Source organism: Pseudomonas sp. H3_C08, assembly GCF_054669455.1.
On the sequence record NZ_CP162803.1, the window covers coordinates 3,650,172 to 3,880,857 of the forward strand.

Sequence of the window (230,686 nt, forward strand, 5' to 3'; positions counted from 1 at the left end):
GAGGCGATTACTGACCACAAAACGCATTGCCACCGCAGGCCCAATGTGGGAGCGAGCTTGCTCGCGAAGACGGAGTGTCAGGCTCCATAATTGTCGGATGACACACCGCTTTCGCGAGCAAGCTCGCTCCCACAGGGATCTTCTTCAGTCTTCGGATCAGCGGTGGAGCTAAAACCCCAAACACTGACATGGCGCAGTCTCTCTGTAACATTCTGCAACGATCATGGGCGACATTCCTTCCCTCGCTCAGGATTGTCCGCTCATGGCTACTCCCTCCCTGACCGCCAGCCCCGGGTCCGCCCACAGTGGCTGGCCAGCCCTCGACAAGAAAACCGGCCCGTTTACCTACGTGATCTTTTTCGCCGTGTTGGCGATGGGAATGCTGTTCACCGCCTACAGCCTGATGCACGACATGCACGAACTCGGCACGGTAGTCACCACGTGGACGCCGTTCCTGCTGCTCGGCGTGGCGCTGCTGATTGCCTTGGGTTTCGAGTTCGTCAACGGTTTCCACGACACCGCCAACGCCGTCGCGACGGTGATTTACACCCACTCGCTGCCGCCGAATGTGGCAGTGGTCTGGTCGGGGTTCTTCAACTTTCTCGGCGTGTTGCTTTCGAGCGGCGCGGTGGCGTTCGGCATCATCGCGTTGCTGCCGGTGGAGTTGATTCTGCAGGTCGGTTCGTCTGCCGGTTTCTCGATGATTTTCGCCCTGCTGATCGCGGCGATCCTGTGGAACCTCGGCACCTGGTGGCTCGGTTTGCCGGCATCGTCTTCGCACACGCTGATCGGTTCGATCATCGGCGTCGGCGTGGCCAATGCCTTGATGCACGGCCGCGACGGCACAAGCGGTGTCGATTGGGCGCAGGCGACCAAGATCGGTTACGCCTTGCTCCTGTCGCCACTGGTGGGGTTCGGCTGCGCGGCGCTGTTGCTGCTGGCGCTGCGTGCATTCGTGAAGAATCGCGCGCTGTACAAGGCCCCTAAAGGCAACACCCCGCCGCCGTGGTGGATTCGCGGTTTGCTGATTCTGACCTGCACCGGCGTGTCCTTCGCCCACGGCTCCAATGACGGCCAGAAAGGCATGGGCCTGATCATGCTGATTCTGGTCGGCACATTGCCGATGGCCTACGCCTTGAACCGCACCATGCCCGAAGAACAATCGCTGCAGTTTGCCGCCGTGGCGCAAGTCACCCAGCAAGCGCTGGTGAAAAGTGCCCCGCTGCCGACGCCGGCCGATCCGCGTGCGGTGCTCTCCGATTACGTGCGCAGCAAGGACGCCACGCCGCAACTGATCCCCGCCCTCGCCGCCCTCACCGGGCACATCGGTGAAGAAGTCAAAGGCTACGGCTCGCTGGCGAAAGTCCCGGCCGAAGCCATGGGCAACGTGCGTAACGACATGTACCTGGCCAGCGAAAGCATTCGCCTGATGGACAAGAACAAGGTCGGCAATTTCGACGCTGACACCAGCAGCAAACTGCAACTGTTCAAACAGCAGATCGACAACGCCACACGGTTTATTCCGCTGTGGGTGAAGATCGCCGTGGCCATCGCGCTCGGGTTGGGCACCATGGTCGGCTGGAAGCGGATTGTGGTGACGGTCGGCGAGAAGATCGGCAAGACCCATCTGACGTATGCGCAGGGTGCGTCGGCGGAAACCGTGGCCATGCTCACCATCGGTGCGGCGGACATGTTTGGTTTGCCGGTGTCGACGACCCATGTGTTGTCTTCAGGGGTAGCCGGGACCATGGTCGCCAACGGTGGCGGGTTGCAGATGAAGACCATCCGCAATCTGTTGATGGCGTGGGTGCTGACACTCCCCGCCGCCATTCTGCTGTCAGGCAGCCTCTACTGGCTGTTCACCCAGATCTTCTGACCGACGAAGATCCCCTGTAGGAGTGAGCCTGCTCGCGATAGCGGTGTGTCAGTCAACATTGATTAAACTGGCACACCGCTATCGCGAGCAGGCTCACTCCTACAGTTTTGACCGGTGTTCAGGTTCAGAGCGCGGAGCGAATCAGATCGCCCAGCCAATCCATAAACACTCGCACCCGCAACGGCAAATGCCGCTGCCGCGCGTACAACAACGAAATCCCCATCGCCGGCGCGGTGAATTGCGGCAGCACGGTGACCAGTTCGCCGTTTTCCAGATGCGGTTGCATGCCGGTGCGCGGCACCTGCGTCAGACCAAAACCGCCCAGGCATGCCGACTCGTAAGCGTCAGTGCTGTTGACCGTAATGCTGCCAGCCATCGGCAAGCGTTTAACCTGCCCGCCCTCCTCGTACACAAAACCTTCCGAACGCGAACCGAGCACGCCGACGTAATGCACCAGTCGATGCTGCGCCAGATCCTCAAGGGTTTGCGGCACACCGTAGCGCTCAAGGTAGGCGGGGCTGGCGCAGTTGACCATGGGGAAGTCACCGAGATGTCGCGCGACCACCGATTGATCCGGCTGCGCGCCAATCCTCACCACGCAATCGAAGCCTTCGCTAAGCAAGTCCACGCGGCGATCGGTGCTGCTGATTTCCAGCTCCAGGTTCGGATGACGCTCCATGAATTGCGGCAGGCGCGGCATGATCAGACGCCGCGCGAGAATGTTCGGCATGTCGACCCGAATGCGCCCGGTCAGCGACGCCTCGTCCTGGCGGAACAAGCCCTCGATCTCGTCCATGTGCGAGAGCAGGTCCTTGCTGCGCTCGTACAACACCAGCCCGTCCTGCGTCGCCTGCACCTTGCGTGTGGTGCGTTGCAGCAGACGCGTGCCGAGCAGGGTTTCCAGCGCTTGCACATGTTCGGACACGGTCGAGCGCGGCAAGCCAAGGCTCTCGCCCGCGAGGGTAAAACTCGACAGTTCGCTGACCCGGACAAAGGTGCGCAGCAGTTCCAGTTTGTTCATAAGGCACCCATGGATTGTTCGGCTGAGCCGATCAGTGATTCCGTTTTCAACCTGTTTATCACCCCTTGGCGGACAAATAAACTGAGTCCATCACCACTCACCGCAATCGAGGAAGCCTCCATGAATCGCAAAATCGCTTTGATCACCGGCGCCAGTCGCGGCTTGGGCAAAAACGCCGCCCTGCACCTCGCCGCTCAGGACATCGACATCATCGGCACCTATAACAGCCGCGCCGATGAAGCCCAGGCGCTGGTAACCGAACTGCAGGCACTCGGCGCGAAAGCCGTGATGCTGCAACTGGACGTCGGCCGCAGCGAAAGCTTTGCCGATTTCGGTACACGTGTTGAGCAGGCGTTGCAGCAGACGTTTGACCGTCAGCGTTTTGATTTCCTGATCAACAATGCCGGGATCGGCGTTCATGCGCTGTTTGCCGAGACCACCCCGGAGCAGTTTGATTTGCTGATGAACATTCAGTTGAAAGGGCCATTCTTCCTGACCCAGCAGTTGCTGCCGCTGATCAACGATGGCGGGCGGATCATCAATATTTCCAGCGGCCTGACCCGTTTCAGTCTGCCGGGTTACGGCGCCTATGCGGCGATGAAAGGCGCGATGGAAGTGCTGACCCGTTATCAGGCCAAAGAGCTGGGGGCCCGGCAGATCGGCGTGAACATTCTCGCCCCGGGCGCCATCGAAACTGACTTCGGCGGTGGCGCAGTAAGAGACAACTCGGCGCTGAATGCAATGGTCGCCAGCAACACCGCGCTGGGCCGTGCCGGGCAGCCGGATGACATTGGCGGGGCATTGGCGTTGTTGCTGTCGCCGGGGGCGCAGTGGATCAATGGTCAGCGGGTCGAGGCATCCGGCGGCATGTTCCTCTAACCAACGCTGAAATACTTTCCCTGGTAGGAGCTGCCGAAGGCTGCGATCTTTTGATGTTGCCCTTGAAGATCAACAGTAAAAGATCGCAGCCTTCGGCAGCTCCTACACGGGGGTGGTGTTAGCCTTGGCAAGCGTTACGGGTCATGAAGCGCTCACGTACCACGTCATAACCCCAGTGATAAACATAGGTGTACGGCAGGAAAAACAGCAACACGCCGATGTCGAGCAAAAACGCCTGCCACAGGCTGACCGACAGCCACCAGGCAATCAGCGGCACGCCCATCACGATCAAGCCGCCTTCGAACAGCAGCGCGTGCACCACACGTATCCAAGCGTTGTGCGCGACGTTCATGCGTTCCAGCATCCGGTCGAAGAAACGGTTGAACACCACGTTCCAGCCCAGCGCCAGCAACGCGATCAACACGGTCACCGCGCCCATTTCAAGCATCGGTTTTTGCATGATCCACGCCAGCAACGGGGTGCAGATCAGGATGGCCAGCAGTTCGAAACCAACGGCCTGGAAAATACGTTCAGTGATCGATTTGTGGGCAGTCATGGCCTGACTCCTTGAGTGAAGAGTGTTGCCATGATCTATCTTGATGCCGATACTTCATAACCAATAACCATCGATCAAGGCGATAGTTGATGATCTCGCAGGAAGTGCTGTTGGCATTTGTCCAGGCGGCGACCCAAGGCTCGTTTTCGGCAGCGGCGCGCAAACTGGGGCGCAGTCAGTCGACCATCAGCGCGGCGGTGGCCAGCCTTGAGATCGATCTGGATCTGCAGTTGTTCGATCGCAGCAGCCGCAAACCGGCGCTGACCCCGGCCGGGCATGTGATGCTGCAACGCGCCGAGGCGATTCTGGCGGCCAGCAGTCGTCTGGAAATGACTGCGCGGCAGTTGTCCCAAGGCGTCGAGCCGAAGCTGACCGTGGCGATTTCCGACACTTATCAGTCGTACCGTTTTGAAGCGGCGCTGGTCGGGTTTGAGCAGCGTTATCCGGATCTGGAGCTGGAATGCCTGATCGCCGAATGCGATGACCTGATCGAGTTGGTGCAGCGCGGTCGTGCGCATCTGGCCTTCGCCGAGATGCAAGAGAACTACCCACCGGACCTGGCAACGTCGACGGTGGCCGAGCGCACGGAAATCGCCCTGTTCGTCAATCGCGATCACGCGCTGGCCAAGCTTGATCTCGTTGATCAACACACCCTGGAACAACACCGTGAATTGCGCCTGGCGACCATCGTCAATCCTTACGACAGTCGCGGCAAAGGTCGGGTGTGGTCGGCACCAAGTTATCTGATGTTGCTGGAAATGGCCGAGAAAGGTTTTGGCTGGGCGCCGTTGCCGCGTTGGCTGGCGCAGCGTTTTGGCAATGATTTGTTGGTGGAGTTGAAGGTGCGCGGCTGGCCTAAGCCGGTGTTTGTTGATGCGTTGTGGTCGCGGCTGTATCCGCCAGGGCCGGCGGGGAGCTGGTTGTTGAGCAAGATGCTGGAATAGCGGCGCGCCTAATCGCTAGCCGGCATGAAGCCAAAAGCCCCTCACCCCAGCCCTCTCCCGGAGGGAGAGGGGGCCGACCGAGGTGTCTTGCGTCATACATCGACCTGAGAGACCGAGTCGATTATGGATTCATTGGATATGAGCTCAAAAGCCCCTCACCCCAGCCCTCTCCCGGGGGGAGAGGGGGCCGACCGCATTGTGTTGCGTCATACATCGACCTGAGAGATCGAGTCGATTATGGATTGATTGCTGCGTTATATATGGTCGTGAAATTTGGGTCGATTATGGATTCACCGCTGAGCGTTCAGGTCGGCGTACTTCTACAGCATCCCCCAATCAGTCCCCTCTCCCCCTGGGAGAGGGCTAGGGTGAGGGCAATTCCAGCGCCGAAAGCCGCCCTTCGATAAAACGCCGCTCCGGCTCTTGCCGGGTCAGCTCCAAGGCCCGCAAATACGCAGCCCGCGCTTCTTCCACCCTACCCAACTGCCGACAAAACTCCGCCCGCGCCGAATGCGCCAAGTGGTAATCCTGCAACTCGCCGCGACCCAAAATCCCTTCAATCAGATTCAAACCGTTCAGCGCCCCATCCCGCTTGGCCACCGCCACCGCCCGGTTCAACTCGATCACCGGTGAAGGCACCGCACGCAACAGCACGTCATACAAACCAACGATCTGCTCCCAATCCGTCTCCCCCGCCGACGGCGCCTCAGCATGAACCGCCGCAATCGCCGCCTGCAAACAATATGGCCCAAAGCGCCGCGTGGTCAGCGCATGCTCGACCAGCGCACATCCCTCAGCAATCAACCCGGCATCCCACAGTGAACGGTCCTGATCATCCAATAGCACCAGTTCACCACTCGGCGAAGTGCGCGCCGACCGTCGCGACTCGTGCAACAGCATCATCGCCAGCAGACCCATCACCTCCGGCTCCGGCAGCAATTCCATCAACAGTCGCCCAAGCCGTATCGCCTCGCGGGTCAGATCTTCACGGATCAACTCGGCCCCGCACGACGCCGAATACCCTTCGTTGAACACCAGATAAATCACCCGCAACACGCTATCGAGGCGCTCGGGCAGTTCGCTCAGGCACGGTACTTGATAGGGAATTTTCGCGTCACGAATCTTCGCTTTGGCGCGCACGATGCGCTGGGCAATCGCTGCCGGCGCGGAGAGAAAGGCGCGGGCGATTTCCTCGGTGGTCAGGTCGCAGACTTCGCGCAAGGTCAGCGGCACTTGCGCATCCGCCGCCAGCGCCGGGTGGCAGCAGGTGAAGATCAGCCGCAGGCGATCGTCTTCCACGTCTTCGCCACTCCAGTCGGCCTGTTCCAGTTCTTCCAGTTGCGCCAGCAACAGCGGCTGCGAAGCCTTGAACCGCGCACGCCTGCGCAACACATCGATGGCCTTGAAGCGCCCGGTGGACACCAGCCAGGTGCGCGGGTTGTCCGGCACGCCGTCGCGCTGCCAGCGTTCGACCGCGACGAAGAACGCCTCGTGCAAGGCTTCTTCGGCGAGGTCGAAATCACCCAGCAAGCGAATCAGCGTCGCCAGGATCCGCCGCGACTCTTCGCGGTAGACCTGCTCGACCCGCGCCTTGACCTCAGACATTCAATTGCCGCACCGGTCGTACTTCAACGCTGCCCACCCGCGCGGCCGGAATATTGCCGGCAACCTGAATCGCTTCGTTGAGGTCCTTGGCGTCGATCAGGTAGAAACCGGCCAATTGCTCCTTGGTTTCGGCGAACGGGCCGTCGGTGATCGACAGTTTGCCGTTGCGCATCCGCACCGTGGTGGCGGTCTGCACCGACTCCAGCGCCTCGGCGGCAACCATCCGCCCGCTGCCCTGAATCGACTCGGCGTAGGCCCAGCACTCGGCGTCTTCCGGGCTGTCGGGCGACGAATGCAGCAGGCGCTCATCGCTATAGACCAGGCATAAATACTTCATGGCGTTCTCCTGAATCGGACGGTTCAACTATGGCTGAAGATCAGGGAGTCACATCGAACAGGGTCGCGCCGCTCATCGGATCGAACGGCGCCGACCAGTGTTCGTGGACGATTTTCCACGCCCCGTCAACCTGCCGATAGCAAGCGGTGACGCGCATCCAGCAGCTCTGGGTTTCGCCTTTGTCATTGGTGCCGCCGCAGTTGGCCACCCAGTGGGCGAAGGCAATGTTGTCAGCACTTTCGATGGCGATTTCGTGGAACTCGAAAACGTGCGGGCCGGGGCACATTTCCATGCACTCGACCCAGTGCGCGCGGTAGGCGGCTTTACCCTTGAATTGCAGGGCCTTGATCGCGTCGAAAGAGACGATGTCGTCGGCGTACAACGCCATGACTTTCTCCACGTCCTTTTTCATGACGGCTTCGCGGTAGGTGTTGATCAGAGTCTGGATCTCGGTTTGTGCGCTCATGGTGTTCTCCGTGTTTTTGTTGTGAAGACACCCTTAGTCGTTCGGCACTTGAGCTGATCGACAGGCGAAACAAAAAATTTCCGCAGAAGACAAAATCGCTAGAATCCGAGGCTCATCTTTGTAGGAAAAAGGAAATTCCCGTGTCAGCCCAACTCGTGCCGTACGACAGCCTTAACGCCTTGCAGCGTGAGCAAGTCGAGGCGATTGAAATCCATGCCGAGCAGATCAAGTTCTCCGGCGATATCCATGGGGCTTTGCACACCCTGCTGTCGAAACCCGGGCCGGGTGTGAAGGGTTTTGCGCTGCTGGCGGATGAAGTACCCGTGGCGTTTCTGTTGCTCAAGCGCCCGCCAGTGTTGCCGGCCTGGGCCGATGAACACAGCGCCACCTTGCATGCGCTGCAGGTCGATCGCCGCGCCCAGGGCAAGGGCTACGGCAAGGCCTGTCTGCAAGCGTTGCCCGACGTTGCGCGTCAGGCGTGGCCGGAGATCAAGGGACTGGAATTGTCGGTGGACGCGGATAACGACGCAGCCATCGCGCTGTATGCCAAACACGGCTATGTCGACAGCGGCGAAGCGTACAAGGGCCGGATCGGTTACGAACGGCGCATGGGCCTGGTTTTCTAAGTCATCGAGGGATGCACGATGATCGACTCAATCGAAGCACTGGAAGCGATTTACGGACTGCCCCACGAGCGGGCGGTGCGCAAGCAGATCGGTTTTCTCAACGACGATTATCAGGCAATGGTGCGCCTGTCGCCGCTGGTGATTGTCAGCTCGGTGGGCACCGATGGCCTGGATAATTCGCCGCGCGGTGACAAAGCCGGGTTTGTGCGGATCATTGACGAACGCACGCTGGCGTTGCCCGATCGCCCAGGTAACAACCGCATCGATACCCTGCGCAATGTGCTGCACGATTCGCGGGTGTCGTTGTTGTTCATTATTCCGGGGATTGGCGAGACGTTGCGGGTCAATGGCACGGCGGTGATTAGTGCTGAGCCGCAGTTGCTGGAAAGCTTTGCGGTGAACGGCAAACCGGCGAAAACGGTGTTGCTGGTGACGGTGGAAGCGGCGTTCTTTCATTGCTCGAAAGCCTTCGTCCGCTCGGATGCGTGGAACCCGGAAACGCATCTGCCGCGCTCGGCCCTGCCCTCTGCTGGCGCCTTCCACAAACGCCTGAATGACGGCCAGTTCGACGCCGAAACCTACGACCGCGAAGCGCCGAAACGCGTAACCGACACCCTCTACTGACACTCCCGTAAATGATCGTTCCCACGCTCTGCGTGGGAATGCAGCCGGGGATGCTCTGCGTCCCAAAGTCGTGACGCAGAGCGTCACAGGAGGCATTCCCACGCGGAGCGTGGGAACGATCAGTATCGGGCTGGTTTTAGAGGGTAAGGATCATCTCGTGCCACGCCATGCCGCCGTGGTCGGACTCAGACGGTTTGATGTAGGCAAAGCCAAACCCGGCATACAACGGGATATGCTTTTCCTTGCACATCAAATGAATGGTCGCCTTATCCATCCCGCGCATACGTTCAATGAACTCGCCCATCAAACGTTTGGCCAAACCCTGCCCCTGATAATCCGGGTGCACCACCACCGACATGATCACCACGTTTGGCCCTTTCGGGTCGTGGCCGATCAGTTCCTTGAACGCCTCGTCCGACATCTGCACATCAAACGCCGCGCCGGAGTTGACGAAGCCTGCGACCTCACCGTCCACCTCGGCAACGACAAAACCTTCCGGCCAGGTGGCAATGCGCGTGGCGATCTTCTCGCGGGTGGCCGCTTCGTCACCTTCGTAGGCAACGGTTTCGATGGCGTAGCAGCGGTCCAGATCGGCGGCGGTGACGTTGCGGATAACGGTGTTCATGGCGGCTCGGAAATCGGCAGAAGAAAGTGCCGAAAGCATAAAGGAATAAGGCCTGCATATCGATGCGCAAGGGCGGCGTAAAGCCTGCGTATAAGTGCTTTTCTTCGGGTTCGCGGCGGGCTATTTCTCAGGTGTGTCTCTGATCACCCTTGGGGGAAACCGTTTATGAGCAGCGTTGAAATCGGCCTGTTGATGGTGTTGGGCATCAGTACGTTCGGCTTTATCACTCTGGGCATCGACCTGTTGCGGGCGCGACGGTTGGGCAAGAGTAAACGCGGTTGAAAACCATGAGGCGGATCAGTGATCCGCCTCATGTCTGTTGGTTCAGCCCTTGGTATCGACCGGCACGCAGATTTCCAGTTTGCCGGTGTGCAGCCGCGGATTGAAATCGGCGCTATAGCGCTCCAGTTCCGGGGCATTGAGCTCTACGTAGTGCGAGGTCGGCAGCCAGGTCTTGTAGATGTATTGCAGGGTTTGCGGCAGCTGTTCGAGCGGCCCCTTGTGCTCGAACACCGCGTATTGCCGAGGCAGCACTTCGACCCACTGGTAGACCTTCTGGTCGAGGTCATCGAGCTTGCTGATTTCCACCCCGGCGATGTAATCGAAGCCGCCCTTGCCGTCGAAATTGCTGCAGACACCGTAGGTCACTTCGTTCTTTTGCCCCTGGATTTTTCCCAGGTGCGGCAAGAACTTTTCCCACAGCGCCGGAATGTCCTTGGCTGTGTCTTGGGTAAATCGACCGCGAAAACCTGCAATCAGCAAGAAGTGTCCATGTTCGAAGCGAGGTTCAGCCACTTCGACGCGTTTTTGCTCATCCATGACTCGACTCCTGGAACAAAAAAGGGGGTTCGGCTGGGAGTATAGAAAGCCAAAGCCGATTCGCACGTTTACAGCGCGTGCAACTGCTCGACGGCGCCCGAACCGACAAATTCGTTGTAGCCAGATACGATCACGTACACCGCGAAATAGCAGAAGATCGCTGCAGATGCCAGGTACGAATAGCGCAACAGCTTATCGCCCAACAGCTTACCACCATGGCTCGCGGCAAAGCATAAACCCGCCGACCACAGCAGCCCGGCGCAAAGGAATCCGCCAAGGAACAGCGCCGAACTCACCGGCCCACCGCCACCGGAACGGGCGATCAACGTACCGCCAACAGCAGCGAACCAGAGAATCGCGCTCGGCGACGACATCGCGAGAAATATCCCCCGGAAGAACTCCTTGCGATGGGAGTTCTGCCCCACTTCCGCCGTGGCCGCCAACTGCGCCTCGTGGTGAATCGCCGAGTAAATCATCTTCGCTGCAAAGTAGATCAGCAGCGCCGAACCACCAATCCACAGCACCCAGCGCACTGTTTCGTATTGCAGCAAAACCGTCATGCCCGCCAGCGCCAGCACCGCGTAAATCAGGTCGCCGACACAGGTACCGAGGCCCAGCGCGAAGCCCTGAAAGTAACCGCGCTGCATCGCCAGGGTGATCATGGCGATGTTGGCCACGCCGATATCCAGGCACAGCGAAAGGCTCAGCAAGAAGCCGCTGGTGAATTCCATCTACCGATTTCCTTGGGCAAATATGTTTGAAAAACGCGCTGGACAGTATGCCATCACAGCCCTTATCTTCCGCCACAGGTCACCGCAGTGACCAGCGTCGCTCGGACGGTTCCGGGCGCTTACGTTATCCGAGGCAACAATGGCTGAACAAGGTTCGCCGCGCCGCTTTGCGCGCATAGATCGACTCCCCCCTTACGTTTTCAACATCACCGCCGAGCTGAAGATGGCTGCGCGTCGTCGTGGTGAAGACATCATCGACTTGAGCATGGGCAACCCCGACGGCGCCACGCCGCCGCATATTGTCGAAAAACTTGTCCAGGTTGCCCAACGCGAAGACACCCACGGTTACTCCACGTCAAAGGGCATTCCGCGCCTGCGCCGGGCGATTTCCAACTGGTACAAGCAACGCTACGAGGTCGACATCGACCCGGAAAGCGAAGCCATTGTCACCATCGGTTCCAAGGAAGGCCTGGCGCATTTGATGCTGGCAACCCTGGATCAGGGCGACACCGTATTGGTGCCAAACCCGAGCTACCCGATTCACATCTACGGTGCGGTGATTGCCGGTGCCCAGGTGCGTTCGGTGCCGCTGGTGCCTGGCGTGGACTTCTTCGACGAACTGGAACGGGCCATTCGCGGCTCGATTCCGAAACCGAAAATGATGATCCTCGGCTTCCCATCGAATCCGACCGCACAGTGCGTGGAACTGGACTTCTTCGAACGGGTGATCGCCCTCGCCAAGCAGTACGACGTGCTGGTAATTCACGATCTGGCGTACGCCGACATCGTCTACGACGGCTGGAAAGCCCCGTCGATCATGCAAGTGCCGGGCGCCAAGGACATTGCTGTGGAGTTTTTCACCCTGTCCAAGAGCTACAACATGGCCGGCTGGCGCATCGGTTTCATGGTCGGTAATCCGGAACTGGTCAACGCTCTGGCGCGGATCAAGAGCTACCACGACTACGGCACCTTCACCCCGCTGCAAGTCGCGGCGATTGCCGCGCTGGAAGGCGATCAGCAGTGTGTGCGCGACATCGCAGAGCAGTATCGCCAGCGCCGCAACGTGCTGGTCAAAGGCCTGCATGAGCTGGGCTGGATGGTTGAGAATCCGAAGGCGTCGATGTACGTCTGGGCGAAGATTCCTGAGCAGTACGCGCATCTGGGTTCGCTGGAGTTTGCCAAGAAACTGCTGGCCGAGGCCAAGGTCTGCGTCTCGCCGGGGGTGGGTTTTGGTGAGTATGGCGACGATCACGTGCGCTTTGCGCTGATCGAAAACCAGGACCGCATACGTCAGGCGGTGCGCGGGATTCGCGGCATGTTCCGGGCGGATGGCCTGAGTCCAAAAACTTCCGCCTGACACCTATCCCCTGTGGGAGCGAGCTTGCTCGCGAAGGCGTCGTGTCAGCTAAATCAATGCTGACTGACCCACCGCTTTCGCGAGCAGGCTCGCTCCCACATTGGTTTTGGGTGAACCACAAAATCCACCCACAAAAAAACCGCATCGCTGCGGTTTTTTTGTGCCTGCGTGAAGCTGCTTAAACGAACAGCGACAGCAGCAGGATAAAGCCCAACGCAACGATGGACAGGATGGTTTCCATCGCCGTCCAGGTCTTGAACGTCTCGGCCACGGTCATGTTGAAGTACTGCTTCACCAGCCAGAAACCGGCGTCGTTCACGTGGGACAGGATCAGCGAACCGGCGCCAGTGGCCAGTACCAACAGCTCACGGTTAACGCCCGGAATCATCCCCACCACCGGCACGACAATGCCCGCGCCAGTAATGGTCGCCACAGTTGCCGAACCGGTCGCGATACGAATCACCGCTGCCACCAGCCACGCCAGCAGGATCGGCGAGATCTGTGCGCTGACCGCCATGTGGCCGATCACGTCGCCCACGCCGCTGGTCACCAGCATCTGCTTGAAACCACCGCCGGCACCGATGATCAGGATGATCGCAGCGGTTGGCGCCAGGCTCGCGTCGAGCCACTTGAGCATCTGCTGGGAACCGATGCCCTGCTTGTGGCCGAAGGTGTACAGCGACAGCAGCAACGCCAGCAGCAGTGCCGAGATCGGGTGACCGATCATGTCCATCCAGGTGCGGAAGAAGTGACCGTCCGGCAGCGCCACGTCAGCGAAGGTTTTCAGCAGCATCAGGAACACCGGCAACAGCACGGTGATCAGGGTGATGGTGAAGCTCGGCAGCTTGGCCGAGTCGTCGTTTTCGCGGGCCAGTTGATCGACCAGTTCCTGATTCGGGTGACCCGGAATGTGCTTGGCGATAAACGTACCGAAGATCGGACCGGCAATGATCGCGGTAGGCAGCGCAACGATCAGACCGTAGAGAATGGTCTTGCCGATGTCAGCGCCAAACACGCCGATGGCCAGCAGCGGGCCCGGGTGAGGTGGCACCAGACCGTGCACGGCGGACAGACCGGCGAGCAGCGGGATACCGATCTTGATGATCGACACGCCGGTGCGGCGCGCAACGATGAACACCAACGGAATCAGCAGCACGAAGCCGATTTCGAAGAATAGCGGGATGCCCACCAGAAACGCGGCGAACATCATCGCCCACTGGACTTTGTCTTTACCGAACGCCCGGATCAGGGTCTGGGCGATCTGATCCGCCCCGCCCGACTCGGCCATCATTTTGCCGAGCATGGTGCCCAGCGCAAGGATGATGCCGACGAAACCGAGCACGCCACCGAAGCCGTCCTGGAACGCTTTGATGATGGTGCCGATCGGCATGCCCGACGTCAGGCCGAGGAACGCGGCCGCGATGGTCAGGGAAATGAACGGGTGAATCTTGAATTTGGTGATCAGGATAATCAGGCCGATTACCGTGACCACTGCATCGAGCAGCAGGTAGGCGTCGTGGGACATGCCAAACATTGGGGGTGTCTCCTGGATTGTTGTTGTTATTAAAGCGGGTTAAACAGAAGTCGGAAGGACAGCGCTATCTCTTTCAACACACTCATACCGCCTGTTTCAGACCGTGGGCCTGCCACCAGACGTGAGCCTGGGACGCCAGTTCTTCAACGCTGTGGATCGAAGCATTCAACGCCAATGTCAACGGCTCACCCTTCGGCGATTCGAGGGTGGCGAACTGGCTTTCGATCAACGTCGCGGGCATGAAGTGGCCCGGACGGTGGGACACACGTTCAGCGGCAACTTCAGGGGTCAATTCAAGAAACACGAAACCCAGGCCCGGCAAGGCGCTGCGCAACACTTCGCGATAACTGTGTTTAAGGGCCGAGCAGGTCAGCACCGGGCGTTTGCCCAGCGCGTCGACGCGACGCAGTTCATCGCACAGGCTGTCGAGCCAGCCGGCACGGTCGTCGTCGTTCAGGGGAATCCCCGCGCTCATCTTTTCGATGTTCGCGGCCGGATGGAAAGTATCGCCTTCAATGGCAGTGGCGCCGCTCAATTGGCACAGGGCCTCGCTGACGCACGTCTTGCCGCAACCGGCAACGCCCATGATGACCAGGGCGGTGATGGGATGACTCATATAACACCTCAGCGCGCAGACAGCGCTACCTTTGCTAGCTATGACTCTAGTGCACAGGCAGAAGTTGCCGACGCCTTCTTGTCGTTTTTTTGGGTTGCAGCAGGTTTGTTCCCAACGCCAAAAAGCGAAGATCAGGCAGGACCTCGCTTACGCATTTACAGCTGCATCAGGACAGCGCTACCTTAGTGCCTTGATTTTTGTTTGGCAAGCCGCCCGATGACCTCCCCTAAAAACGATAAAAACACTCGCACCACCGGCCGTCCCACCCTGAATGAAGTTGCCCGTCTGGCCGGTGTCAGCCCGATTACTGCCTCCCGGGCCTTGCGCGGTGTCAGCACCGTGGCCACTGACCTTGTGGAAAAAGTCCAGAAAGCCGCGCTCGAACTCAACTACGTGGTCAACCCTGCCGCCCGCGCATTGGCCTCGGCGCAGAGCCATTCGGTGGTGGTTCTGGTGCCTTCGTTATCCAACTTGCTGTTCATCGATACGCTGGAAGCCATTCATCGGGTACTGACGCCCAAAGGCTTCGAAGTGCTGATCGGCAACTTCCACTATTCACGCGATGAAGAAGAAAACCTGCTGCGCAACTACATGGCCTATCAGCCGCGTGGATTTTTGCTGACCGGGTTTGATCGCACGGAAAGTTCACGACGGATGATCGAGGCGAGCAACATTCCCTGCGTTTACATGATGGAACTGGACAGCGCTGCCGGAGTGAATTGCGTAGGGTTCTCGCAACTGAGTGCCGGTGAAACGGCGGCCGAACATTTGCTTTCGCGTGGGCGCAAGCGTCTGGCTTACATCGGTGCGCAACTTGATCAGCGCACCTTGTTGCGCGGTGAAGGCTTTCGCAAAGCGTTGCAAAAGGCCGGACGTTACGACCCGGATCTGGAAGTACTGACGCCTCGTTCTTCATCGGTGGGCTTGGGCGGGGAGTTGTTTTTGCAATTGCTCGCGGCGCATCCGGACGTTGATGCGATCTTCTTCGGTAACGATGACCTGGCGCAGGGGGCGTTGCTGGAGGCGCTGCGCAACGGCATCAAGATTCCCGAGCAGGTAGCGATTCTCGGTTTCAACGACTTGCCGATGTCCGAACACATGGTGCCGCGCCTGAGCAGCATCAACACCCCGCGTGAAGCGATTGGCCGGCGCGCGGCGGAGCAGATGCTGACGTTGATGGCCGGTAACAGCGTGGCGCGTCCGGTGGAAGACATGGGCTTTGAACTGAAGATTCGCGAAAGCACCTGACTTCCCACAGATTCAAGGTTGAAACACAATCCCTGTGGGAGCGAGCCTGCTCGCGAAAGCGCTGTGTCAGATAAGCATGTGCCGACTGACACGACGCTTTCGCGAGCGGGCTCGCTCCCACATTGGATCTCCACAGTCGCTAGTGGCTGAGCAGATCAACCAGAGCCAGTGCGCCCTTTTGTAAGGGCTGGCTCTTGAGCCATACCGCATGCACCGGCATCACCAGACCATTTTCGATGTTGCGGAAATTCAGCCGTTTCAGTCGCCCGGACTCAATCCACGACTGCACCACCGACAGCGGGAAATTACCCCAACCCAATCCTGCCTCGACCATTTCCATGGCCGTCTCGAGATTGTCCGTGCGCCAATACGACTCCGCCACCAACGGCCGTGTTTCGCTGATTGGCAAGTCACGACTGGCGACGATGATTTGCCGTACATGCACCAGATCCTCGAGAAACAGATCCTGCCCCTGCAACAACGGACTGTCCGCCGCCAGGGTGGCGATCATCCGTTCGCTGCCGACAAACTGAAAACGCTCCAGTACATTCATGCTCAATCCGGCGAACGCCAGGCACAGGCTGACGCGGCCGCTGTGCAGCATCGCCAGCACGTCGTCCTGCGGCGCGGTCAGCACTTCGATATCGAGCAGCGGATGCCGCTCGGCGATCAGCTTGATCGCCGCCAGCAAACGGCGCCGGTCGATGTCCGCGACCACGCCGATCGACAGCTTGCTCTCCAGCCCCAGCGACAGTTCCACCGCGTGCACTTGCAGTTGCTTGAGTTGCTCGGCGATCAGCCGCGCGTGTGGCACCAGCGACAGCGCCATTGCCGTGGGTTGTGGTTCGCGATGGCTGCGGTCGAACAGCAGATAACCGAGTTCCGCCTCAAGGTTGCCGATGCCCATACTTACGGCCGACGGGACTTTGCCCAGCGCACGCGCCGCCGCCGAAAACGAGCCGCGTTCGATTACGGCAAGAAACAGCTCGATGCTGTCACTGTTGAAATTCACTTTGCACACCTATTAACAAAACTGAAAGCTACTGACTTTTTCTGTCAGCTCTATTGAAGCTATCTTTTGCCGCCTTCGCCAGTCCCGCTGGCCAACAAACGGCAAGAAAGAGGCAACTCCCCATGCAAGGCGTCAAACGCAAACTGGTCTATGTGTCGCTCTATGAAGTGATCGGCATGACCTTCTCCGCCCTCGGCCTGGCGTTGTTGTCCGGCACTTCACCGGGCAGCACCGGGCCATTGGCGGTGATCATCACCACCATCGCCGTGACCTGGAACTTCATTTACACCTCGTTGTTCGAGCGCTGGGAAAGTCGCCAGGTATCGCGCACGCGCACAGTGAAACGCCGTATCGCTCATGCGGTGGGCTTTCAACTGACGCTGATCGTGTTTCTGATTCCGTTGATCGCGTGGTGGATGAACATCAGTCTGGTGCAGGCGTTTCTATTGGATCTGGCGCTGATCATTTTCATCCCCTGCTACACGTTTGCCTTCAATTGGCTGTTTGACCGGATTTTCGGGCTGCCAGCCTCGGCGCTACCGGATTCGGCGGCTGCGGCATAAATCGTTAATTCGTAAGCAGATACTGCGAGAATTCAGCGGTTTATCTGTTTAATCCGCCGATATTCACAATCCGTGAACTCCGATAGCAGGCTAAGCTTTTCCATCAATAAAAAATGGACCAGCCCATGACTGCACACGCCCCCGCCACCGCGCAAAGCGACGGCATCGACCCGATACGCGCCGCTCAGGTGTCCGCCCGCATCGATCGCCTTCCGGCGGTCGCGACGATCTGGCGGCTGGTGGCGCTGCTGTCGATCGGTGGATTTTTCGAACTCTACGACCTGTTCCAGACCGCTTACATCAGCCCCGGGCTGATCCGCGACGGGATCTTTGCCACTGGCAATCAGGGCGTGTTCGGTTTCTCTGATCAAGCGGCGTTTGCCTCGGCAACGTTTCTCGGCCTGTTCCTCGGCGCCAGTCTGCTCAGCCCATTGGCGGATCGTTTCGGCCGCCGTGCGATCTTCACCTTCGCGCTGGTCTGGTACACGGCGGCGACGGTGTTGATGGGGATTCAGAGTTCGGCGCTGGGTATCATCTGCATGCGCTTTCTGGTTGGCATCGGCCTGGGCATCGAGCTGGTCACCATTGATGCCTACCTTTCTGAACTGGTGCCGAAACGCATGCGCAGCTCAGCCTTTGCCTTCGCGTTTTTCGTGCAGTTCCTGTCGGTGCCGGCGGTGGCATTGATGTCGTGGTGGCTGGTGCCGCAAGCGCCGTTCGGGGTCTCCGGCTGGCGCTGGGTGGTGCTGGCCAGCGCGGTGTTTGCGCTGTTTATCTGGTGGCTGCGCAAACGGCTGCCGGAATCGCCGCGCTGGCTCGCGCAGCATGGCCGCTTTGAGGAAGCCAACCGGATTCTCGACCACATTGAAACCCGTTGCCAGAAGGACTACGGCAAACCGCTGGACGCCCCCGAAGCCGTGCCCGTCGACGTCGAAGGCAAGGGCCGTTTTGCCGATATCTGGCAGCCGCCGTATCGTCGCCGCGCGTTGATGCTGATCGTCTTCCACATCTTCCAGGCAATCGGTTTCTTCGGTTTCGGCAACTGGCTGCCGGCGCTGCTGTCCGGCCAAGGCGTCAGCGTCACCCACAGTTTGATGTACGCCTTCATCATCACCCTCGCCTACCCGCTCGGGCCGCTGCTGTTCGTGAAGTTCGCCAACCGCTTCGAAAACAAATGGCAGATCGTCGGCTCGGCCCTCGGCGCGATGACCTTCGGCACCTTGTTCGCCCTGCAGACCAGCGCATTCGGGCTGATCTTCTGCGGGGTGATGATCACCTTCTGCAATGCCTGGCTGAGTTTCAGCTATCACTCGTACCAGAGCGAACTGTTCCCGACCAACATCCGCGCGCGCGCCGTGGGTTTCTGTTATTCGTTCAGTCGCTTGTCGACAGTGTTCAGCAGCTTGTTGATCGGCTTGTTTCTCGACAATTTCGGTACGCCGGGGGTATTGGCGTTTATCGTCAGCAGCATGCTGATCGTGATGCTGACCATCGGCTGGTTCGGCCCGCGCACGCGCAATCTGGCGCTGGAGAACATCGCTCATCGCTGATGGGACAACGGTCATCCTCTGCCACTTATCGGCAAGGGATGACCGCCACGAATACCTGACTGATGATCAAGTTTTTGAAATAAAAGGATTTATTCAAAAGGCACGGTAATTGCTCCGATACGCGAGTCAGCAATTACCTACAGGTCCGCACATCATGTTGATCAGTGCCAAACAACAGCAAATCATTCATCTGCCCAAAGCGCTGAATGACGATGCGACGTCCATCGCCGCAGCCGGTCTGCAAGGTGGTCTGCACGGCGCCATGCTGCAAACCCTGCAAAACCAGACCCAGGCGCAAACCGCCGAAGCCACCGCCAAAGTGCAGGACTCGGCCACACAGATCGCCACCCAGCAAGTCAGCGAAGCCACACGCATCAGCGATAACGTCGACGAAGCGTTCGCCAAGACCCGCGTGAACCTGCAATCGACCGACGCCACCACAGCCTCGGCGGCATCCGCCACTGACGAGTTCAAGGACTACATGAGCAAGACGCCGGAACAGCGTCTGCGCGACAGTATCCTGCAGTCCATGGGGCTGACCGAAGACGACATCAAAGCCATGCCGCCGGAGAAACAACTGGCCATCGGCAAAGAGATCGCCGAGCGCTTGCAGGACAAGATGAAGTTGGCGCAGGCGGAAAAAGACAACGATGTGAAGGACAGCGACAAGCAGGCGGGCAAGTTTCTCGCTGCGCTGTGATTTCCAGGTCGCCTGAAATCAAATGTGGAAGCGAGCCTGCTCGCGAAGGCGGTGAACCAATCAACGTAGATGTTGAATGTTCCGCCGCCTTCGCGAGCAGGCTCGCTCCCACAGTTTTTTGTGTGTTCAGGAAAGATCAGTTCAGTTGCAAGGTCTCATTGAACTGACTGATAGCATCCACCACATGCCGCGAGCCCTGCTGAATCTCCAGAATTACCTCCCCCGCTTCATTCGCCAGCTCCACACCTAGCCCGGTGCGACTCAGGCTTGACTGCATACTCGACACCGCGCTCAGCGACAGGTCATGGTTCTTGCGCACTACCTCGACAATTTCCAAGGTTGCCTGACTGGTTCGCGCCGCCAGACTGCGCACTTCATCCGCAACCACGGCAAACCCGCGTCCATGTTCACCGGCTCGCGCCGCTTCGATGGCGGCATTGAGCGCCAGCAAGTTGGTCTGGTCGGCAATGCCGCGAATGGTCTGGACGATGGTGCCGATGATGTCCGATTGCTTGCTCACCGCATCGATACTCGCCGCCGCTTCGTTGAGGTCGCGGGAGATGTCCTGAATGATCTGCACGGTTTGCTGCACGACCTGTGAGCCTTTTTGCGCGCAGGCGTCGTTTTGTACCGAGGTGCTGTGGGCCGATTCAGCAGCGTTCTGCAGCGTGGTCATCTGATGGGTGATGTCGCTGGCGAACTTGACCACTTTGTACAAGCGGCCCTTGGCGTCGAACAACGGGTTGTACGAAGCTTCGAGATAAACCATCTGCCCCGACTTGTTCTTGCGCTCGAAACGGTGCGAGTGATATTCGCCGCGGTTGAGCGAGGCCCAGAATGCCTTGTACTGCGCGGACTCGGCTTCGGCGCGATGGCAGAACAGACTGTGATGATGGCCGACGATTTCGTTGAGCGAGTACTGCATGGTCTTCAGAAAGTTGTCGTTGGCGGCGATAACATTACCTTCCGGGGTGAACTCGATCACCGCCATCGAGCGGCTGATCGCCGCCAGCATGCTTTCTTCTTCGTGTTCTTTATTCACTCGGGCGGTGATGTCGGCGGCCACTTTGATCACGCTCTGGACCTGTTTGTCCGGGCCATACACCGGCATGTAACTGGCTTCGAGCCAAACTTCCCTGCCGGCCTTGTTCAAGCGCAGGAAAGTGCCGCTGATCGGCTCACCGCGAGCCAGGTCACGCCACAATTTGGCGTACTCCTCGCTGCGATAGAAAGCCTCTTCACAAAACACCCGGTGATGTTTGCCACGCACTTCATCGGCGCTGTAGCCCATGGTCTTGCAGAAGTTTTCATTGGCATCCAGAACGATGCCGTCAGGGCTGAACTCGATCATTGCCATTGAACGGCTGATCGCGGCCAACTTCGCATTGGCCTCGGTCAGGGCGCAGCTGAAGCGCTCGATTTCCTGCAGGTCAGCCTTGTGATGTAGGTTGAACATGGTTGTATCACCTTCCGCGCGGACTTTTGATTTGATGAAAGTTCAGTTCTTTCACGATCCACCACTACGTTCCACAGAACAGGCACACGCATTCCTCCACGGGAGGAAGTTGTCAGGTGATAAATGATGATCAATCGGAGCGTCCATGCAGCGACGCTCTAATCAAGACATCCTTCTCTTGATAGCCCGCACGCGGGCCAGCCCTAACGCGTTGAAGAACTTCCATGTAAGCGACGCTCCTTGTTGGTTCAGTGTCGGTGCCTTGGGTTGCGCACTCTGGCAGCATGAATTCACGGACTAACCCTGCATTTCAGCCATTTTTGACATGACGGTCGACATAGTTAGTTACGGGAAGCATAGCCAGTGCAAAGACCTGCGCAAGGCCACTAGTCGGCCAGTATCTGGCACTTTTTGCACAAGAATCGGTTCAGCGCGGGGAGAAATGCTGCCGGAGCGGACGCTTTCGCGAGCAAGCTCGCTCCCACATTGGAATGCGTTTCTCCTGTGGGAGCGAGCTTGCTCGCGAAGGCAAAAGTTGCAGCACTACAAAAACAACAGCGGAATCAGCACCAAAGTGCTCAAGGCACGGCCCAGCCAGTGACTATTGAGAACAATGGCAAACCAACCGCCATAGACGCCAATCAGCAACAGCCAGGTCGGCCACTCGGTACGGGCGGTGAAACGTTGGCGCAGGGTTTCGATCTGCTGACGATGGGCGGCGTCGAAGTAATGGGGCATGGCGTTGCTCGGAACGGGGATCGTCCCCTTCTGTGCAACGACGCAGTGCAATCTTGCAGATTATTTTCGGATGCAGGCAGGAGCCCGAGAACCGGGCTCCCGAAAGGCGTGATCAGTGACCGAAGATGTCGACTTTCTTGGCTTTTTTCTCTGCGCGCTTTTCAATCGCGGTCTTGGCCGGTTTCTTCTTCGCGGCTTTCTTTGAATCCATACCTTTGGACATGATGCGTACTCCACTCACAGGGGATGTGAGGTCAGGTATACACCTATCCAGAGCCGTGCGTTCTTTTATAATCGGCGCTTTTCACGCCGACAGTCCGATCCCATGCCCGACACCCAATACAGCCTGCTCGACGAGTCGTTATGGCCGTTGATGAACAAGTTTTACCGCAGCCACCAGTCCTCGATGAAAGCGGTTCGCGAGGCACAGTTATGGGTGGCGCGGCGCGGAGAGATTGTGGGCGCGTTGTGCTTGCGGCCAGTGTCCGGCGGGCATTGGTTGACCGGGTTGTTCGTTGATCCGGGGTGTCGTGAACAGGGCGTTGCCGCAAAGCTGATTGCAGCGGCTGTGCAGGATGTAAGCGAGCCGGTGTGGCTGTTCTGCCATCCTGATTTGCGCGGTTTTTATGAGCGACGCGGGTTCACGTTCGACCCGGCCCTGCCCCAGGCGATGGCGGAGCGCTTGAGCCGGTATGCGCGGAGCAAGCCGATGATTGCGATGGAGCTGGCCCCCTCCACCTAACAAAACCCTGTAGGAGTGAGCCTGCTCGCGATAGCGGTGTGTCAGTCACCGAAAATGTCACTGACAGACCGCTATCGCGAGCAGGCTCACTCCTACAGGGGGGCGTGGTGTTCTCGGGGATCAATCGTCAGCTGTGGGATCAAGATCCGGGAACATCACTTCGGTAAAACCGAACTTAGTGAAGTCGGTGATCCGCGACGGGTACAACCGGCCGATCAGGTGATCGCATTCGTGCTGCACAACGCGGGCGTGGAAACCTGACGCGATACGCACAATCGGCTCGCCTTTCGGATCAAACCCTTCATAGCGAATCTGCTGATAACGATCCACCGCACCACGCAAACCCGGCACCGACAGACACCCTTCGAAGCCCTCCTCCATCAACGGACTCAACGGCGTGATCAGCGGATTGATCAGGATCGTCTGCGGCACCGCTTCAGCGTCCGGGTAACGTTCGCTGTGTTCAAAACCAAAGATCACCAGTTGCAGATCGACACCGATCTGCGGCGCCGCCAGGCCAACGCCACCGACGCTTTCCATGGTCTGGAACATATCGTCGATCAGTTGCCACAGCTCGGGGCTGTCGAACATCTCGACCGGCACGGGCGGGGCAATGCGCAGCAGGCGCTCGTCGCCCATTTTCAGAATTTCACGGATCATGATCAGACTTCGTCAGTGTCCGGCTTGAGCGAATGATCGCGGCCCAGGCCCGAGACGTGTTGTTTGGGATGTTCATCGAGTTCGCCGGGGACTTTCTCACCCGCATCCTTGCCCTCGCTGGACATGTGCTCGATCACCGCATTCATCTCGGCGCCGAGCAACAGCACCGCAGCGGAAATGTAGAAGTACAGCAACAGCACGATGATCGCCCCGATGCTGCCATACATCGCGTTGTAGTTGGCGAAGGTCTTCACGTAGAAGGCGAAACCCAACGAGGCGATGATCCACACCACCACGGCCAATACCGAACCGGGGGTGATGAAGCGGAATTCCTGTTTGACGTCAGGCATGACGTAGTAGATCAGTGCCACCGCGACCATCATCAGAATCACGATCACCGGCCAACGCGCGATGGTCCACACGGTGACAATGAAGTCTTCCAGCCCCACCTGCGCGGCGATCCAGCCCATCACCTGCGGCCCGAGCACCATCAGCGCAGCGGCCACCAGGAGCATGCCGGCAATGCCGACGGTGTAGACAATCGACAGCGGAAAACGCTTCCAGATCGGCCGGCCTTCGACCACGTCATACGCGGCGTTCATCGCGCTCATCATCAAGCGCACGCCCGCGGAGGCGGTGTACAGGGCGATAACGATACCGACGGAAAGCAGGCCACCCTTGGACTGCTGTAACTGGTCGATCACCGGGTTGACCTGCTCCAGCGCCTGCGGTGGCAGGACCAGTTCCGATTGCAGGCGCAGCCAGGAGAAAAAGTCCGGCAGGTGCAGGAAACCGATCAGGGCGATCAGGAACAGAATGAACGGGAACAGCGAGAACAGCATCTGGTAGGCCAGTGCCGAGGCATAGGTCGACATCTCGTCGTCGACGAATTCAGTGACCGTGCGCACCATCACCCGATGCAGGGGCAGACCTTTCATGTCTGGAAATATCATTCGCGTCTCCTTTCGCCGCAATACAGGTTGAAGTCGTGGCGACTCAGGGGCCGTTTTTTACATCACGGTAGCCTGTTTGGCGAACCTCGTCGGGTTGCTGCAGGCTTTTGACACAAAAACGGCCATCCTTGGATGGCCGTTCATGTATTTCGTTCAAGGCTGAATTACGCCTTGTCGACACCTTTCTTGATGGCGTCTTTGGCTTTACCGACCGCTTGCTGGGCCTCGCCTTTTTTCTCTTGCAGTTTGCCTTCGGCTTGCAGCTTGGTGTTGTCGGTGGCTTTACCGACGCCTTGCTTGACGTTGCCGACCGCTTCATTAGCCATGCCTTTTACTTTATCGCCTGTGCTACTCATGGTGTTTCTCCTTGGTGCATTAAGAGGGAAAAGTCAGTACGTAATGATTGACTGGCCGGGTTTGCGCCAAGTTTCATTTATTTTCAGCGGCTCATTTCGTCGCGGCGTGCAGGTTGGGCTTTATGTTTGCGTGCGTAGCCCCGAGAATGCGCAACATATGGGCGTCAAGCGCCAGGAACCGATCCCGCAGGAATGTTATGAAACTCGATAAAACGCAGGCCATTGCCCGTCGCAACAAGGAACTGGGCGGCGCCGTGCTCGGCACCAACAACTGCCACTTCGCCGAACTGAACCGTAACCGCAACATCTGGTGGTTCGACCTGCCGGTGTCGCGTCTGGCCATCGGTCAGTACGAGTGGATTCACCTGCTGATGCACACGCCGGCCACAGACGAATTGCTGCACCTGAAAGTGCCGACGGTATTTCTGCGTGAAAAGCTGGAGGGGCTGGTGATTCGCAACGAAGGCAAGCGCAAGGCGGCGTTGAGCCTGGAACTGAGTGCGGACAAGGATTCGTATCTGCAGGACATGCGTCCGGCGGGGACTAACGTGAATTTCGCGCCGTTTCGTCAGTAGGATTTGTGCAGCCCCCTTCCCCTCACCCTAGCCCTCTCCCAAGGGAGAGGGAACTGACCGAGGTGTCTGGATGAGCTGCACCGACCTGAGATATCGGGTCGAACTCAGGTTCTGAACAGCATGAAGATCTGCTCCCTTACCCATTGGGAGAGGGAACTGACCGAGGTGTCTGGATGAGCTGCACCGACCTGAGATATCGAGTCGAATTCGGGTTCTGAACAGCGTGAAGATCTGCTCCCTTTCTCCTTGGGTGACGGACTGACCGAAGTGTCTGGACGAGGTACGCCCGACTTGAGATATCGAGTCGAACTCAGGTTCTGAACAGCCCCCGTTCGGCTCCCTCTCCCTCGGGAGAGGGCTGGGGTGAGGGGTAGGCTCAACGCGAAATCCAAGCCCTGCCCCGCACCCAACAAAAAGCCCCGCATCTGCGGGGCTTGGTGTTTTAGGCGGCGGACCTGGCCTTGATTTTCTTCAGCTCTTCATCACGCAACTCGCGACGCAGGATCTTGCCGACGTTGGTGGTCGGCAACGCATCGCGGAACTCCACCGAACGCGGCACCTTGTAACCCGTGACGTTGGCGCGCATGTGCTCCATCACGGTTTCCTTGGTCAGCGTGACACCCGGTTTGGCGACGATGAAAATCTTGATCGCCTCGCCCGACTTCTCGTCCGGCACGCCGATGGCCGCGCACTGCAACACACCCGGCAGGGTCGCCAACACGTCTTCCAGTTCGTTCGGGTAGACGTTGAAACCGGAGACCAGAATCATGTCTTTCTTGCGATCAACGATGCGCATGTAGCCGTCCGGCTGGATCAGCGCGATGTCACCGGTCTTCAGCCAGCCTTCGCTGTCGAGCATTTCATCGGTGGCTTCCTGACGCTGCCAGTAGCCTTTCATCACTTGCGGGCCCTTGACGCACAGTTCGCCGATTTCACCCAGCGCCTGCTCGACACCGGCATCATCGATGACTTTGCACAGGGTCGATGGCACCGGAATACCGATGGTGCCGATCTGGATGTTCTGGATCGGGTTGACCGTGGCCACCGGGCTGGTTTCGGTCATGCCGTAACCTTCGCAGATCGCGCAACCGGTGACCGCTTTCCAGCGCTCGGCAGCGGCCAGTTGCAAGGCCATGCCGCCGGACAACGTAACTTTCAGCGCCGAGAAATCCAGCTTGCGGAAACCTTCGTTGTTGCACAGCGCGACGAACAGCGTATTGAGGCCGACGAAACCGCTGAACTTCCACTTCGACAGTTCCTTGACCATCGCCGGCAGGTCGCGCGGGTTGCTGATGAGGATGTTGTGGTTGCCGATCAGCATCATCGCCATGCAATGAAAGGTGAACGCATAGATGTGGTACAGCGGTAGCGGCGTGATCAGGATCTCGCAACCTTCGTTGAGGTTGGAACCCATCAGCGCCTTGCACTGCAGCATGTTGGCGACGAGGTTGCGATGGGTCAGCATCGCGCCTTTGGCCACGCCGGTGGTGCCGCCAGTGTATTGCAGCACCGCAACGTCGCCGCTGTCAGGATTGGCTTCGGCCACCGGTTGACCCTGGCCCTTGCTCAGCACGTCATTGAACTTGACGGCTTTGGGCAAGTGATAGGCCGGGACCATTTTCTTCACGTACTTGATGACACTGTTGATCAGCAGGCGCTTGATCGGTGGCAGCAGGTCGGCGACTTCGGTGACGATGACGTGTTTGACGCCGGTTTTCGGCACCACGGTTTCAGCCAGATGCGCCATGTTCGCCAGGCAAACAAGGGCTTTGGCGCCGGAGTCGTTGAATTGGTGTTCCATTTCCCGCGCGGTGTACAGCGGGTTGGTGTTGACCACGATCAGCCCGGCGCGAATCGCACCGAAGACGGCCACCGGGTACTGCAGAACGTTGGGCAGTTGCACGGCGATTCGATCGCCGGGCTGCAAATCGGTATGCTGTTGCAGATACGCGGCAAACGCACCGGACAATTCGTACAATTCACCGTAAGTGATTGTCTTGCCCAGGTTGCTGAAAGCCGGTTTGTTGGCGAAGCGTTGGCAGGATTGCTTCAACACTGCCTGAATGTTCGGATACTCGTCCGGATTGATGTCGGCAGCAATTCCAGCCGGGTATTTATCCTTCCAAAAGTCTTCGATCATGGAAGCCCACTCCTCAGCAACGCGAATTCTTCACCGCATTTGATGCGATTATTATTGGTGTGTGTTTGGTATTGGTGAATCTGGCTTTTACATAGGCCGAGAAGTCACAAAGCGCGCCGAGAGTAGCAGCTTTGCCAAGGGTCGACTAGAGCCAAAAGCGGCCCCTACAGTCATATTCATGACTCAAGACTACCTAGCAGTCATTTTAGAGCAAAAATCCTAGAACACCTTTGAAGCCCCGGTTTTCGGGGACATCGGCCAAAAAAATTCGCGAGCAAGCTCGCTCCCACGAGGATCACGTCTTTCCCTGTGGGAGCGAGCCTGCTCGCGAATGCGCGAAGCGCAGCGGTTAAGGGCTACGCGATATCGCGCAACTCACGCCGCAGAATTTTCCCGACAGGCGTCATCGGCAATGACTCACGCAACACAATGTGTTTCGGCACTTTGTACGCGGTGAAATTCTCTTTGCAGTAGGCCTTGAGCTCTTCGAGGCTGACCCCGGTTTCCCGCGCCACCACAAACAGCTTCACCGCCTCGCCCGAACGCTCGTCCGGTACGCCGATCACCGCGCAGTTGGCGACTTTCGGATGGGCCATGACCACATCTTCGATTTCATTCGGATAAACGTTGAAACCGGAGACGATGATCATGTCCTTCTTGCGATCGACGATGCGCACGAAACCGTCCGGATCGATCACCGCGATGTCACCGGACTTGAACCAGCCCTCGGCATCCAGCACTTCGGCAGTGGCTTCAGGCTTGTGCCAATAACCTTTCATGATCTGCGGGCCCTTGATGCACAACTCGCCGCGCTCGCCCATCGGCTGTTCGACACCGTCATCGTTGATGACTTTGAGCAAGGTGCCCGGCACCGGCAAGCCGACCGTGCCCAGCCGCGACTGGTCGCCGTACGGGTTGGTGCAGGCCACTGGTGAGGTTTCGGTCAGGCCGTAACCCTCGGTGATGCGGCAACCGGTCATCTGTTCCCAGCGCTCGGCGGTGGCTTTGACCAGCGCGGTACCGCCGGAGTTGGTGAGCTTCAGGCTGGAGAAATCGAGGGTCTTGAAATCCGGGTGATCCATCAGCGCCACGAACAAGGTGTTCAGGCCCAACAGCGCGGAGAAGCGCCAGTTCTTCAGCTCCTTGATGAAGCCGGCAATATCGCGCGGGTTGGTGATCAGCACGTTGTGGTTGCCGGAAACCATCATGCACATGCAGTTCGCGGTGAAGGCATAGATGTGATACAGCGGCAGCGGTGCGATCATCACTTCCTGGCCTTCGCGCAGCAGCGGCTGACCGTCCGGGCCGAGTTGCGCGAGACAGGCGCGCACTTGCTGCATGTTCGCCACCAGATTGCCGTGGGTGAGCATCGCGCCTTTCGCCAGCCCGGTGGTGCCACCGGTGTATTGCAGCACGGCGATGTCGTCGAGGCTGACCTTCAGCGGCTTGATCCCCAGGCCACGGCCCATGCGCAGTGCGCTTTTGAAGGAGATCGCCTGCGGCAACGAATACGCCGGGACCATTTTCTTCACTTTGCTGACCACGGTGTTGACCAGCCAGCCCTTGGCGGTGGGCATCAGGTCGCCCATCTTCGCTTCGATCAGGTACTGAATGTCGGTATCGGCCAGCACTTCCTGGACCTTCTGGCCGAACATGTTCAGGTACACCAGCGCCCGCGCGCCGGAATCCTTGAACTGGTGGCGCATCTCCCGTGCGGTATACAGCGGATTGGTGTTGACCACGATCAGCCCGGCACGCAGTGCACCGAACACGGCAATCGGGTAATGCAGGATGTTGGGCATCTGCACGGCGATGCGATCCCCCGGAGCCAGATCGGTATGCGCCTGCAGGTAACCGGCGAAGGCGGCGCTCTGCCGCTCAAGTTCAGCGTAAGTCAGGGTGATCCCCATATTGCTGAACGCCGGGCGATCGGCGAACTTCTTGCAGGAACGCTCGAACACCTCGATCACCGACTTGAACTCGCCCATGTCGATGTCCAGCGGTACGCCGGCCGGGCGTTTGTCGTTCCAGAAATCAGGTTGCATTGTTCTTGTCCTCTTTACCTGAGCCGATCCGGGCCGCTTTCTGTCATTTCTGAAAAAGCGGAGCTTCACGGACACTAGCAGTTATGGCCATTGAGGCAAATATGGCCAAAGCCGTCATTGATCGTGTGAATCTTCCTGCCGTGGCGTGAGCTGATCAGACGCGCTATACAATGATCCGACTCTGAGCAAAGGAATCGCCATGATCCACGACACCCTATGGCTGGACGCGAGTGACCGCAGCCGCCTGTTCGTCAATCAATGGCTGCCGGCGGTGCCGTTGAAAGCGGTAATCCTGCTGGCCCATGGCATGGCCGAACACAGCGGCCGCTACGCGCGACTGGCCGACACGTTTTGCGACAAAGGATATGGCGTGTACGCCCCGGATTTACGCGGACATGGCAAAACCGCCAATCACGGTACCCTCGGCCACTTCGCCGATAACGACGGCTGGTGCAAAGTGCTCGGCGATCTGGCCAGCCTCAATCAGCACATCGGCCAGCAGCACCCCGGCGTGCCGATCATCCTGCTGGGACACAGCATGGGCAGCTATATCGCCCAAGGTTATTTGCTGCATCACAGCGCCAGCCTGCATGGAGCGATTCTCAGTGGTTCCAACTTTCAGCCCGTTGCGCTGTACCGCGCTGCGCGGCAGATCGCTCGCCTGGAAAAACTGCGTCAGGGTGGCAAGGGTCGCAGCGCGTTGATCGAGTGGCTGTCGTTCGGCTCGTTCAATAACAAGTTCAAACCGGCGCGCACACCGTTCGACTGGCTGAGCCGCGACCCGGCCGAGGTCGACCTGTACGCCAACGACCCACTATGTGGCTTTCGCTGCACCAATCAACTGTGGATAGACCTGCTCGGCGGCTTGCAGCAGATCAGCAAAGCGTCCAATCTCGCCCAGATCGACCCGGGCCTGCCGCTGCTGGTAATCGGCGGCGAATGTGATCCGGTGAGTGAAGGCAAGCGTCTGACAGATCTGGCCAATGCCTTGCGCACGGCCGGCAGCCAGCACCTGCAACTGAAGATCTACCCGCAGGCGCGGCACGAATTGTTCAACGAAACCAACCGCGACGAAGTGATCGCTGATGTGCTGGCCTGGATCGATCAGGCCTTGAGCCATCCGCGCCCTCATCGCAGCGAATAATTTTTTGTGGATTCACTGAATCCGTCACAGGAATCGAGACCGATGACCCAGGTTACCAACATCCCTTACGAAGCCCTCGAAGTCGGCCAGACCGCCAGCTACAGCAAGACCGTCGAAGAGCGCGACATCCAGCTGTTCGCCGCGATGTCGGGCGACCACAACCCGGTGCACCTGGACGCCGAGTTCGCTGCCGCCAGCATGTTCAAGGAGCGTATCGCCCACGGTATGTTCAGCGGTGCGCTGATCAGTGCCGCCGTTGCCTGCGAGCTGCCTGGGCCGGGCACTATTTATATCGGCCAGCAGATGAGCTTTCAGAAGCCGGTGAAGATTGGTGACACGCTGACCGTGCGCCTGGAAATTCTCGAGAAGCTGCCGAAGTTTCGCGTGCGCATTGCCACTCGTGTATTCAACCAGCGTGATGAGCTGGTGGTGGATGGCGAGGCTGAGATTCTGGCGCCGCGTAAGCAGCAGACGGTGACGTTGCCGACTTTGCCGCCGATCAGCATTGGCTGATTGATTGGTGGGGTGTCAGTGAGAGCTTCCCCCTCACCCCAGCCCTCTCCCCAGGGGGGCGAGGGGGAAAGGGAGCCGATCTCCGTGGTTTTCAGATCTTGAGTTCGACTGGATATTTCAGGTCGGCGTACCTCGAAAGAACACCACGATCAGTCCCCTCTCCCTCCGGGAGAGGGCTAGGGTGAGGGGCTCTTGCTCTGGCTTTCCCCCAGACATAAAAAAACGCCAGACTAGCTGGCGTTTTTTTTACAACCGGCAAACGCTTACGAACGAGCGCGAGCCTGGTTACGCAGGGCTTTCACCTGGTCGTGGTTGCGTTGTACGCCGTGGTATTGGCGTTCAACCAGATCACGAATACCCACCAGATTATGCTTGCTGATTTTCTCGAGGGCTTCTTTGTAAGCCTTCAGCGCATGGTCTTCACCGCGCTCGGCTTCGTTCAGCACAGCCTCTTCGTCTTTGCCGGTGAACATGGCTTTGACGTCGACCCAGCGACGGTGCAGGTCACCGCTAACGCTGGTGGAAGTTTCCGGATCACCGCCCAGCTTGCGAACTTCGGCTTGCAGTTCTGCTGCAGCGGTGGCGCAATCAGCGGAGCGAGTTACAAACAGGGTTTTCAGTTCTGGGTGCTTGATGTCTTCAGCGCAAGTCTTGAACCCTTCCTGACCGTCCTTGCTGGTTTCAATCAGGTCATTGAGTACAGAGATGGCTTCTTTATTCATGTCGGTCATTTTTCAATTCCTTGCGATTGGTTGAAGATGCAAGGGATATTGCAGTGTGCATGCCAGCTTTTTTATTTTTAAAAAATACTTATAAATCAGCCAGTTAAAGACAATTGAACTATCTGTATCACGGTTATTTGCATGATCTGTCATTTGGCCTGCATGCAGAATGCCTGTATTTTCCAAGCTGATTTGAAGCCAGACGATCTCACTGATGAATCCCGAAAAACTCGAACTGCTGATCACCCGCGAAATGCCCTTCGGCAAGTACAAGGGCCGGATCATTGCCGACCTGCCAGGCCCATACCTGAACTGGTTTGCCCGCGAAGGTTTCCCTCACGGCGAACTCGGTGGCTTGCTCGCGCTGATGCAGGAGATCGACCATAACGGCCTCTCGGACCTGCTCGAACCGCTGCGCGCCAAACACGGCAAACCTGCCCCGCGCCACTGAAGCGCCCTCCTCTCTAGAGTCAGCCGACCATGCCCGATAACACCCGCCGCGCCCGTGACGAAGTCTTTTGGCGAACGTTCGCCGATCGCTACGACGTTCAACCCGGTCCCGTGAACCTGGAAAACGGTTATTTCGGGCGCATGTCGCGCACGGTGATCGAGGAATACCAGCGCAACATCGAGCTGATCAACACCAGCAACTCGGTGTACGTGCGCCAGCGTTTCGAGCAGCACGACAACCTCGATATACGCGCACAACTGGCCGAGTTGATTGGCGTGCGTGCGCAGAGTGTGGCGTTCACCCGCAATGCCACCGAAGGTCTGCAGTCGCTGATTCGCAACTACAACCGCTTGCAACCGGGCGATCAGGTGCTGATCAGCGATCTGGAATACGACACGGTCAAAGGCGCCATGCGCTGGCTCGCCAGGCAGCGCGGCGCCGAGGTGATCGAGATTGCTCACGCGCACCCGGCGAGCTACGACAGCCTGGTGGAGACTTACCGCGAAGCCTTCGTCGGTCATCCGCAAATCAAGCTGATGGCCCTGACTCACGTCACTCACCGCACCGGTCTGGTCATGCCAGTGCAAGCCATCGCCGCGCTGGCCAAAGAGCATGGCGTCGATGTCATCCTCGACGGCGCCCATGCACTCGGTCAGGTCGAGTTCGATCTTGATGCCCTCGGCATCGCTTTCGCCGGATACAACCTGCACAAATGGATCGGCGCACCGCTCACCCTCGGCTTCCTCTATATCGCGCCACACCGCCTGGCCGACATTGATCCGGACATGGGTGAAATGCATTACCCGGGCAATGACATCCGTGCGCGCACTTCGTACAGCACGCCCAACATTCCGGCGCTGATGACCTTGCCGCTGGTGTTCGAAGAGCACCGTTCCCTCGGCGGCGCACCAGCCAAGGGCGCTCGCCTCAATTATCTGCGCAACCTCTGGGTCAGCGCGGTGCGGCACTTGCCGGGCATCGAAGTGATGACGCCAGACGACCCTCGGCTGTACTGCGGCATCACATCCATGCGCTTCACTCGGCACGACGATCAACAGGCGATGGCCGAACATCTGCTCAACGACTACAACCTGTTCACCGTGGTGCGCAACGGTGCCGCCAGCGGGCCGAGCATCCGCATTACACCGGGGCTGACCACCACCGCTGCCGACATGCAGTTACTGGTGCGGGCGCTGAACGAGCTGCGTTAAAACACCGTGATCAGGTATTTGTCGTAGCCCGCTACGCCGATCTGCGATGACAGTGCAAAGGTGTCGACGCCGATCGTCAGGTTGCCGAAGTAGCCGTCCTCCGGGCCATCGTCTGTGATCGGCCGCAACGCCAGCCGAACGGCATCGTTATCAGTGGCTGTGCAATTGCAGGCACAGGGCAGATGCAGGCGCCCCGCCCAGGCCTCTTGGTACAGCTGCGGCTGTTGATCGTCATTGGCGATGGCGACGCTCAGAGCGATGCATGAAAAGGCAGTTTGCCGATCCGGGTAAAGGCTGGTGAAACGAACGATGCCTTTACTGTCGGTCGACTGACTGCCGCACAGTGTGTCCGTGCCAATGTGCTGCTCGATGCGGACCACGGCGCCACTGACCGGCTCGCCGGTCATGGCATCGACCAGGGCCAGCCGCAATAGAAGAGGCAAGCCTTCGATGCCCGCGCTGATGTTGCGCACCTTGCCCTGGCTGTTGTGCCAATCGAAACTGCCAACCACGGGCAACTGCCGCGGGTGCAGAGCGTTGACTGATAAAGCTAAAGATTGATGGTCGTCCATGAGGCATTCTCTCTTCCGTAAGATGAACGCAGATTAGCGCCACGCAAACGCGGCTGTGCGGTAACTATGTATCGCGTGATGTCCTGACACTTTCTTCAAGGCAAAAAAAACGGTGCACCGACCAAGCGCACCGTAAAGCCGTAGAACACACAACGAAGTGTCTGGTAACAATCAGTCCAGCAGCGCCAGTGCCTCAGCGGTGCATTCCTGAATACGGGCCCAGTCGCCGTTCTTGATCCACTCCGGATCAAGCATCCAGCTACCGCCCACGCACATGACGTTTTTCAGCGCCATGTAGCTCTTGATGTTGGCCGGGCCGACGCCGCCAGTCGGGCAGAATTTCACTTCGCCGAACGGACCGCCGAGGGCTTTGATTGCCGCCACGCCACCGCTGACTTCAGCCGGGAACAGCTTGAAGCGGCGATAACCCAGACCGTAGCCTTCCATGATGCCCGAGGCGTTGCTGATGCCCGGCAACAGCGGAATCGGGCTGTCGACACTGGCTTCGAGCAGGTCACGGGTGATGCCTGGGGTGACGATGAACTGCGAGCCAGCGGCTTCGGCAGCCGCGAGCATGTTGCGATCGAGCACGGTGCCGGCACCGGTCATCAATTCCGGACGCTGGTCGCGCAGGATCTGGATGGCCTTGAGGCCAAACTGCGAACGCAGGGTCACTTCCAGCGCGGTGAGGCCACCGGCAGCCAGAGCGTCAGCCAGTGGCAGCACGTCCTGTTCGCGAGCGATGGTGATCACCGGCAGGATCCGCGCCTTGGCGCAGAGGCTATCGATCAGGGCAACTTTGTCCGCCATGGAAACGGTCGGGGATGGGGTTGTCATAGCGGCTGTTCCTTGGCTCATGGGCACCAGTAAATCTCTAACGTAGGTTGCAGAAACGCGCGCACCGGCATGGCGGCGACGTCGGATGCCAGTGCGGCATTCAGGGTGGTCAGTTTCGACTGACCGGAAATCGACAGAATCTTGTGTTTGGCCGAGGCCAGCAGCGCACGGCTCATGGTCAGGCGTTGACGCGGCACGCTTGGCGCCAGCATCGGCCAGCAACGACGCGTGCCATCAGCCAGCAGCGCTTCGGCGAGGTTCGGGCTGTCGGGGAACAGCGACGCCGTGTGGCCGTCATCACCCATGCCCAGCACCAGCACGTCAATCGGCGGCAATTCGGCAAGCAAGCGATCAGCCTGTTCAGCAGCCTGCTCGACGTTGGCCGCCGCGCTATACAGGCTGAGGAACTGCGCCTTGGCCGCCGGGCCTTTGAGCAGATACTGCTTGAGCAGACCGGCATTACTGTCGGCATGTTCAACCGGTACCCAGCGCTCGTCGGCGAGGGTCACGACGACCTTCGACCAGTCCAGTTCCTGCTTGGCCAGGTGCTGGAAAAACGCCACCGGGCTACGACCGCCAGACACCACCAGCACCGCGTTGCCGCGTGCAGCAATGGCTTCGCTCAATTGCTTGGCCACGTTCAGCGCCAGACCTTCGGCCAACAACACCGGGCTTTTGAATTCGTGGGCATTCACGCCCGCAGGCAGTTGCACATCAGATATCGCCATACCACGACCTCCCGTCCCGCGTGATCAATGCAATGGAGCTCATCGGCCCCCACGACCCCGCCGCATAGGGCTTGGGCGCGTCACCGGATTTTTTCCACCCGGCGATCAGTTGGTCACACCACTTCCACGCGGCTTCGATTTCATCTTTACGGACAAACAGATTCTGATTGCCGTTCATCACTTCCAGCAACAACCGCTCGTAGGCATCGGGGATCCGCGCGCTACGCCAGGTATCGGAAAAATTCAGTTGCAGCGGGCCGCTGCGCAGTTGCATGCCTTTGTCCAGGCCCTGCTCTTTGGTCATCACGCGCAAGGAAATGCCTTCGTCCGGTTGCAGGCGAATGATCAGTTTGTTGCTGATCTGCAGGCGCTGCTCAGGGGCGAAGATGTAGTGCGACGGTTCCTTGAAGTGGATGACGATCTGCGACAGTTTTTGCGGCATGCGTTTGCCGGTGCGCAGGTAGAACGGCACGCCGGCCCAGCGCCAGTTGCGGATATCGGCACGCAAAGCGACGAAGGTTTCGGTGTCGCTCTGGGTATTGGAATTCGGTTCTTCGAGGTAACCCGGTACGGATTTGCCTTCGCTGTGGCCGGCAATGTACTGGCCACGCACGACCTGCGTGGTCAGGCCTTCCGGACTGATCGGCGCCAGGGCCTTGAGCACTTTTACCTTTTCGTCGCGGATGCTGTCGGCGGATAGATCAGCCGGCGGGTCCATGGCGATCAGGCAAAGCAGCTGTAACAGGTGATTCTGGATCATGTCGCGCAGTTGACCGGCCTTGTCGAAGTAGCCCCAACGGCCTTCGATACCAACCTTCTCGGCCACGGTGATTTCCACGTGGGAGATGTAATTCTGGTTCCACTGGGTTTCGAACAGGCTGTTGGCGAAACGCAGGGCGATCAGGTTCTGAACGGTTTCTTTGCCCAGATAGTGATCGATGCGGTAGGTGCGGTTCTCCGGGAAGAACTGCGCCACGGCGTCATTCACTTTGCGCGACGATTCGAGGTCAGAGCCGATCGGTTTTTCCAGCACCACGCGGGTGTTTTCCGCCAGACCGACTTTCGCCAGGTTCTCGCAGATCGCGCCGTACACCGCCGCAGGGGTGGCGAAGTAGGCAATCATGCGTTGCGTGCTGCCAGCCAGTTCGGCCAGCGCCACGTAGTCTTCGGATTTGAGGAAGTCGACGTGCAGGTAGGTCAGGCGTGCGAGAAAACGCTCGGCGACGGCCTCGTCCAGCTCTTTGCCCACATAACGACGCAGTTCGGCGGCGATGAACGCCATGTGCTGTTGCTCGGAACCTTCTTCACGGGCCAACGCGATGATGCGCGTGTCCTCGTGCAACAGATCGGCGCCATCGAGGTGATAAAGGGCAGGAAACAGCTTGCGCAGGGCTAGATCGCCAAGCGCGCCGAACAAGGCAAAGGTGCACGGTTCAACCGTAATCGAAGGCATGATGTTTGTTCTTTTATCAAGTTAAGCTACAAATACCTTTTTTCAAGGCATCACTCAAGGGAAAATGTAGTAATAACCACAACATTTTCGCAAAATACAGATTCCGAGTGGTGGTCGCTCGGACGCATCAGTAGGATAGGCCACCGTTACGGGCCATATCAAAGGCCCAATTTGCATAGCCCGGCGCACCTTTGCGCAGGTGAATTAGGAATTCCATATGGACCGCGTGCGAAATTTACTGGAACAGATCCAGAGTCGCCTTGAAGACCTGAACAAGGCCGAACGCAAAGTCGCCGAGGTGATCCTGCTCAACCCGCAGCAGGCCACCCGCTTCAGCATCGCCGCCCTCGCCCAGGCAGCCTCGGTGAGCGAACCGACGGTCAACCGTTTCTGCCGTTCGTTCGGTGTCAGCGGCTATCCCGAACTCAAACTGCAACTGGCGCAGAGTCTGGCCAGTGGCGCGGCGTATGTCAGCCGCGCGGTCGAGGCCGACGACAATCCCGAGGCGTACACGCAGAAGATTTTCGGCAGCGCCATTGCCTCGCTGGACAGTGCCTGTCAGGCACTGGATCCGAACCTGATCAGCCGCGCCGTCGACCTGTTGATTCAGGCGCGACAGATCCACTTCTTCGGCCTCGGCGCCTCGGCACCGGTGGCACTGGATGCGCAGCACAAGTTCTTCCGCTTCAACCTGGCGGTGACCGCGCATGCCGATGTGTTGATGCAGCGGATGATTGCCTCGGTGGCGCACACCGGTGAGTTGTTCGTGATCATTTCCTACACCGGGCGCACCCGTGAACTGGTCGAAGTGGCGCGTATTGCTCGGGAAAACGGTGCTTCGGTGTTGGGTTTGACGGCGGAGAATTCGCCGCTGGCCAAGGCGAGTACCTTGAGCCTGAACATTCCGTTGCCGGAAGACACTGACATCTATATGCCGATGACATCGCGGATCATTCAGTTGACCGTGCTGGATGTGTTGGCGACGGGGATGACCTTGCGTCGCGGAGTGGATTTCCAGCCGCATTTGCGCAAGATCAAAGAGAGCTTGAATGCGAGCCGGTATCCGGTTGGGGATGAATTCAACTAAAGATCAAAAGCACCCTCACCCCAGCCCTCTCCCGGAGGGAGAGGGGGCCGACCGACGTGTCTTCCGTCATGCATCGACCTGAGAGACCGAGTCGATTATGGATTCACAGCCGATCTTTCATTTCGGTGAAACTCTCCAATATCCCGCAATCAGTCCCCTCTCCCTCTGGGAGAGGGCTAGGGTGAGGGTAGCGGTGTACTTGACACACTCAAGCCGCCGCCCACGCCTGCAAACTCAAATGCGCCTTCTCCCCCGGCGCTAAATGCAGGCTGTCAGTCCCACCCGCCGCCGCTTCCACGCAGACAAACTCCGAAATCTCATCCCACGTCACGCCCAACAACGGCCGCGCGCCCGGATGCCACACCACCGTATCCGCACTGTCACCGGTATCAATGCACAACTCGCGCTGCCAGGCGTGATCTTTCAGCTGCAATTCACCGTCATGCTGGAACACCCGCTGACAGCCGCCATCCACTCGCAACTCGCCTTCCTGCTGACAAATCTGCCGATTCAACTGGTCATAGCCCTGCGCCCCTTCAAGCCCAGACAGCGCTATCTCGCCGACATCGCCAATACGCCAGTAAGCGTGCAAAGCCTGGCTCAACTGGCATGGCATGTCGTCCTGATGCTCGGTACTCAGGCGTAATTCCATGCGTTCGCCCAGATGCGCGTGCAGGTCGACCTGCCAGTCGCACAGCTGCAATTGCCAATGCAGGCGCACGCCGTCTTCGGCGCTGCTGCTGTCGAGCAGCTTCCAGTCGAGCAAGCGCGCCCAACCATGCGATGGCCAGGCGTTTTCGCTGGGATGACGGCCATACCACGGCCAGCACACCGGCACGCCACCGCGAATAGCGCCGACATGCGGCCACTTCGCCGCGCACCACAACCACGGCTTTTGCCCACGCGGCTGAAAGTGCAGCAACTGCGCGCCCTGACGACTGAACACCGCCTGACACAGCGGGTGATCGATCACCAACACGTCGCGCATCTGATAGCGCTCCCAGGCGAACACCGGTTGTTCACGCAGGGATTTGAAGAAGCGTTGTAGCGGATGCTCATGCATTTGCCACGATCCTGAACTCGTCTTTCACAGGGGTGCGCCGCCCCCCAAAAAAAAGCGGACAGCCTGGGCTGTCCGCAAATATGCGCACATAGAGAGGAGCTTATCGCAGACGCGTTAGAACGTAGACTGAATTTTCAGGCCAGCGACCAAAGCGTTGTCCACTTCATCCACACCACCCGGGTGAGTGATGTATTGCAGGTTAGGACGTACGGTCAGCCAGTTGGTGACGTGGAAGCCGTAGTTGATCTCGTAGTTGTATTCGGTTTCACGAATTGGCGAGAACACCGGATTGTCGTAGTCCGAAACACCGTTGGAAGCGTTTAGCAGTTCGGCGTTTTTCTTCACGTCATCGTTGACGTGGATACGCGCCGCGCCGATACCGACGTCATCCTTCGGACGCGCGTCGAACGGGCCTTTGTAGACAAACATCACCGACTGGTAGTTGTCGATGAAGTTGGTGTCCTTGTCGTGGAACGTGGCGTTGGCAGCAATGTTCAGACCGCGAGAAGCATCACCGTTATGGCTGGTGAGTTGCTGTTGCGCCACGAACCAGTAGCCGCTTTTGCTGCTGTGGGTTTTGTAAGCGTCGCGCGTGGTTGCCGCGTCGAAACCGTTGACGTCTTCACGAACGTCGTCGGCATCAGCGGTGCTCTTGTAGTAACCGACGCGGTATTCGCCTGGCAGGCTGTTGACCTTCGGCGACCAGACCAGCTCGACCGGAAGAACGGTACCTTTGGTGCCGCTGCCACTGAGCTTGAAGCCGTTGCCGTGTTCCAACTGCGACGGGTTCTGGTTGTACGCACCGATCTGCGCGTAGAGCTCGTCGTTGATGTTGTACTTCACACGGATCGCGGCCTGACTGACCGGCCAGTTGTACCAGATGTTGGTCGCCCAGTTACCCACTTGCGAGCCGCAGAACGCCAGGTTCTGGAAGTCGCACGGGAAGGTGTTGAAGTCTTCGCCTTCACCGAAGTAACCGGCCTTGACGTCGAGTTTGTTGTCGAAGAACTGGTGCTGAATCCACAACTGGGTCAGACGCACCATGTGGCCACGGCCGTAAACTTCTTGCGACGAACTCAAGGTGCCGGCACGCGGATCGCCAACGCGGTCGTTGGAGATGTTGTAGCCGTTACGGTTGGTCAGCTGGATCTTCGCCTGAGTGTTATCCCAGCCCCACAGCTTTTGCAGATCGAGTGCCACGCCCAGACCGAACTGGTCAGCGTAACGCGCAGTCTTGTCGTCGTTGTAGCCACCGTTCAGGTTGCCACCGACTTCCCCAACGTAGTCAGCCTTGATATCGATACCCTGCTCGATCAGCTTGGTACGCTCGCCACCCCAGTCGCCGGTCATCCATTTCGAATCGGAACTGAAGGCATCCGCCGCCATGGCGTTACCGGCCAGCACCAAGGCCGCCGCAGCCGACACTTGGCAGATCAACCGGGCATTGACGTGTTTCTTTTTCATCCCTACATCCTCGTCTTTATTGTTATTAACTGTTTTTATCTAACGCGGTTTACATAAAGTGCGGTGCTCGACAGGCCGGACACCGCGTGCTCCTTGTAGGAGTGAGCCTGCTCGCGATAGCGGTTTTACATTCAACATCTCTGTCGACTGATACACCGTCATCGCGAGCAGGCTCACTCCTACACTGTTCCTCAGCGCCCCTTGAACTGGGCGACGTTCGCAGACCGCGCATCGGTCTGTGGTTGCCCGGCAGTGCCGAGGCGCTCACCGGTGTTGGCATCAAACAACAACACTTTCGACGGATCGAATTGCAGCGTCAGGTTCTCGCCCACCTGCGGTGCCACATCCGGCGCCAGACGGCAGCAGACTTTGGTGTCATTGAGGTTGACGAACACCAGGGTGTCCGGACCGGTCGGCTCGGTCACCTGTACTTCGGCGCGAATGCTCGGCAAGCCATTGCCCTCGCCGTTCGCCAAAACGATCTGTTCAGGACGCAGGCCGAGGATCACTTCGCGATCTTCGAGCCCGGCGTCCTGCATGCTCATCGGCAGCTCGCAACGCGCCTGACCGCTGTCGAGCAGCGCCAGCAGACGACCGTCCTTGCGCTGCAGACGCAGCGGGATGAAGTTCATCGGCGGCGAACCGATGAAGCTCGCCACGAACAGGTTGGCCGGGTCGTTATAGATCTCTTTTGGCGTGCCGAACTGTTGAATGATGCCGTCCTTCATCACCGCTACCTTGTCGCCCAGGGTCATTGCTTCGATCTGGTCGTGGGTCACGTAGACCGTGGTGGTTTTCAGGCGCTGGTGCATCAGTTTCATTTCGGTGCGCATCTCGACGCGCAGCTTGGCGTCGAGGTTGGACAGTGGTTCGTCGAACAGATAAATCTTCGGTCGCCGCGCCAGGGCACGGCCCATCGCTACACGCTGTTGCTGACCACCGGAAAGTTGACCCGGCTTACGGTTCAGCAGGTGTTCGATCTGCAACAGCTTGGCGACGCGCGCGACTTCTTCGTCGATCGCCGACTGCGGCATCTTGCGGATCTTCAGACCGAATTCGATGTTCTCGCGCACGCTCATGGTCGGGTACAGCGCGTAGGACTGGAACACCATGGCGATGTCGCGATCCTTCGGGCTCATGCCGCTGACGTCCTGATCGCCGATCATGATCGCGCCGCCGGTGATGGTTTCCAGACCGGCGATGCAGTTCATCAGGGTCGACTTGCCGCAGCCCGACGGGCCGACGAGGATCAGGAATTCACCGTCCTTGATCGACAGTTCGATGTTCTTCAGGGTGTCCGGCAGGCCGGCACCGTAGGTCTTGTTGACGTTGCGAAGTTCGAGCGTTGCCATGATTACCCCCTTGACTGCGCCGGCTGTCAGCCCGCGCACGAAATACTTGCCTGCGACCACATAGACCAGCAGGGTCGGCAGGCCGGCGATCATCGCCGCTGCCATATCAACGTTGTATTCCTTGGCGCCGGTGCTGGTGTTGACCAGGTTGTTCAGCGCCACCGTGATCGGTTGCGAATCACCGCTGGAGAACACCACACCGAACAGGAAGTCGTTCCAGATCTGGGTGAACTGCCAGATCAGGCAGACCATGATGATCGGCGTCGACATCGGCAGAATGATGCGGCGGAAAATCGTGAAGAACCCCGCGCCATCCAGGCGTGCAGCTTTCACCAGCGCATCCGGAATGCTCACGTAATAGTTACGGAAGAACAGCGTGGTGAACGCCAGACCGTAAACCACGTGGATAAACACCAGACCGGTGGTGGTGCTCGCCAGGCCCATCTTGCCGAGTGTGAACGAGGCCGGCAGCAGCACGGTCTGGAACGGCAGGAAGCAGCCGAACAACAGCAGACCGAAGAACAACTGCGAACCACGGAAGCGCCAGAACGACAGTACATAACCGTTCAATGCACCGATGGCGGTGGAGATGATTACGGCCGGAACGGTGATCTTGATCGAATTCCAGAAGTAACCGTCAACCGTGGCCCAGGCCTTGACCCAGCCAATGCCGCTGACCACGGTCGGCCAGCTCAGCAGGTTGCCGGTGCTGATGTCTTCCGGGGTCTTGAAGCTGGTCAGCAACATGACCACCAGCGGCACCAGATAAAGCAGTACGGCGAGGATCAGCACCGCGTAGATCGCGATGCGACTCAGGCTGATAGCAGGTTTGGCAGCGAGACTAGTCATTGCGCTTGGTCCTCAGCTCGGAATACAGGTAAGGCACGATGATCGCGAGGATCGCGCCGAGCATCAGAATCGCACTGGCCGAGCCCATGCCCATCTGGCCGCGACTGAAGGTGAAGGAATACATGAACATCGCCGGCAAGTCAGAGGAATAACCCGGACCACCGGCAGTCATAGCCGCGACCAGGTCGAAGCTCTTGATCGCGATGTGCGCCAGAATCATCACTGCACTGAAGAACACCGGACGCAGGCTTGGCAGCACCACTTTCCAGTAGATCGTCGGCATGCTCGCGCCATCGATCTGTGCAGCGCGGATAATCGATTGGTCAACGCCGCGCAGGCCGGCGAGGAACATCGCCATGATGAAGCCCGAGGCTTGCCAGACAGCGGCGATCACCAGGCAGTAAACCACGCGATCCGGGTCGATCAGCCAGTCCAGACGGAAGCCTTCCCAGCCCCAGTCACGCAATAATTTGTCCAGGCCCATGCCCGGGTTGAGCAGCCATTTCCAGGCGGTACCGGTAACGATCATCGAGAGCGCCATCGGGTACAGGTAAATGGTGCGGATAAAGCCTTCGCGACGGATGCGCTGGTCGAGGAACACCGCCAGCAACACGCCAATCACCAAGGTGATGCCGATGAACATGCCGCCGAAAACTGCGAGGTTCTTGCTCGCGACCCACCAGCGATCGTTGTCGAACAACCGCGCGTATTGCGCCAGACCGGCCCATTTGTAGTTGGGCAGGAACGTCGAGGTGGTGAACGACAGCACGAACGTCCACAGGATGTAGCCATAGAAGCCCACCAGTACGATGAACATGCTCGGCGCCAGCACCAGTTTGGGTAGCCAGCGTTGCAATGCATCGAACGGCGAGGCCTTGCTGAACACAGCAACAGAACTCATGGGGAAATCCAGTACAGGGAATAAAAACTACAGTGAGATCCCTTGTGGGAGCGAGCCTGCTCGCGAAAACGGTGTGTCAGTCGACGGATGGAGCAACTGACACGACGCCTTCGCGAGCAGGCTCGCTCCCACAGGAGAAGCCTGCGCTACCGACGCTTATTTGGACGACTTGATCGCTGCGCCCAGTTTCTTGGCGGTGTCGGCCGGGTCGGCTTTCGGGTCGTTGATGTAGTTGGTCACCACATCAAAGAACGCGCCTTGCACCGCCAGCGTGGTCGCCATGTTGTGCGCCATGCTTGGCTGCAGGCCGCCGGACTTGGCGTCCGCCAGGAAGTCTTTGGCAGCAGTCTGTGCGCAGGAGTCGAAACCGAGCTTGTCCATGTTGTTCAACATGTCGTTGCGCACCGGGATCGAGCCTTTGTTGATGCTGAAGACTTTCTGGAAGTTTTCACCCAGCACGACTTTGGCGATGTCCTGCTGACCGGCCGCAGTGCCTGCGTCCTTCTGCTTGAACACGGCCAGCGAGTCGATGTTGTAGGTGAACGCCTTGTCGGTGCCCGGGAAGGCTACGCACTCGTAATCCTTGCCGGCGACTTTCTTGGCGGCGGTCCATTCGGACTTGGCCCAGTCACCCATGATCTGCATGCCGGCCTTGCCGTTGATGACCTTGGCCGCTTCCAGGTTCCAGTCCTGACCTTTGCCATCGGCGTCCATGTAGGTCGCGACTTTCTTCAGCTCGGTCAGTGCCTTGACCATTTCCGGGCCGGTCAGCGCGGCGTTGTCCAGATCAACCAGGGCTTTCTTGTAACCATCGACACCCATGACCGAAAGCACCACGGCTTCGAACACGGTGCTGTCCTGCCAAGGCTGACCGCCGTGAGCCAGCGGAATGAAGCCCGCAGCCTTCAGCTTGTCGCCAGCGGCGTAGAATTCTTCGAGGGTGGTCGGGTTCTTGGTGATCCCGGCTTTCTTGAACACTTCCGGGTTGATCCACAGCCAGTTCACGCGGTGAATATTCACCGGCACGGCCACGTAATCACCGTCGTACTTCACAGTATCGGAGACTTTCTTGTCGAGCAGGCTGTCCCACTTTTCCGACTTGGCGACGTCTTTCAACACGTCAGTGTCGAGCAGACCGGTCGACGCCCATTCCTGGATGTCCGGGCCTTTGATCTGGGCTACGCCAGGCGGGTTGCCGGCAACGGCACGGCTTTTCAGCACGGTCATGGCCGTTGCACCGCCACCACCGGCGACAGCGCCGTCTTTCCAGGTGAAACCGTCTTTTTCGACTTGGGCCTTGAGCACATCAACGGCAGCTTTTTCGCCACCGGACGTCCACCAGTGCACGACTTCGACCGAACCTTTGGATTCGGCAGCGGAAACACTGAGAGGCAGAATTGCGAGCGGGAACAGGGAGGCGACAGAAATGACAGTAGCGAGGCGAGAAATCGCATTCATCTGAGATGTACCTTTCTTGTTGTTATGCATGCAAGTCTGGTGCTTGCGCTGCACAGGAGTTTAAACAGGACGTTTCCCTTCGCAGGTAACGAAGGGACGCGCGAATGTCACTACATGGTTACATGATTGGTCACATGACAACGCTCTGGGACAACTGCGCCAGAGCCGTTGCCATACTCGGTGACAAGGGTAGACGAGGGATCAGCACGGCTTGCCAGGCGTGATACAGATCGGGTTTGCCCGGCCAGATATCGGCACTTGGCAGGTTTTGCGGGTTGAGTTCGTGATGCCAGCTACCGTTGCAACGGTCGATGAAATTCACTTCGCAGAATTCCCAGAACAGCCGGTACCAGGTTTCGTATTGCGCATCGCCGGTGCGTTTGAGCAAGGCGCTGGCAGCGGCACTGGCCTCGGCGTGCGTCCAATGCAGGCGATGGCGAACGACGGCTTTGTTGTCCCAGTCGAGGGTGTAGACGATGCCCGGCAGACCATCGACATCCCAACCGTTGCGGCAATTGTTCTCGAACAGTTTTTGCGCATCGGTGGCGAGCCAACCGGGCGTGAGCATGCCGGCTTGCACCCGCGCCGCTTCGAGGTGCAGCAGCAGCCGCGCCCATTCGAAACCGTGGCCCGGCGTGGTGCCGTAAGGGCGGAAGCCGTCGGCGGGATTGTCGTGGTTGTATTCGCGTAGCGGCTGCCAGTCGCGGTCGAAGTGCTCGATGACCATGTAACCGTTGGCGGCGGCGTGCCCGTGAATAACGCGTTCGACGATGCGTTGCGCGCGAATCAACCAGCGCGGATCTTCAGTGACATCGGCCAGCGCAAGGAACGCTTCGGTCGCGTGCATGTTGCTGTTGGCGCCGCGATAGGCTTCTTCTTCGCTCCAGTCGCGATTGAAGAATTCGCGCATGGCGCCCTCTTCTTCGCTCCAGAAATACGTGTCGATGATGTCGACGGCGTCATCCAGCAACGCCTGGGCGCCAGGACGTTGTGCGACCACCGCAGAGCTGGCCGCAAGCGCAACGAAGGCATGCAGATAGGCGTTCTTGCCGGTGTTGTCATCGCGGTGTTCGGCGACCGCAAACCAGCCACCGTGCAGGGCATCACGCAACGGCCCGCGCAAGGCAGCAATGCCGTGATCGATTAGTTCGGCAAAACCCGGCAAGCCCTGAATGTGGGCCATGGCGAAGCTGTGGGTCATGCGCGCGGTGTTCATGGTTTCGGCTTGTGCGTTCGCTGGCAGACGGCCGCGTTCGTCGAGGTTGCCGAAGCCTTCAGGCAGTTTCGATGCCTTGGCGAAATCCAGCAGGCGCAGGCCTTCGGCGGCGAGCCATTGCTGGTGGGCAGGGGCGTTCAGCCAACTGCTGAAGCCGGGTTGGAAGAGATCCATGGGTGGCCTTTTTTGTTGTTATGACTGCGGGGGAGTCTAAACAACGGGCTGGGGAGGTCTTGTAACGAAGGGGGTGGGGTTTGTCACTGAGCGGTGACAAAGAGCGACCCTCACCCCAGCCCTCCCGAAACGTCGGACCGCCCGTAGGGAGAGGGGGCCGATCGCAGAATGCTGAAGAGTTGCGCCGACCTGAAAGAGCTGTACCGAATCCATAATCGACTCAATGCATCAGGTCGGCGCAATTCGAATGAACAACGCGATCGGTCCCCTCTCCCCCTGGGAGAGGGCTAGGGAGAGGGCTAGGGTGAGGGAAAGCCTTTGACTCAATCCGCCGAACGCGGCAATTGCAGGGTCACCCGCAACCCACCCTCACGCAGATTCTGCAGCGTCACTTCCCCACCATGGCTGTGGGCAATATTGCGCGCGATGCCCAACCCCAAGCCATAACCCTGCTGCTGCCCCGCCAGACGGAAGTGCGGTTCGAACACTTGCTCCAGCCGCTGCTCCGGAACACCCGGCCCTTCATCGTCGACGTGCAGAACAAACGCGCGCTCATCGTCGTCGATGTGCAAATGCGCGTTTTGCCCGTACTTCAACGCATTGTCGATCAGATTACCGATGCAGCGCTTCAACGCCAGCGGTTTGCCCGGATAAGCCGCCAGCGCCTTGCCCTGCTGCGTCACGCGGCCATTGCCGTGCGGCGCCAGATACGGCTCCACCAGACAGTCGAGCACGTGGTTCAAGTCCACCGGCTCGATGTTCTCGTGGATGTCGGTGTCCTTCACACATTGCAGCGCGCCTTTGACCAGCAGTTCCAACTCATCCAGATCACGGCCGAACTTGGCCTGCAGCTGTTCGTCTTCAAGCAATTCGACGCGCAAGCGCAATCGGGTAATCGGCGTGCGCAGGTCATGGGAGATCGCGCTGAACAACTGGCTGCGCTCGGTCAGGTAACGGCTGATGCGCTCGCGCATGGTGTTGAACGCGCGCCCCACTTCCACCACTTCACTGCCGCCGCCCTCGGCCACTGGCTCGACGTCGGCACCCAGCGACAAATCCCGCGCCGCCCGCGCCAGACGCTTGAGCGGCCGGCTCTGCCAATGCACCAGCAGGCCGATAAACAGCAGCAGGAATCCGCTGGTGAGGACGATGAACCACACCTGCTGCGACGGCAGGCCTTGCTCTTCAAGACTGGTGTACGGCTCCGGCAACAGCGAGGCGATGTACAGCCATTCGCCCGGGGCCATTTGAATCTGCGTGACCAGCACGGGTGGGTTCACCGGTTCCAGAGTCAACGCGTAATGCGCCCAAGAGCGCGGCAGCTCATCAAGCTTCAGCCCGGCGTTGAAAATCCGCAGATCTTCGGGGCTGACAAAGGTCACCGAAATATCCGTGTCATTACCGAGCGTCTGACGCAGCACTTCGTCGACCGCTTTCATCACCGCCGCTTTACGCGGCGTCACCGGCAGCACGTCCATGCCCAACGGCTTATCGTTGAGCGTCACCACGAATCGCGTGCCGCCCATGCTGCGCAATTGATCGAGCACCAATGGCCGATAAGCCACCGGCAACGAGCGGAAGTAACTGACGCTGGCGGTCATCGAATGGGCGAGGCTGCGGGCGCTGGTGACCAGGCCTTCGAGCTGCGTAGCGCGCAGTTGCGAGACCCAGATCACGCTCGACAAGGTCTGCGCGAACAGCACCGCGAGCAACGTCAGCAGCAACATCCGCCCGAGCAGCGAGCGCGGCATCGGCACTTTGGCGGCGAATTTGCGCAGCGACTCAGTGGCCATTGCCGGCAACCACGTTGGCTGCCAGTTGGTAGCCACTGCCGCGCACGGTACGAATCAGCCGTGGCGGTTTTTCCGTGTCGCGCAGGCGTTGGCGCAAACGGCTGACGGCCATGTCGACGATGCGATCGAGCGGCATCAAATCGCGACCACGGGTGGCGTTGCCGATGGTGTCGCGGTCGAGGATTTCCTGCGGGTGATCGAGGAACAGTTTCAGCAGGGCGAAGTCGGCACCGGAGAGAATTACTTCTTCGCCATCGGTGTGAAACAGGCGATGGCTGACCATGTCCAGCCGCCACTCGTCAAAGGCCAGCACGTCGCTGCCACTGCGCTCCTGTCCAAATTGCGCACGCCGCAGCAACGCCTTGATGCGGGCTTGCAGTTCGCGGGGGCTGAAGGGTTTGCCAAGGTAGTCGTCGGCGCCGAGTTCCAGACCGATCACGCGGTCGGCTTCGTCGGAACTGGCGGTGAGCATGATGATCGGCACCTGCGCCTGACGCGGATGCTGACGCACCCAACGGCACAGGCTGAAGCCGTCTTCGTCGGGCAGCATGACATCGAGGATCACCAGATCGCTCGGCGCCTCGTTGAGGGCCTGACGGAAACTGGCACCGTCGGCGGTGGCCCGTACCTGAAACCCGGCGCGGGTCAGGTAGGTTTCCAGCAACTCGCGTATTTCCTGGTCGTCATCGACCAACAATATCGACTTGTTGACTGAGCTCACTTCGAAGGCATCCTTGTTGTTGGAATTGGGGCGGATTATGCCTTAAGCACTGATTTTACAAACACCACAAAACAACTGTAGGAGTGAGCCTGCTCGCGATAGAGGTCTTGCATTCAACACATTGGTTGACTGATATACCGCTATCGCGAGCAGGCTCACTCCTACAGTTTGATTGCATTTCAGACAGGGATGGATTGCTCGAGGGCCACACCCGCGCCCATCAGTCCGGAATACGGCGCTGTCACCAGCCACACCGGGATGCCTTTGAAGTAATCGCTCATGCAGCCTTTGTCAGCAAAGCTGCGGGCAAAACCGCTTTCGAGGAAGAAATCGGCAAACCGGGGAATCACCCCGCCGACGATATACACCCCGCCACGTGCGCCCGTGGTCAGCACGTTGTTGCCGGCCACACGGCCGAGCCAGCAGCAGAACTGCTCGAGCACTTCCAGGGCAATCGGATCACCCGCCAGACCGGCCGCCGTGATCGCTTCCGGCGTATCAAGCGTTGGCTCGTGCCCATCCACCGCACAGATCGCCCGGTAAACCCGTGGCAATCCACCGCCGCTCAACGCAGTTTCCGCGCTGACATGGCCGATTTCGTTGTGGATGTGCTGCCACAGCTGCGTTTCACGCGGACTGCTCAACGGCAGATCAACATGCCCGCCCTCGCCCGGCAACGCCGCGAAACGGCCCTCGCCAAGATCGAGCAAGGTGCCGACGCCAAGGCCAGTGCCCGGGCCGATCACCACCGCCGGGCGCAACGGCTCCGGCGTGCCCTCGCAGACCACGCGGAATTCGCCGGGCTGCAAACGGGTCATGCCCAGCGCCATCGCCGAGAAGTCGTTGACCAGCAACAACTGCTCGACCTGCAAGGTTTTGCAGAACGCTGTGCGACTCAAGCGCCAGTGATTGTTGGTGAATTTGAATTCATCACCACTGACCGGACCTGCCACGGACAAGCACACCGAACCGATCGAACCAGGCGCCAGACCGAGCCCGCTCAGATAGAGGCTGATTGCCTCTTCCGGGCTGGCATGGTCGGCCGTGGCCAGCACCTGAACCGATTCCAGTTGCTGGTTTTTCCACAACGCAAACCGCGCGTTGGTGCCTCCGATATCACCGACCAAAGCCAGTTTCAATTAAGCGTCTCCAGGGCAGAAGTGAAGGCGCTGGCGCCCTGCTCCGCCGAGCTGAAGGCCATGCGCATGAAGCCAAACAGTTCGCGACCGCTGCCGATGTTGTTGCCCAACAGGCCTTTGGCGGGTTCGCGCGCTGCAAATTCGGCGGCGTCGACCTTCAGTTCCAAGGTGCCTTTGACGCCATCGACGCGGATGATATCGCCCTCTTGCACGCGCGCCAAAGCGCCACCGACATAAGCTTCCGGGCTGACGTGAATCGCTGCGGGGATTTTCCCCGAGGCACCGGACATCCGCCCGTCGGTCACCAGCGCGACTTTGAAGCCGCGATCCTGCAGCACGCCGAGGAACGGCGTCATCTTGTGCAGTTCCGGCATGCCATTGGAACGCGGGCCCTGGAAGCGCATCACGGCGACAAAATCCTTCTCCAGCAAACCGGCCTTGAATGCATCGGCCAAGTCCTGCTGATCCTGGAACACCATGGCTGGCGCTTCGACGATCTGATTTTCCAACGCGACCGCAGAAACCTTCATCACACCGCGACCGAGGTTGCCCTCCATCACGCGCAGACCACCCTCCGCCGAGAACGCACGCGCCACTGGACGCAGGATGTTTTCGTCGAGGCTGTCCGTCGGGCCTTCGCGCCATACCAACTGGCCGTTATCGAGGAACGGCTCTTTGGTGTACTGGCTCAAGCCGTGGCCGAGTACGGTGTTGACGTCTTCGTGCAGCAGGCCGGCGCCGAGCAGTTCGCGGATCAGGAACGACATGCCGCCCGCTGCCTGGAAGTGGTTGATGTCGGCTTTGCCGTTCGGGTAAACGTGGCTCAGGGTCGGCACGACTTCGGAGAGGTCGGCCATGTCCTGCCAGGTCAGTTGAATGCCCGCCGCCATGGCGATGGCCGGCATGTGCAGGGTGTGGTTGGTCGAGCCGCCGGTGGCGTGCAGCGCAACAATCGAGTTGACCAGCGACTTCTCGTCGACGATTTCACCGATCGGCATGAAGTTGCCATTTTGTTTGGTCAGACGCGTGACTTGGTGCGCGGCTTCGCGGGTCAGCGCATCACGCAGCGGCGTGTTCGGGTTGACGAACGAGGCGCCCGGCAAGTGCAGGCCCATGACTTCCATCAGCAACTGGTTGGTGTTGGCGGTGCCGTAGAAGGTGCAGGTACCCGGGCTGTGGTAGGACTTCATCTCCGATTCCAGCAGCTCTTCGCGGGTGGCTTTGCCTTCGGCGTACTTCTGACGGACGTCGGCTTTTTCCTTGTTGGAAATCCCCGAGACCATCGGCCCGCCCGGGACGAAAATCGTCGGCAGGTGACCGAAACGCAGCGACCCCATCATCAGGCCCGGCACGATCTTGTCGCAGATGCCGAGCATCAGCGCACCATCGAACATGTTGTGCGAGAGCGCCACGGCAGTCGACATGGCAATGACTTCGCGGCTCGGCAGGCTCAGTTCCATGCCCGGCTCGCCTTGGGTCACGCCGTCGCACATCGCCGGCGTACCGCCCGCGAACTGGCCGACCGAGCCGATTTCGCGCAGGGCATTCTTGATTTGTTCCGGGAACACTTCGTACGGCTGGTGCGCCGAGAGCATGTCGTTATACGAAGAAACAATGGCGATGTTCGCCGAGTTCATCATCCGCAGGCTGTGCTTGTCTTCGCTGCCGCAACCGGCCACGCCGTGGGCGAAGTTGGCGCATTGCAGCTTGCCGCGCATCGGCCCGTCGGTGGCGGCGCCGCGAATCAGTGCAAGGTAAGCCTGACGCGTGGCGCGGCTGCGGGCGATAAGCCGTTCGGTGACCTCAAGGACGCGGGGATGCATGTGTAGAACTCCAGGCTAACGGATGTGGCGACCTGATTGTCTATGCTGATCAAACGCCGTTGTTGTTGGAATGACAGACGGCTTTTTTGACCATTCGGACCAGTTGATTCAGGTCACTCGTTGTAGATAAAACAAAATATTGCCACTAAAAAGGCTTGTTTTCTATTTTTATGCGAATAATCTTGTAATTCCAACAACAAAACGACGGCGGCGCTGTTCCATGACTCTTCGAATCGCAATCAATGGTTTTGGCCGCATCGGCCGTAATGTCCTGCGCGCACTGTATACCCAAGGCTATCGACAGGATCTGCAGATCGTCGCCATCAATGATCTGGGCGACAGCTCGATCAATGCTCATCTGCTCAAATACGACACCGTTCACGGCACGTTCGACGCTCAGGTCGAGCATGACAACGAAAGTCTGACCGTCAACGGCGACCGCATTGCGGTCAGCGCGATTCGCAACCCGGCCGAATTGCCATGGGCGGCGGAAAAGATTGATGTGGTGTTCGAATGCACCGGTCTCTTTACCGATCGCGCCAAAGCGGCCGCGCATATTACTGCCGGCGCGCGCAAAGTGATCATCTCGGCGCCGGCCAAAGGTGCCGACGCCACGGTTGTATATGGTGTGAACCACGACATTCTGCGCCAGTCGCACCAGATCATCTCCAACGCTTCGTGCACCACCAACTGCCTGGCGCCAGTGGCGCAAGTGCTGCACCGCGAGCTGGGGATCGAAAGCGGTCTGATGACCACCATTCACGCCTACACCAACGATCAGAACCTCACTGACGTCTATCACACCGACCCGTACCGCGCGCGCTCGGCCACGCAGAACATGATCCCGAGCAAGACCGGCGCTGCTGAAGCAGTGGGCCTGGTGCTGCCGGAACTGGCGGGCAAATTGACCGGCATGGCCGTGCGGGTGCCGGTGATCAATGTGTCGCTGGTGGATTTGACCGTGCAGTTGAAAAAAGAAGCCAGCGCCGAGGAAGTCAACGCGCTGCTCAAGGCTGCGAGCCAGCATTCGAAGATATTGGGTTACAACACGTTGCCGCTGGTTTCCAGCGACTTCAACCACAATCCGCTGTCGTCGATCTTCGACGCCAACCACACCAAGTCCAGCGGCAAACTGCTGAAGGTATTGGCGTGGTATGACAACGAGTGGGGCTTCTCCAATCGCATGCTGGATAACTGCCTGGCGTTGTGTAACGCCGAATAATCCCAAGTAATCCCCTATCCCTGTGGGAGCGAGCTTGCTCGCGAAAGCGGTGGGTCAGTCGCTAGTTGAATTGGCTGACACTAAGCCTTCGCGAGCAAGCTCGCTCCCACAGGGTTTCGATTTCAATTTGAAATCAACACTTGACCATTCAACTAGATGATAAGCATTATCATTCGCTTGAAATCGATCAGGTCCTCCCGTGAGTCAATCGCGCTTCAACCACGTTTTCCTCACCCAGCGCACATCCTTGCTGCGTACGCTGGAACGGATGGTCAACAATCACAGCACCGCTGAAGACCTGTTGCAGGAGACCTACCTGCGTGTGACGCGGGCGTTGAGCGAGCGGGCCATCGATCACCTCGAACCTTTTGTCTTCCAGACCGCACGCAATCTGGCGCTGGATCACTTGCGTGCGCGCAAGATCCATTCGCGAACCATGGTCGATGATGTGCCGCAGGATGTCGTGCACAGCGTCGCCGCCCCTGCCAGCAGCGCCGAAGACGCCGCCCACGCCGAACAGATGCTGGAGCGCCTGAACGTGAGCCTCAGTCAACTCAGCCCCCGCCAGCAACAGATTTTCATCCTCAGCCGTTTGCACGGAAACAGTTATCAGGAAATCGCCGATGAGCTGAATGTTTCCCTCAGCACCGTGCAAAAAGAACTGAAGCTGATCATGAGCATTTGTATCGGCGTCGCCGAGCGTCTGAATGGCGACTGAGGTCGTAGGCCTTTTCTGTAAGTGCCAGGATCGCCTGCACGGATCATCGGGCTTTGTTACCCTTGCCCGACTTTTACGCTTCACTTAAAAAAACAGCCGTGCGCAGACACTGCCGAGGAAACACCGTGACGGACACCCACCGCTCGCCTTCGCCGGATTCGGTGCAGGACGCTGCCAACGCAATGGACCAGGCTTTGGACTGGCTCATCGTGCTCGGCAGCCCGGACGAGGAGCAGACCCGGCAATTTCATGCCTGGCTGGCGGCCGATCCGTTGAATGCCGAAGCGTTCGCCAAGGCCCAGGCGATCTGGGATGGCCCGCAAGTCGCCCAATGCGCGCAAAGCCTGGCGGCCAAACCTGCGAAGGTCACTTTTCTCAAGCGTCTGCGTCCGCACTGGAAACCACTGGCCACTGCCGCCGTGCTGATCCTCGGTTTGTTCAGTTTCAGCAATTTGCCGATGCGCCTTCAGGCCGATCACCTCACGGTGGTTGGCGAGCGTCAGCGTCTGCAACTGGAGGACGGCTCGAAAGTTCTGCTCAACACCAATTCGGCATTCTCCAGCACCATCAACGATCAGCAGCGCGTTGCCCGGTTGTTTCAGGGCGAGGCGTTTTTCGAGATTGCCAGCGGCCGCAGTCAACCGCTGGAAATCGATGCCGGCCCGGTCCGCGCCAGCGTGCGCGATACTGCGTTCGCGGTGCGTTATCTCGATGGCGTGGCGCAGGTCAACGTGCAGCGCGGCGATGTCGATCTGCAGGCGACGCATAACGACGCCCGCGTACGTCTGACGGCGGGTGAGAGTATTCGCATCGGCCCCAACGGTTTCGACCGTCCGGCCAAACTCGACGCCAACACCGATCTGGCGTGGGTGCAGGGTCGCTTGGTGTTCGAGAACTGCCCGCTGAATCAGGTGCTGGCCGAATTGCGCCGCTACTATCCGGGCTGGATCATCAACACCAACGAGCAGTTGGCCGACGTCGCCGTAACCGGCAATTACCGACTCGACCAGCCGCTCGACGTGGTCCGTTCCCTCGCGCACATCACCTCGGCGCAACTGAAAGAATTCCCCGCCTTGGTCATCCTGAACTAAATGAGAATTATTTTTACTCGATAACCAACGTCAGTACGTCTCGTTATAGCCAATGCAATTGATTCGCAACACGCGAAGCCAATCAGCCCCTATAAAGATTCGTGCGACACGGAGCGCTATCGATGTCCTCACGCCTTACCCGCCAGACCTCCTCCCCTTCCCGCGTGCTGTCGCTGCTGACCGCTGCCATCCTGATGGCCGGTGCTGCGCCGCTGATGGCTGCGACCGAACAACCGTCGCGCAACATGGGCGATTACTCGTTCGCCATCGGCCAGCAGCCGCTGGTGTCGGCGCTCAATGCCTTCACCGCCGTGACCGGTTGGCAGGTTGGCTTGCCGGCAGAATTGGGTCAGGGCGTGTCGTCACCGGGCGTGCGTGGCTCGCTGCCACCGGAAAAAGCCCTCGAGCGTCTGTTGGTGGGGACCAACCTGAGCTTCCGCAAAATCAGCAACAACAATGTCGTGCTGGAAAAGCGCAACGCCAGCGGCACGCTCAATCTCGATCAGGTGACCATCAGCGCCACCCGTCAGGAGCAGTCGGTCAACAGTGTGCCGGCCACCGTCACCGTGCAGACCCGTCAGGATCTGGACCGCAACAACGTCAACACCATCAAGGATCTGGTCCGCTACGAACCGGGTGTTTCCGTCGGCGGCGCCGGTCAGCGTGGCGGTATCAGCGGCTATAACATTCGCGGCATCGACGGCGACCGCATCCTGACTCAGGTGGATGGCGTCGAAGTCCCGGATGGTTTTTTCAACGGCCCGTATGCCAAGACCCAGCGCAATTACGTTGACCCGGAAATCGTCAAGCGCGTGGAAATTCTCCGTGGCCCGGCCTCGGTGCTGTACGGCAGCAACGCCATCGGCGGCGCCGTCAGCTACTACACCCTTGATGCCGACGACATCATCAAGCCGGGCAAAGACGTCGGTGCGCGCCTGAAAAGCGGTTACAGCTCCGCCGATGACAGCTGGCTGAAGTCCGCCACCGTCGCCGGCCGTGCCGACCAGTTCGACGGCTTGCTGCACTACAGCCAGCGCGACGGTCACGAGACCGATTCCTACGGCAGCAACAACGGCACCGGTCTGGAACGCACCGCCGCCAACCCGGAAGACGTCAACGCCTACAACGTGCTGGCCAAGATCGGCTGGAACTACAACGACGATTCGCGTCTGGGCCTGACCTACGAAAAGTACAAGGATGATCGCGACACCGATCAGAAAAGTGCCTACGGCGGCCCGTACTTCAACGGCGCCCCGACCATTCCGAACAGCGTGCTGCCCGGCGGCATGTACCAGTGGCGCACCGGTAACGACACCATCACCCGTGAGCGTTTCGGCATCGAGCACTCGTTCGCCCTCGACAGCCTGCTGGTCGACAACGTGAAGTGGAGCCTCAACCACCAGATCGCCAAGACCGACCAGAGCACCACCGAGTTCTACTACCCGATCACCCGTAAGGTGCTGCGTACTCGCGACACCATTTACGAAGAGAAACAATGGGTCTTCGATGCCCAACTGGACAAGGCGTTCGCCATCGGCGACACCGATCACGTGCTGACTTACGGCACCACTCTCAAGCAACAGAAAGTCACTGGCTCGCGCAGCGGCGACGGCACCTGCCTGGCCGTCGGTCGTGGCTGCACCGCCATCGGTGCGACCAGCACCGCTGACGTGTTGGCCAAGGCCACCGACTTCCCGGACCCGACCATCAACACCTACAGCGTGTTCGCTCAGGATCAGATCAGCTGGAACAACTGGACCTTCCTGCCGGGCCTGCGCTACGACTACACGCAGCTCAAGCCGCACATCACCCAGGAATTCCTTAACACCGTCGCAGCGGATGGCCAAGGCACAGTCAGCGACGACAACAAGACCTGGCACAAAGTCTCGCCGAAATTCGGCCTGACCTACGCCCTGTCCGAGAATTACACCTGGTACGGTCAGTACGCCGAAGGCTTCCGCACCCCAACCGCGAAAGCCCTGTACGGTCGCTTCGAAAACACCACCACCGGCTACAGCGTGGCGCCGAACCCGGACCTCGAACCGGAAAAAAGCAAAAGCTATGAAACCGGTCTGCGCGGCAACTTCGAACACGGCTCGTTCGACGTGGCGGTGTTCTATAACAAGTATCGCGACTTCATCAACGAAGACGCTGTGACCCCGGGACGCAACGAGCTGACCTTCCAGTCGGCCAACATCAAGCACGCCACCATCAAAGGTGCGGAAGTCAAAGGTCGTCTGAATCTGGATGCGTTCGGCGCACCGCAAGGCCTGTATACCCAAGGCTCGATTGCCTACGCCTACGGTCGCAACAACGACAACGGCGAGCCGATCAACAGCGTCAACCCGCTGACCGGCGTGTTCGGTCTGGGTTACGACCAGGACAACTACGGCGGCCTGCTGAGCTGGACCGTGGTGAAGAAAAAGGATCGCGTCGACGACAGCAACTTCAAGTCGCCGGATGGCATCAGCAGCCAATTCAAAACCCCGGGCTTCGGCATTCTTGATCTGGCCGGTTATTACAAAGTCACCGACGACGTCACCGTCAGCGGCGGCATCTACAACCTGACCGACAAGAAATACTGGCTGTGGGATGACGTGCGCGGTTACGACAGCGTCGGCGAAGCTTCGGTGACACAGCCGGCCAACCTTGATCGACTGACCCAACCGGGCCGCAACTTCGCGATCAATCTGATCTGGGACATCTGATCCGGCGAACCTCACGGCGCGTGTTCAGGCACCGCGCCGTGAGGTTTTTTTACGCTTGCACAGCGTCTTGTTCGTCTCGTTATCAAGCGCCTCTTTTATCAAGGACATGTCATGACCACTTCGGAAAAAGCCCTGCGTTCGCAACGCTTGAACCAGATCACCAATGAACCGCACAGCAAACTCGATGCATTGGTGAAGGCACACGCGCCGTTCGAGACCCGCGCCAACTTCGCCCGTTTTGTCGTCGCGCAGTACCTCTTTCAATCGGAACTGGTCGACCTCTACAACGACGCCGAACTGACCGCAATCGTCCCGGATCTGCCGGCCCGTTGCCGCGCCGAAGCGGCCAAGGTTGACCTCGCCGACCTCGACACCGAAGTGCCGGCGCCGGTCGCGGGCGCCGTAAAAAACCCAAGCAAGGCTCGTGCACTGGGCTGGATTTTCGTTTCCGAAGGCTCGAAGCTCGGCGCGGCGTTCCTGATCAAACGCGCTGTGGCGCTGGAGCTGAGCGAAACCTTTGGCGCCCGTCACCTCGGCGAGCCTGAAGGTGGCCGTGCGGAAGGCTGGAAAAGCTTTGTGCGTACCCTCGACTCGCTGCAGTTCACTGCCGAAGAAGAAGCCGAAGTCGAACAAGGCGCGATCGACGCGTTCAACCGCTTCACCGTGTTGCTGGAACAGGCTTACGCCACCGAAGCCGAAATGGCCTGAAGCAACACACATCCCCCTGTAGGAGTGAGCCTGCTCGCGATGGCGTCATGTCATTCAATATGAATGTCGACTGATACACCGCTATCGCGAGCAGGCTCACTCCTACAGGGGAACTGCGACAACCTGTAAGATCTCCCTTCCGCTTCAGAAGCCACCGCGTAGCCCATGCCGCAACCCGCCTCCTCGAAACTCGCCCGCGTGCTGTTCGGCCTCTTGGCCTACGTCAGCCTCGGCATCGGCCTGATCGCCATTGTCGTGCCCGGCCTGCCGACCACCGAGTTCATCCTTCTCGCCGCCTGGGCCGCAACCCGCAGCTCGCCGCGCCTGAGTGCCTGGCTGGAAAACCACCGGCTGTTCGGGCCGATCCTCAGCAACTGGCGCAACGGCAAGATCATCGCGCGCAAGGCCAAGGTCAGCGCCACGGTAAGCATGTTGCTGTGCGCCACGTTGATGCTGGTGATGCTCGATCACGGCTGGCCGGTTTATCTGGCGATTGCCGGAATGAGCCTGGGCAATCTGTGGATCTGGTCGCGCCCGGAATCCATTCGGGTCTGCACTGACCCGTCTTCACACTGAAACATCCCTGTAATTAATCCCCTTTTCAGCACTTTCCCCTGCGCAAACGTTTAGCGCTGACCGTTCGTCGGCACGCGACTCATGCCCTCTGCTCCCGCGCCGATGAGCATTGAATGGCGCTGAATGGATTTGGCGAACCGGGTAGCTCCTGCCCGAATGCCACCCGTTTATTCATTCGCGAGATCGCCCCATGTTCGACTCTCTGTCCATTCGCCTGAAAATCGTCCTGCTCTCCGGCCTGTGCCTGCTCGGTGTGGTCGCGCTGATCGTCGGCATGAACATTTACCAGACCAATCAGAACGACGAACTGGTCAGCAACTCCAGTAACCAGTTGCTCACCGCCAGTGTGCAGAATCTGTTGCAAGCCAAAGCCGCCGAACAAGCGGTGCGGGTGCAGAAAACCTTCGGCGAAAGCCTGACGGTGATCACTGCCGTAGCGGATCAGATCAAGGACATGCGTGTCATGGCCGCCAAGCGTTCGCTGGACGCCGGCGCCTTGCGCGAAGAGTTGAACCTGAGCCTGAAAACCGCTTTTGAACGCAACGACAAAGTGCTCGGCATCTGGCTCGCCTTTGAACCCAACGGCCTCGACGGCAAGGACAGCGAGTTTGTCAACGACGCCGCCCGCCAATCCAACGAAGCCGGGCGTTTCGCGACTTACTGGAGTCGCGCCGCCGGTGCCTCGCTGAACACGATCATGGTCGAAGAAGACCTGACCAAAACCACCCTCAGCGTCAGTGGCACGCCCTACAACAGTTGGTACACCTGCCCTCGCGACAACAAGCGCACCTGCCTGCTCGATCCGTATGCCGACACTGTCGGTGGCAAGGAAATGCTCATGACGACCATTTCTGTGCCGTTGATCATCGACGGCAAAGCCATCGGCGTGGTCGGTGTCGACATCGCCCTCGACGCCCTGCAAGCGGCGGCCGTGGATTCCCAGCGCAGCCTGTTCAACAACGCCGGGCACATGCTGATCGTCTCCGGCAGCGGCGTGCTCGCTGCCGACAGTTCCGACGCCACCAAGGTCGGTAAAAAAATCAGCGACACCCTCGGCGCCGACGGCAAGGACCTGCTGCAACTGGTCAGCAGCGGCACACCGAAGATTCTTGAACAAGGTGATTTGATTCGCGCCATTTACCCAGTCGATCCGATTGGCAACTCGCGCGCCTGGGGCGTGGTCATCGACCTGCCGAAACAAGTGCTGCTGGCTGACTCGGTCAAGCTGCAAGCAGTGCTCGATGATGCTCAGGAAACCGGTGTGATCACTGCGCTGCTGGTTGCCGTGGTCGCCGGTCTGGTCGGTCTGCTGCTGATCTGGCTGACCGCGTCCGGCGTCACCCGGCCGATCAATAGCGTTGCCGAGATGCTGAAGAACATCGCCAGCGGCGAGGGCGATCTGACCCAACGCCTGAACTACAGCAAGCAGGATGAGCTGGGCGAACTGGTGAACTGGTTCAACCGCTTCCTCGACAAGCTGCAACCGACCATCGCACAGATCAAACAGAGCATCACCGAAGCACGCGGCACCGCCGACCAGTCTTCAGAAATCGCCCGGCAGACCAGCGAAGGCATGCAGGTGCAATTCCGCGAGATCGACCAGGTCGCCACCGCCTCCAACGAAATGAGCGCCACCGCCCACGACGTCGCCAACAGCGCCTCCAACGCGGCCAATGCCGCGAAAGGTGCCGACCAGTCGGCCAAGGACGGCATGTCGATCATTGAGCGCAGCACCCGCGACATCAATCAACTGGCCGACGAAGTCAGCAAAGCCGTGACCGAAGTTGAAGCGTTAGCAGTCAACAGCGAGCAGATCGGCTCGGTGCTGGAAGTGATCCGCAGCATCGCCGAACAGACCAACCTGCTCGCCCTCAACGCAGCGATCGAAGCGGCCCGTGCCGGTGAGAGCGGTCGTGGTTTCGCGGTGGTTGCCGACGAGGTGCGCAACCTGGCCAAACGTACGCAGGATTCGGTGGAAGAAATTCGCATCGTGATCGAGCGCATTCAGACGGGAACGCGTGGCGTGGTCGCGACCATGCATTCGAGCCAGACCCAGGCGCACAACAACGCCGGGCAGATTCGTCAGGCGGTCGATGCACTGGGCAAGATCAGCGACGCGGTGACGGTGATCAGTGACATGAACCTGCAGATTGCCAGTGCGGCCGAGCAGCAAAGTGCGGTGGCCGAAGAGGTCAATCGCAATGTCTCGGCGATTCGCACCGTCACCGAGACGCTGACCGGACAAGCCACTGAGTCGGCGGCGATCAGCAGTCAGCTCAATGCCCTGGCCAGTCAGCAGATGAAGTTGATGGATCAGTTCCGCGTCTAAGCCACACCGTTGAACCCTGTGGGAGCGAGCTTGCTCGCGAATGCGGTCTGCCATTCAATGATGATGTTGAATGTGATGACCTCTTCGCGAGCAAGCTCGCTCCCACAGTGGTGAGTGTTCACCCGCTGGCGTTTTCATCTGACTCGAGATTGTTTTGCACTATCATCGCCCTCTCGCTCCGGAGGCCTTCGATGACTGATTTACTCACGTCCATTCAAGCCGCACTCGGCTTGTCGCACACGCCGGTTCCGTTCACCAGCAGCGGCGCCCTGCCCTCGGCATTCGCCGTCACCGACCTGGCCTGCGCGAGCATCGCCGCGGCCGGTCAGGCCGTCAGCGAATTGCTCCGGCAGCAGACCGGTCAGCGACCTGCCGTTGAAGTCGATCGTCGATTGGCCTCGTTCTGGTTCGCCACATCAATCCGTCCCATCGGCTGGCAAGTCCCGCCACTGTGGGATCCCGTCGCTGGCGACTATCAGACCCGCGACGGCTGGATCCGTCTGCACACCAATGCCCCGCATCACCGCGCCGCCGCTGAACGCGTGCTTGGTGCCTGCGCCGACCGTGGAGCGATGGCTGCCAAAGTCGCGCAATGGGCGAGTACGGATCTGGAGCAAGCGGTCGTCGAGGCCAAGGGCTGCGCGGCCGAGATGCGCAGTTGGACGCAGTGGCAGACGCATCCGCAGGGGCTGGCGGTGAATGCCGAACCGTTGGTGCATTTCCTGGATTCGTCGGATGAGAACAACCCAGCGTGGCAAGGCTCGGTGGCGCAACCGTTGGCGGGAATCAAGGTGCTGGATCTGACACGCGTGCTCGCCGGCCCCTCCGCCAGCCGTTTTCTCGCAGGCCTTGGCGCCAACGTGTTGCGCATCGATTCCCCGACCTGGAATGAGCCCGGTGTTGTTCCGGAAATGACCCTCGGCAAACGCTGCGCGCGGTTGAACTTGCATGATCCGGTTGATCGTGCGGTGTTCGAAGGATTGTTGAAAGACGCTGACATTCTGCTGCACGGTTACCGCGCCGATGCGCTGGAGAATCTTGGTTTCGGCTTTGAGCGCCGTCGCCAGCTCGCGCCGGGCCTGATCGACGCCGGCCTCAACGCATACGGCTGGAGCGGCCCGTGGCAGAACCGTCGAGGTTTCGACAGTCTGGTGCAGATGAGCAGCGGCATCGCCGAGGCCGGGCAGCGCTGGCAGCAGGCAGACAAACCGACGCCGTTGCCGGTGCAGGCGCTGGATCATGCGACCGGGTATTTGCTGGCGGCGAGTGCGCTCCGCCTGTTGACCGAGCGTTTGAACACGGGTCGCGGCGGCTCGGCGCGGTTGTCGCTGGCGCGGACGGCGAAATTGTTGATTGAATCTGGGCCGGGTACGAGTGAGGTATTGCGGGCGGAAGATGAGCGGGATCAGGGCTCATTTCTGGAACAGACCCCGTGGGGCCCGGCGCATCGCTTGCAGGTACCGGTGAGGATCAGCGGCACGCCGATTCAGTGGGCGTTGCCGGCTACAGAACTGGGTTCTCATCGACCACAGTGGACTTAAAAAGCCCCTCACCCTAACCCTCTCCCAGAGGGAGAGGGGACCGATTGGGGGATATTGAAGAGATTCATCGACTTGATCGATTGGCGCTGAATCCATAATCGACTCGGTCTTGCAGGTCGATGTATAGCGCAATACACCTCGGTCGGCCCACTCTCCCTCCGGGAGAGGGCTGGGGTGAGGGCTGCAATTTCAAGCCGAGCGATGATGTATCAATCTGCCCGGCTCAAAGATGTCCACAAAAGCTGCGCCGCATACCCTCGATAAGGCCGCCAGGCCTCGGCCCGTAACGACAATTCCCGCGCTGGCGGCCGCTCTCCTTCCAGTACCTCCAACGCTCGCAACAACCCGACATCTCCGGTCGGAAACCCATCCAGATCGCGCAACTGCCGCAACGCAATGTACTGCGCCGTCCACTCGCCAATCCCGTGCAACGCCATCAACCGCGCCACGCCACCCTCGCGATTAGGTTCAAACAATGAAGGCTCATCGAGCAACGCCTGCGCCACACCCGACAGCGTCCGCCCGCGACTTTTCGGCATGCCCAGCGCCGCCAGATCTGCCGCCGCCAACACGCCCGCCTCGGGAAACACGTGAGTCAGCCCCGGCACGCCCGAATCCAGCGGCGCGCCATATTGCGCAACCAGTTTCCCCGCCAGGCGAATCGCCGCAACCACGGTAATCTGCTGCCCGAGCACCGCGCGAAAGGCCAGTTCCAAGCCATCCCACGCCCCGGGAATCCGTAATCCCGGCCGCTCGGCAATCAACCGAGCCAGCAACGGATCATTCGCCAGATGCGCATGCATCACCGCCAGATCCGCATCCAGATCAAACATCCGCCGCAACCTGACAACGATCTCGGGCACCACCAACGGATCAGGAAAATCCAGCTCAACGGCCAAGGCATTCCCTGCCTCAGGCCAAATTGAAACCGTGCCATGAAGCCCGTTCAAAACGATGCTGCGTGAATACACACCATCGGCCACGGTCTCCATCCCGACCACCGCCCGTGCCGCGAGAAACCCCAACATCGCCTCCCAGTCATACGGCGGTGCATACGCAAGCGACAACCTCACAACGACAACACACCGCTGTACAACCCATACGCCGCCAGCCCCGCGCCGATGACCACGCAGGTGAAAATGCCTTTCTCGACATGAGTGAACAACGGCTCGCCCGCCTCACGCTTGGCCTTGGCAAACAAAATCACCCCTGGCGCATACAACAGCGCCGACAGCAGTAAATACTTCACCCCACCGGCGTACAACAACCACACCGCATAACCCAGGGCGATGCCGCCGATCAGCAGGTCCTTGGTGCGCTCGGCCGAAGCATGTTCGTAGGTTTCGCCGCGCCCGCTGAGCAGAACCGCGTACGCCGCCGACCACAAGTACGGCACCAGAATCATCGACGACGCCAGATAAATCAGACTGGTGTAAGTGCCCGCCGAAAACAGCGTGATCAACAGGAAGATCTGGATCATCACGTTGGTCAGCCACAACGCATTGACCGGGACGTGATTCTTGTTTTCCTTTTTCAGGAACGCCGGCATGGTTTTGTCCTTCGCCGTGGCGAAGAGAATCTCCGCACACAGCAGCGCCCACGACAACAACGCGCCGAGCAGTGAAATCGCCAGGCCAATGCTGATCAGCAACGCACCCCACGGCCCGACGATGTGCTCGAGCACCGCCGCCAGCGACGGGTTCTGCAGATTGGCCAATTCCGGCTGGCTCATGATCCCCAGCGACAGCACGTTGACCAGCACCAGCAGCGCCAGCACGCCGATAAAACCGATCACCGTGGCGCGGCCGACGTCGCTGCGTTTCTCCGCCCGCGCCGAGTACACACTGGCACCTTCGATACCGATGAACACAAACACGGTGACCAGCATCATATTGCGCACCTGATCCATTACCCCGCCGAAATTCGGGTTGCTGGTGCCCCAGATGTCGCGGGTAAAAATGTCAGCCTTGAACGCGACTGCGGCAATAACGATGAACATGATCAGCGGTACAACCTTGGCCACCGTGGTCAGCTGATTGATCAACGCCGCCTCCTTGATCCCGCGCATCACCAAAAAATGCACGGCCCACAGCAGCACCGACGCGCAGCCAATAGCGATCGGCGTATTGCCTTGGCCAAACACCGGAAAGAAGTAACCGAGGGTGCTGAACAGCAGCACGAAATAACCGACGTTGCCCAGCCACGCACTGATCCAGTAACCCCAGGCTGATGAGAAACCCATGTAGTCGCCAAAGCCGGCCTTGGCGTAGGCGTATACGCCGGAATCCAGTTCCGGCTTGCGATTGGCCAGGGTCTGAAAGACGAACGCCAGGGTCAACATGCCGATGGCCGTGATCCCCCAACCGATCAGAATCGCCCCGGCATCGGCGCGCGCCGCCATGTTCTGCGGCAGCGAGAAAATCCCCCCGCCAATCATCGAACCCACCACCAGGGCGATCAACGCGCCTAATCGCAGGTTTTGCGTCGGTTGCGACATTTCAGTTTCCCTTTGAATGTGTGGTGAGAATTTGGTTTTAAAGACGATTAACTAAACGGATAAAGGTAGATGACGTTTATCAAGTAACGCCAATTAACGCCCATTTATATATAGCCGATGACGCTAACGCCCTAGCACGCTAAGTCGGTTTTGTGCGCTGATCCCGATAATTCAATTCTGTACTGAAAACAGAGACAGAAAATTTGCCAAAAGCTGAAAAAGAACTAGCGTGATAATTCGAAAGTAATAATAGCCATTCCCAAAGATGTAGCCACAACGCCTCTGGGACGGGCCTTGCGGGCAGGAGCTTTATGCCTTCAGCCGAAGCCTAAGTCATTCATTAACAATGGAATGTGACCATGCACTGATCTACGTCAGCTGTTTGAACAGACAACAGAACTACGCTGTGATCTCTTCTCTCCTGCAATGGAGTCATGCAAATGTCTGAAGCTCCCGGAAAACTACGACTAGGTGCACTGGTTGCATTGGTAGTCGGTTCAATGATCGGTGGCGGGATATTCTCCTTGCCTCAAAACATGGCCGCCAGCGCCGACGTCGGTGCGGTACTTATCGGTTGGGCCATCACCGCTGTCGGCATGCTCACCCTCGCTTTTGTCTTTCAAACCCTCGCCAATCGCAAACCTGACCTGGACGGTGGTGTCTACGCCTACGCCAAGGCCGGATTTGGCGATTACATGGGTTTCTCGTCCGCTTGGGGTTACTGGATCAGCGCCTGGCTGGGTAACGTCGGTTACTTCGTTCTGCTGTTCAGCACTCTCGGCTATTTCTTTCCGGTTTTCGGTGAGGGCAACACCGTTGCTGCGGTGATTGGCGCCTCGGTGCTGCTGTGGGCCGTGCACTTTCTAGTGCTGCGCGGGATCAAGGAAGCGGCGTTCATCAACCTGGTGACCACGGTCGCCAAGGTCGTACCGCTGCTGCTGTTCGTACTGATTGCGGTGTTCGCCTTCAAACTGGACATCTTCACCGCCGACATCTGGGGCATCAAAAATCCGGATCTGGGCAGTGTGATGAACCAGGTGCGCAACATGATGCTGGTCACCGTGTGGGTGTTCATCGGTATCGAGGGCGCGAGCATCTTCTCCGCCCGCGCCGAAAAACGCTCCGACGTGGGTAAGGCCACCGTGATCGGCTTCATTACCGTGCTGCTGTTTCTGGTGCTGGTGAACGTGCTGTCGCTGGGCATCATGACCCAACCGGAACTGGCGAAACTGCAGAACCCGTCGATGGCCGCCGTGCTCGAGCATGTGGTCGGTCACTGGGGCGCGGTGCTGATCAGCGTCGGTCTGATCATCTCGCTGCTGGGGGCGCTGTTGTCGTGGGTGCTGCTGTGTGCGGAGATCATGTTCGCCGCTGCCAAAGACCACACCATGCCGGAGTTCCTGCGCAAGGAAAACGCCAACCACGTACCGGTCAACGCGCTGTGGCTGACCAACGCGATGGTGCAGATTTTCCTGATCATCACGCTGTTCTCGGCCAGTACTTACCTGTCGCTGATCTACCTCGCCACTTCGATGATTCTGGTGCCGTACCTGTGGTCGGCGGCCTATGCCCTGCTGCTGGCGGTGCGCGGCGAAAGCTACGAAGGCTTCGCGGCCGAGCGGCGCAAGGATCTGATTATCGGCGGCATCGCGTTGATCTACGCGGTGTGGCTGCTGTATGCCGGCGGGGTCAAGTATCTGCTGCTGTCGGCCCTGCTCTACGCACCCGGCGCGATCCTGTTCGCCAAGGCCAAGCTGGAACTCAAACAACCGGTTTTCACTAACGTCGAGAAGCTGATTTTCGCCGCAGTGGTCGCGGGCGCCCTGGTGGCGGCCTACGGTCTCTACGACGGCTTCCTGACTCTGTAACCCCTGATTATTTTGTTATCTGGAGGATCTGAAATGACCACGGAAAAAGTTAAGTACGGCGTCCATTCCGAAGCCGGCAAACTGCGCAAAGTCATGGTGTGCTCCCCAGGTCTGGCCCATCAGCGGCTGACCCCGAACAACTGCGATGAACTGCTGTTCGACGACGTGCTGTGGGTGGCCCAGGCCAAGCGCGACCACTTCGACTTCGTCACCAAGATGCGCGAGCGCGGCATCGACGTGCTGGAAATGCACAACCTGCTGACCGACATCGTCGCCATCCCGGAGGCGCTGGACTGGATTCTCGAGCGCAAGGTCACTGCCGATTCGGTGGGCCTGGGCCTGATCAACGAAGTCAAATCCTGGCTGAAAAGCCTAGAGCCACGGCACATCGCCGAATTCCTCATCGGTGGCGTGTCGGCCGATGATCTGCCGGACAGCTTCGGCGGCAAGATCATCGAAATGTACCGCGACTTTCTCGGCCATTCGAGCTTCATTCTGCCGCCGCTGCCGAACACTCAGTTCACCCGCGACACCACCTGCTGGATCTACGGCGGCGTGACGCTGAACCCGATGTACTGGCCAGCGCGCCGTCAGGAAACCCTGCTGACCACCGCCATCTACAAATTCCACCCGCAGTTCACCAATGCCGATTTCGAGATCTGGTACGGCGACCCGGACAAGGATCACGGCAGCTCTACCCTTGAGGGCGGCGACGTGATGCCGATCGGTAACGGCGTGGTGTTGATCGGTATGGGCGAACGCTCATCCCGCCAGGCCATCGGCCAACTGGCGCTGAACCTGTTCAAGAACAAAGCCGTGGAAAAAGTCATCGTCGCCGGCCTGCCGAAGTCCCGCGCGGCGATGCACCTGGACACCGTGTTCAGCTTCTGCGACCGCGACCTGGTGACAATTTTCCCGGAGGTGGTGAACCAGATCGTCGCCTTCACCCTGCGCCCTGACGAAAGCAAACAGGGCGGCATCGACATCCGCCGCGAAGAAGGCACCTTCCTCGACACCGTGGCCAAAGCCCTCAACCTGCCGAAGCTGCGCGTGGTGGAAACCGGCGGCAACAGCTTCGCCGCCGAACGCGAGCAATGGGACGACGGCAACAACGTGGTGGCCGTGGAACCGGGCGTGGTCATCGGCTACGACCGCAACACCTACACCAACACCCTGCTGCGCAAGGCCGGCGTGGAAGTCATCACCATCAGCGCCGGTGAACTGGGCCGAGGCCGTGGCGGTGGCCACTGCATGACCTGCCCGATCATCCGCGACCCGATCGATTACTAAACGACCATCTCCCCGGCCGCACACACCCCGTAGCGGCCGGGCCGATTACCGAATCCAAGGAGAATCATCATGGCGTTCAACATCCACAACCGTAACCTGCTCAGCCTCGAACACCACACCCCACGTGAGCTGCGTTACCTGCTCGACCTGTCCCGCGACCTCAAACGCGCGAAATACACCGGCACCGAGCAACAACACCTGAAGGGCAACAACATCGCCCTGATCTTCGAAAAAACCTCGACCCGTACCCGTTGCGCGTTCGAAGTGGCGGCCTATGACCAAGGCGCCAACGTCACCTACATCGACCCGAACTCGTCGCAGATCGGCCACAAAGAAAGCATGAAAGACACCGCCCGTGTGCTGGGGCGCATGTACGACGCCATCGAATACCGTGGCTTCAAACAGGAAATCGTCGAAGAGCTGGCCAAGTTCGCCGGTGTGCCGGTGTTCAACGGTCTGACCGACGAATATCACCCGACGCAAATGATCGCCGACGTGCTGACCATGCGTGAACACGCCGACAAGCCGATCCATGAAATCAGCTACGCCTACCTCGGCGACGCGCGCAACAACATGGGCAACTCACTGCTGCTGGTCGGCGCCAAACTCGGCATGGACGTGCGCATCTGTGCACCGAAAGCCCTGTGGCCACTGGATGATCTGGTCGAGCGGTGCCACAAATATGCGGAAGAAAGTGGCGCACGTATCACCCTGACTGAAGACCCGAAAGCGGCGGTCAAAGGCGTCGACTTCATCCACACCGACGTCTGGGTATCGATGGGCGAGCCGGTGGAAGCCTGGGCCGAGCGTATCCAGCAACTGCTGCCGTATCAGGTCAACGCCGAACTGATGAAAGCCAGCGGCAACCCGCGCACCAAGTTCATGCACTGCCTGCCGGCGTTCCACAACAGTGATACCAAGGTCGGCAAACAGATCGCCGAGCAGTATCCGCACCTGAAAAACGGCATCGAAGTGACCGACGACGTGTTCGAGTCGCCAGCCTGCATCGCCTTCGAGCAAGCGGAAAACCGCATGCACACAATCAAGGCGATTCTGGTCTCGACCCTGGCTGATCTGTAACTGAAATAGCTCCCACTGAAGGAACCGGTACCAAAGGTGGGAGCTAGCCTGCTAGCGAAAGCGGTGGGTCATTCAACAGTGATGTCGACTGATCTGACGCCTTCGCGAGCAGGCTCGCTCCCACAGGGGATCCCGGTTCCGACAGGAAGATCGAGTTGTTTGCCTCTTCTCTGATTAAAAGGACATGCACCATGCGTATCGTCGTAGCGCTGGGCGGTAACGCCCTGCTCCGCCGTGGTGAACCGATGACCGCTGACAATCAGCGCGCCAACATCCGCATCGCCACCGAGCAAATCGCCAAGATCCATCCCGGCAACCAACTGGTCATCGCCCACGGCAATGGCCCGCAAGTCGGCCTGTTGTCGCTGCAAGCGGCGGCCTACACCTCCGTCACCCCTTACCCGCTGGACGTGCTCGGTGCCGAAACCGAAGGCATGATCGGCTACATCATCGAACAGGAACTGGGCAACCTGCTCGATTTCGAAGTGCCGTTCGCCACCTTGTTGACCCAGGTGGAAGTCGACGCCAAGGATCCGGCCTTCCAGAACCCGACCAAACCCATCGGCCCGGTCTACGACAAGGCTGAAGCGGAAAAACTCGCCGCCGAAAAAGGCTGGGCGATTGCCCCGGACGGCGACAAATTCCGCCGCGTGGTCGCCAGTCCACGGCCAAAACGCATCTTCGAAATCCGCCCGATCAAGTGGTTGCTGGACAAGGGCAGCATCGTGATTTGCGCCGGTGGCGGCGGGATTCCGACCATGTACGACGAGAACCGTAACCTCAAGGGTATCGAGGCGGTGATCGACAAGGACCTGTGCTCGTCGCTGCTCGCCGAGCAACTGGAAGCCGACCTGCTGGTAATCGCCACGGACGTCAACGCGGCGTTCATCGATTACGGCAAACCAACGCAAAAAGCCATCGCCGAAGCGCACCCGGATGAGCTGGAACGCCTCGGCTTCGCCGCCGGCTCGATGGGGCCGAAGGTGCAGGCAGCCTGCGAATTTGCGCGCCATACTGGCAAGGTTGCGGTGATCGGTTCGCTGGCGGACATCGAAGCGATTGTCCAGGGCACTGCCGGTACTCGCGTGACCACTGCGAAGCCGGGCATCACTTACCGATAATTAGAAACTCCGGGGGCAGACCGAGGGTCTGCCCTTCTCCCATGCCTTGAAAGGAGAAAACCATGGCCCAATTCGAACCCGGTCGCCTGCACATCGAGCGGCATGCGTTGACGCCGGATGACGTCAGTTACAACGTGCACCTCGACTATGAAGTGTTCAGCGATCCGAAAAAAGGCAAAGGGATACAGTTCACCCTGCATGGCAGCATGCAGGGCAAGGACATGAAGGAAACGTTTTTCCTGCCCAAGGAAGAGGCTTACAACTTCGCCCGTGACGTGACCCGGATCGCCGAGAAGTACGGGATTCCCAAGGCTCACAGCCAGATCGGTTCGGTGCACAAGCATTACGATCTGATGTTTGAAGACATTCGGCAGAAGTTGAATATGCAATCCGGGGATCCGGTCAATCTTGAGCATTTCGAGTAACCCGCAAAAGCCCCTCACCCTAACCCTCTCCCGGAGGGAGAGGGGACTGATTGGGGGATGCTCTAGAGTTACACTGACCTGACCTTGCTTTACCGAATCCATAATCGACTGGTTCTTTCAGGTCGATGTCAAACCTCAGACACCTCGGTCGGCTCCCTCTCCCCCTGGGAGAGGGCTGGGCGGGCGGCGTTTCCGATGAGGGTGCTTTTGCTTTCACCTCTCTCCAAGCCCAAGGCATACTTGCCACCCTCCGCTCTGCAGATCACTGAACCGCCCCATGCGTATCCACGTCAGCTTCATAGACCGCGTCGGCATCACCCAGGAAGTCCTGGCTATCCTCGGTGGGCGCAATCTCAATCTGGATGCGGTGGAGATGATCCCGCCCAACGTCTACATCGATGCCCCGACCCTGAGCCCGCAAGTGCTCGAAGAGCTGAAAGATGCGTTGTTTCGCGTGCTCGGCGTGGAAGCGGTGACCGTGGTCGACATCCTCCCCGGCCAGCGTCGACACCTGCAACTCGATGCCCTGCTCGCGGCGATGACCGATCCCGTTTTGGCGCTCGACAGTGCCGGCAAGGTGCTGCTGGCCAACCCGGCGTTGATCGCGTTGTACGGCCGCGAACCGGCGGGTGAAAGCGTCTCTGAACTGTTCAACGATCCCGGCCTGCTCGACACCTTGCTCGAACACGGCTTCCGTTTGCCACTGCGCGAAATCACCGTCAACGGCCAGACCTTGCTGCTCGACGCCACGCCGATCACTGACGCCGGCGCTCTGCTGACCTTGTATCAACCGAACCGCATCGGCGAACAACTCTCGGCGCTGCACCACGACCACGCCGAAGGTTTCGACGCGCTGCTCGGCGAGTCCCCGGCGATTCGTACGCTCAAGGCCCGCGCGCAAAGAGTCGCCGCTCTTGATGCACCGCTGTTGATTCAAGGCGAAACCGGCACCGGTAAAGAACTGGTCGCCCGCGCCTGCCACGCCATCAGCGCGCGACACAGTGCACCGTTTCTGGCCCTCAACTGCGCAGCCCTACCGGAGAACCTCGCCGAAAGCGAGCTGTTCGGCTACGCCCCCGGCGCCTTCACGGGAGCAGCGCGTGGCGGCAAACCGGGGCTGATGGAACTGGCCAACCAGGGCACGGTGTTTCTCGATGAGATCGGCGAGATGTCGCCGTACTTGCAGGCCAAGCTGCTGCGTTTCTTGAACGACGGCAGCTTCCGCCGCGTGGGCGGTGATCGCGAAGTGAAGGTCAACGTGCGCATCCTCAGCGCGACCCACCGCGATCTGGAAAAAATGGTCAGCGAAGGCTTGTTCCGCGAAGACCTGTTCTATCGTCTCAACGTGCTCAACGTTGAAGTGCCGCCGCTGCGCGAACGCGGGCAGGACATCCTGCTGCTGGCGCGGTATTTCATGCAGCAAGCCTGCGCGCAGATCCAGCGCCCGGTGTGCCGCCTCGCTCCGGGGACCTACCCGGCGCTGCTCGGCAATCGCTGGCCGGGCAATGTGCGGCAATTGCAGAACGTGATCTTCCGTGCGGCGGCGATTTGCGAGAGTAGCCTGGTGGATATTGGCGATCTCGATATTGCTGGCACCTCGGTGGCGCGTCAGGCTGACAGCGATGTCGACAGCCTCGAACAAGCGGTCGAAGCTTTTGAGCGATCGCTGCTGGAAAAACTCTACGTCAGCTACCCCTCGACCCGCCAACTGGCCAGCCGCCTGCAAACTTCGCACACAGCCATTGCCCATCGCCTGCGCAAATACGGCATTCCCAACAAACCCTGAAAAACCACAAATCCCCTGTAGGAGTGAGCCTGCTCGCGATAGCGGTTTGACATTCAACATTTGCGACGTCTGACAGACCGCTATCGCGAGCAGGCTCACTCCTACATTTATTTGTGGCGCATTCGAAATCCGTTCAAAAACGACCTCCACCTGTACTGAAAGCGCTACAGCGGAACGATATCGCTACACCCTCCTCCGATCACCGCTGTGCAAGGCTTTGATCCCGTTCAGCTTTTATCCTCGCTCCATGCTGTAGCGATTTCGCTACAGGCATCTCTGAACCTTCGACCTCTCCAATATCTAATTCATTGATTTATAACGATAAATCAACATTGGCCACATTCTTGCTAATCAACCCTTCATAAATAAGGGCCTTCGCGCCCGACTATTCCACCGCGTCCACCAGACGAGTCTGGCCCCCTGAGGAGTTTCCATGAGCGAGTTGCGTTTTACTGAAGATCACGAATGGCTGCGCACAGAAGCTGACGGCAGCGTTACTGTCGGCATCACCGCTTTCGCGCAGAACGCCCTGGGCGACGTGGTGTTCGTGCAACTGCCTGAGCTGCAGGCTTACGAAAAAGGCGCTGAAGCCGCCACCGTGGAATCGGTGAAAGCCGCCAGCGGCGTGTACATGCCCCTCGACGGCGACGTACTGGAAGTCAACCCGGCGCTGGAAGACGCCCCGGAACTGGTCAACGAAGATCCGCTGGGCGAAGGCTGGTTCTTCCGCTTCCAGCCTGCCGACGCATCGGCCGTGGCCAAATTGCTCGATCAGGACGCGTACGACCGTCTGATCAAAGCCCAAGCCGAAGCCTGAGGAACACCGACATGACTCAAGTAAACCTTGGCACCGCCAACGAATTCATCGCCCGTCACATCGGCCCGCGCGCCGGTGACGAGCAAACCATGCTCAACAGCCTCGGCTTCGACTCGCTTGAAGCCCTGAGCGCCAGCGTCATTCCGGAAAGCATCAAGGGCACCAGCGTGCTCGGCATGGACGACGGCCTCAGCGAAGCCGATGCCCTGGCGATGATCAAATCGATCGCCGGCAAGAATCAGTTGTTCAAGACCTACATCGGCCAGGGCTACTACAACTGCCACACGCCGTCGCCGATCCTGCGCAACCTCCTGGAAAACCCGGCCTGGTACACCGCGTACACGCCGTACCAGCCAGAAATTTCCCAAGGTCGTCTCGAAGCGCTGCTGAACTTCCAGACGATGATCAGCGACCTCACCGGTCTGCCGATTGCCAACGCCTCGCTGCTCGACGAAGCCACCGCCGCTGCCGAAGCCATGACCTTCTGCAAACGCCTGAGCAAGAACAAGGGCAGCCACCAGTTCTTCGCCTCGATCCACAGCCACCCGCAAACCCTTGACGTGCTGCGCACTCGTGCCGAGCCGCTGGGCATCGAAGTGGTTGTTGGCGATGAGCGTGAACTGACTGACGTGACGCCGTTCTTCGGCGCGCTGCTGCAATACCCGGCCAGCAACGGTGATGTGTTCGACTATCGCGAACTGACCGAACGCTTCCACGCCGCCAACGCCTTGGTCGCAGTCGCCGCTGACCTGCTGGCCCTGACCTTGCTGACCGCCCCGGGCGAGTTCGGCGCGGACGTCGCCATCGGTTCCGCGCAACGCTTCGGCGTGCCGCTGGGCTTTGGTGGCCCGCACGCCGCTTACTTCTCCACCAAAGATGCGTTCAAGCGCGACATGCCGGGCCGTCTGGTCGGTGTCTCGGTTGACCGTTTCGGCAAGCCGGCGCTGCGCCTGGCGATGCAGACCCGCGAGCAACACATCCGCCGCGAGAAGGCCACGTCGAACATCTGCACCGCACAAGTGCTGCTGGCCAACATCGCCAGCATGTACGCCGTCTACCACGGCCCGAAAGGCCTGGCGCAGATCGCCAATCGCGTGCATCACCTGACCGCGATTCTGGCCAAAGGCCTGACCGCGCTGGGCGCTAACGTCGAACAAGCCAGTTTCTTCGACACCCTGACCGTCGCCACCGGCGCAAACACCGCCGCGCTGCACGACAAGGCCCACGCTCAGCAGATCAACCTGCGCGTGATCGACGCTCAGCGTCTTGGCCTGTCGGTCGACGAAACCACCACCCAAGCTGACATCGAAACCCTGTGGGGCCTGTTCGCCGACGGCAAGACTCTGCCGGATTTCGCTGCTCTCGCCGTCTCGGTGCAGAGCACCATCCCAGCATCGCTGGTACGTCAGTCGCCGATCCTCAGCCACCCGGTGTTCAACCGTTATCACTCGGAAACCGAGCTGATGCGCTACCTGCGCAAACTGGCGGACAAGGATCTGGCCCTGGATCGCACCATGATCCCGCTGGGTTCGTGCACCATGAAACTCAACGCTGCCAGCGAAATGATCCCGGTGACCTGGGCTGAATTCGGTGCCCTGCACCCGTTCGCCCCGGCCGCACAAAGTGCCGGTTACCAGCAACTGACCTTTGAGCTGGAAGCGATGCTCTGTGCCGCGACCGGTTACGACGCGATCTCACTGCAACCAAACGCCGGTTCGCAAGGTGAATACGCTGGCCTGCTGGCGATCCGCGCCTACCACCAGAGCCGTGGCGATGAGCGCCGCGACATCTGCCTGATCCCGTCGTCCGCCCACGGCACCAACCCGGCCACCGCCAACATGGCTGGCATGCGCGTCGTCGTGACTGCCTGCGATGCCCGTGGCAACGTCGACATCGAAGACCTGCGCGCCAAAGCCATCGAGCACCGCGAACACCTCGCCGCGCTGATGATCACTTACCCGTCGACCCACGGCGTGTTCGAAGAAGGCATCCGCGAAATCTGCGGGATCATTCATGATAACGGCGGCCAAGTATACATCGACGGCGCCAACATGAACGCGATGGTTGGCCTCTGTGCACCGGGCAAGTTCGGCGGTGACGTTTCGCACCTGAACCTGCACAAAACCTTCTGCATCCCGCACGGCGGTGGCGGCCCGGGCGTTGGCCCGATTGGCGTGAAATCGCACCTGACCCCGTTCCTGCCGGGCCACGGCCAGATGGAACGCAAGGAAGGCGCGGTCTGTGCAGCACCGTTCGGCAGCGCAAGTATTTTGCCGATCACCTGGATGTACATTCGCATGATGGGCGGCGCAGGCCTGAAACGCGCTTCGCAGTTGGCGATCCTCAATGCCAACTACATTTCCCGTCGCCTCGAAGAGCACTACCCAGTGCTGTACACCGGCAGCAACGGTCTGGTCGCGCACGAATGCATTCTGGATCTGCGTCCATTGAAAGACAGCAGCGGCATCAGCGTCGATGACGTCGCCAAACGCCTGATCGACTTCGGCTTCCACGCACCGACCATGTCGTTCCCGGTCGCGGGCACGCTGATGATCGAGCCGACCGAAAGTGAATCCAAAGAAGAACTGGACCGCTTCTGCGACGCCATGATCCGCATCCGCGAAGAAATCCGCGCGGTGGAAAACGGCACGCTGGACAAGGACGACAACCCGCTGAAAAACGCTCCGCACACGGCGGCAGAGCTGGTTGGCGAGTGGACTCACCCGTACAGCCGCGAGCAGGCCGTGTACCCGGTCGCGTCGCTGATCGAAGGCAAATACTGGCCACCGGTCGGTCGTGTCGACAACGTTTTCGGCGATCGCAACCTGGTCTGCGCCTGCCCGTCGATCGAAAGCTACGCTTAATGGAATGAGGGGCAGGAATACCTGCCTCTTTTTCCAGAACACCACAAATCCCTGTGGGAGCGAGCTTGCTCGCGAATGCGGTAGGTCAGCCAACATTGGTGGTGACTGACACTCCGTCTTCGCGAGCAAGCTCGCTCCCACAAGGGAATGCTAAAAGCCTGATGTTTCGCCAATTCCTATAACAAGAAACCGGAGAACCCCTCATGTCGTTAAGCGTGTTCGACCTGTTCAAGATTGGCATCGGCCCCTCCAGTTCCCACACCGTCGGCCCGATGCGCGCAGCCGCGCGTTTCGTCGAAGGTTTGCGCCGTGAAAACCTGCTGACCACCACCGCCAGCGTTCGCGTTGAGCTGTACGGCTCCCTCGGCGCCACCGGTAAAGGTCACGGCAGCGACAAAGCCGTGCTGCTCGGCCTCGAAGGCGAACACCCGGACACCGTTGATACCGAAACCGTCGCCGCACGCCTGCAAGAAATTCGCGGCAACGGACGACTGAACCTGCTCGGCGAACACAGCATTGCGTTCAACGAGAAAGAACACTTGGCGATGATCCGCAAGCCGTTGGCCTATCACCCCAACGGCATGATCTTCCGCGCCTTCGATGCGGCGGGGATTCAGATCCGCAGCCGCGAGTACTACTCGGTTGGCGGTGGTTTCGTGGTCGACGAGGACGCGGCCGGTGCCGACCGCATCGTCGAAGACGCCACGCCGCTGACCTTCCCGTTCAAAAGCGCCAAGGACCTGCTCGGTCATTGCGCCACCTATGGTCTGTCGATCAGCCAGGTGATGCTGACCAACGAAAGTGCCTGGCGCCCGGAGGCAGAAACCCGCGCCGGCCTGTTGAAAATCTGGCAGGTGATGCAGGACTGCGTCGCTGCGGGCTGCCGTAACGAAGGTATTTTGCCCGGCGGCTTGAAGGTCAAACGCCGTGCGGCAGCGTTGCATCGGCAACTGTGCAAGAACCCGGAATCGGCGTTGCGCGATCCGTTGTCGGTGCTCGACTGGGTCAACCTCTACGCCTTGGCGGTCAACGAAGAAAACGCCAACGGTGGCCGCGTAGTCACCGCCCCCACCAACGGCGCGGCGGGGATCATTCCGGCGGTGCTGCATTACTACATGCGTTTTATCCCCGGCGCGAATGACGACGGCGTCGTACGGTTTCTTCTGACCGCTGCGGCCATCGGCATTCTCTACAAAGAAAATGCCTCGATCTCGGGCGCCGAAGTCGGTTGTCAGGGTGAAGTCGGCGTGGCCTGTTCGATGGCGGCCGGTGCGTTGTGCGAAGTGCTCGGTGGCAGCGTGCAGCAAGTCGAGAACGCTGCGGAAATCGGTATGGAGCACAACCTCGGCCTGACCTGCGACCCGATTGGCGGACTGGTGCAAGTGCCGTGCATCGAGCGCAATGCCATGGGTTCGGTGAAAGCCATCAACGCAGTGCGCATGGCCATGCGAGGCGACGGCCAGCATTTCGTCTCCCTCGACAAAGTCATCCGCACCATGCGCCAGACCGGTGCCGACATGAAAAGCAAATACAAAGAGACCGCCCGCGGCGGTCTGGCGGTCAACATTATCGAATGCTGACCATGAAACCAGCCAAACGAAATTGACCACCTCTCCCCCAGGGAGAGAAACGTAATTAGCCCCCTCTCCCCTCCGGGAGATAAACGTACCTAACTCCCTCTCCCTCTGGGAGAGGGCTGGGGTGAGGGGCTTTTGATCTTGATCTTGCCTCTTACCGCCAAACTCTAATTTTCAAGGAGCCACGCATGTCCACCGAACAACTGTCGAAAACCCCGCTGCACGCTCTGCACATCGAACTCGGCGCTCGCATGGTGCCGTTCGCCGGCTACGACATGCCGGTGCAATACCCACTCGGTGTGATGAAAGAACACCAGCACACCCGTGAGCAGGCCGGACTGTTCGATGTCTCGCACATGGGCCAGATCCGCCTGACTGGTGCCAACGCCGCCAAAGCCCTGGAAAGCCTGGTGCCGGTAGACATCATCGACCTGCCGGTGGGCATGCAGCGTTACGCGATGTTCACCAACGACAACGGCGGCATTCTCGACGACCTGATGGTGGCCAACCTCGGTAATGACGAATTGTTCCTGGTGGTCAACGCCGCGTGCAAGGATCAGGACCTGGCCCACCTGCAAAAACACATCGGCGATCAGTGCACCATTACGGCGCTGTTCGAAGAACGCGCTCTGCTGGCATTGCAAGGTCCGGCGGCGGTGACCGTGCTGGCGCGGCTGGCACCACCCGTTGAAAAAATGACTTTTATGCAGTTCGCCCGTGTCAATCTGCTCGGCGTCGACTGCTTTGTCAGCCGTTCGGGTTACACCGGTGAAGACGGTTTCGAAATCTCCGTACCAGCTGCAGATGCGGAAAAACTTGCCCGCGCCCTGCTCGCCGAACCGGAAGTCCAGGCCATTGGCCTCGGCGCTCGCGACTCGTTGCGTCTGGAAGCCGGTCTGTGCCTCTACGGCCACGACATGAACACCGAGACCACGCCGATCGAAGCCAGCCTGTTATGGGCGATCTCCAAGCCACGTCGCGCTGATGGCGCGCGGGCCGGCGGTTTCCCGGGCGCGGAGAATGTTTTCGCTCAACAACAGAATGGCGTGGCACGCAAACGCGTCGGCCTGCTACCGCAGGAGCGCACCCCCGTGCGTGAAGGCGCAGAAATCGTCAACGAAGCCGGCGAAATCATCGGCAGCGTGTGCAGCGGTGGTTTCGGTCCGACCTTGGGCGGGCCGTTGGCGATGGGTTACCTCGACAGCGCATATGTCACCCTCGACACACCGGTTTGGGCCATTGTTCGTGGGAAAAAGGTGCAAATGCTTGTAAGCAAAATGCCATTTGTTCCACAACGCTACTATCGCGGTTGATTGACTGTTTCTATAAGTAACGCGATTGCGTTATGCGTGCACTAATGTGTAACGCAATCGCCACAAAAAAGTGCATTTTCTATCAACTGATTCGAATATGAACTTTGCTTATAACGATCGAAAACAATTGAACAGGCTAATCGTCTAAGCCCGCACTAGCGAGAGGATTAACTTGCTCAAGCTCAGTAAAACCGGGGGCTTCGCAGGGCTTGTTTTTTCTCCCGTAGTTGGCGTAGAGTTTCTCCACTGTGTTTGCATGGGTCAGCTTGGAATCGTGACCTGGGCAGTAGCCTACAAGTTAGCTACATCCCGTTCGACGTCTTCTTACTCTCCTGCAACCAGCCCCAGTACTCTTTCATGAGAAAGAGACTGTCATTAATTTTTGCGTCAAAGGAAATAAGAAATGTCCACACGTCAGAGCGGTACCGTCAAGTGGTTTAACGACGAGAAAGGTTTTGGTTTTATCACTCCAGAAAGCGGTCCGGATCTGTTCGTGCATTTCCGCGCCATTCAGGGCAACGGCTTCAAAAGCCTGAAAGAAGGCCAGAAAGTGACCTTCGTTGCTGTGCAGGGCCAGAAAGGCATGCAGGCTGACGAAGTACAAGCAGAAGCCTGATTTTCTGTTACGAAAAAGCCCCTGATGTTGATATCAGGGGCTTTTTTGTGTGCGCGAATCCGTAAAATGGCGCTTCATTTTGCGTCCAGAGGCTGCCATGTCGAAAAACCTGCTCACCCCACAGGGCGATTTTCCCGCCGTTGGTCTAGGCCGGCGTCTGGCGGCGATGTTCTATGACTTTCTGTTGTGCACAGCGCTGCTGATCGTCACCGGTTTCGTTTACAAACTGATCCAAGCCGCGATCATTGGCGAAGAACGCCTGCGTGTGCTGACTGATGCTGGAAAAATGGACGGCGACCCGCTCTACTCCACCGTGCTGCTGCTGGTGTTGTTCGCGTTCTTCGCCAAGTTCTGGACCCACGGCGGACAGACGCTGGGCATGCAGGTGTGGGGCATTCGCGTGCAGAACGCCAATGGCACGGCAATCAGTCTGTGGCAGGCGCTGTTGCGGTTTATGGTGTCGATTGCGTCGTGGCTATGCGTGGGGCTGGGATTCTTCTGGTCGCTGTACGACAAGCAGAAGCGCACGTGGCATGACATCTATTCCGACACCCGCGTGGTGCGGATCCCGAAAAAGACCAAATAACTTCCAGACGCAAAAAACCACTGTGGGAGCGAGCTTGCTCGCGAAGGCGTCGTATCAGTCGATTCTATATTGGTGACTGATACACCGCTTTCGCGAGCAAGCTCGCTCCCACAGGTTTTGTGTAATGCCTTTAGAGCTTAGGCGTTACCGGCCAGCTTCATCCGCGCCGCCTGAGTGAAATCGAGCATGCGCTTCAACGGCCGGATCGCCTGTGGAATCAACGCCGGATCAACAAAGATCTCGTTGGTCCCTTCCTTCAAGCTCTTGAGCGTGCGCTCAAGGGTGTTCATGGCCATCCACGGGCAATGTGCGCAACTGCGGCACGCCGCGCCGTTACCGGCGGTTGGCGCCTCGATGAAGACCTTGTCCGGACACAGCTGCTGCATCTTGTAGAAGATGCCACGGTCGGTCGCAACGATCAGGGTCTTGTTCGGCAGCGATTGCGCGGCAGCGATCAACTGGCTGGTGGAACCCACGGCGTCCGCCAGTTCGATCACCGACGTGGGCGACTCCGGGTGCACCAGAATCGCAGCGTCCGGGTACAGCGCCTTCATGTCTTCAAGCTGCTTGGACTTGAACTCTTCGTGAACGATGCAGGCACCGTCCCACAGCAGCATGTCCGCGCCGGTCTTGCGCTGGATGTAAGTGCCCAGATGCTTGTCCGGCCCCCAGATGATGGTCTCGCCGTTGTCCATCAGGCTTTCGACGATCTCCAGTGCGCAACTCGAAGTCACCACCCAGTCAGCCCGGGCTTTGACCGCCGCAGAGGTATTGGCATAGACCACCACCGTGCGCTCCGGGTGCTGATCGCAGAACGCCGAGAACTCGTCGACCGGGCAACCCAGGTCCAGCGAGCAGGTCGCTTCCAGGGTCGGCATCAGCACGCGTTTTTCCGGGTTGAGAATCTTCGCGGTCTCGCCCATGAACTTCACGCCGGCGACCACCACGGTTTTGGCCGGGTGAGCATTGCCGAAGCGAGCCATTTCCAGGGAATCGGAGACGCAACCGCCGGTTTCTTCAGCCAAGGCCTGAATTACCGGATCGCAATAAAAGTGGGCCACCAGCACCGCGTCCTGAGCCTTGAGCTCGGCGGCAATGGCGGAACGGTAATAAGCCTCTTCCTCAGCGGTCAGCGGTTTGGGCTGTTTGGCATCGAGGTGGGCTTGAACCAGAAGGCGTTCGGAAATCTGCGTCATGTTCGCAAGACCTGCAGGCGCGTTCGCGCGAAAGTCGAGTATACACCCGGCTCCGGACCGCTTGAGGGTACCGCCGGGAGAGTGAGTATTATCAGGCACGGACAGCATTGAAGCTGCGCAAGGCTACAGAATATCCCGTTGATACAAAAGATGATTCTGATCTGCGTCAGCGCCGCGGGCGGTGAAATAACGCATAGCGAAATTGCAGGCAAAAAAAAACCCGGAAATCCTCACTTTCGTGGGCCTTCCGGATTTTCTAAACCGCCAAATATGGTGGGTCGTGTGGGATTCGAACCTACGACCAATTGGTTAAAAGCCAACTGCTCTACCAACTGAGCTAACGACCCGCTGTGTGGTGGCGCGTATAATACTGATTTTTAAGGACTATTCAACACCTTTTTGAAAATAATCAAAAATAAGCTGTTGGATCGTCCACACCAGCGGCCGCAAAGCCTTCTGCGCGCAGGCGGCAGCTGTCGCATTTACCGCACGCGCGGCCGTCATCGTCGGCCTGATAGCAGGAAACGGTGAGGCCATAATCAACGCCGAGCTTCACGCCCGCCTGAACGATTTGCGCCTTGCTCAGGTTCTGCAGTGGCGCCTGAATGCGGAAGCCATTGCCTTCAACGCCGGCCTTGGTCGCCAGATTGGCCATGCGCTCGAACGACTCGATGAACTCCGGACGGCAATCCGGGTAACCGGAATAGTCCACGGCGTTGACACCAATAAATATGTCACGCGCACCCAGCACTTCTGCCCAGCCCAACGCCAGCGAAAGGAACACCGTGTTACGCGCCGGCACGTAAGTCACCGGAATGCCTTCGCCCAGCTCCTCCGGAATATCGATGCTGCTGTCGGTCAGTGCCGAGCCGCCCATACCATTCAGGTTGAGGCCGATTACTTTGTGCTCAACCACACCCAGGTCGCGGGCGACGCGGGCAGCGGCGTGCAATTCAGCGTGCGAGCGCTGACCGTAATCGAAACTCATGGTGTAGCAGCTGTAGCCTTCGGCGCGAGCCATGGCCACGACGGTGGCCGAATCGAGGCCGCCGGACAGCAGAATGACCGCACGTTTTTCGGTGGTGTTCAGTTGTTCGGTCATCTCAGCGCCCCGGCTCGTCATTCCATAGATATTTATGCAACTGCAATTGCAACCGCACCGGCAGGTTGTCAGCCACCACCCAGTCCGCCAGATCCCGAGCATTGAGGTCATGGTGACTTGGGGAGAACAGCACTTCACCGGCACGCCGTTCAAGACCGTACTGGATCAGCTTGGACACGGCCCAGTCATAGTCTTCCCGCGAACAGATGACAAACTTCACCTGATCGTTGGGGCTCAGCAGTTCGATGTTCTCGTAACGGTTGCGATGGGCTTCTTTCGAGTCCGGCGTTTTCAGATCGACAACCCGACTGACGCGCGGATCAACGGCCGAAATGTCGAGTGCGCCACTGGTTTCCAGCGAAACCTCGTAACCGGCGTCACACAACTGCTTGAGCAAAGGAATGGCGTTCGGCTGCGCCAGCGGCTCACCGCCGGTGACACAGACGTAGCGCGGACGAAATCCGGCCACTTGCTCGAGGATGTCGTCGAGGGTGCGGATGGTGCCGCCACTGAACGCATAGGCGCTGTCGCAGTATTGGCAACGCAAAGGACAACCGGTCAGGCGCACAAAAACCGTGGGCAGCCCGGCGGTCCGCGTTTCCCCCTGCAACGAGTAGAAAACTTCGGTGATTCTCAATGTGTCTTGCATAGTCGCCACGGGCGTAACAGCTAAACAGGCTGTCCGCCTCCGTCAGGCACTTCAGGCAATCCCGCCAACGCGTAGACCGCAAGAAGCGTGTTTCAGAAAAAGGGCGTGAATTCTAACGAAAAAACCCGCGACAAGCGCGGGTTTCTTCTAAACGGGTAACACGACCTTACATGCGTTGCAGATCACGTTGAGCCAACTGAGCGGCGGAGGTACCCGGATATTGGGCCACCACCTGCTGCAGAATGCCTTTGACCTTGTCGGTATGACCAAGGCGGCGCTCTACGTCAGCCAGCTTGTACAGCGAGTCCGGCACTTTAGCGTGCTTTGGATACAGCTGCGAAACCTTGGCGAAAGCCTGACCTGCACCTTGCAGATCGCCTTTGGCCAGATTGACTTCGCCCAACCAGTACTGGGCGTTGCCCGCATATTGGCTGTTCGGGTATTTGCGCAGGAAAGCGGCAAAAGCCTGGCTGGCCTTGTCGAAATCCTTGGCTTTGATCAGGTCGAAAGCGGCATCGTAATACAGCTTTTCCTTGGCCGGATCACCCGGTTCGCTGCTTGCAGCAGGTGCCTGGGCAGCAGCCCCGGCGCCAGCGGCAGCACCGGCAGCAGCACTTGCGTCGCCACCGGCAGAAGAATTCTCAGGAGTCGCGGCAGGTGCAACGCCGGATCCTATGCGCCGATCAAGATCCTGGTATCGCTCCAGGGATTCCTGCTTCATGCGCGCAACCTGATTCTGCAGTTCTTCGATCACGCCTTGCTGGCGAGAAATCTGATCCTGCATCTGTTGCAATTGGTTGAACAGCATGCCTTGTGCCGAGGCAGGGGCCGAAGCCGCTCCCCCGGCATAGGCGCCGTTCGTACCGTAACCTGCAGGCGGATAACTGCTCCCGCTATTGTTATAACCGGAGTTGTCATCGACCACAGGAACCGCAGCCCACGCCGCAAGCGGCGCAAGACTGAGAGCCAGAACAGTTACAGCACGACGGCACGTTCGCATATCGAATTACTTACGCAGTTCGACGCGACGGTTTTGAGCCCAGGACTGCTCGTCGTTGCCGGTAGCAACTGGACGCTCTTCGCCGTAGGAAACCAGTTCCAGCTGAGCTGGGGAAACACCTTGCAGTACCAGGTAGCGCTGAACGGCTTTCGCACGACGCTCGCCCAGTGCCATGTTGTACTCACGAGTACCACGTTCGTCGGTGTTGCCTTCCAGAACAACGCGAGCGCCGTTTGCTTTCAGGTCTTTGGCGTGAACGTCCAGAGCGCGCATGGCTTCTGGCTTCAGGTCCGAGCTGTCGTATTCGAAGTAGAAGGTGGTGATTGCGCGCAGAGCAGCTTCTTCGCTCAGGGAACCGTCAACGGCACCAGTGTTTGCGCCGTAACCAGCGTTTGGATCAACAGCGCCTTCACCGGCGTTGTCGCCGCCTTTGGACGAGCAACCTACAGCTACAGCCATGGCCAGAGCCAGCGCAGCAAATTTACCAAACTTCAGCATTTCCATCGTGAAACTCCTAATGAACCCCAGTGTGTTAAGTAAAACGTGTAGCGCCCGCTCACTTCAGGTAAGGGGACCAGGACGGTTCTCTGACTTCGCCTTGAGCGGTAGGAAGCGGGAGCCTAACGCGTCCATTAATGGACACGAGCATCAAGACTCCCCGGCCCTGTTGGCGGGTGGCGTAGATTACCATGGTGCCGTTGGGCGCAACAGTAGGTGACTCGTCCAGAGTGCTATCAGTGAGGATCTTTACACTCCCTCGCTGCAGATCCTGAGCTGCCACCTTGAAATTGGTGAAGCCATCCTGACGATGGATCATCACCAAAGTCTTTTCATCAGCCGAAAGTTTCGGGTTGGCGTTGTAATTACCTACAAACGTCACACGCTCGGCACCACCGCCACTGGCGCTGGTTTTGTAGATCTGAGGCTTGCCGCCGCGGTCCGAGGTGAAGTAGATGGTCGAACCATCCTTGCCCCAGTACGGTTCGGTGTTTATGCCAGGACCTGCGGTCACACGGGTGATCTGACGCGAAGCCAGATTCATCACGTAGATGTCCGGGTTACCGTCCTTGGACAGTACGAACGCCAGGCGATCACCGTTCGGCGACCAGGCTGGCGCGCCGTTCAGACCTTCGAAGTTGGTGATCTGCTCACGGCGACCGGTGTCGATGTTCTGCATGAAGATGCGTGGGCGCTTCTGCTCGAACGACACATAGGCGATGCGCTTGCCATCTGGTGCAAAACGCGGCGACAGGATTGGCTCACGCGATTGCAGCAAGGTCACGGCGCGAGCACCGTCGTAGTCCGAACGCTGCAGGGTGTAACGGGTGTTCTTCTCGGAGAAGCGCTCAGCCGTCACGTACAGCAGACGCGTCGAGAACGCACCTTCAATACCGGTCAGTTTCTGGAACGACTGGTCGGAGATGAAGTGCGCCATGTCACGCAGTTGCTCGGTGGTACCGGAAACACTGCCGTCAGCCACTTTCTGTTCGGTGGCCACGTTGAACAGTGCCCACTGCACCTGCAGACGACCGCCGGCTGGCGCAATGCTGCCGACCATCATGTATTGAGCACCCACCGCCTTCCAGTCACGGAAGATGATTTCGCTCGGCTGGCTTGGCTGGCTGATCATGTTTTGCTTTGGAATCGGCGAGTAGTAGCCCGAGTTGCGCAAATCGTTACCAATGATTTCTGCCATGTCGTCCGGCAGCACGGCACCGCCCTGCATGCCGAATGGTACAACGGCGATCGGAGTAGCCCGATCGCTGCCGCTGGTAACCAGAATGTTCTTTTCATCCGCCATCGCGATCCCTGCCATGCAGCAGATCACGACCAGCATTCCTCGAAGAAGGTTTCTCACAAGGCTAGATCCTCAGGTGTGAATGTCATCTTGAATGAACGATACGGAGCGAAATCGCTCGGCTTCATTCCCTGCATTTCTGTCAAACGTCCAATATTCTTCACTGCCGCGACTGCCGACGCATCGAACGGACCATCGCCACTGGACTTGGCCACGCTGACCGAAGTCACCGTACCGTCCGGCAACATGCCGATCTGCAGTACAACTGTCATGCCTTTGCGTGCCGAAGGTGGACGGGCCCAACCTTCTGCCGCTCGCGCACGAATCAGGTCATCGAAACTGCCCGCGACTTCGTCACCCTGCTCATCGGCCAAGGCCTGCTGGCGCTGCGGCGTATCGGAAAGCAAATCGGCCAAGGCCTGAGCCTTTTTGTCTTCAGTCGATTTACGTGCCGCATCCTGCGCTTTCTTCTTCGCAGCATCGGCAGCAGCTTTCTTCTTCGCTTCGTCGGCGATTTTCTTCTTCGCCTCTTCAGCTTCAGCTTTCTTCTTGGCGTCTTCGGCGGCTTTCTTCTTCGCGTCTTCGACGATCTTCTTCTTGGCTTCTTCAGCAGCGGCTTTCTTGGCCTCTTCTTCAGCAGCCTTTTTCGCTTCTTCTTCAGATTTCTTCTTGGCTATATCAGCCAATTTTTTCTCTTCAGCCTTCTTGGCTTCGGCGGTCTTCTTGGCTTCGTCGGCTTTTTTGGCTTCGTCAGCCTTTTTCGCCTCGTCTGCTTTCTTCGACTCGTCGGCCTTCTTGGCTTCCTCGGCTTTTTGAGCCGCTTCTTCTTTCTTTTGTTCCGCAGCAGCCTTGATCTCTTCCTGCTCGACCTTCTTCTGCTCCATCTGCTCGACTTCGGTCTGGCGCGCGGCGGATTTCTTCGCCTCACCCGCAATCTTCTGATTGGTCTGGGTGGTTGCCTGACTTTTCGATTTCAGCTGGTAGAGGGTCGCCTGGACAATCGGTTTGGCCGGCGGCAGCTCTGGTGTAAAGGCAAAACTGACGAACAGCATGCCGAACACCAGCACGTGCAGGACAATTGCCAGAACACTAGGCCAGAAGTAGCTTTCCGAGGCGGACGGCTCTCGCTGTTGCTGCATCAGGGGGCCTCGGTAATCAAACCAACATTACCGACCCCGGCTTTCTGCAACCCGCCCATGGCGCCCATGACGGAACCGTAGTCGACGGTCTTGTCACCGCGGATGAAGACCTGGGTACGCTTGCCGCCTTCAGTGCCGGCACGAATGATCTTGGTCACCGCGTCGGTCATTTGCGGCAGAGTCATGGCCCTGTCCTGTTGCTTCTCGGTATCGACTTCGCTGCCAAGGTTCCAGTAGTAGGTCTTGTCAGCCTTGATCGAAATGGTCAGGACCTGAGTGTTGTTGTCCTGCGGCAAGGCTTCGCTGGAAACCTTGGGCAGATCAACTTTCACGCCCTGATTGAGCATCGGCGCGGTCACCATGAAGATAACCAGCAGCACCAACATCACGTCGATGTAAGGCACCACGTTCATCTCGGCAACCGGCTTGCGCTTTTTGCGAGCTCGAGCGATTAAAGCCATTGGAAATTACCTGCTTATTCTTCGCTGGTGTGCACTTTGCGGTGCAGGATCGCCTGGAATTCATCGGCGAAGGTGTAGTAACGGCCCAGCAAGGTTTCGCTGCGAGCGGCGAAACGGTTGTAAGCGATAACCGCAGGGATCGCGGCGAACAGACCGATCGCGGTGGCGATCAGGGCTTCGGCGATACCCGGGGCCACAGTGGCCAGGGTTGCTTGCTGGGCGCTGGCCAGCCCGCGGAAGGAGTTCATGATGCCCCACACCGTACCGAACAGACCGATGTACGGGCTGACCGAACCGACGGTGGCGAGGAATGGCAGGCTCTGCTCGAGTTTCTCTTCTTCGCGGGAAATGGCGACGCGCATGGCACGGGCCACACCTTCCATGACCGCTTCAGGGTCGACACCTGGCTGCTGACGCAGACGGGAGAACTCCTTGAAGCCGGCACGGAAGATCTGCTCCACGCCAGAATCCGGATCCGGGTTGCTGCCCGCCTGACGGTACAGCTTGGACAGGTCGATACCCGACCAGAAGCGCTCTTCGAAGCTCTCCAGGGCACGTCGACCGGCACGCAGCAGATTGCTGCGCTGAAAGATCATGATCCATGAGGTCACCGATGCGGCCACCAGGGTCAACATTACCAACTGCACCACGATGCTGGCATTGCTGACCAGGCTCCACATGGAGGAATGGTCGACGACGTTAGCTTCCACGCTTTATCTCCTGCTTTGAGTGTGTACCCGGGCCGACCGCGTCGGCGAAGGCCGCACGCAAGTCTTCGGGAAGGGCCCGGGGTTTCAAACTGTTAGTGCGCACACAGGCCACCAGAAACTGCCCTTCACAGAGCAGCACATTATCCGTTGCCCGCCTGACCTGCTGTTTGAAGCGCAGGCTGGCACGGTTCAATTCGATTACTTCAGCGCTTACCAGCAGTTCGTCGTCCAGTCGCGCCGGCGCGTGGTAACGCGCTTCGCTGGAGTGCACGACAAACAACAGGTCCTCCCCTGCCAGCTGCGATTGGGCAAAGCCCAGCTCGCGAAGCCGCTCGGTTCGAGCCCGTTCCATAAACTTGAGGTAATTAACGTAATACACGATGCCGCCCGCATCGGTGTCCTCGTAATAAACGCGACAACGATGTGCGAACGACTCAAGCCCGTTTTGCGCGCGCATACTCTAGTGCTTACTCCTCAGGTTGCCAATCCGGCCAGGCAACTGTTTTTCATGGTTTCAGGGCTTTACCGCAAAAGTACCGTCCTATGACCGTACAAACCCTGAATAAATCGACAAAAAATGTGTCTCAATCGTCCACGGCATCGAGAAACTCGTCTGCCACGGGCATTTCACCCATTCGTGACGGGATGTTTAAACCAAAGTGCAGGTACGCATGGCGCGTCACCACCCTTCCCCGTGGAGTGCGCATGATGTAACCCTGCTGGATCAGATACGGCTCCAGCACATCTTCAATCGTGTGGCGTTCCTCGCTGATTGCAGCGGCGAGGCTGTCGATACCGACGGGGCCGCCATCGAACTTCTCGATCATGGTCAATAGCAGGCGGCGATCCTGATGATCGAAACCGTGTTCGTCGACATCCAGCAGGTTCAAAGCCAGGTCCGCCACCGCTTTGGTGATATGGCCCTTGGCGCGCACTTCAGCGAAGTCGCGCACACGGCGCAGTAGACGGTTGGCGATCCGCGGCGTGCCCCGGGCGCGGCGCGCGATTTCGAACGAGCCTTCCGGATCCAGCGGCAGACCGAGGATGGCCGCGGAACGGCTGACAATCGTCGCCAGATCAGCCGTGCTGTAGAACTCCAGACGCTGGACGATACCGAAGCGGTCACGCAACGGGTTAGTCAGCATGCCGGCGCGAGTCGTCGCGCCGACCAGGGTGAATGGCGGCAGATCGAGCTTGATCGAACGCGCTGCCGGCCCTTCGCCAATCATGATGTCGAGCTGGAAATCCTCCATCGCCGGGTACAGCACTTCTTCAACGATCGGCGACAGACGATGGATTTCGTCGATGAACAACACATCGTGCGGCTCAAGATTGGTCAGCAACGCCGCCAGATCACCCGGACGCTCAAGCACCGGCCCGGAAGTGCTCTTGATCGATACGCCCATTTCCTGAGCGATGATGTTGGCCAGTGTGGTTTTACCCAGACCCGGCGGGCCGAAGATCAGCGTGTGGTCGAGGGATTCGCTTCGGCCACGGGCGGCCTGGATGAACAGCTCCATCTGCTCGCGCACGGTCGGCTGGCCGATGTAGTCGGCCAGGCTGACCGGGCGAATGGCGCGGTCCTGGACTTCTTCGCGCTCGCGCGGGCTGTGCGCGGCGGTGATCAGACGATCAGCTTCAATCACTTAAATCATTCCCTTCAGGGCGCGGCGGATCAGGTCTTCACTGCTCAAATTCTTGTCCTTGATGGCGGTAATCGCCTTGCTCGCTTCCTGCGGCTTGTAGCCCAGGGAAATCAGCGCGCTGACCGCATCGTTCTCGGCGGTGTTGACCGGCGCCGGGCCATCCGGCTGGTTCGGCACGAGCGCGAACATGGCTGGCGTAGTTTCCCAGGCCTTGAAGCGATCCTTGAGTTCGACCAGCAGACGCTCAGCGGTTTTCTTGCCGACACCCGGCACCTTGGTCAACGCCGAGGTGTCCTGAGACTGCACGCAGCGGATCAACTCGTCGACTTCCAGACTCGACATCAAGGCCAGGGCCAATTTTGGCCCGACACCATTGAGACGGATCAACTCGCGAAAAAAGTCTCGCTCACGCTTGCCGGCAAAACCATAGAGTAATTGCGCGTCTTCGCGTACGACCAAATGCGTGTGCAAGGTCAGCGGTTCACCGACCGACGGCAGGCGGTAAAGGGTGGTCATGGGCACTTCCAGCTCATACCCGAGGCCGTTTACATCCAGAATCAGGTGCGGCGGCTGTTTTTCAGCCAGGGTGCCGCGCAAGCGTCCAATCACGTTTCAGATCCTTGAGCGTTGGCCAGCCGTGGGCTGGCGACTGTCGAAAGGCGGATTTCGGGCCGACGACCCAGGCGCAAAAACCGGCTTTCAGGAAAATTGATGCTGATGCTATCAGAGACGCAGGCGCCCGCCACGACTGCGTGCCGTTCCCAGACCGTGCGGCAGCAGACTGGAACGTGTGTGCGCGTGGCAAATGGCAATGGCCAGAGCGTCAGAGGCATCGATTTGCGGTTTGCTGGTGAGTTTGAGCATGTGCATGACCATCATCTGCACTTGTTCTTTATTGGCGGCGCCAGTGCCGACCACGGCTTGCTTGACCTGCGTGGCCGTATATTCGGCGATCTCCAGGCACTCTTCCGCACCGGCGACGATCGCTGCACCGCGCGCCTGCCCCAGCTTCAGCGCCGAGTCGGCGTTTTTCGCCATAAACACCTTTTCGATGCCCATGGTCACCGGTCCGTAGGTCTGGATGATCTCGCGCACGCCGCGATAGACGATTTGCAGGCGTTCGTGCAGCTCGCCCGCACCAGTGCGGATGCAGCCGGATGCCACATAGATACAGCCGCCACGTCCGGTATCACGAACAATCCCGTAACCAGTGATGCGCGAACCGGGGTCGATACCAAGAATTAAAGTCATAACGCCTGCAGATTCGGTAAAAGCACGATTTTCAAATCAACCCATAACAAATGTGGGAGCGAGCCTGCTCGCGAAAGCGGTTTCATCATCAGCAACGATGTTGCCTGAAAATCCGCCTTCGCGAGCAGGCTCGCTCCCACATTGAATCGTAGCCGCTCTTAACCGAGCTGAGCGGCCACGTCTTCCGGAATATCCGCGTTGGAATAAACGTTCTGCACGTCATCCAGATCCTCAAGCATGTCGATCAGCTTCAGCACCTTTTCCGCGCCTTCCAGATCCAGTTCGGCACTGGTGGTTGGCTGCATGACGATTTCCGCATCATCGCCCTTGAAACCCGCAGCTTCGAGCGCGTTACGCACGGCATAGAAACTGGTGAACGAGGTGAACACATCGATCGTGCCGTCTTCGTGGCTAACCACGTCATCGGCATCGGCTTCCAGCGCCGCTTCGGTCAGTGCGTCCTCATCAACGCCCGGCGCGAAGCTGATCTGGCCTTTGCGCTCGAACAAGTAAGCTACCGAACCGTCGGTGCCGAGGTTACCCCCGCACTTGCTGAACGCATGGCGCACAGCTGCGGCGGTACGGTTGCGGTTGTCGGTCATGCACTCGACCATCACCGCCACGCCGCCCGGGCCGTAACCTTCGTAGGTCAGCTCTTCAACGTTATCCGCTTCGGTGGCACCAGCGCCGCGCGCCACGGCACGGTCGATGATGTCGCGGCTCATGTTCGCGCTCAGCGCCTTGTCCAGGGCCAGACGCAGACGCGGGTTGGAACCCGGATCACCGCCGCCCTGACGGGCCGCAACGGTCAGTTCGCGGATCCACTTGGTGAAGATCTTGCCTCTCTTGGCATCCTGACGTTCTTTGCGGTGCTTGATGTTCGCCCACTTGGAATGACCTGCCATAACTCGCTCCGAATTCTCTTTGAAACGTTGCCCGCCCTGCTCATGCAGCGGCCAGCAAACAAAAAAATCTCGACCTGCTCTCTATAGAAAGAAAAAAGGCGCATCCGAAGATGCGCCTTCAGGCCCGTCTTACTCAGCCTTTGGCGTTTCGCGCAAACGAATGTGCAGCTCGCGCAGTGCCTTGGCATCCACCACACCCGGCGCTTGCGTCATGACGTCGGCAGCACTCTGGGTTTTCGGGAAGGCGATCACTTCACGGATCGACTGGGCGCCGGTCATCAGCATCACCAGACGGTCCAGACCGAAGGCCAGACCACCGTGCGGCGGAGCACCGTACTTCAGCGCGTCGAGCAGGAAGCCGAACTTCTCTTCCTGTTCCGCTTCATTGATACCCAGCAGACGGAACACCGCCTGCTGCATTTCCTTGCGGTGGATACGGATCGAACCGCCACCCAGCTCGGTGCCGTTCAGCACCATGTCGTAGGCGCGGGACAGAGCGCCAGCCGGATTGGCTTCCAGTTCTTCAGGAGAGCACTTCGGCGCGGTGAACGGGTGGTGCAACGCGGAGAAGCTGCCGTCGTCGTTTTCTTCGAACATCGGGAAGTCGACGACCCACATTGGCGCCCACTCGCAGGTCAGCAGCTTGAGGTCGTGACCGAGCTTGATGCGCAGTGCGCCCAAGGCTTCGCTGACGATCTTGGCCTTGTCAGCGCCGAAGAACACGATGTCGCCATCGACTGCCCCAACGCGATCGAGGATCACGTTGAGCTTGTCTTCAGGGATGTTTTTCACGATCGGCGATTGCAGACCGTCAACACCGGCAGCGCGCTCGTTGACCTTGATGTACGCCAGGCCCTTGGCACCGTAGATGCCGACGAACTTGGTGTAATCGTCGATCTGCTTGCGTGGCATGCTCGCCCCGCCTGGAACGCGCAGTGCGGCGATACGGCATTTCGGATCGTTGGCCGGGCCGCTGAACACCTTGAATTCAACTTCTTTCAGTTGATCGGCAACGTCGACCAGTTCCAGCGGGTTACGCAGGTCTGGCTTGTCGGAACCGTAGCGGCGCATGGCTTCTTCGAAAGTCATGTGCGGGAAATCGCCGAATTCCAGACCCAGCACTTCCTTAAACAGGTTGCGGATCATTTCTTCGGTCAGGCCCATGATCTCTTTTTCATCGAGGAAGCTGGTCTCGATGTCGATCTGGGTGAATTCAGGCTGACGGTCAGCACGCAGGTCTTCGTCGCGGAAGCACTTGGCGATCTGGTAATAACGGTCGAAACCGGCAACCATCAGCAGTTGCTTGAACAGCTGTGGCGATTGCGGCAGGGCGAAGAACGAACCGGCGTGGGTACGGCTTGGCACCAGATAGTCACGCGCACCTTCAGGGGTGGCACGGGTCAGGATAGGCGTTTCAACGTCGAGGAAGCCGTTCTCGTCGAGGAAGCGACGGATGCTGGTGGTCATGCGCGAGCGCAGACGCAGCTTCTCGGCCATTTCCGGACGACGCAGGTCGAGGAAACGATAACGCAGACGGGTTTCTTCACCAACGTCGGAGAACTCGTTCAGCGGGAACGGCGGAGTTTCCGACTCGTTCAGCACTTCCAGTTCATAACCCAGCACTTCGATCATGCCCGACGCCATGTTGGCGTTGGTCGCACCGGCCGGACGCAGACGCACCTTGCCGGTGATCTTCACGACGTACTCGCTGCGCACGCGATCGGCAGCGGCGAAGCTCTCGGCGCGATCCGGATCGAATACCACTTGGGCCAGACCGTCACGATCACGGATATCGAGGAAAATCACCCCGCCGTGGTCGCGGCGACGGTGAACCCATCCGCAAAGGGTAATTTCCTGGCCTTCCAGGCTTTCGTTCAGTTGGCCGCAATAGTGGCTGCGCATCATGATAATGGTTCGCTTCTCGTCATTCGATATTCGGTGGAGATCCCGTTGCTTTCAAAGCAATGCGGAAACTCACGCGTGTCGTTCAACCTGGGGTTGAACCCTAGTCAGATTTGTCGCCACCGGCCAGATTCTTCTTGGTCCCGGTCTTGAAATCGGTTTCGTACCAACCGCTGCCGCTGAGGCGAAAGCCTGGCATGGACAGCTGTTTCTTGAGCTCTGGCGCCTGGCAGGCAGGGCAGTCGACCAGCGGTGCATCGCTGATCTTTTGAATGGCTTCCAACTGATGACCACAGGAAGCACATTGGTAATCGTACATCGGCATGGGGGTGTCTCGGCGATCAGATTGCCACCGCGCGCAGGGCTTTGCGGCGAAAGAGCGGGATTATATCGATTAAATGCGGCCTGTGCAGCCGTAAGACTGCACAGGCCGAGACCTCGTTTGCAACCGCCGTTTCAGAGCGATTCGGCAGTTGCTGCCTGCTTGACGCCGTTCATGACGCACACCACCCGCACCAGCGCGCTGAAATTTCTCACCCCGCCGTGACGCAGATGCACTTCGCGGTCAACGTGGGACAACAACGAGCTGATCGAACAGCAGTTATCTGCGGCCATATTGCCGAGGATGTTCCAGTAGACCCGCTCCAGCCGCAGGCAGGTCGCATAACCGTTCAGACGCACGGATCGTGACGATGGCTGAACCAGTGCCATGTCGAACTCGCTGACGAACGGATCAACTTTCAACTCATGGGGCAAGCCGACAATCCTGTCGCCTCGCCTGTCTCCCTCTGCCATATCAGTGACACTCCTTTGCCATCTCTGCTTGTTTGAAAAGTCACATCCTGTGGCTTTCATAAAAGCGCAGACACAAAGTTATAGCCAGACGACTTATTGACCGACTCCGTAGGATAAGCCAACGACACAGGTAGGATTGCGGACAGCGCACGAGCACCGCTGGCGGGCCCGCGCGCTCGGGGGATTACGCTTCCAGCAGCGAGCGCAGCATCCACGCCGTTTTTTCGTGAACCTGCATGCGCTGGGTCAGCAGGTCTGCGGTCGGTTCATCGCTGACCTTGTCGAGCAGTGGGAAGATGCCACGTGCCGTGCGGGTCACGGCTTCCTGACCATCGACCAACTGTTTGATCATGTCTTCGGCACTCGGCACGCCCACCTCTTCCTTGATAGACGAAAGGCGCGCGTAAGTGGCATAGGCGCCCGGCGCCGGAAAGCCCAATGCGCGAATACGCTCGGCGATCGAATCCACGGCCAGCGCCAGCTCGTTGTATTGCTCTTCGAACATCAAATGCAGCGTACGAAACATCGGGCCGGTGACGTTCCAGTGGAAGTTGTGGGTTTTCAGATACAGCACGTAGGTGTCCGACAGCAGACGCGACAAGCCTTCGACGATGGATTTGCGATCTTCTTCACTGATACCGATATCGATTGCCATGTTTACCCCCTAACGGCGATTGAATTCATCCAACAGGTGCAGACCCACTCTAGCAAGCCTGCCGACACCCCGCAGCACGGATCGGGTGCAGGTGCTGCGACAAATCGACCGACGCATGCCGCTGGCCGGGCTGATTTGAGTAGCCGCAGGCTTTGCTGTTAAATAGGCAGTGTGTCGCCATGCCCCATTTTTCGGGGCGTTGCGCATAGGCTGATGCCGTGAACGTGTCCACCGCCTCTTATTTTGTTCCGAAGCGAACCGTACGCCTTCAGCTCTTCCTTGTGAGCCGTCATAAACGTGAGCCAATCAAAATGTTGAAAATCGTCCACCTGCTAATGGGCGCAGCGGCACTGCTGCTGTCGTTCATACCCAGCTTGAAATCCGAAGCCGTTCCCTACCTGCAACAACCCGATGCACTTTACCTGGCCTTTTTCGGCCTGCTGAACCTGGTGATTGCTCCAGTGATTCCTTTCTGGAACAAAGGCCCTCGTCAGCATCTGCAAAACCTGGTCAGCGCGCTGCTGGTACTGACCGTCGTCCTGCAAACCTTGACCCTGATCGCCCCGATGCCCGTCATCGCCGGTCAGCCAGCCGTGCTGTTCACTCTGGTGATCGCGCTGGTTGCCGTGGTCCTGCACCTGGCCGTCAGCTTCTATCGTTCTTCACCGGCTGCTGCTCCAACCAGCTATGACATGACCAATCGTGATACCGGTACCGTAAAGTGGTTCAACACCTCCAAAGGCTTCGGCTTTATCTCCCGCGATTCCGGCGATGATATCTTCGTGCACTTTCGCGCGATCCGTGGCGAAGGTCACCGCGTCCTGGTCGAAGGCCAGCGCGTGGAGTTCTCGGTAATGAACCGGGACAAAGGCCTGCAAGCCGAGGACGTGATCGCCGCGCTGCCGCGACGCTGATCCAGGCATAAAAAAACCGCGAGCAGCGTGCTGTTCGCGGTTTTTTTACGCCTGATGAAAAGTGCCTGCCTCAGTAATGTGGCGGTGGCGCCTCATCCTCGAAGGACTCGAACTGGCCGACCATCTCTTCCTGACGCTTGAGCAGCGCCGCCATCTGCAATTGCAGGCGCTCGACCACGCGCTGCTGCGCCACCAGCACGTCGTTCAACGACTGAATGGTGTCATCCTGAAACGCCAGACGACTTTCCAGATCGGTAACACGTTCTTCCAGATTCATGACTCAGTCCTCCACAAAGCTGAAATGCTCGGTCAACACCAGTCGCAACCGTTCGCGAATGGCAGCGACCTGCTCGGTACTGTAAGGCTTGGCCGGGTGTTTGCCCCAGACCGGCGCGGGCCAGGCTGCGTCGTCACGTTTGCGCACAATCACATGCATATGCATCTGACTGACAACGTTACCCAAGGTCGCGACGTTCATTTTGTCGGCATCGAACAGATCCTTAAGCAGCTCAGCCAGCGCGGTGGTTTCCTGCCAAAACTGCTGTTGATCGGCGACATCCAACTGAAACAACTCACTGATATCGTCCCGACGAGGCACCAGAATGAACCAAGGGTAATTGGCATCATTGGACAAAAGCAGTCGGCAGAGAGGGAAATCACCGATCGTCAGCGTGTCCTGTTGAAGTCGTGAATCTAAAGCAAACACTGCGCGCACTCCCGGCTGATCATTATTCAGCTTAGCGGCCATCCCGATGGACAGCGCACCAAGCGACAGGACGGCAGCATACCTGCGAATGCGCCAGCCTTCACGACGACGCTGAACCCCGCAGCTCTGCCAACGCCCCGAGATGTGACATTTGCGAGCGCGACGCACCAGCACGGAACCAACATCGACGTTCAGCGCAAAAAAATGACCAGAATCAGCAGAGACGTGCAGCGTCATGCCCCTTCAAGCTGTATGAATTCAGAACAGCTGTAAATTTTTTTGCACCAAAACCGCACAGTGCGTCTACGCTCACTGCGTCGGGCATCCGCCAAATACTCACTGGCGGGGTGAACCGGTAACGTTTTTGGTTGTCACGCGCGTTTCTCGGTGTGGCAACACCATAGGAGGAATGGCGTCAAGCACAGAAAAAATCAGGCTTGAAGCCCAGCTTTCACAAGGTTTTCACAAGCGCAGGCGGGTGTTCAGAAAAATAACCGCAACGAAATTGCGGTTTGTGCACGCTTGTTGCATTCGTACCCATATGGACTATAAGCGCACCACCGGAAGTGGATGCCTTAAGCCCCATAAAAACAGTGGCAGGGTTGCCCGATGGAGATTCAAGTGTTTTGCCAGGGACTCTTTTTTACCGATGCAAAAAGGCCCATAAACAGCGAGAAAGTTGTCAGTCCGGCTGCGTCGGTACTGTGAATTTGCGACATCCACCACGCCATTTGCGACACCGTCGTAAAGAAGCTGAAAGGTTGGAATAGCAAGTATCGCCAACATTGTCGGCGTGATATAAGTTTGCGCCGACACAAAAAGAAAGAGCCGCCCAGATAAAAAAACAGGTGGGACGGCAGTACTCTTCTAAAACCAAAGGAGCAAATCACGATGCGCGTGATGAAGTGGAGCATGATCGCACTGGCAGTTGCTGCAGCCGCCAGTACTCAAGTGGCTACGGCCGCCCCGTTTGTTAGTGACCAGGCAGAAGCCAAAGGTTTTGTTGAAGACGCGAAACTCACCGAGACGTTGAAGAACTACTACTTCAACCGCGACAACAAAGACGGTGGCCATGATCAGAAAGACTGGACCCAAGGCTTTCTGGGTAATTTCACCTCCGGTTACACCCAAGGTACTGTCGGCGTAGGTATCGATGCATTCGGTTACCTGGCGATCAAACTGGATGGCGGTGACGGCACTTCCGGCACTGGCAACATGAGCCGTAGCGACACTCTGAAGGCTAACGGCTATGCTCACGACGTTAACGACAGCCAAGGTAAAGCCGGTGCTGCCGTTAAATTCCGCATCTCCAAAACCGAATTGAAAATCGGTGACCAACAGCCAAGCACTGCTCCAGTGTTCGCTGTCGGTGGTTCCCGCATCATTCCGCAAACTGCCAGCGGCTTCCAGCTGCAGAGCAGCGAGATCAAAGACCTTGACCTCGAAGCCGGTCACTTCTACTCGGCAACCAGCCAGGACAAGAACGCCCGTAACGGCGGTCTGTACTCCAACTACTCTGGCGTAGAAGCCGACTCGATCGACTACTTCGGTGGCAAATACGGCATCACCGAAAACCTGAGCGCATCGCTCTACGGCGCCAAGCTGGAAGATATCTGGAACCAGTACTACGCCAACGTGAACCTCACCACTCCATTCGGTGGCGACACTTCGCTGAACACTGACTTCAACATCTACCGCACCACCGACACCGGTGACAAGCTGGCAGGTGACATCAGCAACACTGCCTTCTCCCTGGCAACCGCGCTGTCGTTCCTGAAAGCACACACCTTCACCCTGGCCTTCCAGAAGGTCAACGGCGATACCCCGTTCGACTACGTCGGTGTGGGTAAAAACAACCGTGGTGGCGACTCGATCTTCCTCGCCAACTCCATCCAGTACTCTGACTTCAACGGTCCTGGCGAGAAATCCGTGCAAGCCCGTTACGACCTGAAAATGGCCGAGTACGGCGTTCCAGGCCTGAGCTTCATGGTTCGTTACGTTAAAGGTTGGGACATTGACGGTACCGGTCTGGCTGCAAACAGCCAATACCGCACCAGCACTGGCGCTCCGCTGTACGGTGAAGATGGCAAACACCACGAAACCAACTTCGAAGCCAAGTATGTTGTTCAGTCTGGCCCGGCTAAAGACCTGTCCTTCCGCATTCGTCAAGCCTGGCACACTGCCAACGCTGACCAAGGCGAAGGCGATATCAAAGAGTTCCGTCTGATCACCGAATACCCACTGAACATCTTGTAATCGTCAGTGGTTAGTTTGGTTGAATGAAAAAGGCCCATCTTCGGATGGGCCTTTTTTGTTATCTGTCACTTGTAATAAATGCCTGACCAACAAGTCAGGCATTTAATTAGCAACCTATCATTGTGTTGCCGATTCCTGTACCACGCGAATCACCCGTTGTGGAAAAGGAATATCAATACCGGCAGTCTTTAAACGATCACGCGACTGTTCGTTAAACATGAACATCACGTCCCAGTAGTCTGCAGTTTTCACCCACACACGCAGGGAAACAGTGATCGAGCTGTCGCCCAAGGTCGAAATCACGGCCTGTGGCGCCGGATCCTGCAACACACGCTCATCCTTGGCCAGATCCAGCAGCACCTGACGGGCCTTCTGCAGATCGGCTTCGTAATCAACGCCGACATCAAACACGACCTTGCGAGTCGGCTGACGGTTGGTGTTGGTGATGATGCCGTTCGACAGGTTGCCGTTCGGTACGATGATGGTTTTGTTGTCGCCAGTACGCAGTACGGTGTGGAAAATCTGGATGCTGTCGACCGTACCCGATACGCCTTGCGCTTCGATCCAGTCACCGATACGGAACGGACGGAACAGCAGAATCAGCACGCCACCGGCGAAGTTCGCCAGACTGCCCTGCAACGCCAAGCCGATTGCCAGACCGGCCGCACCGATCGCAGCAACGAAGGAGGTAGTTTCAACGCCGATCATCGAAGCGACGCTGACAATCAGCAGCACTTTGAGAATGATGTTCGCCAGGCTGCTGATAAAGCCTTGCAGCGCCAGATCGGCATTACGCAGGGCCAGCAGACCACCGAGTTTTTGCGTGACCTTGTTGATCAGCCACCAGCCGATGGCCAGCGTGATCACTGCCAGCAGCACGCGGCTGCCGTATTCCATGATCATCGGAATCCACGCCTGGGATGCCTTGACCAGGTTGTCCACCTCAGCATTCAAATCCATGTTCTATCTCCTGATTTCCGGCCATTCGGCACGCGAAAAATAAGCGGCAGAAAACCGCCGGGTGTACAAAAAACAATGTGGGAGCGAGCCTGCTCGCGAAGGCGCCGTGTCATTCAGCAATGAGTTGACTGACACACCGCCTTCGCGAGCAGGCTCGCTCCCACAGTTCATCTGACCGAGCTTAGTCGCGGAAGTTGTTGAACTGCAGGGGCATGCCGAATTCCTTGGCCCGCAGGGCCGCGATGGCCTCTTGCAGGTCATCACGCTTCTTGCCGGTCACGCGTACCTGCTCGCCTTGAATGGCGGCCTGCACTTTCAGTTTGGCGTCCTTGATGTGGCCGACGATTTTCTTCGCCAGTTCCTTGTCGATGCCTTCCTTGAGTACCGCGTCCTGCTTCATCAGTTTGCCCGATGCGTAAGCGTCCTTGACCTCAAGGCACTGCACGTCGATCTTGCGCTTGACCAGCGCCAGCTTGAGGATTTCGATCATTGCTTCCAGCTGGAATCCGGCTTCAGCAGTCAGGCTGACGGTGAGGTCCTTTTCCTTGAACTCGAAGCTGCCTTTGCCTTTCAGGTCATAACGACGATCGAGTTCCTTCACGGCGTTCTCGACCGCGTTGGTGAGTTCGTGTTTGTCCAGTTCGGATACCACGTCGAACGACGGCATGTAATCTCTCCAATAAAAAGGCGCGCTCGATATGGATGGAGCGCGCTTGGCTTGCGGTTAAAATCGGGCTCATTATAACGGGTCTTTTCCCACCGACACGGCGAGCCGCACATGCCTGTACGCAATCGAGCAAAAAACTGATGGCCACCCCCTGGCACGTTCTTGGCGCCGGCAGCCTCGGCACATTGTGGGCCACGCGTCTGGCGCGGGCCGGCCTGCCGGTCCGGCTGATCGTGCGTGACGCCGAGCGCTTGCGCAGCTATGAAGCCGTGGGCGGATTGACGCTGGTCGAACAAGGTCAGGCCAGCACCTATGCCGTGCCCGGGGAAACACCCGACAGCCCCGAGCCGATCCGCCGTTTGCTGGTGGCCTGCAAAGCCTACGACGCCGAAAGCGCCGTCGCCCGCCTCGCCCCACGGCTGACTGCGGACGCCGAACTGATCCTCCTGCAAAACGGCCTCGGCAGTCAGGACGCCGTCGCCAACCGTGTGCCGCTGGCACGCTGCATCAGCGCTTCAAGCACCGAGGGTGCTTTTCGCGATGGCGACTGGCGTGTGGTGTTCGCCGGTCACGGATTCACTTGGCTGGGCGACGCGGGCCATCCGGTCGCGCCGATCTGGCTGGACGATCTGGACGCGGCAAAGATCCCCCACGAATGGAGCACCGATATCCTTACGCGGTTGTGGCGCAAACTGGCGCTCAACTGCGCGATCAATCCGCTGACCGTGCTGCACCATTGCCGCAACGGTGGCTTGCAGGAGCACCATTGCGAAGTCGCCACCCTGTGCGCCGAACTCGCCGAATTGCTCGAGCGCTGCGGCCAACCCGCCGCCGCCGACAACCTGCAACAGGAAGTCGAACGGGTGATCCACGCTACGGCTGCCAATTACTCGTCGATGTATCAGGACGTCGCCAACCAGCGCCGCACCGAAATCAGCTATCTGTTGGGCCACGCCTGCAAAGTCGCCACGCGCCACCAGTTGAACCTGCCGCACCTCAATCGATTGCAGCAACGACTGGTCGCTCATCTGCTCAGCCTCGGATTGCCCAGCGACTGAGCAGCGGCTACGCTGGCCACTTGTTCCTTTGTTGCGATAAACCTGATGCCATTGCGCCAGCGTCTCGAAAACCTGCCGGTCGGCCAGAAACTGCTGGCCGCCCTCCTGGTGCTGTTGACCACTGTATTGCTGGTCGCCAACCTGACATTTATCAGTGCCGCCTATTACATCTCTCAGGAAAGCATGGCACCACAGGCCTTGCAGACCATCGGCCGATTGATTTCCAACCCGAGCCTGGTCAGCGAAGCGCTGCAATCACCGCAAAGCGCCGAGCGTCTGCTCAAGGAACTCGACAGTTACTCACCGCTGCGCGCCGCCGCCCTTTATGACGGCAAGGGCGAACGGCTGGCGCAAGTCCAGCGCGGCGACAAACTCAGCCTGCCAGAACGCTATCGGCACATCGAAGCGTGGCAACTGACCGAGTTTCGCAGCAACCAGTTGATCACCCTGCCCCGCCCCGGCACCGCGCCAGGCCATCTGTTGCTGGTGGCCAGCAGCGAGCTGCCGATGGCGTTCTACACTGGCACGCTGACCGCGAGCCTCGGTATCCTGATTTTCAGCGTGCTGCTGTGGCTGGTGATTGCCCGGCAGATCAAACGCCTGATCACCCGGCCGATTCATCAGCTTGAGGAATTGTCGCGCCAGGTCACCCGCGAAGAAAACTACGCCCTGCGCGCCTCGCGCGGCAATCATGACGAGATCGGCAGCCTCGCCGAGGCGTTCAACACCATGCTCTCGCGCATCGAAGCCCGCGAACAGCAACTCAAGCGCGCCCGCGACGACTCACAAGCGGCTTACGATCAGGCGCAGGGCCTGGCTGAAGAAACCCGCCACACCAATCGCAAACTGGAACTGGAAGTGCAGGTGCGCAGCAAGATCGAAAAGAAGCTCACCGGTTTCCAGAACTACCTCAACAGCATCATCGACTCGATGCCCTCGGCACTGATCGCCCTCGACGAGCAGCTCTACGTCACCCAGTGGAATCAGGAGGCCAGCGCCCTTTCCGGCACTCGGCTGGACGAAGCGCTCAATCAACCGATCTTCCTCGCCTTCGAACCGCTCAAACCGTTTCTGCCGCAACTCAAGCAGACCGTCGAGCAGCACACGGTGGCAAAAATCGAGCGAGTTACGTGGTTCAAGGATGAGGAGCCCAAGCATTACGCGCTGACGTTCTACCCGCTGATGGGTGGCGCTGGGCGTGGTGTGGTGATCCGCATTGACGACATCACCCAGCGTCTGTCGCTGGAAGAAATGATGGTGCAGTCGGAAAAAATGCTCTCGGTCGGTGGCCTCGCCGCCGGCATGGCCCACGAGATCAACAATCCGCTGGGCGCGATCCTGCACAACGTGCAGAACATCCGTCGACGCCTGTCCGCCGACCTGCCGAAGAACCTCGAAACCGCCGAGCAACTGGGCATTGAACTGGACACGGTGAACCGCTATCTGCAAGGTCGCGAAGTGCCGCAACTGCTCGATGGCATTCAACAGGCCGGCGCTCGCGCTGCGAAAATCGTCACCCACATGCTCAGCTTCAGCCGTCGCAGTACCCGGCAAATGGCGCCGTGCGATCTGCCGGCACTGATCGATCAAGCCGTGGACATCGCCGGCAACGACTTCGATCTGGCCATTGGCTTCGACTTCAAGGGCCAGGCGATCATCCGCCAGTTCGACCCGGCGCTCGGGCCGGTGCCGGGCACCGCCAACGAACTCGAGCAAGTACTGCTCAACCTGTTGAAAAACGCCGCACAGGCTATTCATCAGCGCGAAGACGACAGCGAGCCGGGGCGAATCATTCTGCGCACCAGGCTTAATCCGCCGTGGGCCGAAATTCAGGTCGAGGATAACGGCATCGGCATGAGCGAGAGCGTGCGCAAACGCACCTTCGAGCCGTTCTTCACCACCAAGGAAATCGGCCAAGGCACCGGGCTTGGCTTGTCCGTGTCTTACTTCATCATCACCAACAATCACAAAGGGCAGATGGAGGTGCAGTCAGCACCGGGCCAGGGCACGTGTTTCACCTTGCGCCTGCCGCTGACGCAACCACTGCCCCTTGCTGCCGAAACCAATCCATTATCGAGGTAACCCATGGGCTTTCGCCTGTCGAAAATCTACACCCGTACCGGCGACAAAGGTGAAACCGGCCTGGGCGATGGCCGCCGCGTGCCCAAGGACCATCCACGCGTGGAGGCCATTGGCGAGGTCGATACGCTGAACAGTCAGGTCGGCGTGTTATTGGCCGGGTTGATTGCCGAACGCGAAACGTATCCGGGACTGAATGAACTGATCGAGGTGTTGGCGCCTTGTCAGCATCGCTTGTTTGATCTCGGTGGCGAGCTGGCCATGCCGGCGTATCAGGCGTTGAATGCGGCGGAAATCGAACGCCTGGAAACGGCGATCGACGTGTGGAATGAGGAGTTGGGGCCGCTGGAGAATTTCATTCTTCCGGGTGGGTCGATGCTGATTGCGCAGGCACATGTGTGTCGCAGCCTGGCGAGGAGTGCCGAGCGGCGTTGTCAGCATTTGAATGCGCTGGAACCATTGGCCGGGGTTGGGTTGGCGTATATCAATCGGTTGTCGGATTTGCTGTTTGTCGCGGCGCGGTTGATTGCGCGGCGGCAGGGGATTGCGGAGATTCTCTGGCAGCCGGCGGCAAAACCTGCAGAAATCTAGCGCCTCACAGGCCGCCTTCGCGAGCAAGCTCGCTCCCACATTTGATTGCATTCCAACTGACGAAATTCGATCAACTGTGGGAGCGAGCTTGCTCGCGAAGAGGCCAGCAGCCTTTACAGAGAATCAGGCCAGAACGCGCGAATCCCCGCCACGCCTTGTGCACCGACGCCCCAGGCTTTTTCGCGCTCGGCCGGGCCAACCCCGCCCAACAGAAACACCGGTTTACTGAAACCTTCGATCAACGCTCCAGCCTGTTCCCAGCCCAGCGGCTGAGCATCCGGATGGGTCAGTGTCGGCTGCACCGGCGACAAGGTCACAAAGTCCACGCCCATCTGCTCGGCCAGCGCCAGTTCTTCAGCGTTGTGGCACGACGCCGCCAACCAGCGCTCCGCCGGCAACGGCCGCCCCGCCGCTGCGTATTTGCGCAATTGTGCAGAAGTGATGTGCCATCCGGCAGACGGGAAATCGCCGAGCCACTCGAACGGACCTTTGATCATCAACTGCGCCTTGCCGGCACATAGCCCGGCCGCGTCTACCGCCAAATCACGGTACTTGGGGTCATAGCCGTTCGGCGCGCGCAACTGGATCAGTTTGATCCCACCGGCAATCGCCTTCTGGATACCGCGCAGCAGAGCCGGGGTCTCCAGGTCCTCCGGCGTAATCAGGTACTCCGCAGGCAAACGCGCGGCGGCAACGATCGGCTGGTTGGCGGCCGGGAATTCGTAGCTCGCCAGTTCCTTCGCCGTGACCCAGGCCAACGGCTGCCCTTCGGCACCGTGCGGTTCGCCGGTGAAGGCCGAGACTTCCCAGACATCCAGCAATACCTGTTTGTCGGGGTAATCGTGACGCACTTTGATCAGCGGGCGGGCTGAGCTAACTACTATGCCCAACTCTTCGTGCAGCTCACGGGCCAGTGCGCTTTCGACCGACTCGTCGGCCTCGACCTTACCGCCGGGAAACTCCCACAGACCACCCTGATGCTGGGTGTCGGCGCGGCGGGCGATGAGGATTTTGCCACTGTTGTCACGAATGACCGCAGCGGCGACGTGTACGCGTTTCACGGATTCAACTCCTCCAGTCCAGCCTTCTGCCATGCCTTGAAGGCGGGCCATTGGTAGACGGTTTCAACATAGGCTTCGTCGGCGGCCGGCAGCGTCACCTGATAGCTGCGCAAACGCACCGCAATCGGTGCGAAGAAGGCATCGGCCAGACTTACCCGACCGAACAGGTAAGGCCCGCTCTCGGTCGCGGCGACGCGGCATTCGGCCCACAGTGCGAGCATGCGTTCGATGTCGACCTTCACTTCTGGCGGCACCGGGTTCAGCGGCGCGTCATGATTGAGGTTGAAGGGCATATGATTGCGCATGGCGAAAAAGCCGCTGTGCATTTGGGCGCAGGCGGATCGCGCCTGGGCACGGGCGAATATATCTGTCGGCCAGAGTTGCTCGGACGGAAACTGCTCGGCGAGGTACTCGGCGATGGCTAAGGAGTCAGCGATGGTGCCGCGCGAGGTTTGCAGCAGCGGGACCTTGGCGGTCGGCGAGTGCTTGAGCAGCAGCGCGCGGGTGTCGGGCTTGCCGAGTTTGATCAGTTCTTCGCTGTAGGGTGCGCCGGTCAGTTCAACGGCCAGGGCGGCGCGCAGGGACCAGGAGGAAAGCAGTTTGTCGCCGATGATCAGGTGCAGGGACATGGGTGTGGCGCCTTTTCGTCAGAGGAAGCGTCTAAACTTGTCGAGTCTGAACCATCGCTTTCGCGAGCAAGCTCGCTCCCACAGGTTCTTGGGTGTACACAGCATGTGTGAACGGCCGAAACCACTGTGGGAGCGAGCTTGCTCGCGAAGAGGCCGACAGCCCGCCCCCACCTTTTAGATCAAGTGCGGTATTCAGCGTTGATCTTCACGTATTCATGCGACAGGTCAGTGGTCCAGATGGTTTCGCTGCAATCGCCGCGACCCAGCTCGATACGGATGGTGATTTCTTCCTGCTGCATCACCGCCGAGCCCTGGGCTTCAGTGTAGGTCGCCGCACGGGCGCCACGGCTGGCAATGCACACGTCGCCGAGGAACACGTCGATCTTGCTTACATCCAGATCCGGCACGCCGGCGCGGCCGACGGCGGCGAGGATACGGCCCCAGTTCGGGTCGGAGGCAAACAGCGCGGTCTTGATCAGCGGCGAGTGCGCCACGGTGTAGCCAACGTCCAGGCACTCCTGATGGTTGCCGCCGCCATTCACTTCCACGGTGACAAACTTGGTCGCGCCTTCGCCGTCACGCACGATGGCCTGGGCCACGTCCATGCACACTTCGAACACCGCTAGCTTGAGTTTGGCAAACAGCTCGCCTTCGGCACGGGTGATTTCCGGCAGTGCAGCCTTGCCGGTGGCAATCAGCATGCAGCAGTCGTTGGTCGAAGTGTCGCCGTCGATGGTGATGCGGTTGAACGACTTGTTCGCACCATCGAGCATCAAGCTGTGCAGGACGTCGCGGGAGACTTTGGCGTCAGTGGCGATGTAACCGAGCATGGTCGCCATGTTCGGACGGATCATGCCCGCGCCTTTGCTGATGCCGGTCACGGTGATGGTCACGCCGTCATGCTCGAACTGGCGGCTGGCGCCCTTCGGCAGGGTGTCGGTGGTCATGATCCCGGTGGCAGCGGCTTCCCAGTTGTTTTCCGACAGATCATCCAGTGCGGCTTGCAGCGCGCCTTCGATCTTCTCGACCGGCAGCGGCTCGCCGATCACACCGGTGGAGTACGGCAGAATCTGGCTGGCATCAACGCCAGTCAGCTCGGCCAGTTTGGCGGTGGTACGTTCAGCGGCGGCCAGGCCCGGCTCACCGGTGCCAGCGTTGGCGTTGCCAGTGTTGGTCAGCAGATAACGCACGTCATTCTGTACGCGCTTCTTCGCCAGGATCACTGGCGCGGCACAAAAGGCGTTCAAGGTGAACACGCCCGCCACGGTCGAGCCTTCGGCGCAACGCATCACAACGACATCTTTGCGCCCGGGGCGCTTGATGCCGGCCGAGGCGATACCGAGTTCAAAACCGGCAACCGGGTGCAACGTTGGCAAAGGACCAAGACCAACAGCCATGAATGCGCTCCTTACTCAATGATGTCAGCACCGTCACTCGCAGCGACGGTGGTTTAAATGGCAAAACGCCGCGACGGCAGGAGCCGGTCGCGGCGCGGGTATTTCAGCAGTTGAAACGGGGTTTACTGGATCTGCCCGTGGCAATGCTTGAATTTCTTGCCCGAACCGCAGTAGCACAGCTCGTTGCGGCCCAGCTTCTGCTCGTTGCGAACCGGCGCCGTGGCGAGGGCCACATCGACCTCTTCACCCAGTACTTCCGGTTGCTCCAGACCAGGAGCCTCGGCGTGTTCGAACTGCATGCGGGCGGCCAGTGCTTCGGCTTCCTGACGCAGACGTTGCTCTTCGGCTTCCGGATCTTCGCGGCGCACCTGAACGTGCGACAGCACACGGATCGAGTCGCGCTTGATCGAGTCGAGCAGTTCGGAGAACAGCGTGAACGACTCGCGCTTGTATTCCTGCTTCGGGTTCTTCTGCGCGTAACCACGCAGGTGGATACCGTGACGCAGATGGTCCATGGTCGACAGGTGGTCTTTCCACAGGTCGTCCAGCACGCGCAGTACGATTTGCTTCTCGAACGAGCGCAGTGCGTCGGCACCGGCCTGGTCTTCTTTCTCGTTGTACGCCGCCATCAGCTCGGTCATGAGCTTCTCGCGCAGGGTTTCTTCGTACAGGTGATCGTCTTCGTCGAGCCACTGCTGGATCGGCAGTGTCACGCCGAAGTCGCTGGCAATCGAAGCTTCCAGACCGGCCACGTCCCACTGCTCAGGCAGCGACTGCGGCGGAATGTGCGCGCTGACGGTGGCGTTGAGCACGTCCTGACGGAAATCGGCGATGGTTTCACCGATGTTGTCGGCGGCCAGCAACGTGTTACGCATGTGATAGATCACTTTACGCTGTTCGTTGTTGACGTCATCGAACTCGAGCAGTTGCTTACGGATATCGAAGTTGCGGCCTTCAACCTTGCGCTGCGCCTTCTCGATCGCGTTGGTCACCATGCGGTGTTCGATCGCTTCGCCCGGCTGCATGCCCAGGGCTTTCATGAAGTTCTTCACTCGATCAGAAGCGAAGATACGCATCAGGCTGTCTTCCAGCGACAGGTAGAAGCGGCTGGAACCGGCGTCACCCTGACGGCCGGCACGGCCACGCAGCTGGTTGTCGATACGACGGGATTCGTGACGCTCGGAGGCAATCACCTGCAAACCGCCGGATTCCAGCACTTGCTGGTGGCGCTTCTGCCAGTCGGCCTTGATCTGGGCAATCTGCTCAGGGGTCGGGTCTTCCAGCGACGCGACTTCCACTTCCCAGTTACCGCCCAACAGGATGTCGGTACCACGACCGGCCATGTTGGTGGCGATAGTCAGGGCGCCCGGACGACCGGCCTGCGCGATGATCTCGGCTTCTTTTTCGTGGAACTTGGCGTTAAGAACCTTGTGTTCGATGCCTTCCTTCACGAGCAATGCGGACATGTGCTCGGAGGTTTCGATGGTGGCAGTACCCACCAGCACCGGACGGCCGGCCGCCATGCTTTCCTTGATGTCCGCAACAATGGCCGCGTACTTCTCTTCGGCGGTCAGGAACACCAGGTCATTGAAGTCTTTACGCGCCAACGGTTTGTTCGGCGGAATGACCATGACTTCCAGACCATAGATCTGGTGGAATTCGAACGCTTCGGTGTCGGCGGTACCGGTCATGCCGGACAGCTTGGTGTACAGACGGAAGTAGTTCTGGAAGGTGGTCGAGGCCAGGGTCTGGCTCTCGGCCTGAATGTTCAGGCCTTCCTTGGCTTCGATGGCCTGGTGCAGGCCTTCGGACAAACGACGACCCGGCATGGTACGACCTGTGTGTTCGTCGACCAGTACGACCTGACCATCCTGCACGATGTATTCAATGTTGCGATTGAACAGCTTGTGCGCACGCAGACCGGCATACACGTGGGTCAGCAGGCCCAAATTGTGTGCCGAGTACAGGCTCTCGCCTTCAGCCAGCAGGCCGACGCGGGTGAGCATGTCTTCGATGAACTGGTGACCGGCTTCGTTGAGTTCAACCTGACGGGTCTTCTCGTCAACGGTGTAGTGGCCAGCCTTGGTGACTTCGCCTTCGACTTCTTCAACGTGCAGTTCCAGCTGCGGGATCAGTTTATTGATCTCCATGTACAGCTTGGAGCTGTCCTCGGCCTGACCGGAAATGATCAGCGGGGTACGCGCTTCGTCGATGAGGATGGAGTCGACTTCGTCGATCACGGCAAAGTTGAGTTCGCGCTGGAATTTTTCTTCCATGCTGAACGCCATGTTGTCGCGCAGGTAGTCGAAACCGAATTCGTTGTTGGTGCCGTAGGTGATGTCGGCGGCGTAGGCCAGACGCTTCTCTTCCGGCGGCTGGAACGGCGTCACGACGCCGACGGTCAGGCCGAGGAATTCATACAGCGGGCGCATCCAGTTGGCGTCACGACGCGCCAGGTAGTCGTTCACGGTCACAACGTGCACGCCCTTGCCGGACAATGCGTTGAGGTAAACACCCAGGGTCGCTACGAGGGTTTTACCCTCACCGGTGCGCATTTCGGCGATCTTGCCTTCGTGCAAGGTCATGCCACCGACGAGCTGTACGTCGAAGTGGCGCATACCCATGATGCGCTTGCCGGCTTCGCGGGCGACCGCAAAGGCTTCTGGCAACAGCTTGTCGAGGGTTTCCCCTTTGGCGATGCGGGCCTTGAACTCAGCGGTCTTGGCGCGCAATTGATCGTCCGAAAGGGCCACCATTTGCTCTTCGAAGGCATTGACGAGCTGCACCGTCTTGAGCATGCGTTTGACTTCACGCTCGTTCTTGCTTCCAAAAAGTTTCTTTAACAAAGGCGCAAACATATCGGCAGGATCTTCCACACTAAAGGGATGGAGGGCGGCCCCGTGAGCGTCGCCCGTGCAGCCCTCATGGCCGCATGCGAACGAGCATTCTACCCGGAAACGGAAGTGAGGAAAGTGGCGATGTTCCACGATGCTGGCACTGCGCTTTGACGGGGCTCACTTAAAATAGGGGCGTTTTGCTCAACTTCAAGTCATACAAGGCAGAAGTTAGTCGTTGATTTAATGGGCAAAGCGAGGGCAAAAGCAATGGGCGAGTGATTTCGGCCTTTCTGCTACCATGGCGTTTCTGTTACTTCAGGTGTTCGATCATGGCATTTCGCCCTCTTACGGCCAGAGCACCCGCCGTTCTCCTGCGCGAAGCCAAGCCGCTCAAAGCCATCCTCGGCCATGCCCAACGACTGGGGCATTTGCAGCGTCTGCTCGAAAGCCAACTGCAACCCGCCGCCCGTGAACATTGCCATGTAGCGTCGTGGCGTGAGGGCAGTCTGTTGCTGATTGTCACCGATGGCCATTGGGCCACACGTCTGCGCTATCAGCAAAAACGCTTGCAGAGGCAGCTGCAGATGTTTGATGAGTTCGCCAGTTTGACGCGGATTCTGTTCAAGGTGCAGCCGCCGACCGTTCAACGCGGAGCGGCCGGACACACGATGGATTTGTCGACGGATGCAGCGGCGACGATTCAGGCCACGGCGGACGGGATCACTGATCCGGGTTTGCGCGCGGCACTGGAACGACTGGCGGCGCACGCCAAAGCCAAGACCTGACAAATTCCCTGTGGGAGCGAGCTTGCTCGCGAATGCGGACTGTCATTCAACCTATGTGTTGCCTGACACGGCGCCTTCGCGAGCAAGCTCGCTCCCACAGGTTTCAGCGGCGTTTGCTGCCACCGAGTAAAGAGCCCATCAAGCCGCGTACCAGTTGTTTGCCGAGGTTATTGGCAGCCTGACGCATGGCTGACTTCAAGGCCTGCCCTGCTGCCGTACCCAGGAACTCTCCAGCCCTGTCCGCCAGACTCGGCTCTTGTGAAGCCGCTGGCGCTTCAGCCTCCGGCGCCAGCCCTTTACGCCCCATCAGAATTTCATACGCCGACTCACGATCGATCGGCTTGTCATAGCGGCCCTTGAACGGCGAGCCCGCAATCAACAGCGTGCGTTCGGTTTCGGTCAACGGCCCGATCCGCGACTGCGGCGGTGCGACCAGTACGCGCTGCACCATTTCCGGCGTGCCTTTCTCGGTCAGCGTGCCGACCAAGGCCTCGCCAATTCCCAGTTCAGTCAACACCGACAAGCTGTCGAACGCCGGATTCGGTCGGAAGCCGTCCGCCACCGCGCGCAGGGATTTCTGCTCTTTGGCGGTAAAGGCGCGCAAACCGTGTTGAATGCGTAAGCCAAGTTGCGCCAGCACGTCATCGGGCAAGTCCGCCGGCGATTGCGTAACGAAGTACACGCCAACGCCTTTGGAACGGATCAGCCGTACCACTTGCTCAAGTCGCTCCTGCAAGGCCTTCGGTGTATCGCCGAACAACAAATGCGCCTCATCAAAAAACAGCGCCAGCAACGGTTTGTCGGCATCGCCGCGCTCGGGCAATTGCTCGAACAGTTCAGCCAGCAGCCACAACAGGAATGTCGCGTAGACCTTCGGCGCCTCGTGCACCAGACGGCTGGCATCGAGCAAATGAATGCGCCCGCGACCATCGGCGGTCGGTTGCAGAATGTCTTCAAGTTGCAGTGCCGGTTCGCCGAACAAGGCTTCGGCGCCCTGCTGCTCCAGCGTCGCCAAGCGACGCAACAGCGCCTGACTGGAACCGGTGGTCATCAGCGCCGCGTCTTCGCCCAACAGCTGCGGGTTTTCCTTGAGGTGATTGAGCAGCGCTTTCAGATCCTTCAAGTCCAGCAGCAACAGGCCTTCGCGATCGGCCACCTTGAAGGCGGCATATAGCGCCGACTGCTGACTGTCGGTCAGTTCCAGCAAGCTGCCGATCAGCAACGGGCCCATTTCGCTCAACGTGGTGCGCAACGGATGACCGGACTCGCCGTGGATGTCCCACAAGGTCACCGGATAGGCCTGCGGCTTGTGGTTGAGCCACGGCATCCCGGCAATGCGCTCGGCCACCTTGCCCTGCGGATTGCCCGCCGCACCGAGGCCACACAGATCACCCTTTATGTCAGCGGCAAATACCGCGACCCCGGCGTCGCTGAACGCCTCGGCCAAACGCTGCAAGGTGACGGTTTTACCGGTACCGGTGGCGCCCGCGACCAGTCCGTGGCGGTTGGCCAGGCGCATGGCCTGAGCGATCTGTTGGCCTGCGAGGTCGGCGCCGATTACGAGTTGCGAGGAGTCAGGCATTTTGTCACCCAATGGTTAATCTTTGATTCTGCATGGCCGATAAAGAAGAGTGAGAGACCCGACCACAAGTCAGGCCGGACATTTCCCTAAGGAGAGACGGAAATATCAGCTTGTTTTCACCCTTGCCCATTTTGCGCGCTTCTATAAAAGCACGCCCTGGACATTAAGACCTTAGCGGAACCCCAAGCCATGAACAAAAATCTGCGCTTCAGCCATAAAATTTTGCTTGCCGCCGCCCTCATCGTCATCGCCGCCTTCGCCTCGTTTACCTTGTACAACGACTGGTTGCAGCGCAACGCGATCCGCGATGACCTGAACAACTATCTCAACGAGATGGGCGAGGTCACTGCCGGCAATATCCAGACCTGGCTCAGCGGCCGCATTCTACTGATCGAGAACGCCGCCCAAAACATCGCCATCAACCCCGAGCCCGCCAACGTCGCCAGTCTGCTGGAACAGAAAAGCCTGACCTCGACGTTCATGGCGACCTACCTGGGCGATGCCACCGGGCACTTCACCATCCGTCCGGACACCAAGATGCCCGACGGTTTCGATCCGCGCGTGCGCCCTTGGTATAAAGGTGCCGAGGGCAGCAGCACCTCAACTCTGACCGAACCGTACATCGACGCCGCTACCGGCCAGTTGATCATTTCCATCGCCACTGCCTCGAAAAAGGCCGGCCAGAGTGTGGGTGTGGTTGGCGGCGACCTGAGCCTGCAATCGCTGGTCGACACCCTCGCCGCCCGGGATTTCGACGGCATGGGTTATGTATTCCTGGTCAGCGCCGACGGCAAGATCCTCGTGCACCCGGACAAGGCCTTGGTGATGAAATCACTGAAGGAAGCCTATCCGCAGGACACCCCGCGCATCAGCAGCGACTTCAGTGAAGTTACCGTCGACGGCAAAACCCGCATCGTCACCTTCGCGCCGATCAAAGGCCTGCCGTCGGTGAACTGGTACATCGGCCTGTCGGTGGATAAAGACCAGGCATTCGCCATGCTCAGCCAGTTCCGCACCTCGGCGGTGATTGCCACCGTCATCGCGGTGGCGATCATCATCGCCCTGCTTGGCATGCTGATCCGTATTCTGATCCAGCCGCTACACGTGATGACCCGCGCCATGGAAGACATCGCCGATGGCGAAGGCGACCTGACCAAACGGCTGACCATCGTCAATAACGATGAATTTGGTGTACTCGGTACCGCATTCAACCGTTTCGTCGAGCGTATTCACGGCTCGATCCGCGAAGTGTCGTCGGCCACCGGCCAGGTTAACGAAGTCGCCCTGCGCGTGGTCGCGGCATCGAACTCGTCGATGTACAACTCTGATCAGCAAGCCTCACGCACCAGCAGTGTCGCCGCAGCGATCAACCAGCTCGGCGCCGCGGCGCAGGAAATCGCCCGCAACGCCGCCCAGGCTTCGAATCAGGCCAGCGACGCGCGCGGTCTGGCTGAAGACGGCCAGCAAGTGGTGGATCGCAGCATCAAGGCGATGAATCAACTGTCGAGCATGCTCAGCGCGTCGAGCAGCAACATCGAGTCGCTGAATAGCAAAACCGTGAACATCGGCCAGATTCTCGAAGTGATCACCAGCATTTCCCAACAGACCAACCTGTTGGCGCTCAACGCGGCCATTGAAGCGGCACGTGCCGGTGAAGCCGGCCGGGGTTTTGCCGTGGTGGCGGATGAAGTGCGCAATCTGGCGCACCGCACCCAGGAATCGGCGCAACAGGTGCAGACCATGATCGAGGAGCTGCAAGTCGGCGCCCGTGAGTCGGTGAGCACCATGAGCGACAGTCAGCGTCACAGCCAGGACAGCGTCGAGATTGCCAACCTTGCCGGGGAGCGCTTGAACAGCGTGACCCAGCGCATTGGCGAGATCGACGGGATGAACCAGTCGGTGGCCACCGCGACCGAAGAGCAGACGGCAGTGGTGGAGTCGATCAACGTCGATATCACCGAGATCAACACGCTGAACCAGGAAGGCGTGGAGAACTTGCAGGCGACGTTGCGCGCGTGTTCGGACCTGGAGCAGCAGGCTTCGCGTCTGAAACAACTGGTTGGCAGTTTCCGCATCTGAGATCAAAAGCCTACCCCCTCACCCCAGCCCTCTCCCCCAGAGGGGCGAGGGGGAAAGGAAGCCGATCGGGGGATTTTCCAGACCTGAGTTCGACTCAGGTCTCTCAAGTCGGTGTAACTCCAACATCCACCTCGGTCAGTCCCCTCTCCCTCCGGGAGAGGGTTAGGGTGAGGGCGCTCTTCAGCTCCACCGCGCAATCCCGACCGAACATCTATTCTTGATAAAGGTCAACCAAGGGAGAACTACGCAACGGAGGGTTGATCACCGTGCATATCGCCGACATCACCATGTTCTACGCCCCGGCCAGCGGCGGCGTGCGTACTTATCTGGATGCCAAACACCGCCGGCTTGGAGTCAAATCCGGCACCCGCCACAGCCTGCTGATTCCCGGTGCCCATTTCGGCGAACACGACGGCGTTTACACGGTTCCCGCCCCCGCCCTGCCCTTCGGCAAAGGCTATCGGTTCCCCCTTCGCCTCGCGCCATGGCGAAACGTCCTGCAGGATTTACAGCCCGATCTGATCGAAGTCGGCGACCCTTATCTGACCGCCTGGGCAGCCCTTGATGCGCGACGACAGCTGGATGTGCCGGTAATCGGTTTCTATCACTCGGATCTGCCCTTGCTGATCGGCAATCGCATGGGCCATTGGGTCACACCGAATATCGAGGCGTATGTCACCAGGCTTTACGGCAACTTCGATCGGGTTTTGGCACCCAGTCAGATCATGGCCGACAAACTCAGCGGCCTCGGTGTACGCAATGTGTTCGTGCAACCGCTGGGCGTCGACCTGCAAACCTTTCACCCCAAAGCCCGCGACTCGCAACTGCGTGCAGAACTGGGCATCGCCGAAGACACCCGGCTGCTGATTTTTGCCGGGCGCGGCTCGAAAGAGAAAAACCTGCCGGTATTGCTCAAATGCATGCAACGCCTCGGCCCGCGCTATCACCTGCTGCTGGTCGGTTCGTCGATGCCCACCGCCGTGCCGGACAATGTCAGCGTGATCGATGAATTCTGCCCTGCGCCACGCGTCGCGCAGTTGATGGCCAGTGCCGATGCCTTGCTGCATGCCGGCGACCAGGAAACCTTCGGCCTGGTGATCCTCGAAGCCATGGCCTGCGGCATTCCCGTGGTGGCCGTGGCTGCCGGGGCTTTCGAAGAGATCGTCACTGATTCCTGCGGCCTCCTGTGCGCACCGAACAACCCGCAAGCGATGGCCAATGCCGTGCGCGAACTGTTCAGTCGCGGCGGTAGCAAACTTGGCACACAGGCGCGCCAGCATGTCGAAACCCACTATGCGTGGGATACGGTGGTCGACAGTTTGTTGGGCCACTATCACGCCGTACTCGGACATACGCTGCCCAAGGTGGCCAATGGTTGAATCGATGAACAACCGCGCCGTCTTGCTGGTGCTGCACGACGTCGCTCCGTCGACGTGGGCGGATTACCAGCCGTTTGTCGAGGCCGTCGACACCTTGGGCAACGTACCGATGACGTGGTTGGTCGTTCCGAATTTCCACCGGCACAACGCCCTCGACGATCACCCGGCATTTTGCCGACGGCTCGATGAGCGCGTCGCCCGTGGCGATGAGTTGGCGTTGCACGGTTATTTCCACGATGACCAGGCGCCCGGCCCGACGACGCCGCACGACTGGTTCATGCGCCGCGTTTACACCCATGAAGGCGAGTTTTACCGTTTGTCCCGGGAAACCGCCCTCGCCCGCCTGCGCACCGGCATCGAAGTCTTCCAGCGCCACGACTGGCCGCTGCACGGTTTCGTTGCCCCGGCGTGGTTGATGAGCGACGGCACCCGCCAGGCCCTGCGCGAGCTGCCCCTGTGCTACACCAGCGATCCGCAGCATCTGTATCGGTTGCCGGATTTCACCGCGATCGATGCGCCGGGTCTGGTCTGGAGTGCTCGCAGCGCCTGGCGAAGGGGCCTGTCGAAGATTGTCAGCGAGCAACGTCAACAGCGTTGGCGTCGGGCGTCGGTGATTCGTCTAGGCTTGCATCCCGTGGACATGCGCCACGGTTTTTCCCGTGACTACTGGCTGCACACCCTCGAACGACTGCTGAGCGAAGGACGCGTACCGATGACCAAAATCCACTGGCTCGCCCAACAGCGCGGTCAACTGGGAAGCGCCGCATGAGTCGCGGCATTCTCTTGCTGATCGGCCTGCTCGCGGCGGTGCTGATTCCGGTTGTGCTGGGTGGCGGCGACACCTGGGCGCGGCTGCAGAGTTTCCCGCTGCACTGGCTGTTGATCATGTTCGGCATGATCCTGCTTTGCTGGGGCATCAATACCTTGCGTCTGCGCCTGCTACTCGGTGATCAGCGCGAGCGCGTCACGCCGCTGCAAAGCCTTGGTGTAGTGATGGCCGCCGAATTCGCCTACTGCGCGACTCCCGGTGGCAGCGGCGGGCCGTTGACGATCATGGCCCTGTTGGCCCGCTCCGGCGTGCGGCCGGCGCGGGGCAGCGCGGTGTTTGCCATGGATCAGCTCAGCGATTTGCTGTTCTTTCTCTGCGCCCTCAGCGGCATTTTGATTTATGCGCTGTTCCAGCACCTCAGCGATCGCCTCGAGTGGTTGCTGACCGTCAGTGCGATTTCGCTGTTCGGCGGTTTATTCAGTTGTGTGCTGGTCGCGCGCTATCACCGCACCCTGATTCGCCTGAGCGGTCGCCTGCTGGCAAGGATGAACGTCAAGGCCATTACCCGCCGTCGCTGGGCGCGCAAGTTGCTGCATTTTCTCGCGGCGTTTACCGATACATTGAAGTTGCCCTGGCAAACATTGATCAAAGTATTCGCCCTGACGTGTGTGCATTGGTTGCTGCGCTACAGCGTGCTGTATCTGGCGCTACGCGGCCTGGGCGCGGACTTGCAGTGGGCGTGGAGTTTTCTGGTGCAGATGCTTTCGCTGGGCGCCGGGCAATTCAGCCTGCTGCCGGGCGGCGCGGGGGCGGCGGAGTTGACGTCGGCAGCGTTGCTGGCGCCGATGGTGGGGAAATCCACTGCAGCGGCGGCGATTCTGATTTGGCGGGTGGTGACGTATTACTTTTATCTGCTGGTCGGGGGGCCGGTGTTTTTGTTGATGCTGGGCCGACCGCTGTTGAGGAAACTGATGAAGGTGGGGCAGGCTTGATCGTCCGGTCGCGCCCCGTGCCTTTGGCTGCGCCTAAATGATCGCGCCTCAGGCATCGTCTTTGTTGTCGTCGGACTTCTCTTGCAATTGTTCCCACAACTCGGCAGCGCCGGGAAACTCGGTGCCATCCTCCGGGCTCATGTCCTCGGGATCATATCGACTCAAACACCCTTCGCCCAACGTCGCCGGCGCTTTGGAAGTGGCTTTGTCCAGTGGATCGGTCATGGCTTTTCCTCACAGCTGAAATGAAAAAGGGTCTGGACGATTGAACGCCCAGACCCTTGGTTTTTCAAGCCTGTGGGGTTGAGATCAGAACACCACAGTCTTGTTGCCGTGCACCAGCACGCGGTCTTCGAGGTGATAACGCAGGCCACGAGCCAGCACCATTTTCTCGACATCACGACCGAAACGCACCATGTCTTCGATACTGTCACTGTGGCTGACACGCACCACGTCCTGCTCGATGATCGGGCCGGCGTCCAGCTCTTCGGTCACGTAATGGCAGGTCGCGCCGATCAGCTTCACGCCACGCAGCGACGCCTGGTGATACGGCTTGGCACCCACGAACGACGGCAGGAAGCTGTGGTGAATATTGATGACCTTGTGCGCGTATTCGCGGCACATGTCTGGCGGCAGGATCTGCATGTAACGCGCCAGCACCACCACTTCGGCATCGTGCTGCTTGACCAGACGCGACACTTCGTCGAAGGCCGGTTGCTTGTCCTGCGGATTGACCGGGACGTGGTAATAAGGAATGCCGTGCCACTCGACCATGCTGCGCAGGTCGTCGTGGTTGGAAATCACGCAGGAGATTTCGCAGTCCAGTTCATCGCTGTGCCAGCGGTGCAGCAAGTCCGCGAGGCAGTGCGATTCGCGGCTGGCCATCAGCACAACGCGTTTTTTCTGCTCGGTGTCGGTGATGCGCCAGTCCATCGAGAACTCTTCGGCGATCGGCGCAAACTTCTCGCGCAGCACTTCAATACCGAAAGGCAGCGAATCGGCACGAATTTCGTGACGCATGAAGAACCAGCCCACCTGGTTGTCCGAGTGGTGGCTCGCTTCGGTGATCCAGCCGTTGTGGGCTGCCAGAAAATTACTGACTTTGGCAACAATGCCAACGCGGTCCGGGCAAGATATCACCAGCCGAAAAGTGCGCATGAGGGGGAAACTCCAGAACTTCGCAAAGGCCGCCATTCTAGCGGCTGCGCAGGAAAACTGCAGTATTGATCAGCAACGGGAGGCGCCAGGCTCAGTGCTACGGATTCTTGATGAGTAACCGACAGACTGGTGCTGATCCTGCGGGATCGCTTGATCAGACAACTGTGAATATCTGTGATGACTCGATCACACTATTTAACTGAATATTCAATAGAGAGCAGTTTCTCGTAACTAATTTAAATAAAAACCCCGGTTAAATGTTTACTTGATGAAACAGCCTGACTATTATTGCGGCACTGTCCCCCTGCCATCCCGCACTCTACTAAGGTAGTAATCATGTCCTTGATCAACGAATATCGCGCCACCGAAGAAGCCATCAAAGAGCTGCAAGCCCGTTTGAAGAACCTGTCCCAAGACGACAAACTGCAAGCCGAGCTGGAATTCGAAGGCAAACTGCGCACCCTGATGGGCGAATACTCCAAATCCCTGCGTGACATCATCGCGCTGCTGGATCCGGAAGCTAAAACCAAAGCAGTACGCGGCGGCGCAGTAAAAACTACCGGCACCAAGCGTGCTCGCAAAGTTAAACAATACAAAAACCCGCACAACGGCGAAGTCATCGAAACCAAAGGTGGCAACCACAAAACTCTGAAAGAGTGGAAAGCCAAGTGGGGCGGTGACGTGGTTGAAGGCTGGGCTACCCTGCTGGGCTAAGCCGCAACGTCTTCGCAGAGCGATCCGCGAAAAACAAACGCCAGCGAATGCTGGCGTTTTTTTATGCCCGGGATTTAAGCCCGGTCATGTTCGATTTCAAAGATTCAAACGTTTGCGCAATGCCTGGACATAATTCTGCCATTCATTGAGCACCTCACTCTGCATCGGCGTGGCATTAATCGACCATTGCTCGGCCGCCTCGGTAAAAGATTTCAAGGTATTCGGTGCGCCGCACTCAGGCGTGGACAAACGCTGCTGACAAAATATCCTCCAGCGTTCTTGCTCTTCGAAATTCAACGTCTCGGGAAAGTTGCGTGCGCGATATCGAAAGAGTAATTCAGGCAAACGTTCGTCATCGAAAGGCCATTGCTCTTGCGCTAGTTGTGCCGGGTCAGCGCTCCTCACTTGCTCACATAGACGTCGGTCACGGTCACCGATAAATCCGTCGTACAACTGTTGTTCCGGATCCTCGCTCGGAATGAAATCTTCGCTGACATAAATCTCTGCAACTTTATCTTTCCAAACTTGCTGTGCGTCAGTTAGCCGCAGTGCTCGCTGTTGATAAAGCGCCATGTCCAGCCCCAGACGTTGCTGATCCTGCGCACGCAAAACCGCAAGCGGCGCCACCACCGGACAACGGTTGATGTGAATCAGCTTGAGCGGCACCGGCAATTCGCCTTCCAGCAAATCATCACGACGCGTGTACAAACGCTGGCGCAGGGTTTGCGCGTCCAGATCGAGCAACCCCTGCGGGTCGAGGTGCAGATCGCAGACGATCAAGGCGTTACGGTTTTTTGGATGCCAGGCTAATGGCAGCACCACACCGACATAACTGCGCGCGGCCGAGAAACGCCCGGAAATATGCACCAGTGGCTGCAGCAGACGAATCTGATCCATGACCTTTTGCTTGCTGCGCAACTGGAACAGCCAGTCATAGAGTTTTGGTTGTTTCTCGCGGATCAACCGTGCCAGTGCAATGGTCGCGCGCACATCCGACAACGCTTCGTGGGCATGCCCGTGATCGATATTGTTCGCGGCGGTCAGGCGTTCTAGCTTGAGCGTCACCCGACCTTCGTCATCGCTCGGCCAGACCAGTCCGTCGGGACGCAGCGCATAAGCAGCGCGCACCACATCAATCAGATCCCAACGGCTGTTGCCGCCCTGCCACTCCCGGGCGTACGGGTCGAAAAAATTGCGATACAGGCTGTAACGGGTCATCTCATCGTCGAAACGCAGGGTGTTGTAACCGGCGCCACAGGTGCCGGGGGCCGCCAGCTGGGCATGCACCCGCGTCATGAAATCAGCCTCGCTCAAGCCCTTTTCGGCGAGCTGGCTCGGGGTGATGCCGGTAATCGCGCAGGCCGCCGGATGCGGCAGGATGTCTTCGCTGGGCTGGCAATAAAGATTGACCGGCTCGTCGATTTCGTTGAGCGCATGGTCGGTGCGGATCCCGGCCACCTGCAACGGGCGGTCGTTACGCGGATTGATGCCAGTGGTTTCGTAGTCGTACCAGAAGATTGAAGTCACGGGCGGTTCCTGAACAGAAGATCGGCAAAGTCTAGGCGCTCGACCGCGCTCGCGGCCAGCCTCGCGTCATTCAAACACTTCGTACTTCACGATGTGCAATACATAGTTATGTCGTTTTCCCCCGAGAGGCTGCTAGCATCGACCTCACTTGCACCCCGAACAGGCGAACACCAGGTAGCCCATGCTCGAGACCACAGCACCGCCAAGGAAAGCACCGCTGGCCCCGCCGCTGGATACGCGGCATCAGGTCGAAACGCCGGAAGGCATCGACCTGCCGTTGCGTCCTGCCGGGTTAATGGTGCGTGCCGTAGCCTTTGCGATCGATCTGGCCCTGCGCGGCGTGATCATGGGGGTGCTGTTCATCGCCCTGGCGTTTCTCGGCAAGCTCGGCATAGGCCTCGGTTCGCTGCTGCTGTTTGCGATCAGTTGGTGGTACATGGTGCTGTTCGAAGTGCTGCGTCAGGGCCGCTCGCCGGGTAAACAATGGATGGGGTTGCGCGTGGTGCACGATGACGGCACCCCGGTTGGCTGGTCGGCCTCGTTGCTGCGCAACCTGCTGCGTTTTGTCGATCTGCTGCCCTTCGGCTACTTCCTCGGCACCCTCAGTTGCCTGCAACACCCGACCTTCAAACGCCTTGGCGACATCGCCGCCGGCACATTGGTGGTCTACAGCGAACGCCCGCTCAGTCGTCCGCAACTGCCTGATGCCGAACCTCGACGCTCACCAGTGCCCCTGACACTCGCCGAACAACGCGCCGTGCTGGGTTTTGCCGAGCGCCAAGGTGAATTATCGTCAGCGCGGGTCAATGAACTGGCAGCCCTGCTCGCCCAGCCATTGCACATTTCTGCGCCCAAGGCTGTGGCTGAACTCAATGGCATCGCTCGCGGCTTGTTGGGCCCGACATGAAGCAAAGTCTTTTCGAAACGCGGCACAAGGCCGAATGGGAGCGTTTTGCGCTAGCCCTTGAACGCCTTGAGCGCGGCAAGGAGACCTCGCAAGTCGCCGGTTTCCCCAAAGCCTACCGCCGGCTGTGCCAGCATCTGGCGTTGGCGCAGGATCGCGGCTACAGCAGTTTCCTCATTGATTCGCTGCAACAACAAGTGCTGCGCGGACATCAACAGCTTTACCGTCACCGCAGTCGACTCGGCGCCAATCTGCTGAGTTTCATCCTCGCCGACTTCCCCCGCCTGGTCCGTGCCGAATGGCCCTTTGTGCTGGTCGCCAGCCTGCTGTTCTTCGGCAGTCTGATCGGCGTCGGCGTGTTGGTGTATGTATTTCCCGAACTGGTCTACAACCTGATCCCCGCCGATCAGGTGCGCGAGATGCAAGGCATGTACGACCCGGTCGCCGGCCACCTCGGACGCACCGCCGAACGTGCGGCCAGCGAAGACTGGGTAATGTTCGGTTACTACGTGATGCACAACATCGGCATTGCCTTTCAGACTTTCGCCAGTGGCTTGTTGCTAGGCGTCGGCAGTGCGTTCTTTCTGTTCTACAACGGCATGGTCATCGGCGCGGTCGCCGGGCATCTCAGCGAGATCGGTTTCGGCCAGACTTTCTGGTCATTCGTCATCGCCCACGGCGCCTTTGAACTCAGCGCCATCGCCCTCGCCGGGGCGGCGGGCCTGGAACTCGGCTGGGCGTTGATCGCGCCCGGGCGGCTGACCCGCAGCGAAGCGTTGAAACGGGCGGCGCGCAAGAGCGTATTGCTGGTCTGCGGGGTGATGTTGTTCCTGTTGATTGCCGCGTTTATCGAAGCCTATTGGTCGTCGAAAACCAGTGTCACACCTTTGACCAAATATCTGGTCGGCGCCGGGCTTTGGACGTTGGTCGCGGTCTATCTGTTGTTCGCCGGAAGGACCCGCCATGCGCCTGAGTGACGCCACCGTGGTGATCCGCCCGCGCACGACCTGGGAAGCCATGGACCTCGGCGTGCTGATGAGCCAGCAACATCGGCGTCTGCTGATGACCAGTTGGGCGATCGTCACCCTGCCGCTGTTCGCTTTGCTCAGCCTGTTGCTATGGGACTCGCCGTCGCTGGCGGTGTTTATCTTCTGGTGGCTGAAACCGGCGTACGAACGTCTGCCGCTGTACATCCTGTCGAAAGCGCTGTTTGGCGAAACGCCGACACTCAAGCAAGCTCTGCGCGAATGGCCGCGCCTGCTCAAACCGCAACTGCTGGCCAGCCTGACTTGGCGCCGCCTGAGTTTCAGCCGCAGTTTTCTGCTGCCGGTGGTGCAACTCGAAGGCCTCGATGGCAGCGCCAGGCAACAACGCTTGCGCGTGCTCCTGCAACGCAACGCTGGCGCCGCGCAGTGGCTGACCATCATTGGCGTGCACCTGGAATCCGCGCTGTGGATCGGCTTGATGGTGCTGTTCTATATGTTGCTTCCGGAGCAAATCGAAACGGATTGGAGCTGGCAGTCACTGATTCTCGCGGCGGATCAAGACTGGCACTGGCTCGAACACCTGACCAATGCTTTCTACGCGCTGGTGCTGGTGGTGTGGGAGCCGATCTATGTCGCCTGCGGGTTCAGCCTTTATCTGAACCGGCGCACACAACTGGAAGCATGGGATATCGAACTGGTGTTTCGCCGCTTGCGACAGCGCCTGAACAACGGTGTATTGGGAGTGCTGCTGGCGGTCTTTCTGGTGCTGCCGAATGTGCCTTCGGCGTGGGCGGCCGAGCCTGATGACAGTCCGCAGGCACCGCGCTTGTTGAATCAACCACTCACCAGCCAGGCCTCACGGGACAGCATCAAGGCATTGCTTGAACAGCCGCCGTTCAAGAACAAGGAAGTCGTCACCCGCTATCGCTTTGGCGACGACCCGGCGAAACCTGCCGAAGCGCAGAAGCCGGGTGAAGCGCCACAGTGGCTGAAAACCCTGCTGGACTGGCTCGACGGGCAACACTTGAATGGACTGGCGAAGATTATTGAAATGCTGTTGTGGGGCACGGTGATTGCTGCGTTCGGCTGGCTGATCTGGCGTTATCGCGACTATCTCCAAGCGTTCGTCAGCCGCCGTCCGAGACTGCCTGCCAAACCGAAACGCGCGCTGCCGCAACAAGCCTTCGGTCTGGACTTGAACCGCGACACCTTGCCTGACGACATTGCAGGCAGCGCCGAACACCTCTGGCAAAGCCAACCTCGTGCAGCGCTGGGCCTGCTGTATCGAGGGCTGCTCAGCCATCTGCTCGACGACTTCGACATGACCCTGAAACCCGCCGATACCGAACTTCAGGTACTCGCGCACGTTGAACAATTGCAACGCCCGGAACTACTCGCCTTCAGCCGCAGCCTGACCACCCATTGGCAGAACATGGCCTATGGGCATCGCGTCCCGGCAGCTTCCCTGAAGCAGGAGCTGTGCGATGGCTGGCGCGCCTTGTTTGGTCCCGGAGCCGCCCGTTGAGTCGCCGGACACTGTGGTGGGTGGCTGCGTTGATAGCCCTGTTAATCGGCACGCTGAGCGTGTTCCTCTACCTCAACGCCACGCCTTATCAGGAAGAAGTCGATCACGGCCCCTCGCCCGCCGCGCAAGCCAATCCGTATCTGGCCGCCGAGCTGTTTTTACGTGAACGCGGGCTCAACGTCAGCCATGCCGAAAGCCTCGCGGTACTCCCGGACATTGACCCACGCAGCCACACGTTGCTGTTGTTCAACGACCGCTCACGCATGACCCCGCGTCAGGTTGACCAAGTGTTGAACTGGACCCGCGCAGGCGGGCGGCTGGTGTTCGTCGCCGAGTCGCTGTGGGATGAGCAGAGCAAACAAAGCAACGATCTGTTGCTCGATCGCGTGCAACTGCATCAATCCCTGAGCAAGGATCTGAAAGACTTACCCGCAGACACTGAACCAGAGCGCTTCCCGCAACTGACCAAACTCTATCTGGAAGACGAAGACGCACCGGCCTACGCTGGCTTCGACACCGACTTCCACCTCGACGACCCGCAGAATCTGGCGCAAGCCTGGGCCAACAGCGCCAAGGCCACGCACATGATGCAGTTGCCCTACAGCCTGGGCACGATCACCGTGGTCACCGACGCCGAGTTGTGGAAGAACAAGACCATCAGCCAATACGACAACGCCTGGCTGCTCTGGTATTTGAGCGCCGACACCGACGTCACGTTGATCTACAACACCGAGCACGATGGCCTGCTGACCTTGCTCTGGCGCTACTTCCCGCAAGCCATCGTCGCTTTGCTCGCGTTGATCGGCCTGTGGCTCTGGCACGTCGGCGTACGTCACGGCCCACTGCAATTACCCACCCCGAGTGGACGCCGGCAATTGCAGGAACACCTGCGCGCCAGCGCCGATTTCCTGTTGCGCCACAACGGCCAGCAGGCGTTGCTGCAAGCACTGCAACAGGACGTTCTGCGCCGTGCCCGTCGCCGTCACCCCGGCTTTGACCAATTGAACGTTGCCGAACAGTGGCTGGCATTGTCACGCCTGACCCGACAACCCACCCGCGCCATCAGCCAGGCCCTGAGCCCGGTGCCGGATCGGCGCCTGTCCAACGCCGATTTCTGCCGCCAGGTCGCCCACCTGCAAACTTTGAGGAACACGCTATGACTGAACAGATCGAGCCCGGCAGCGCCAGCCACGCCGCCCAGCAACGCCAGCGTGCCAGCCAGTTGGCGCAAGCAGTACGTGGCGAATTGCAAAAAGCGTTGATCGGCCAGAACCAGGTGATCGATGACGTGCTGACGGCGCTTATCGCCGGCGGTCACGTGCTGCTCGAAGGCGTGCCGGGACTGGGCAAAACCCTGCTGGTGCGCGCATTGGCCCGTTGTTTCGGCGGCGAGTTTGCGCGGATTCAATTCACCCCGGACCTGATGCCCAGCGACGTCACCGGCCATGCCGTGTACGACCTGCAAACCGAGCAGTTCAAGCTGCGTAAAGGCCCGCTGTTCACCAATCTGCTGCTGGCCGACGAGATCAACCGCGCCCCGGCGAAAACCCAGGCCGCCTTGCTCGAAGCGATGCAGGAGCGCCAGGTCACGCTCGAAGGTCGCGCCCTGCCGATCGCGCAACCGTTCATGGTCCTCGCCACGCAGAACCCGATCGAACAGGAAGGCACTTATCCCCTGCCGGAAGCCGAGCTCGACCGGTTCATGCTCAAAGTGCGCATGGACTACCCCGACGCCGATCAGGAGCTGAACATGGTGCGCCAGGTCTGCCGCTCGACCCGCGCCGACATGCTCGATGTGCAACCGCTGCGCACCGTGTTGCAGGCCAAGGATGTGCAAGCCCTGCAACGGATTGCCAGTGATTTGCCACTGGACGATCAGGTTCTCGATTACGCCGTGCGCCTGGCGCGCGCCACGCGCACCTGGCCGGGGCTGACCCTCGGCGCCGGGCCGCGCGCCTCGATTGCTCTGGTGCGTTGCGCCCGTGCCCGCGCCTTGTTGCGTGGCGGCGAGTTCGTGATTCCCGACGACATCAAGGGCTGCGCGCTGGCCGTGCTGCGCCATCGCGTACGCATCGCGCCGGAGCTGGACATCGAAGGCCTGCAGGTCGATCAAGTGCTCGCACAATTACTCGACCAAGTTCCGGCGCCGCGCCTGTGAAACCCTCGCGCCTGCTGTTGATCTGGCTGGCCTTGCTGCTGCTCATCGGCATTGTGCCGGGCACGTTGCGCACACTGCAGATCGACACTCCGGCGAGCCTGATATCGATCAACTGGGGATTGCTGCTCGCGCTGCTGGCTCTGGCGGCGCTGGATGCGTTGCGTCTGCACCGTTTGCCAACACCGCGCATCACCCGGCAGATGCCCGGCAGTCTGGCGCTCGGCCGATGGAGTGAGGTGCGTCTGGAAGTCGAACACGACTTCAGCGAGCCGATGCACATTCAACTCTTCGACCACCCGCCAGAAGGCCTGAGCTTCGAAAACCTGCCGCTGTCGATTGAGTTGCAACCCGGCCAGCGCAGCCTGCTCGGCTACCGTCTGCGCCCGCTCAAACGCGGTCATTTCAACTTCACCCACTGCGAAGTCAACCTGCCCAGCCCCTTGGGATTATGGTCAGGCAAACGCTTGCTCAGGGTCAGCGACCAGACCCGCGTCTACCCCGACTTCGCCCGGCTCTACGGCGGTGAGTTGCTGGCGGTGGACAATTGGCTCAGCCAGCTCGGCGTGCGCCAACGGCAACGGCGCGGTCAGGGCCTGGAATTCCATCAATTGCGCGAGTTTCGAGAAGGCGACAGCCTGCGCCAGATCGACTGGAAAGCCACCGCGCGCCAGCGCTCACCGATTGCCCGTGAATATCAGGACGAGCGCGATCAGCAGATCATATTCCTGCTCGACTGTGGCCGACGCATGCGCAGCCAGGACGATGAACTGTCGCACTTCGACCACGCGCTCAATGCCTGCCTGTTGCTCAGTTATGTAGCCTTGCGTCAGGGCGATGCGGTGGGTTTGAGTACCTTCGCTAGCGAACACCCACACCATCTCGCGCCGGTCAAAGGCAGCGGCCAATTGAACGTGCTGCTCAACACGGTTTATGACCTCGACAGCACGCAGCGCCCTGCCGATTATCAGGCCGCCGCCAATCAACTGCTGACCCGACAGAAGCGCCGGGCCTTGGTGGTGCTGGTAACCAACCTGCGCGATGAGGACGATGAGGAACTGCTAAGCGCGGTCAAACGCCTGGGCGCACAACATCGGGTGTTGGTGGCCAGTCTGCGCGAAGAAGCGCTGGACACGTTACGCCAGACCACGGTGCAAACGCTGCCCGAAGCGCTGGCTTACTGCGGCACGGTGAGTTACCTGAATGAGCGGGCAGAACTCCATGAGCGGTTGAGCGCTCATGGCGTTCCGGTGGTGGATGTCCGGCCCGCAGAACTGGGGGCCGAACTGGTGACGCGGTATCTCAGTTGGAAAAGAAGTGCGGCGCTTTGATCATCTCTCGATCCGCACGTGCACAGATCCGCTGCTCGAGGTACCGTCAGGATTCTCGACTTTGACGTCAAGGGAAACGGTTTCCGACAGATCCATCACCCTCCAAGAGGTTTCGTATTTACCGTTGCCATTTGTACTGTAATCAATGAATGGCCTGCCGTTAATGGAGACAAGAATTTTCCTTTTCGGCATCGGTTCTCCAGAAGCCTTGTCTACGATCAACGCAGTCATGGTTACCCAGTCGTTCACGAAAGCCGGATTCGGCGCAGCGACGACGGACTTCACAACTGCAGGACGTTCAGTGACAGTCAACCGCAGCGTTTCCACATCCCAGCCAGCCAAGCCGCCCTTTACCGACGCCCACAACGCTGCCTCACCTGCAGAGCCCAAGACAAAGCGCACCGTTGCCATCCCATCGGTACCCGTCAGTGTTGCCGGTAAAGATGTGTTGTTGTATTCCCACATCACTTCGACATTAGCCAAAGGCTCGCCGGTATTGGCTGAAACCACCAAAGCCTGAGCTGAAATTTCTTGCCCCGGATAACCGGTCAGATCATCGCTGAACAGTTCCTTGATCTGTCGAGGTTCATGCAGGAAATACGGCAACGAAATCGATTCCGAATACTGCGTGTCCCCCACCGTCGCGGTCAGTTGCGCCGCTCCGGGCGTCTTGGGCACAAAGCGGATCCGCGCCTCGCCATAGAAGTTGGTGGTCGTCGTCACCTCGCCAAGATCCGCACTGCGCCAGACAACGTTCATCCCCGCCATCGGCCTGCCACTGATGGCCGAAACAACGGTGATCTGCTCGGACACAGCCTCGCCCCAGTACAGCGTCTCGCTAACCCGCGAACGCTCGGCGATTTTCACCACTTGGGCGCCTTCGCCCACCGACATTGCATTGACAGGTGACCATCGAGCCAGGCTTTCGCAGGCCAGAAACAAGCCGAAACTGCCGTTACGCTGGTCATCGACCATGAAGGAATCGGTGAATCCCGCCTCGCGGCTGAAAACTCTTGGCAAACCGAGTACGGGCTGAGTAAAACGAATGCCGAGTGCCTCAGGTCCGGTGCCGACCATGCCCAACGTCAACTTTCGACCGGACAAGAAGGTGTCTTGTGGGGCAGTTACATCGATTCTATGGGTCAGTTTGCGACGCGCAAAACCAGTGTCCTGGCCGAAAGGCTGTGCAGGTCCGTTGTCCATACTGAACTGCAATCGAGCCCACGGATCGTCGGCCAGCGAACAGACCCCCATCGAACGTGTATCTGTAGCATTGTCATACGGACTGCTGACAGACACTTCAACCATTGCCGATCCGCCTGTGGTTGCCCCATACGCAAAGCCTGCCCAGCCATCGTCAGCAGTCACATGTTCTTCAGAATGACCATCCACCTTCCACTGCGTTGGCACTTGAACCATGGCAGCTTCCGAGAAATCCGAACGTACTTTCGCCCACATCCATGCTGGGTCCTGACCCACGATCGGGAAAACGGCAGACTCACGTACGGTTTCAATGCTGAGTTTGTTGTGGCCCAAGTGCATTCTGGTGACATCCGTCGAGCCAGCCCCCCGTCAAGAATTTCAGACCGAACGCCCCGCCCCCCTGACTATCGGAACAATCCAGTGTCCAGGTCATGCCACTTTCATCAATAACATTGTGGCTATGTGGAGGCGGGTCGAGAACGATGTCCATCTCTGACGCTGGAGTTCCGGACCATTGCAAATCCATGGCAAGCCCCACCAGGGCACTCAGTGCGTTGGTTCTGAAAATATACCGGTGTACGGCACCCAGGCAGGGATACAGCAACTGACCTCGGTCGGTGCTCATATGATCCAGTTCCAGAGTGAACTCATCGTAAATATCCGGTGAAACCAAGCGGCCGAGCAACTCTCGATCTTCCAGTGAATCGGTCAACAACCGCAGTCCGAACATGCTGCTGCGGCTCTTGGCGAATTCAGAACTCAGAGTCCAGATCAGCGGTTCATCTGCCCGCAATACCCTGGGCTCGCCAAGTTCACTCACCACCAGCCCGATGCCTGGGTCGTCAATGCCCCATGCCAACGTGATTTCCTGGCCGATAAGAGGACTGTCGGCAAGCGCCGTGACCTGCAGGGAATGGGATTGGCCTCGTCGGCAGAAAAGCCCCCAAACATTGTCGATGTAGCCGCGATCAAACGTGATGTTGACTTTGTCTTTCCATGAACTCCTGGCAATCGCGGTCACGCTGAATTCGCACTCATGCGACTCGGCCGATTCATGCGCTCGGACCGCCGCGGTGATCGCATGAATCCCGTGTTCTCTGGTGTAAAACTTCAGGCTCCCCCAACCACCGCTTCCCGTTTGGCTCTGCACGACGCTTTCGGCCATTTGCCACTCGACCAGCGCACCGATCACCGGTTCGCCGTCGCCCTGATCAGTAACATGCACCACTTGCAAGCGCAGGTACGCACTTTCGTGTTCCTCCACCACCGGACTATTCTCGGCCTGACGCACCTCTTTGATCCTGATCCTGTTGCGCGCCAGCGACATACGTTTTCTGGGCGACGGCAACAACAGCTTCGAGCAGACCAGTGACAACTCGAATATCCCGTCGCGCCGGTCTTCGCAGTTCAGCGTCCAGGATGCAGTGCCCCCTCCATCGATCGGCATGAGAACCGATGTTTCCAGTGGCGGACTGACCACGACACCCAGTTGCCCAGGCTTGTCACCGTGCCAATGCAGATAGAAGTCGCTGCCTCGCAGACGACTGTTGGCCGCCAGCATTACATCAATGAAATGGGTAGAACCCCGGTTCGGATAACTGTTATCAATCCAGTCCCTGATTTCGTTGTTTTCACGGACAGTCAACCGTGCCCACGGATCCTCGCCCAGTACCAGTACGTCAAACGTCTGAGTCCACACACCCTGCTCGTAATAAAGGCTGACCACAGAGGCTTCAATAACGAAGTCCCCTGCTGCCTTCGCCTCATAATCGAAGTAAGCCCAACCTTGTTCATCAGTAACGGTGGCCGCCAACACCCCGTGCTCGGCGGTCGCCCAGTTCACCGTAAGCCCGGCAAATGGCTGGCCGGTGTAATACGACGCTACTTGCACACCCAAACGGACACTTTGCTCAATCAACGGGTAGTAAGCGGCCTCGACCACCTCACGAAAAATCAGTCGATGATGCCCCAGCGATACGGGGATCTCGTAGGCCTGCGCGGTGTAACGGTTGCACAAGCTCAGGGTGAATTCGTAGTCCTGATCATCGATTAACGGGCAATCGAGCGTCCATGGCACGTCCAGCGATTGCGGGGTGTCCCAAGCAGGCGTCGCGACAATCGCGCCCTGCGGGTTATTGTCGATGCTCAATGCAACCGGGGTGCCGTCCCAAGGGTTATCCGGCACAGGTACAAAACCGAGTACGTGGGGTGTGATCAATGCGTCGCTGCCAAAAGCTCCGCCCCTGCTGGCGCCCTGACACAGGTACATTTTGCGCAAGGGCGGGAACGACATGCCGTCCAGCTCAACTTCCTGCAACTCAAGTGGCGCGAGTTTCAACTCGACTTTGACGCGCGTAACCCAGAGTTCGCCAAATGGACTTGAAGACTCTGTCGAGCTGTATATTTCGATGCGCAGCGGCTTTGAGCTTGAGATGTCCGATGTCAGTTCCACTTCATGCAGGGTCGGACTGAAACGCCTCTCTGGCCCTGATCCGAAACCCTCGCGCTGTTGTGCCTGATCAGGTTTACCCACGGGTTTGAGTTCGATGCGGTAATGCTCGATTTCTCCCTGAGAAATCCTCACCCAGCCTGATTGGCTGAAACTGCTTTCCCACAGAAAACTCAGCCAATAAGCACCATTGCCATCAGGATCTCTGGGAAGTGTGACGTCCTGCGTGACACCCGCGCCCTTCGGCGCTTTGATGTGCTTGACAGGCGTGTTGTCGTAATACGCCAGGCCTATGGCAACCGCCCCCGTCCTTGCCCAACAATCGAACCTTTCTTCGAAATCACCGTTGCACACCAGGTTTTCATTCACCTGAACGATAGGATTATTCATGACTGCGCACTCCCTTGCCCTTGCCGGCCAGGCCCTCTTGTGCTGCATTGACCAACTCCTTCACCGAATCGGTAAACGACTGATCTCCGCTCTTGCACGTGTAGCGAATGCGCAAAATGAAATCGTTCATCGAGCGCAGCGTGGCCTCCTGCGGCGGTTCTTTATGCCATGGCCATTTCAGCTCCCAGGCGGACACCACACCGGTATTTTCGAATGGATAGAGCAAACCTTCGTCTGGCTTCGCCGCCTCCATGCCGTTGTCGGCAATACCCACCGACAGGGCGATCTGCTGGCCCGGACGCAAGTTGAACAGCACATCAGAAGGGGCCACTACCCCAGGACCAGGATTGTGCAAGTACTGCACTGACTGCACCGAAGCCCGGCTGGCGGTCATGCTGCCGACCTGCAGCAAGGTCGCGCGCACGTCCTCGAAAGGCCCCGTCAGCACTGGCAAGTCGACTTCCACCGAACTGATCTGCCGGCAGAAATGTCCCGGATAGTCCCGATCGAACAGCAGTTGGGTGAGTTTGAATTCCAGCGAGCCGTTCGTCTGCAATTGCGCCAATGCAGCCTCCCAACTACCAACGCCCTGAGGGTCAGTTGCGTCATTGAACAGGCGACGCAACGAGATGGTTTTCACCAGTTCCAGACGCCGCTCGGTGCGTTGCAAGTACTCACGTTCCATACGCAGCAGGTACGCGCGCAGATGCTCGCCAGCAGTCAAACCGTGGCGTTGATCCTGCCAGACCTGCGGCAAGGGAATATGTGAATCGTAATCGCCGGTTTCGGCGCTCATCGCCGCTTGCGCGCTAAGGCACAGACTGACTACTGCGTCGTAAGCCTGATAGTGCAAGGCCTTGAGCTGGCCCAGCATCCAGCCGAACAATTCGGCATTGGTCGCGCGTTTTTTCAGATAGTTGTACATCGTCAACGCCTGAGCGTTAGCTCGTAGCGTTTGCGCGAGGTTGGTTCTGGCCGCATCAATCGCATGGTTCTGCGCGACGATTTGCGCATCGATGGCCGCGATTTCTGCCAGCGCCTGATCGCGTTGCAGCCCCCATTCATTGCGGCGACGGCGATAGCCTTCGGTGGTAGCTTGCTTGTCGGCATCGATTTGCAGCATCGACGAAGCTATCTCCAGGCCAAAGCAGATGGCATCGGTAACTTTGTCGATACGAAACCCGCCGTTCGCCATACCGAAGATATTGGGCGCGGCCGCCAAGGCCGCGCCTACCGGTTTGAGGATTTTGGCAGTCAGCGCCAGCTCTTTGGACTGGTCCAGGTTTGCCATGACCTGATATTCGACAGCCGACACGTTTTCGTCATAGCGAGCTGCGTAAGCAGCAGCCCGTTCCCGAGCCACTGTCCGGCTCTGCTCAAGCGCCGTCATGCTCGCCTCCAACTGAGCGATGGATTGCTCCTGCATGGTTTTGGCGTAGTTACCCAACTCCACCAGATGGTTTTGCTGCAGCTCTTCCTGCTCGGCACGATCACGCCGCTCAAGCAGATTGAGTACCTGGCTGCCGTAATCCTGCAAGGCCTGCACCGCACGCAAGGCAACCTCGAAGATCGTGCGCCAGCGAAACGCAATCACCACCAGCCGTCCGCCCATCGGTCTGGCGCCACCGACACCACCTGCGGCCAGAGCGCGCAGCAATTGGTTCGGGTCAGTCGGTGGGTTGAACAACGGCAGGAGCATGGGCTTGCCATCAATGGTCAAATTGTTGCGCAAGTTGTTCATGCGGTACTGCGGCTCGTTGAACCGCGCGAGCAACTCATCATTGATGGGTGCCCTGAACGGCGGACACCCCAACATGCCCAGCATGGGAGCCGTATCGGAGCCGCCCGGAACATCTGCCAGGCTGTAATTCAATGTCTGCTCGAAAGCTTCCAGTGCCGTACGCGTGCAACTTTGGGCCAGAAGGTTCTCCAGCGTCGCGGTCTGCCACAAGTTCACCGTTTGAGTCAGAGGCGGTTTGCCCATCAATGATCCCGCTTGTACATAGCACAGCTTTGCCGCCACCAGGCTTTCGCGGGTCAGTTGGCGGTAATGCCAGTCCCCCCAGGCCATGAGGTTCTTCACATATTCGATGAACATCAGCAGCCTCAAATGCACAGGCGCCGAATATCCAATCGCATCCGGGTCGGCGGGCGCCGCGGCTTCACAACCGGCATGCCCCAGATCGTTGATCAAGGGGCGGCAGCGCCAGAAACGTGGTTTCTCGGGTACCGAGTTGCTATCGGCAGGGGCCCGGGGATCGAAAATGAAATGCAACCACGTCTGTGCTTCGGCAAACCGCTCTTCATCACGCAAGCGTGTCGCGATCAAATGCGGCAGATGGAAAAACAGCTCCCAGAAAAACAGACCGTTGGCACCGTCGAAAGCGCCATTGCGTTCCGTGAAATCAACATCGGTAGGCGGCGGCTCTGACAGATGCTGGGAGTCCCAATTAATCAGCGTCGCAGGAGAGACAGTGGAGCGTGTGACCAACTCGGGACCGAACAGCGAATTGAGCCGAACGTAGCGCAACGCCCAGTTATCACCGAGTTGAAAGTCGAGGAACTGGGCGGCATCCGTGGTGTTTTTAAGCAGCGTTGGCGCGCGGAAATACGGGAGATCGACAATCGTCAGAGCAAACTGTTTACCGCCAAAGCCTTCAGTATCATTCCTTAGAGTGAACTTGACGTTGTTCCAGGTCCCCTTTGGTCGAGTGAAGGTACCCAAAAAATTCATTGTCCAACCGCCGGCTGTAGGCACCGAACGCTTCACCGGCACCGGGTCACCACCGGCGGAATTCTCCAACTGCAAGGTGAAGTTTGTATTCTTCTCTGACAAACCTGTGGGCCTGCAAAAGCCCTCAACCGTCAGCTCGTCTTTGTCACCCACTCGCATGGCGAAGACGTTCAGCCCCAGAAAAGCTGCCATGGAGCCTGACGGTGACTCACTTGGGACCACAGTAACCTCAAGACCCAAGGGGTGCTGAACCGTCAAGGCAGAAACAAATCGCTCATTCTTGGCCAGCTCCAGCCAGGTACCACCGTCTTCAACAACGGGGCGCATCAGCACATCGATGATCGCGGTCTCGTTCAAGGCAGCTGTGCCGGTTTTATCATTGTCCAGCAATACCCCGAGCTTGCCTTTGGGATTCTGAGAGTCGACCCACACGGTTGCAATCAGCCAGGCACCCGCAGAAAGATCCTCATCAAACTCGCCATGGTGTAAATTCAAAGGCGCCGACCACTGGCCGTTCTGCCTCATGAAGGCCACATTGATATCCAGCTGATGGGGCACGAATCGGGATCTGTCGTCCTTTGAGGGATCCGCGGGGACGGCTTTGATGATCTCGCCGACCTTGTCCCGCCACTCCGCCCAGACCAGACACAGTCGGCCATTCCAGACCACCGGACGCATGTCCAGCACCCGCCCGGCAGGTTGAATATCCACCGCTTTCCATTCACTCCACGCCGCCGGGTTGACGGCCACACACGTGGGCGTGATCTCGATTTGCGCCTTGCGCCAGAAGTACTGGAACGGCGGCACCCGCTGACGCCCGACAAAGTAATAATCGGCGCGCTCCGGGGTCGTGCCGTCCATGTAGCCACTGACAACATCCAGATCGCAGATCTGTTCGAAGGCTTGCAAGTAATCCTGTAGCGCGGCTTGAACCGAATCGCTGTTCAAACGGGCCTGGTTGAGGTTGTTTTCAAGGGCCTTGAACAGATCCGTCTTACGCTGACGGACGAACGGATTGATGTAGTTTTCCGGGTAGAGCGCGATCATCTGCACTGCGGCCCAGTCCGAGTAGTTGTTGTACAGCGCCCAGTTTTCCAGCTGCTCAGAGGGAAACTCGTGGTTTTCGAAACCGGGCTCCATTTTGTTGTACACCGCACTGATATATTGCTGCGCACAACTGATCGCTTCGGCAACCCCCGACGTCTGCACACGAGCACTGTCCAACGGGTCGATGCGCAGCAATTCGAACACGTCCTCCGGGGTCCGCAAAGGCGGGTAACGCTCCGCCTTTACTTGCCCGATGCAATACTCAAGCAACGCGGTACGACGTTTTTCCTGCAACAGGCCAATGTTGTTCGATGTCATGATCCTTGCTCCGTGGAAGAGGTTCCCGAGTCACTGGCGGAAGGCGTTGACGCTTGTTCAAGCGCGTGGCTGCGGCCTTGCGTCACCCCAAACCTGATGGGTTCGAAGAGTGTCCCCAAGCCGCTTGCCAGGCTGCGTATACCGACTTCGAATTCACCGCTGAAATCGCTGGTGATATAAACCGTGGTTTGACCTTGCTGATTGGTGAACCCCTGTGCCGGACGGATCGTTGGCCTTTCTTCGGGATCTGTTTCTACCTCCCAGGCCCAGTCCACCAGCATGTTGGCCCCAAGGTTTCCGTACCGGTCCACCATCGTGGCGTAGAGTGTGATTTCCTGACCAAGCGGCACGACCTCCGTTGGCACCGGAGACATAAGCCCGGTCGGGAAATTCATGCTCTCGGCGTGGGCGATAACGTCGATGCTCACTGCCCACTCAGGCTCGAGCAGGCTCAGGGAAAAATAAAGGCTGTCCGTGCCCAAGACTGTGCCCGGAAAATACTCAGCCGTGAGGACTCCTTCGGGATCGGTGATGCCCGATCTGATGGTCCCTAGCTCGGAGTGCCAATCAACAGCGATGCCTTTCAACGCTGCGCCTCGGGCGTCGGTGAGCGTCATCGTAATGATCGCTTTCTCATCTTTTTTACTAGCGAAGACTTCCGTCGGTTCTACTGCGCAAGTCATCCTGACCAACTGCTTCAGTTCGCCCGGTGCTTGCACGACAGGCACACGCGTCTGGGTCTGACTGAGCAAAGCCAGTTCAGCTGCCTGGGCATAGGCCTCGCTGGCATCGGTTGTCTCCGGCAAGGTACCGATCCGCAAAATGGTCCGGGCATCCATACCGGTCTGCATCGACAACTGGTAAACGCGTATCAGCAGATCCAGTTGTTCCAGGGTTTTCAACACTTGGGTTTCAGGATCGATATGGCGAACACATTCGCTGACTTCCTGCGCGCTCCAGGCAAAGAATTCAGCCAGTTTGATGGCTGCTGCCTGCTGCACCACCCGCAATGCATCCTCGCTGGGTCGGGCAGGAAGCGAATGGACCTGACGCAGATAGTCCAGCAATTTCTGTTCCGGCTGTGCACTCATGCTGAACGCGCGGGTCAGCGTGGTCATCGCGTAAAGTACGCGCACCGAGAACACATATTTTTGAGAGGGATCGATGATGATGCTTTGGTCGACCCACGCCTCATATCCATAATCCAGATAATCCCGGAGCAGGGCCGCACTCAAACCCAGCATTGAAACGACTTCGGCGCGCTGGCGCACAACAGCCAGCAATTCGAGTAAAGGATCTGAAGGTTCGTCGCGCCTGCGCTGCGTCGCTGGCGGTTCGAGGTCAGTGCGGTCATACACCTGGCGCAACAGTTGGTACACCGAAGCATCGACCCAGTTCAGCACCAGAACGGCCAATTCGCCCTCGATGCCGGCGTAGACTGCCAGCGACTCCCTGACCAGCGACACTTGAGCGTCTCTGGCCTGCAGAAGAACGGTGAGCATGATCTCGGCCAAGACGCTGACCTGGGCTTCCTCAATGTCCAGGCCGTTCCTGACGGCCCATTCGAGCTTCTCGCGGGCAAAGGCCGAATAATCCTCCGGCGTCATGGCAGTGGCCAGTATCAGCCCATTGACATCGACAACCGGCGCCAGCCCCTCACTGTCAATCGACAGTAAATCCAGCCAGTCGCTTTCTCCGGCCGGCGGAATACCGGCTACGAGAAAAGAATTATTGGATAACCGCGCGCTGGGCAGGAGGGTGCCGATCTTGTCGAAGAACTGCTGGTCCTGCTGGGAGAAATCGCTCAGACGCAGTGGTGCACTCACGTGCTGCAACATCCACAGCACCGACATGTTGCTTTGCTCGCACCATTGCACGCAGGCCTGCATGGCTTCGATCAGGCTCAGCACACCCGGATCGCCAGAGGTGACGTCAATGCGGCTGTCATCAACCGCCACGTCGACAATACGCGGCTTGCCAGCCAGCCCTTTGAGCCAGGTTTCTCCCCCCAGCACACTGAGCATCAACACGCCTTCGACCGGCGTGATATTCAACAGCCGGGGCAGTTTTACCAGACGGTAAAAACTGGAAATGACCGGCGCACTGCGCACCAGATTATCGGTAAGATCATGAGCCTGGGCTATCGCCAGCGCCAGGTAGTGGTAAGTCTGAAGATCGATCCCCAAACCACTGCATAGCTGGCTGACCGTCAGATTGTCTTGGTCTGATGTCGGTATCAGCGCAAACGGTGTGCCGTCGAGTCTCAGCGGCTCGCGATAATTGTCCTGATTGTTGAAGACCTGATCGAACTGCGACAGGGCATCACCGCGACCGTACAGTGACAGTTCATCGAGAAACACGGCGAAATCCGCCGCCGTGCAGTTGTAGCGTTCACGCAGTCGCTGAAACAGACCCAATGCATGGATCACGTTGACCGAAATCGCCCACACCTCAGGCTTTTCGGCTCCACGCGCTTGCGCCCTGATTGCTGCCACCAACAGGGCGTCAGTCTGCTCAGGGGACAGATTCAGCCATTTGTCGAGGCGCAACTTGCGGTTGAGTCGATCAAATGTATTCAAGCCTCTTGGGGTATTGGGATTAACGATTATCCGATGAAAATTATTCCCTGACTGCGTGGTGATACCGATAGCGGGGTGAGCATTATCATTGATGTAAACCGAGCCGGATCGACCACCTTCCGGGACATCGGGCTTTTCAGGGTATTCGACATTGTCCGAGCGCCGCGGCGCATAGTCCCCAACCGAAAAAAGACTTGTAACCTCCTCGGCCACAAGATTCGTACGTTGAGCCAAAAAAAATATCTGATTGAGATTCAGATACTCAGTGTCTTCGGTACCAAAGTTCTCCAGATAGAACTGATACATATCTTCGGGATATGTGTATTCCTCAGTAAGCAGCCGCTGCTGGTAAGGGCCCAGCCGAGAGGCATGCGCCAGAGCAGCAGCGGCAAGCCTCGTCAGGGACGCGGAATGCAAGAAGTTGGGGAATTTGCCGTCAACGATGTTGGTAAAATCCCCCACTGATCGTCCGCTGAAACCCGCAACCCCATCAACCGTGACCCAATGCTGGTAATACGGCAGACCGTTGGGATAGCGTGCTGTGATCAATGCCTGTTCAATTGGAACCTCCGTGTTCGCAGCGATGAACGCCTGTAGCACGCGTACGATCACGTCGACTGATGACTCCGGCGCGTTCACCGCTTTACTGTCGACCGTCAACGTCATCAAATCCGTGCGACGCTCATGCAACGGCAGCTTGCTGTCGTCACCAACGGATTCGATCAAGTCGCGAATCAAGCGATACAAGAAGACCAGATACGCCGAAGGCCCGAACATGGACTCCAGAGAATCCGAGGGGCACTTGGCTCTCAATTGCAGATCGAATATTCGCTCCAGTTGCGGCCCGTCAACGAGCGACATCAAACCACTGGACGGTCCTGTCGACCCGGCGTTGTCCCTCTTCACAGGATGTTCAATAAACCGACGCCGCACATAGCTCGCCAGGCTGTTGGCCCGGCGCAAAAAGCGTCGCGCCTCTTCCTGCTCAAGTCCGTACTCGCCGACCAGCAACGGAATACCCTTTTCGACCAGTGGGAAAAACGATCCCCCCTCCTCAACGTAACTCCAGAGTTTCGAAAGCCGGTTTTGCGCAGTGGACGTTTGCTGACCAAACAGCTGAATGAACAACTGCGCAGCGGGACGGAGTGAATCAGCCATGGTCACATTCCTTGAGTCGATAACGGGCCCGGTCCGCCTGACTGTCGTGTCAGGCGGACCTAGCTTTCCATAAGGATTTAGCGCTTGAACGCAGCAGCCGACAACTGTCAGAAGTGACAGGTTTAATGCCCGTTCATCGGAAATTTACAAGCGTGATCTATCCGTCGGTGCTGATTCGATTTCAAACCGCTCACTGGCGATCCAGTCGGAACCCAGCGGATCGCTATCGCTTGGTTGCAGCTTGAAACGGCACCAGTTGCCACCCAACGGTAGCGCTTGGTCAGACAGGCCTTGCCAGTCACGGTCGACCTGAATCGACGCTGCCCATGTCTTGTCCGGGTTGAACGGGTCGACCAGAACACCGACACCTTGACGGCCCGTGCCGGCAAACAGCACCGGGTTGCTGACCCAGCGTCCCGGCGCGGGTATCTCAATGGTGGGCAGATAAGTTGCCAGCTGAACCGTGCGTTTCGCGCTATCGGATTCAAACCCTTCGTAAGCCGCCACAACTTCCAGTTCATGATTGCCTTCGTTTTGCCCAGGCTTCAGCGTTACCGACCACGTCCGGTTTTCCCGCACCTCGGCGCTTGCCTGGTCGCTACCCAGCGTCACGGTCACGGTGTCGCCGGGCGTCGCGAAACCCGACACCACGACCCGTCGGCCGACATGGTCTTCGGCAGTCGGGGTTTCGATAAACGGAGCCGCCGGCACGACCTTGTAACGCAAACGCTCATTGGGCTGAGAGCGTTGTGGAGTGCCATTGTGGACGAAGGTTTGAAAAGCCCAGATGGTTGTGTTTCCCACCGGCAAACTCACTTCGGCTTCCCAGTTGTCTGATGCGTTCACCTCAATATCCGTCAGCAATGGCTCAGTAGCGCCTTCCAGCCAGACCTCCACCCGCGCGCCAGGTCGGCCAGTGCCAGCAATCTTCGAGGTGCGCGGCGCTTTCCCGCCAGGGATCGGCGTCGTGAATCGAGGCGGCGGCACCACCACCTTGAGTTCGTGCACAGCGCTGTTGGTCGACTCTTGCCCGTTAAGTATCTGTTGCGCATGGAGGAAGTAAGGCCTCAGCTCCAGATCGCGTAGTTCGATCGACCATTTGCCCTCCTCAAGCAATTCGAGCGGAGCACCCAGCGTTCTTCCCATCTGGCTGTCATGCAATTGCATCATCGCGCCCTGCATGCCGTTATCACCTTCAATGGTGACGTCGTACCCCACTTCTGTGCCGGATACCGGCGCGACGATGAGCGGTTGCAACATGACTCTGTAGACAGTGAAGGTTTTCGATGCCGGCACTGAAGGGAGATCGACAACGATCTGGGTAACGGTGACGCGGTGGAGGACTCCAGGTTCAAATGCTTTGGTTCGCTGAAATGCCCAGCGCTCACCCTCCACATCCGCTTCGTACTCCAAGCCGTCGTCGCTGAACCGGAGCTTTACCACCGCTCCAGACCAACAAGTGCCACTGAAAATCGGCTCCAGCCCCTCCCCGGAAGGATCATCCAGGCCTGGCGCCAGCGGTGGAATCGTGACGTGCAAGCTGAAAGGACGTTGCGAGGAATGGTCTCCCAGATGCTGTGTAATGCGCACTTCCCGCGTTTTGGTTGGCCCCCACTCCACCAATGCCGGAGTCGACCATTGGCCATTCACGACCACTACACTTCGTGCAGCCTCGGTTGTATCGGGAAACCTGAGCGAGACGGTGGCGCCTGTGTAACCTTTGCCGCTGAAGACGGGTAGATACTCCTCGGTGTAGCTCGCCTCGGTGATATCCGGCATGTTGTTGTGGACTTTGAACTCGAGAGGCTGCGATTCGATCCAGCCATTGGCGTTGTCGGCGATCTTTTGAATCACCGTCACATCGTAGCTGCCCAGAGGCCAGACAACGGGGGCAGTTTCCCACTGGCCTTGGGCATTGACGCGGACGTTGGGAGGCAAAGGCAGCGAGCCGTTGCTGGCAGAGAACTGGATTTCGGTACGCAGGTTCTTGTCGTAATGACCGATACCGGAGAACTTCAAGCTTGTATCAGGAAGAAAGGTGACATCAGGCTCTGCCAGTTTGGGAGGCCGGATCCGGAAATCTCGAGGCGCGCTGCGAGGTGAAGGGACATTGTCCAGAGTTTGTATCGCTACGAGTGAAGCGGGTCCAGGCTGGACATTTACCGGCACTCTCCAGGTCCCAGCCGAAACCGCGGCCTCCCCCACGTGCTCTGATCCCAAATCCATGTAAACAGCCAGGGTGGCACCCTGGATGGCCAAATCACCTGAAAGGTCAAACGATTGAGACTGTAGCGTACCCGCCGCCGGATCTAAAATAACGGGCGAAAGGTTAACCGTGAGATCGACAGGGTTAGAAAGCAATGTCGATTTGTCGAACGTTTGTTCTGCGACCAGTATGAAACTTCCCCATGAGAGCGCTTTGGTCAGCTCTATTTTCCAGTGACCGTCAAACTCTACAATTCCTGAACCATAGCTATCCAGGGGGGTTCCTCGCCGGTAGAGGTTGATACTTGCATAGACTTTACCAGTGCCGGAAACAATCGGTTTTGCCTCACCGATCACTGCACCGCTTACTGGAGATATTATTCGCGGCTCCTCGATTACCGTTAAATTCCATTCCGTGGATTTGGAAGTTTTACCACCGAAAGTCTGTGTCGCATGCAAGCTGTGTCTGCCGAGGGGGAGTTTTTCCACTTCGGCAGTCCAGGTCCCGTCAAGGTTTGGCTTGCCTTTGAAAGACTTGTCGCCTGTCGTCACCTCAATTACGGGATTATCCCAGGCTCCGGTGCCAGAGATAATTATTGATGAAGAAACAAAACTATTTTGAGGCGGCCAGATAATTACCAAAGGCTTGATGATGCGGAACTGCCCTGAGAAGCCCCAGTCCGATCCCACCATTCCCCCTACGTAACGCGTATGTATTTCCAGACGGTCACTATGTTTTATTTCAGGAATAATGACGTCGTACCATTGCTCGTTCCAGTTTGAGCCTGGATCCATTTCGTACCAATGGTTGCCATTAAGCTTGAAGTGGACCTCACGCTTTGTCAGGTTGTTCGGTATTGTGTTGACCCGAATAGTCAGGGGGAACTGTTGAAGAGTTCCGCTAACATTGGGAGAAAAAGTAGGCGCTGCCCAGCCAAGGGGAAGTTCTGAATCATCCGTCACTGTTCTTTCTCCCGCATTCGCGAATTAAAAACCGACTCCAGAATCAGCGCTCCTGCAAATACCTGTCACCTGTCAAACCTGACAGTCCCGACCAACGGTAACCCTAGTCGACAAGGCGCTTAGAGGCGTCGGGCTTGGTAATGGCTGCAAGGCGCGAGATGGCCGAAAAAAGCAAAACACAGCATCTGGGGATGGCGATTGCCAGTTGAGTGAGGTGGGCATGTGGCTAGCCGAAAAGGCTGAATAACGAACGGGTGTATGACCCAGCTTGACCGAGCAACTCGTGTTCCAGTGGAGACGCCTTCGCGGGCAAGCCCGCTCCCACAAGATCTGTTACACACCACAAATCGAAGGTAGGCGCGACCTGCTCGCGAAGCTTTTAGCGGGTTTGAATCAGGCCGAAGCCGGCAACGGCTGAAAACTGAAATAACGCTGCAACGCCTGCACCAGCTGCCCAAATTCCGGCGGGGCGCGTTGCAGGACGAAGCCGGCGTCGTAGTGCAGCGGCGTGGCGTCTTCATGGCACCACACGCAGCACGCGGTGAAGTCGATCACCTGTTGGCAGCCATCGCTGGCGGGGATTTTCAGGCGTAACTGAAAGTCCACGCCGACCATCATGGGCAATTGGCTGATGAGCATCAGCCCGTCTTCGGAGAGGTTGCCGAGAAAACCGATGGGCTTGTCGGTGACGCTGTTGAACACTCTGAGGAAATACGGCAACTGATGCCGTTCAATCCGTTCGGTAAACATGCGCAGTTCGCCATGCAAGGCTCCGTCACAGAGCCGCACCTTGCTTCGGAACGTGCCTGCATCGCAGGCTCGCTCTCCCCGCTTCCGGTGTGACGGTCGCTACGTCGCCGTCACCTTACAACTGCCAGTCGCAGGTGTTGCTCCGGATTCAGAACGCGGTGCCGAATCCGGGTTATTCGACTATAGCTCAGCTTGTACACACGGCCAGATTTTGTATGACAACTGTCATCAGAAACGGGTCGGGCGCACCACGGCAGCGGCACTGCGCGTCGGGTAATGGCCCAGGCTCTGCAAGGTTTCCAGACGTGCACGGGCGCGATAGGCGTATTCGCTGTTCGGGTACGAGGCGATGATAAACTGATAGGTCTGTGCCGCGTCGACAAACATTTTCTGCCGTTCCAGGCACTGGCCGCGCATCATCGACACTTCCGGCCAAACGTACGGGCGGGCACGGCTGGCGCGTTCGACCTTGGACAGTTCGAGCATGACCTGCTCGCAGTTGCCACGATCGTAGGCGCTGTAGGCGTTGTTCAAATGGTGGTTCATCGACCAACGGGTGCAGCCCGAAACGGCGAGGACGCTGAGGGCAAGGGCGGCAATGGGCAACAATCGCATGGGGGTTCTCCTGTCTTGTGCTCTGTATCGACCCGCGACTGGAAATCTTCAATGCCGCCTTGCACGCTGCAGTGAATCGAGTCGTCAGGAGTCAACGGCATCGTTGTGCGGCGCGGACAGCTCGGACGCGAGATGGATTGTGACGACGGGTGAACGTGGCGAGACTTCGCCGTCGGGTGCAACCTCGACAACGTAGAATCCGAACTGCCGCAGGTCTATCAAACTCGACCAGCTGTTACCAGGGCCAACATCTTGACTGAAAAGCGGACTCAAAGAATCCTTGGTGCTGTAAGCGCGCACGGTACTGCCAGGAGTAGCGGTCCCCTTCACGACAAACCTTGCACCTGGTCTATCCCCATTTTGCGGTGAAGTAATCACTGGTGGCTCGAGTGCTTCAGATGCGTCTTTTTTTACGGTCATGTCGGCAGCCTCTTCACCTCGCCAACCATTGGCGAGATGCGATTTTTTATACCGACAGGAAAACCGGGTGACACCTGTAAGAAATACCAGTTCCGATGAACGGTGTATTGCCTGGAACGTCGAATTGAAAAACGCTGCGTTCAATAAAGAAAACGATAAGTAGTGCAAACGAACAATGACTACACCCTTCGAGCATAGTAGCCTTCGCTAGCGCTTGAACTCAGGAGTCTTTGCATGTCCGTCCGTCGTACCAAAATCGTCGCTACCCTTGGCCCGGCCAGTAACTCGCCGGAAGTTCTCGAACAGCTGATTCTGGCTGGTCTGGACGTTGCCCGTCTGAACTTCTCCCACGGCACCCCCGACGAGCACAAGGCTCGCGCGAAGCTGGTGCGTGACCTCGCCGCCAAGCACGGCCGTTTCGTCGCCCTGCTCGGCGACCTGCAAGGCCCGAAAATCCGTATCGCCAAATTCGCCAACAAGAAGATCGAGCTGAAGATCGGTGACAAGTTCACCTTCTCCACCAGCCATCCGTTGACCGAAGGCAACCAGCAAGTGGTCGGCATCGACTACCCGGATCTGGTCAAGGACTGCGGCGTGGGCGACGAGCTGCTGCTCGACGACGGCCGCGTGGTAATGCGCGTGGATACCGCCACCGCAACAGAATTGCATTGCACCGTGACCATCGGCGGCCCGCTGTCCGACCACAAAGGCATCAACCGTCGCGGTGGCGGCCTGACCGCGCCGGCCCTGACTGAAAAAGACAAGGCCGACATCAAGCTCGCTGCAGAAATGGAAGTCGACTACCTCGCGGTGTCCTTCCCGCGTGACGCTGCCGACATGGAATACGCCCGTCAACTGCGCGACGAGGCCGGCGGCACTGCCTGGCTGGTGGCGAAGATCGAACGCGCTGAAGCCGTAGCGGACGACGAAACCCTCGACGGCCTGATCAAGGCATCCGACGCGGTGATGGTTGCCCGTGGTGACTTGGGCGTGGAAATCGGCGACGCCGAACTGGTCGGCATTCAGAAGAAAATCATTCTGCACGCACGCCGCCACAACAAGGCGGTGATCGTCGCGACCCAGATGATGGAGTCGATGATCCAGAATCCGATGCCGACCCGCGCCGAAGTGTCCGACGTAGCCAACGCCGTACTCGACTACACCGACGCCGTGATGCTGTCCGCCGAATCCGCCGCTGGTCTGTACCCGCTGGAAGCCGTGCAGGCAATGGCGCGCATCTGCGTCGGCGCCGAGAAGCACCCGACCGGCAAGACCTCCAGCCACCGTATCGGCAAGGAATTCAGCCGTTGCGACGAAAGCATCGCGCTGGCGACCATGTACACCGCCAACCACTTCCCGGGCGTCAAAGCGATCATCGCTCTGACCGAAAGTGGCTTCACTCCGCTGATCATGTCGCGTATCCGCTCCTCGGTGCCGATCTACGCCTTCACCCCGCACCGCGAAGCCCAGGCCCGCGCGGCAATGTTCCGTGGCGTGTACACCATTCCGTTCGATCCGGCTTCGCTGGAACCGCACGAAGTCAGCCAGAAGGCCATCGACGAGCTGACCAAACGCGGCGTTGTGGAAAAAGGCGACTGGGTCATCCTGACCAAGGGCGACAGCTACCACACCACCGGCGGCACCAACGGCATGAAGATCCTGCACGTGGGCGACCCGCAGGTCTGAGTGACGCGCTGAAAAACAAGAGCCCCGGCATGTGAGTGCCGGGGCTTTTTGTTTTCTGCTCTGGAAAATGTGCCGATTGATCCGGCCTCTTCGCGAGCAAGCTCGCTCCCACAGGGAACGCATTCCAATGTGGGAGCGAGCTTGCTCGCGAAGAGGCCGGCACAGTCAGCGACAATCTCAATGTCGTTTGATAAATCCGGTCAACGCCACCATTGCTTCTGGCGAACGAAGGCGCTGGGTGAACAATGCGCCCTCCTCCTCGATCACCTTACGAATCAACTCGCGATCCGGCGCTCGCATCAATTGCTTGCTGATACGCACCGCTTCGGCCGGCAGTTCATCGAAACGCAGCGCCATTTCCCGCGCCTTGCTTAGCGCCGCAGCGCCGCTACCCAATGCTTCGGTCGCAATCCCCCACTGCGCCGCCTGTTCACCGCTGAAGCCTTCGCCCAGTAACAACAACTCTGCCGCTTTGGCCTGCCCAAGCAGACGTGGAAGGATCAGGCTGGAGCCGAACTCCGGGCACAAACCCAGGTTGACGAATGGCATACGCAACCGCGCATCGCGGGCCACATAAACCAGATCGCAGTGCAGCAACAATGTGGTGCCAATGCCCACCGCCGCGCCGGCTACAGCGGCAATCACCGGTTTGCGGCACTCAAGCAGGTTGAGCATGAAATGAAACACCGGGCTGTCGAGGTCACTCGGTGGTTGCTGGATGAAGTCAGCGATGTCGTTGCCGGCCGTGAAGCATTCGGCGCTGCCGGTAATCAGCACGGCGTTGATCGCCGGGTCGCCATCGGCCTGTTTCAGCGCCTCGGCGAGGCGACTGTACATGGCGCGGGTCAGGGCGTTTTTCTTGTCCGGGCGGTTCAAGCGCAGGGTCAGCAAACCGCGTTCGCGTTCCAGCAGGATGGCTTCGGTCATGATGTGTCTCGCGTCTGAAATATCAGCGCTCAACCACGGGACAGGAACACGTCGGCCAGCAGTTGATTGCGCGGCAATCCGGCCAGGTACAGACGCCGGGCGAAGGCGTCGACGCTGGCCGTCGAACCGCAGACTAAGGCCAGGGTTTGCCGGGAGACAAGGCGCAGTTGCGCCAAAGCGGCGGCTGACTCGGCCGCCGTCCACAGCTCGACACTGAGGTTTTCCCGCTGCGCAGCCAATGCCGCCAGGGGTTTGGCCAGATAGTGCTCGCGATCGTCATGAGCCACGTGAATGACGCGGATCAGGCCTTGGTGATCCTGGCGCAAGGCTTCGCGCAGCACGCCGAACAAAGGGCCCAGACCGGTGCCAGCGGCCAGCAGCCACACGGGGCGACTGTGCCAGTCGGGATCGTAATGCAAAGCACCGCCGCGCAGTTCGCCGAGACGGATCGGATCGCCGATCTGCAATTTTCGTGCGGCATCGCTGAATTCACCAGGCTGGCGGCAATCGAGATGGAATTCGAGAAAGCGGTCTTCTTCCGGCAGACTCGCCAGCGAATACGGCCGCGCAATGTGCCCGATCCACAACACCAGATGTTGCCCGGCGCTGTAGCGCAACGGCCGTTGCGGGGTCAGACGCAAGCGCAGGACGCTGTCGCTGAGCCAGTCCAGCGCTTCGACCACTGCCGGGCGACCATCGGTGATCGGGTCGAAGGTGTGCACCTGCAAGTCTTCGACGACCTGACACTGACACGCCAGGCGCCAGCCTTGCTGACGCTGTTCGGCGCTCAAGGCGTCCGGCCGATTGTCGGCGGGCAGGCCTTGCACGCATTGCACCAGACAGGCATGGCAACTGCCGGCGCGGCAGCTGTAAGGCACGGCGACGCCATTCTGATTGAGGGCATCGAGCAGATTGCAGCCCGCGGCCACTGACCATTGTCGTTCACCGACGCGAAGTTCAGGCATCGACGTTCTCCCACGCGGCCGCACAACGATTACGCCCGTCACGCTTGGCCCGATACAAGGCCTGATCGGCGCGCTGCAAGGCGTCGTCCAGATCATCGCCCAACGCCAACAGCGTCATGCCGGCCGACAGGCTGAGGTTGCGCACATTCAGGCCGACCAGTTCAACGTCAGTAAAGGCAATACGCAGACGTTCACAGCAAGCAGTCAGCCGTTCGGCGTCGCAATCGGGCAACAACACAACGAATTCCTCACCACCATAACGCGCCAGCACATCGCCGTCGCGCAGACACGCCTGGGCAACGCCGGCGAAGGCCTGCAACACCTGATCGCCGGCGGCATGGCCGTGCAGGTCGTTGATGCGTTTGAAATGATCGAGGTCGATCAGCGCCAGACCGTGCACGACATCGTCGTCCATTTCATTCAGCTCTCGCGTGGCCAGACGCAGGAAGTGCCGACGATTGAACAACCCGGTCAATTCATCAGTGGCGACCAGATCTTCCAGTTGGCGCATCATCCCGCGCAGAGTGTCCTGATGCGCCTGCAAGGCAAACCGGCGCTGGCGCTGGCGTTGCCGCGAAACCTGGACGAAGCGCGCGTAAAGCACCAGCCACGCCAGCACCATTGCCAGAATGCACACCTGCAAAGCGGCAAGCGCCGGCTCGCGCAAGCGGAAGTTGTAACCGTCCCACAGCGTGATGGCACAGAAACTGAAGAACACCAGCAATGCGCAGCGGATGAACGCCCGTCGACTGAGATGGAACAGGCCGAACAGCAGGATCAGCACGTAGAACACCAGAAAGGCGCCGCGGGCTTCATCCAGATGGGCGATCAGCCAGGTCTGCCAGCCGAGACCGATCAACACCTGCGCTTCGGTCAGGCTGGGATCGGCAAAGCGCAGGTTGCGCCCACTGTAGAACAGCGCGAACAACACCGACTGGCTGATCACCACCAGCGCACTGCCGACGGCCACAGAAGTCAGGGATTGCTCGTAATGCCCCGTGAAAAACGCCAGCCACAGCAGCAGCAAAGCCAATCCATAGGTGGCCGCAGCGAGGGCAAAGCGTTTGAGTAAAAGGCGTTGAATGGCGTTATGGGTCAATCGTTGACTCACCGTGCGATAAGAGGCTGACCGAGTGTCCTACTCTACAGACCGGCTGCCACTTTAGAGGCGTAGTCGATAAATGACCACCGATTTTCGGGCTCGAAATTTGACGTCAAAAGTGTGGCCTGCGTATACCGCCAAAAGCCCCTCACCCTAGCCCTCTCCCAGAGGGAGAGGGGACTGACCGAGTCGGTTGTTGGCAATACGCCGACCTGAAATACCGAGCCGAACTCAGATTTGAACAGCATTAACATCGCCCCCCCCTTTCCGGAGTCGAACTCAGGTTTGAACAGCATGAAGATCAGCTCCCTTTCCCGAGTCGAGCACAGGTTTGAACAGCATGAAGATCAGCTCCCTTTCCCCCTCGCCCCCCTGGGGAGAGGGCTGGGGTGAGGGGGGGAATCTTGAAGTGCAAACCCGCTGTCCGATATTCGCCCACCCATGCGACCAACGAATGACTGCCGGCGCGTGTACGCCCCACCGAGGCGCGTTATACTGCCGCGCCTTTTTAGCGTCGCGCCAGCAGCCCCGGCGTGCCTTGAAAGGTGCTTGCGACCGACCGATGCACCCAAGCCGCAGGCACCTTATTGAATGTTCCCGTCTTTTAGAGGAGCGCGACTCATGACCGTGATCAAGCAAGACGACCTGATTCAGAGCGTTGCCGACGCCCTGCAGTTCATTTCCTATTACCACCCCGTGGATTTCATCCAGGCGATGCACGAAGCCTACCTGCGCGAAGAATCGCCAGCGGCCCGTGACTCGATGGCGCAGATCCTGATCAACTCGCGCATGTGCGCCACCGGCCATCGCCCGATCTGCCAGGACACCGGTATCGTCACCGTGTTCGTGCGCGTCGGCATGGACGTACGTTGGGATGGCGCCACCATGGGCCTGGACGACATGATCAACGAAGGCGTACGTCGCGCCTACAACCTGCCGGAAAACGTCCTGCGTGCCTCGATCCTCGCCGACCCGGCGGGCGCTCGGAAAAACACCAAGGACAACACGCCGGCCGTGATTCACTACTCCATCGTCCCGGGCAACACCGTGGAAGTGGACGTGGCGGCCAAGGGCGGCGGTTCCGAGAACAAGTCGAAAATGGCCATGCTCAACCCGTCCGACTCGATCGTTGACTGGGTATTGAAGACCGTTCCGACCATGGGCGCCGGCTGGTGCCCACCGGGCATGCTCGGCATCGGCATCGGCGGCACCGCCGAGAAAGCTGCGGTCATGGCCAAGGAAGTGTTGATGGAATCCATCGACATCCACGAACTGAAGGCCCGTGGCCCGCAGAACCGCATTGAAGAAATGCGCCTGGAGCTGTTCGAGAAGGTCAACCAGCTGGGCATCGGCGCCCAGGGCCTCGGTGGCCTGACCACCGTGCTCGACGTGAAGATCATGGACTACCCGACCCACGCAGCCTCGCTGCCGGTGTGCATGATCCCGAACTGCGCCGCCACCCGTCACGCACACTTCGTGCTCGACGGCTCCGGCCCGGCCTCGCTGGAAGCGCCACCGCTGGACGCCTACCCGGAAATCGTCTGGGAAGCCGGCCCATCGGCTCGCCGTGTCAACCTCGACACCCTGACCCCAGAAGACGTGCAGAGCTGGAAGCCGGGCGAAACAGTGCTGCTCAACGGCAAAATGCTTACCGGTCGCGACGCCGCGCACAAGCGCATGGTCGAGATGCTCAACAAGGGTGAAACCCTGCCGGTCGATCTGAAAGGTCGCTTCATCTACTACGTTGGCCCGGTTGATCCGGTCGGTGACGAAGTGGTTGGTCCGGCTGGTCCGACCACCGCGACGCGGATGGACAAGTTCACCCGGCAGATCCTCGAGCAGACCGGCCTGTTGGGCATGATCGGTAAATCCGAGCGCGGCCCGACCGCCATCGAAGCGATCAAGGACAACAAAGCCGTGTACCTGATGGCCGTTGGCGGCGCTGCTTACCTGGTGGCTCAGGCGATCAAGAAGTCGAAAGTGCTGGCGTTTGCCGAACTGGGCATGGAAGCGATCTACGAGTTCGAGGTCAAGGACATGCCGGTCACCGTTGCGGTGGACAGCAAAGGTGAGTCGGTGCACATCACCGGCCCTGCGATCTGGCAACAGAAGATCAGCGAAAGCCTGGCGGTAGAAGTGCAGTAAGCGCTTCGCCTCGATGAAAACGGCCGGTTCATCCCATGGATGATCCGGCCGTTTTTTGTTTGTGCAAACCGAACGCGATAAAAACTCCGTCAATGCATACAAAATGATCTTGCGCACCTGTCAGATCTGACAGGTTCATTTCAATGCCTTTCTTGTTAGCGTCAGCCCATTCACGCCCTCCCCGTGCGCAATGGATTCGACCATGCCTGATCAGCAAGAATTGAGCATCACCACCCCCTCCATCGCCAAAAGCGCATCGATCGCCACCATCGGCAAAAGTTGGGGCGCTGTGGGCCCGACCGGAGCCGCCTCGTTCGAGTTGCCGATTCCGACGTCTGCCGGGCGGGGCTGGGATCCTCGGTTCTCGCTGAGTTACAGCAGTCAGAGTGGCAATGGTCCATTCGGCCTTTCCTGGCACCTGGCCGGCGTGGGTCAGATCAATCGCAGAACCAACAAAGGCGTGCCACGTTATACCGATCACGACGAGATCGTCGGTGCCGATGGCGAAGTGTGGATGCCGGAGCTGGATGAAAACGGTGAAATCAAATTCCGTGAAGAAAACACCTACAACGGCGTCGCCATCGGCCCGCACAGAGTGGTGCGTTACTGGCCGCATATCGAAAGCGACTTTGCCTTGCGCGAGTGCTGGCAGCGGCAGACCCGGGAAGCCAATCCAGCGGTGTTCTGGCTGATCCATGGCGCCGACGGTTCGCTGCACCTTTACGGCAAGACCGAAGCGACACGCGTCGCCGATCCCGAGGCTCCCGGACGCATCGCCACCTGGCTGCTGTGCGAAAGCATGAACGCGCGCGGCGAACACATCTGTTTCGAATATAAGGCCGATGATCAGGATCCCGACCCGCTGCATGACTACCGCGCCCAGCGCTATCTGCGCCGCGTGTGCTACGGCAACTTCACGGCCAGCAGCAATCTGTACAGCTGGACCACGGACAATCCGACCGAACTGGACTGGCACTTTCATCTGCTGTTCGATTACGGCGAACGCAGCACGTCACTGACCGATATTCCGGCATATGACGGTGCCTCCCTCAAACCCTGGATCGTTCGCCCAGACAGCTTTTCAACCCACGGTCAGGGTTTTGAACTGGGCACTCGCAGACTCTGCCAGCAGGCATTGCTGTTTCATCATTTTCCCGAGCAATCGACTGACCAACCGAAACTGGTACGCCGCCTGCTGTTGGAATATCACCAACCGCAAAATATCGCGCAGTGGGCCTACAGCCAGATCAGCGCGGCGCACTATCAGGCATTCGATGCGAGCGGCATTGTCGAAAACACGCCGCCGGTCGAGTTCGACTACGCCCCCTTCGACATCAATAAAACCCCGGCGCGCGTCTTCGAACTCGATGTTCAACCGGGTATCGAGGACGGTGGTTTTTACCAGTGTGTGGATCTTTATGGCGAAGGTGTGCCGGGTTTCCTCTGCCGTTATGACCAGGCCTGGTACTACCGCGAACCATTGCGTGCGGCCAAGGGCACCGATGAAATCGGCTATGGGCCATGGACCGCACTGGAAAAGATTCCGCTCGCCGATCGCAACCGTCCGGTCCAGCAACTGCTGACCGATCTGACCGGTGACGGTCGGCTCGACTGGGTCACCGCGCAACCGGGTATCAGTGGTTTTCGCACCCTGACAGAACAACGCGAGTTTGCCGACTTCGTCCCCTTCAGCAAATTTCCGCCGGAGTTTTTCAAAACCCTCTCGACACTCGGCGATTTTAGCGGCGATGGTTTGAGAAGCCTGGCATTGATCGGACCAAACTCGGTGCGGCTCTATGCCAACGAGCGCGAACAGGGCTTTGCCGCGCCTGAAGAGGTGCTTCACCAACCCGACGACGACCGCTTGCCACTGTTCAGCAATTCGCGCACAGAACTGGTGCTGTTGGGCAACCTGCTGGGTAGCGACATGCCCGAGCTGTGCCGGATACGCCATGACGAAATCCGCTGCTGGCCGAACCTGGGCCACGGCCGGTTTGGCACAGGCCGCAAGATCAGCGCGCTGCCTTTCAGCTACGAGCAATTCGAGTCATCCCGCGTACGTCTGGCCGATCTCGACGGTTCCGGTGCCGCATCGCTGATTTATCTGATGTCAGAATCCTTCGAGATCTACCTGAATCGCGGCGGCAATGGTCTGGAGCAAATACCGATCAGCGTGCCGTGGCCCGAAGGCGTGCGCTACGATCGCCTCTGTCAGGTGAGTTTCGCCGACCTGCAAGGCCTGGGCTGCGCCAGTCTGATCCTGACGGTGACGCACATGCAGCCGCAGCATTGGCGCTACGATTTCGTTTCGGCCAAGCCGTATCTGTTGACCAGCAGTAACAACAACATGGGTTGCAGTGCCAGCGTGGTCTACCGCAGCTCGGCGCAGGAATGGCTGGATGAAAAACGCCGCTTGCCAAGCCTTAGACGCTTTCCGGCTTGCCATCTGCCGTTCCCGGTGGCGGTGGTCAAAAAACAGCAGCAACTGGATGAAATCACCGGCAACTGCCTGACGCAGCGCTTCACCTGGTGCGAGGGTTTTTACGACCGCGTTGAGCGCGAGTTCCGCGGTTTCGGCTTGCTGCAGCAAACCGACAGTGAGAGCGCCAGCAACGATGAGGGAGAAGGCTTCAGCGAGCCGATGCGGGTCTTCACCTGGTTTCATACCGGGCAATCGATGGACCGGTCGCGTGACGACTATTTCAATCACGACGCACATTCGGTGCCACTGGGCGATACGCTGTTCAGCCGATATCACGAGGCGGACGATTGCGAGGAACAGCTGGATTCTTCTGACGCCGACACTCGCTACCAGATCTGCCGGGCGCTGGTCGGCTCGGTCACGCGCATCGAGACCTATGCCGATACTGGCGAGGATGTTCCGCGGATCACCACGCCTTATACGGTCGAAGAAATGCGTTATCGGGTGCGTCAAGTGCGCGAGCAAGGCGCCTATGCCGCCGCAGTCTTGCTGCCGCTGGTGGTGGAAAGGATCAGCTACCAGTACGACGGTTTCGTCGATGACCCCATGTGTCGCAACGATGTGGTCCTGCGCTACAACACTTACGGCCAACCGACGCATTCAATCACAGTGAGCTACGCCAGGCGGCTCACCGAAACCGATACGCCACCGTTCGACGACCTTGATCAACGGCAGTGGTGGTGCGACGCCCATGACCCGGCACAACGGTCGTTCTACCTCAATGAAAGCCGTTCTGTGTTCATCGATCTGGACAAGGATCCGCAGCATTGGCGTCTTGGTTTGCCCTATCAACAGCGTGGCAATGCACTGGTCTTGCCCAAAGGCACCCTGCCCACCGGGCTTGAAGCCGCGCAAGTGTCCTATGAGTGCCTGAAGGCACATGAGGATTCGGCGCACTGGAACGCTGAACGGGTGCTGACCACGCAGTCTGTACAGCGCTACTTGAGTACCGATGGCCAACGGCTGGACGACGGCGTTGCCGGATTCGAGGCCCTGGTCGGTCCACTGGAAGTGGCACAACTGGACAAGACGGCGCTGGACGCTTACAGCGTGCTGCCTGCGCCTTTCAACGTGCGCGACGAACTGAAGAAGATCGGCTATCTGCCCATGCCGTTTCTGTTCTGGATAAATCCCTTGGGCAGCACGGAGCATGACCTGTGGTCGGCGAATTTCGGCTACGCCGAATACGCCAGCCTCGCCGGTTTCTACAAGGTGCGCCGCTATCGCGAAACCCTCAGCCATGGCTTCACTCACGCCGTATACGACGCGTATGCGCTGGCTGTCACCCTCGTGGAACTGCCGGATGGCTGTACCACCAGCATCGACTACGACTACCACGCGCTGCAACCGCTGAAAATCATCGATGCCAACCTGAACACTCATCAGGCGTTGTATGAACCCTCCAATCAGCCCTTGGCCACCAGTTTTTTTGGCTCAGAGAACAACAGGGAAGCGGGTTTCAGGCCACTGAGCGAATACAGACTTCCGGAGGACCGGAGCCCGGCTACGGCAATTGCCAACCCGACCGATGCCGTGCAAAAAGCCGCGAGTACCCTGCGCAAGGATCTGTTCAGCTGGATGGGGCAGATGGCCAACGACACCCGCGCCGCCCTGGCATGGATCGCTCAGGGTTATCTGCTGCCCAGCGGCCACATCAGGGCCAGTACACGCCGCCAACTGACCCGGCGCAGCGGTGCCTTGACGCCTGATGAACAGGCGCTGCAAGACGCCATCGCAACAGTGCATCGCGAACCGGTGCACAGCGTGATCCTCAGTGCCGACCGTTACCCCGACGATCCGCTGGCGCAGATCCAGATCACCAAAGCCTGCGTCGACGGTTTTGGCCGGGCTCTGCAAACTCAGCAATTGGTCGACCCGGGCAAGGCGTATGCCGTGGACGACGACGGCTCGCTGATTATCGAGGATGGTCAGATCAAAGTGGTCGATGCCAACCCGCGCTGGCGCATCAGCGAGCGGGTCGAATACAACAACAAAGGCTTGCCCGTTCGTCAGTACCGCGCGTTTTTCGCCAACACCTATACCTACGTCAACGATCAGTCCCTGCGCACACTGAGTCATCACGATCAGCTTAGCTATGACGTCAAGAGCCGGCAGGTCGGAATGGTCAATGCCAAGGGCGACTTTTCCCGAGAGACGTACCACCCTTGGTATCACACCAGCGAAGACTTCAACGACACCGCCGAGCCGTCATCGCCAACCAAGGCATCGCAGCCATGATTGCCAACGTGCATCGCCGTACACCTGCGCTGGCGGTAAGCGATGCGCGTGGTTTGCCAGTGCGGCAGGTCGGGTACTTGCGCAGTGTGACGGCCGACAGCCCCGTAGCGCTGGTAACCCGTCAGCAGCATGACTACGCCGGCCGTCTGAACGAGCAATGGGATTCGCGCTTGTCGGCACCCTGCATGACCACGGTTTACAGGCTGGACGGCACGGTATTGAAATCCGACAGCGTCGACGCCGGCTGGCGCCTGACTCTGCCGGGTCTGGCCGGCGAGCCATTGCAACGCTGGGATCAGCGCGACAACCATTGGCGCACGAGCTTCGATGAGCAGCTGCGGGTGGTCGCGGTCGAGGAAAATGGCCAACCCGATGTCGATGTTTTCATTTACGCCGATGCCTCGGCCGAAGCCGGGTACAACCGTCGCGGCCAGTTGCAGGAACAGAAAGACCGTTCCGGTTCGTTGCTCACGGACAGCTTTTCCCTGACCGGCCAGCCGCTGCGGGAAACCCGCACGTTCCACGACGGTGAGCCGTTCACCACTCACCATGCGTTCAGCCCGCTCGGCGCGCTGCTCGAGCAGACCGACGCCGGCGGCCATCGGCGACGCTCGCGCTACGGCCTGGCCGGGCACCTTCGGCAGGTACAACTGTTGATCAGCGGCCAGAGCCAATGGCAGCCCGTGTTGCTTGATGCGCAGTACAACGCCGCCGACCAGATCATCGAGCAGCAGGCCGGTAATCTTGTCCTCTGTCGCTGGACGTACGACCCTGCAGACAGTCGTCTGCACACTCAGTCCAGTCGCAAAGACACCGGAGCTGTGCTACAGAACCTCGAATATTTCTACGATCCCGTCGGCAATATCACCCGCATCGAAGACCACGCCTTTCAACCACGTTACTTCGCCAATCAGTTGATCGATGGCCACCGCGACTTTACCTACGACTCGCTCTATCGGTTGACCAGCGCCACCGGCTACGACGACGCCCCGCCGCCGGACATTCCCGGCCTGCCGCAACCGGGCGACCCGAACAATCGCCTCAACTACACCCAAACCTACCAGTACGACAACGGTGGCAACCTGATCGAACTGTGTCACGTACGCGCCGGCAACAACTCGACCCGGCAAATGTTCATCGATCTGAAGAGCAATCGCGGGGTACGCTGGAAAACCGGCGACGAGCCGCCGGATTTCGACACTTTGTTCGATCGCCATGGCAATCAACTGACCGTGCAACCGGGCCAACCGCTGCTCTGGAATGCCCGCGATGAGCTGGAAAGCGTGATCCTGGTCCAGCGTGATGGCGGTTCCAATGATGCCGAGTACTACCGTTACAGCCAGGGTATGCGCGTGTTCAAACGTCACGAAACCTTCGCTGCCAACGCCGAACATTTCCACCAGGTGCGCTATCTGCCCGGGCTTGAAATCCGCACCCGCGACAACGGTGAAGAACTGCACGTCATCACGCTCGGCAACGCCCGCTGCCTGCATTGGGCAGCGAAAAAAATCGATGAAATCGCCAATGACCAAATGCGTTACAACCTCGAAGATCATCTCGGTTCCAGCGTGATGGAACTGGATCAAGACGCCGTCATGATCAGCCAGGAAGGCTATTACCCCTTTGGCGAAACCGCGTGGATGGCACCGAACTCGGAAACCACGTACCGCTTCATCCGCTATTCGGGCAAGGAAATGGACGTCAGTGGCTTGTATTACTACGGCGCGCGGTATTACGCGCCGTGGCTGCAACGCTGGATCAGCACCGACGCAGAACAGGCGGATGGTCTGAATTTATATGCATTCGTGGGGAATAACCCGATCCGTTTTATCGATCCGGACGGTAACACGCGGGCAGAAAGCGTGATCATGCTGGATTCGGCGTTTGCTTCTGCCGTAGAGGGGCACTCCGAGGAATTACTATGGCAACTACACAACATCATTAATCAAAATGTCGCACTAAACATGGCGGTGAATCTGGTGGGAGAAACCGTCAGAGGTATTGTCGGTTATGAAGGTGGATCTTTGGGCGGCGCCCAATTTGACACCATGTTTCCAGCGCTCGAGGTGCAACCGAACGTGTTGAAACCTTCATCGTTGGTCGGTGGCAACATCGGGGGTGATGTCGCCGGGGCCATTCTTGAGCCAGTGGCAAACCATGTCAGACTGCAAGTCGGGCCTTTGATCCCGCAGACCTCGCAAATGTCCGTCAGCGCGATTGATCAAAGCCTGGGGATCGAGGCCCCCGTCAAGGAAATCAACTCATGGAAAGACTTCAAGAGCGAAGTGCTGCATCCGGCACTCAATTCGTTAGTCAACCCATTATTTATAATGAACAGAGTATTCGGGTCAGTGGTGGGGATTATTCCCGGCGCGCTTAATATGGGAAGTCGGGCGCAGGAAGCACAAGACATCAAGAACCGGCTTGACCCGGTAAAAATTGAAAAGATCGAAAAAATGCTCAGCGACTGGAAAGCGGCCATCGAACAACGGTCTGCATGGGCGGAAAACGCTTTTGACGCATTGGGCGTTAACAGTGTTTCGCCTGCCAATGTGCTCCCGAATGTCAATGGCAATACTTCCAGCGAAACGCTGGCCGTCATTACGCGTTCTGGCTTGCAACAGAAAAACCGAGCCGTACTCGCCAACATCGCACAGGCTCAGGCCGGACTTGCGCGATACAAAGAGATGGGGACCACTGACAATCTGTACAAAGCAAGACAGCGGCATCTGGCATCAAAAAAGCCGGGGAACAACTTGCTCACCAAGTTTAAAAACGGTCACTGAAACCATGCATTCACGCACGCCCTCCCTGACAGTGATTGACGGACGAGGCCTGCCAGTTCGCAAGGTCGCCTACCTGCGAAGCATGGCAGGCAACACGTCAAGCACCCTGGTGATCTGCCAGGAACACGATTTAGCCGGGCGTCTGATCACGCAACGCGACCCGCGCTTGTCCATGGCGAACACGGCAACTGTTTATTCGTTGAATGGCAATGCGGTGCTTATCGATAGCGTGGATAGCGGCTGGCGTGTGGTGCTGCCAGGGCTGGCCGGTGAACCTTTGCGCAGGTGGGATCAGCGCGGCAGCCATTGGCGCACGTGCTTCGATGAACAACTGCGGCTCGTGGCCGTCGAGGAAAATGGCGAGGTCGATGTCGATGTGTTCACCTATTCCGACGCCTCGGCCGAAGCCGGATACAACCGTCGCGGCCAATTGCAGGAACAGAAAGACCGTTCCGGTTCGCTGCTCACGGACAGTTTTTCCCTGACCGGCCAGCCGCTGAGCGAAACCCGCACGTTCCACGACGGCGAGCCGTTCACCACTCACCATGCGTTCAGCCCGCTCGGCGCGCTGCTCGAGCAGACCGACGCCGGCGGCCATCGGCGACGATCGCGCTACGGCCTGGCCGGGCACCTTCGGCAGGTACAACTGTTGATCAGCGGCCAGAGCCAATGGCAGCACGTGTTGCTTGATGCGCAGTACAACGCCGCCGACCAGATCATCGAGCAGCAGGCCGGTAATCTTGTCCTCAGTCGCTGGACGTACGACCCTGCAGACAGTCGTCTGCACACTCAGTCCAGTCGCAAAGACACCGGCGCAGTGCTGCAAGACCTCGAATATTTCTACGACCCCGTCGGCAACATTACCCGCATCGAAGACCACGCCTTCCAGCCGGTCTATTTCGCCAACCAACTGGTCGACGGTCACCGTGATTTCAGCTACGACTCGTTGTACCGACTGGTCAGCGCCAGCGGTTACGACGACGGCCCGCTCTCGGACATTCCCGGCCTGCCAACGCCCACCGACCCTAACAACCGCCTCAACTACACCCAGACCTACACTTACGACACCGGCGGCAATCTGGTGATACTGGTGCATGTACGGGCCGGCGCCAACCGCACCGTGCAGATGCGCATTGATTCAGTCAGCAATCGCGGCGTGCGCTGGAAACCGGATGATCCGGAGCCTGACTTCGAGACACTGTTCGACCGCCACGGCAACCAGCAGAACCTGCAACCGGGACAGGCCATGCAATGGAATGCACGGGATGAACTGCAACGCGTGACGCTGATTGCCCGAGACGGCACTGATGACGACGCCGAACACTACCGTTACAGCCAGGGCGTGCGGGTGTTCAAACGCCATGAAACGTACACCGACAGGACTGTGCACTTTCATCAGGTGCGCTACCTGCCGGGCCTGGAAATCCGCAACAAGGACAACTGCGAAGAACTGCACATCATCTCGGTAGGCAGTGCGCGTTGCCTGCATTGGGCGAAAAAACCACCCGATGAAATCGCCAATGACCAAGTGCGTTACAACCTCGAAGATCATCTCGGCTCCTGCGTGATGGAGCTTGATCAACAGGGCGACCTGATCAGCCAGGAGGGTTACTACCCGTTCGGTGCCACAGCGTGGATGGCCGCACGCCACGCCGTCGAAGTGGGCTATAAATTCACCCGTTACTCAGGAAAGGAAATGGATGTCAGTGGCTTGTACTACTACGGCGAGCGCTACTACTCGCCGTGGTTACAGCGCTGGATAAGCGCCGACCCGAATGGCGATGTCGATGGCCTGAACCTGTACGCCATGGTTGGCAACAATCCACTCCTGTACGTCGACAGGACCGGCGGTAAAAAAGCCGTATTCGAATTGCTTGGCGACTTTCTCGGGATGCTGGACAAGGCTCAGACAGCGGCGAACCAGATACATAATCTGGCGACTGAATTCGACGGGCTTGTTCCGGAAAACGCCGACATCAACGAGCTGCGTGCAAGCATGACTTTCGGCACCTTCCTCAAGTCAAAACACGGCATAAAATCGGTCCTCAAGGGGATAGCTGCGGGAGGTACGGTAGTCGGGCTCCTGGGCAGCGTCGTACCGGGTGCCGGGAATGCCATCGGCCTGGCAGTCGGTGCGGTTGTCGGAGCCGTGGCGATGCCTTTGTTACGCTACCACTTCTTCAAGAAAGGTCTGAAGTTGGCGCAAACGCTACACACTCAAGAACTCAAGGATGGCCTGAATACACTCGGCGAGACTGTTTCAAACGGGGTCGAAACAGTAAAGGATCTGGTCAATGGCGGCGCCGCCCTGATCGACGGCATCAAAACCTTCACCAATAACCTCAACGCCTACTCTGAGGATATTCAGCAAAGGTTCTACAAACAGCTGGACTCACTGGATGACGAAAAACAACGTCAAGTCATGAAGCTGGCGAGGACCGGAGTCGACCCGTTCGATGCCATCGACAGGATAAAGGAAACAGCTCAGACAGTACTCGACGCGCGTAGCGAAGCCGAAGAGGTTACCGAACGTCTGCAGCAACTGGAACAATCAATCGCTGAAGAACCGAGACCCAGACCCGTTCCCAAACCGAGGTTGAATCTCCAGCTTCGACGCCAGGCGCGAGAAACCGCTGTCTGAGCGACATGGTTCGCGCGAACATCGCGCTTCGCCACGTGGGCGCATGCTATCGTGCCCGCCCGTCCTGTCGACCCTTCGCCCAGCATGCTGCCGACTTCCCGTACCTTGCGTCTGTCGTTGTATACCCTGCTGATCATTGCCGGCGCAGCGCTTGCCGCCACGCTTGCGATCCGCCACGCCGAACGCCAGGCGCTGGAGGAAGACGCCGCACGCGCCAACCAGCAACTGGCGTTGTACGCCAATTCCCTGCACACCCTGATCGACCGCTACCGCGCCCTGCCCGCCGTGCTGGCGCTCGATCCGCAATTGCGTTCGGCGCTGGCCGGGCCGGTCGATGCCGACGAGCAGGCGGCGCTGAATCTCAAGCTGGAAAAGATTAACGGCGCGGCGCAATCCTCGACCCTTGAGTTGCTCGACCACTCGGGCCTCGCCGTAGCGGCGAGCAACTGGCGCTTGCCGAGCAGTTACGTCGGCCACAATTACGGTTTCCGCCCCTACTTCAGCCAGACCCGCACCCAAGGCACCGGGCGTTTTTACGCGGTGGGCGTGACCAGCGGAATTCCCGGCTATTTCCTCTCGAGCGCGGTGCTCGGCGACAACGACGAGTTCCTTGGCGCGATGGTGGTCAAGCTGGAATTCCCCGAGCTGGAACGCGAGTGGAGTCAGGGCAATGACACCCTGCTGGTCAGCGATGCGCGCGGGATCATCTTCATCGCCAACCAGCCCGGCTGGCGCTATCGCGCGCTGCGGCCATTGAGCGCCCGCGACATGGATGAGATCAAAGCCACCCGACAGTACGACAAGCAGTCGCTGCAGCCCTTGACTCATTTATCGCTGCGCCGCTTCGATGACAACAGCGACCTGCGCCGCATCGAAGGCCCGCAAGGCACGGCCGATTATCTGTGGGAATCACTGCCCCTCAGCGCCGAAGGCTGGACCCTGCACCTGCTGCGCCATCCGCAAGTGGCGTTCGAAGACCTGCGCAACGCCGGGCTGGCCGCCGCCGGGGTGTGGCTGGCGCTGGTGTTTCTGTTGCTGTTTCTCAACCAGCGCTGGCGCCTGTCGAAAATCCGCCAGCGCAACCGTGAGGAACTGGAACAGTTAGTGGAAGAGCGCACCCGCGATTTGCGCACCGCGCAGGACGGCCTGGTGCAATCGGCCAAACTCGCCGCGCTCGGCCAGATGTCCGCCGCGCTGGCCCATGAAATCAATCAGCCACTGACCGCTCAGCGCATGCAACTGGCGACGCTGCGCCTGCTGCTCGAGCATGGCCGGGTCGACGATGCTTATAAAGCCTTGAAACCGGTAGACGAGATGCTCACGCGGATGGCTGCCCTCACCGGCCACCTCAAGACCTTCGCGCGCAAAAGCCCCAGCGGCTTGCGTGAGCGGCTGGATCTGGCGACGGTGGTCGATCAGTCATTGCAGTTACTCGATGCACGGTTGCGTGACGAACAGGTCAGTCTGGTGTTGCACCTGACGCGTCCGGCATGGGTACGCGGCGATGCGATTCGTCTCGAACAGGTGCTGATCAACCTGCTGCGCAACGCCCTCGATGCGATGCAGGGCAAACCGTGCAAGCGTCTGGAGATCCGTCTGGAAGCCGATGAGCAACTGTGGCGGCTGAGCGTCAGCGACAACGGCGGCGGGATTGCCGAAGACCATTTGGGCCAGGTGTTCGACCCGTTCTTCACCACCAAACCGGTGGGCGACGGTTTGGGTCTCGGCCTGGCGGTATCCTTTGCCATCGTGCATGAATCCGGCGGGCGCCTGAGCGCCGAAAATGGCGACAGCGGCGCGGTGTTCAGCCTGACTTTGCCGATCGATCTGGAGGCACACATCTGATGCTCAACTCGGTGATGGTGGTTGATGACGAAAGCAGCATTCGCAGTGCTGTCGAGCAGTGGCTGAGCCTGTCGGGGTTCGCGGTGCAGTTGTTCAGCCGCGCCGAAGAATGCCTCGCCGCCCTGCCCGCGCACTTTGCCGGGGTGATCCTCAGCGACGTGCGCATGCCCGGCATGGGCGGCCTGGCGTTGTTGGCCGAAGTGCAGAAACGCGACGCTGACCTGCCGGTCATTCTGCTCACCGGTCATGGCGATGTACCGATGGCCGTCGAGGCGATGCGCGACGGTGCCTATGACTTTCTGGAAAAACCGTTCAGCCCGGAAACCCTGCTCGGCAGCTTGCGCCGGGCGCTGGACAAACGCCGGCTGATTCTGGAAAACCGCGCACTGCACGAGCAGGCCGACAACCGCGCGAAACTCGATGCGACGTTGCTTGGTGTGTCCCGTGGTTTGCAGACGTTGCGTCGGCAAGTGCTGGACCTGGCGGCGTTGCCGGTCAATGTGTTGATCCGTGGCGAAACCGGCAGCGGCAAGGAACTGGTCGCGCGCTGCCTGCATGATTTCGGCCCGCGCGCGGCCAAGCCGTTTGTGGCGCTGAACTGCGCGGCGATTCCTGAGCAGTTGTTCGAGGCGGAGTTGTTCGGTCACGAGAGCGGTGCATTTACCGGCGCCTCGGGCAAGCGCATCGGCAAGCTGGAATACGCCGATGGCGGCACCTTGTTTCTCGATGAAATCGAAAGCATGCCGCTGGCACAACAGGTGAAACTGCTGCGCGTATTGCAGGAGCAGAAGCTTGAACGGCTGGGCTCGAACCAGAGCATTCGTGTTGACCTGCGCATTGTCGCAGCGACCAAACCCGACCTGCTCGATGAAGCCCGGGCCGGACGCTTTCGCGAGGACCTGGCGTATCGCCTGAACGTTGCCGAACTGCGCTTGCCGCCCTTGCGCGATCGCCGCGAAGACATCCCGTTGCTGTTCGAAACCTTCGCCCACAATGCCGCTGAACGCTTGGGCCGCACCTTTCCACCCTTGAGTGGCGCGCAATTGAGCCATCTGCTCAGCCACGACTGGCCGGGCAACGTGCGCGAACTGGCGAACGTTGCCGAACGCCAGGTGTTAGGCCTGGATGAACCGGCGCCGGGGATTGATCCGGGGCAATCGCTGGCGGCGCAGCAGGAGGCGTTTGAGGCGCAGTGTCTGCGCGCGGCGCTGACCCGGCACAAGGGCGATGTGAAAGCGGTGCTTGAAGAGTTGCAACTGCCGCGCCGCACGTTCAATGAAAAACTGCAGCGGCATGGGTTGAGTCGGGAGATGTTTTTGAGCGAGTGAGTCGGGCTTGGGATTTTCGGTGTGGCTGAGATCTTTCCCCCTCACCCCAGCCCTCTCCCCCAGGGGGCGAGGGGGAAGGGAGCCGATCTTCATGCTGTTCGAAACCTGAGTTCGACTCGGTATCCCAGGTCGGTGCAACTCGAACAATCCATTCGGTCAGTCCCCTCTCCCCCTGGGAGAGGGTTAGGGTGAGGGGCTTTTGATCTTCGCCCCAATAAGCGGAAATCCGCTCATCGAACCAAATCCTTCGGCAATATCCCGCTCACCCAATCCCGCCACCCCCTCTAGCCCGGCCCTCACCCCGTTGGCACACCTCCTGCTATAGCCCTCGCAGGCTGCGTTTCGACGCGCTCCACAAAAACAATTAAACGAAGGATCCTTCAATGGATAACTCCAACGCCCTGCCACTTGGGTCGGCTGCTGCGCCGGCCAAAGAAAGAACCACCGCCAGCCGGATCAAATCGATCTTCAGCGGTTCCGTTGGCAACATGGTCGAGTGGTACGACTGGTACGTGTATGCCGCCTTCTCCCTGTATTTCGCGAAAACCTTCTTCCCCGCCGGTTCCACCACCGCCCAACTGATGAACACCGCCGCGATCTTCGCCGTCGGCTTTCTGATGCGTCCGATTGGTGGCTGGCTGATGGGCATGTACGCCGACAAGGTCGGCCGTAAAAAAGCCCTGATGGCCTCGGTCTACCTGATGTGCTTCGGCTCGCTGCTGATCGCCCTCAGCCCGAACTACGAAACCATCGGCATCGGCGCGCCGATCCTGCTGGTGTTCGCGCGCTTGCTGCAAGGCCTGTCGGTCGGCGGCGAATACGGCACCTCGGCGACCTATCTGTCGGAGATGGCGACCAAGGAACGTCGCGGCTTCTTCTCCAGCTTCCAGTACGTGACCCTGATCTCCGGCCAGCTCATCGCGCTGGGCGTCCTGATCGTGCTGCAGAACGTGCTGACCACTGAACAACTGTACGCGTGGGGCTGGCGTATTCCGTTCGCCATCGGCGCGCTGTGTGCGGTCGTGGCGCTGTACCTGCGTCGCGGCATGGAAGAAACCGAGTCGTTCACCAAGAAAGAGAAGTCCAAGGAAAGCGCCATGCGCACCTTGATGCGCCATCCCAAAGAACTGTTGACCGTAGTCGGCCTGACCATGGGCGGCACCCTGGCGTTCTACACCTACACCACCTACATGCAGAAATACCTGGTGAACACCGTCGGCATGAGCATCTCCGACTCGACCACCATTTCTGCCGCCACGCTGTTCCTGTTCATGTGCCTGCAACCGATCATCGGCGGCCTCTCGGACAAGATCGGTCGTCGTCCGATCCTGATCGCCTTCGGCGTGCTGGGGACGATCTTCACCGTGCCGATCCTGATGACCCTGCACACCATTCAAACCTGGTGGGGCGCGTTCTTCCTGATCATGGCAGCGCTGATCATCGTCAGCGGCTACACCTCGATCAACGCGGTGGTGAAAGCCGAACTGTTCCCGACCGAGATCCGCGCGCTGGGCGTTGGCCTACCGTATGCACTGACCGTGTCGATCTTCGGCGGCACCGCTGAATACATCGCGCTGTGGTTCAAGAGCATCGGCATGGAAACCGGTTACTACTGGTATGTGACGGCGTGCATCGCGGTGTCGTTGCTGGTGTACATCACCATGAAAGACACCCAGAAGCATTCGCGCATTGTGACTGACTGACCGGTGTAGATTCAGTCACCATTGTGGTGATTGTTCTGGCCCCTTCGCGAGCAAGCTCGCTCCCACAGTGGTCGGTGGTGTTCACATATTCTGTGGGCACCCCATTACCCTGTGGGAGCGAGCTTGCTCGCGAATGAGGTCAACTCGGTATTAAGTCAACTCGGCAACCTGCGGCTTGCCATAACGTTTCTGCGCATACGAAGCGCCGACAATCATCACCAGCAGAATCCCCGCCAGCACCGCCGACGAACCGATGGTGCCAAAGTCCAGCCCGCCCTTCTCATGGGGCTTGGTCATCAAGTCACCCAACGTCGCGCCAAACGGCCGGGTCAGCACGAACGCCACCCAGAACAGCACCACCGTGGAAATCTTCGTGAAGTATTTCAGCAGCACGACCACGGCAATCGTCGAGCCGATCAGTAACGCACCACCGGCAAGTCCCAGGCCCGAGTCGTCGGCCAGGTAATCGCCCAGCGCGGTGCCGAGGGTGTTGGAGAACAGAATCGCCATCCAGTAGAACATCTCGCCACGGAAGGTCTGCACCTTGCTGACGTTGAGCGAATCACCGCTCAGGCGCCAAGCGGCGAAGATCGCCAGCAGGATCGCGATAAGGATCATCGAGCCGGTGGCGTAACCGAGTCCGAGGGTGCGGTCCATGAAGTCCGACATGGTCGTGCCGGCGGTGCTGGTGGACAGGATCACGATCCAGTACAGCAGCGGCTTGTAGGTCTTGGCCATCAACTGCGTGATCAGCGTCAGCACAAACACGCTGATCAGGATCAGCGAGCTCATGGCGTAGCCGACGTTGAGGGTCATCGACAACAAATCGCCCGCGGTTTCCCCCAGGGTCGTCGCGCAGATTTTCATGACCCAGAAGGCCAAGGTGATTTGAGGCAGTTTATTCATCGCAGGCAACGCTCCAGTGTGTGACGGCCGGTTCTTGGTTTTCTGGCCACGGGCAGACTGGCGTTGCAACGGTGAAAAAGCGGTCGGCAAAGTATGAAAAATCTGTCATGCCGCACAAAACAGCGATTAATCGCTAATTAATGCTGCCCCCTCATTCTGCAATCACCTGATCGATGACCTGCGCGACGCTCGCTGCGACGACGAAAGCGAATTCAACGCGCCGCCCTTAACATCAAGTTAATCGATTGTTCTTAGCATTAATTTGCGCTTTTTAATCAATTTATTTGGCGTAGCATTAAACCCATGCAAGACACACCGCCAACGAATCTGGAGTAACCGACATGAAAACCAAACTGATCCTCGCCCTGACCCTGTCCGTACTGGCTGCTAATACCTTCGCTGCCGACGGCTCGGATCGCACCAAATCCGCCGACTTCATCAACGGCGCCAGCGCCGCCATCGAAACCAGCCACACCGGCACTTACGCTGCTGATGGTTTTGATAAAACCAACATCGGCAAAGCTGTTGCTGCCGATGGCTTCGATAAAACCAACCTGGGTAAAACGGTCGCTGCTGACGGCTTCGACAAAACCGGCACCGCCGCTGCCATCAGCTAAGTATCAGCAGTCCTCCCACAGCCCGGCTTTGGCCGGGCTTAGTCATTTTGGGGCATGCCCCTTTCATGAGTTCACACCGAACCCTGTGGGAGCGAGCTTGCTCGCGAAGGCGTTGTGTCAGGCGATATCAATGCAACTGACCCGACGCTTTCGCGAGCAAGCTCGCTCCCACAGGGGAATTTCATCGATTGGAATATCGGTGTCTTGCTGGAAATATGTGGCGTGTACTTGCACTATTGGCCACCTGACTCAGCACTCTCCAGGACCACCCGCCATGCCCGATGACATCCACTTCTACGAACCCGCCAACGGCCACGGTCTGCCCCACGATCCGTTCAACGCCATCGTCGGCCCACGCCCGATCGGCTGGATTTCTTCACAGGATGCCAACGGCCGCTTGAACCTGGCGCCGTACAGCTTCTTCAATGCCTTCAACTACATTCCGCCGATCATTGGTTTTTCCAGCGTCGGGCGCAAAGACAGCCTGAACAACATCGAGCAGACCGGCGAGTTCGTCTGGAACCTCGCCACCCGGCCGCTGGCCGAGCAGATGAACCAGAGCTGCGCGATGGTCGCGCCTGAGGTCAACGAGTTTGAATTGGCGGGTTTGACGACAGTGGCGTCAAAAGTGATTTCAGTACCACGGGTCGCAGAAAGTCCGGTGTCCTTCGAATGCAAGGTCACGCAGATCATTCAATTGCAGCGCGCTGATGGCGAGACGGTGCCGAGCTGGCTGATCCTCGGCGAAGTGGTCGCCGTGCATATCGCCAAGTGGCTGTTGAAGGATGGAATCTACGACACCGCCGCAGCAGAACCGATTCTGCGCGGCGGCGGGCCGGCGGATTATTTCCAGTTGGGGCCTGAGGCCCTGTTCAAGATGTGGCGTCCGGGCGCCAACAAGTAACGCGTTACCAGATCAACTCGGCGTCTTCAGTGACGCCATTGAGGTTATCCAGCTCCTTGATGGCCGCTTCATCAGCGGCAATGGCGCCGGGGAAGATCTGGTCATTCAACAGTTTGTGAAAGCGTGGTGCACCGCCATCGACCAGGGCCTTGACCGCGATTGCCGCGTGATAGCCCTTGTTGCCGCCCAACTCGACGGGGACGACTGCGGAAACTGCTTCGAAGTGTTCGAACTCTTTACGTGCCATGTCACATATCCCGGCTCAGACAAACAAGCCGGACATTAAACCCTCAACCGACGAGTTTGTGTACCGGCGCCGGGCATTGACCGAGGGCTTGCGCCGCCGACACGTCCTTGAACGTGTGGAAGTCGAGGCTGTTGACCACCAGTTCCTGCACCAGCTCGGCGAAGATTTCCATCGATGGGCTGTTGAAATAGTTGGTCATCATTTGCTGGCTGCTCCAGAAGCCGGAGACCAGCCACAACTCGGGATCACACTGCGAATGCTGCAAGGCAAAGCTCAGGCAACCGGGGGCGGCGCGGGACGGCTCGATCAACGCGCTCAGGCGTACACCGAGTTCCGCCGAACGCCCGGCGCGCGCTCGAACGAAGGCCATATGACTGACGGGAATCTGCTTGGACATGTTCAACCCTCCCAGGGAGTCGCGTGGCAGCCGGGGGACGGGCTGCGACAGGATCAAAGGTTAAGGGCCGCACGCCAGCCGCCGTTAGTCGATTCCTGTCGCTGCGTTGCACAATCCTGCGAGACTGCGCAGAAGACCTGTAACAACCTGTAAAACTGCGTCACACGGTTGTCATACGGCGTATCAAGCAACTTTGCCGCCCTACAACCTGCTATGGCTGAGCCCGCCCACAATCCCATGCAGGATCAGGCAAGCATTTCGCAGGATGTGTCTACCGCTGGCGCTTGCACAAACATATGCTCTGCTCCATTCCACCTCCCCTGCCGAGGATGCCGTGCATGACGTCATTCGATCGTTTTCAAGCCGAACCCACCGCTGACATGGAAAAACAGCGCGCGGAACTGGCGGCGATCATCCGCCGCAACACCACCGACGATGGCAGCTACGAGACCGCCATCGGCTCTCTGTTCATGTCGCGTCACACCCGATCCCACGACTTTGCCCCGGTGCTCGCGCAACCGGCGCTGTGCATCATGGCGCAGGGACGCAAAGAGGTGCGGCTGGCCGACGAGTTCTTCAATTACGATCCGCTGAATTACCTGGTGGTGTCGGTTTCGATGCCGTTGAGCGGGCGCGTGGTGAATGTCTCGCCAGAAGAACCGATCCTCGCCGTGCGCCTGGATATCGACCCGACCGAAATCACCGCGCTGATCGCCGACGCCGGCCCGATGGGCGTGCCGACGCGGCCGACCGGGCGCGGTTTGTATGTCGAGCAGATCGACAGTTCGATGCTCGATGCCGTGCTGCGTCTGGCCCGCTTGCTCGATGCACCGAAAGACATCGCCATGCTGGCGCCGCTGATTCGTCGGGAGATTCTTTATCGCCTGTTGCGCAGCCCGCAGGGCCATCGTTTGTATGAAATCGCGATCGCCAATAGCCAGAGTCATCGCATCAGTCAGGCGATCAAATGGTTGAACGGCAACTTCGAACAGCCGCTGCGCATTGATGACCTGGCCAAAGAAGTGAACCTCAGCGTCTCGACCTTGCATCACCGTTTCAAGGCGATGACGGCGATGAGTCCGTTGCAGTATCAGAAGCAGTTGCGCTTGCAAGAGGCGCGGCGGTTGATGTTGGCGGAGGGGCTGGAAGCGTCGGCGGCGGGGTATCGCGTCGGGTATGAAAGTCCGTCGCAGTTCAGCCGTGAGTACAGCCGCTTGTTTGGTGCACCGCCGTTAAGGGATTTGGCGCGGTTACGGCTTTCGGTGTGACCGTTAGAAGCCCCTCACCCTAGCCCTCTCCCGGTGGGAGAGGGAACTGATTGTGGGATATTGAAGAGATTCACCGACTTGAACGTTTGGCTTTGAATCCATAATCGACTCGATCTCTCAGGCCGATGAATAGCGCCTGCTTTGCCGAATCCATAATCGACTGGATTTTTCAGGTCGATGGATAACGCCAGACACCTCGGTCGGCTCCCTCTCCCCCCGGGCGGTCCGACGTTTCGGGAGGGCTGGGGTGAGGGGCGATTCGGAGTCGGAGCTCGCTCTAAGCCCCCAACACCCGACAAGCCTCCACCGGCAACGTCACCGACACCGGATGCCCGATCGCCAATCCGATCCCCTGACACGGCGTACTCAACGCGGTAAACGTCACCCCGGAACACTCCACCGTGGTCTCGATGGTCGCGCCGATATCACGCACAAACGTCACCTTGCCGAGCAAGCGATTCCCCGCCGTCGCCTGCGCTGCCGACAGTTGCAGGTCTTCCGGACGAATCAGCATCTTCACTTTCTGCCCGACGACAATGCTGCTACAGATCGGCACTTGCAGCGCGTCACCACCCGGCAGGCTGACCTTGCCATCGCCCAGCGCCGTGGCCGGGAAAATATTGCCCGAGCCGATGAAGTCCGCGACAAACTCATTGGCCGGATGCCGATAGATTTCGATCGGCGTACCGACCTGCTGCACCTTGTGTTCGCCCAGCACGACGACGATATCGGCCATGGTCATCGCTTCGCGCTGATCGTGGGTGACCATGATCGTGGTGATGTTCAGGCGCTGCTGCAGTTGGCGGATTTCCACCTGCATCGACTCGCGCAGCTTGGCGTCGAGCGCCGACAGCGGCTCATCGAGCAGGAGGATTTTCGGGTGCGAAGCAATCGCCCGGGCAATCGCCACGCGCTGCCGCTGACCGCCGGAAAGTTTCGCCACCGGGCGATCGATCATCGCCTGCAACTGGATCAGCTCCAGCAACTCGACCACGCGCTTGTGTTGATCAGCCTTGTTGACGCCGCGCAACTTCAGCGGGTAGGCGATGTTCTCGCCAACGGTCATGTGCGGGAACAGCGCCAGCGACTGGAACACCATGCCGAAGTTGCGCAGGTGCGCCGGGGTCTGGCCGATGTCTTCGCCGTCCAGACGAATCTCGCCACCACTCAAGGTTTCCAGCCCGGCGATCATCCGCAGCAAGGTGGTTTTGCCGCAGCCGGAAGGGCCGAGGAAACACACCAGTTTGCCTTCCGGCAAATGCAGGTTGACGTCTTGTACCGCGCACGCCGAGCCGTAGAATTTCTCGACGTTTTCCAGAATCAGACCAGTCATGTTGCACCTCAAATCAAAAGGAAACGCCGCCCTCGCCCAACAGCTTCTCCAGCGCCCAGATCAGGACGAAGTCGATCAGCACGATCAGCACGGCAAACGAGAACACGGTAGGGTCGAGCGATGACACGGTGCGGCTGTACATCCAGATCGGCACGGTCATGACGTCGATGGTGTAGAGGAAATAGGTCACGGTGAATTCGTTGAACGAGACGATGAACGCCAGCAGCATGCCCGCCAGAATCCCCGACTTCATCAACGGCACCACCACATCGACAATCGCGCGCAGCGGTGAAGCGCCAAGCATCCGCGCCGCTTCCTCGACTTCGCTGCCGATGGAAAGCATCGCTGCGGTGCAGTTCTTCACCACAAACGGCAAGGCCAGAATCACGTGGGCAATCACCAGCCGCGAAGTGGTCAGGTGGAACGGCAGGCTGTCGAACACCAGCAGCAAGGCCAGGCCCAACACCACCATCGGGAACACCAGCGGCAGCGACATCAGTTGCAGCGCCACGGCCTTGCCACGGAATTCGCAGCGGGTCAGCGCATACGCGGCAGGCACCGCGATCAGCGTGGCAAAAACCATCGTCAGGCACGACACCAACAGGCTGGTGGCCATGGCCTGACCGAGGCTGAGCACGTCGCTGGCGTCCGGCGAAACAAAGGTGTGCCAGGCCGCTTTGTACCATTGCAGGCTGTAGCTGCTCGGTGGGAAGTCGAGGTTCGACGCACCGCTGAACGACATGACGATCATGGTCAGGATCGGCAACACCGCCAGCAGCAGAATGAAGCCGGAGAGGATGCCGGCGAACTTGCCGGTTTCGCCGGGCAACAGCGCCATGCGCTTCTTGGTCAGGGCACTCATTGCGAAGCCTCCAGCAGACGCCGACGACGGCCAGTGATGTATTCAGAGAGAGTCATGATCGCCAGCGTGGTGACGATCAGCACCACCCCGGCTGCCGACGCGGCGGGCCAGTTCATCAGCGGCGCGATCTGGTCATGCACCATCACTGCGAGCATCGGCACCCGCCGGCCACCGAGCAGCAACGGCACGACAAAACTGCTGGCGTTGTAGGCGAACACCAACGTTGCACCGGTGATGATCCCGGGCAAACTCATCGGCAGAACCACTTGGCGGAACACTTGAAAACGGCTGGCACCGAGGGTCGCAGCCGCTTCCTCATAGGTGCGGGCGACGCCGCGCATGGCGCTGGCAATCGGCAACACCGCGAGTGGAAACGCTGTTTGCACCAGGCCCATCAGGACGCCGTTCTGGTTGTACAGCAACATGATCGGCCGCTTGATCAGACCGAGGCCCATCAGCGCCTGATTGAGCATGCCGCCGGGCCCGAGAATCACCAGCCAGCCGTAGCTTTGCAGCAGCAGATTGACCAGCAACGGCAGCAGCACCGCTGCGAGGAAAATCCGCCGCAGAAACGGCGAGGTCAGCCGCGACATGGTGTACGCCACCGGGATCGCCAGCACCACGGCAATCACCGCGCTGATCAGCGCCAGACGCAAGGTCAGCAGCAAGGATTTCAGGTAGTACGGTTCGAGCAACTGGGCATAACTGGCCAGGCTGAAACCGCTCCACTCCGCGCCTTTGGTGCCGACGCTCATGCGCAGCACCAGCAGGCTGGCGGCGATCAGCACGCCGAGAAACAGCATCGACGGCGTGAGGAAAACCACGCCCGCGCGGTGGGCGAAACACCGCGCACCGGGCGCACGGCAGCAGCGCCGACCGCTTGGGTCAGGGATTGATGTTCCATAGCAATAATCTCGTCAATGGAAAAACAACTGACGAACACAACTCTCCAAACCACCCCCGCCCCCTTGTAGGAGTGAGCCTGCTCGCGATAGCGGTGTGTCAGCCACCTAATAGGTTGACTGGTATGACGCTATCGCGAGCAGGCTCACTCCTACAGGGGATTTGTGGTGTTCGGAAGGTTTGTGTTCGGCTCAGGAAGAAAAAATTTCCGTATAACGACGAATCCATTGGTCATGCACGGTGGCCAGGAAGGCGTTGTCGTGCATGATCGCCTTCTCGGCAATCTGCTCCGGCGTGAGGATGAACGGGCTCTTGCGCGCTTCGGCGGAGATGATCGCCTTGGCGTTGACCGGGCCGTTGAAGATGTCCTCGGCCATCTTGCCCTGCACCAGCGGGTCGAGGGAGTGGTCGATGAAGGCGTAGGCCAGGTCGGTGTCGCCCGGCCGATTCTTCGGCATCACCGAGAGCATCAGGTCGGTGTAGAACCCTTCCTTCATGCCGAACGTAGCGCCGAGGCCGTAGTTCGGATCGCGAATCTGTTTGGGGAAAAATGCCGGGGCATAGAGGCCGCCCATGTCCAGCGAACCGGTGCGGAACAGCTCGGCAATCTGGTTCGGGTTTTCGCCCAACGTCACCACGCGATCCTTGAGTTCGGCGAGCTTCTTGAAGCCCGGCTCAATGTTGTGTTCGTCACCGCCGGCCAGTTTCGCGGCGATGATGATCAGGTCCATCGCCTCGGTCCAGTTCGGCGGTGGCAGAAAAATATTCGGCGCCAGATCGGCATCCCACAACGCGGCATAACTGCTCGGCGCCTCTTTCTGGGTGCGAGTGCTGTAGACCAGACTGTTGCACCACAACAGGTAACCGATGCCGTGCCCGTTGGCGCCGGTACGGTATTTTTCCGGGACGTCGACCAGGTTGGGAATGCGGTTGAGGTCGGGTTTTTCCAGCAGCCCGGCGGCCGCCAGACCTTCGGCGCCGACGCCTGCCAACGTGATGATGTCGTACTGCGGACGATCACCGCCGGCCTTGAGTTTGGCGACCATTTCCGAAGTGCTGCCGGTGCGGTCGGCGATGACCTTGGCGCCAGTCTTGGCTTCGAACGTGGCGGCGATGTTGCGCAGTGCCGCGAGGCCGGTGTCATCCGACCAGGTCAGCAAACGCAGGGTCTTGCCGGCGAAGCGGGTGTCGCTGGCGCTCGCCCGGATGAAGGGCATGCTCAGGGCAGCCGCCGCCACCGAGGCGACGCCGACGGTTTTAATGAATTGACGCCTGTTCAGATCGTGCTCGCCCATGACGGACTCCCTTTGTTCTTTTAAGTATGAGGTTGGTCGCAACCGTTGCATCCGCGCGGCCGGGTCCGCTGAAAGCCTTGTTTTCAAAGGCCTGCAGCGCTGCCGACGGGTTCATCCTGAGGTCGTGCAAAACACCTGACTATCGATAAAAACTCATTGAAGCCATGACGCCGACGCATGCCTCGTTGCGAGGCATGCGCTGACCTTTTTCGGGCGTTCAGAGCGCCCGGATCACGTGTTTGATTTCCTGAAACGCGGCCAGGCCCCACGGCCCCAATTCGCGGCCGATGCTGCTCTGCTTGTAACCGCCCCACGCCGCCTGCGGGAAGATCACTTGCGGCGCGTTGAGCCACACCAGCCCCGCCTGCAGGGCGTTGGCGACCCGCTCGGCGGTCTCGGCGTTACGCGTCACCACACTGGCGACCAAGCCGAATTGGCTGTCGTTGGCCAAGGCAATTGCCTCGGCTTCGCTGCTGAAACGGCGCACACACAGCACCGGGCCGAAAATCTCTTCGCACCACAGCGCACTGTCGAGGGGCACGTCGGTGAACACGGTTGGCTGCAAAAAATATCCGCGCGGCAGATCTGCCGGACGATTGCCGCCGCACACTAGCTTCGCGCCAGCGCTCAGACCCCGGTCGATGTGACCAAGCACGCGCTGGTATTGCGCCTGATTGACCAGTGCGCCCATCTCCACGTCCGGGTCGAACGGATCCGCCACGCGAATCGCCTGCGCACGCTTGTGCAAACGTTCAAGGAATTCATCCGCCAATTCATCGGCAACCAACACACGGCTGGTGGCCGAGCACATCTGCCCGGCATTGAAGAAACCGCCACCGCAAGCCAGCTCGACCGCTAATTGCAGATCAGCATCTTCGAGCACCAGCAGCGAAGATTTGCCGCCCAGTTCCAGGCTCACGCCCTTCACCGTTTCGGCGGCACGCTGCATCACCTGGACACCGACGGCGTTACTACCGGTGAAGGAAATCTTGGCGATGCGCGGATCCGCCGACAGTGGTGCACCGACCGCCAGACCAGTACCGCAAACGACGTTGAACACGCCGTTGGGCAGGCCGGCTTCGGCGATGATCGCCGCCAGTTCCAGCTCCGGCAGCGGCGTGACTTCCGACGGTTTCAGCGCCACGCAGCACCCGGCGGCGAGGGCCGGCGCGAGTTTCCACGCGGTGGTGACCATGGGGAAATTCCACGGCACGATCAGCCCGACCACGCCGCACGGCTCGCGGCGCAAGCGTGCGCTGAAGTCATTGCTGGGCAGCGGCACGTTGCTGTCCTGTCTGGCGTCGAGGCCTTCAGCGAGTTCGGCGTAGTACTCGAAGGTGGCGATCACATCGTCGACGTCGATGGCCGCTTCGAACTGCGGTTTGCCGTTGTTGCTCGATTGCAGTTTCATCAAGTGATCGCGACCGTTGCGCACGCCATTGGCGATGTTGCGCAGAATCGCGCCGCGCTCGGCACCGCTGGTTTGCGACCAGTCCTTGAATGCTTCAGTCGCAGCGCTCACGGCCTGGCTCACCGCGTACTCGTCACCACCATTGACCGTGGTCAGCAACGCCTCAGTGGCCGGGTTGATCACGCGCAGATGTTCGCGGCCGGCCGACCATTGGCCGTTGATGTAGAGGCCGTCGAGTGTGGTTGGAAAATTGATCATTTGGCCACCGCCTGCATCCACAGGTTCTGGTCGATTTCGATTACGCTCGGGCCTTGGCGATCGGTCGCGGCACGCAGTGCACTGCGCAGTTGTTCCACTGAGTTGATCGCTTCGGCGGCGCAGCCGAGGGCCTTGGCCACGCCAATGAAGTCCGGGGTGTAGATGTCGACGCCGACCGGTTCGATGGCGCGGTTGACCATGTATTTCTTGATCTCTTCGTAGCCCTGGTTATTCCACAGCAGGACGATCACCGGGGTGCGCGCTTCGACGGCGCTGGCCAGTTCCGGCAGGGTGAACTGCAGACCGCCGTCGCCGATCAGGCACACCACCGGTGGCCGTGCGCCCTTATCGGGTTGTCCACCGAGCCATGCGCCAATCGCTGCCGGCAACGCATAGCCGAGGGTGCCGTAGCCGGTCGACGAGTTGAACCAGCGACGCGGACGCTCCGGATTGAAGGTCAGGTTGCCGGTGTACACCGGTTGCGTGGAGTCGCCGACGAACACCGCGTCGGGCAATTCGTGCAGCACGGTTTCGAGGAAACGGGTTTGCGCCAGCGTCGCTGCATCCCAGGTCGCGGCCAGATCATCACGCAGACGCGCCGCGCGTACCTGGCCCCAATCGTTGCGGCGCTCGGCCAGCGTTTTGTGCGACAAGGCGCTGAGCAATGCCTGCGCGGCATTGCGCGAATCGGCAACCAGGGCGACGTGTGGCGGATAGTTACGCACGGTCTGATCGGCGTCGATGTCGATGCGCAGCAGCTTGCCGGGAATCTCGAAACCACCGGCGAAGGTCACGTCGTAATCGGTTTCGGCCAGTTCGGTGCCGATCGCCAGCACCACATCGGCATCCGCGACCAATTCGCGGGTGGCGACCAGACTTTGTGTAGAGCCGATCAGCAGCGGATGCGTCGACGGCAACAGACCTTTGGCGTTGATGGTCAGCGCTACAGGTGCGTCGAGCAGTTCAGCCAGTTCGGTAAGCTCTGCTGCGGCATCAATCGCACCGCCACCGGCGAGAATCAACGGACGTTGGGCACCGGCCAGCAACGCGCTCATACGACTCACGGCAGCGGGCGCGGCACCGGCGCGGTCGATGTTGACCGGGACACTGGCGAGCAGCTCATCGGCCTCTTCCACCAACACGTCCAGCGGAATTTCGATGTGCACCGGACGCGGACGCCCGGCCTGGAACAAGGCGAATGCGCGAGCGAGCACGCCGGGCAATTCCGACGCCGACATCAGGGTGTGAGAGAACGCTGCGACGCCAGCGACCAGTGCGCTCTGGTTCGGCAACTCGTGCAGCTTGCCGCGCCCGCCGCCCAACTGGTTGCGGCTCTGTACGCTGGAGATCACCAGCATCGGGATCGAGTCGGCGTAAGCCTGGCCCATGGCGGTAGTGATGTTGGTCATGCCCGGGCCGGTAATGATGAAGCACACACCCGGTTTGCTGCTGGTGCGCGCATAACCGTCAGCCATGAAACCGGCGCCCTGTTCATGCCGTGGGGTGACGTGGTTGATGCTCGAACGGGCCAGCCCGCGATACAGCTCCACGGTGTGCACGCCGGGAATGCCGAACACCTGCTCGACCCCATAACCTTCGAGTAACTTGACCAGTACTTCGCCACACGTCGCCATGTCATTGCCCTTCTTGTTCGTTTGAGACACAAGGCCCATGCAGGCCTTCAATGGGCTCATTGAACGGTCGGCAGGTAGCGGCAACAATCGATTAAAAGTCATACTAGCCATGTCCTCACGTCATACCTTGGATCCCCATGAAACGACTGCCTCCCCTGCCCGCCCTGCATACGTTTCTGATCACCGCGCAGTGCTGCAACTTCACCCGGGCCGCCGAGCAATTGCACATCACACAAGGCGCGGTGAGCCGGCAGATCGCCGGGCTGGAAGATCATCTGGGGTATGAACTGTTCATCCGTCTGGCCCGTGGCCTGGAGTTGACGGCCGAAGGCCGGGAGTGGTTGCCACGGGTGGAGAAGGTCTTCGGTCTGATCACTGAGGCCACCGAGCAGATCGGTCTCAAGCGCGAAACCCTGCAACTCAAGGCGCCCAGTTGTGTGATGCGCTGGCTGGTGCCGCGCCTGCTGCAATGGCAAAAGGAACGCCCGGATGTGCCGGTCAAACTGACCACGACGTTGGCCCATGGCGTGGATTTTCAGCGCGAGCAGTTCGACGCGGCGGTGATCTACGGAACGCCGCCGGACAACTCCTCGACCGCGCTGCATCTGTTCGATGAACAACTGACCCCGGTTTGCTCACCGGCACTTTTGAAAGGCCCACCGGAACTGTCTGACCCGGCTGATCTGCAACAGCATCTGTTGCTGCATCCGACCCGCGACACTCAGGACTGGAAGGTCTGGCTGACGGCGGCCGAACTGCAGTTGAATAACGTCAACATGGGCCAGCATTTCGAAACGCTGGATCAGGCGATGTCGATGGCGTCGCATGGGACGGGGGTGGCGATTGGCGACTGGTCGTTGATCGGCGACGACTTGCGTGCCGGACGGCTGGTGATGCCGTTTGAGTTGAAGGTGAAGACAGGGCTGGCGTATTACGTGGTGGTGCCTGCGGGAACCGAGCCTTCGCCGCAGCTGGAAGAATTGATGATCTGGCTGGTTGAGCAGGCGCATTTGCGGTGAGGCCTTCCCCCTCACCCTAACCCTCCCGAAACGTCGGACCGCCCGAGGGAGAGGGGACTGACCGGGGGATATTGAAGAGGTTCAGCGACCTGAACGATTGGCTTTGAATCCATAATCGACTGGATTTTTCAGGTCGATGTACAGCGCCAGACACCTCGGTCGGCTCCCTCTCCCTCGGGCGGTCCGACGTTTCGGGAGGGCTGGGGTGAGGGTAAAGCTGTATATCAATACCCGACAGTAAACCGCTGACGCGAATGCTTCGGCGTTTCCACCTCGTCGATCAGCGCAATCGCGTAATCGGCAAAGGTGATCCAGCTACGCCCTTCAGCGCTCACCAGCAAGTGATCCTGACCGACACGGAAACTACCCGTACGCTCACCTTCGACAAACTCCGCCGAAGGCGACAGAAAGGTCCAGTCCAGCTCCTGCTCCTGACGCAACGCCTCAAGAAACGCCGCACCCGCACTGGCTTCAGTTTTGTACTCGGCCGGAAACCCCGCACTGTCGATCACTCGCGTGTCGTCCGGCAGCAACAACGAACCGGCACCGCCCACTACCAGCAAACGCTGAACGCCTGCCTGCTTCACCGGCCCGACAATCGCCGCCGCAGGCACGGTGGCAAAATGCGCGGCGGTGATCACCACATCATGACCGGCCACGGCGTCCTGCAACGCGGCCGAATCCAGCACATCGACTTTCTTGCTGACCACACCGCTACGGGCGCCGATCTTCGAGGTATCGCGGGCGATAGCGGTGACGCTATGGCCGCGACGCAGGGCTTCTTCCAGCAGTTGGCTACCGGCTCGGCCGGTGGCACCAATGATTGCGATCTTGCTCATGACATTCTCCAGTTGGCTTGAGAGTGCTGCGTTTTCAGAATCGGCTTACCACTGCATTTCGCCCTTGGCGACTTTCGCGCTCAGCTCCAGCGAACTTTCTTCGCCGAGTGTCGGGTAGCGCTTTTTCATCGCGGCGATCAGTGCGGCGGAATCTTTGGCCTTGGCGGTTTCCGCGTCGAAAGCCTTAATGTAGTCGGCGGTGAATTTCACGCTGGCCTGCGAGCGGCTGCTGTCACCCAGGTAGTGACCCGGCACCACGGTGTTCGGTTTGAGGGTTTCGATCGAGTGCAACGTTTCCAGCCAGTCGGCGTGGGATTGCGCGCTCTGGGTATCGGCCATCCATACGTGGATGTTCTCGGCGACAACCACACCACCGACCACGGCTTTGAGCGACGGGATCCACACAAAACTGCGATCCGGTTGTTTGCCGTCGAGGCCGATGACCTGCAATTTCTGCCCTTCGAGCATCAGGCTGTCACCCTTGAGCACGCCCGGCACGATGGTTTTCGCCGGCACGTCGGCGCCCATTTTCGGGCCCCAGAAGGCCAGTTTGCCGGCGACGGTTTTGTTGATGTGATCAACCGTCGGCTGCGAGGCCAATACCTTGGCCTCCGGGAATGCCTTGGTCAGGGTATCAAGGCCGAAGTAGTAATCCGGGTCGCCGTGGCTGATGTAGATAGTGGTCAGGTGCTTGCCGCTGGCGCGGATCTTTTCCACGACTTGCTCGGCCTGGGATTTGCCGAATTGCGCATCAACCAGGATCGCGTCTTTCTCACCGCTGACCAGCACCGAGGTCACCGGGAAAATCGCGTTTGTCCCTGGGTTGTAGACATCCAGGGTCAGATTGGCAGCCGCTGCATGCGCGGCGAAACCCAGGGAAGCAGTGGCGAGCAGAACGCGTTTGAGTGTGGTGAAACCGATCATCTGTTGCTCCGGTGTCCGAATGCCGTGTTTGGCGATGGAACAGAGCTTAGTTGCCTGACTCAGTACAAAAAATGCGATGCTTGAACATAGTTTGTTTCTGAAAGCGGGCAAATCATGGATCGTCTCCAAGCAATGCGGGTGTTTGTCACCGTGGTGGACCTGGGCAGCCAGTCGGCAGCGGCCGATCATCTGGACCTTTCGCGGCCGGTGGTTTCACGTTATCTGGCAGAGCTGGAGGACTGGGTCGGCGCACGCCTGATGCACCGCACCACGCGCAAGTTGAGCCTGACCGCCGCCGGCAGTGAGATTCTGCCGCGCTGCCGGCAGATGCTGGAGTTGTCGAGCGACATGCAGGCCGCCGTCAGCGAACCCCACGATGCCCCGCGCGGGCTATTGCGGATCAGCGTCAGCACTTCGTTCGGCCAGGCCCAACTGGCGGATGCGATGGCCGCCTACGTCAAACGCTATCCGGGTGTGAGCATCGATCTGCAAATGCTCGATCGCACGGTGAATCTGGTCGATGAGCGCATCGACCTGGCGATTCGCACCAGTAACGATCTCGACCCCAACCTGATCGCCCGACGCCTGACCGTTTGTCGTTCGGTGGTGTGTGCCGCGCCGGCTTATCTAAAGGAGTATCCGGCGCCGTTACGGGTCGACGAGTTGAGCCGACACAATTGCCTGACGCACTCGTATTTCGGCAAAAGCCTATGGCATTTCGAGGAGGATGGCGAACCGGTTTCAGTGCCGGTGCAGGGCAATATCAGCGCCAACGAGGCCAGCACGTTATTGCGCGCGACACTGGCTGGCGCGGGGGTGGCGATGCTGCCGACCTATCAGGCCGGGGTGCATATTCACAGCGGCGAACTGGTCCGCCTGCTGCCCCATGCCGAGCCGCGACAGATGAACATCTACGCGGTGTACGCCTCGCGCAAACACATGCCGGCGGCACTGCGCAGCATGCTGGATTTTCTGGTGCTCAGGTTCCCCGAAAACCCCGAATGGGATATCGGCCTGTAAACCCAATCCACTGTGGGAGCGAGCTTGCTCGCGAAGAGGGAATTTCATTCGAAATCTGCATTGGCTGACACGCCCTCTTCGCGAGCAAGCTCGCTCCCACAAAGCGTCCATCAGCGTGCTGAATGGTCGGTTAAATCCTCGAGCACACTCGCTGGCAACTCCCCACCGCTGACCTATGCTGAAAGTAATACCGCAGGGTATGTCGTTCAGAGGTCTACGCCATGAACATCAAAACAAGAAGGTACGTCGCGATTTTCATCACCTGCGCCGCCACGCTGGCGCTGTACGGCACCGCCGCCTGGCGGGTCGAACAGCTGCGACAACTGCCGCGCGAGTATGCGAGCTGCAACTTCGAGCGCTGCATTCCGCACAATGCCACTCTGAACGCATTGCGCTGATATTCAACTGTAGGAGTGAGCCTGCTCGCGATAGCGGTGTGTCAGTCAAACTTTATTGTATGACACACCGCTATCGCGAGCAGGCTCACTCCTACAGGGGTGTTGTGGTGTCTGTGGATCAGTGTTCGGCCTTCAGGCTGTCGCGGAAAGCCTTTGGTGAAATCCCCACCCGGCGCCGGAACAGGCGCGTGAAGTTGGTCGGATCGGAAAACCCCAACAACTCCGACATCTCGTAAATCGTCATGCTGGTGTAGGTCAGCAAGCGCTTGGCTTCCAGCAACTGACGCTCGTGCATGATCTGCAACGCCGGTTGCCCCGCCAGTTCACGGCAAGTGCCGTTAAGGTGCGATACCGAAATCCCCAGCCGATGCGCCAGGTCTTCAACCTTCACATGCTGGCGATAAGTTTCCTCGACCAATTGAATAAAGCCATTGAGGTATTCGCGCTGACGTTGCGGCCGCTGACTGGCTTTGTGCCGCACGATCGCCTGCCGGCTGACCCAGACCATGATCACGCTGACCAGCGAATGCATGAGCATTTCCCGCGCCGGTTGATGACCGTTGTATTCGGCCTGCAATGCCGAGAACAGGCTGTTGAGGTAATCACCGTCGGTGCCTGCCGGGTAGTTCTCTGCACTGGCCAGTGCGTGCACCGAATCGCCCAGTTGCGCCTGCAAGTGATTGATCAGCGGTGTGGCGAGGGTAACGATGAACCCTTCGACGTCTTCGGAAAAGCGAAAGCCGTGCACCGATAACGGTGGCAGCACTTGAATCGCCGGGGTGTGGAGTTGCGTGCGCTGCCCTTCGATCTCAAGCTCTGCCTGACCTTTGAAGACGAAGAGCAACTGGCACAAATCAGCATGGCGGTGGGGTTTGATTTCCCACTCATGTTCGCGACTGCGGGAGGAAATGGTTTCACAGTGCAGCAAGTCAGGGGTCGGCCAGTCCAGGCTTTCACCGTAGAGCTTGAACACTGGAATCGAAGGCAGCTCAGGCTTGTTCATCACTTCAATCCAGGCCTCGGGGTTGTGGGCGATAATCGCACCGATTGGCAGAATGTACAGGTATCAGCTCAGTTTTCACCTTCAATTGACAGACCCGCAAGGGAAAAATGCAAGCACTCGATCCATGAAAAATATTCACCGGCGCTTGTCGCGTGAAGCTTGCGAGCCATAAAAACAATGAAAACGCTGAAAACCCAAGTCGCCATTATCGGCGCCGGTCCGTCCGGATTGCTCCTCGGCCAGTTGCTGCACAACGCTGGTATCGACACCCTCATCCTTGAACGCCAGACACCTGATTACGTGCTCGGACGCATTCGCGCCGGGGTACTTGAACAGGGCATGGTAGAGCTGTTGCGTCAGGCTGGCGTGAGTCAGCGCATGGACGCCGAAGGTCTGGTGCATGGCGGTTTCGATCTGGCCCTGGACGGACGTCAGGTGCACATCGATCTGCACGCGCTGACCGGTGGCAAGAGCGTGATGATCTACGGCCAGACCGAAGTCACCCGCGACCTGATGGCCGCTCGTCGGGAGGCTGGTGCGCCGACCATTTACCAGGCGAGGGATGTCGTTCCTCACGGCATGAAAAGCGACGAGGCATTTGTCACCTTCGAAAAGGACGGCGAAACCTTTCGCGTCGATTGTGATTACATCGCCGGTTGCGACGGTTTCCACGGTGTCGCGCGGCAGTCGATTCCGGCCGATAGCCTGAAGGTCTTCGAGCGGGTTTATCCGTTTGGCTGGCTGGGGATTCTGGCGGACACACCGCCGGTGCATGACGAATTGGTCTACGCCCGCCATGAACGTGGCTTCGCCCTGTGCAGCATGCGTTCGGCCACCCGCACCCGCTATTACCTGCAAGTGCCGGCGGATGAAAATGTCGATGACTGGAGCGATCAGCGCTTTTGGGATGAACTGAAAAATCGTCTGCCGGTGGCGCTCGCGGAGAAACTGGTCACAGGCCCTTCGATCGAGAAAAGCATCGCGCCGCTGCGCAGTTTTGTCGTCGAGCCGATGCAGTACGGACGGATGTTTCTCGTCGGCGACGCGGCGCATATCGTCCCGCCCACTGGCGCCAAGGGTTTGAATCTGGCCGCCAGCGACGTCAGCACGTTGTTCAATATTCTGCTGAAGGTTTATCGCGACGACCGCACCGATCTGCTGGAGAAATACTCGGAAATCTGCCTGCGCCGCGTGTGGAAAGCCGAGCGCTTTTCCTGGTGGATGACCTCGATGCTGCATCGCTTCGATGACCACGATGCGTTCAGCCAGCGCATCAGCGCCTCGGAACTGGACTACTTTGTCAGTTCAGAAGCAGGGCGAAAAACCATTGCAGAAAATTACGTCGGACTTCCTTATGAGGCTATCGAATAGCCTGCTACCGACTTACACTGGCGAGCATCCCCGCTCGCCTGATGATCTGCGGGACTCTCACTGCCCGCAGGTTTTGCCCGTGACCAATCTCAATCACCCCGAAACGCCCAAACCGGCCATTCGCAGCGTGCTGGTCGCGCTGATGATGGCGATCTTTCTCGGCGCGCTGGACCAAACCATTGTCGCCGTGTCGATGCCGGCCATTTCTGCGCAGTTCAAGGACGTCAGCCTGCTGGCCTGGGTGATTTCCGGGTACATGGTCGCGATGACGGTGGCCGTGCCGATCTACGGCAAGCTCGGCGACTTGTACGGGCGGCGCAAACTGATGCTGTTCGGCATGGGCCTGTTCACCCTCGCCTCACTCTTTTGCGGCATGGCGCAGAGCATGGAGCAACTGGTGCTGGCGCGGATCCTTCAGGGCATCGGCGCTGGCGGGATGATCTCGGTGAGTCAGGCGATCATCGGCGACATCGTGCCGCCGCGCGAACGCGGGCGCTATCAGGGTTACTTCAGCAGCATGTACGCGGTGGCCAGTGTCGCCGGCCCGGTACTCGGCGGTTACATGACCGAATACCTGTCGTGGCGCTGGGTATTTCTGATCAACCTGCCGCTGGGCCTCGGTGCCTGGTGGGTGGCGCGGCGCAATCTGCGTGGCCTGCCGATTCCCCAGCGCAAACCGGTCATCGATTACCTCGGCACGCTGCTGATGATCATCGGCCTCACTGCCCTGCTGCTGGGAATCACTCAGGTTGGCCAGGGTCATTCGTGGCGCAGCAGTGAAGTGCTCGGGCTGTTTGCATGTGCGGTGGTGGTGTTGGCGCTGTTTGTCTGGCACGAACGCCGGGCGCGGGAGCCGTTGCTGCCGATGCACCTGTTCGCCAATCGCAACGCGCTGCTGTGCTGGTGCACGATTTTCTTCACCAGTTTCCAGGCGATTTCGTTGATCGTGCTGATGCCGCTGCGCTTTCAGAGTGTCACTGGGGCAGGGGCCGACAGTGCCGCGTTGCACTTGCTGCCGCTGGCGATGGGGCTGCCGATTGGTGCGTTTTTCGCCGGGCGTCGCACGTCGATTACCGGACGCTACAAACCGCAGATTCTGACCGGTGCGATGCTGATGCCGGTTGCGATCTTCGGTATGGCGTTCAGCCCACCCGAGGCGACGCTGGTCAGTGGTCTGTTCATGTTGCTCTGCGGTATCTCCAGCGGCATGCAATTCCCGACTTCGCTGGTCGGCACGCAAAACTCGGTAGAGCAACGCGACATCGGCGTAGCGACCAGCACCACCAACCTGTTTCGCTCCCTCGGCGGCGCAGTGGGTGTGGCGTTGATGTCGGCGCTGTTGCTGGCGTTGTTACAGGACTCCAGCTTCGCCCATCTGGCAAGCAGTTCACTGATGAGCGAAGGGCATTCGGGCAACGTCCTGCTCGATGGTCTGAACGCCGCGCCGGGTGATGCGCAGAACGCCTTGCGCGCGGAATTGCTGGTGACATTCCGGCATTTGCTGTGGGTAAGTGCGGCGGTGTCGTTGCTGGGATTGGCGGCAGCGATTGCGATGCCGAACAACCTGCTGCGCGGACGCGAGCACGGCGCCAAATAATTCAAACAACGCAGACCCCTTGTAGGAGTGAGCCTGCTCGCGATGCGGTATGTCAGTTGACATCATCGCTAAATGACACACCGCATCGCGAGCAGGCTCACTCCTACAGGAAGCCGGTGTTTCACTCAGGGGCTGTAGTAACCGACGGCTACAAGGAAATGCCCGGCCTTCTTCAGGTAAGCATGTTTGTCCTCGACCTTGCCGGTCACCGGGTTCTTCCAGCGGTATTCATACTCACCGTCATCCTGCTTGCCGATCAGCGCCAGAATCGGCTCGCCCACCGGTTTGCCATCCGGATCCTTGATCTTGCCGAAGTCGGTGTTGATCAAGCGCAGGTTGGTGCCGTGGGCAACGTAGCGCTGGGTGTTCAGATCAACCACAAACACATACAAGTCGTCCTGCAAGTAGCCACCCTTGAGTGAGTTGATCGCCGTCAGCGTGGCCTTCTCGTCTTTGCCCAAATCAGTCGCCGCTTTATCGAGCAACGCCTTGGCCTGCTCGGCCGAGGCTCGCGGCAAGTAGTAACCCACCGCCAGAATCCGCTGACCGATGCGCTGGTAATACACATGCTTGCGCTCGACCTTGCCGTCCGACCAGTTCTGCCAACGGTATTCGGCCTGCTGGATGCCGTTGCCTTCCGGCACTTTCAACGCGTCCTTGAAGGTTTTCTGCAAATCCGGGCCGAGCACTTCACTGACGTCACGACCGATCAACGCTGATGAAGGCCCGCCGCTGGCGAGCATCACGCCTTTGGTGTCGACCACGAACACGTAGCGATCCTTGTCGACGAACTCGCCCTGCCGGCTGAACGCGGCGAACGCCTTGTCGCCATTGTCGTGGTAATAGGCCAGGGCTTTTTCCAGCAAGGCGATGGCGGCCTGACTGTCATCCTTGGCGGTCGTGGCGGCGCTGGCCTGGCCGAAACCGGCCAGTAACATCACGCTGAGCCAGGCCACTTTATGCAAAAACCCCATAGCGCATCCCTCGTTCTTGTTGGTGTTTCAAGAGCGTAGACGGCTTGGGCTGATGTATGGATATTCAGAGGGTTTCTGAACGTTTCGCGGCTTGAGTGGTGAGGCGAGCCTCACCACCGTTGAGCAAGTCTTACGGGCGGGAATTGATCTGCTGCTGCAGGTTCTGAATCTGCGCCTGAAGGGTATTGATGTTGCGGGTCATCTGCCCGCGGAAAGCGTCGAACTCGGCGGTATTGCCGCCGCCTTGCGGGGCTGCCGGGCGGTTGTCCTGCTCGCTTTTGAGGACGACGATTTCCTGTTCGAGGCGATCGATCGCCGCGCTCGGGTTGCCCTGCTTCTTCAACGCCGCGATATCGGCACCGAGGCTTTTGAACTGCGCGTCAAAGGCCTTCAACTGAGCGTCGACCTTGCTGGTGTCGGCCGGCGTGCTTTTCACCGTCGCCAGTTCCGCAGTCAAGGCTTTGACCTGCGCCTGCAACTGGGTATTGGCGTTCTGCTGTTCAGTGGTCTGCGCGGTCATCTGTGCCAGTCGTTTGTCCAGATCACTGGCCTGTCCCGCGACGCCTTGCTGCTGTTTGCTCTGATCGAGCAGCTTGCCTTCGAGCTGTTTGATCTGCAGCTTGAGGGCTTCGCTGTCGCTGGTGACGTTGGACTGGCTGGCCACGACCTTGCCGGAAATGTCCTGCAAGCGCCCCGCCGCTTCTTCACTGATGCGCGCGAAGCTTTCCTGAGTCGCAACCAGTTGCTGCTCCATCAACGAGATTTGCTGGAAACTCCACCAGGCCAGACCGACGAAGGCGAAAAACAGTGCGCCGACCAACGCCCACAACGGGCCGGTGCTGGCCGCCTTGACCTTGACCACGGGCGGCGTGCGCGAATGCACGGAGGTGCGAGCGGTGGTCGGAATGTCATCGTCGTCGAAGGTGTCGGCACGCAGGCTCGGGACATCATCGAAATCGTCGTGGGCATCATTACGCATGGACATTGAGGCAACCTTTGTGAAACGCGGTGATGGCTAAATGCTGCGAAGTATAACCGCCGCAGCCGCAGGGATTGACCCCCAAGCGGCTACACGGTTCATTGCCGCCCGGCCGAATCGTTTCAACGGATGTCCTGAGCTTTCCACCAGCCGCAGAACTCATCCAGCGCCGACCACAGGCTGACTTTCGGATCGTAGTCGAGATAATGCCGGGCGCGGCTGATGTCGAGGGTGAAATTTTTTCATTACCTGCATGCCGAGCCGCGACAGGGTTGGCTCCGGACGCCCGGGCCAGAGCTTGCATGCACCTTCGTTGAGCGCCGCGACGCTGTAGGCCAGACCATACGATCGGTACTTGGTGACCTGTGGCACTTCCATCTTGCGCATCACGTAATTGACCACATCCCACAACGGTACCGGCGCACCGTTGCTGATGTTGTAGGCCTTGCCCAGCGCGGAACCGGCGGCCAGCAAACTGCTGAGCATCGCTTCGTTGAGGTTCTGCACGCTGGTGAAATCGACTTTGTTCAGGCCATTGCCGATGATCGCCAGGCGGCCCTTGCGCTGCATATTAAGCAGGCGCGGGAAGATGCTCATATCACCGGCGCCGGTGACGAAACGCGGGCGCAGGGCAATGGTTTCCAGGCCGAACTCCTGCGCACCGAAAACCTTTTGCTCAGCCAGATATTTGGTCGCGGCGTAGTGATGCTTGAAGCGCTTGGGTACTTGCTCTTCCGTCAGGTTGAAATGATCGCGGCCATCGAAATAGATCGATGGCGACGACAGATGCACCAAACGGCGGACGCGCTGTTTCAGACAGGCTTCGACAACGTTTTCGGTGACCTGCACGTTGCCTTGATGAAAGTCCTGATAGCGGCCCCACAGCCCGACGGCGCCCGCGCAATGCACCACGGCTTCAACATCGGAACACAACTCGCGGACCAGATCGGGATCGGTCAGGTCGCCGGGCACAAACTCGGCGCCACGGCGCACCAGATGTTCGACGCTCTCGGCCCGGCGACCGTTAACCCGCACGTCCAGGCCCTGCTCCAGGGCGAAACGCGCAAAGCGTCCGCCAATGAAGCCGCTTGCGCCGGTGACCAGAATTCTCATGTAAAGCTCCGATGTCTTTCGTTTTGCCTGATTCGAGTGTCTTGACGCTGGCCCTCAGTCCAACGGCACTAGCCATTGCGCCGAAGAACGCAGCAATTGCTCGGTCAGCAAGCCCAGCAACTGACCGCCATTACGCCAATGATGCCAGTACAACGGCACGTCGATCGGTTTATCTGGCAGCAGTTCACGCAATAACCCGCGTTGCAATTGATCGCGCACTTGCAGTTCCGGCACCAGGCCCCAGCCCAGTCCGGCTTCGATCAGGCGGATAAAACCTTCCGAGGAAGGACATAAATGGTGTTCGAATCCGCCATCGACGCCCAACGAGGCGAGGTAACGATGCTGGAGGAAGTCGTCCGGGCCGAACACCAGCGCCGGGGTGCGTGGCAGTTGCTCGGCGCGCACGCCGTCGGGGAAATGCCGTGCGATGAACGCCGGGCTGGCCAGCGCGCGATAACGCATCGCCCCGAGCAACACACTGCGTGCGCCGGCCACCGGTCGTTCACTGGCGCAGAGGCACGCGGCCACTTCACCGGCGCGCATGCGTTTGAGGCCGACGGTCTGGTCTTCGACAATCAGATCGAGCAGCAAATGTTGTTCGGCGCAAAAATCTCCCACCGCTTTGGCCCACCACGTGGCGAGGCTGTCGGCATTAAGAGCGATGCGCAAACGTTCCGGCCCCCCCTCCTCGTCCAGCGCGGGCACAAGGGTTTGCAGGTCACGCTCGAGCAGACGCACCTGCTGCACATGGTTGAGCAGACGCCGGCCTATCTCGGTCGGCGACGGTGGCGTGCCGCGAATCAACACCGGTTGGCCGACCCGCGCTTCGAGCAGTTTGATCCGCTGCGAAATCGCCGATTGCGACAAACCCAGCACCTGCGCGGCCCGTTCGAAGCCGGCCTGCTCGACCACAGCGGCCAGAGCAGAAAGCAATTTGTAGTCGAACATCAGTTTTCCTAATGAGCGATCAGCACTATTGGTTTTTCTTATACAGGTTTCGCCCGGAGAATAGCCAGCAAGCACTCTTTATCAAGGATCACTGCAATGGCTGGCGAAACCTCACTCACAACCTTGTTGCGCAGCATGAGCCCGCAATTGAACGCCGGCGAATACGTATTCTGCACCCTGCCCGATGGCGTATTACCGAGGGATCTGGAGATCGTCGGCAGCTTCCGCGAACAGGAAGGCCTGACCGTGATTCTCGAACGCTCCCAAGCTGAACAGGCCGGTTTCAGTTTCGACTACATCGCCGCGTGGATCACCCTCAACGTGCACTCGGCGCTGGAAGCCGTGGGCCTCACCGCCGCATTCGCCACGGCACTGGGCAAGGCCGGGATCAGTTGCAACGTGATTGCCGGCTATTACCACGACCATTTGTTCGTCGGCCAGGCCGACGCCGAACGCGCCATGCAAGTGCTGCGCGATCTCGCAGCCAACGCGGAGTAATTGTTATGTGGCAAAGCTATGTGAACGGCCTGCTGGTGGCGTTCGGGCTGATCATGGCGATCGGCACGCAGAACGCTTTTGTATTGGCGCAGAGCCTGCGTCGTGAACATCACCTGCCCGTGGCGGCGTTGTGCGTGGTTTGCGATGCGCTGCTGGTGGCGGCCGGAGTATTCGGGCTGGCGACGATTCTGGCGCAGAACCCGATGCTGCTGGCGATTGCCCGTTGGGGCGGCGCGACGTTTCTGATCTGGTACGGCAGCCAGGCGCTGCGCCGGGCGTGTTCGAAACAGAGCATGGGGCAAGGCGAGAATCAGACCGTGCGTTCGCTGCGTGCGGTAATGCTCAGCGCTTTGGCGGTGACGCTGCTCAACCCGCACGTTTACCTGGATACGGTGTTGCTGATCGGCTCGCTCGGCGCGCAGCAATCGGTGCCGGGCGCTTATGTAGTGGGCGCGGCGAGTGCTTCGTTGCTGTGGTTTTTCACGTTGGCACTGGGTGCTGCGTGGTTGGCGCCATATCTGGCACGTCCGAGTACCTGGCGGATTCTTGATCTGGTGGTGGCGCTGATGATGTTCACGGTCGCCGGGCAGTTGATATTGGCGAGCTGATTTATTCCAAACCGCTCTGGAACCTCTATCCCACACAGTTGTTGCGTGGTTATGGCGCAACCCCGGTGCTATGATCGAAACCCTGCGCCGCAAAGAGTAAAAACTCGCCGGTGCATTTCTGGCCGCCCGTGATCGGCCTTGCGCTCACCGCAACAGACCTGATTAGGAGAATCATCATGGCTTTCGAATTGCCGCCGCTGCCTTACGCACACGATGCCCTGCAGCCGCACATTTCCAAGGAAACCCTGGAATACCACCACGACAAGCACCACAACACCTATGTCGTGAACCTGAACAACCTGGTGCCAGGCACCGAGTTCGAAGGCAAGACCCTGGAAGAAATCGTCAAGACTTCCTCGGGCGGTATCTTCAACAACGCCGCTCAGGTCTGGAACCACACTTTCTACTGGAACTGCCTGGCGCCAAACGCCGGCGGTCAACCAACCGGCGCGCTGGCTGAAGCCATCAATGCTGCTTTCGGTTCGTTCGACAAGTTCAAGGAAGAGTTCAGCAAAACCTCGATCGGCACCTTCGGTTCCGGCTGGGGCTGGCTGGTGAAAAAGGCTGACGGTTCCCTGGCTCTGGCCAGCACCATCGGCGCCGGCAACCCGCTGACCAGCGGCGACACCCCGCTGCTGACCTGCGACGTCTGGGAACACGCTTACTACATCGACTACCGCAACGTTCGTCCGAAGTATGTCGAAGCGTTCTGGAACCTGGTCAACTGGAAGTTCGTTGCTGAGCAGTTCGAAGGCAAAACCTTCACCGCTTAAGCTGCGCGCCAGTCAAAAAACCCGGCTTTTGCCGGGTTTTTTATGCCTGCATTTAAATAGCGTTTTTCTCACGCTGAAAGCTGTCTGCCGCTGCTTGCCGCCATGCCACAGCGGGCTAACATCAAAAAGAGGAAAAAATGCTGCGAACCGCTCAAGTTGAGGGGCGAAACTACCGACATAGTACAAATTAGGGCTAATACTCCAGACAGCAGCATTTCGGCCAAGGCTATGGGCGAATCGTCCCCGGTCTGATTGTCCCTTTGACTGCAAACTCGGGATTGCCAATACTCATGGCAACTTGACGCTACCCGCACGGAACAAGGAATAACCCTTTGAAGCTGGAACTCAAGAACAGCTTGTCGGTGAAGTTGCTCCGGGTCGTGCTCCTGTCGGCATTGATCGTCGGCGTAGTCTTGAGCTGCGCACAGATCGTTTTCGATGCTTACAAAACCCGCCAGGCCGTTGCCGGCGACGCCGAACGCATCCTCGACATGTTCCGCGATCCCTCGACCCAGGCGGTTTACAGCCTCGACCGGGAAATGGGCATGCAGGTGATCGAAGGCCTGTTCCAGGACGATGCCGTGCGTCAGGCTTCTATCGGCCATCCCAACGAAGCCATGCTCGCGCAGAAGTCCCGCGAATTGCAGCAGTCCAACAGCCGCTGGCTGACCGACCTGATTCTCGGCCAAGAACGCACCTTCACCACGCAACTGGTAGGGCGTGGTCCGTACAGCGAGTACTACGGCGACCTGAGCATCACCCTCGACACCGCCACCTATGGCGAGGGCTTTATCGTCAGTTCGGTGATCATCTTTATTTCCGGGGTTTTGCGCGCACTGGCCATGGGCCTGGTGTTGTATCTGGTCTATCACTGGCTGCTGACCAAGCCGTTGTCGCGGATCATCGAACACCTCACCGAGATCAACCCCGATCGCCCCAGCGAACACAAGATTCCGCAGCTCAAGGGCCACGAAAAAAACGAGCTGGGGATCTGGATCAACACCGCCAATCAGTTGCTTGAGTCGATCGAACGCAACACCCATCTGCGTCATGAAGCGGAAAACAGTCTGCTGCGCATGGCCCAGTACGACTTCCTCACCGGCCTGCCGAATCGCCAGCAACTCCAGCAGCAACTGGACAAGATTCTGGTCGACGCCGGCAAGCTGCAACGCCGGGTCGCGGTGTTGTGCGTGGGGCTGGATGATTTCAAAGGCATCAACGAGCAATTCAGCTACCAGACCGGCGACCAATTGTTGCTGGCCCTGGCCGATCGTCTGCGCGCCCACAGCGGCCGCCTCGGCGCCCTCGCCCGCCTCGGCGGCGACCAGTTCGCACTGGTACAAGCGGATATCGAGCAACCTTACGAAGCGGCCGAACTGGCGCAAAGCATCCTTGATGATCTGGAGGCGCCGTTCGCCCTCGACCATCAGGAAATCCGCCTGCGCGCGACCATTGGCATCACCCTGTTCCCGGAGGACGGCGACAGCACCGAGAAGCTGTTGCAGAAGGCCGAGCAGACCATGACCCTGGCCAAGACCCGCTCGCGCAACCGCTATCAGTTCTACATCGCCAGTGTAGATAGCGAGATGCGCCGTCGTCGTGAACTGGAAAAAGACCTGCGCGATGCGCTGTTGCGTGATCAGTTCTATCTCGTCTATCAGCCGCAGATCAGCTATCGCGATCACCGCGTGGTCGGCGTCGAAGCGCTGATTCGCTGGCAGCATCCGGAACACGGTCTGGTGCCGCCGGACCTGTTCATTCCGCTGGCAGAGCAGAACGGCACGATCATCGCCATTGGCGAATGGGTGCTCGATCAGGCCTGCAAGCAATTGCGCGAATGGCACGATATGGGTTTCGCCGACCTGCGCATGGCAGTGAATCTATCGACCGTGCAACTGCACCACGCCGAATTGCCGCGCGTGGTCAACAACCTGCTGCAGATGTACCGCCTGCCACCGCGCAGTCTGGAACTGGAGGTCACCGAAACCGGCCTGATGGAAGACATCAGCACCGCCGCCCAGCACTTGCTCAGCCTGCGCCGCTCTGGCGCTTTGATCGCCATCGATGACTTCGGCACCGGCTATTCATCCCTGAGCTATCTGAAAAGCCTGCCGCTGGACAAGATCAAGATCGACAAGAGCTTCGTTCAGGACCTGCTCGATGACGACGACGATGCGACCATCGTTCGCGCGATCATTCAACTGGGCAAGAGCCTGGGCATGCAGGTAATTGCCGAGGGCGTGGAAACCGCCGAACAGGAAAGCTACATCATCTCCGAAGGCTGCCACGAAGGTCAGGGTTACCACTACAGCAAACCGCTGCCGGCCCGGGAACTGGGCGCCTATCTCAAACAGGCGCAACGCAGTAACGCGGCCATTCTCTAGAAGATCAAAAGATCGCAGCCTGCGGCAGCGCCTACATTTGGAATGCGTTCCCACTGTAGGAGCTGCCGCAGGCTGCGATCTTTTGATCTGCGTAAATAAGAAATATTTCCAGCCACAACCCTTTACACATAATGCGAAAGATTTGCATTATGTCGCAGTTTTGCGCACCCCCAGCGCGAGTCCACTCAACTATCGAAGCAGGATGTTCGCCATGATTCGTATGCCTCTGGCTACCGCCAGTCTGCTGGCCATCGCTATTTCCCTCGCCGGTTGCGGCGAAGGCAAAGACAAGGCCGCCGCTCCGGCCGCACCGACCCCAGCCGCCAGCACCAGCGCACCTGCGGCGCCTGCCGCTGCCGGTAAAGTCGACGAAGCCGCCGCCAAGGCTGTGGTCGCGCACTACGCCGACATGGTCTTCGCCGTTTACAGCGATGCCGAATCCACCGCGAAAACCCTGCAGACCGCCGTCGACGCCTTCCTCGCCAAGCCCAACGCCGACACCCTGAAAGCCGCCAAGGCTGCCTGGGTCGCCGCGCGCGTTCCGTACCTGCAGAGCGAAGTGTTCCGCTTCGGCAACACCATCATCGACGATTGGGAAGGTCAGGTTAACGCCTGGCCACTGGACGAGGGTCTGATCGACTACGTCGACAAATCCTACGAGCACGCACTGGGTAACCCGGGCGCCACCGCCAACATCATTGCCAACACCGAAGTTCAGGTCGGCGAAGACAAGGTCGACGTCAAAGACATCACCCCGGAAAAACTCGCCAGCCTCAACGAGCTGGGCGGTTCCGAAGCCAACGTCGCCACCGGCTACCACGCGATCGAATTCCTGCTGTGGGGCCAGGACCTCAACGGCACCGGCCCTGGCGCTGGCAACCGTCCGGCCTCCGACTACCTGGAAGGCGCCGGCGCCACTGGCGGTCACAACGATCGTCGTCGTGCTTACCTGAAGTCCGTGACCCAACTGCTGGTCAGCGACCTGGAAGAAATGGTCGGCAACTGGAAGCCGAACGTGGCTGACAACTACCGTGCCACCCTGGAAGCCGAGCCGGGCGAAACCGGTCTGCGCAAAATGCTCTTCGGCATGGGCAGCCTGTCCCTGGGTGAACTGGCGGGCGAACGTATGAAGGTTTCCCTGGAAGCCAACTCCCCTGAAGACGAGCAGGATTGCTTCAGCGACAACACCCACAACTCGCACTTCTACGATGCCAAAGGCATTCGTAACGTCTACCTGGGCGAGTACACCCGTGTTGACGGCACCAAAATGACCGGCGCCAGCCTGTCGTCGCTGGTAGCCAAGGCCGACCCGGCTGCCGACACCGCACTGAAAGCCGATCTGGCCGCTACCGAAGCGAAGATCCAGGTCATGGTCGATCACGCCAACAAGGGTGAGCACTACGACCAACTGATCGCTGCCGGCAACACTGCGGGCAACCAGATCGTTCGCGACGCCATCGCCTCGCTGGTCAAGCAGACCGGTTCGATCGAAGCCGCTGCCGGCAAACTGGGCATCAGCGACCTGAACCCGGACAACGCTGATCACGAGTTCTGATCACTGCGTCCGATTCAAAAAAGGCGACCTTCGGGTCGCCTTTTTCATGCATGCCAAACACAACCCCCTGCTTCAAGGTGTACCCAATATCAAGTGCACCACCAATCCCTGTGGGAGCGAGCTTGCTCGCGAAGGCGGCATCTGGCGCAACACCAGCAGAGCGACGAACTCCGCTTTCGCGAGCAAGCTCGCTCCCACAAGGTTTGCATTGGCCTTTAGGTTTGCTTCATATCAAGCAAACGATAATTCCTCTTATTCAAACTCCTTCGCCCTGTTAGACTTTGCGCCTTTATTTTCGCCCGTCCGCAGGATGTCTGATGCCCTCGCTGCCTCTTCGCTTGTCCGCACTGTTGCTGGCCCTGGGCCTGAGTGCCTGCGATGACGCCCCGCGTTTCACCAAGGCTGAGCCGGGTGAAGCACGTTCGGGCGGTGCAGCGACCGTGCGCAAGACCGATCAGAACGCATTCTCCCTGCCCTCGGCCAACCTGCCACCGTCACGGCGAGTGGATTTCAGTGTCGGCAACAGTTTCTTCCGCAGCCCATGGGTGATCGCACCGTCGACCACCACGGCGCGCGATGGCCTCGGCCCGTTGTTCAACACCAACGCCTGCCAGAACTGCCACATCAAAGACGGTCGCGGCCACCCACCGACGCCGGATGCGGCCAACGCGGTGTCGATGCTGGTCAGGCTGTCGATCCCCGACGCGCCGGAATATGCCCGGCTCATCGAGCAGGCTGGCGTAGTGCCTGAGCCGGTCTACGGCGGCCAGTTCCAGGACATGGCCGTGCCCGGCGTCGCCCCGGAAGGCAAAGTGCGCGTCGATTACACGCCAGTGCCCGTGCGTTTCAAGGACGGCACCGAAGTCGAATTGCGCAAGCCAGTGTTGCAGATCACCCAACTGGGCTACGGCCCGATGCACCCGGACACGCGTTTCTCGGCCCGCGTCGCGCCGCCGATGATTGGCCTGGGCCTGCTCGAAGCAATCCCCGAAGAAGCGATTCTGGCCAACGCCGCCGCGCAAGCCAAAGACAACAAAGGCATCAATGGCCGTCCCAATCAGGTCTGGGATGATGCGTTGCAAAAGACCGTCATGGGCAGATTCGGCTGGAAAGCCGGGCAACCGAACCTCAATCAACAGAATGTTCACGCGTTTTCCGGTGACATGGGCCTCACCACCAGTCTGCGCCCCTTCGATGACTGCACCGAGGCGCAAACTGCCTGCAAACAGGCGCCAAACGGCAATGGCCCGGACGGCGAGCCGGAAGTCAGCGACAACATCCTGCGTCTGGTGCTGTTCTACAGCCGTAACCTCGCCGTACCCGCGCGGCGTGGCGTCAACGATGCACAAGTGCTGGCCGGCAAGAACCTGTTTTTCCAGGCCGGTTGCGATTCGTGCCACACGCCGAAATACACCACCGTCGCCAACGCGGCCGAACCTGAACTGGCCAATCAAGTGATTCGTCCGTACAGCGATCTGTTGCTGCATGACATGGGCGACGGCCTGGCCGACAACCGTACGGAATTCCAGGCCTCCGGCCGCGACTGGCGCACGCCGCCGTTGTGGGGGATCGGCCTGACGCAAGCCGTCAGCGGCCACACACAGTTTTTGCATGACGGTCGCGCGCGCAATCTGCTCGAAGCGGTGCTCTGGCATGGCGGCGAAGCGCAAGCCGCGCAGCAACAGGTTTTGTCTTTCAATGCCGAGCAGCGCGCCGCGCTGCTGGCGTTTTTGAACTCACTTTAAACACTGAAAAAGAATCGGGAGCCCGACATGTTCCGTCCCAAGCTACTGTTCACCAGCCTTGCCGCGCTCGCCCTCGGTGCCTGCTCGCCGCAGGATCCACAAGCGGTCACGTCGGCGGCCATCGCCAAATCGGTGATCCTGCCGACCTACACCCGTTGGGTCGAGGCCGACAAGCAACTGGCGGTCAGCGCCCTCGCCTATTGCCAGGGCAAGGAAACCCTGGAAACCGCCCGCGCCGATTTCCTGCACGCGCAGAAAGCCTGGGCCGAGCTGCAACCGCTGCTGATCGGCCCGTTGGCCGAGGGCAACCGTTCGTGGCAGGTACAGTTCTGGCCGGACAAGAAGAACCTCGTCGGCCGTCAGGTCGAGCAACTGGTCGTCGCGCAGCCGCAGATCGACGACGCCGCCCTGGCCAAATCGAGCGTAGTCGTTCAAGGTCTGTCGGCGTACGAGTACATCCTGTTCGACGCCAAGCCTGACGTGGCCAACGCCGAGCAGAAAGCCAAGTACTGCCCACTGCTGATCGCCATTGGCGAACGACAGAAGCAACTGGCCGAAGAGATTCTGCAGGGCTGGAACAACACTGACGGCATGCTCGCGCAGATGACCAAGTTCCCCAACCAGCGCTACGCCGACTCCCACGAAGCGATCGCCGATCTGCTGCGTGTGCAAGTCACTGCACTGGACACTCTGAAGAAAAAACTCGGCACGCCAATGGGCCGTCAGAGCAAAGGCGTGCCTCAACCGTTCCAGGCCGATGCCTGGCGCAGCCAGTCCTCGCTGACCGCACTGGAGGCCAGCCTCGCCGCTGCCAAAACCGTTTGGGAAGGCGTCGACAACAAAGGCCTGCGCAGCCTGCTGCCAAGCGATCAGAAGCCATTGGCCGACAAGATCGACGCAGCCTACGCCGCTTCGCTGAAACTGTTCGACAGCACTCAGCGTTCGCTCGGCGAAATGCTCGAAGACGACGCCGGTCGTCAGCAACTGAACGACATTTACGACAGCCTCAACGTCGTCCATCGCCTGCACGAAGGCGAACTGGCCAAGGCGCTGGGCATCCAACTGGGCTTCAACGCCAACGACGGTGACTGATGAGGGCAAGTGCCATGCTGCGACGTCAGGTTCTGACTTTAGGTAGTGCACTGCTGGGAGCAGTGACGCTGGGCGGCTGGACGCTGTTCAAACGCAAGGATCAGAGCCCGCTGTTGCTGTCGGCGCGCGACGACACCGACGGCAAACACTACGCCGTCGGCTATCGGCTGGATGGCACGCGGGTGTTCGCCACCGAAGTCGGGCAGCGTTGCCACGACATCATCAACCATCCGACGCAGCCGATTGCGCTGTTCGTCGCGCGGCGTCCGGGCACCGAAAGCTACCTGGTCGACCTGCGCGACGGTAAGTTGCTGCAGACCGTGACCTCGCAGCCGAACCGGCACTTCTACGGCCACGCCGTGGTGCACAAGGACGGCGAATACCTGTACGCCACCGAGAACGACACCACCGATCCTGGCCGTGGCCTGCTCGGCGTCTACAAGTTCGAAGGCGAGCGACTGGTGCACACGGGCGAGATTTCCACCCACGGTCTCGGCCCGCATCAGGTGTCGTGGATGCCCGATGGCGAGACGCTGGTGGTGGCCAATGGCGGGATTCGTACCGAGGCAGAAAGCCGCGTCGACATGAACCTCAACGCCATGGAGCCAAGTCTGGTGCTGATGCAGCGCGATGGCACCCTGCTGAGCAAGGAAACGCTCGCCCAGCAGATGAACAGCGTGCGCCATCTGGGCATCGCCAGCGACGGCACCATCGTCGCCGGTCAGCAGTTCATGGGCGCCTCGCATGAGCGTTCGGAGTTGCTGGCGATCAAGCGTCCGGGGCAGCCGTTCGTGGCGTTCCCGGTGCCGGAGCATCAGTTGCAGTCGATGGGGCATTACACCGCAAGTGTTGCGGTGCACAGCGACTTGCGCCTGGTTGCGCTGACGGCGCCGCGTGGCAACCGCTTCTTTATCTGGGATCTGGACAGTGGCGAGGTGCGCCTCGACGCGCCGTTGCCCGATTGCGCGGGTGTGGGTGCGGTGAAGGACGGTTTTGTCGTGACCTCCGGGCAAGGACGTTGCCGTTACTACGATTGCCGTCAGGATGAGCTGCTGGCCAAGCCACTGGAATTACCGGCGGGGCTCTGGGACAACCATCTGCACTTGATGGCGTAAAACTGCCTTAAAAGATCGCAGCCTGCGGCAGCTCCTGCATTGGAATGCACTCCTCTGCAGGAACTGCCGCAGGCTCCGGTCTTTTTGCGCCCCCCTGTAAGAACTGCCAGTTGGAATCCCCCCTGTACTCGGAGTAATGTGCCCGCCTGTCTCACCTGATTTATCCAAGGAACTGGAAATATGCTGCGTCGCCGCATGCTGATCATGTTGGGTGTTGTTTTGTTGATCGTCCTGGTGCTGGGCGGATACAAAGCCTTTTCGATCTACACAATGATCCAGGGCTTTTCCAAGCCGAAACCGCCAATCAGCGTTGCCGTGGCCAATGCCAACGAGCAACCGTGGCAGATGCGTTTGCCCACCGTCGGCTCTCTCAAGGCGCTGCAAGGTGTCGAGCTGAGCCTGGAAGTGGCCGGCACCGTCACCGAACTCAAGTTCGAGTCCGGACAGAAGGTCAAGGCCGGGCAACCCTTGCTGCAACTCGACAGTGGCGTCGAAACCGCCCTGCTGGAAACCGCCAAGGCTGATCTCGGGCTGGCGCAACTGGACTTCGGCCGTGGCGCGCAACTGGTCGACAGCCGCGCAATCTCCAAAGGCGAGTACGACCGGCTCTCCGCTGTACTGCAAAAAAACAAAGCCACGGTCAATCAGCTCAACGCTTCGCTGGCGAAAAAACGCATCCTCGCACCGTTCAGCGGCACCATCGGCATCCGTCAGGTCGACGTCGGCGACTACCTCGCCAGCGGCACCAAAATCGCCACGCTGCAAGATCTGAGCAGCCTCTACGCCGACTTCTATCTGCCCGAACAATCGGTGCCGAAACTAGCCATCGGTCAGCCGGTGCAGATTGCTGTCGCCGCGTATCCCAAGCAAAACTTCGCCGGCAAGATCAGCGCGATCAACCCGATCGTCGAAAGCACAACGCGCAACATTCTGGTTCGCGCCACGCTGGCCAACCCCGACGGCAAATTGCTGCCGGGCATGTTCGCCAGCCTCGAGGTATTGCTGCCGGATCCACAGAAACACATTGTCGTGCCGGAGAGCGCGATCACCTACACCCTCTACGGCAACTCGGTCTACGTGGTCGGGCAAAAGAAAGCCGCGGACGGCAGCGTCGAAAAGGATGACAAGGGCCAACCGGTGCTGATCGCCGAACGCCGCTTCATCGAAACCGGTGAACGCCGTGATGGCCTGGTGATGATCAACAAGGGCGTGAAGAGCGGCGAACAAGTGGTGACGGCTGGCCAGATCAAACTGGACAACGGCGCGCACATTGCCATCAGCGACGACAAGACCCTCGGCGAGCAGAACAGTCCGTCTCGCGCCGACTGATCAAGGAATCCCCATGGCTTTTACCGATCCGTTCATCCGCCGCCCGGTGCTCGCCACCGTGGTCAGCCTGTTGATTGTGTTGCTCGGCTTTCAGGCCTGGAGCAAGTTGCCGCTGCGCCAATACCCGCAAATGGAAAACGCCCTGATCACGGTGACCACCGCTTACCCGGGGGCCAACGCGGAAACCATTCAGGGCTACATCACCCAGCCGATGCAGCAAAGTCTGGCCAGCGCCGAGGGCATCGACTACATGACCTCGGTCAGCCGGCAGAACTTCTCGGTGATCTCGATCTACGCACGCATCGGCTCCAACACCGACCGTTTGTTCACCGAATTGCTGGCCAAGGCCAACGAGGTGAAAAACAAGCTGCCACAGGACGCCGAAGACCCGGTACTGAGCAAAGAGTCCGCCGACGCCTCGGCGCTGATGTACATCAGCTTCTTCAGCAAGGATTTGAGCAACCCGCAGATCACTGACTACCTGTCACGGGTGATCCAGCCAAAACTGGCAACCCTGCCGGGCATGGCCGAGGCGGAGATTCTCGGCAATCAGGTGTTCGCCATGCGCCTGTGGCTAGACCCGGTGAAGCTCGCCGGTTTCGGCCTCAGCGCCGCCGATGTGACCAACGCGGTGCGTCAGTACAACTTCCTTTCCGCCGCCGGCGAAGTGAAAGGCCAGTACGTGGTCACCAGCATCAACGCCAACACCGAACTGAAATCCGCTGAGGCCTTTGCGGCGATTCCGCTCAAGGTCAGTGGCGACAGCCGCGTGCTGCTCAGCGATGTCGCGCGGGTGGAAATGGGTGCGGAAAACTACGACTCGATCAGCTCGTTCGGCGGCACGCCGTCGGTGTACATCGGCATCAAGGCGACACCCGGCGCCAACCCGCTGGACGTGATCAAGGAAGTGCGCAAGCTGATGCCCGAGCTGGAAGCGCAGCTGCCGCCGAACCTCAAGAGCGAGATAGCCTACGACGCCACGCTGTTTATCCAGGCGTCCATCGACGAAGTGGTGAAAACCCTGTTCGAAGCGGTGCTGATCGTCATTGTCGTGGTGTTCCTGTTCCTCGGCGCACTGCGCTCGGTGGTGATCCCGGTGGTGACCATTCCGCTGTCGATGATCGGCGTGATGTTCTTCATGCAGATGATGGGCTACTCGATGAACCTGCTGACGCTGCTGGCGATGGTGCTCGCCATCGGTCTGGTGGTCGACGATGCGATTGTCGTGGTGGAAAACATTCACCGGCATATAGAGGAAGGCAAGACGCCATTTGATGCGGCGCTGGAAGGCGCACGGGAAATCGCCATGCCGGTGGTGTCGATGACCATCACCTTGGCGGCGGTGTATGCGCCGATCGGTTTCCTCACCGGGCTGACCGGAGCGTTGTTCAAGGAGTTTGCGTTGACCCTGGCCGGCGCCGTGGTGATCTCCGGGATCGTCGCCCTGACCCTGTCGCCGATGATGTGCGCGTTTTTGCTACGCCACGAGGAAAATCCCAGCGGCCTCGCGCACCGCCTCGACCGCATTTTTGACGGCCTCAAGCGCCGCTATCAGAGCATGCTCCACGGCACGCTGAACACGCGTCCGGTGGTGCTGGTGTTCGCAGTGATCGTGTTGTGCCTGATCCCGGTGTTCCTCAAGTTCACCAAATCGGAACTAGCCCCGGACGAAGATCAGGGCATCATTTTCATGATGGCCACTGCGCCGCAGCCAACCAACCTCGATTACCTGAGTACCTACACCGACGAGTTCATCAAAATCTTCAAGGAATTCCCGGAGTACTACTCCTCGTTCCAGATCAACGGCTACAACGGCGTGCAGGCCGGCATCGGCGGTTTCCTGCTCAAACCATGGAACGAGCGCAGTCGCACGCAGATGCAAATCCTCCCCGAGGTACAAGGCAAACTGGAAGGCATTCCGGGCTTGCAGATCTTTGGTTTCAACCTGCCCTCCCTGCCCGGCACCGGTGAAGGCTTGCCGTTCGAGTTCGTGGTCAACACCGCCAACGACTATGAACTGCTGCTGCAAGTGGCTGACCGGATCAAGAAACGTGCAATGGAGTCGGGCAAGTTCGCCTTCGTCGATCTCGATCTGGCGTTCGACAAACCCGAGGTGGTGGTCGATATTGACCGCGCCAAAGCAGCGCAGATGGGCGTGTCGATGCAGGATCTCGGTGGCACGCTGGCGACGCTGTTGGGCGAGGCGGAAATCAACCGTTTCACCATTGATGAGCGCAGCTACAAGGTCATTGCCCAGGTCGAACGCCCCTATCGCGATAACCCGGACTGGCTGAACAACTACTACGTGAAAAACACTCAGGGCGAGTTATTGCCGCTGTCGACGCTGATCAAGGTCAGCGACCGCGCTCGACCGCGCCAGCTCAATCAGTTCCAGCAACTTAACGCCGCGAAGATCTCCGGTTTCCCGTTGGTGAGCATGGGTGAAGCCATCGACACCGTGTTGCAGATTGCCCGCGAGGAAGCACCGGCCGGGTTTGCTTTCGACTACGGCGGCGCCTCACGCCAGTTCGTGCAGGAAGGCAGTGCCCTGTGGGTAACCTTCGCGCTGGCGCTGGCGATTATCTTTCTGGTGCTGGCGGCGCAGTTCGAAAGCTTCCGCGATCCGCTGGTGATCCTGGTAACGGTGCCGTTGTCGATCTGCGGCGCGCTGATACCGCTGTTCCTCGGCTGGTCGAGCATGAACATCTATACCCAGGTCGGGCTGGTGACGCTGATCGGGCTGATCAGTAAACACGGCATCCTCATCGTCGAGTTCGCCAACCAGTTGCGCAAGGATAAAGGCCTGACGGCGCGTGAAGCCGTTGAGGAAGCGGCAGCGATTCGTTTACGCCCGGTGTTGATGACCACGGCGGCGATGGTGTTTGGCATGGTGCCGTTGATTCTCGCCACGGGCGCCGGTGCGGTCAGTCGGTTTGATATCGGCATGGTGATTGCCACGGGGATGTCGATTGGCACGTTGTTTACGCTGTTTGTGCTGCCGTGCGTTTACACCCTGCTGGCGAAACCCGATCCCAAACAAACGGCGTAACCCTGTGGGGGAGCGCCGCCCGGAGCAGGCTCGCTCCCACATGGGTTGGCGTGAATCCACAAAATCCGCGCATAAAAAAAGGCCTCGCATCTGCGAGGCCTTTTATGTGGGCTTCAATCGGTTCAACTCTGCGGCCTCATCCCTTGAGAAAGTCCGAACATGAACAACAACAGATCATGATCGGGTTTGGTCGCCACGGAGGCTTTTGCCACCCGTGGGACTGCGCAGTGGGCGTCGTCTACGGACGAGCCCACTACCTGCATGCGGGGCTGCTCCCAGGCAGCCACCGCCAATGACGCAACTGCCAAGGCTCCAACCAAAAACAAACCTCGTGCAATTTCTAGTTTCATCGCTATAAACCTTTGATAGCGCTGCCAAACGCCGTCTCATAAAAGTAGACGAGTTTTTTCCAGTCCGTGTCGCGGAACGACGAATGGCGGCGCAATTGCTTCATGTCGTGGGAAGCGGCGCGATAGGCGGTCAGACGCTGGCGGCATTTCTCCAGATCGATCAACGCGACTTCAACCTTGGCCGACTCGCCTTCGCCCGTCACACGCACAAACACGTGTTTGATGTAGATGCAGCTGTGCTGCCAACGGCCCTTGTGCATGCGCGCCAGGTTCTCGGCGAGGTCCTTGAGCACGCGCTCATAAACCACATCACCGCACTGATCGCGACCGCCGGCAGCCGCCAGCCAATGTTCCAGTTCCTGGAAACCGTCCAGGGACTTGGTGACCAGCAGAGCGCGCCATTTGTGCTGAGGATCAGGCTGAGCGCCGCAGAAAACGATTTGCGGCACGCGCACACCGAGCTTGCTCACGCCGGTCAGCGCATCAAGTTCACGCAAAACAGTAGGACGGCCAAAAGGGTGCAACCAACTGCGATAGATGTGACCGGTCTGGCGCTTGGCATACAGCAGTTGACCATCGCGCCCCACGACCCTTTGCACGCCACTTTCCCCGCCACGTCGAACATTGGGTTCTTCCACCCACTCGCCGCGCTGGTTCCAGTAAAAGTCAAAGCGATCTTGCGGAGCGACATCCGTTTCTGCTGCAAATTGCACTGCCATCCTGTTACCTCTTGCGTAATACGTAAACCCGCCACATGGCGTAGAGCGGAATAAAGTCCAGTTGTTCCTGAATCCGAAAACCTGCTTCCTCGAACTCCTTTTCCACCGTAGCGGCCGGTAACACAAAGCGATTCTGATACTCGCGTTTGTCACGGTTGCGCTCGGCTCGCTGGCGTTTCCAGGCTTTGAAATTGCCATCAACCCACAGCGAAACGATCACACTGTCCCGGGTAACGCGCTCGAATTCGCGCAGAATCGCCCGGCGATGCTCGGCTTCACCGATGTGGTGGAGCAGACGCATGCAGAAAATGCTGTCGACGGCGTTGTCAGGCAAGGCAATATCGAAGGCAGAGGTGTGCAAGGGTTGTACCCGTTTCACCACATCGGCCGGTTGCGACTGCATTGCCGTCTTGATCATCGATTCGGAATTGTCCGCGCCGATAATCACCCGGTTGGCCTTTTCGCCCAACAAGGGCCAGAAACGCCCGGCACCGCAAGGCAGATCCAGCACCAGTCCCGGTTCACCCACCGACGCCAGCGCCTTGCGGGCCAGCTGTTCGTCACGCCAGTGGGAGAGACGACGTCCAAGGCTTTCTTTGTGCTTGCGCAGGTATTTCTGCGCGTGTTGATCGTCGTACTTCTCGGAAAAATCGAGTTTGATCGGACCGGCCATCACCTGGACTCCTGAATTGCTGATGTCACCACCTTAAGGAGCGGCGTGTCAGCGTCAGGTCATCCATTTGTGAAAAAAATGTCCGGTAAACAGACAAATTATTACAGCGTTATACAGGAATTAGACAGGAAGGAGGGAGTAGCATCGAGCCACTCCGTGCGTCAGATTTTGCCCAGATCCACCTCGAAGCGGCAGCCATTGGGTTCCATCGTGCTCAGGCTGACAGTCCAGCCCTGGTTCTCGCAGATCCGCTGCACCAGCGACAATCCCAACCCCAGGCCTTCGCCACGCTTTTCGCTGCCACGCACGAAAGGTTCGAACATGGCTTCGCGTTTTTCTTCCGGAATGCCGACACCGGAGTCTTCCACCACAAAGCCGTTGGCCGTGAGTGTCAGGCGAATGAAGCCGTTCTCGGTGTAATGCAGCGCGTTACGCAACAGGTTACCCATCACGGCATTCAACAGGGTCGCGTTGTAACGAGCGTCCGTCGGATTGCCAGGTTCGAAGACCAGATTCAGGCCTTTGCTCTCGATCGGCCCGCGCCACAGACACAATAAGTTTTCGGCCACCTGCGAGAGGTTCTGCTGCAGAGCCATCCCCGCATCTTCGTGCTGGGCGCGCGCCAGCATGAGGAAGGTCTGCACCAGCTCGCGCATTTCCTCACTGGCGCGGGCAATTCGCTCGACTTGCGAGCGGCCGCGCTGGTCGATCCCCGGGTTCTCCAACAGCAGTTCGCAGGAACTGGCCAATACCATCAACGGCGTGCGCAATTCATGGCTGACGTCGCTGGTGAACAACCTTTCACGCGTCAGCGCCTGACGAAGGCGTCCCAGCGTGGCATCGAACGCCACCGCCAGTTCACCCACCTCGTCTGCCGCATAATCCGGTGCCAGCGGCGGCGCCAGACCGAGCAACTGATCGCGATGGCGCACCTGCCGGGCCAGTCGCACCACCGGCGCCATTACCTTGCGCGCCAGCACCCACCCGAGGAATACCGCCAGGGCCAGACTGAGCACGAAGCCGACCAGCACCACGGCAAACAGCACGCGCTCGCGCTCTTCGAAATCACTTTGATCCTGCAGCAGCACATAACGCCGACCGTCGACGACCTCGACCATCGCGTGATACGACAGCTGCTCGCGGAACACTTCATGGAAACCCGAATCGAGGTGACGCAGATCCTTGGGCAGCTCAAAATCGCCCGGCCCGCCACTGAAATAGAACAACTGGTCGGGTTCCGGGCGATGGCTCCAGTCCGAAACGTTGTCCATCAGCAGAAGCCGTTGCAGATCGCCGCCCAGCCCCGCCGAAATCAATTTTTCTTCCACCAGGTGCACGGTCGCGACGATGCCCATCGCGAAGGCGCCGGCCACAAGTGCGCTCATCAAGGCAAAAGCAATGATGATCCGCTGGGAAAGACTTTGCCTGAACTCCATTACACGTCGGCCAGCCGGTAACCCACCCCGTGCACAGTGTGCAGCAGTGGTTTGGCAAAAGGTTTATCAATGACTTGTCGCAGTTGGTGAACGTGGCTGCGCAGGCTGTCGCTGTCCGGGCAATCATCGCCCCACAACGCTTCTTCGAGAATTTCCCGACGCAGTACGTGTGGGCTCTTCTGCATCAACACGGCCAGAAGCTTGAGGCCTACCGGGTTGAGTTTGAGCAGTTTGCCATCGCGGGTCACTTCCAGCGTGTCGAGGTCGTAACTCAGATCTGCGACTTTCAGGGCACGGCGGCCACCACCCTGAGCACGTCGCATCACCGCTTCGACCCGCGCCGCGAGTTCAGACAAGGCAAATGGCTTGATGAGGTAATCGTCAGCCCCGGACTTGAAGCCTTGCAAACGATCGTCCAGTTGATCGCGAGCGGTGAGCATGATCACCGGCGTGTCCCGGCGGGCATCTTCACGCAGGCGTTTGCACAGGGTGTAGCCATCGATGCCGGGCAACATGATGTCGAGCACGATCAGGTCGTAATGCTCGGTGGCGGCCAGGTGCAGGCCCGACAGACCGTCCTGGGCGCAATCGACGGTATAGCCTTTGAGGCCCAGATAATCGGCCAGATTGGCCAGGATGTCGCGGTTGTCTTCGACCAATAGAATTCGCATGGGCACCTCCTCCGTACGGGGTAACGGCCGTCTTGGCCCGCGCAGCTTACGGCCAAGTGTGGCTCAGAGCTAGGCGTGCGTCGGGTTGTTTAACGAGAAAAAGCTCATTGTGCATGCCAACGTTTTTTTCACTTTCGGTTAACAAATCGGCGACGCGCACGCGCGCAGACTCCGCGCGGTTGCGCTCTTCAGACCCTATTTACGACCAAGGAATTGCCCCATGGTGTCGACTTCTGCCCGCCCCGTTTCCAGGCCACTGAATTTTTGGTTATGCCTGGGAATACCCACCGTCGCGGCGATCATTCTGGTGCTGCTTGAATTGACTGATCTGGACATGGATCTGGCCCGACTGTTCTATGACCCGGTCGCAGGTGACTTTATCGGGCGACACAGTTTTTTCCTTGAAGACATCCTCCATGATCGCGCCAAGCAGGTGGTCATTGCGTTCTCGGTGTTTGCCATCCTCGGCTTCATCAGCTCGTTCTTCGTCGGCAGACTGAAACCGTTCAAGCGCGAACTGGGCTGTCTGGTGCTGTCGCTGGGCCTGGCGACCTCGTTCGTCACCCCGGTCAAAGCCGTAACGGCGGTGCAGTGCCCATGGAGCCTGGAGCAATTTGGCGGCCATGAAACCTACAGCAAACTGATGGAACATCGTCCACAAACCGACAAACCCGGCCGTTGCTGGCCTGGTGGCCATGCGGCGACGGGGTTCACCTTGTTTGCGCTGTTCTTTGTCCTGCGTGATCGCCGTCCGCGTCTGGCCCGTCAGGCGTTTATCTTTGCCTTTGCGCTGGGTTCGGTGTTTTCGATCAGCCGGATGATGCAGGGTGCGCACTTCTTTTCGCACAACGTGTGGACGGCGATTTTCTGCTGGCTGATTTGCCTGGGGTCGTATTACTGGGTGCTGTATCGCCCGGCGGTGAAAACCGAGGCCGTGGTCAAGGCACAACCGGTCAGCGCCTGACATATAAATCCAATTGTGGGAGCTAGCCTGCTCGCGAATGCGGTGTGTCATTCAACATTAATGTTGGCTGATCCGACGCCTTCGCGAGCAGGCTCGCTCCCACAGGGGATTGGTGTGAAGCTGAAATTTGGGCAATAAAAAACCCCGCTGGCTTGCGCCAGCGGGGTTTTGCGTTACAGGGGTAAGGCTGGCTTACATCATGCCGCCCATGCCACCCATGCCGCCCATGTCTGGCATGCCGCCGCCTGCAGCGCCGTCTTTCTTCGGCGCGTCAGCTACAGCTGCTTCGGTGGTCAGGATCAGACCGCCGATCGACGATGCCGCTTGCAGAGCGGAACGAGTCACCTTGGTTGGGTCCAGGATGCCCATTTCGATCATGTCGCCGTATTCGCCAGTCGCAGCGTTGTAACCGAAGTTACCTTTGCCGTTCTTGACTTCGTTGACGACAACGCTTGGCTCGTCGCCGCTGTTGGCAGCGATCTGACGCAGCGGTGCTTCAACAGCGCGACGCAGCACAGCGATACCCACGTCCTGATCAGCGTTGTCGCCTTTCAGGTCAACCAGGGTTTGCAGAGCGCGGATCAGCGCAACGCCACCGCCAGGTACCACGCCTTCTTCAACGGCTGCACGGGTTGCGTGCAGGGCGTCTTCAACGCGGGCCTTCTTCTCTTTCATTTCAACTTCGGAACCAGCGCCAACCTTGATCACTGCAACGCCGCCGGACAGCTTGGCCAGACGCTCTTGCAGTTTTTCACGGTCGTAGTCCGAGGAAGTTTCAGCAACCTGAGCACGGATCTGAGCGATACGCGCCTGGATGTCGGAATCTGCACCGGCACCGTCAACGATGATGGTGTTTTCCTTGGAAATGGTCACACGCTTGGCGCTGCCCAGGTTTTCCAGGGTAGCGGCTTCCAGGCTCAGGCCGATCTCTTCGGAGATAACGGTACCGCCGGTCAGAACTGCGATGTCCTGCAGCATGGCCTTGCGACGGTCGCCGAAGCCTGGCGCCTTGACGGCTGCGACTTTGACGATGCCACGCATGTTGTTCACAACCAGAGTCGCCAGGGCTTCGCCTTCAACGTCTTCGGAAACGATCAGCAGTGGACGGCCGGCTTTGGCAACGGCTTCCAGCACTGGCAGCATTTCACGGATGTTCGAGATCTTTTTGTCGACCAGCAGGATCAGCGGGCTGTCCAGCTCGGCAACCATGGTCTCTGGCTTGTTGACGAAGTACGGGGACAGGTAGCCACGGTCGAACTGCATGCCTTCAACAACCGACAGTTCGTTTTCCAGGCCAGTGCCTTCTTCAACGGTGATCACGCCTTCTTTACCGACTTTTTCCATGGCTTCGGCAATGATGTCGCCGATGGAGTTGTCGGAGTTGGCGGAGATGGTGCCTACCTGAGCGATTGCCTTGGTGTCAGCGCATGGCTTGGACAGGTTCTTCAGCTCTTTGACGATAGCGATGGTCGCTTTGTCGATACCGCGCTTCAGGTCCATCGGGTTCATGCCGGCAGCGACGGCTTTCAAGCCTTCGTTGACGATCGACTGAGCCAGAACGGTAGCGGTGGTAGTACCGTCACCAGCGTCATCGTTGGCACGGGAGGCAACGTCTTTGACCAGCTGCGCGCCCATGTTTTCGAAGCGATCTTCGAGTTCGATTTCTTTGGCGACGGAAACGCCGTCCTTGGTGATGGTCGGAGCGCCGAAGCTCTTCTCGATGATCACGTTACGGCCTTTCGGGCCCAGGGTCGCTTTTACAGCGTCAGCCAGGACGTTGACGCCCTTGAGCATTTTTTTACGGGCGGAATCGCCAAACAGAACTTCTTTAGCAGCCATGATCGATATTCCTTAAATACTTTGTAGTAGCGGGAAAATGAACGGGGTTATCAGCCTTCGATAACAGCGAGGATTTCGTTCTCGCTCATTACCAGCAGGTCTTCGCCGTCGACTTTCACTGTGTTGCTGCCGGAGTAAGGACCGAACACAACCTTGTCGCCTTCTTTCACGGACAGTGCACGCACTTCGCCGTTTTCCAGAGCTTTGCCCGGGCCTACAGCGAGAATCACACCGTGGTTGGCTTTTTCAGCAGCCGAACCTGGCAGGACGATACCGCCAGCGGTTTTCTTTTCTTCTTCGCTGCGACGGATTACGACGCGGTCATGCAGAGGACGAAGCTTCATTGTCGATCTCTCCTAATTGTGGTTTTCATCGGCCGGTGTAGTCCCGGCGGGTTTAACAAATCCGGCCTGCGCCGGTTACGATTCGTCGAGCGAACCGCGGAAGTCTGTCCGGTTCAAATACCGGAAACCTTTCGGTGACCGATACATAAGGGCGCATAAGCTGATTACAAGGGCGAGGCGAAAAATTTTTCACCGATGTGTTGCACAAAAGCAGCCCATAAACGAACACGGCACCCGAAGGTGCCGTGTCGATGCAGATGTTACTTGGAGTCGCGATGTTCGAACTCGCCTTCGATCACATCACCCTCGCGGCCCAGAGGCTGGCGCGGTGCAGGACCGCCACGGGGTTGCAGGTCGTCGGCAAACGCACGCTGGCGCATGGCCTGTTCTTCGGCGCGTTGGCGCATCTTGTTCGCCAGCAGTCGACGGCTGATTGGCAGCAGCATAACCAGACCGACCACGTCGCTGATGAAGCCCGGCAGAATCAACAGGCCACCGGCCAATGCCAGCATCAAACCTTCCAGCATGGTTTGCGCGGGCAGTTCGCCGCGGTTCAGGCTTTCACGGGCACGCAATGCAGTGGCCAGACCGGCGACGCGCAGCACGAAAATGCCGAACATCGAGCCGACAATGATCAGCAGCAGGGCCGGGAAAAACCCGATAGCCCCTGCCACTTTGACGAATACGAACAGCTCCAGCACCGGAAACAGCAGAAAGAGCAACAGAAAAGGGCGCATCAAAGTTTCCTCAACGCAAGAAATGCCTTGCAGTAAGCCTTAGATGACGTCGCCCTTTCGTGAATTCAAGCACCAGCCACCTCATTTTTTGGCCAGACCTCGGCGTGAGCCAGAGAAACCAAGGCTTCGCGCACTTGTGTCGGCGTATTACAAGGTGCCGGGAACGGCAGCCAGAACAACGCCTGACCGATGCGCAGGTGCATGCCCTCGGTGTCGATCCCGGCCAGTTGCGCCGGCACGGTTTTCGGCAGACCGGCCAGGTCGACGTAGTGCGCGATGGCTTTGGCGTGGTCGCTGTTCATGTGTTCGACCATGCTGATTTCAGCCTTGCCGGCAAACGGATTGGCCAGGGTCAGTTGATCGACCCAGTGAATCGCGCCGAAACCGCCGATGTAGCGGTGACGTACCGGGTTCAGCACCCAGAAGTCAAAATCATGGGCCTTGTGATAGTTCTGCGAATCGGGGAAATAACGGTAGTAACGCTCGGCGGCGGCTTCGATCGCGGCAACGTCTTCGAGCTTTTGCGCCTCCGCCAGATAGGTCAGGCGACCAACGGCTTGCACATCATCTGCCTCGCGCTCGCCGACGAGCATCGAGCATTTCGGGTCTTTTTGGAGGTTGTGGGTGTGCTGGGCGATGCGGCTGATCAGGATCAGCGGCCGACCCTGCTCGTCCAGGCAGTACGGCACCACGGAGCCAAAAGGAAAACCGGGCATCGATTTGGAGTGGGTCGACAGCACTCCACGGTATTCCTTGAGAAGCAATTCTCGGGCATTCTTCGCCACTTCAACGCTCAATTTATGACTCCTTAAATAGAATCCGTCGAAAAAACGGACAGGCGCCCGGGATCAAGTCCCAGTCACGCCGGCGGGCAACTCTCATGTGCAACCCAGCCACGGCCGGTGCAGATCGGGAGTCGCTGAAAACAAAAACGACTCAGACTGCTATCGGGGCATGCGAATGCAACTCAACGACAAAGTAATCATTATCACCGGCGGTTGCCAGGGTTTGGGCCGTTCGATGGCCGAGTATTTCGCCGGCAAAGGCGCCAAGCTCGCGTTGGTCGACCTCAATCAGGAAAAACTCGACGACGCGGTCGCGGCCTGCAAAGCCAAGGGCGTCGAGGCGCGCAGCTATCTGTGCAACGTGGCCAATGAAGAGCAGGTCGAGCACATGGTCGCCCAGGTCGCCGCCGACTTCGGCGCGATCCACGGCCTGATCAACAACGCCGGGATCCTCCGTGATGGCCTGCTGCTCAAGGTCAAGGACGGCGAAATGACCAAGATGAGCCTGGCACAGTGGCAGGCCGTCATCGACGTCAACCTGACCGGCGTGTTCCTCTGCACCCGTGAAGTGGCGGCAAAAATGGTCGAGCTGAAGAACAGCGGCGCGATCATCAATATCTCGTCGATCTCGCGTGCAGGCAACGTTGGCCAGACCAACTATTCGGCGGCCAAGGCCGGTGTAGCGGCGGCGACGGTGACATGGGCGAAAGAACTGGCGCGATATGGCATTCGTGTGGCGGGGATTGCCCCGGGCTTCATTGAAACCGAGATGACCCTGGGCATGAAGCCGGAAGCGCTGGAGAAGATGACTTCGGGGATCCCGCTCAAGCGCATGGGCAAGCCGGAAGAGATCGCCCATTCGGCGGCGTATATTTTCGAAAACGACTACTACACCGGGCGGATTCTGGAGATGGATGGCGGGCTGCGCATCTAACCCACACTACAAAACCAAATGTGGGAGCGACGGTGCGACGATTCGACCTGCTCGCGAATGCGGTGGATCAGCCAACTAATGAGTTGAATGACACTCCGCTTTCGCGAGCAGGTCGAATCGTCGCACCGTCGCTCCCACAGTTTTGCCCGGCGTTTACAGATAGATTTAATCGTCGCTGATGGTGATGTTCGGCATCGCCGGCGTCGCCGCTTCCTGCAACACAATCCGCGCGCCGACATGGCGGGCCAGTTCCTGATAGACCATGGCGATCTGGCTGTCCGGCTCGGCAATCACCGTTGGCTTGCCGCCATCGGCCTGCTCGCGAATCAGCATCGACAGTGGCAGCGAGGCCAGCAGTTCCACACCGTACTGGGTCGCCAGTTTCTCACCACCGCCCTCACCGAACAGATGCTCGGCATGCCCGCAGTTCGAGCAGATGTGCACGGCCATGTTTTCCACCACGCCCAGCACCGGAATGTTGACCTTGCGGAACATTTCCACGCCTTTGCGCGCGTCGAGCAAGGCCAGATCCTGTGGTGTGGTGACGATGACCGCGCCAGCCACCGGGACTTTCTGCGCCAGGGTCAGTTGAATGTCGCCAGTGCCTGGCGGCATGTCGATGACCAGATAATCCAGATCGCCCCACGCGGTTTGCGTGACCAGTTGCAGCAACGCCCCGGAAACCATCGGCCCGCGCCAGACCATCGGTGTGTTGTCGTCGGTCAGGAACGCCATCGACATGACTTCCACGCCGTGCGCCTTGAGCGGCACGAACCACTTCTGGTCCTTGACCTCCGGACGGGTGCGCTCGGGAATGCCGAACATGATGCCTTGGCTCGGGCCGTAGATATCGGCGTCGAGAATGCCGACCTTGGCGCCTTCACGGGCCAGGGCCAGGGCGAGGTTGGCGGCGGTGGTCGATTTGCCCACGCCGCCCTTGCCGGACGCCACGGCGACCACGTTCTTGACGTTGGCCAGCCCGGGAATCTGCGCCTGCGCCTTGTGCGCGGCGATCACGCTGTTCACTTCAACCTTGGCGATCACCACGCCGTCGAGGTTTTCGATGGCCAGTTGCAGCAGTTGCGCCCAGCCGCTCTTGAACAGGCCGGCGGCGTAACCGATTTCCAGCTGCACGTTGACGCGATCACCGACGATCTCGATGTGCTTCACGCAACCGGCGCTGACCGGATCCTGGTTAAGGTAAGGGTCGGTGTATTGGCTGAGGACGGCTTCCACCGCTGCGCGAGTGACGGCACTCATGGGCAACTCCGATAACAAGACTGGGAATAGATGGCGGGTATCGTACCTGAAAAAGATCGCAGCCTTCGGCAGCTCCTGCAGGAGATCGACGTACATCTGCAGGAGCTGCCGCAGGCTGCAATTTTTCCGTCTGCTCATCCAATGAAACAGGCGCACAGGGTGAAAAATATGCGCCAGCGCTTTATAGTGGCCGACCTCCGTTTCATCAAGTAGCGAAGCCCCACATGTCCGAACCACGCAAGATCCTCGTCACCAGCGCCCTGCCCTACGCCAACGGTTCGATTCACCTTGGCCATATGCTGGAATATATCCAGACCGATATGTGGGTGCGCTTCCAGAAGCATCGCGGCAACCAGTGCATTTATGTCTGCGCCGACGACGCCCACGGTTCGGCGATCATGCTGCGCGCGGAAAAGGAAGGCATCACCCCGGAACAACTGATCGCCAATGTACAGGCTGAACACAGCGCCGACTTTGCCGAGTTCCTGGTCGATTTCGACAACTTCCACTCCACTCACGCCGAAGAAAACCGTGAGCTGTCGAGCCAGATCTACATCAAGCTGCGTGACGCCGGGCACATTGCCCAACGCTCGATCACCCAGTATTTCGACCCGGAAAAGAAAATGTTCCTGGCCGACCGCTTCATCAAGGGCACCTGCCCGAAATGCGGCACTGAAGACCAGTACGGCGACAACTGCGAGAAATGCGGTGCAACCTACGCTCCAACCGATCTGAAGGATCCGAAGTCGGCGATCTCCGGCGCCACGCCGGTGCTCAAGGATTCCCAGCATTTCTTCTTCAAACTGCCAGACTTTCAGCAAATGCTGCAGACCTGGACCCGCAGCGGCACACTGCAAGACGCCGTGGCCAACAAGATCGCCGAATGGCTGGACGCCGGCCTGCAGCAGTGGGACATCTCCCGCGATGCGCCGTACTTCGGTTTCGAGATTCCGGGCGAGCCGGGCAAGTATTTCTACGTGTGGCTGGACGCGCCGATCGGTTACATGGCCAGCTTCAAGAACCTTTGCGACTGCACGCCGGATCTGGATTTCGACGCGTTCTGGGCCAAGGATTCCACCGCCGAGCTGTACCATTTCATCGGCAAGGACATCGTCAACTTCCACGCGCTGTTCTGGCCAGCGATGCTTGAAGGCGCCGGCTACCGCAAGCCGACCGGCATCAACGTGCACGGCTACCTGACCGTCAACGGCCAGAAAATGTCCAAGTCGCGCGGCACCTTCATCAAGGCCCGTACGTATCTGGATCACCTGTCGCCGGAATACCTGCGCTACTACTACGCGGCCAAGCTGGGCCGTGGCGTCGATGACCTCGACCTGAACCTCGAAGACTTCGTGCAGAAGGTCAACTCCGACCTGGTCGGCAAAGTGGTCAACATTGCCAGCCGTTGCGCCGGTTTCATTCAAAAAGGCAACGCGGGCCTGCTGGTCGACCAAAACGCTGCGCCAGAGCTGACCGAGGCTTTCCTCGCCGCTGCGCCAAGCATTGCCGACGCCTATGAAGCCCGCGACTTCGCCCGCGCCATGCGTGAAACCATGGCCCTGGCTGACCGCGCCAATGCCTGGATCGCCGACAAGGCCCCGTGGTCGTTGAATAAACAGGAAGGCAAGCAGGATGAAGTCCAGGCGATCTGCGCCACCGGCATCAACCTGTTCCGCCAACTGGTAATCTTCCTCAAACCGGTGTTGCCGCTGCTGGCCGCCGATGCCGAGGCGTTCCTCAACGTCGCCCCGCTGACCTGGAACGACCATACCACCCTGCTGGCCAACCACCAGTTGAACGAATTCAAACCGTTGATGACCCGCATCGACCCGGTAAAAGTGCAAGCCATGAGCGACGCCTCGAAAGAAGACCTGACCGCCAGCCAGACCGACACCGGCGCCGCCGCCCCGGCCGGCAATGGCGAACTGGCCAAGGATCCGCTGTCGCCGGAAATCGACTTCGACGCCTTTGCCGCGATCGACCTGCGCGTCGCACTGATCGTCAAAGCCGAACACGTCGAAGGTGCTGACAAGCTGCTGCGCCTGACCCTGGACATCGGTGACGAGCAACGCAACGTGTTCTCCGGAATCAAGAGCGCGTACCCGGATCCGTCGAAACTCGACGGGCGCCTGACCATGATGATCGCCAACCTCAAGCCACGGAAAATGAAGTTCGGCATCTCCGAAGGCATGGTGATGGCCGCCGGTCCTGGCGGTGAAGAAATCTACCTGCTGAGCCCGGACAGCGGCGCCAAGCCGGGTCAACGCATCAAGTAAGGCCCTGCAACAAATCGATCCCACCGGCGTGCCCCGCATGCCGGTGGGATTTTTCATATCTGGCCCACCCTGCGTGGCTGCCGGATAATGCCTAACCTTATGAGATAGCCGCCCGTTTCTCTGGCAGAACCATGACCGAACTCGTGCTTACGCTTATCAGTGCTGCGCTGCTTAACAACTTCGTGTTGCACTGGCCCCTGGGCGTCGATCCGCTGCTGGCGGGCAGTCGTCGCCAGGTGCATGCGCTGGGACTGGCGACGTTGTGCCTGATGCTGGTTGTGGGTGTAACCGGTTACGTGATCTGGCATTGGCTACTGGTGCCGCTTCATCTTGAAGCCCTGCGGCTATTCGTGTTTCTGCCATTGAGTGTGTTGCTGATCGCACCGCTGCTGAAACTGTTGTCCGGCGGCTTTCCCGGTCTGCCTTTCGACGGGCTATGGCCATTGTTGCTGGGCAATGCCGGAGTGCTCGGGCTGGCACTGATCAACGCGCAAAACGATCAAGGCGTGCCGCAGGCAATAGCGCTAAGTCTTGGCGCCGGGCTGGGTTTCTGGCTGGTGCTGAGCCTCTTCAGCGATTTGCGCGAGCGCACGGCCGACAACGATATTCCCCTGCCCTTTCGTGGCCTGCCGATTGATCTGATCGGCGCCGGACTGATCGCAGTGATTTTTCTCGGATTCAGTGGACTGATCAAAACATGAGTCTGATTCAACGCATCGATGCTCTCCTGCCGCAGACCCAATGCGGCAAGTGCGGCCATCCCGGATGCAAACCGTACGCACAAGGCATCGCCGAGGGCGAGCCGATCAACAAGTGCCCGCCGGGCGGTGACGAAACCATCGCGGCGCTGGCTGAACTGTTGAAAGTGCCGGTGCTGGAGTTGGACATCAGTCGCGGCTCGGCACCGCCGCAAGTGGCGTTTATCCGTGAAGCCGAATGCATTGGCTGCACCAAGTGCATTCAGGCCTGCCCGATCGACGCGATCGTCGGCGCGGCGAAACTGATGCACACGGTCATCGTCGACGAGTGCACCGGTTGCGATCTGTGTGTCGCACCGTGCCCGGTGGATTGCATCGAAATGCGTCCATTGTCGCCGGGCACGTTGCCGGTGGTGGGCGGCCTCGCCGTCAGTCTCGACGAGCAGCGCGCGCGCGCGGCCAAACGCGATCACGCGCGTCAACGCTTCGAGCGCCGAAACGAGCGCTTGCACCGCGAAGAACAACAGAAACAGGCTGAGCGTGAAGCGCGGGCGAAACGGGCGGCGCAGCCTCAAGGGACCGCGACCGATCCGGTGCAGGCGGCACTGGAACGCGTGCGTGCGCAGAAAGCCGCCACCGTAGACGCGGCGCTGAAGAAAGCCAAAATCGATGTAGCGATGAGCCGCGCGCAACTGCACAAAACGTTGAAAGCCTTCGGTCATCCGCCGACGTTCGAGCAGCAGGCACAATTGATCGTGTTGCAGCAGCAGTTCGAAGCGGCTGAGGAGGCCTTGGCGATACTTGAAAGCAGCGCCCCGCCTGCCCCGGCAGTCACGGTCCCGGCGAAAGATGCCGACTTGAAACGGGCAAAAATCCAGTTGGCAATGCGTCGTGCCGAACTGAAAAAAGCCCAAACCGCCGAAGCGGCGCCCGAACAGATCGCCGCGCTGGAACAAGCACTGCGCGATGCCGAACAGGCCCTGCACGCAGCCGAAGCTACAAGCGATCAGCCGTTGCCTGACCTGGTGCGCGTCGAAAAACGCCCGGTCGACAGCCAGCTTCGCCAGTTGAAAACCGAATTGGCCTACGCCCGCGCCGACCTCAACAAATTCGAACGGCGCGCCGACACGCCCACCGAAATCCTCGCCAAGGCCCGCGCCCGTCTGCAAGACGCCGAGCGCCAGGTGCAAGATCATGTTGCGCCTTGAGGCACCGGACAATCGCCTGCAACAGGCAATGAAGCTGGTGCTGCTGGCCGCTTTGCCGGGGCTGCTCGCACTGTTCTGGCTGTACGGTTGGGGGATGTTGATCAATCTGATTCTGGCGGCCACCACAGCATTGATTGTCGAAGCAGCGGTCCTGCACCTGCGTCGACAGCCCCTGCAGCCTGCGCTGAGCGACGGCAGCGCGCTGGTCAGCGCGACATTGCTGGCTGCTGCCCTGCCACCTTATTGCCCCTGGTGGCTGACGGTAACGGCCATGGCTGCGGGTCTGCTGTTCGGCAAGCATGTGTACGGCGGCGTCGGCAAAAACCCGTTCAATCCGGCAATGCTCGGGTTTGCCCTGGCCATGGTGATGTTCCCGCAACCGATGACCCATTGGCCGGCTCATGGCCTGGATCTGACGGCAACGTTTCAACAAGTGTTCGGCGCAGGTCAGGCGCCGGATGCTTGGGTCCAGGCCACCGTACTGGACAGCCTGCGCATCAATAAAAGCCTGACCATGGACGAGTTGTTCACCAGCAATCCAGGCTTCGGTCGATGGGGCGGACACGGTGTGGAATGGGTGAATCTGGCGTTCCTCGCCGGTGGGGTGTTTCTGCTGCAGCGCCGCGTGTTCAGTTGGCATGCGCCAGTGGGCATGCTCGTCAGCCTGTTTGTCATTAGTCTGGTGTGCTGGAACGGTTCCGGGTCGGACTCGCATGGGTCACCGCTGTTTCACCTGCTCAGTGGCGCGACCATGCTGGGGGCGTTCTTTATCATCACTGAACCGGTCTCTGGCGCTAAGAGCGCGCTTGCCCGTCTGCTGTTCGGAGGCAGTGTCGGGCTGCTGACTTACGTGATTCGAACCTGGGGTGGATACCCGGATGGCGTGGCGTTCGCAGTGCTGCTGATGAATCTTTGCGTGCCTGCGCTGGAGCGATTCGCCGCGAGCCGCCAGTCAGAGGTGCGCCCATGAATCGCACGGCCAGCGCGTCTATTGTGCTGCTGTTGGCGGTCATCGGCGTCGCTGCGACTTATGTTGTATACCGTAGTACTGCAGCGCAAATTGCCAGCGAGCAGCACTGGATCGAAAGCCGCAAACTGCTGGATTTGCTTCCACTCGATGCCTACGACAATCAACCGCTCGAGCAGCCTTTGGCCTTGGCAGACTTGAACTTGAGCCATAGCACCTTGACGGGTGGCTATCGCGCGACCAAACGCGGCCAGACCGTCGCAATCTTGCTACACAGTCAGACCCAGGGTTATGCGGGCGCCATCGAACTGTTGATCGCCATCGATACCAACGGCAAATTGCTCGGTGTAAAAACCCTTAAACAAAGCGAAACGCCAGGACTCGGCGGGCACTTGGGTGACTGGCCGAATACCTGGCTACAGTCGTTTATCGGCACATCGAGCAAGGAGCCGACAGATGCGGGATGGGCGCTGAAAAAGGATCAGGGACAATTTGATCAAATAGCTGGCGCGACCATCACCTCGCGCGCAGCCATCAGCGCGATCCATGATGCCCTGCGCTACTTCGATGAACATCGGGCCGCGCTGCTGGGGAGCGGAACATGAACCGATCAGCAGTCCTCTCGAACACTTTGATGCTGACATTGCTGCTTGGCACCAGTGACTCACTGGCAGGTGGTGTGGGGACATTATTGATGTTCGTTACTGTCGCAGGCTTGTATGGCCTGTGCATGGCTGCTTTGCGACCACGGCTCACAGAAAAAAGCGTGTTGCTCGCCAGCTTGTTGCTCGCCGCAACCCTCACCAGTTGCGCAGATCTTTTGGCGCAACGCTGGTTTCTGCCCTGGCAGCAAACCTTCGGCCTCTATGTCGGCCTGATCGCCTTGCAATGCGTGGTGCTGGAACACAACGGTTTCTGGCGGCAGTCGTGGATCGAGCGGCTCAAACTCTGCGGCATGTTCGGCGGATTGCTGCTCGGGCTCGCCGGGCTGCGTGAACTCGTCGGTCACGGCAGTCTCGGCCGGGGACTGTTCGAACACTGGCCAGGTCTTGTTGTATTTGGCGAAGGGCTGCACCTGATCACGTTGATCCCCGGTGCTTTTATTTTGTTGGCGCTGCTGCTGGCGGCGCGTCAGGCGATAGTTCGCCCGAACTCGATATCCAAGGAAACACATCGCTCATGAATGCAGTAAAACGCCTGGAGATTTTCCGCCGCCTGCACGAAGACAACCCGGAACCGAAGACCGAACTGGCCTACTCCTCGCCGTTCGAGTTGTTGATCGCGGTGATTCTTTCGGCGCAATCGACAGACGTCGGGGTCAACAAGGCCACGGCAAAGCTGTTCCCGGTTGCCAACACGCCAGCGGCGATCCACGCTTTGGGCGTCGAGGGGCTATCCGAATACATCAAGACGATCGGCCTCTACAACAGCAAGGCCAAGAACGTCATCGAAACCTGCCGCTTGCTGGTCGAACGCCATGGCAGCGAAGTCCCGCAAACCCGTGAAGAGCTCGAAGCCCTGCCGGGAGTGGGCCGCAAGACCGCCAACGTCGTACTCAACACGGCTTTCCGCCAACTGACCATGGCCGTCGACACTCATATCTTTCGGGTCAGCAACCGCACCGGCATTGCACCGGGTAAAAACGTGGTCGAAGTGGAAAAGAAGCTGATGAAGTTTGTACCCAAAGAATTCCTTCTCGACTCCCATCACTGGCTGATACTTCATGGCCGTTATGTGTGTCTGGCCCGCAAGCCACGCTGCGGCAGTTGCCGGATCGAAGACCTGTGCGAGTACAAGGACAAAACTTCGGACGATTGACCGGCTATTGGAATAATTGATAAGTCGATTGAAAAAATCTTTTTTACCCGCCGCAGGAATATCGATATAAGGAGCGCCAAAGGCATTCTTAGCCGGGAGTTAGCTGATGAGTAGCGACAAAGAGCCACTTGATGTAGATGATGATATCGCTGCGGAAACTGAGGACACCGAACCTGTGGTCGAAGTCGCCAAGACCAATCTCAGCAAGCGCCGTACGATCGATAACCTGCTTGAGGAGCGCCGACTGCAAAAGCAATTGGCCGATTACGATTTTGATGACTGATATTTGAAAGCCTCCCGAAATGGAGGCTTTTCACTTTCTGCGGCTAGCTGAGTTCGACCGGCCCATCACCCTGTCAGCCATCGATACATTCAGACCAGACCATTACGCTGCGCCAACTCGATCAGATCAACCAGGGATCGCGCATTGAGCTTCAACAACAAGCGCGTCTTGTAGGTGCTTACGGTTTTGTTGCTCAAAAACATGCCATCGGCAATTTCCTTGTTTGTCTTGCCTCGCGCCAACTGCTGCAACACCATCATTTCCCGACCGGACAGACGATCCACCATGTCGGCTTCACTGGCATTGCCCAGACTGGTGCGGACTGTATGCAAAGCCTGATTGGGAAAATAACTATAGCCCGACAATACCGCCTTGATCGCACTGAGCAACTCGGTCAGGTCCTGTTGTTTACAGACATAGCCGGCCGCTCCCGACTGCATGCAGCGCATTGAAAAGTGCCCGGGAGCCTGGGAGGTCAACACCAGAACTTTAATAGGCATGGCCGTCGTAGTCAGGCGCGCGATAACTTCCAGACCATCAAGCTTTGGTATTCCAATATCCAGAATGACAATATCCGGCATTTGTTCTCGAGCAAGTTGTAACGCATCCACACCGTTATCAGTTTCTGCGATGACTTCGTAGCCATGACGTTCCATCAGCATACGTACCGCAAGACGAATGACAGGGTGATCATCCACGATCAGCACTTTATTCATGGGCAAGTCCAGTTTCGCTGTTCGAATTTTTAGAACACGCACAATAGCCCAGTCACTTGCTCTATGGCATGCCAGTGTTAACACGCACCTGCATCGAGAGACATACCCTACAGTCATTGCGGACTATTCCTACAAAAAGCCGCTACCCCCAGTAAACATCCGACGTTATTTCCTCCTCCACTCACGGAAATATTTCGCTTCTAACTTGTTACAGACTACGACTAACGACACAGAAATCATGCCTTGTCGCTGAGTTTCACTATGCCCGAACGGCCATGACACGTGCAAATCTGCGCTCGGCCGAGAACTTTGATTATCAACCCGAAACACCATGCAACAGCCGACACACCAACCTCACAACTTCAAACCCGCTATAAACACTTGAAACAAGATATTTATACCTAACACAATACTTTTGCTATAAATACAAGTATTTGAAAGCCGATTACCAAGCTACTCAATCCACACATACTTACCACTAACGAGACAGATCAAACACAAGAGTACAAGCATGTTGAAAATAAAAAACAAAATCACTAACCCAATGACGGTAATTGCCATATTTGCAGCTATTTCGGAAACATCAGCTGCCATTTCGCTGCCTTTTCTAGACAACAAGGACAGAGAGATCTACGTATGGTTTCTGATCAGCTTTCCGTTCTACTTGCTGTTTCTATTTTTTATAACTTTAAACTTTAACTACCGTTCCCTCTACTCACCCTCGGACTTCGGCAAGGACAAAAACTTTCTTAAAGTAATCGATAACAACGATCGCGAGAACAAACGAAATACACCGCCCTTGGAGCCAGCCACGCAAGGGGCATTTGGACTATCAAGTTGTATCGTGCCCAGCGAGTCAGGCCCAACCGAATGCAAGGACGCGTGCAAAGTCCACAACGCGCCTGACCCGCCCTCGGCCATCAACTCAAAACCGAACCTGATTGTTCAGCACAACATTCAGTTGCCCGCGTGGGTCAGTGACCTGCACCTCATCGACGTTCGGGGTGTCGATGCATCGAGAGAGTTAGCCACGATTCTGGAAAACATCCGGAACCTGGACCGGAAAACTCCCCGGGTCGTGGTGTTTCTTTCCAATCATGTATCGGATGTTTTACTGACGCAGCATTCATTGCTGAAGATCAGGCACGTCAGGAAAGGCTCAGGCAAAACGATTTGTATTGTTTATAACCTTTGCGCACAGGCGGTAACGCTGCTGGGACGGGCATGAAAGATGAGTCGTAGCCACAGATGCCAAGATCAGGAACAGGCTTCAATCAGACGCAAACAAAGAATCATGCAAAAAGGGCGGCCTTGTCTCGATGACAAGGCCGCCCTTTTCATTACGCTTCAAACCAGAACGCTTAGAACAGCTTGCGGCCCTTGTTGGCAGCAATGCGCATGCGCAGCGCGTTGAGCTTGATGAAGCCCGCGGCATCAGCCTGGTTGTAAGCACCGCCGTCTTCTTCGAAGGTCGCGATGTTGGAATCGAACAGCGAATCGTCGGACTTGCGGCCGGTAACGATCACGTTGCCTTTGTACAACTTCAGGCGCACAACGCCGTTCACGTTGACCTGCGAAGCGTCGATCATCTGCTGCAGCATCAGACGCTCTGGGCTCCACCAGTAACCGGTGTAGATCAGGCTGGCGTATTTCGGCATCAGCTCGTCTTTGAGGTGAGCGACTTCGCGGTCCAGGGTGATCGATTCGATGGCGCGGTGAGCGCGCAGCATGATGGTGCCGCCCGGGGTTTCGTAGCAGCCACGGGACTTCATGCCGACGTAACGGTTTTCGACAATGTCGAGACGGCCGATACCGTGAGCGCCACCGATCTTGTTCAGCGTCGCCAGCACGGTGGCCGGAGTCATTTCGACGCCGTCCAGTGCAACGATGTCGCCGTTGCGGTAGGTCAGTTCCAGGTATTGCGCTTTGTCAGGAGCGTTCTCCGGGGAGACGGTCCATTTCCACATGTCTTCTTCGTGCTCGGTCCAGGTGTCTTCCAGCACGCCGCCTTCATAGGAGATGTGCAGCAGGTTGGCGTCCATCGAGTACGGGGACTTCTTCTTGCCGTGACGCTCGATCGGGATCGCGTGCTTCTCGGCGTAGTCCATCAGCTTCTCGCGGGACAGCAGGTCCCACTCGCGCCAAGGCGCGATCACTTTCACGCCTGGCTTGAGCGCGTAGGCACCCAGTTCGAAACGCACCTGGTCGTTACCCTTGCCGGTGGCGCCATGGGAAATGGCGTCAGCGCCGGTTTCGTTGGCGATTTCGATCAGACGTTTGGCGATCAGCGGACGCGCGATGGAAGTACCCAGCAGGTACTCGCCTTCGTAAACGGTGTTGGCGCGGAACATCGGGAACACGAAATCACGCACGAACTCTTCGCGCAGGTCGTCGATGTAGATTTCTTTGACGCCCATGGCCTGAGCCTTGGCGCGGGCCGGCTCGACCTCTTCGCCTTGACCGAGATCAGCGGTGAAGGTCACCACTTCACAGTTATAAGTATCCTGCAGCCACTTGAGGATCACCGAAGTGTCCAGGCCGCCGGAATACGCCAGAACGACCTTGTTTACGTCCGCCATGCCATCACTCCACGGGGTTCTACGGAAAGCCGAGGAGTCTACCGCCCAAACGCAATAATTTACAGAGGCGCGACAGCTTAAGACGACAAAGCGACAGAATCTGTCGAGAGCGCGACGATGACCGGCGGGTCAGGAAGTCGCCGCAGTATTGGCTGGCGTGCTCGCTTGCGGTGCCGGAGCCACGACCGGCGCCACGCGCGCCAGTTTGACATTGACCCGACGGTTCTTCGCGCGATTGGCCGCGTTGGTGTTCGGCACAATGGGATATTGCTCGCCATGGAAACGCACGGTGATCTGCGATTCCTGAATGCCGTTGGCCTTGAAGAAGTCGACCACCGCCAGCGCGCGGCGGCGCGACAGTTCACGGTTGGTCAGGCGATTACCGCTGTTGTCGGAATGGCCGTCGAGTTCGATGTGATTGACCGTCGGATCGGCCTTCATGTATTCGAGCATCACTTGCAGCTTGGCTTTAGCGGCGGGATCCAGGTCAACGCCTTCGCCGGGGAAGCCGATCTGCGACTGTTTGATCTGGTCGAAATTCTGCGGCAGCAATTTCGCCACACATGTCTGGTAATCATTGAAGGCTTTGCTGAACTTGACCGGCAACAGGCGTACTTCAGAGACACGGCCATCGCCTGAAGCGCGCCGTACGACCGGGCTGCGACCGTCCAGCAGGCCACTGATCAAACCGCCGGCCTGGGACTGCGAACTGCTGAACAAGACGTTGCCGCTGCCGAGCCGCACAGAGCCCAGATTGATGTCACCACGGCCCGGCTGCCAAGGCGCAGCCGCTGCCAGCAACGTTGCAGAGCCGCCGCCGAGCATGGCGTTGTAGGCGTTCAGACGGAATATCGCCTGCTCGCCGGCCTTGCGCACGAACTCACCCGAGCCGAAATCAGTGATCGGTTGGGTCAGACGACATTCGAACTTGTCGCCGGCGACCGTCCACTCAATGTTCTCCAGACGGGTCTGGTACGTGAGCGCCATCGCCGGAAGGCTGGCAAACACACTGAGCAAGGCTAAATAACGCTGGCGCACGGGAGGCTCCATTGGCTTCTGAAACACAAAGACCGATTCACACTATGTTTACGGCATACCTACGGGATATCGGAAGGTTCCGGCAAAACTTGATAGCGAGTGCCTGCAAGAGTCTTTTCCGGTAGCATTCGCCTCAGTTTGACCCGCCTGGAATCCCCTCATGCCCGACCGCCTGACCCTGCTGCGTCCCGACGACTGGCACATTCATCTTCGCGATGGTGCCGTGTTGACCAATACCGTTGCCGATGTTGCGCGCACTTTTGGCCGCGCCATCATCATGCCCAACCTGGTACCACCGGTGCGCAACGCCGCTGAAGCCGACGGCTATCGCCAGCGGATTCTCGCTGCCCGCCCGGCCGGCAGTCGCTTCGAACCGCTGATGGTGCTGTACCTCACCGACCGCACCCAGCCCGAAGAAATTCGTGAAGCCAAGGCGAGTGGTTTTGTGCACGCAGCCAAGCTGTACCCGGCCGGCGCGACCACCAACTCCGATTCCGGGGTAACCAGCATCGACAAGATCTTCCCGGCACTGGAAGCCATGGCCGAAGTCGGCATGCCGTTGCTGATCCACGGTGAAGTCACCCGTGGCGACGTCGATGTGTTCGACCGCGAAAAGATCTTCATCGACGAGCACATGCGCCGCGTGGTCGAGCGCTTCCCGACGCTGAAAGTGGTGTTTGAACACATCACCACCGGTGACGCCGTGCAGTTCGTCAACGAGGCTTCGGCCAACGTAGGCGCGACCATCACCGCGCATCACCTGCTGTACAACCGCAACCACATGCTGGTGGGCGGGATTCGGCCGCACTTCTATTGCCTGCCGATCCTCAAGCGCAATACGCACCAGGAAGCCCTGCTCGACGCCGCCACCAGTGGCAGCGCGAAGTTCTTCCTCGGCACCGACTCGGCGCCGCACGCCCAGCACGCCAAGGAAGCCGCTTGCGGCTGTGCCGGCTGCTACACCGCGTACGCCGCCATCGAGATGTACGCCGAAGCCTTCGAACAGCGTAATGCGCTGGACAAACTCGAAGCCTTCGCCAGCCTCAACGGCCCGCGTTTCTACGGCCTGCCGGCGAACACCGATCGCATCACCCTGGTTCGTGAAGAATGGACCGCCCCGACCAGCCTGCCGTTTGGCGAGCTGACCGTTATCCCGCTGCGCGCCGGTGAAAAACTGCGCTGGCGCCTGCTGGAGGAACACGCGTGAGTGAAGACCATTTCGACGACGAACTGGACGGTCAAAGTGGTGGTGGCGGTTCCCGCCACCCGATGGCAGCACGCTTTCGCGGCTACCTGCCGGTTGTCGTTGACGTAGAAACCGGCGGCTTCAACTCGGCCACCGATGCGTTGCTGGAGATTGCTGCGACCACCATCGCCATGGATGAAAAGGGTTTTGTATACCCGGATCACACCTACTTCTTCCGTGTTGAGCCTTTCGAAGGCGCCAACATCGAAGCAGCAGCGCTGGAGTTCACCGGAATCAAGCTGGACCATCCACTGCGCATGGCTGTCAGCGAAGAAACCGCGCTGACCGACATCTTCCGTGGCATTCGCAAGGCGCTGAAGGCCAATGGCTGCAAGCGCGCGATTCTGGTCGGGCACAACAGCAGCTTCGACCTTGGCTTCCTGAACGCAGCCGTTGCGCGTCTGGACATGAAACGCAACCCGTTCCACCCGTTCTCCAGTTTCGACACTGCGACGTTGGCTGGTCTGGCATACGGTCAAACCGTACTGGCGAAAGCCTGCCAGGCCGCCGACATCGATTTCGACGGTCGTGAGGCGCACTCGGCGCGTTATGACACCGAGAAAACCGCTGAGCTGTTCTGCGGCATCGTCAACCGCTGGAAACAGATGGGCGGCTGGGAAGACTTCGACGACTGATTGATGGTTGTCGGGTGAATCCCGCGCATAAAAAAACCGGCCACGTGGGCCGGTTTTTTTGTACCTCGACGTTGCGCCTTACAGGGCTGCAGCGTTCTCGGTCAGGTAAGCCGCAACGCCTTCTGGCGAAGCGTTCATGCCTTTGTCGCCTTTTTTCCAGTTGGCAGGGCAGACTTCGCCGTGCTCTTCGTGGAATTGCAGAGCGTCGACCAGACGGATCAGCTCTTCCATGTTACGGCCCAGCGGCAGGTCGTTGATGATCTGCGAACGGACAACGCCTTTGTCGTCGATCAGGAACGCGCCACGGAAAGCCACGCCACCTTCGGATTCAACGTCGTAAGCCTTGGCGATGTCGTGCTTCATGTCGGCAGCCATGGTGTATTTCACCTGGCCGATGCCGCCATTGTTTACTGGGGTGTTGCGCCATGCGTTGTGAGTGAAGTGCGAGTCGATCG

The 230,686-nt window shown here is 59.2% G+C and carries 197 protein-coding genes, 1 tRNA gene and 10 pseudogenes (2 of these 208 only partly in view); 97 read left to right on the forward strand and 111 right to left on the reverse strand.

The window, feature by feature from the left end; genetic code table 11:
- Positions 1 to 14 carry the 3' portion of a transporter gene (locus tag AB4N74_RS16710; RefSeq protein ID WP_007917764.1) on the forward strand. It extends 1,009 nt beyond the left edge of the window, so 14 of the gene's 1,023 nt are visible here — the last part of the coding sequence; the start codon falls outside the window, past its left edge; its stop codon occupies positions 12 to 14.
- A gap of 248 nt (positions 15 to 262) precedes the next feature.
- Positions 263 to 1,876 (forward strand): inorganic phosphate transporter, encoded by a 1,614-nt coding sequence (locus AB4N74_RS16715; RefSeq protein WP_460096673.1) that lies wholly within the window; start codon positions 263 to 265, stop codon positions 1,874 to 1,876.
- Between the two features lie 124 nt (positions 1,877 to 2,000).
- On the opposite strand, the gene AB4N74_RS16720 is transcribed toward AB4N74_RS16715, so the two are convergent.
- Complete coding sequence (locus AB4N74_RS16720) at positions 2,001 to 2,897, reverse strand: LysR family transcriptional regulator (protein WP_099756973.1); 897 nt, start codon at positions 2,895 to 2,897, stop codon at positions 2,001 to 2,003.
- 120 nt (positions 2,898 to 3,017) lie between these two features.
- On the opposite strand from AB4N74_RS16720, the gene AB4N74_RS16725 reads away from it, so the two are divergent.
- Positions 3,018 to 3,776, forward strand: a complete 759-nt coding sequence (locus tag AB4N74_RS16725) for an SDR family NAD(P)-dependent oxidoreductase (protein ID WP_116255051.1) — start codon at positions 3,018 to 3,020, stop codon at positions 3,774 to 3,776.
- 118 nt (positions 3,777 to 3,894) lie between these two features.
- On the opposite strand, the gene AB4N74_RS16730 is transcribed toward AB4N74_RS16725, so the two are convergent.
- Positions 3,895 to 4,332 (reverse strand): multidrug/biocide efflux PACE transporter, encoded by a 438-nt coding sequence (locus tag AB4N74_RS16730; protein ID WP_093430434.1) that lies wholly within the window; start codon positions 4,330 to 4,332, stop codon positions 3,895 to 3,897.
- An 89-nt stretch (positions 4,333 to 4,421) separates the two neighbouring features.
- On the opposite strand from AB4N74_RS16730, the gene AB4N74_RS16735 reads away from it, so the two are divergent.
- Positions 4,422 to 5,276 (forward strand): LysR family transcriptional regulator, encoded by an 855-nt coding sequence (locus tag AB4N74_RS16735; RefSeq protein ID WP_460096674.1) that lies wholly within the window; start codon positions 4,422 to 4,424, stop codon positions 5,274 to 5,276.
- Positions 5,277 to 5,639: 363 nt separating this feature from the next.
- Here AB4N74_RS16735 and AB4N74_RS16740 read toward each other — a convergent pair whose 3' ends face one another.
- The 3 genes from AB4N74_RS16740 to AB4N74_RS16750 are packed head-to-tail and all read right to left on the reverse strand — an operon-like array spanning position 5,640 to position 7,684.
- Positions 5,640 to 6,881: an RNA polymerase sigma factor gene (locus tag AB4N74_RS16740; protein WP_460096675.1), complete on the reverse strand. Its 1,242-nt coding sequence runs from the start codon at positions 6,879 to 6,881 to the stop codon at positions 5,640 to 5,642.
- Positions 6,874 to 7,218, reverse strand: coding sequence for a YciI family protein (locus AB4N74_RS16745; RefSeq protein ID WP_008081988.1), 345 nt, complete (start codon positions 7,216 to 7,218; stop codon positions 6,874 to 6,876). Before AB4N74_RS16745 ends, AB4N74_RS16740 begins: the two co-directional genes overlap by 8 nt.
- A gap of 40 nt (positions 7,219 to 7,258) precedes the next feature.
- The gene (locus AB4N74_RS16750; protein ID WP_257355959.1) at positions 7,259 to 7,684 is read right to left on the reverse strand and encodes a YybH family protein; all 426 of its coding nucleotides are present in this window, start codon (positions 7,682 to 7,684) and stop codon (positions 7,259 to 7,261) included.
- Between the two features lie 140 nt (positions 7,685 to 7,824).
- Between AB4N74_RS16750 and AB4N74_RS16755 the strand changes: the two genes are divergently transcribed.
- The gene (locus AB4N74_RS16755) at positions 7,825 to 8,310 is read left to right on the forward strand and encodes a GNAT family N-acetyltransferase (protein ID WP_093430438.1); all 486 of its coding nucleotides are present in this window, start codon (positions 7,825 to 7,827) and stop codon (positions 8,308 to 8,310) included.
- A gap of 18 nt (positions 8,311 to 8,328) precedes the next feature.
- Positions 8,329 to 8,934 (forward strand): pyridoxamine 5'-phosphate oxidase family protein, encoded by a 606-nt coding sequence (locus tag AB4N74_RS16760; RefSeq protein WP_257355960.1) that lies wholly within the window; start codon positions 8,329 to 8,331, stop codon positions 8,932 to 8,934.
- 136 nt (positions 8,935 to 9,070) lie between these two features.
- On the opposite strand, the gene AB4N74_RS16765 is transcribed toward AB4N74_RS16760, so the two are convergent.
- The 3 genes from AB4N74_RS16765 to AB4N74_RS16775 form a co-directional block, all read right to left on the reverse strand.
- Positions 9,071 to 9,559, reverse strand: coding sequence for a GNAT family N-acetyltransferase (locus AB4N74_RS16765; RefSeq protein ID WP_093430440.1), 489 nt, complete (start codon positions 9,557 to 9,559; stop codon positions 9,071 to 9,073).
- 324 nt (positions 9,560 to 9,883) lie between these two features.
- Positions 9,884 to 10,378, reverse strand: a complete 495-nt coding sequence (locus tag AB4N74_RS16770; protein WP_093430441.1) for a GyrI-like domain-containing protein — start codon at positions 10,376 to 10,378, stop codon at positions 9,884 to 9,886.
- 68 nt (positions 10,379 to 10,446) lie between these two features.
- Positions 10,447 to 11,109, reverse strand: coding sequence for a LysE family translocator (locus AB4N74_RS16775; RefSeq protein WP_007917797.1), 663 nt, complete (start codon positions 11,107 to 11,109; stop codon positions 10,447 to 10,449).
- A gap of 139 nt (positions 11,110 to 11,248) precedes the next feature.
- On the opposite strand from AB4N74_RS16775, the gene alaC reads away from it, so the two are divergent.
- Entirely contained in the window at positions 11,249 to 12,466 is a 1,218-nt protein-coding gene (gene alaC, locus AB4N74_RS16780; protein ID WP_093430443.1) for an alanine transaminase, read from the forward strand.
- 178 nt (positions 12,467 to 12,644) lie between these two features.
- Here alaC and AB4N74_RS16785 read toward each other — a convergent pair whose 3' ends face one another.
- Both AB4N74_RS16785 and AB4N74_RS16790 read right to left on the reverse strand, forming a co-directional pair.
- The gene (locus tag AB4N74_RS16785; RefSeq protein WP_099756982.1) at positions 12,645 to 14,000 is read right to left on the reverse strand and encodes a GntP family permease; all 1,356 of its coding nucleotides are present in this window, start codon (positions 13,998 to 14,000) and stop codon (positions 12,645 to 12,647) included.
- A gap of 82 nt (positions 14,001 to 14,082) precedes the next feature.
- A complete protein-coding gene (locus AB4N74_RS16790; protein WP_095048167.1) occupies positions 14,083 to 14,616 on the reverse strand; it encodes a gluconokinase in 534 nt (177 codons plus the stop codon).
- A gap of 216 nt (positions 14,617 to 14,832) precedes the next feature.
- Here AB4N74_RS16790 and gntR point away from each other — a divergent pair, with 216 nt between their 5' ends.
- Complete coding sequence (gntR, locus tag AB4N74_RS16795; RefSeq protein ID WP_093430446.1) at positions 14,833 to 15,864, forward strand: HTH-type transcriptional regulator GntR; 1,032 nt, start codon at positions 14,833 to 14,835, stop codon at positions 15,862 to 15,864.
- 139 nt (positions 15,865 to 16,003) lie between these two features.
- On the opposite strand, the gene AB4N74_RS16800 is transcribed toward gntR, so the two are convergent.
- On the reverse strand, positions 16,004 to 16,876 hold the full coding sequence (locus AB4N74_RS16800; protein ID WP_093430447.1) for a LysR family transcriptional regulator: 873 nt from the start codon (positions 16,874 to 16,876) through the stop codon (positions 16,004 to 16,006).
- A gap of 122 nt (positions 16,877 to 16,998) precedes the next feature.
- Between AB4N74_RS16800 and AB4N74_RS16805 the strand changes: the two genes are divergently transcribed.
- The 3 genes from AB4N74_RS16805 to AB4N74_RS16815 all read left to right on the forward strand — a co-directional run bounded on the left by AB4N74_RS16805 (position 16,999) and on the right by AB4N74_RS16815 (position 19,689).
- The gene (locus AB4N74_RS16805) at positions 16,999 to 17,439 is read left to right on the forward strand and encodes a PACE efflux transporter (protein ID WP_093430448.1); all 441 of its coding nucleotides are present in this window, start codon (positions 16,999 to 17,001) and stop codon (positions 17,437 to 17,439) included.
- Between the two features lie 125 nt (positions 17,440 to 17,564).
- Positions 17,565 to 18,989, forward strand: coding sequence for an MFS transporter (locus AB4N74_RS16810; protein WP_460091987.1), 1,425 nt, complete (start codon positions 17,565 to 17,567; stop codon positions 18,987 to 18,989).
- 154 nt (positions 18,990 to 19,143) lie between these two features.
- Positions 19,144 to 19,689 carry a hypothetical protein gene (locus AB4N74_RS16815; protein ID WP_093430450.1) on the forward strand — a complete coding sequence of 182 codons (546 nt, stop codon included), beginning with the start codon at positions 19,144 to 19,146 and terminating at the stop codon, positions 19,687 to 19,689.
- Positions 19,690 to 19,825: 136 nt separating this feature from the next.
- Here AB4N74_RS16815 and AB4N74_RS16820 read toward each other — a convergent pair whose 3' ends face one another.
- From AB4N74_RS16820 to AB4N74_RS16830, 3 genes and pseudogenes are all read right to left on the reverse strand, one after another.
- On the reverse strand, positions 19,826 to 20,365 hold the full coding sequence (locus tag AB4N74_RS16820) for a methyl-accepting chemotaxis protein (protein ID WP_225919999.1): 540 nt from the start codon (positions 20,363 to 20,365) through the stop codon (positions 19,826 to 19,828).
- A gap of 51 nt (positions 20,366 to 20,416) precedes the next feature.
- A pseudogene (locus AB4N74_RS16825) lies at positions 20,417 to 21,145 on the reverse strand (PAS domain-containing protein); the annotation flags it as partial.
- Between the two features lie 546 nt (positions 21,146 to 21,691).
- A pseudogene (locus tag AB4N74_RS16830) lies at positions 21,692 to 21,883 on the reverse strand (fatty acid desaturase); the annotation flags it as partial.
- A gap of 325 nt (positions 21,884 to 22,208) precedes the next feature.
- On the opposite strand from AB4N74_RS16830, the gene AB4N74_RS16835 reads away from it, so the two are divergent.
- Positions 22,209 to 22,625, forward strand: coding sequence for a GNAT family N-acetyltransferase (locus tag AB4N74_RS16835; RefSeq protein WP_460096676.1), 417 nt, complete (start codon positions 22,209 to 22,211; stop codon positions 22,623 to 22,625).
- 120 nt (positions 22,626 to 22,745) lie between these two features.
- On the opposite strand, the gene def is transcribed toward AB4N74_RS16835, so the two are convergent.
- The 3 genes from def to AB4N74_RS16850 all read right to left on the reverse strand — a co-directional run bounded on the left by def (position 22,746) and on the right by AB4N74_RS16850 (position 24,594).
- A complete protein-coding gene (gene def / locus AB4N74_RS16840) occupies positions 22,746 to 23,285 on the reverse strand; it encodes a peptide deformylase (RefSeq protein ID WP_099756987.1) in 540 nt (179 codons plus the stop codon).
- Between the two features lie 2 nt (positions 23,286 to 23,287).
- A complete protein-coding gene (locus AB4N74_RS16845; protein ID WP_007917840.1) occupies positions 23,288 to 24,238 on the reverse strand; it encodes a YihY/virulence factor BrkB family protein in 951 nt (316 codons plus the stop codon).
- Between the two features lie 164 nt (positions 24,239 to 24,402).
- Complete coding sequence (locus tag AB4N74_RS16850) at positions 24,403 to 24,594, reverse strand: CsbD family protein (RefSeq protein ID WP_027612573.1); 192 nt, start codon at positions 24,592 to 24,594, stop codon at positions 24,403 to 24,405.
- A gap of 197 nt (positions 24,595 to 24,791) precedes the next feature.
- On the opposite strand from AB4N74_RS16850, the gene AB4N74_RS16855 reads away from it, so the two are divergent.
- Entirely contained in the window at positions 24,792 to 25,169 is a 378-nt protein-coding gene (locus AB4N74_RS16855) for a hypothetical protein (RefSeq protein ID WP_007917843.1), read from the forward strand.
- A gap of 442 nt (positions 25,170 to 25,611) precedes the next feature.
- Here the strand turns inward: AB4N74_RS16855 and fadD1 are convergent, their stop codons facing one another.
- A complete protein-coding gene (gene fadD1 / locus AB4N74_RS16860; protein WP_460096679.1) occupies positions 25,612 to 27,309 on the reverse strand; it encodes a long-chain-fatty-acid--CoA ligase FadD1 in 1,698 nt (565 codons plus the stop codon).
- 356 nt (positions 27,310 to 27,665) lie between these two features.
- Positions 27,666 to 29,354 carry a long-chain-fatty-acid--CoA ligase FadD2 gene (fadD2, locus tag AB4N74_RS16865; protein ID WP_093430457.1) on the reverse strand — a complete coding sequence of 563 codons (1,689 nt, stop codon included), beginning with the start codon at positions 29,352 to 29,354 and terminating at the stop codon, positions 27,666 to 27,668.
- Positions 29,355 to 29,553: 199 nt separating this feature from the next.
- Between fadD2 and AB4N74_RS16870 the strand changes: the two genes are divergently transcribed.
- On the forward strand, positions 29,554 to 30,498 hold the full coding sequence (locus AB4N74_RS16870) for an alpha/beta hydrolase (RefSeq protein WP_460096681.1): 945 nt from the start codon (positions 29,554 to 29,556) through the stop codon (positions 30,496 to 30,498).
- 42 nt (positions 30,499 to 30,540) lie between these two features.
- On the forward strand, positions 30,541 to 31,011 hold the full coding sequence (locus AB4N74_RS16875) for a MaoC family dehydratase (protein WP_093099066.1): 471 nt from the start codon (positions 30,541 to 30,543) through the stop codon (positions 31,009 to 31,011).
- 263 nt (positions 31,012 to 31,274) lie between these two features.
- Here AB4N74_RS16875 and AB4N74_RS16880 read toward each other — a convergent pair whose 3' ends face one another.
- Positions 31,275 to 31,742: a ferritin-like domain-containing protein gene (locus AB4N74_RS16880; RefSeq protein ID WP_016983691.1), complete on the reverse strand. Its 468-nt coding sequence runs from the start codon at positions 31,740 to 31,742 to the stop codon at positions 31,275 to 31,277.
- A 205-nt stretch (positions 31,743 to 31,947) separates the two neighbouring features.
- Here AB4N74_RS16880 and AB4N74_RS16885 point away from each other — a divergent pair, with 205 nt between their 5' ends.
- Both AB4N74_RS16885 and AB4N74_RS16890 read left to right on the forward strand, forming a co-directional pair.
- Positions 31,948 to 32,184, forward strand: coding sequence for a DUF3820 family protein (locus AB4N74_RS16885; RefSeq protein ID WP_003227425.1), 237 nt, complete (start codon positions 31,948 to 31,950; stop codon positions 32,182 to 32,184).
- Positions 32,185 to 32,213: 29 nt separating this feature from the next.
- A complete protein-coding gene (locus AB4N74_RS16890) occupies positions 32,214 to 33,395 on the forward strand; it encodes an aminotransferase class V-fold PLP-dependent enzyme (protein ID WP_460096682.1) in 1,182 nt (393 codons plus the stop codon).
- Here the strand turns inward: AB4N74_RS16890 and AB4N74_RS16895 are convergent.
- From AB4N74_RS16895 to zwf, 4 genes are all read right to left on the reverse strand, one after another.
- Complete coding sequence (locus tag AB4N74_RS16895; RefSeq protein WP_099756992.1) at positions 33,392 to 33,967, reverse strand: peptidase associated/transthyretin-like domain-containing protein; 576 nt, start codon at positions 33,965 to 33,967, stop codon at positions 33,392 to 33,394. The two genes, AB4N74_RS16890 and AB4N74_RS16895, sit on opposite strands and share 4 nt — an antisense overlap.
- Before the next feature lie 171 nt (positions 33,968 to 34,138).
- Complete coding sequence (locus tag AB4N74_RS16900; protein ID WP_008082815.1) at positions 34,139 to 34,804, reverse strand: bifunctional 4-hydroxy-2-oxoglutarate aldolase/2-dehydro-3-deoxy-phosphogluconate aldolase; 666 nt, start codon at positions 34,802 to 34,804, stop codon at positions 34,139 to 34,141.
- A gap of 17 nt (positions 34,805 to 34,821) precedes the next feature.
- A complete protein-coding gene (pgl, locus tag AB4N74_RS16905; protein ID WP_460096683.1) occupies positions 34,822 to 35,532 on the reverse strand; it encodes a 6-phosphogluconolactonase in 711 nt (236 codons plus the stop codon).
- The gene (zwf, locus tag AB4N74_RS16910) at positions 35,519 to 36,985 is read right to left on the reverse strand and encodes a glucose-6-phosphate dehydrogenase (protein ID WP_064119140.1); all 1,467 of its coding nucleotides are present in this window, start codon (positions 36,983 to 36,985) and stop codon (positions 35,519 to 35,521) included. The genes pgl and zwf overlap by 14 nt, the downstream gene beginning before the upstream one ends.
- A gap of 226 nt (positions 36,986 to 37,211) precedes the next feature.
- Here zwf and AB4N74_RS16915 point away from each other — a divergent pair, with 226 nt between their 5' ends.
- The gene (locus AB4N74_RS16915) at positions 37,212 to 38,072 is read left to right on the forward strand and encodes a MurR/RpiR family transcriptional regulator (protein WP_171057240.1); all 861 of its coding nucleotides are present in this window, start codon (positions 37,212 to 37,214) and stop codon (positions 38,070 to 38,072) included.
- Positions 38,073 to 38,280: 208 nt separating this feature from the next.
- Here AB4N74_RS16915 and AB4N74_RS16920 read toward each other — a convergent pair whose 3' ends face one another.
- The 11 genes and pseudogenes from AB4N74_RS16920 to edd all read right to left on the reverse strand — a co-directional run bounded on the left by AB4N74_RS16920 (position 38,281) and on the right by edd (position 52,025).
- Positions 38,281 to 39,135: a D-hexose-6-phosphate mutarotase gene (locus AB4N74_RS16920; protein WP_093430701.1), complete on the reverse strand. Its 855-nt coding sequence runs from the start codon at positions 39,133 to 39,135 to the stop codon at positions 38,281 to 38,283.
- Positions 39,136 to 39,249: 114 nt separating this feature from the next.
- A complete protein-coding gene (locus tag AB4N74_RS16925; protein ID WP_150693291.1) occupies positions 39,250 to 40,599 on the reverse strand; it encodes a carbohydrate porin in 1,350 nt (449 codons plus the stop codon).
- A gap of 191 nt (positions 40,600 to 40,790) precedes the next feature.
- Positions 40,791 to 41,951: an ABC transporter ATP-binding protein gene (locus tag AB4N74_RS16930; protein ID WP_038369188.1), complete on the reverse strand. Its 1,161-nt coding sequence runs from the start codon at positions 41,949 to 41,951 to the stop codon at positions 40,791 to 40,793.
- 6 nt (positions 41,952 to 41,957) lie between these two features.
- Positions 41,958 to 42,800: pseudogene (locus tag AB4N74_RS16935) on the reverse strand (carbohydrate ABC transporter permease); the annotation flags it as partial.
- Positions 42,793 to 43,701: a carbohydrate ABC transporter permease gene (locus tag AB4N74_RS16940; protein WP_007917874.1), complete on the reverse strand. Its 909-nt coding sequence runs from the start codon at positions 43,699 to 43,701 to the stop codon at positions 42,793 to 42,795. The gene AB4N74_RS16940 and the pseudogene AB4N74_RS16935, both read right to left, overlap by 8 nt.
- 156 nt (positions 43,702 to 43,857) lie before the next feature.
- Positions 43,858 to 45,159, reverse strand: a complete 1,302-nt coding sequence (locus AB4N74_RS16945) for an ABC transporter substrate-binding protein (RefSeq protein ID WP_016983700.1) — start codon at positions 45,157 to 45,159, stop codon at positions 43,858 to 43,860.
- 130 nt (positions 45,160 to 45,289) lie between these two features.
- Positions 45,290 to 46,549 carry a D-mannose isomerase gene (locus AB4N74_RS16950; protein WP_460092002.1) on the reverse strand — a complete coding sequence of 420 codons (1,260 nt, stop codon included), beginning with the start codon at positions 46,547 to 46,549 and terminating at the stop codon, positions 45,290 to 45,292.
- Positions 46,550 to 46,872: 323 nt separating this feature from the next.
- Positions 46,873 to 48,342 carry an ATP-binding protein gene (locus tag AB4N74_RS16955; protein ID WP_093430464.1) on the reverse strand — a complete coding sequence of 490 codons (1,470 nt, stop codon included), beginning with the start codon at positions 48,340 to 48,342 and terminating at the stop codon, positions 46,873 to 46,875.
- Positions 48,332 to 49,063: a response regulator gene (locus AB4N74_RS16960; RefSeq protein WP_003227460.1), complete on the reverse strand. Its 732-nt coding sequence runs from the start codon at positions 49,061 to 49,063 to the stop codon at positions 48,332 to 48,334. Before AB4N74_RS16960 ends, AB4N74_RS16955 begins: the two co-directional genes overlap by 11 nt.
- A gap of 179 nt (positions 49,064 to 49,242) precedes the next feature.
- Entirely contained in the window at positions 49,243 to 50,202 is a 960-nt protein-coding gene (locus tag AB4N74_RS16965; protein ID WP_099756995.1) for a glucokinase, read from the reverse strand.
- On the reverse strand, positions 50,199 to 52,025 hold the full coding sequence (edd, locus tag AB4N74_RS16970) for a phosphogluconate dehydratase (protein WP_093430466.1): 1,827 nt from the start codon (positions 52,023 to 52,025) through the stop codon (positions 50,199 to 50,201). Before edd ends, AB4N74_RS16965 begins: the two co-directional genes overlap by 4 nt.
- Positions 52,026 to 52,245: 220 nt before the next feature.
- On the opposite strand from edd, the gene gap reads away from it, so the two are divergent.
- The 9 genes and pseudogenes from gap to AB4N74_RS17015 all read left to right on the forward strand — a co-directional run bounded on the left by gap (position 52,246) and on the right by AB4N74_RS17015 (position 62,918).
- A complete protein-coding gene (gene gap, locus AB4N74_RS16975; RefSeq protein ID WP_077574258.1) occupies positions 52,246 to 53,247 on the forward strand; it encodes a type I glyceraldehyde-3-phosphate dehydrogenase in 1,002 nt (333 codons plus the stop codon).
- Between the two features lie 199 nt (positions 53,248 to 53,446).
- A complete protein-coding gene (locus AB4N74_RS16980; protein ID WP_093430467.1) occupies positions 53,447 to 53,965 on the forward strand; it encodes an RNA polymerase sigma factor in 519 nt (172 codons plus the stop codon).
- A gap of 125 nt (positions 53,966 to 54,090) precedes the next feature.
- Positions 54,091 to 55,056: a FecR family protein gene (locus tag AB4N74_RS16985; protein WP_093430468.1), complete on the forward strand. Its 966-nt coding sequence runs from the start codon at positions 54,091 to 54,093 to the stop codon at positions 55,054 to 55,056.
- Positions 55,057 to 55,178: 122 nt separating this feature from the next.
- The gene (locus AB4N74_RS16990) at positions 55,179 to 57,764 is read left to right on the forward strand and encodes a TonB-dependent receptor (protein ID WP_460096687.1); all 2,586 of its coding nucleotides are present in this window, start codon (positions 55,179 to 55,181) and stop codon (positions 57,762 to 57,764) included.
- Positions 57,765 to 57,875: 111 nt separating this feature from the next.
- Positions 57,876 to 58,472, forward strand: a complete 597-nt coding sequence (locus AB4N74_RS16995) for a biliverdin-producing heme oxygenase (RefSeq protein ID WP_460096688.1) — start codon at positions 57,876 to 57,878, stop codon at positions 58,470 to 58,472.
- Positions 58,473 to 58,637: 165 nt separating this feature from the next.
- Positions 58,638 to 59,048 carry a YbaN family protein gene (locus AB4N74_RS17000; RefSeq protein WP_064119128.1) on the forward strand — a complete coding sequence of 137 codons (411 nt, stop codon included), beginning with the start codon at positions 58,638 to 58,640 and terminating at the stop codon, positions 59,046 to 59,048.
- Between the two features lie 463 nt (positions 59,049 to 59,511).
- Positions 59,512 to 60,471 (forward strand): annotated as a pseudogene (locus AB4N74_RS17005) (methyl-accepting chemotaxis protein); the annotation flags it as partial.
- 378 nt (positions 60,472 to 60,849) lie between these two features.
- A pseudogene (locus tag AB4N74_RS17010) lies at positions 60,850 to 61,377 on the forward strand (methyl-accepting chemotaxis protein); the annotation flags it as partial.
- Positions 61,378 to 61,568: 191 nt separating this feature from the next.
- The gene (locus AB4N74_RS17015) at positions 61,569 to 62,918 is read left to right on the forward strand and encodes a CoA transferase (protein ID WP_460096689.1); all 1,350 of its coding nucleotides are present in this window, start codon (positions 61,569 to 61,571) and stop codon (positions 62,916 to 62,918) included.
- Between the two features lie 209 nt (positions 62,919 to 63,127).
- Here AB4N74_RS17015 and AB4N74_RS17020 read toward each other — a convergent pair whose 3' ends face one another.
- Positions 63,128 to 63,991, reverse strand: coding sequence for a DNA-3-methyladenine glycosylase family protein (locus AB4N74_RS17020; RefSeq protein ID WP_460096690.1), 864 nt, complete (start codon positions 63,989 to 63,991; stop codon positions 63,128 to 63,130).
- The gene (gene arcD / locus AB4N74_RS17025) at positions 63,988 to 65,415 is read right to left on the reverse strand and encodes an arginine-ornithine antiporter (RefSeq protein WP_460096691.1); all 1,428 of its coding nucleotides are present in this window, start codon (positions 65,413 to 65,415) and stop codon (positions 63,988 to 63,990) included. Before arcD (AB4N74_RS17025) ends, AB4N74_RS17020 begins: the two co-directional genes overlap by 4 nt.
- 440 nt (positions 65,416 to 65,855) lie before the next feature.
- On the opposite strand from arcD (AB4N74_RS17025), the gene arcD (AB4N74_RS17030) reads away from it, so the two are divergent.
- From arcD (AB4N74_RS17030) to AB4N74_RS17085, 12 genes are all read left to right on the forward strand, one after another.
- Positions 65,856 to 67,283, forward strand: coding sequence for an arginine-ornithine antiporter (arcD, locus tag AB4N74_RS17030; protein WP_093430475.1), 1,428 nt, complete (start codon positions 65,856 to 65,858; stop codon positions 67,281 to 67,283).
- 33 nt (positions 67,284 to 67,316) lie between these two features.
- A complete protein-coding gene (arcA, locus tag AB4N74_RS17035) occupies positions 67,317 to 68,573 on the forward strand; it encodes an arginine deiminase (RefSeq protein ID WP_116255073.1) in 1,257 nt (418 codons plus the stop codon).
- A 69-nt stretch (positions 68,574 to 68,642) separates the two neighbouring features.
- Positions 68,643 to 69,653: an ornithine carbamoyltransferase gene (locus AB4N74_RS17040; protein ID WP_008086805.1), complete on the forward strand. Its 1,011-nt coding sequence runs from the start codon at positions 68,643 to 68,645 to the stop codon at positions 69,651 to 69,653.
- Positions 69,654 to 69,844: 191 nt separating this feature from the next.
- Positions 69,845 to 70,774: a carbamate kinase gene (gene arcC / locus AB4N74_RS17045; protein ID WP_034153407.1), complete on the forward strand. Its 930-nt coding sequence runs from the start codon at positions 69,845 to 69,847 to the stop codon at positions 70,772 to 70,774.
- A gap of 62 nt (positions 70,775 to 70,836) precedes the next feature.
- On the forward strand, positions 70,837 to 71,199 hold the full coding sequence (locus tag AB4N74_RS17050; RefSeq protein ID WP_116255075.1) for a DUF5064 family protein: 363 nt from the start codon (positions 70,837 to 70,839) through the stop codon (positions 71,197 to 71,199).
- Between the two features lie 277 nt (positions 71,200 to 71,476).
- Entirely contained in the window at positions 71,477 to 72,985 is a 1,509-nt protein-coding gene (locus tag AB4N74_RS17055) for a sigma-54-dependent transcriptional regulator (protein WP_099757004.1), read from the forward strand.
- 433 nt (positions 72,986 to 73,418) lie between these two features.
- Positions 73,419 to 73,802: a glycine cleavage system protein GcvH gene (gcvH, locus tag AB4N74_RS17060; RefSeq protein ID WP_099757005.1), complete on the forward strand. Its 384-nt coding sequence runs from the start codon at positions 73,419 to 73,421 to the stop codon at positions 73,800 to 73,802.
- 11 nt (positions 73,803 to 73,813) lie between these two features.
- Positions 73,814 to 76,666, forward strand: coding sequence for an aminomethyl-transferring glycine dehydrogenase (gene gcvP, locus AB4N74_RS17065; RefSeq protein WP_460096693.1), 2,853 nt, complete (start codon positions 73,814 to 73,816; stop codon positions 76,664 to 76,666).
- 203 nt (positions 76,667 to 76,869) lie between these two features.
- Positions 76,870 to 78,246 carry an L-serine ammonia-lyase gene (locus tag AB4N74_RS17070; protein WP_093430482.1) on the forward strand — a complete coding sequence of 459 codons (1,377 nt, stop codon included), beginning with the start codon at positions 76,870 to 76,872 and terminating at the stop codon, positions 78,244 to 78,246.
- Between the two features lie 185 nt (positions 78,247 to 78,431).
- Complete coding sequence (gcvT, locus tag AB4N74_RS17075) at positions 78,432 to 79,556, forward strand: glycine cleavage system aminomethyltransferase GcvT (protein ID WP_099757007.1); 1,125 nt, start codon at positions 78,432 to 78,434, stop codon at positions 79,554 to 79,556.
- Between the two features lie 403 nt (positions 79,557 to 79,959).
- Positions 79,960 to 80,172, forward strand: coding sequence for a cold-shock protein (locus tag AB4N74_RS17080; RefSeq protein ID WP_003227496.1), 213 nt, complete (start codon positions 79,960 to 79,962; stop codon positions 80,170 to 80,172).
- Between the two features lie 97 nt (positions 80,173 to 80,269).
- Complete coding sequence (locus AB4N74_RS17085) at positions 80,270 to 80,758, forward strand: RDD family protein (protein WP_322844564.1); 489 nt, start codon at positions 80,270 to 80,272, stop codon at positions 80,756 to 80,758.
- A gap of 137 nt (positions 80,759 to 80,895) precedes the next feature.
- Here the strand turns inward: AB4N74_RS17085 and nadA are convergent, their stop codons facing one another.
- The 19 genes from nadA to AB4N74_RS17180 all read right to left on the reverse strand — a co-directional run bounded on the left by nadA (position 80,896) and on the right by AB4N74_RS17180 (position 95,967).
- Positions 80,896 to 81,954 (reverse strand): quinolinate synthase NadA, encoded by a 1,059-nt coding sequence (gene nadA / locus AB4N74_RS17090; RefSeq protein WP_016773509.1) that lies wholly within the window; start codon positions 81,952 to 81,954, stop codon positions 80,896 to 80,898.
- A 271-nt stretch (positions 81,955 to 82,225) separates the two neighbouring features.
- Positions 82,226 to 82,301, reverse strand: a tRNA-Lys gene (locus tag AB4N74_RS17095).
- A gap of 62 nt (positions 82,302 to 82,363) precedes the next feature.
- On the reverse strand, positions 82,364 to 83,056 hold the full coding sequence (gene queC / locus AB4N74_RS17100) for a 7-cyano-7-deazaguanine synthase QueC (protein ID WP_099757008.1): 693 nt from the start codon (positions 83,054 to 83,056) through the stop codon (positions 82,364 to 82,366).
- Position 83,057: 1 nt separating this feature from the next.
- On the reverse strand, positions 83,058 to 83,705 hold the full coding sequence (gene queE, locus AB4N74_RS17105) for a 7-carboxy-7-deazaguanine synthase QueE (RefSeq protein WP_093430486.1): 648 nt from the start codon (positions 83,703 to 83,705) through the stop codon (positions 83,058 to 83,060).
- A 166-nt stretch (positions 83,706 to 83,871) separates the two neighbouring features.
- A complete protein-coding gene (ybgF, locus tag AB4N74_RS17110; protein WP_007912724.1) occupies positions 83,872 to 84,705 on the reverse strand; it encodes a tol-pal system protein YbgF in 834 nt (277 codons plus the stop codon).
- 6 nt (positions 84,706 to 84,711) lie between these two features.
- Positions 84,712 to 85,209 carry a peptidoglycan-associated lipoprotein Pal gene (gene pal, locus AB4N74_RS17115; RefSeq protein ID WP_003178634.1) on the reverse strand — a complete coding sequence of 166 codons (498 nt, stop codon included), beginning with the start codon at positions 85,207 to 85,209 and terminating at the stop codon, positions 84,712 to 84,714.
- A 52-nt stretch (positions 85,210 to 85,261) separates the two neighbouring features.
- On the reverse strand, positions 85,262 to 86,542 hold the full coding sequence (gene tolB, locus AB4N74_RS17120) for a Tol-Pal system beta propeller repeat protein TolB (protein ID WP_016983828.1): 1,281 nt from the start codon (positions 86,540 to 86,542) through the stop codon (positions 85,262 to 85,264).
- A gap of 17 nt (positions 86,543 to 86,559) precedes the next feature.
- The gene (gene tolA, locus AB4N74_RS17125; protein ID WP_093430487.1) at positions 86,560 to 87,642 is read right to left on the reverse strand and encodes a cell envelope integrity protein TolA; all 1,083 of its coding nucleotides are present in this window, start codon (positions 87,640 to 87,642) and stop codon (positions 86,560 to 86,562) included.
- Complete coding sequence (gene tolR / locus AB4N74_RS17130) at positions 87,642 to 88,094, reverse strand: protein TolR (RefSeq protein WP_161806672.1); 453 nt, start codon at positions 88,092 to 88,094, stop codon at positions 87,642 to 87,644. Before tolR ends, tolA begins: the two co-directional genes overlap by 1 nt.
- Before the next feature lie 23 nt (positions 88,095 to 88,117).
- Positions 88,118 to 88,813: a protein TolQ gene (gene tolQ / locus AB4N74_RS17135; protein ID WP_008080223.1), complete on the reverse strand. Its 696-nt coding sequence runs from the start codon at positions 88,811 to 88,813 to the stop codon at positions 88,118 to 88,120.
- Positions 88,803 to 89,270 carry a tol-pal system-associated acyl-CoA thioesterase gene (gene ybgC, locus AB4N74_RS17140; RefSeq protein ID WP_093430488.1) on the reverse strand — a complete coding sequence of 156 codons (468 nt, stop codon included), beginning with the start codon at positions 89,268 to 89,270 and terminating at the stop codon, positions 88,803 to 88,805. The genes tolQ and ybgC overlap by 11 nt, the downstream gene beginning before the upstream one ends.
- Positions 89,271 to 89,397: 127 nt before the next feature.
- Complete coding sequence (ruvB, locus tag AB4N74_RS17145; RefSeq protein ID WP_007912736.1) at positions 89,398 to 90,459, reverse strand: Holliday junction branch migration DNA helicase RuvB; 1,062 nt, start codon at positions 90,457 to 90,459, stop codon at positions 89,398 to 89,400.
- Positions 90,460 to 91,068 carry a Holliday junction branch migration protein RuvA gene (gene ruvA, locus AB4N74_RS17150; protein ID WP_034153418.1) on the reverse strand — a complete coding sequence of 203 codons (609 nt, stop codon included), beginning with the start codon at positions 91,066 to 91,068 and terminating at the stop codon, positions 90,460 to 90,462.
- Positions 91,069 to 91,182: 114 nt separating this feature from the next.
- Positions 91,183 to 91,710 carry a crossover junction endodeoxyribonuclease RuvC gene (gene ruvC, locus AB4N74_RS17155; protein WP_007962095.1) on the reverse strand — a complete coding sequence of 176 codons (528 nt, stop codon included), beginning with the start codon at positions 91,708 to 91,710 and terminating at the stop codon, positions 91,183 to 91,185.
- A 158-nt stretch (positions 91,711 to 91,868) separates the two neighbouring features.
- The gene (locus AB4N74_RS17160; RefSeq protein ID WP_460096694.1) at positions 91,869 to 92,615 is read right to left on the reverse strand and encodes a YebC/PmpR family DNA-binding transcriptional regulator; all 747 of its coding nucleotides are present in this window, start codon (positions 92,613 to 92,615) and stop codon (positions 91,869 to 91,871) included.
- A 129-nt stretch (positions 92,616 to 92,744) separates the two neighbouring features.
- On the reverse strand, positions 92,745 to 94,520 hold the full coding sequence (gene aspS / locus AB4N74_RS17165) for an aspartate--tRNA ligase (protein WP_093430490.1): 1,776 nt from the start codon (positions 94,518 to 94,520) through the stop codon (positions 92,745 to 92,747).
- 100 nt (positions 94,521 to 94,620) lie between these two features.
- A complete protein-coding gene (locus AB4N74_RS17170; protein ID WP_093430491.1) occupies positions 94,621 to 94,842 on the reverse strand; it encodes an FmdB family zinc ribbon protein in 222 nt (73 codons plus the stop codon).
- Positions 94,843 to 94,973: 131 nt separating this feature from the next.
- Complete coding sequence (locus tag AB4N74_RS17175; protein WP_093430492.1) at positions 94,974 to 95,312, reverse strand: ribbon-helix-helix domain-containing protein; 339 nt, start codon at positions 95,310 to 95,312, stop codon at positions 94,974 to 94,976.
- A 184-nt stretch (positions 95,313 to 95,496) separates the two neighbouring features.
- Entirely contained in the window at positions 95,497 to 95,967 is a 471-nt protein-coding gene (locus AB4N74_RS17180; RefSeq protein ID WP_038366640.1) for a Dps family protein, read from the reverse strand.
- A 311-nt stretch (positions 95,968 to 96,278) separates the two neighbouring features.
- Between AB4N74_RS17180 and AB4N74_RS17185 the strand changes: the two genes are divergently transcribed.
- Positions 96,279 to 96,881, forward strand: coding sequence for a cold-shock protein (locus tag AB4N74_RS17185; protein WP_007912746.1), 603 nt, complete (start codon positions 96,279 to 96,281; stop codon positions 96,879 to 96,881).
- Between the two features lie 70 nt (positions 96,882 to 96,951).
- On the opposite strand, the gene AB4N74_RS17190 is transcribed toward AB4N74_RS17185, so the two are convergent.
- On the reverse strand, positions 96,952 to 97,158 hold the full coding sequence (locus tag AB4N74_RS17190; RefSeq protein ID WP_093430493.1) for a SlyX family protein: 207 nt from the start codon (positions 97,156 to 97,158) through the stop codon (positions 96,952 to 96,954).
- Positions 97,159 to 97,161: 3 nt separating this feature from the next.
- Positions 97,162 to 97,587 (reverse strand): HIT domain-containing protein, encoded by a 426-nt coding sequence (locus AB4N74_RS17195; protein WP_093430702.1) that lies wholly within the window; start codon positions 97,585 to 97,587, stop codon positions 97,162 to 97,164.
- Positions 97,588 to 98,478: 891 nt separating this feature from the next.
- Here AB4N74_RS17195 and AB4N74_RS17200 point away from each other — a divergent pair.
- Complete coding sequence (locus AB4N74_RS17200; RefSeq protein ID WP_460096695.1) at positions 98,479 to 99,843, forward strand: OprD family porin; 1,365 nt, start codon at positions 98,479 to 98,481, stop codon at positions 99,841 to 99,843.
- 117 nt (positions 99,844 to 99,960) lie between these two features.
- On the opposite strand, the gene AB4N74_RS17205 is transcribed toward AB4N74_RS17200, so the two are convergent.
- The gene (locus AB4N74_RS17205; protein ID WP_034153426.1) at positions 99,961 to 100,803 is read right to left on the reverse strand and encodes a mechanosensitive ion channel family protein; all 843 of its coding nucleotides are present in this window, start codon (positions 100,801 to 100,803) and stop codon (positions 99,961 to 99,963) included.
- Between the two features lie 181 nt (positions 100,804 to 100,984).
- Complete coding sequence (locus AB4N74_RS17210) at positions 100,985 to 101,470, reverse strand: YajQ family cyclic di-GMP-binding protein (RefSeq protein ID WP_007912755.1); 486 nt, start codon at positions 101,468 to 101,470, stop codon at positions 100,985 to 100,987.
- Between the two features lie 140 nt (positions 101,471 to 101,610).
- Between AB4N74_RS17210 and AB4N74_RS17215 the strand changes: the two genes are divergently transcribed.
- From AB4N74_RS17215 to AB4N74_RS17225, 3 genes are read left to right on the forward strand one after another with little or no spacing between them, the layout of a single operon-like run.
- A complete protein-coding gene (locus AB4N74_RS17215; RefSeq protein WP_460096696.1) occupies positions 101,611 to 102,528 on the forward strand; it encodes a putative 2-dehydropantoate 2-reductase in 918 nt (305 codons plus the stop codon).
- A gap of 45 nt (positions 102,529 to 102,573) precedes the next feature.
- Positions 102,574 to 104,610, forward strand: coding sequence for a sensor histidine kinase (locus AB4N74_RS17220; RefSeq protein ID WP_093430497.1), 2,037 nt, complete (start codon positions 102,574 to 102,576; stop codon positions 104,608 to 104,610).
- 3 nt (positions 104,611 to 104,613) lie between these two features.
- The gene (locus AB4N74_RS17225) at positions 104,614 to 105,198 is read left to right on the forward strand and encodes a cob(I)yrinic acid a,c-diamide adenosyltransferase (RefSeq protein ID WP_460096697.1); all 585 of its coding nucleotides are present in this window, start codon (positions 104,614 to 104,616) and stop codon (positions 105,196 to 105,198) included.
- A 113-nt stretch (positions 105,199 to 105,311) separates the two neighbouring features.
- Here AB4N74_RS17225 and AB4N74_RS17230 read toward each other — a convergent pair whose 3' ends face one another.
- The 4 genes from AB4N74_RS17230 to secA all read right to left on the reverse strand — a co-directional run bounded on the left by AB4N74_RS17230 (position 105,312) and on the right by secA (position 111,143).
- Positions 105,312 to 106,259, reverse strand: coding sequence for a Nudix family hydrolase (locus AB4N74_RS17230; RefSeq protein WP_257355983.1), 948 nt, complete (start codon positions 106,257 to 106,259; stop codon positions 105,312 to 105,314).
- Positions 106,256 to 106,888, reverse strand: coding sequence for a glutathione S-transferase family protein (locus AB4N74_RS17235; protein ID WP_460096698.1), 633 nt, complete (start codon positions 106,886 to 106,888; stop codon positions 106,256 to 106,258). Before AB4N74_RS17235 ends, AB4N74_RS17230 begins: the two co-directional genes overlap by 4 nt.
- A 179-nt stretch (positions 106,889 to 107,067) precedes the next feature.
- A complete protein-coding gene (gene argJ, locus AB4N74_RS17240) occupies positions 107,068 to 108,285 on the reverse strand; it encodes a bifunctional glutamate N-acetyltransferase/amino-acid acetyltransferase ArgJ (RefSeq protein WP_116255080.1) in 1,218 nt (405 codons plus the stop codon).
- A 122-nt stretch (positions 108,286 to 108,407) separates the two neighbouring features.
- Positions 108,408 to 111,143, reverse strand: coding sequence for a preprotein translocase subunit SecA (gene secA / locus AB4N74_RS17245; protein WP_093430502.1), 2,736 nt, complete (start codon positions 111,141 to 111,143; stop codon positions 108,408 to 108,410).
- 308 nt (positions 111,144 to 111,451) lie between these two features.
- On the opposite strand from secA, the gene AB4N74_RS17250 reads away from it, so the two are divergent.
- Positions 111,452 to 111,907, forward strand: a complete 456-nt coding sequence (locus AB4N74_RS17250) for a DUF721 domain-containing protein (protein ID WP_038366691.1) — start codon at positions 111,452 to 111,454, stop codon at positions 111,905 to 111,907.
- A gap of 8 nt (positions 111,908 to 111,915) precedes the next feature.
- Here AB4N74_RS17250 and AB4N74_RS17255 read toward each other — a convergent pair.
- Together AB4N74_RS17255 and AB4N74_RS17260 are read right to left on the reverse strand one after the other, a co-directional pair.
- Positions 111,916 to 112,014, reverse strand: a pseudogene (locus AB4N74_RS17255) (metal ABC transporter ATP-binding protein); the annotation flags it as partial.
- Complete coding sequence (locus AB4N74_RS17260; RefSeq protein WP_099759346.1) at positions 112,011 to 113,489, reverse strand: helicase HerA-like domain-containing protein; 1,479 nt, start codon at positions 113,487 to 113,489, stop codon at positions 112,011 to 112,013. The gene AB4N74_RS17260 and the pseudogene AB4N74_RS17255, both read right to left, overlap by 4 nt.
- A gap of 333 nt (positions 113,490 to 113,822) precedes the next feature.
- On the opposite strand from AB4N74_RS17260, the pseudogene AB4N74_RS17265 reads away from it, so the two are divergent.
- From AB4N74_RS17265 to AB4N74_RS17285, 5 genes and pseudogenes are all read left to right on the forward strand, one after another.
- Positions 113,823 to 114,662, forward strand: a pseudogene (locus AB4N74_RS17265) (HAMP domain-containing protein); the annotation flags it as partial.
- A gap of 141 nt (positions 114,663 to 114,803) precedes the next feature.
- Positions 114,804 to 115,568: a methyl-accepting chemotaxis protein gene (locus tag AB4N74_RS17270; RefSeq protein ID WP_371043227.1), complete on the forward strand. Its 765-nt coding sequence runs from the start codon at positions 114,804 to 114,806 to the stop codon at positions 115,566 to 115,568.
- Between the two features lie 287 nt (positions 115,569 to 115,855).
- The gene (locus AB4N74_RS17275; protein ID WP_460101169.1) at positions 115,856 to 116,947 is read left to right on the forward strand and encodes a glycosyltransferase family 4 protein; all 1,092 of its coding nucleotides are present in this window, start codon (positions 115,856 to 115,858) and stop codon (positions 116,945 to 116,947) included.
- The gene (locus AB4N74_RS17280; RefSeq protein WP_099757018.1) at positions 116,940 to 117,716 is read left to right on the forward strand and encodes a DUF2334 domain-containing protein; all 777 of its coding nucleotides are present in this window, start codon (positions 116,940 to 116,942) and stop codon (positions 117,714 to 117,716) included. Before AB4N74_RS17275 ends, AB4N74_RS17280 begins: the two co-directional genes overlap by 8 nt.
- The gene (locus AB4N74_RS17285) at positions 117,713 to 118,708 is read left to right on the forward strand and encodes a lysylphosphatidylglycerol synthase transmembrane domain-containing protein (protein WP_099757019.1); all 996 of its coding nucleotides are present in this window, start codon (positions 117,713 to 117,715) and stop codon (positions 118,706 to 118,708) included. Before AB4N74_RS17280 ends, AB4N74_RS17285 begins: the two co-directional genes overlap by 4 nt.
- 48 nt (positions 118,709 to 118,756) lie before the next feature.
- Here the strand turns inward: AB4N74_RS17285 and AB4N74_RS17290 are convergent, their stop codons facing one another.
- Together AB4N74_RS17290 and purU are read right to left on the reverse strand one after the other, a co-directional pair.
- On the reverse strand, positions 118,757 to 118,933 hold the full coding sequence (locus AB4N74_RS17290; RefSeq protein ID WP_175559560.1) for a hypothetical protein: 177 nt from the start codon (positions 118,931 to 118,933) through the stop codon (positions 118,757 to 118,759).
- A gap of 84 nt (positions 118,934 to 119,017) precedes the next feature.
- Positions 119,018 to 119,866 carry a formyltetrahydrofolate deformylase gene (gene purU / locus AB4N74_RS17295; RefSeq protein ID WP_007912774.1) on the reverse strand — a complete coding sequence of 283 codons (849 nt, stop codon included), beginning with the start codon at positions 119,864 to 119,866 and terminating at the stop codon, positions 119,018 to 119,020.
- A 336-nt stretch (positions 119,867 to 120,202) separates the two neighbouring features.
- On the opposite strand from purU, the gene mvaT reads away from it, so the two are divergent.
- A complete protein-coding gene (gene mvaT, locus AB4N74_RS17300; RefSeq protein WP_007912775.1) occupies positions 120,203 to 120,580 on the forward strand; it encodes a histone-like nucleoid-structuring protein MvaT in 378 nt (125 codons plus the stop codon).
- A 96-nt stretch (positions 120,581 to 120,676) separates the two neighbouring features.
- Here the strand turns inward: mvaT and sbcB are convergent, their stop codons facing one another.
- Entirely contained in the window at positions 120,677 to 122,107 is a 1,431-nt protein-coding gene (gene sbcB, locus AB4N74_RS17305; protein ID WP_093430507.1) for an exodeoxyribonuclease I, read from the reverse strand.
- A 181-nt stretch (positions 122,108 to 122,288) separates the two neighbouring features.
- Between sbcB and AB4N74_RS17310 the strand changes: the two genes are divergently transcribed.
- From AB4N74_RS17310 to AB4N74_RS17335, 6 genes are read left to right on the forward strand one after another with little or no spacing between them, the layout of a single operon-like run.
- Positions 122,289 to 123,014, forward strand: a complete 726-nt coding sequence (locus AB4N74_RS17310) for an RDD family protein (RefSeq protein WP_093430508.1) — start codon at positions 122,289 to 122,291, stop codon at positions 123,012 to 123,014.
- Positions 123,011 to 123,988 (forward strand): stage II sporulation protein M, encoded by a 978-nt coding sequence (locus tag AB4N74_RS17315; RefSeq protein WP_427119001.1) that lies wholly within the window; start codon positions 123,011 to 123,013, stop codon positions 123,986 to 123,988. Before AB4N74_RS17310 ends, AB4N74_RS17315 begins: the two co-directional genes overlap by 4 nt.
- Entirely contained in the window at positions 123,975 to 125,522 is a 1,548-nt protein-coding gene (locus tag AB4N74_RS17320; protein WP_460096704.1) for a DUF4129 domain-containing protein, read from the forward strand. Before AB4N74_RS17315 ends, AB4N74_RS17320 begins: the two co-directional genes overlap by 14 nt.
- Positions 125,519 to 126,682 carry a DUF4350 domain-containing protein gene (locus AB4N74_RS17325; RefSeq protein ID WP_460096706.1) on the forward strand — a complete coding sequence of 388 codons (1,164 nt, stop codon included), beginning with the start codon at positions 125,519 to 125,521 and terminating at the stop codon, positions 126,680 to 126,682. Before AB4N74_RS17320 ends, AB4N74_RS17325 begins: the two co-directional genes overlap by 4 nt.
- A complete protein-coding gene (locus tag AB4N74_RS17330; protein WP_095048231.1) occupies positions 126,679 to 127,680 on the forward strand; it encodes an AAA family ATPase in 1,002 nt (333 codons plus the stop codon). Before AB4N74_RS17325 ends, AB4N74_RS17330 begins: the two co-directional genes overlap by 4 nt.
- Positions 127,677 to 129,008, forward strand: coding sequence for a DUF58 domain-containing protein (locus AB4N74_RS17335; protein WP_460096708.1), 1,332 nt, complete (start codon positions 127,677 to 127,679; stop codon positions 129,006 to 129,008). The genes AB4N74_RS17330 and AB4N74_RS17335 overlap by 4 nt, the downstream gene beginning before the upstream one ends.
- On the opposite strand, the gene AB4N74_RS17340 is transcribed toward AB4N74_RS17335, so the two are convergent.
- The 8 genes from AB4N74_RS17340 to AB4N74_RS17375 form a co-directional block, all read right to left on the reverse strand.
- Entirely contained in the window at positions 129,009 to 130,550 is a 1,542-nt protein-coding gene (locus tag AB4N74_RS17340) for a hypothetical protein (protein WP_460096710.1), read from the reverse strand.
- Complete coding sequence (locus tag AB4N74_RS17345; RefSeq protein ID WP_460096712.1) at positions 130,519 to 133,050, reverse strand: hypothetical protein; 2,532 nt, start codon at positions 133,048 to 133,050, stop codon at positions 130,519 to 130,521. The genes AB4N74_RS17340 and AB4N74_RS17345 overlap by 32 nt, the downstream gene beginning before the upstream one ends.
- Complete coding sequence (locus AB4N74_RS17350; protein ID WP_460096713.1) at positions 133,043 to 137,149, reverse strand: Tc toxin subunit A-related protein; 4,107 nt, start codon at positions 137,147 to 137,149, stop codon at positions 133,043 to 133,045. The genes AB4N74_RS17345 and AB4N74_RS17350 overlap by 8 nt, the downstream gene beginning before the upstream one ends.
- Positions 137,146 to 140,886: a Tc toxin subunit A gene (locus AB4N74_RS17355; RefSeq protein ID WP_460096715.1), complete on the reverse strand. Its 3,741-nt coding sequence runs from the start codon at positions 140,884 to 140,886 to the stop codon at positions 137,146 to 137,148. The genes AB4N74_RS17350 and AB4N74_RS17355 overlap by 4 nt, the downstream gene beginning before the upstream one ends.
- A 144-nt stretch (positions 140,887 to 141,030) precedes the next feature.
- A complete protein-coding gene (locus AB4N74_RS17360) occupies positions 141,031 to 144,054 on the reverse strand; it encodes a hypothetical protein (protein ID WP_460096717.1) in 3,024 nt (1,007 codons plus the stop codon).
- A 393-nt stretch (positions 144,055 to 144,447) separates the two neighbouring features.
- Entirely contained in the window at positions 144,448 to 144,804 is a 357-nt protein-coding gene (locus AB4N74_RS17365) for a PilZ domain-containing protein (RefSeq protein WP_093430706.1), read from the reverse strand.
- A gap of 228 nt (positions 144,805 to 145,032) precedes the next feature.
- Positions 145,033 to 145,419 carry a tetratricopeptide repeat protein gene (locus tag AB4N74_RS17370; RefSeq protein WP_093430516.1) on the reverse strand — a complete coding sequence of 129 codons (387 nt, stop codon included), beginning with the start codon at positions 145,417 to 145,419 and terminating at the stop codon, positions 145,033 to 145,035.
- Positions 145,420 to 145,503: 84 nt separating this feature from the next.
- Positions 145,504 to 145,983 carry a hypothetical protein gene (locus AB4N74_RS17375; protein ID WP_460096719.1) on the reverse strand — a complete coding sequence of 160 codons (480 nt, stop codon included), beginning with the start codon at positions 145,981 to 145,983 and terminating at the stop codon, positions 145,504 to 145,506.
- A 90-nt stretch (positions 145,984 to 146,073) separates the two neighbouring features.
- Between AB4N74_RS17375 and pyk the strand changes: the two genes are divergently transcribed.
- Positions 146,074 to 147,525, forward strand: a complete 1,452-nt coding sequence (pyk, locus tag AB4N74_RS17380; protein ID WP_093430517.1) for a pyruvate kinase — start codon at positions 146,074 to 146,076, stop codon at positions 147,523 to 147,525.
- A gap of 177 nt (positions 147,526 to 147,702) precedes the next feature.
- Here the strand turns inward: pyk and AB4N74_RS17385 are convergent, their stop codons facing one another.
- From AB4N74_RS17385 to AB4N74_RS17395, 3 genes are read right to left on the reverse strand one after another with little or no spacing between them, the layout of a single operon-like run.
- Positions 147,703 to 148,452 carry an enoyl-CoA hydratase-related protein gene (locus tag AB4N74_RS17385; RefSeq protein WP_093430518.1) on the reverse strand — a complete coding sequence of 250 codons (750 nt, stop codon included), beginning with the start codon at positions 148,450 to 148,452 and terminating at the stop codon, positions 147,703 to 147,705.
- Between the two features lie 29 nt (positions 148,453 to 148,481).
- Entirely contained in the window at positions 148,482 to 149,417 is a 936-nt protein-coding gene (locus tag AB4N74_RS17390) for an iron-sulfur-binding ferredoxin reductase (RefSeq protein ID WP_093430519.1), read from the reverse strand.
- Complete coding sequence (locus AB4N74_RS17395) at positions 149,410 to 150,516, reverse strand: GGDEF domain-containing protein (protein ID WP_460096721.1); 1,107 nt, start codon at positions 150,514 to 150,516, stop codon at positions 149,410 to 149,412. The genes AB4N74_RS17390 and AB4N74_RS17395 overlap by 8 nt, the downstream gene beginning before the upstream one ends.
- Before the next feature lie 624 nt (positions 150,517 to 151,140).
- Here AB4N74_RS17395 and AB4N74_RS17400 point away from each other — a divergent pair.
- The 7 genes from AB4N74_RS17400 (at position 151,141) to AB4N74_RS17430 (ending at position 167,687) form a co-directional block, all read left to right on the forward strand.
- Positions 151,141 to 152,664, forward strand: coding sequence for a fumarate hydratase (locus AB4N74_RS17400; RefSeq protein WP_007916251.1), 1,524 nt, complete (start codon positions 151,141 to 151,143; stop codon positions 152,662 to 152,664).
- A 202-nt stretch (positions 152,665 to 152,866) separates the two neighbouring features.
- Positions 152,867 to 157,384 carry a SpvB/TcaC N-terminal domain-containing protein gene (locus AB4N74_RS17405; protein ID WP_460096724.1) on the forward strand — a complete coding sequence of 1,506 codons (4,518 nt, stop codon included), beginning with the start codon at positions 152,867 to 152,869 and terminating at the stop codon, positions 157,382 to 157,384.
- Positions 157,381 to 160,170: an RHS repeat-associated core domain-containing protein gene (locus AB4N74_RS17410; protein ID WP_460096726.1), complete on the forward strand. Its 2,790-nt coding sequence runs from the start codon at positions 157,381 to 157,383 to the stop codon at positions 160,168 to 160,170. The genes AB4N74_RS17405 and AB4N74_RS17410 overlap by 4 nt, the downstream gene beginning before the upstream one ends.
- A gap of 4 nt (positions 160,171 to 160,174) precedes the next feature.
- Positions 160,175 to 162,811, forward strand: coding sequence for an RHS repeat-associated core domain-containing protein (locus AB4N74_RS17415; RefSeq protein ID WP_460096727.1), 2,637 nt, complete (start codon positions 160,175 to 160,177; stop codon positions 162,809 to 162,811).
- 84 nt (positions 162,812 to 162,895) lie between these two features.
- On the forward strand, positions 162,896 to 164,656 hold the full coding sequence (locus AB4N74_RS17420) for an ATP-binding protein (RefSeq protein WP_460101172.1): 1,761 nt from the start codon (positions 162,896 to 162,898) through the stop codon (positions 164,654 to 164,656).
- Positions 164,656 to 165,984 carry a sigma-54-dependent transcriptional regulator gene (locus AB4N74_RS17425; protein ID WP_257356000.1) on the forward strand — a complete coding sequence of 443 codons (1,329 nt, stop codon included), beginning with the start codon at positions 164,656 to 164,658 and terminating at the stop codon, positions 165,982 to 165,984. Before AB4N74_RS17420 ends, AB4N74_RS17425 begins: the two co-directional genes overlap by 1 nt.
- Before the next feature lie 383 nt (positions 165,985 to 166,367).
- A complete protein-coding gene (locus AB4N74_RS17430; protein WP_093430526.1) occupies positions 166,368 to 167,687 on the forward strand; it encodes an MFS transporter in 1,320 nt (439 codons plus the stop codon).
- Between the two features lie 150 nt (positions 167,688 to 167,837).
- Here AB4N74_RS17430 and AB4N74_RS17435 read toward each other — a convergent pair whose 3' ends face one another.
- Positions 167,838 to 168,593 (reverse strand): COG4705 family protein, encoded by a 756-nt coding sequence (locus tag AB4N74_RS17435; protein ID WP_460096729.1) that lies wholly within the window; start codon positions 168,591 to 168,593, stop codon positions 167,838 to 167,840.
- Between the two features lie 341 nt (positions 168,594 to 168,934).
- Here AB4N74_RS17435 and AB4N74_RS17440 point away from each other — a divergent pair, with 341 nt between their 5' ends.
- On the forward strand, positions 168,935 to 169,210 hold the full coding sequence (locus AB4N74_RS17440; RefSeq protein WP_034153461.1) for a hypothetical protein: 276 nt from the start codon (positions 168,935 to 168,937) through the stop codon (positions 169,208 to 169,210).
- A gap of 274 nt (positions 169,211 to 169,484) precedes the next feature.
- Positions 169,485 to 170,114, forward strand: coding sequence for a flavin reductase family protein (locus tag AB4N74_RS17445; protein ID WP_007912610.1), 630 nt, complete (start codon positions 169,485 to 169,487; stop codon positions 170,112 to 170,114).
- A 4-nt stretch (positions 170,115 to 170,118) separates the two neighbouring features.
- Here the strand turns inward: AB4N74_RS17445 and AB4N74_RS17450 are convergent, their stop codons facing one another.
- Positions 170,119 to 170,361, reverse strand: coding sequence for a hypothetical protein (locus tag AB4N74_RS17450; RefSeq protein WP_116255098.1), 243 nt, complete (start codon positions 170,359 to 170,361; stop codon positions 170,119 to 170,121).
- A 43-nt stretch (positions 170,362 to 170,404) separates the two neighbouring features.
- Positions 170,405 to 170,758, reverse strand: coding sequence for a putative quinol monooxygenase (locus tag AB4N74_RS17455; protein ID WP_093430529.1), 354 nt, complete (start codon positions 170,756 to 170,758; stop codon positions 170,405 to 170,407).
- Positions 170,759 to 171,096: 338 nt separating this feature from the next.
- Here AB4N74_RS17455 and AB4N74_RS17460 point away from each other — a divergent pair, with 338 nt between their 5' ends.
- Positions 171,097 to 172,026, forward strand: a complete 930-nt coding sequence (locus AB4N74_RS17460) for an AraC family transcriptional regulator (protein WP_093430530.1) — start codon at positions 171,097 to 171,099, stop codon at positions 172,024 to 172,026.
- Between the two features lie 277 nt (positions 172,027 to 172,303).
- On the opposite strand, the gene AB4N74_RS17465 is transcribed toward AB4N74_RS17460, so the two are convergent.
- The 6 genes and pseudogenes from AB4N74_RS17465 to AB4N74_RS17490 all read right to left on the reverse strand — a co-directional run bounded on the left by AB4N74_RS17465 (position 172,304) and on the right by AB4N74_RS17490 (position 179,722).
- Positions 172,304 to 173,359, reverse strand: coding sequence for an ABC transporter ATP-binding protein (locus AB4N74_RS17465; protein WP_460096732.1), 1,056 nt, complete (start codon positions 173,357 to 173,359; stop codon positions 172,304 to 172,306).
- Positions 173,360 to 173,372: 13 nt separating this feature from the next.
- The gene (locus AB4N74_RS17470; protein WP_460096733.1) at positions 173,373 to 174,221 is read right to left on the reverse strand and encodes an ABC transporter permease; all 849 of its coding nucleotides are present in this window, start codon (positions 174,219 to 174,221) and stop codon (positions 173,373 to 173,375) included.
- Positions 174,218 to 175,125 (reverse strand): annotated as a pseudogene (locus AB4N74_RS17475) (ABC transporter permease). The gene AB4N74_RS17470 and the pseudogene AB4N74_RS17475 overlap by 4 nt, the downstream one beginning before the upstream one ends.
- Before the next feature lie 190 nt (positions 175,126 to 175,315).
- Positions 175,316 to 176,419 carry an ABC transporter substrate-binding protein gene (locus AB4N74_RS17480; RefSeq protein ID WP_093430534.1) on the reverse strand — a complete coding sequence of 368 codons (1,104 nt, stop codon included), beginning with the start codon at positions 176,417 to 176,419 and terminating at the stop codon, positions 175,316 to 175,318.
- Positions 176,420 to 176,636: 217 nt separating this feature from the next.
- Positions 176,637 to 178,088 (reverse strand): aldehyde dehydrogenase family protein, encoded by a 1,452-nt coding sequence (locus AB4N74_RS17485; protein ID WP_460096735.1) that lies wholly within the window; start codon positions 178,086 to 178,088, stop codon positions 176,637 to 176,639.
- Positions 178,085 to 179,722, reverse strand: a complete 1,638-nt coding sequence (locus tag AB4N74_RS17490) for a 5-guanidino-2-oxopentanoate decarboxylase (RefSeq protein ID WP_460101175.1) — start codon at positions 179,720 to 179,722, stop codon at positions 178,085 to 178,087. Before AB4N74_RS17490 ends, AB4N74_RS17485 begins: the two co-directional genes overlap by 4 nt.
- A 137-nt stretch (positions 179,723 to 179,859) precedes the next feature.
- Between AB4N74_RS17490 and AB4N74_RS17495 the strand changes: the two genes are divergently transcribed.
- Positions 179,860 to 180,741, forward strand: a complete 882-nt coding sequence (locus AB4N74_RS17495) for a LysR substrate-binding domain-containing protein (protein ID WP_460096736.1) — start codon at positions 179,860 to 179,862, stop codon at positions 180,739 to 180,741.
- Positions 180,742 to 180,965: 224 nt separating this feature from the next.
- Here the strand turns inward: AB4N74_RS17495 and AB4N74_RS17500 are convergent, their stop codons facing one another.
- Together AB4N74_RS17500 and AB4N74_RS17505 are read right to left on the reverse strand one after the other, a co-directional pair.
- Positions 180,966 to 181,580, reverse strand: coding sequence for an NAD(P)-dependent oxidoreductase (locus AB4N74_RS17500; RefSeq protein ID WP_093430538.1), 615 nt, complete (start codon positions 181,578 to 181,580; stop codon positions 180,966 to 180,968).
- Positions 181,581 to 181,625: 45 nt separating this feature from the next.
- On the reverse strand, positions 181,626 to 182,504 hold the full coding sequence (locus AB4N74_RS17505) for an MBL fold metallo-hydrolase (RefSeq protein ID WP_257356004.1): 879 nt from the start codon (positions 182,502 to 182,504) through the stop codon (positions 181,626 to 181,628).
- Positions 182,505 to 182,618: 114 nt separating this feature from the next.
- Between AB4N74_RS17505 and AB4N74_RS17510 the strand changes: the two genes are divergently transcribed.
- A complete protein-coding gene (locus tag AB4N74_RS17510; protein WP_218568192.1) occupies positions 182,619 to 183,524 on the forward strand; it encodes a LysR family transcriptional regulator in 906 nt (301 codons plus the stop codon).
- 221 nt (positions 183,525 to 183,745) lie between these two features.
- The gene (locus AB4N74_RS17515) at positions 183,746 to 183,922 is read left to right on the forward strand and encodes a hypothetical protein (RefSeq protein ID WP_007912636.1); all 177 of its coding nucleotides are present in this window, start codon (positions 183,746 to 183,748) and stop codon (positions 183,920 to 183,922) included.
- A 118-nt stretch (positions 183,923 to 184,040) separates the two neighbouring features.
- Here AB4N74_RS17515 and AB4N74_RS17520 read toward each other — a convergent pair whose 3' ends face one another.
- Positions 184,041 to 184,925 carry a helix-turn-helix domain-containing protein gene (locus AB4N74_RS17520; RefSeq protein WP_186622833.1) on the reverse strand — a complete coding sequence of 295 codons (885 nt, stop codon included), beginning with the start codon at positions 184,923 to 184,925 and terminating at the stop codon, positions 184,041 to 184,043.
- Between the two features lie 177 nt (positions 184,926 to 185,102).
- Between AB4N74_RS17520 and pobA the strand changes: the two genes are divergently transcribed.
- Both pobA and AB4N74_RS17530 read left to right on the forward strand, forming a co-directional pair.
- Positions 185,103 to 186,296, forward strand: a complete 1,194-nt coding sequence (pobA, locus tag AB4N74_RS17525; protein WP_099757036.1) for a 4-hydroxybenzoate 3-monooxygenase — start codon at positions 185,103 to 185,105, stop codon at positions 186,294 to 186,296.
- A 79-nt stretch (positions 186,297 to 186,375) separates the two neighbouring features.
- A complete protein-coding gene (locus AB4N74_RS17530; RefSeq protein ID WP_320336417.1) occupies positions 186,376 to 187,893 on the forward strand; it encodes an MDR family MFS transporter in 1,518 nt (505 codons plus the stop codon).
- Between the two features lie 125 nt (positions 187,894 to 188,018).
- Here the strand turns inward: AB4N74_RS17530 and AB4N74_RS17535 are convergent, their stop codons facing one another.
- From AB4N74_RS17535 to AB4N74_RS17550, 4 genes and pseudogenes are all read right to left on the reverse strand, one after another.
- Complete coding sequence (locus AB4N74_RS17535; protein ID WP_099757038.1) at positions 188,019 to 188,867, reverse strand: cache domain-containing protein; 849 nt, start codon at positions 188,865 to 188,867, stop codon at positions 188,019 to 188,021.
- Between the two features lie 130 nt (positions 188,868 to 188,997).
- The gene (locus AB4N74_RS17540) at positions 188,998 to 189,852 is read right to left on the reverse strand and encodes an ATPase (RefSeq protein WP_093430545.1); all 855 of its coding nucleotides are present in this window, start codon (positions 189,850 to 189,852) and stop codon (positions 188,998 to 189,000) included.
- A 116-nt stretch (positions 189,853 to 189,968) separates the two neighbouring features.
- Positions 189,969 to 190,959: pseudogene (locus AB4N74_RS17545) on the reverse strand (NAD-dependent epimerase/dehydratase family protein).
- A 54-nt stretch (positions 190,960 to 191,013) separates the two neighbouring features.
- Positions 191,014 to 191,907, reverse strand: coding sequence for a LysR family transcriptional regulator ArgP (locus AB4N74_RS17550; RefSeq protein WP_186622839.1), 894 nt, complete (start codon positions 191,905 to 191,907; stop codon positions 191,014 to 191,016).
- A 96-nt stretch (positions 191,908 to 192,003) separates the two neighbouring features.
- Between AB4N74_RS17550 and AB4N74_RS17555 the strand changes: the two genes are divergently transcribed.
- The 10 genes from AB4N74_RS17555 to AB4N74_RS17600 all read left to right on the forward strand — a co-directional run bounded on the left by AB4N74_RS17555 (position 192,004) and on the right by AB4N74_RS17600 (position 206,055).
- Positions 192,004 to 192,405 carry an ACT domain-containing protein gene (locus AB4N74_RS17555; RefSeq protein WP_099757039.1) on the forward strand — a complete coding sequence of 134 codons (402 nt, stop codon included), beginning with the start codon at positions 192,004 to 192,006 and terminating at the stop codon, positions 192,403 to 192,405.
- A 5-nt stretch (positions 192,406 to 192,410) separates the two neighbouring features.
- The gene (locus AB4N74_RS17560) at positions 192,411 to 193,013 is read left to right on the forward strand and encodes a LysE/ArgO family amino acid transporter (RefSeq protein ID WP_093430549.1); all 603 of its coding nucleotides are present in this window, start codon (positions 192,411 to 192,413) and stop codon (positions 193,011 to 193,013) included.
- 176 nt (positions 193,014 to 193,189) lie between these two features.
- Positions 193,190 to 193,786 carry a superoxide dismutase gene (locus AB4N74_RS17565; protein ID WP_007918933.1) on the forward strand — a complete coding sequence of 199 codons (597 nt, stop codon included), beginning with the start codon at positions 193,190 to 193,192 and terminating at the stop codon, positions 193,784 to 193,786.
- A gap of 332 nt (positions 193,787 to 194,118) precedes the next feature.
- Positions 194,119 to 196,170, forward strand: a complete 2,052-nt coding sequence (locus AB4N74_RS17570; protein WP_093430550.1) for a putative bifunctional diguanylate cyclase/phosphodiesterase — start codon at positions 194,119 to 194,121, stop codon at positions 196,168 to 196,170.
- A 211-nt stretch (positions 196,171 to 196,381) separates the two neighbouring features.
- Positions 196,382 to 197,725: an imelysin family protein gene (locus tag AB4N74_RS17575; RefSeq protein ID WP_093430551.1), complete on the forward strand. Its 1,344-nt coding sequence runs from the start codon at positions 196,382 to 196,384 to the stop codon at positions 197,723 to 197,725.
- A 317-nt stretch (positions 197,726 to 198,042) separates the two neighbouring features.
- On the forward strand, positions 198,043 to 199,470 hold the full coding sequence (locus AB4N74_RS17580; RefSeq protein ID WP_460096744.1) for a di-heme oxidoreductase family protein: 1,428 nt from the start codon (positions 198,043 to 198,045) through the stop codon (positions 199,468 to 199,470).
- Between the two features lie 27 nt (positions 199,471 to 199,497).
- The gene (locus tag AB4N74_RS17585; protein ID WP_460096746.1) at positions 199,498 to 200,562 is read left to right on the forward strand and encodes an imelysin family protein; all 1,065 of its coding nucleotides are present in this window, start codon (positions 199,498 to 199,500) and stop codon (positions 200,560 to 200,562) included.
- A gap of 14 nt (positions 200,563 to 200,576) precedes the next feature.
- Positions 200,577 to 201,677 (forward strand): DUF1513 domain-containing protein, encoded by a 1,101-nt coding sequence (locus tag AB4N74_RS17590; protein WP_460092085.1) that lies wholly within the window; start codon positions 200,577 to 200,579, stop codon positions 201,675 to 201,677.
- A gap of 180 nt (positions 201,678 to 201,857) precedes the next feature.
- Positions 201,858 to 203,006, forward strand: coding sequence for an efflux RND transporter periplasmic adaptor subunit (locus AB4N74_RS17595; RefSeq protein WP_460096748.1), 1,149 nt, complete (start codon positions 201,858 to 201,860; stop codon positions 203,004 to 203,006).
- A 13-nt stretch (positions 203,007 to 203,019) separates the two neighbouring features.
- On the forward strand, positions 203,020 to 206,055 hold the full coding sequence (locus AB4N74_RS17600; RefSeq protein ID WP_460096750.1) for a multidrug efflux RND transporter permease subunit: 3,036 nt from the start codon (positions 203,020 to 203,022) through the stop codon (positions 206,053 to 206,055).
- 122 nt (positions 206,056 to 206,177) lie between these two features.
- On the opposite strand, the gene AB4N74_RS17605 is transcribed toward AB4N74_RS17600, so the two are convergent.
- The 5 genes from AB4N74_RS17605 to colR all read right to left on the reverse strand — a co-directional run bounded on the left by AB4N74_RS17605 (position 206,178) and on the right by colR (position 209,904).
- Positions 206,178 to 206,405, reverse strand: a complete 228-nt coding sequence (locus tag AB4N74_RS17605; protein ID WP_093430557.1) for a hypothetical protein — start codon at positions 206,403 to 206,405, stop codon at positions 206,178 to 206,180.
- A 2-nt stretch (positions 206,406 to 206,407) separates the two neighbouring features.
- The gene (locus AB4N74_RS17610) at positions 206,408 to 207,124 is read right to left on the reverse strand and encodes a lipopolysaccharide kinase InaA family protein (protein ID WP_093430558.1); all 717 of its coding nucleotides are present in this window, start codon (positions 207,122 to 207,124) and stop codon (positions 206,408 to 206,410) included.
- Positions 207,125 to 207,128: 4 nt separating this feature from the next.
- A complete protein-coding gene (locus tag AB4N74_RS17615; protein WP_093430559.1) occupies positions 207,129 to 207,797 on the reverse strand; it encodes a class I SAM-dependent methyltransferase in 669 nt (222 codons plus the stop codon).
- Between the two features lie 161 nt (positions 207,798 to 207,958).
- Positions 207,959 to 209,233 carry a sensor histidine kinase gene (locus AB4N74_RS17620; protein WP_257356011.1) on the reverse strand — a complete coding sequence of 425 codons (1,275 nt, stop codon included), beginning with the start codon at positions 209,231 to 209,233 and terminating at the stop codon, positions 207,959 to 207,961.
- Positions 209,233 to 209,904 carry a two-component system response regulator ColR gene (colR, locus tag AB4N74_RS17625; protein WP_095048277.1) on the reverse strand — a complete coding sequence of 224 codons (672 nt, stop codon included), beginning with the start codon at positions 209,902 to 209,904 and terminating at the stop codon, positions 209,233 to 209,235. The genes AB4N74_RS17620 and colR overlap by 1 nt, the downstream gene beginning before the upstream one ends.
- Before the next feature lie 220 nt (positions 209,905 to 210,124).
- On the opposite strand from colR, the gene AB4N74_RS17630 reads away from it, so the two are divergent.
- Positions 210,125 to 210,868, forward strand: coding sequence for a phosphatase PAP2 family protein (locus tag AB4N74_RS17630; RefSeq protein ID WP_257356012.1), 744 nt, complete (start codon positions 210,125 to 210,127; stop codon positions 210,866 to 210,868).
- A 28-nt stretch (positions 210,869 to 210,896) separates the two neighbouring features.
- Here AB4N74_RS17630 and AB4N74_RS17635 read toward each other — a convergent pair.
- The 5 genes and pseudogenes from AB4N74_RS17635 to AB4N74_RS17655 all read right to left on the reverse strand — a co-directional run.
- Positions 210,897 to 211,004: pseudogene (locus AB4N74_RS17635) on the reverse strand (metal ABC transporter ATP-binding protein); the annotation flags it as partial.
- 56 nt (positions 211,005 to 211,060) lie between these two features.
- Positions 211,061 to 212,707 carry a chaperonin GroEL gene (gene groL / locus AB4N74_RS17640; protein ID WP_093430563.1) on the reverse strand — a complete coding sequence of 549 codons (1,647 nt, stop codon included), beginning with the start codon at positions 212,705 to 212,707 and terminating at the stop codon, positions 211,061 to 211,063.
- Positions 212,708 to 212,757: 50 nt separating this feature from the next.
- On the reverse strand, positions 212,758 to 213,051 hold the full coding sequence (locus AB4N74_RS17645) for a co-chaperone GroES (RefSeq protein ID WP_007916610.1): 294 nt from the start codon (positions 213,049 to 213,051) through the stop codon (positions 212,758 to 212,760).
- 260 nt (positions 213,052 to 213,311) lie between these two features.
- Positions 213,312 to 213,788 carry an FxsA family protein gene (locus AB4N74_RS17650; RefSeq protein WP_460096755.1) on the reverse strand — a complete coding sequence of 159 codons (477 nt, stop codon included), beginning with the start codon at positions 213,786 to 213,788 and terminating at the stop codon, positions 213,312 to 213,314.
- A 65-nt stretch (positions 213,789 to 213,853) separates the two neighbouring features.
- Positions 213,854 to 214,585, reverse strand: coding sequence for a HugZ family pyridoxamine 5'-phosphate oxidase (locus AB4N74_RS17655; RefSeq protein WP_093430565.1), 732 nt, complete (start codon positions 214,583 to 214,585; stop codon positions 213,854 to 213,856).
- A gap of 163 nt (positions 214,586 to 214,748) precedes the next feature.
- On the opposite strand from AB4N74_RS17655, the gene AB4N74_RS17660 reads away from it, so the two are divergent.
- Positions 214,749 to 215,507 (forward strand): SDR family oxidoreductase, encoded by a 759-nt coding sequence (locus AB4N74_RS17660; protein WP_053123391.1) that lies wholly within the window; start codon positions 214,749 to 214,751, stop codon positions 215,505 to 215,507.
- 165 nt (positions 215,508 to 215,672) lie between these two features.
- Here the strand turns inward: AB4N74_RS17660 and apbC are convergent, their stop codons facing one another.
- Positions 215,673 to 216,767 carry an iron-sulfur cluster carrier protein ApbC gene (apbC, locus tag AB4N74_RS17665; RefSeq protein WP_095123282.1) on the reverse strand — a complete coding sequence of 365 codons (1,095 nt, stop codon included), beginning with the start codon at positions 216,765 to 216,767 and terminating at the stop codon, positions 215,673 to 215,675.
- Positions 216,768 to 216,797: 30 nt separating this feature from the next.
- Here apbC and AB4N74_RS17670 point away from each other — a divergent pair, with 30 nt between their 5' ends.
- The 9 genes from AB4N74_RS17670 (at position 216,798) to AB4N74_RS17710 (ending at position 224,017) form a co-directional block, all read left to right on the forward strand.
- Positions 216,798 to 216,980, forward strand: coding sequence for a hypothetical protein (locus AB4N74_RS17670; RefSeq protein WP_460096757.1), 183 nt, complete (start codon positions 216,798 to 216,800; stop codon positions 216,978 to 216,980).
- 11 nt (positions 216,981 to 216,991) lie between these two features.
- A complete protein-coding gene (gene metG, locus AB4N74_RS17675; protein WP_460096758.1) occupies positions 216,992 to 219,043 on the forward strand; it encodes a methionine--tRNA ligase in 2,052 nt (683 codons plus the stop codon).
- Positions 219,044 to 219,174: 131 nt separating this feature from the next.
- Positions 219,175 to 219,744, forward strand: coding sequence for an electron transport complex protein RnfA (locus AB4N74_RS17680; RefSeq protein ID WP_460096759.1), 570 nt, complete (start codon positions 219,175 to 219,177; stop codon positions 219,742 to 219,744).
- Entirely contained in the window at positions 219,741 to 220,949 is a 1,209-nt protein-coding gene (gene rsxB, locus AB4N74_RS17685) for an electron transport complex subunit RsxB (RefSeq protein ID WP_460096761.1), read from the forward strand. The genes AB4N74_RS17680 and rsxB overlap by 4 nt, the downstream gene beginning before the upstream one ends.
- On the forward strand, positions 220,936 to 221,919 hold the full coding sequence (locus tag AB4N74_RS17690; RefSeq protein ID WP_460096763.1) for an RnfABCDGE type electron transport complex subunit D: 984 nt from the start codon (positions 220,936 to 220,938) through the stop codon (positions 221,917 to 221,919). Before rsxB ends, AB4N74_RS17690 begins: the two co-directional genes overlap by 14 nt.
- Positions 221,916 to 222,521, forward strand: coding sequence for an RnfABCDGE type electron transport complex subunit G (locus AB4N74_RS17695; protein WP_099757050.1), 606 nt, complete (start codon positions 221,916 to 221,918; stop codon positions 222,519 to 222,521). Before AB4N74_RS17690 ends, AB4N74_RS17695 begins: the two co-directional genes overlap by 4 nt.
- The gene (locus AB4N74_RS17700; RefSeq protein ID WP_099757051.1) at positions 222,518 to 223,099 is read left to right on the forward strand and encodes an Rnf-Nqr domain containing protein; all 582 of its coding nucleotides are present in this window, start codon (positions 222,518 to 222,520) and stop codon (positions 223,097 to 223,099) included. The genes AB4N74_RS17695 and AB4N74_RS17700 overlap by 4 nt, the downstream gene beginning before the upstream one ends.
- A complete protein-coding gene (gene nth / locus AB4N74_RS17705) occupies positions 223,096 to 223,734 on the forward strand; it encodes an endonuclease III (RefSeq protein WP_093430573.1) in 639 nt (212 codons plus the stop codon). Before AB4N74_RS17700 ends, nth begins: the two co-directional genes overlap by 4 nt.
- A 106-nt stretch (positions 223,735 to 223,840) precedes the next feature.
- Positions 223,841 to 224,017 carry a PA3496 family putative envelope integrity protein gene (locus tag AB4N74_RS17710; protein WP_093430574.1) on the forward strand — a complete coding sequence of 59 codons (177 nt, stop codon included), beginning with the start codon at positions 223,841 to 223,843 and terminating at the stop codon, positions 224,015 to 224,017.
- Positions 224,018 to 224,106: 89 nt separating this feature from the next.
- Here AB4N74_RS17710 and AB4N74_RS17715 read toward each other — a convergent pair whose 3' ends face one another.
- The gene (locus AB4N74_RS17715; RefSeq protein WP_064119001.1) at positions 224,107 to 224,733 is read right to left on the reverse strand and encodes a response regulator transcription factor; all 627 of its coding nucleotides are present in this window, start codon (positions 224,731 to 224,733) and stop codon (positions 224,107 to 224,109) included.
- 511 nt (positions 224,734 to 225,244) lie between these two features.
- On the opposite strand from AB4N74_RS17715, the gene AB4N74_RS17720 reads away from it, so the two are divergent.
- Complete coding sequence (locus AB4N74_RS17720) at positions 225,245 to 225,961, forward strand: hypothetical protein (protein ID WP_093430575.1); 717 nt, start codon at positions 225,245 to 225,247, stop codon at positions 225,959 to 225,961.
- A 133-nt stretch (positions 225,962 to 226,094) separates the two neighbouring features.
- Here the strand turns inward: AB4N74_RS17720 and AB4N74_RS17725 are convergent, their stop codons facing one another.
- A complete protein-coding gene (locus tag AB4N74_RS17725; RefSeq protein ID WP_007916658.1) occupies positions 226,095 to 227,312 on the reverse strand; it encodes an argininosuccinate synthase in 1,218 nt (405 codons plus the stop codon).
- A 129-nt stretch (positions 227,313 to 227,441) separates the two neighbouring features.
- Positions 227,442 to 228,350: a flagellar protein MotY gene (locus tag AB4N74_RS17730; protein ID WP_093430576.1), complete on the reverse strand. Its 909-nt coding sequence runs from the start codon at positions 228,348 to 228,350 to the stop codon at positions 227,442 to 227,444.
- Between the two features lie 160 nt (positions 228,351 to 228,510).
- Here AB4N74_RS17730 and pyrC point away from each other — a divergent pair, with 160 nt between their 5' ends.
- Both pyrC and rnt read left to right on the forward strand, forming a co-directional pair.
- Positions 228,511 to 229,557 (forward strand): dihydroorotase, encoded by a 1,047-nt coding sequence (pyrC, locus tag AB4N74_RS17735; protein ID WP_460096766.1) that lies wholly within the window; start codon positions 228,511 to 228,513, stop codon positions 229,555 to 229,557.
- Positions 229,554 to 230,231 carry a ribonuclease T gene (gene rnt / locus AB4N74_RS17740; RefSeq protein WP_007916667.1) on the forward strand — a complete coding sequence of 226 codons (678 nt, stop codon included), beginning with the start codon at positions 229,554 to 229,556 and terminating at the stop codon, positions 230,229 to 230,231. The genes pyrC and rnt overlap by 4 nt, the downstream gene beginning before the upstream one ends.
- A 78-nt stretch (positions 230,232 to 230,309) precedes the next feature.
- Here the strand turns inward: rnt and AB4N74_RS17745 are convergent, their stop codons facing one another.
- Positions 230,310 to 230,686: the 3' portion of a peroxiredoxin gene (locus tag AB4N74_RS17745; protein ID WP_003227723.1), read on the reverse strand. 226 nt of this gene lie beyond the right edge of the window; only the last 377 of its 603 coding nucleotides appear in the window; its start codon lies beyond the right edge, outside the window; the stop codon is at positions 230,310 to 230,312.

Bases quoted from the DNA above. Each gene is read 5' to 3' on its own strand.
- mvaT (WP_007912775.1), top strand. From the start codon at position 120,203: ATGTCCTTGATCAACGAATATCGCGCCACCGAAGAAGCCATCAAAGAG.
- AB4N74_RS17470 (WP_460096733.1), bottom strand. From the start codon at position 174,221: ATGAGTGCCCTGACCAAGAAGCGCATGGCGCTGTTGCCCGGCGAAACC.
- AB4N74_RS17250 (WP_038366691.1), top strand. From the start codon at position 111,452: ATGGCATTTCGCCCTCTTACGGCCAGAGCACCCGCCGTTCTCCTGCGC.
- AB4N74_RS17205 (WP_034153426.1), bottom strand. From the start codon at position 100,803: ATGGATTTGAATGCTGAGGTGGACAACCTGGTCAAGGCATCCCAGGCG.
- AB4N74_RS17215 (WP_460096696.1), top strand. From the start codon at position 101,611: ATGGCCACCCCCTGGCACGTTCTTGGCGCCGGCAGCCTCGGCACATTG.
- AB4N74_RS16950 (WP_460092002.1), bottom strand. From the start codon at position 46,549: ATGGATCTCTTCCAACCCGGCTTCAGCAGTTGGCTGAACGCCCCTGCC.
- AB4N74_RS17495 (WP_460096736.1), top strand. From the start codon at position 179,860: ATGAAACGACTGCCTCCCCTGCCCGCCCTGCATACGTTTCTGATCACC.
- AB4N74_RS17480 (WP_093430534.1), bottom strand. From the start codon at position 176,419: ATGGGCGAGCACGATCTGAACAGGCGTCAATTCATTAAAACCGTCGGC.
- AB4N74_RS17580 (WP_460096744.1), top strand. From the start codon at position 198,043: ATGCCCTCGCTGCCTCTTCGCTTGTCCGCACTGTTGCTGGCCCTGGGC.
- tolB (WP_016983828.1), bottom strand. From the start codon at position 86,542: ATGCTGGTCGTGATCTGCTGCATGGCAGGGATCGCGATGGCGGATGAA.
- AB4N74_RS17585 (WP_460096746.1), top strand. From the start codon at position 199,498: ATGTTCCGTCCCAAGCTACTGTTCACCAGCCTTGCCGCGCTCGCCCTC.
- AB4N74_RS17490 (WP_460101175.1), bottom strand. From the start codon at position 179,722: ATGGCGACGTGTGGCGAAGTACTGGTCAAGTTACTCGAAGGTTATGGG.
- AB4N74_RS17520 (WP_186622833.1), bottom strand. From the start codon at position 184,925: ATGAACAAGCCTGAGCTGCCTTCGATTCCAGTGTTCAAGCTCTACGGT.
- AB4N74_RS17455 (WP_093430529.1), bottom strand. From the start codon at position 170,758: ATGTCCAAGCAGATTCCCGTCAGTCATATGGCCTTCGTTCGAGCGCGC.
- pobA (WP_099757036.1), top strand. From the start codon at position 185,103: ATGAAAACGCTGAAAACCCAAGTCGCCATTATCGGCGCCGGTCCGTCC.
- AB4N74_RS17350 (WP_460096713.1), bottom strand. From the start codon at position 137,149: ATGACATCGAACAACATTGGCCTGTTGCAGGAAAAACGTCGTACCGCG.
- AB4N74_RS17085 (WP_322844564.1), top strand. From the start codon at position 80,270: ATGTCGAAAAACCTGCTCACCCCACAGGGCGATTTTCCCGCCGTTGGT.
- pyrC (WP_460096766.1), top strand. From the start codon at position 228,511: ATGCCCGACCGCCTGACCCTGCTGCGTCCCGACGACTGGCACATTCAT.
- AB4N74_RS17015 (WP_460096689.1), top strand. From the start codon at position 61,569: ATGACTGATTTACTCACGTCCATTCAAGCCGCACTCGGCTTGTCGCAC.
- AB4N74_RS16730 (WP_093430434.1), bottom strand. From the start codon at position 4,332: ATGACTGCCCACAAATCGATCACTGAACGTATTTTCCAGGCCGTTGGT.
- AB4N74_RS17315 (WP_427119001.1), top strand. From the start codon at position 123,011: ATGAAGCAAAGTCTTTTCGAAACGCGGCACAAGGCCGAATGGGAGCGT.
- AB4N74_RS16745 (WP_008081988.1), bottom strand. From the start codon at position 7,218: ATGAAGTATTTATGCCTGGTCTATAGCGATGAGCGCCTGCTGCATTCG.
- AB4N74_RS17500 (WP_093430538.1), bottom strand. From the start codon at position 181,580: ATGAGCAAGATCGCAATCATTGGTGCCACCGGCCGAGCCGGTAGCCAA.
- AB4N74_RS17565 (WP_007918933.1), top strand. From the start codon at position 193,190: ATGGCTTTCGAATTGCCGCCGCTGCCTTACGCACACGATGCCCTGCAG.
- AB4N74_RS16930 (WP_038369188.1), bottom strand. From the start codon at position 41,951: ATGGCAACGCTCGAACTTCGCAACGTCAACAAGACCTACGGTGCCGGC.
- pal (WP_003178634.1), bottom strand. From the start codon at position 85,209: ATGGAAATGCTGAAGTTTGGTAAATTTGCTGCGCTGGCTCTGGCCATG.
- arcC (WP_034153407.1), top strand. From the start codon at position 69,845: ATGCGTATCGTCGTAGCGCTGGGCGGTAACGCCCTGCTCCGCCGTGGT.
- AB4N74_RS17285 (WP_099757019.1), top strand. From the start codon at position 117,713: ATGAGTCGCGGCATTCTCTTGCTGATCGGCCTGCTCGCGGCGGTGCTG.
- AB4N74_RS16890 (WP_460096682.1), top strand. From the start codon at position 32,214: ATGCCCGATAACACCCGCCGCGCCCGTGACGAAGTCTTTTGGCGAACG.
- AB4N74_RS16855 (WP_007917843.1), top strand. From the start codon at position 24,792: ATGAAACTCGATAAAACGCAGGCCATTGCCCGTCGCAACAAGGAACTG.
- AB4N74_RS16895 (WP_099756992.1), bottom strand. From the start codon at position 33,967: ATGGACGACCATCAATCTTTAGCTTTATCAGTCAACGCTCTGCACCCG.
- AB4N74_RS17210 (WP_007912755.1), bottom strand. From the start codon at position 101,470: ATGCCGTCGTTCGACGTGGTATCCGAACTGGACAAACACGAACTCACC.
- rsxB (WP_460096761.1), top strand. From the start codon at position 219,741: ATGAGTCTGATTCAACGCATCGATGCTCTCCTGCCGCAGACCCAATGC.
- AB4N74_RS17715 (WP_064119001.1), bottom strand. From the start codon at position 224,733: ATGAATAAAGTGCTGATCGTGGATGATCACCCTGTCATTCGTCTTGCG.
- AB4N74_RS16990 (WP_460096687.1), top strand. From the start codon at position 55,179: ATGTCCTCACGCCTTACCCGCCAGACCTCCTCCCCTTCCCGCGTGCTG.
- AB4N74_RS17560 (WP_093430549.1), top strand. From the start codon at position 192,411: ATGTGGCAAAGCTATGTGAACGGCCTGCTGGTGGCGTTCGGGCTGATC.
- AB4N74_RS17040 (WP_008086805.1), top strand. From the start codon at position 68,643: ATGGCGTTCAACATCCACAACCGTAACCTGCTCAGCCTCGAACACCAC.
- AB4N74_RS17670 (WP_460096757.1), top strand. From the start codon at position 216,798: ATGGCGGGTATCGTACCTGAAAAAGATCGCAGCCTTCGGCAGCTCCTG.
- apbC (WP_095123282.1), bottom strand. From the start codon at position 216,767: ATGAGTGCCGTCACTCGCGCAGCGGTGGAAGCCGTCCTCAGCCAATAC.
- AB4N74_RS17330 (WP_095048231.1), top strand. From the start codon at position 126,679: ATGACTGAACAGATCGAGCCCGGCAGCGCCAGCCACGCCGCCCAGCAA.
- argJ (WP_116255080.1), bottom strand. From the start codon at position 108,285: ATGGCTGTTGGTCTTGGTCCTTTGCCAACGTTGCACCCGGTTGCCGGT.
- AB4N74_RS17710 (WP_093430574.1), top strand. From the start codon at position 223,841: ATGAGTAGCGACAAAGAGCCACTTGATGTAGATGATGATATCGCTGCG.
- AB4N74_RS16735 (WP_460096674.1), top strand. From the start codon at position 4,422: ATGATCTCGCAGGAAGTGCTGTTGGCATTTGTCCAGGCGGCGACCCAA.
- AB4N74_RS16925 (WP_150693291.1), bottom strand. From the start codon at position 40,599: ATGAAAAAGAAACACGTCAATGCCCGGTTGATCTGCCAAGTGTCGGCT.
- AB4N74_RS16940 (WP_007917874.1), bottom strand. From the start codon at position 43,701: ATGAGTTCTGTTGCTGTGTTCAGCAAGGCCTCGCCGTTCGATGCATTG.
- gntR (WP_093430446.1), top strand. From the start codon at position 14,833: ATGACCTCCCCTAAAAACGATAAAAACACTCGCACCACCGGCCGTCCC.
- AB4N74_RS17615 (WP_093430559.1), bottom strand. From the start codon at position 207,797: ATGGCCGGTCCGATCAAACTCGATTTTTCCGAGAAGTACGACGATCAA.
- nth (WP_093430573.1), top strand. From the start codon at position 223,096: ATGAATGCAGTAAAACGCCTGGAGATTTTCCGCCGCCTGCACGAAGAC.
- alaC (WP_093430443.1), top strand. From the start codon at position 11,249: ATGGCTGAACAAGGTTCGCCGCGCCGCTTTGCGCGCATAGATCGACTC.
- AB4N74_RS17170 (WP_093430491.1), bottom strand. From the start codon at position 94,842: ATGCCGATGTACGATTACCAATGTGCTTCCTGTGGTCATCAGTTGGAA.
- AB4N74_RS16870 (WP_460096681.1), top strand. From the start codon at position 29,554: ATGATCCACGACACCCTATGGCTGGACGCGAGTGACCGCAGCCGCCTG.
- AB4N74_RS17200 (WP_460096695.1), top strand. From the start codon at position 98,479: ATGCGCGTGATGAAGTGGAGCATGATCGCACTGGCAGTTGCTGCAGCC.
- AB4N74_RS16920 (WP_093430701.1), bottom strand. From the start codon at position 39,135: ATGCATGAGCATCCGCTACAACGCTTCTTCAAATCCCTGCGTGAACAA.
- AB4N74_RS17510 (WP_218568192.1), top strand. From the start codon at position 182,619: ATGGATCGTCTCCAAGCAATGCGGGTGTTTGTCACCGTGGTGGACCTG.
- AB4N74_RS17660 (WP_053123391.1), top strand. From the start codon at position 214,749: ATGCAACTCAACGACAAAGTAATCATTATCACCGGCGGTTGCCAGGGT.
- AB4N74_RS17400 (WP_007916251.1), top strand. From the start codon at position 151,141: ATGACCGTGATCAAGCAAGACGACCTGATTCAGAGCGTTGCCGACGCC.
- tolA (WP_093430487.1), bottom strand. From the start codon at position 87,642: ATGCAGCAACAGCGAGAGCCGTCCGCCTCGGAAAGCTACTTCTGGCCT.
- AB4N74_RS17385 (WP_093430518.1), bottom strand. From the start codon at position 148,452: ATGACCGAAGCCATCCTGCTGGAACGCGAACGCGGTTTGCTGACCCTG.
- AB4N74_RS17700 (WP_099757051.1), top strand. From the start codon at position 222,518: ATGAACCGATCAGCAGTCCTCTCGAACACTTTGATGCTGACATTGCTG.
- groL (WP_093430563.1), bottom strand. From the start codon at position 212,707: ATGGCTGCTAAAGAAGTTCTGTTTGGCGATTCCGCCCGTAAAAAAATG.
- AB4N74_RS17405 (WP_460096724.1), top strand. From the start codon at position 152,867: ATGCCTGATCAGCAAGAATTGAGCATCACCACCCCCTCCATCGCCAAA.
- AB4N74_RS16785 (WP_099756982.1), bottom strand. From the start codon at position 14,000: ATGTTTGGCATGTCCCACGACGCCTACCTGCTGCTCGATGCAGTGGTC.
- AB4N74_RS16740 (WP_460096675.1), bottom strand. From the start codon at position 6,881: ATGTCTGAGGTCAAGGCGCGGGTCGAGCAGGTCTACCGCGAAGAGTCG.
- ruvC (WP_007962095.1), bottom strand. From the start codon at position 91,710: ATGACTTTAATTCTTGGTATCGACCCCGGTTCGCGCATCACTGGTTAC.
- AB4N74_RS17425 (WP_257356000.1), top strand. From the start codon at position 164,656: ATGCTCAACTCGGTGATGGTGGTTGATGACGAAAGCAGCATTCGCAGT.
- gcvH (WP_099757005.1), top strand. From the start codon at position 73,419: ATGAGCGAGTTGCGTTTTACTGAAGATCACGAATGGCTGCGCACAGAA.
- AB4N74_RS17535 (WP_099757038.1), bottom strand. From the start codon at position 188,867: ATGGGGTTTTTGCATAAAGTGGCCTGGCTCAGCGTGATGTTACTGGCC.
- AB4N74_RS17450 (WP_116255098.1), bottom strand. From the start codon at position 170,361: ATGGCACGTAAAGAGTTCGAACACTTCGAAGCAGTTTCCGCAGTCGTC.
- AB4N74_RS17340 (WP_460096710.1), bottom strand. From the start codon at position 130,550: ATGCACTTGGGCCACAACAAACTCAGCATTGAAACCGTACGTGAGTCT.
- AB4N74_RS17185 (WP_007912746.1), top strand. From the start codon at position 96,279: ATGTTGAAAATCGTCCACCTGCTAATGGGCGCAGCGGCACTGCTGCTG.
- AB4N74_RS17555 (WP_099757039.1), top strand. From the start codon at position 192,004: ATGGCTGGCGAAACCTCACTCACAACCTTGTTGCGCAGCATGAGCCCG.
- AB4N74_RS17050 (WP_116255075.1), top strand. From the start codon at position 70,837: ATGGCCCAATTCGAACCCGGTCGCCTGCACATCGAGCGGCATGCGTTG.
- AB4N74_RS17435 (WP_460096729.1), bottom strand. From the start codon at position 168,593: ATGAATAAACTGCCTCAAATCACCTTGGCCTTCTGGGTCATGAAAATC.
- AB4N74_RS17590 (WP_460092085.1), top strand. From the start codon at position 200,577: ATGCTGCGACGTCAGGTTCTGACTTTAGGTAGTGCACTGCTGGGAGCA.
- AB4N74_RS17270 (WP_371043227.1), top strand. From the start codon at position 114,804: ATGTACAACTCTGATCAGCAAGCCTCACGCACCAGCAGTGTCGCCGCA.
- AB4N74_RS16900 (WP_008082815.1), bottom strand. From the start codon at position 34,804: ATGACAACCCCATCCCCGACCGTTTCCATGGCGGACAAAGTTGCCCTG.
- AB4N74_RS16810 (WP_460091987.1), top strand. From the start codon at position 17,565: ATGACTGCACACGCCCCCGCCACCGCGCAAAGCGACGGCATCGACCCG.
- AB4N74_RS17180 (WP_038366640.1), bottom strand. From the start codon at position 95,967: ATGGCAATCGATATCGGTATCAGTGAAGAAGATCGCAAATCCATCGTC.
- queC (WP_099757008.1), bottom strand. From the start codon at position 83,056: ATGACCGAACAACTGAACACCACCGAAAAACGTGCGGTCATTCTGCTG.
- AB4N74_RS16880 (WP_016983691.1), bottom strand. From the start codon at position 31,742: ATGACCGACATGAATAAAGAAGCCATCTCTGTACTCAATGACCTGATT.
- AB4N74_RS16875 (WP_093099066.1), top strand. From the start codon at position 30,541: ATGACCCAGGTTACCAACATCCCTTACGAAGCCCTCGAAGTCGGCCAG.
- AB4N74_RS16760 (WP_257355960.1), top strand. From the start codon at position 8,329: ATGATCGACTCAATCGAAGCACTGGAAGCGATTTACGGACTGCCCCAC.
- AB4N74_RS16805 (WP_093430448.1), top strand. From the start codon at position 16,999: ATGCAAGGCGTCAAACGCAAACTGGTCTATGTGTCGCTCTATGAAGTG.
- fadD1 (WP_460096679.1), bottom strand. From the start codon at position 27,309: ATGATCGAAGACTTTTGGAAGGATAAATACCCGGCTGGAATTGCTGCC.
- edd (WP_093430466.1), bottom strand. From the start codon at position 52,025: ATGCATCCCCGCGTCCTTGAGGTCACCGAACGGCTTATCGCCCGCAGC.
- zwf (WP_064119140.1), bottom strand. From the start codon at position 36,985: ATGCCTTCGATTACGGTTGAACCGTGCACCTTTGCCTTGTTCGGCGCG.
- arcA (WP_116255073.1), top strand. From the start codon at position 67,317: ATGACCACGGAAAAAGTTAAGTACGGCGTCCATTCCGAAGCCGGCAAA.
- AB4N74_RS17595 (WP_460096748.1), top strand. From the start codon at position 201,858: ATGCTGCGTCGCCGCATGCTGATCATGTTGGGTGTTGTTTTGTTGATC.
- AB4N74_RS16815 (WP_093430450.1), top strand. From the start codon at position 19,144: ATGTTGATCAGTGCCAAACAACAGCAAATCATTCATCTGCCCAAAGCG.
- AB4N74_RS17370 (WP_093430516.1), bottom strand. From the start codon at position 145,419: ATGCGATTGTTGCCCATTGCCGCCCTTGCCCTCAGCGTCCTCGCCGTT.
- AB4N74_RS16845 (WP_007917840.1), bottom strand. From the start codon at position 24,238: ATGATATTTCCAGACATGAAAGGTCTGCCCCTGCATCGGGTGATGGTG.
- AB4N74_RS17575 (WP_093430551.1), top strand. From the start codon at position 196,382: ATGATTCGTATGCCTCTGGCTACCGCCAGTCTGCTGGCCATCGCTATT.
- AB4N74_RS16885 (WP_003227425.1), top strand. From the start codon at position 31,948: ATGAATCCCGAAAAACTCGAACTGCTGATCACCCGCGAAATGCCCTTC.
- AB4N74_RS17365 (WP_093430706.1), bottom strand. From the start codon at position 144,804: ATGTTTACCGAACGGATTGAACGGCATCAGTTGCCGTATTTCCTCAGA.
- AB4N74_RS17650 (WP_460096755.1), bottom strand. From the start codon at position 213,788: ATGCGCCCTTTTCTGTTGCTCTTTCTGCTGTTTCCGGTGCTGGAGCTG.
- AB4N74_RS17320 (WP_460096704.1), top strand. From the start codon at position 123,975: ATGCGCCTGAGTGACGCCACCGTGGTGATCCGCCCGCGCACGACCTGG.
- AB4N74_RS17515 (WP_007912636.1), top strand. From the start codon at position 183,746: ATGAACATCAAAACAAGAAGGTACGTCGCGATTTTCATCACCTGCGCC.
- AB4N74_RS17630 (WP_257356012.1), top strand. From the start codon at position 210,125: ATGGTGTCGACTTCTGCCCGCCCCGTTTCCAGGCCACTGAATTTTTGG.
- AB4N74_RS16750 (WP_257355959.1), bottom strand. From the start codon at position 7,684: ATGAGCGCACAAACCGAGATCCAGACTCTGATCAACACCTACCGCGAA.
- AB4N74_RS17080 (WP_003227496.1), top strand. From the start codon at position 79,960: ATGTCCACACGTCAGAGCGGTACCGTCAAGTGGTTTAACGACGAGAAA.
- AB4N74_RS17460 (WP_093430530.1), top strand. From the start codon at position 171,097: ATGACGTCATTCGATCGTTTTCAAGCCGAACCCACCGCTGACATGGAA.
- AB4N74_RS17275 (WP_460101169.1), top strand. From the start codon at position 115,856: ATGTTCTACGCCCCGGCCAGCGGCGGCGTGCGTACTTATCTGGATGCC.
- gcvP (WP_460096693.1), top strand. From the start codon at position 73,814: ATGACTCAAGTAAACCTTGGCACCGCCAACGAATTCATCGCCCGTCAC.
- arcD (WP_093430475.1), top strand. From the start codon at position 65,856: ATGTCTGAAGCTCCCGGAAAACTACGACTAGGTGCACTGGTTGCATTG.
- AB4N74_RS17260 (WP_099759346.1), bottom strand. From the start codon at position 113,489: ATGCCTGACTCCTCGCAACTCGTAATCGGCGCCGACCTCGCAGGCCAA.
- AB4N74_RS17540 (WP_093430545.1), bottom strand. From the start codon at position 189,852: ATGTCCATGCGTAATGATGCCCACGACGATTTCGATGATGTCCCGAGC.
- AB4N74_RS17070 (WP_093430482.1), top strand. From the start codon at position 76,870: ATGTCGTTAAGCGTGTTCGACCTGTTCAAGATTGGCATCGGCCCCTCC.
- AB4N74_RS17445 (WP_007912610.1), top strand. From the start codon at position 169,485: ATGCCCGATGACATCCACTTCTACGAACCCGCCAACGGCCACGGTCTG.
- ybgC (WP_093430488.1), bottom strand. From the start codon at position 89,270: ATGCGCGCGCAAAACGGGCTTGAGTCGTTCGCACATCGTTGTCGCGTT.
- pgl (WP_460096683.1), bottom strand. From the start codon at position 35,532: ATGGCGATATCTGATGTGCAACTGCCTGCGGGCGTGAATGCCCACGAA.
- AB4N74_RS16770 (WP_093430441.1), bottom strand. From the start codon at position 10,378: ATGGATGAGCAAAAACGCGTCGAAGTGGCTGAACCTCGCTTCGAACAT.
- AB4N74_RS17160 (WP_460096694.1), bottom strand. From the start codon at position 92,615: ATGGCAGGTCATTCCAAGTGGGCGAACATCAAGCACCGCAAAGAACGT.
- AB4N74_RS17055 (WP_099757004.1), top strand. From the start codon at position 71,477: ATGCGTATCCACGTCAGCTTCATAGACCGCGTCGGCATCACCCAGGAA.
- AB4N74_RS17235 (WP_460096698.1), bottom strand. From the start codon at position 106,888: ATGTCCCTGCACCTGATCATCGGCGACAAACTGCTTTCCTCCTGGTCC.
- ybgF (WP_007912724.1), bottom strand. From the start codon at position 84,705: ATGCGAACGTGCCGTCGTGCTGTAACTGTTCTGGCTCTCAGTCTTGCG.
- AB4N74_RS17345 (WP_460096712.1), bottom strand. From the start codon at position 133,050: ATGAATAATCCTATCGTTCAGGTGAATGAAAACCTGGTGTGCAACGGT.
- colR (WP_095048277.1), bottom strand. From the start codon at position 209,904: ATGCGAATTCTATTGGTCGAAGACAACCGCGACATCCTGGCCAATCTG.
- AB4N74_RS17430 (WP_093430526.1), top strand. From the start codon at position 166,368: ATGGATAACTCCAACGCCCTGCCACTTGGGTCGGCTGCTGCGCCGGCC.
- AB4N74_RS16945 (WP_016983700.1), bottom strand. From the start codon at position 45,159: ATGAATGCGATTTCTCGCCTCGCTACTGTCATTTCTGTCGCCTCCCTG.
- AB4N74_RS17465 (WP_460096732.1), bottom strand. From the start codon at position 173,359: ATGACTGGTCTGATTCTGGAAAACGTCGAGAAATTCTACGGCTCGGCG.
- AB4N74_RS17420 (WP_460101172.1), top strand. From the start codon at position 162,896: ATGCTGCCGACTTCCCGTACCTTGCGTCTGTCGTTGTATACCCTGCTG.
- AB4N74_RS17505 (WP_257356004.1), bottom strand. From the start codon at position 182,504: ATGATCGGTTTCACCACACTCAAACGCGTTCTGCTCGCCACTGCTTCC.
- AB4N74_RS17190 (WP_093430493.1), bottom strand. From the start codon at position 97,158: ATGAATCTGGAAGAACGTGTTACCGATCTGGAAAGTCGTCTGGCGTTT.
- AB4N74_RS17690 (WP_460096763.1), top strand. From the start codon at position 220,936: ATGTTGCGCCTTGAGGCACCGGACAATCGCCTGCAACAGGCAATGAAG.
- queE (WP_093430486.1), bottom strand. From the start codon at position 83,705: ATGCAAGACACATTGAGAATCACCGAAGTTTTCTACTCGTTGCAGGGG.
- secA (WP_093430502.1), bottom strand. From the start codon at position 111,143: ATGTTTGCGCCTTTGTTAAAGAAACTTTTTGGAAGCAAGAACGAGCGT.
- AB4N74_RS17290 (WP_175559560.1), bottom strand. From the start codon at position 118,933: ATGACCGATCCACTGGACAAAGCCACTTCCAAAGCGCCGGCGACGTTG.
- gcvT (WP_099757007.1), top strand. From the start codon at position 78,432: ATGTCCACCGAACAACTGTCGAAAACCCCGCTGCACGCTCTGCACATC.
- AB4N74_RS16775 (WP_007917797.1), bottom strand. From the start codon at position 11,109: ATGGAATTCACCAGCGGCTTCTTGCTGAGCCTTTCGCTGTGCCTGGAT.
- AB4N74_RS17725 (WP_007916658.1), bottom strand. From the start codon at position 227,312: ATGGCGGACGTAAACAAGGTCGTTCTGGCGTATTCCGGCGGCCTGGAC.
- AB4N74_RS16720 (WP_099756973.1), bottom strand. From the start codon at position 2,897: ATGAACAAACTGGAACTGCTGCGCACCTTTGTCCGGGTCAGCGAACTG.
- AB4N74_RS17410 (WP_460096726.1), top strand. From the start codon at position 157,381: ATGATTGCCAACGTGCATCGCCGTACACCTGCGCTGGCGGTAAGCGAT.
- AB4N74_RS16995 (WP_460096688.1), top strand. From the start codon at position 57,876: ATGACCACTTCGGAAAAAGCCCTGCGTTCGCAACGCTTGAACCAGATC.
- arcD (WP_460096691.1), bottom strand. From the start codon at position 65,415: ATGTCGCAACCGACGCAAAACCTGCGATTAGGCGCGTTGATCGCCCTG.
- purU (WP_007912774.1), bottom strand. From the start codon at position 119,866: ATGCGCACTTTTCGGCTGGTGATATCTTGCCCGGACCGCGTTGGCATT.
- AB4N74_RS17225 (WP_460096697.1), top strand. From the start codon at position 104,614: ATGGGCTTTCGCCTGTCGAAAATCTACACCCGTACCGGCGACAAAGGT.
- AB4N74_RS17720 (WP_093430575.1), top strand. From the start codon at position 225,245: ATGTTGAAAATAAAAAACAAAATCACTAACCCAATGACGGTAATTGCC.
- AB4N74_RS17695 (WP_099757050.1), top strand. From the start codon at position 221,916: ATGAATCGCACGGCCAGCGCGTCTATTGTGCTGCTGTTGGCGGTCATC.
- AB4N74_RS17355 (WP_460096715.1), bottom strand. From the start codon at position 140,886: ATGGCTGATTCACTCCGTCCCGCTGCGCAGTTGTTCATTCAGCTGTTT.
- AB4N74_RS17220 (WP_093430497.1), top strand. From the start codon at position 102,574: ATGCCATTGCGCCAGCGTCTCGAAAACCTGCCGGTCGGCCAGAAACTG.
- metG (WP_460096758.1), top strand. From the start codon at position 216,992: ATGTCCGAACCACGCAAGATCCTCGTCACCAGCGCCCTGCCCTACGCC.
- AB4N74_RS17550 (WP_186622839.1), bottom strand. From the start codon at position 191,907: ATGTTCGACTACAAATTGCTTTCTGCTCTGGCCGCTGTGGTCGAGCAG.
- AB4N74_RS16790 (WP_095048167.1), bottom strand. From the start codon at position 14,616: ATGAGTCATCCCATCACCGCCCTGGTCATCATGGGCGTTGCCGGTTGC.
- AB4N74_RS17485 (WP_460096735.1), bottom strand. From the start codon at position 178,088: ATGATCAATTTTCCAACCACACTCGACGGCCTCTACATCAACGGCCAA.
- gap (WP_077574258.1), top strand. From the start codon at position 52,246: ATGACTCTTCGAATCGCAATCAATGGTTTTGGCCGCATCGGCCGTAAT.
- AB4N74_RS16820 (WP_225919999.1), bottom strand. From the start codon at position 20,365: ATGACCACGCTGCAGAACGCTGCTGAATCGGCCCACAGCACCTCGGTA.
- pyk (WP_093430517.1), top strand. From the start codon at position 146,074: ATGTCCGTCCGTCGTACCAAAATCGTCGCTACCCTTGGCCCGGCCAGT.
- AB4N74_RS16725 (WP_116255051.1), top strand. From the start codon at position 3,018: ATGAATCGCAAAATCGCTTTGATCACCGGCGCCAGTCGCGGCTTGGGC.
- AB4N74_RS17645 (WP_007916610.1), bottom strand. From the start codon at position 213,051: ATGAAGCTTCGTCCTCTGCATGACCGCGTCGTAATCCGTCGCAGCGAA.
- AB4N74_RS17390 (WP_093430519.1), bottom strand. From the start codon at position 149,417: ATGCCTGAACTTCGCGTCGGTGAACGACAATGGTCAGTGGCCGCGGGC.
- AB4N74_RS16835 (WP_460096676.1), top strand. From the start codon at position 22,209: ATGCCCGACACCCAATACAGCCTGCTCGACGAGTCGTTATGGCCGTTG.
- nadA (WP_016773509.1), bottom strand. From the start codon at position 81,954: ATGACGCAGATTTCCGAACGCCTTCTGGTTCAAGCCCACCTCGATGCC.
- AB4N74_RS16955 (WP_093430464.1), bottom strand. From the start codon at position 48,342: ATGGCCACTGAGTCGCTGCGCAAATTCGCCGCCAAAGTGCCGATGCCG.
- AB4N74_RS16715 (WP_460096673.1), top strand. From the start codon at position 263: ATGGCTACTCCCTCCCTGACCGCCAGCCCCGGGTCCGCCCACAGTGGC.
- AB4N74_RS17415 (WP_460096727.1), top strand. From the start codon at position 160,175: ATGCATTCACGCACGCCCTCCCTGACAGTGATTGACGGACGAGGCCTG.
- AB4N74_RS17440 (WP_034153461.1), top strand. From the start codon at position 168,935: ATGAAAACCAAACTGATCCTCGCCCTGACCCTGTCCGTACTGGCTGCT.
- fadD2 (WP_093430457.1), bottom strand. From the start codon at position 29,354: ATGCAACCTGATTTCTGGAACGACAAACGCCCGGCCGGCGTACCGCTG.
- AB4N74_RS17605 (WP_093430557.1), bottom strand. From the start codon at position 206,405: ATGAAACTAGAAATTGCACGAGGTTTGTTTTTGGTTGGAGCCTTGGCA.
- AB4N74_RS17620 (WP_257356011.1), bottom strand. From the start codon at position 209,233: ATGGAGTTCAGGCAAAGTCTTTCCCAGCGGATCATCATTGCTTTTGCC.
- AB4N74_RS17600 (WP_460096750.1), top strand. From the start codon at position 203,020: ATGGCTTTTACCGATCCGTTCATCCGCCGCCCGGTGCTCGCCACCGTG.
- AB4N74_RS16850 (WP_027612573.1), bottom strand. From the start codon at position 24,594: ATGAGTAGCACAGGCGATAAAGTAAAAGGCATGGCTAATGAAGCGGTC.
- AB4N74_RS17280 (WP_099757018.1), top strand. From the start codon at position 116,940: ATGGTTGAATCGATGAACAACCGCGCCGTCTTGCTGGTGCTGCACGAC.
- AB4N74_RS17610 (WP_093430558.1), bottom strand. From the start codon at position 207,124: ATGGCAGTGCAATTTGCAGCAGAAACGGATGTCGCTCCGCAAGATCGC.
- def (WP_099756987.1), bottom strand. From the start codon at position 23,285: ATGATCCGTGAAATTCTGAAAATGGGCGACGAGCGCCTGCTGCGCATT.
- AB4N74_RS17310 (WP_093430508.1), top strand. From the start codon at position 122,289: ATGCTCGAGACCACAGCACCGCCAAGGAAAGCACCGCTGGCCCCGCCG.
- AB4N74_RS16765 (WP_093430440.1), bottom strand. From the start codon at position 9,559: ATGAACACCGTTATCCGCAACGTCACCGCCGCCGATCTGGACCGCTGC.
- AB4N74_RS17680 (WP_460096759.1), top strand. From the start codon at position 219,175: ATGACCGAACTCGTGCTTACGCTTATCAGTGCTGCGCTGCTTAACAAC.
- AB4N74_RS17000 (WP_064119128.1), top strand. From the start codon at position 58,638: ATGCCGCAACCCGCCTCCTCGAAACTCGCCCGCGTGCTGTTCGGCCTC.
- aspS (WP_093430490.1), bottom strand. From the start codon at position 94,520: ATGATGCGCAGCCACTATTGCGGCCAACTGAACGAAAGCCTGGAAGGC.
- AB4N74_RS17175 (WP_093430492.1), bottom strand. From the start codon at position 95,312: ATGGCAGAGGGAGACAGGCGAGGCGACAGGATTGTCGGCTTGCCCCAT.